Genomic DNA, 225,642 nt, shown 5'->3' on the forward strand with positions numbered 1-225,642 from the left:
CCGCGTCTCGAACGGCATCTCCGCGTCGACGGGCAAGCCCGCGGGCATCGGGCGCGGGGCCGGCTCGGACGGCAAGCCGGGCGGCTTCGGCAACGGCAACGGCACGGGCGGCTGAGGTGCAGCGACGACTGATCGCCCCTCGTCCCGACTACCTGCAGCGCGTTCAGAAGGCCGGTCTTGTCTACACCCACGACGACCCCCGCAGCGACCACCCGGAGCTCTACCGGTACTGGCGCGACGACGCCTACTACGAGTTCCGGCAGGCGGACGTCGAGGAGTTGCAGCGCGCCGCCTCCGCCGTGTTCGGCATGCTCGAACAGGCGGGCGACTGGCTGCTGTCTCCCGCCGGCGCCTGGTACCTCCGGCGGTTCGAGATCCCGCCGCGGGCGATGCGCGCGGTCGTCGACAGCTGGAACGAGCAACCCGCCTGGGGGTCGGTCTACGGACGCTTCGACTTCCGCTTCGGGGGAGTGGACCACCCGGACGCGGCGATGCGGACCCCCCGGCTCTACGAGTTCAACGCCGACACCCCCACCTCGCTGGTGGAGTCCCTCGTGCAGTGGGACTGGTTCGAGGACAACCGCGACCGTTTCGTGCGGGAGACCCCGGATGCCACCCAGTGGACGAACATGTACGAGGACCTGATCGCCGCATGGCGGCGCAACCTCGCCCTCCTCTCGGCGAAGCTCGGCTTCGAGCCCGTCGTCTACTTCGCCTGCAGCAACGCGGACCCGTCGCACGAGGACGAGATGAACACCCTCGTCCTCCGCGACACCTGCGAGCAGGCGGGCTTCGCGACCGAGACGATCTTCGTCGAGAACCTGTGGCTGGGCGGAGACGACCGGTTCTACGCGGGGCAGGGCGGGGCCCACATCGACGTCCTGTTCAAGCTGTACCCGTGGGAGCATCTCGCCCGAGAGGCCAACGCCGACGCGATCTTCCTCGACATCGAGTCGATCGGATACGGCGGCCGCCCGTACGCCGGGGGCACGGTCTGGATCGAGCCGCCCTACAAGATGCTCTGGAGCACCAAGGCGATCCTCCCCGTCCTGTGGCACCTGTTCGGCCGCACCGAGGACGGGCGACGGTACCTCCTGCCCGCGTGGTTCGACGGCGACGAGCCGTTCGGCGTCCGCCGCACCGGCTTCGTCCGCAAGCCGATCCTCGCGCGCGAGGGGGCGGACATCGTCCTCACCCGTCCGAGCGGGACGACGGTCCGCGGCGAGGTGCAGGGATACGGCGCAGAGGGCTTCGTCGTCCAGGAGCTCGCGGAACCGCCCGTCTTCCACCGCCGCGAGGAGGGTGTCGACGTGAGCACGGTCGTCGGCGTCTGGATGATCGACGGCGAGCCCTCGGGGCTGTGCGTCCGGGAGAGCCGCGGACCGATCACGGACAACTTCGCGAACTTCCTCCCGCACGTCGTCGCGGGCTGACCGGCGCACCTCCCCGGCGGTTCATCGGAGGGCGGGATGCCACCGCGGTGGCATCCATGGTCCGTCAGACCCCCGCCGCTCCCACGGGCACCGCGGTGAGGAGCTCGTCGCGGACGAGGGCCGCGCCCGCCGCGAGGGCGCTCATCTTCTCGAGGGCGACCCGCCGGGGGAGCGGGGCCATGCCGCAGTTCGAGCTGGCGATGAGCTTGTCCGGATCGACGAACTCGAGGGCGCGACGCAGCGTGCCCGCCACCTCCTCCGGCGTCTCCACGCGTTCGTCGGCGACGTCGACCGCCCCGATCATGACCTTCTTGCCACGGAGGAGCTTCACGAGGTCGATCGGCACGTGCGACCCGTGGCTCTCGAGCGAGACGCCGTCGATGCGCGAGCGCTGCAGCAGCGGGAAGGACTCCTCGTACTGCCGCCACTCATCGCCGAGGGTCGCCTTCCAGTCGTTGTTCGCCTTGATGCCGTAGCCGTAGCAGATGTGCACGATGGTCTCGGCGCGCAGGCCCTCGGCCGCGCGCTCGAGCGCGGCGACGCCCCAGTCCTTCATCTCGTCGAAGAACACGTTGAAGGCCGGCTCGTCGAACTGGATGACGTCCACCCCGGCCGCCTCGAGCTCGCGCGCCTCCTGGTTGAGGATCGTCGCGAACTCCCAGGCCAGCTTCTCGCGACTGCCGTAGTGGTGGTCGGAGAGGGTGTCGATCATCGTCATGGGTCCGGGGAGCGCCCACTTGATTGGCCGATCGGTCTGCGCGCGGAGGAAGGCGGCATCCTGGACGAAGACCGGCTGACGACGGCTGACCGCTCCGACGACGGTCGGTACGCTCGCGTCGTACCGGTCGCGGATGCGCACCGTCTCGCGGTTCTCGAAGTCGACGCCGTCGAGATGCTCGATGAACGTCGTCACGAAGTGCTGGCGGGTCTGCTCGCCGTCGCTGACGATGTCGATGCCGCGCCGCTCCTGCTCCTGGACGGCGGCGCGCAGTGCGTCGTGCTTGCCCTCGACGAGGACGTCGCCCTCGAGCTCCCACGGCGCCCAGAGGATCTCGGGCCGGGCCAGCCAGGCCGGCTTGGGGAGGCTGCCGACCAGGGCGGTGGGCAGGATCGCCGCGGTCATCGGAGCACCGCCCCGAAGTCCGCCGACCACTCCTCGAGCGCGCGGCGGTGCGGGGTGACGAAGTGCTCCTCGGCGAAGCGGCCCTGGGTCACCGCGAGACGGCTCCGCTCCTCGCGGTCGTACTCGATGCCGGTGCGGACGAAGTCCGCGGCATCCAGGCTCGGACGGTAGACCTCGCCGGCCGGGGCGATGGCGTTGTAGATCTCCGGACGGTAGATCTTCTGGAACGTCTCCATCGTGGCGACGGTGCCGATCAGCTGCAGGTCGGCGAGGTCGTCCAGCGCGTCCCCGCGGTGGTAGAACGCCAGCGGTGCGACGCTGCCGCGCGGCATGAAGTAGCGCGCCCGGAGGCCCATCTTGGCGAAGTAGTCGTCGGTGAGGGACGTCGCATCCTGGGCGTACTCGTGGCCCAGGACCGGGTGCACGACCCCCGTGCGACGGTAGGTGCGGCTCGTGGAGACGCTGATGCAGATGACCAGCGACTCGGGGAACCGCTCCCGGTACGCGGCCGAGTCCACGAAGTGCTGGAAGAGCTTGCCGTGCAGGTCGCCGAAGTCCTCCGGCACGGTGAACGTCGCCGCGTCGGCGTTGGCCGCGGGGAGGACGACGCTGAAGTCGTAGTCGCGGAGGTACGACGAGAAGTTGTTGCCGACGATCCCGTGGTGACGGATGCCGGTGACCGTGTCCACGATGTGCACGTCGAGCACCTCGATGACGGGGATGTGCTCGTCGTCGGCGCTGTCGGCGAAGCGCAGCTCCACCGAGACGATGTCGAGCTCGAGGCGGTAGCGGTCCCGCTCGGCGTCGTCCCGAACGGCCAGGTCGTGGAACCGCCGGTGCATCATCTCCAGAGCGCTCCGCAGGTTGCGCTGTCGTCCGTCGCCGCGCGCGAGGTTGGCGAAGTTCGTCGTGACGCGCGAGTTCTCGGCGGGGGCGTAGTCCTCGTCGAAACGGGTGGTGCGGATGCTGAACGTGATGTCGTTCGCCATGGGATGCCATTCGCTGGAGGTTCCGCGTCGGTCACGCGGCGGTCGGTAACTTCATGGTGCTCCCGTGTCCCGGTCATCGGGTAATCCGTTCGTTCTATGACGTCATATAGTCTCGATCTATGCCCCGGACCGCGAGCGGGATCACGCTCCAGCAGCTGCAGTACTTCATCGAGGTCGCCGCGGAAGGGTCGATCTCGGCCGCCGCCGACCTGCTGTACGTCTCGCAGCCGACGATGTCCGCCGCCATGAAGGACCTCGAGGGCCGGGTGGGACGATCGCTGCTGACCCGCTCGGCCCGCGGCGTCACGCTCACGACGGACGGCGTCGAGTTCCTCGGCTACGCCCGTCAGGTGGTGGAGCAGGCGGAGCTCCTCGAGCAGCGGTACCTCGGACGGCCCCCGTCCCGACGCCTGCTCGGCGTCTCCGCGCAGCACTACTCGTTCGCCGTCGACGCCTTCGTCCGCATGGTCAAGGCAACTCCGGCGGCGGAGTACGAGTTCTCCCTGCGCGAGACGCGCACCTTCGACATCATCGAGGACGTCCGCACGCTCCGCAGCGAGCTCGGCATCCTGTTCCGCAACGACTTCAACCGCAACGTGCTCGACAAGCTTCTGCGCGACTCCGGCCTCGCCTTCCACCCGCTCTTCGTCGCGGACCCGCACATCTTCGTCTCGCGCCGGAACCCCCTCGCCGCGAAGGGGCGCGCGACGCTGGACGACCTCGCCGACCTGCCGCGGCTGACGTTCGACCAGGGCGCGAACAACTCCTTCTACTTCGCGGAGGAGATCCTCTCGACCCTCTCGAGCCGGCAGGAGATCCGCGTCTCCGACCGCGCGACGATCTTCAACCTCATGATCGGCCTCGACGGCTACACGATCTCCACGGGCATCATCAGCGACGACCTCGACCCCGAGATCGTCGCCGTCCCGCTCGACGTCGACGAGCGCATCGAGATCGGCTGGATCGGCCGGACGGCCATCCCTCTCACCGAGCAAGCGCAGCGCTACCTCGCGGAGGTGCGGACGGTCGTCGTCGAGGCCGGCGTGACCCTGACGGAGACGCCCGCCTGACACGGCGTGCCGGGCGGGCGGACGGATGCCACGAGGGCCCCGTTCCGGGGGGAACGGGGCCCTCGGCGGTCTCAGCGCGTGGCCGCGGCGAGCTCGCCGGGTCCGGGGAGGATCTCCCGGAGCAGGTCGTCCAGCGTCACCACGCCGACCAGACGCGCGCCGTCGACGACGATCGCGAGCTGGACGCGACCGCGCCGCATCCGGGCCAGGGCGTCGTACGCCGAGGCGTCCGGCGCGAGGACCAGCGGCTCCCGCGCGATCTCCGCGGCCGGGGTGGCCGGATCGACCGTGAGCGTGTCGCGGACGTGCGCCACCCGCGTGGTCGCACCGGCGCCGACGAGGATGCGCAGATGCGTGGAGGACGCCGCCACCGCCTGGATGTCGGAGACCGTGGCATCCACTGCCACCGCTGTCGGCGGACGGTCGGTGCGGACGATGTCGCCGACGGTCAGCGACCCCAGGGCGATAGCCTGCGCGATCGGCTCCGAGTACTGCACCTCGAGGGTGCCGGACTGCCGCGAGTGGGCCACGAGCTCGCGGATCGTGTCGACGTCCTGACCGCCGGCGGCGGCCTTCTCGACGGGCTCAACGCCCGACGCCTTCACGAGACGGTTCGCGATGTGGTTGATCCACAGCAGGAACGGGCGCAGCGGCCAGGTCATCGCGCGCGCCAGGATGCCGGTGGCCTTGGCCGCGGTCTCGGGGTGCGCGATCGCCCACGACTTCGGCGCCATCTCGCCGATGACGAGGTGGAGGAAGGTCACGACGATCAGCGCCAGCATGAAGGCGATGATGTCCGCGAGCACGAAGGGCAGGCCCCACTGCTCGAAGACCGGAGCGAGGGCGTAGTCGATGGCCGGCTTGGTGATCGCGCCGAGGAGGAACGTGCAGGCCGTGATGCCCAGCTGCGCGAACGCCAGCATGACCGTGAGCTCGTTGATCCCGCGGAGGGCGGCGCGCGCCGACGCGCTGCGGTCCGCCTCCTCCTCGAGCCGGTGACGCCGGGCCGCCAGCAGGGCGAACTCGACGATGACGAAGAAGGCGCTCGCCACGATCAGCAGCGTCGTGACGAGGGCGACGGTCCAGCCGTTCATCGGGCCACCTCCTCATCCGTCTCGCGGACGTCGTCGGGGGCGGCATCCAGGTCCTTCTCGTTCAGGCGCACCGCCAGCTGGGACGGGACGTGACGGTCGACCTCGACGACCTCGATGTCGAGCCAGCGCTGCATGTGGATGCCGTGCACCGTCTCGGACGCCTTCTCGGGCAGGTCGATGCGCACGAGGGCGCCCGGGGGGAGGAGGTCGCCGTGGGTGGCGATCACCAGACCCGCGACGGTCTCGACGTCGGTGTCGTCGAGGTCGTGCCCGATGAGGCGCTCCAGCTCGTCGAGGTGCACGTCGCCGGGGATCGTCCAGGCGTCGTCGCCGAGCGCGGACACCTCCTGCACGTCGACGTCGTGCTCGTCGGAGATCTCGCCGATGACCTCCTCCGTCAGGTCCTCGACGGTCAGGATGCCGTCGAAGTTGCCGTACTCGTCGACGACGCACGCCAGCTCGTTGCGGCTCTGGCGCATGCGGTCGAGCGCGGTCGGGAGCAGCATGAACGTGGGGATGACAACGGCCGGGCGCATCGCGCTCGACACGGGCGCCTCGTCGGCGTGGTCGCCGCGGAGCAGGTCGATCAGCTCGATGACGCCGACGGGGGAGTCCTCCTCGCCGATCACGGGGTAGCGGGTGTGGCCGGACGCCATGAGCGCGCGCACCTCGCCGACCGTGGTGTCGGGGGTGACCGAGTCCACCTGCGAGCGGGGGACCATCGCGTGCTCGACGTCCCGCTGGGGGAAGTCGAGGATGCGGTCGATGATCATCGACAGGTCGTCGGGGAGGTCGCCGCTGGCGCGGGACTCCTCGATGATCGCCTCGAGGTCGCGCGCCGTGGCGCTCTCGTCGACGTCCTCGAGCGGCTCGATGCGCAGCAGACGCAGCAGGGCGTTGGCGGCGACGTCGAAGACGGTGATCAGCCAGCCGAACGCCAGCAGGTACAGGCGGGTGGGCACGGCGAGGGCGCGCGCCAACGGCTCGGGGCTCGCGATGGCGAGGTTCTTCGGGTACAGCTCGCCGAAGATCATCGTGACCACGGTCGCCAGGAGGAGGGCGCCGACGGTGCCGATGACGATCGAGACCGCCGGATCGAGGCCGACCCCGCCCAGCAGCGTGCCGATCGACTGCCCGATCATGGGCTCGGCCACGTATCCGATGAGCAGTCCGGTCACGGTGATGCCCAGCTGCGCGCCGGAGAGCATGAACGAGGTGCGCTTGGTGATCGCCAGGACGCGCGTGGCCTGCGCGTCGCCCTTCTCGGCCCGCGCGGTCAGACGGGACCGGTCGACGGACATGTAGGCGAACTCCTGCGCGACGAAGAATCCGCAGGCGGCGATGATCGCCAGGGTGATGAGGATCCCCAACAACAGAGTCAGGGCCGCAGCCAGCATCAGATCTCACCCCCTCTCGACACGAGGGGGCTCGAAGATCGGCCCTCCTGATCGGTGGGGGCGGCGCGATGATGGCTCACGGGACTCTTTCTCGTGGGTCGGGAAACGCAGATCACCCCGACTTTATCGGCCGCTTGCAGCTGACGCCTGGGAGAAGGCCCCGCATTCGACGGAGGGCCCGCCTCACGGCCTTCTCCTGGACTCGGGCGGTAGACTGGACGCCACGACCCCACGACACAAGGAGTCCTCATGCTTCAGGGATTGACCGGCTGGCACCTGCTGATCGTTCTGGCGGTCATCCTGCTGCTCTTCGGAGCCGCCAAGCTGCCCGCCCTCGCCAAGAGCGTCGGCCAGTCGGCGCGCGTCTTCAAGAGCGAGATGAAGGAGATGAAGCGCGACGACGAGGTCGACGCGCCCCGCTCCGACCAGGCTCGCCCCGCCGATCCCGGCATCGCGCCGACCGCGGCGGCACCGGAGCCGCGCAGGTCGAACGACACCTCCGCCTGACGCGTGGCCACGGCGGGAGCGCCGCGGATCGATGTGCCCGAGGGTCCGCGGCGTGATAAGCGCATGTCGCTCGGAGCCCACCTCGTCGAGCTGCGCAAGCGCTTGATGATCGCGGCGGCGGCACTCGTCGTCGGCATGGTGGTGGCCTTCTTCATCACCGACCCGATCATCCACTGGATCACCGAGCCGATCCGCGTCATCGCGGCGCAGCGCGGCGACGACTTCTCGGCGCTCAACTTCACGGCGGTCACGTCCGCGTTCGACCTGCGGATGCGCATCGCCTTCTCGATCGGCATCTTCCTGTCCGCGCCCATCTGGCTGTGGCAGATCTGGGCGTTCATCATGCCCGGCCTGACGCGCAAGGAGATCCGCTATACCGTCGCGTTCGTGGCATCCGCGGTCCCCCTCTTCTTCCTCGGCTGCTGGGTCGGGATGCTGGTGGTCCCGCACGTCATCGAGCTGATGTGGAGCTTCACGCCCGACGGCGGCGTGAACTTCTACAACGCCACCGACTACTACGACTTCGTGTTCAAGCTGCTCATCGTCGTGGGGGTCTCGTTCGTGCTCCCCGTCTTCCTCGTCGCCCTCAACGTGGCCGGCGTCATGAGCGGCCGCGCGATCCTCCGCGGATGGCGGGTCGCCATCCTCATCGCGACCGTCTTCGCGGCCCTGGCCACCCCGGCGGCCGACGTGGTGAGCATGCTCATGCTCGCCGGCATCCTGGTCGTCCTGTTCTTCGCGGCCGCGGGTCTATCCATGCTGTTCGACCGCCGCAAGGCCAGGCGCGAAACCGCCCTGCTGGGCCCAGGATCGACCGCGTGACCGAACTCAGCCCCGCCGAGCGCTTCGCCCGCGCTGCGGCCCGGTCGTCGCATCCGCTCACCGCGGACTTCGCCGAGGCGCAGCGCTTCGAGCTCGACGACTTCCAGATCGCTGGCTGCCAGGCCCTCGAGGAGGGGCGGAGCGTCCTCGTCGCCGCACCCACCGGTGCCGGCAAGACGATCGTGGGCGAGTTCGCCATCCACCTCGCGATGCTCGAGCCGGGCGACAAGGCGTTCTACACGACGCCCATCAAGGCGCTGTCGAACCAGAAGTTCCACGAGCTGCAGGACGTCTACGGCGAGGACGAGGTCGGCCTCCTCACGGGCGACACGAACATCAACTCCTCCGCGCGCATCGTCGTCATGACGACCGAGGTGCTGCGGAACATGCTCTACGCCGACTCTCCCGCCCTGCGCGGGCTGCGGTTCGTGGTGATGGACGAGGTGCACTACCTCGCCGATCGCTTCCGCGGCGCCGTGTGGGAGGAGGTCATCATCCACCTGCCGCCGTCGGTCCGGCTCGTCTCGCTGTCGGCGACCGTGTCGAACGCGGAGGAGTTCGGCGACTGGCTGGACACCGTCCGCGGCGACACCGAGGTCATCGTCTCGGAGACGCGTCCCGTGCCGCTCGAGCAGCACGTGCTCGTCCGCGGCGACCTGCTTCCCCTCTTCGACGACCGCGCGGGGGTCGCGACGGCGCAGGTCAACCAGGAGCTGCTGCGCATCCGCGGGGGCAACGCCGGCGGCTACGAGAACAACCGCCGCGCCCAGGAGTACCGCTCGCAGCGGCACGCGGGCGGCCCGCGCCACGCGCACCAGCGCCGCGGCGGGCACAAGCCGCTGCGCGCCGCCCAGGGCCCGCGCATCGAGAGGATCGACCGGCCCGAGGTCGTCGAGCTGCTCGCGCGGAACCACCTGCTGCCGGCGATCTTCTTCATCTTCAGCCGTGCGGGCTGCGACGCCGCCGTGCAGCAGCTGCGGCGGGCGAACGTCCGGCTCACCTCGGCCGAGGAGCGCGAGGAGATCCGGCAGATCGTCGACGAGTTGACCTTCACCCTCAAGGACGAGGACCTGGCCGTCCTGCACTTCTGGGAGTGGCGGGACAACCTCGAGCGCGGCGTGGCGGCGCACCACGCCGGCCTCCTGCCCGCGTTCAAGGAGGTCGTCGAGGAGCTCTTCCGTCGCAAGCTCGTCAAGGTCGTCTTCGCCACCGAGACGCTGGCCCTGGGCATCAACATGCCCGCGCGCACCGTCGTGCTCGAGAAGCTCGAGAAGTTCAACGGCGAGGCCCGCGTCGCCATCACGTCGGGGGAGTACACCCAGCTCACCGGCCGGGCCGGACGCCGCGGCATCGACGTCGAGGGCCACGCGGTCGTGCAGTTTACGGAAGGGCTCGATCCCCAGTCGGTCGCCGCGCTCGCCTCCCGCCGCACCTACCCGCTCAACTCCAGCTTCCGCCCCACGTACAACATGGCGGTCAACCTCATCGACCAGTTCGGTCGCGACCGGGCGCACGAGATCCTCGAGTCCTCGTTCGCCCAGTTCCAGGCCGACCGGTCGGTGGTGGGCCTCGCCCGCCAGGTGAAGGAGGCCGAGGAGTCGCTCGGCGGCTACGAGCAGGCGATGACCTGCGACCGGGGCGACTTCCGCGAGTACTCCACGATCCGTCGCGAGCTGAGCGACCTCGAGAAGATCAACCGTCGCGACGCGACCGCCCCCCGCCGTCTGCGCGACGAGCGGCAGCAGCAGATCCAGTCGCTGCGGCGCCGGATGCAGCGGCATCCCTGTCACTCCTGCCCCGACCGGGAGGCGCACGCCCGCTGGGCCGAGCGGTACTGGAAGCTCAAGCGCTCCACCGACAAGCTCCGGCAGCAGATCGACCAGCGGACGGGGACGGTCGCACGCGTCTTCGACCGGGTGGTCGAGGTCTTGGCGGCGCTGGAGTACGTGCGGGTCGAGGACGACGGCGCGACGGTCCTCACCCCCGCCGGGCGGACGATGCGCCGCATCTACGGGGAGCGCGACCTGCTCGTCGCCGAGTCCCTCCGGCAGGGCCTGTGGGACGGCCTCGACGCCCCGTCGCTAGCGGCGCTCGCGTGCTGCCTGGTCTACGAGCCCCGCCGCGACGAGGCCGGGCCGGGGGAGCGGGGACTCCCGCGCGGACCGTTCCGGGGAGCCCTGGATGCCACCCAGACGCTGTGGCAGGAACTGGACGACCTCGAACGCGACCACCGTCTGCCGGGGTCGGAGTCGCCCGCCTCCGGACTCGCTCCCGCCATGCACGCCTGGGCGAAGGGCCTGCCCCTCGACAGCGTGCTCGTGCTCGCCGACATGGCCGCCGGGGACTTCGTGCGCTGGTCGAAGCAGACGATCGATCTGCTCGACCAGATCTCGCTCGTGGCGGAGCCGAAGCTCGCCCGCACCGCGCGCTCTGCGCTCGACTCCGTCCGGCGCGGCATCGTCGCCTACACCTCGGCATGAGTACCCGGACGGTGAGCACCCCCGCCCGCGCCCCTCTCGCCGACGGCTCGCGTCCGCTGCTGCGCCTCGCGTTCGCCGCGCCCCTGTCGGTCGTCGCCGGCCTGCTGCTCGTCACCGCCTACCCCGCACTCGCGTGGTGGCCGATGGCCTTCCCCGCCGTCGTCCTCACGCTGCTCACCCTCATCGGGCGACGGTTCTGGTCCGCCGTGCTCGTCGGCTTCCTCTTCGGCGCGGCCTTCTTCTCGGTGAACCTCCTGTTCACGGCCCGCTACCTGGGTCCGGTGCCCTGGCTGGCGCTGTCGGTGCTCGAAGCGCTGCTCACGGCCGTCCTGGCCGCGCCGCTCGCCCTCGCCTACCGATGGATGCCACGCCTCGCGCCCGGGGCGCTCGGCCGTCTCGTCCTGCTTCCGGCGCTCGTCGCCGGCCTGTGGACCCTCCGCGAGCAGATCGTCGGGTCGTGGCCGTACGGCGGCTTCCCCTGGGGCCGCATCGGCGTCTCGCAGGTCAACGGACCGTTCGCGGAGGCGGCATCCTGGGTCGGCATGTCCGGCGTGACGTTCCTGGTCGTCCTCTTCTGCGCCATGGTCGTCGAGCTCGTGCGCCGCCGGACCTCGGGCTCCCGCCTCGCACGGGCCGTCCCGGCCGCGCCCGCCGCGATCGTGCTCATCGTGCTGCTCGTCGCCCCGCAGTTCCCCACCACGGACGCCGGCTCCCTGCGGGTGGGCGCCGTGCAGGGTAACGGCCCGGCGGGGTACTTCGACCGGCGCGCGCCGAACGCCGTTCTGAACGCGCAGCTGGCGGCATCCGCGCCCCTCATCGGACAGCGGATGGACGTGCTGCTGTGGCCCGAGGGCGGCGTCGACTCCGACCCGACCTCGACCCCCGCGACCGCGGCCGCCCTCGAGGAGATGTCCCGCCGCGTCGACGCGCCGCTGCTCGTCTCGGCCGTGACCGAGCGGGGGGACGAGCTGTTCAACTCATCGCTGCTGTGGACCGGCGAGGGCCAGCAGGGCGACACGTACGACAAGCGGCATCCGGTGCCGTTCGGGGAATACGTGCCGGACCGCGCTTTCTGGGAGCCGTTCGCTCCCGACCTCATCGGACTCATCGGCCGGGAGTACACCCCCGGGACGGGGCGGCCCCTCATCGACCTCGGCGGCATCGGGGTGGGCCTGGCGATCTGCTTCGACGTGATCTACGACGACGTCGTCTGGGACGGCGCGGCGGAGGGCGCCGAGGTCTACATGTTCCAGACGAACAACGCCGACTTCCGCGGCACCGACGAGAACCTCCAGCAGCTCGCGTTCGCGCGGATGCGCGCCATCGAGACGGGCCGGTCCGTCGTGAACCTCTCGACGGTCGGCACGAGCCAGGTCATCGCGCCCGACGGCTCGACCCTCGACGAGCTCCCGATCGACACCGCCGGGCACATGCTCACTGACGTGCCGCTGCGCACCGGCCTCACGCCGGCCGTCGTCATCGGGCCCGCCGTCAAGATCGTCCTCGGGTGGGGGAGCCTGGCGGCGCTGCTGCTGGCCGGCATCCTCGAGGCCGTGCGGGCGCGGGGCGGGGCCACCGGCGGAAAGAAGAAGACGCCGACCCCCGAAGGGGCCGACGTCTGAGAAAGCGGGTCAGCGTCAGGCGCTGATCTTCTCGTCGCCCGCACCGCGGCGTCCGCGGACGTACGCCAGGCGCTCTTCGAGCAGCTCCTCGAGCTCGGGGAGCGTGCGGCGCTCGAGCAGCATGTCCCAGTGCGTGCGCGGAGCCTTGTCGTCGCTGTGGTCCACCGTCGCGGTGCCCTCGCCGATGCGCAGGAGCGCCTCGGAGCCGCACGTGCGGCACTCCCAGGCCTCGGGAACCTCGGCGTCAGCAGCGAAGGTGAGGACGGTGTCACGTCCGCACGCGCTGCACGAGTAGGTGTGCTGTGCGCGGTCATGGAACACGACGCCATCTTCGCTCTGGAGGCTCTGGGCGCCGAGTCGGATGCCGCGGAGACTGCGGTCTGCCATTTTGTGGTCCTCTCGTCGGTCTACAGGTATAACGACTGCACCTGTGCGCTTTATTCGAACGGGACGGCCCACGACCGGATTCACAGTCGATGCTCAGGCCCCACGTCGTTCACCGTCCATTCACCAGCGCGAGCGCCAGATCGGCGCGGTCCGTGACCAGTCCGTCGACGCCCAGATCGAGCAGGCGGGACATGTCCGCGGGGTCGTTGACGGTCCACACGTGGACCTCGACACCGGCATCGTGCGCGGCCGCGACGAGCCCCTTCGTCACCACGCGCAGCGGCCCCTGCCGCTCCGGCAGCTGCAGCGCGTCGACGTCACGGAGCAGGCGGCGGACGAGCGGCGAGGCGCGCAGGGCGAGCGCGGCGAGCAGGCGCGCGACCGTCGCCGAGCCGGCCGAGGTCGCCGGCGCGATCTCCGCCCCGGCCGCGTGCGCCGCTGCGAGGGCCGCTCGGCGGCGTCGGTCCGAGAAGCTGGTGACGAGCACGCGGTCGGCGTGCGGGGCGACCGCCCGACCGACGGGGATCGCCGCCGCCTCCGCCTTCACGTCCAGGTTGAAGCGCACGTCCGGGAAGGCGTCGAGCGCCTGGGGAAGGGTGACGAGCCCGCCGCGGTCGGACATGATCTCCTCGAGCTCCCGGATGCGGACGTCGGCGATCGCGCGGGGGTCCCCGGTCACGCGGGCCAGGTCGTCGTCATGGAAGAGGACGACGACGCCGTCCGCCGTCAGGTGGCAGTCCGATTCGACGTAGGTCACCCCGGCGGCCTGCGCCTCCGCCACCGCGGCGAAGGAGTTCTCCACGATGCCGGAGGCGGCGGCATCCGGGGTCACGAGCCCCCGGTGGGCCAGGACGCGCGGACGGTCCTCGGCGGGGAGGAAGGGATGCCGCGCCGTCACGGCGCGGAGCCGTCCGACGCCGGCGGCGCGGTGGGGGTGCGCCGCGCATCGGGGCCCTCGGGCGCGGCGGTCCCGGCCCCGGTGGTCCCGGCCGCCGAGACGCCGGCGCCGAACGCGCCGGAGATGCCCTTCAGCGCCTCGGTGAGCTCGCTCGGGATGATCCAGAGCTTGCTCGAGGCGCTGTCGCTGATCTTCGGCAGCGTCTGCAGGTACTGGTACGCCAGCAGCTTGTCGTCGGGGCGGCCCTGGTGGATGGCGCTGAAGACGGAGTGGATGGCCTCGGCCTCGCCCTGCGCGCGCAGCACCGCGGCCTGCTTGTCTCCCTCGGCCTCGAGGATCGCCGCTTGACGGCGCCCCTCGGCTTCGAGGATCTGCGACTGCTTCGAGCCCTCGGCGGTGAGGATCGCGGCGCGGCGGTCGCGTTCGGCTCTCATCTGCTTCTCCATCGAGTCCTGGATCGACAGGGGCGGGTCGATCGCCTTCAGCTCGACGCGGCCGACCCGGATGCCCCACTTGCCGGTGGCCTCGTCGAGCACCACGCGGAGCTGTCCGTTGATGTTGTCACGGCTCGTGAGCGCCTGCTCGAGGTTGAGCCCGCCCACGACGTTGCGCAGGGTCGTCGTCGTCAGCTGCTCGACGGCGCCGAGGTAGTTCGCGATCTCGTACGTAGCGGCGCGGGCGTCGGTGACCTGGAAGTACACGACCGTGTCGATCGAGACGACGAGGTTGTCCTCGGTGATCACCGGCTGCGGCGGGAACGACACCACCTGTTCGCGCATGTCGAGCAGGGGCCGCACCCGGTCCACGAGCGGCACGACGAGGTTGAGGCCGGGGGAGAGGGTCTTGTGATACTTGCCGAGCCTCTCCACCACTCCCGCCCGCGCCTGCGGGATGATGCGGATGGCCCGGAACAGCACGACGACGACGAAAACCGCCACCACGGCCGCCAGGACCCATCCGATGGTGACGGGGATCAGATTCTCGATGCTCATGACGTCGCCTCCCGGCTTCGTGCGCGGACGACGGCGGTGGCGCCGTCGATGCGGACGACCTCGATGCGCGTGGCGGGGTCGAGTCGCGTGTCGGTGTCGGTGCGCGCGGTCCACACGTCGCCGTTGGCGAGCTTGACCTGCCCCGTGACGGAGGGCGACACCCGCGACAGCACGAGACCCTCCAATCCCAGGAGCGCCTCGACGTTGGAGGGGCGGGTGTCGGCGCCCCGGTGCAGACGCCGCAGCAAGGGAGGCCGCAGGAACGTCAGCAGCGCGAACGCCGCCAGCGCCGCGACGATGACCTGCGCCCACAGTGGAGCGCCGATCAGACCGACGACGAGGCCGAGGAGCCCGCCGACGGCGAGCATGAGGAAGGTCAGCTCGCCCGTGAGCATCTCGATGACCAGGAAGACCAGGATCACCACGAGCCAGCCGATCCAGGCCCACGTGTCGATGGTGGAGAGAACGTCCATCTCGAACCTCCTGAGCCCGAACGTAGCACTCGGACGGCACGCCGGGGCCGGTTCGCACCGTCCTCCTCGGCGGGGGTCGCCGCGGGACCCGGCATCCCGGTCGATAGGCTGGGAGCTGATATCGAACCGTCAGGAGAATTGCGTGTCCCAGACCCTTCCGTCCGGATCCTTGAGCGGCAAGACCGCCCTCGTCACCGGCTCCTCCCGCGGCATCGGCGCCGACACCGTCCGCTACTTCGCCGAGGCCGGCGCGAACGTCGTCATCAACTTCCGCAACAAGGCGCCGCGCGCCGAGAAGCTGGCCGCGCAGCTGCGCGAGCTCGGCGTCGAGGCCCTCGTCGTCGGGGCCGACCTGACCGACCCGGCGTCCGTGCAGGCGATGTTCGACGAGGTCGAGCGCACCTTCGGCGGTCTCGACGTCCTCGTGCTCAACGCCTCGGGCGGCATGGAGTCCGGCATGGCCGAGGACTACGCGCTGCTGCTGAACCGCGACGCGCAGGTCAACGTCCTCGAGACGGCACTGCCCCTGCTGAGGGACGACGCCCGCGTGGTCTTCGTGACCAGCCACCAGGCGCACTTCATCCGCACCACCCCGACGATGCCGGAGTACGAGCCCGTGGCGCTGTCGAAGCGGGCGGGCGAGGACGCTCTGCGCGAGCGCATCCCCGCCCTGGAGGAGCGCGGCATCGGCTTCACGGTCGTCTCCGGCGACATGATCGAGGGCACCATCACGGCGACCCTCCTCGAGCGCGCCAACCCCGGTGCGATCGCGGCCCGCCGCGAGGACGCCGGCAAGCTCTACAACGTCTCGGAGTTCGCCGCCGAGGTCGCGCGCGCCGCGGTCGACCCGGTCCCCGCCGACAATACGCGTCTCGTCGGCGACACCGCGTCGTTCGGGGGCGAGTGAGAATGCGCCCCGACGACATCGAGACCCTCGTCTCCGTCGGCCGGCCCGACATCGCCCCGGACGGCTCGTTCGCCGTCTACGCCACGTCACGACCGGACCTCACGGCCGACCGCGCCGTGGGCCAGCTCTGGCGCGTGGACCTGCCCGCCGGCCAGCCCCGCCGGCTCACGCGCGGGGTCGCCGACCGCTCGCCGCGGCTGTCCCCGGACGGCGCGACCATCGCGTTCCTCCGCGGCGACGCCAAGGGACGCGCGCAGGTCTTCGTCGTCCGCGCGGACGGCGGCGAGCCCGTCCAGGTCACCGACACGGTCGGTGGCGTGACCGAGGTGGCGTGGTCGCCGGACGGGACGCGCCTGGCCTTCACTGCGCGCGTCATCGAGCCCGGCCGTTACGGGACCGTGGACGGCCTGGATGCCGCGGCCGAGCCGGCCCGTCGCATCACCGGCATCCGCTGGCACGCGAACGGCCTCGGCTACCTGGACCGCCCGTCGCACGTGTTCGTGGTCGACGCGCCCTCCACCGAGACGGAGCCGTTCTACGACCCGGCCCCGGCCCTGGAGAAGCCCGAGAAGCGCGTCGTCCCGACCGAGGCGCATCGCATCACCCACGGTCCGACGAGCTGGTCCGGCGTCGCCTGGAACGCGGACGGGACCGAGATCCTCAGCGTGCCGGATGCGATCGAGTCCGACCGCCGCGATCTCCGCGACCGCGTCGTGGCCCTGACCGTCGAGACCGGCTCCGCCCGCGAGATCGTCGCCACCGCGGCGAACCTGTCGGTCTCGGCCGCGCAGGTCGCCCCCGACGGCACGGTCTTCCTGCTGGCGAACGACGTGGGCCCCACCGGCGTCGACTTCGTCGCCCCGGGCGTCGCACTGTGGGTGCTCGAAGACGACGGCCCGCGCCGCCTGACCGACGCCGAGACCGTCGATCTCGGCGAGGTGGGCAGCCACCTGTCCTTCGACGGCGACGACGTGCTCGTGCAGGACCGCACCCGCGGACGCCTGCGTCTGCTCCGCGTGAGCCGCGGGGGAGAAGTCGTCGAGGTCCTCGGCGGGGACCGCGAGGTCACCGGCCACGCCGTGGCCGCCGGCCGCGTCGTCGCGGCCGTGGCCGCGCCCGCATCGTTCGGCGAGCTGCTCGTGCTCGACGGCGACGCCGCTCCGCGCGCCGTGACCGACCTCGGCGCCGCGGCGCGCGAACGCGGCATCGTTGAACCGGTCGAGCACGAGATCACGGGCCGCGACGGGTATCCGGTGCACGGCTGGGTCGCCACGCCCGAGGGCGAGGGACCGTTCCCGGTGATCCTGCAGATCCACGGCGGTCCGTACGCCTCGTACGGCGTGCACCTGTTCGACGAGACGCAGGTGCTCGTCGAGGCGGGATACGCCGTCGTCTACAGCAACCCGCGCGGCAGCGCCGGGTACGGACGCGCGCACGGGCGGTCGATCCGGCAGGCCATGGGCACGCTGGACTACTTCGACGTCATGGACTTCTTCGACGGAGTCGTCTCGGCCGACCCGCGGCTCGACGCCGAACGCGTCGGCGTCATGGGCGGGTCGTACGGCGGGTACATGACGGCCTGGGTGATCGCCCATGACCACCGCTTCGCCGGCGCCATCGTCGAGCGCGGGTTCCTCGATCCGGCCAGCTTCCCCGGGTCCAGCGACATCGGGTCGTTCTTCGGCACCGAGTACGTGGGCACCGACCCGGACGCCGTGGCCGCGCAGAGCCCGATGGCGGTCGTCGACCAGGTGCGGACGCCGACGCTCGTCCTGCACTCCGAGCTGGACTTCCGCTGCCCGCTCGATCAGGCCACGCGGTACTACAGCGCTCTGAAGCAGAACGGCGTGGACGCCGAGATGCTCATCTTCCCGGGGGAGGACCACGAGCTCACCCGGGCCGGACGTCCTCGCCACCGCGTGGAGCGTTTCGACGCCGTGCTCGACTGGTGGGCGCGGTACCTGCCGCCGGCGCAGCCCTGACGACGCCGCACCGCGTCGTGAGGCGGTGACAGGACGGGGCCGGGAGGCGGTGGCATCCCGGCCCCGTCCTCGTCCGCGGAACGCCGCCCTCGTGCGCTGTGCGACCGCCCGACGCGATCAGACGGCGCGCCCGAAGCGGATCGCGCGGACGATCTGGAAGAGGCCGAGGACGACCAGCGAGAAGCCGATCAGCAGGAACAGCGTCACGACTCCCAGGAGCGGGGCGAACAGCAGGATGACGCCGGCGATGATGCTGACGACGGCGAAGAAGACCGTCCAGGCGCGCGAGGACGTGTCGCTCACCGTCGTCAGGGAGACGACGCCCTCGATGATCCACAGGATGCCGACGAGCACCCCGACGAACGTGCCGAACCACGCGGTGGCGGCGCCGAGGTTGGAGAACGCGATGACGCCGGCGACGAGGAAGAGCACGCCGAGTGCGAGATAGCCGATCCGCGCCCACCCGCGGGCCCGCGAGAAGATCGCGAGCGCGATGTTGACCACGCCCGCGAGGATCACGTAGATCGAGATGATCGCGACGACGACCTCGGCGGCGCGGCCGGGCCAGATGAGGATCAGCAGGCCGACGACGAGCGAGATGACGCCGCTGACGAGCAGACCGGTGCGGACCGCACGGACCGCGGTACTGCCGAACGAAGAGGCTGTGGACATGGCGAGTCACTTCCTGAGAGAGGGCTGAGAAAGCTCCGAGCCTACGACCGCGACGCCTCCGCGGAGGGGGAGTGGTCACGCGGTCCCGGTGACGCTAGCGAGGCCTTCGGCGTCGCCGGGCACGCGGGGCGGACTGGACGCGGGGGAGACGTCAGCCGAGGAGGAGGGTCACGCCGAACAGGACGGGGAGGCATCCCACCGTCGACAGGAAGACGACGTCGCGCGCGAGGATCTCGCCGACGCCGTAGCGCTGCGCGAAGTTGAAGACGTTCTGCGCGGTCGGCAGCGCGGCAAGCACGACGACGACGAGCACCTGGTCGGACGGCAGGCCGAACGCGATCGCGATGAGCCACGCGACCGCGGGCATGACGAGCAGCTTCAACGTCGACGCGATGACGACGTCGACCCGTCGGCCGCGCTGCGTGAGAACCCGCTGTCCGTAGAGCGACATCCCGTACGACATGAGCAGGACCGGGACGCAGGCGTTGGCGATGAGCTGCAACGGCTCGAAGACGATCGGCGGCAGGTCGATGCCGAGCACGGCGACGAGCACGCCGAGGGCGGATCCGATGAGCATCGGATTCTTGGCCGTCTGCCGCAGGATGCGCAACAGGGAACGCGAGCCCGAGGTCGTGGCATCCAGGATCGACAGGGCGATCGGCATGAGCACGAGGAGCTGGAACAGGATGACCGGGGCGGAATACGCCGCGTTGCCGAGCATGTAGAGCGACAGCGGGATGCCGATGTTGTTGCTGTTGACCTGTCCGGACGACAGCGCGCCGATCACCGTCTCGCCGACCGGGCGGCGCAGGATGAGCGCCGACACGAGGGCGTACACGAGCAGGATCGCGGCGGCGGCGAGCATCGAGACGGGCAGCAGCGCCGAGAAGAGGGTCGCGACATCGGCCCGTGCGAGGACGACGAACAGCAGGAACGGCGAGAGGACGAAGAACGTCAGCCGGCTGAGGACGTGGCGGGCGTGCGGGCCCAGCAGGTCGATGCGGGCGATGATGTAGCCGACGACGACGGCGAGGCCGACGACCGCGAAGCCCGTGAAGATCCCGGTCATGCACGCCGCCCCGGAAGGGTGCGGGCGCGGAAGGGGATCATCGTGTCGAGCCTAGCGTTCCCGGGCCGGGGCGCCGTGCCGGGAGGTGCCGGGTGTGTGCCGGAATCGGACGGTCGCGTCGGGATGCGGCCGCGGTGGTGCCGGGCGCCGGCCACGGTGGTGCCGGAATCGGCCACGGTGGTGTCGGAATCGGATCACGGCGCCGGATTCGGACAATGGATGCCATTTCGTCCGAGTCCAGCTCCCGCATCCGATTCCGCGCGGGTAGCGGCCCGTTCTACGCCTCGGTTCCGCCGCGGTAGCGGCTCGTTCCTTTCCTGCCTGTAGCGCAGACGCCCAGGTCGTTGAGACGCCCCGCTCGAGAGGTGATGTGGGAACGCCGATAATGCACATTATGTCAGCTTGCGCGATGGCATCCCTCCCCTCGGAGCGTGTGATCTCGATCCGAAGGTGTGATCTCGCGGCGGGCCACAACCCGACCCACCCGCGTCAGCCCCGCGGCGTCAGCTCGACCCAGTCGCCGCCGAACTTCGCCTGACGGTTGTCGCCCGACGACGTCCCGGTGAGGCGACGGCGCACCCAGGGCGCGACGTGCTCGCGGTAGTAGGCCGTCCCCTTCAGACGCTCGGCCTCGGGGATCTCGCGCAGGTGCCACCACTCCCCCGGCGCCGACAGTCCGACCGATTCGATCACGCGCGCCGCGACGCGGTGGTGACCGCGCGCGTTCATGTGCAGGCGGTCGACCGACCAGAAGTCGCCGCCGGCGAGCTCGCGGTCGAACCAGTTGTAGGCCGTGAGGACATCCGGCCGGGAGGCGAGACGCTCCTCGACCGCGCGCGACAGGCGGTCGCCACGGGCCTCGATGATCTTGCCGAGCGGCAGCCCCGCCGTCGGATTCGCGCCGGAGAGCACGATGAGCCGCACCCCCTCCTCGTCGCACCGGCGGAGGACGTGGTCGAAAAGGTCCACGATCCGCTCGATGCCGGTGCGCGGCCGCAGCATGTCGTTTCCGCCGCCGTTGAACGACAGGTGGGTCGGCTTCAGCGCGAGCGCCGGCTCGAGCTGCTGCTCGACGATCGGCTGAATGAGCTTGCCGCGGATCGCCAGGTTCGCGTACGCGATCGGCTCGCCGGCGGCATCCGCCCATCCCTGCGCGGCCAGGTCGGCCCACCCTCGGACGGTTCCGTCGGGCAGTTCATCGCCGACGCCTTCGGTGAACGAGTCGCCGATCGCGACATAGCGGACGGATGCCATGGCTCGAGCCTACGCGGGCGAGGCGCGGCGGCCGGTCGCCGGCGGCCGTGTCCGGGTTCGGGGCGCGCTCAGTCCCTGGGGCGGGCCAATCGCGGACCCGAACGACGGACGACGCGGGCGGGCCGGACCTAGGACAGCGCCCGACCGCGCTGCTCCCGCAGGCACAGCGCCGCGACGACCGCGACGGCGAAGAACGCCGCGAAGACGACGAACAGCAGCGGCGCTCCCCCGGCGGTCAGCAGCGGCGGCACGGCGAGCGGCGCGGCGATAGAGGCGATCCGGCCGATCCCGGCGGCCCAGCCGGACCCGGTGGCGCGGAGCACCGTTGGATAGGCCTCAGGCGTCGCCGCGTACAGCGCGCCCCAGGCGCCCAGGTTGAAGAACGACAACGCCATCCCCGCCGCGATCACGGCGACCTCGCCCGAGGCGGTGCCGAAGAGCACGGCCGCGACGGCGGACCCGGCGAGGAACGTCGCCAGCGTCGCGCGACGCCCCCACGCCTCGATGAGCCACGCGGCCACCGCGTACCCGGGCAACTGCGCCAGCGTGATGATGAGGGTGAAGCCGAACGAGCGGACGAGGTCGTACCCCTGGGCGACGAGGATCGTCGGGATCCAGATGAACGCGCCGTAGTACGAGAAGTTCACGCAGAACCACAGCACCCACAGGCTCGCGGTGCGCCCGCGGAGAGCCGGAGCCCACAGGGCCCCCACCCGCGACCGCGTCGACGGCGCCTCCTCCCCCGCGACCGCGGGGGCGGGCGACAGCGAGACGCGTCCGGCCGCGGCCTCGAAGTCGCGGACGATGACGGACGCCTCCTCCTCGCGGCCGCGCGAGGCGAGCCAGCGCGGCGACTCGGGCAGCCCCCACCGCACGAACAGCGCATACGCGGCGGGCACCGCGCCGATCGCGAACGCCCAGCGCCAGCCGTCCGGCGACGACGGCACGACGAGGAAGCCGATGAGCGCCGCCGCCGTCCAGCCGACCGCCCAGAACGCTTCGAGGAAGACGATGAGACGCCCGCGGATGCGCGCGGGGGCGAACTCGCTGACGTAGGTCGAGGCGACCGGCAGCTCGGCACCGAGCCCGAGGCCGACGATGAACCGCAGCACCAGCAGGGCGGCCAGGCCCCCGACCAGCGCGCTCGCGCCCGTCGCCACGCCGTACACGAGCAGCGTGAGCGCGAAGACGTGCCGACGGCCGAAGCGGTCCGCGAGGAGCCCGCCGAGGCTCGCCCCGATCGCCATCCCCGCGAAGCCCGCCGACGCGATCCAGGACGCCTGCCCCGGCGCGAGCTGCCACTGCACGCTCAGGGCCGCGATGATGAACGAGATGAGGCCCACGTCCATGGCATCCAGGGCCCATCCGAGACCCGACCCGCCCAGGAGCCGGGCGTGCCGGCGCGTGAACGGCAGGGCGTCGAGGCGTTCGGACACCCGGACGGTGTCGGTGGTCGTGGTCACCGGATGCCGTGGGCGTCGACCGACGCGGGGGTCTCGGCGAGCATCTCCTCGACGAGGGGACGCACCTTCGTGCCGTACAGCTCGATGCTCGACAGGAGCCGCTCGTGCGAGATCGACCCGCTCGCGATCTTCATCTGGAACCGCGAGTTGCCCAGCGCCCGCACGGTCGCGGCGATCTTGCGCGCGACGGTCTCGGGCGACCCGACGTACATCGACCCCTCGGGGCCCACGTCGTGCTGGAAGCGCATGCGGTTGTACTCCGGCCAGCCGCGTTCCCGGCCGATCGTGTTGTTGAGCTCGGCGACGCCCTCGAACGCCTCGTCCCAGGCCTGCTGGTCGGTCTCGGCGACGTGGCCGGGCGAATGCACCGAGATCGGCATCTGCGGCTTGCCCAGCTCCGCGAGCGAACGGCGGTAGAGATCCGCGTAGGGGCGGAAGCGGGCAGCCGAGCCGCCGATGATCGCGAGGACCATGCCGTAGCCGTAGCGCGCGGTGCGCACGACCGACTCCGGGGAGCCGCCGACACCCACCCACGCGGTCAGGCCCGTCTCGGTCTTCGGGTAGACGTCGGCGTCCTGGAGCGCGGGTCGTGTGCGGCCCGACCAGGTGACGGGCTTCTCGGTCAGCAGGTGGGAGAACAGTTCGAGCTTCTCTTCGAACAGCTGCTCGTAGTCGGCGAGGTCGTAGCCGAAGAGGGGGAAGGACTCGATGAACGACCCACGACCGAGGATGACCTCGGCGCGGCCGTTCGAGATGGCATCCAGCGTCGCGAAACGCTCGTACACGCGCACGGGGTCGTCGCTCGAGAGCACCGTCACCGCGGTGCCGAGGTGGATGTCCTTCGTGCGCGCGGCGGCCGCGGCCAGGACGATCTCGGGGCTCGTGACGGCGAAGTCCTTGCGGTGGTGCTCCCCCACGCCGAAGAACGAGAGGCCGACCTCGTCCGCCAGGACCGCCTGATCGACGACGTTGCGGATGGTCTGCGCGTCGGACAGCAGCGACCCGTCGGGGGCTCGTGAGATGTCTCCGAAGGTGTCGAGGCCGAGCTCGAGGGAACGAACGTCCATGGGGTCTCCTTGCATTCGGATGAATGAACTTTACGCGACGGCGGACTATTCCCCCGTATCGCCGAGAGGCGCCGCCCCGGCGACGCCCCTCGGGAAAATCACGCGGATGCCAGCGCGGCGCGCAGCGTGTCGAGGCCGACGCCGCCGATGTCGAGCGCGCGCTTGTGGAACTCCTTCATCGAGAAGCGCTCCCCCGCTCGCTCCTGGTACTCGTCGCGCACCTGCTCCCAGATCCGCTGACCGACCTTGTAGGCGGGCGCCTGCCCCGGCCAGCCGAGATACCGGTTCACCTCGAAGCGGACGAACTGCTCGGACATGTTGACGTTGCGCAGCATGAACGCGAGCGCGTAGTCGTGGTCCCACGTGCCCTCGCCGTCCAGGCGCGGCTTGCCGAGGTGGACGCCGATGTCGAGCACGACACGGGCCGCGCGCATGCGCTGACCGTCGAGCATGCCGAGACGGTCGGCGGGGTCGTCGAGGTAGCCGAGCTGCTCCATGAGACGCTCGGCGTACAGCGCCCAGCCCTCCGCGTGGCCGCTCGTACCGGCCAGCAGACGTCGCCACGAGTTCAGCTCGGCCCGGTTGTAGACCGCCTGCGCGATCTGGAGGTGATGGCCCGGGACGCCCTCGTGGTAGACGGTCGTCAGCTCGCGCCAGGTGTCGAAGCTATCGACGCCCTCCGGCACCGACCACCACATGCGACCGGGACGGGAGAAGTCGTCGGTCGGGCCGCTGTAGTAGATGCCGCCCTCGTTGGTCGGGGCGATCATGCACTCGAGACGGCGGATGGGCTCCGGGATGTCGAAGTGGCTGCGACCGAGCTCCTCGACGGCGCGGTCGCTCGTCCGTTGCATCCATTCCTGCAGCGCCGCCGTGCCGTGCAGCTTGCGGGACTCGTCCTTCTCGAGGAAGGCGACGGCCTCCTCGACGCTGGCGCCCGGCAGGATCTCGTTCGCGATCGACTCCTGCTCGGCCACCATGCGGGCCAGCTCCTGCACGCCCCACTCGTACGTCTCGTCGAGGTCGATCTCGGCGCCGAGGAATCCGCGGGAGAACAGCCCGTACAGGTCGCGGCCGACGCCGTCCGTCTGGCCGGCCGCGGGCTTCAGCTCGTTCGACAGGAAGGCGGCGAGGTCGTTGTAGGCGACGCGGGCGGCGCCGGCGTGGGCGTCGAGGTCGCGGGCCAGCGAGGCCGGGAGCTGTCCCTCGTCGGGGGCGGCCTCGCCCACGAAGGAGGCGAAGAAGCCGGTGTCGGACGTGTACCGCGCGATCTGCGTGACGACCTCGCGCACCTGGCGCTCGGCGGGCACGACGCCGCGCGCGATGCCTTCGCGCAGGGTGGCGATGTAGCCGTCGATCGCGCCGGGAAGGGCCTTGAGGCGGGTGGAGATGGTCGACCAGTCGTCGACCGTCGCGGTCGGCATGAGGTCGAACACGGCGCGGATGTCCTGCGCCGGGGAGGCGATGACGTTCAGGTCGCGCAAGTGCGTCTGCGCCTCGTGCAGCTCGACGTGCAGGTCCAGCTCGCGCCCCAGGTCCATCTTGGTGACCTCGTCGACGGCGTCGACGGCGTCCGCGTTCTGCAGGGCGGCCTTCGTCGCGCGGGCCTGGTCGGCGAGCTCCTCGGATCCGTCGGGGCTGTAGTCGCCGAAGCGGTCGTTGTACTCGAAGCGCCCGATGTAGGTCGCGAGCGTGGGACGACGCTCGGCCAGGGTGTCCACCCACGCGTCCGCGATCGTGTCGATCGGCGTGGGAGTGCGTTGTGCATCAGTCATGCACCGAGCCTAGGGAAGCCGCGCGACCCAGGCCAGCCGGGGACGGAGGCTTGCGGCAGCCGTGCCCGCTCACCCGCGCGCGCTGGCCACGCCGAGGGCCGGGGGCCGCGCCCGCTCACCCGCGCGCGCTCTACCACTCCGAGGGCCGAGCCCGGCAGCCGTGCCCGCTCATCCGCGGCCGCTCGACCACACGAAGGGCCCGGGGCCGGAGGTGTGCGGAGCCGGCCTCAGTGCCCCGCCTCGTCCCAGTCCCCGCCGCGGCCGATCTGCACGTCCAGCGGCACGCTGAGGTCGGCGGCGTCGGCCATCCGGGCGCGGACGATCTGCTCCACGGCATCCCACTCCCCCGATGCGATCTCCACGACGAGCTCGTCGTGGATCTGCAGGAGAACGCGAGAGCGCAGGCCCGCCGCCACGAGCTCGTCGCGGATGCGGTACAGCGCGATCTTCATGATGTCGGCGGCGCTGCCCTGGATGGGGGCGTTCAGCGCCGCACGCTCGGCGTTCTCGCGCAGCACGCGGTTCATGCTGGTGAGGTCGGGGAACGGACGGCGGCGGCCGAAGATCGTCTCGGTGTAGCCGTCCTGGCGAGCCTGCTCCACGGAGCCGCGGAGGTAGTCGCGCACGGCGCCGAAGCGCGCGAAGTACTCGAGCATGAGCTTCTTGGCCTCGGACTGCTCGATGCGCAGCTGCTTGGAGAGGCCGAACGCCGACAGGCCGTAAACGAGGCCGTACGACATCGCCTTGACCTTCGTGCGCATGGCCGGGGTGACGTCTTCGGGCTCGACGCCGAAGACGCGCGCGCCGACGAAGCGGTGCAGGTCCTCGCCGGAGTTGAACGCCTCGATCAGCCCGGGGTCGCCGGAGAGGTGCGCCATGATGCGCATCTCGATCTGCGAGTAGTCCGCCGTCAGCAGCGTCTCGTAGCCGTCGCCGACTTCGAAGGCGGCGCGGATGCGACGGCTCTCGGACGTGCGGATCGGGATGTTCTGCAGGTTCGGGTCGGTGCTGGACAGCCGGCCCGTCTGGCTGCCGGTCTGCACGTACGTCGTGTGGATGCGCCCGTCCGGACCCGTCGCGGTGTCGAGGGCGTCGATGATCTGCTTGAGCTTCGTCGCTTCGCGGTGCTTGAGCAGGAGGTCGAGGAAGGGGTGCGGGGCGGACTCCTGCAGGTCGGCGAGGGCGGCGGCATCCGTCGTGTACCCGCTCTTGGTCTTGCGGGTCTTGGGCAGTTGCAGCTCGTCGAACAGCACCTCCTGCAGCTGCTTCGGCGACCCGAGGTTGACCTCGTGCCCGATCGCCGCGTACGCCTGCTCGGCCAGCCCGTCGGCGCGCGCGGCGAGCTCCGCCGAGAAGGACGACAGCTTCTCGTGCGACACCGCGACGCCCGCGAGCTCCATGTCGGCCAGGGCGGAGAGGGTGGGCAGCTCGATCTCGTCGAGCACGCCGCCGACGCGGTCGGGGAGCTCGTCGCGCTGAGCCTCGGCGACCCGCCGCACGAACCACGACAGCTGGCCCGGCGTGGCCCCGTCGTTCTCGGGAACGAGCTGGGTGGGGTCGGCCTCGGGCAGCTTCTCGCCCAGATACCGGTCGACGAGGTCGGCGAGGGTCTTGTCGGGGAAGCTCGGACGCACCAGCCAGCCCGCGAGGATGACGTCGAACGCGACGCCCGCCACGTGCACGCCCTGGCGCCCCAGCGCCTTGATCTGCGGCTTGGCGTCGGCGAACACCTTCGGGGCCTCCGAGGAGAGCCACGGGGCCAGCGCGTCGCGCGCGTCGTCGGACCATGACGTCTCGGCGGCGCGGTCGGCGACGGCCACGCCGATGCCCGTCGGAGCGCCGCCGGCGACCGTCACGGTCACCCCGACCGGGCCCTCGGCGGAGGCGAGCCACGCGGCCAGACCCGCGGCATCCAGGTGCTCGGCCGTCGGCGCCTGCGCCACCGGCAGCGGCTCCTCCGCGTCGGCGGGGTCCGCTCCGATCGCGTCGAACACCCGCGGCAGGAGCGTGCGGAACTCCAGGCGGGCGAAGATGTCGCGCACGGCCTGCGCGTCCATCGGCTGCAGCGCGAGGTCGGACGGCGTCACCGGCAGCTCGACGTCGGTCAGGAGGCGGTTCAGCGACCGGTTGCGGCGGACGGCGTCGAGATGCTCCCGCAGGTTGTTGCCGACCACGCCGGTGACCTTGTCGGCGTTCTCGAGCAGCGCGTCGAGCGACCCCCACTGGTTCAGCCACTTGACCGCGGTCTTCTCGCCGACCTTGGGCACGCCCGGCAGGTTGTCGCTGGTCTCGCCGACGAGCGCGGCGATGTCCGGGTAGTTGACCGGCGGCAGTCCGTACTTCTCGATCACGGCGGCGGTGTCGTACCGCTTCAGCTGCGACACGCCCTGCACGTTCGGGTAGAGCAGCGTCACGTCCTCGGTGACGAGCTGGATCGTGTCGCGGTCGCCCGAGCACACGAGCACCGAGAAGCCCTCGGCCGCCCCCTGCGTGGCGAGCGTCGCGAGGATGTCGTCGGCCTCGAAGTCCTCCTTGGTGAGCACCGGCACGCCCATGGCGCGCAGACAGTCCTGCAGCAGCGGGATCTGCCCCTTGAACTCGGACGGCGACTCGCTGCGGTTCGCCTTGTACTCGCTGTACTCCCGCGTGCGGAACGACTGCCGCGACGTGTCGAACGCCACCGCGAGGTGGGTGGGCTTCTCGGCCTTGACGAGGTTGACGAACATCGACAGGAAGCCGTAGATGCCGTTGGTGTGCTGGCCGTCCTTCGTCGAGAAGTTGTCGACCGGCAGCGCGTAGAACGCCCGGTAGGCCAGCGAGTGGCCGTCGACGACGAGGAGAGTAGGCTTTTCGGCATCCGTCACTCGTCCAGCGTAACGAGAACCTCGGACACTCCCCTGGCCCCGGCACCTCGAAGGCGATGATGACGACCACGACCCCCGACTCCCCCTCCGGCCTCGACTGGGCGAAGCTGCGCGGAATGGGCGCCCTCGCCGAGAAGATGGGCATCGAATGGGTCGAGTTCTCGGTCGAGCGCAGCGTCGCCACGATGCCCGTCGAGGGCAACACGCAGCCCGTCGGACTGCTGCACGGCGGCGCCTACGTGGTGCTCGGCGAGTCCCTCGGCTCGATGTCGGCCAACCTCTGGGCCGGCCCCGGACGACTGGCCGTCGGCATCGACATCAACGCCACGCACACGCGGTCCGCCACCTCGGGGATCGTCACGGGGGTCTGCACCCCGGTCCACCTCGGCCGGTCGCTCACCGTGCACGAGATCGCCGTGTCCGACGAGCAGGGACGTCGCTGCTCGACGATCCGCATCACGAACATGATCAAGGACGCCCCCAGCGCCTGACATCGCCGGGAAAGGCGAATGGATGCCACCGAGGTGGCATCCATTCCGTGTCTCTGGGGGGGCTCAGCCCTTCTTTGGGGCGAGCTGCTCGATGATGGCCTTGGCCACGTCCTGCATCGTCAGACGACGGTCCATCGACGCCTTCTGGATCCAGCGGAAGGCCTCCGGCTCGGACAGGCCCATCTTCTCGTTGAGCAGGCCCTTGGCGCGGTCGACGAGCTTGCGGGTCTCGAAGCGCTCGACCATGTCGGCGACCTCCGCCTCGAGCGTGATGATCTGCTCGTAGCGGGCGAGGGCGATCTCGATCGCCGGGAGCAGGTCGTTCGGCGTGAACGGCTTGACGACGTACGCCAGGGCGCCCGCCTCGCTCGCGCGCTCGACGAGCTCCTTCTGGCTGAACGCGGTCAGCAGCACGACGGGGGCGATGTGGTTCTTGCTGAGCTTCTCGGCGGCGCTGATGCCGTCGAGCTGAGGCATCTTGACGTCCATGATGACGAGGTCGGGGCGCAGCTCCGTGGCGAGCTGGACCGCGGTCTCCCCGTCGCCGGCCTCGCCGACGACGTCGAAGCCGTTGTCGCGGAGGATCTCGACGATGTCGAGTCGGATCAACGACTCGTCTTCCGCGACGACGACGCGGCGGGGTGCGGTGGGCGCGGACGCCGGTGCGGCTTCTTGATCAGTCACGTGAACCATCCTAAGACTGCGAGAGCGCGAACCCCCGGGATGCCCGGGGTGCGATAGGGCTGACGGTTCGTGCCGTCATCGTACCGGTGGTGGGACTCGAACCCACACGTCTCTCGACAGAGCATTTTGAGTGCCCCGCGTCTGCCATTCCGCCACACCGGCTGAGTGCGCCCCTCGACCCTAACGCAGGGTCGAGGGGCGCCGTGGGCCGCGCACCGGCGGAGGGTGCGCGGCGTCGAAGGTCAGACGCCTTCCTCCTGGTAGCCCGGAGCCGCGCCGTGCACGGCGTCGCCCACGCGGTGGACGCGCAGGTCGTTGGTCGAGCCGGCGATCCCGGGAGGGGACCCGGAGATGACGACGACCTTGTCGCCGACCTTCGCGAGGTCGTTCGACAGGAGGTAGTCGTCCACCTGGAGGAACATCTTGTCGGTGTGCGACACGTGCTCGACGAGCGTCGAGCGCACGCCCCACGTCAGCGCCAGGCGGCGGCGGATGCCGGGCTCGGGCGTGAACGCGATCATCGGGATCGTCGAGCGCAGGCGCGACATGCGGCGCGCCGAATCGCCCGACTCGGTGAAGACGCAGAGGTACTTGGCCTCGACGAAGTCGGCGACCTCGACCGCGGCGAGGGTGATCGCGCCACCCTGGGTGCGCGGCTTGTTGGTCAGCGGGAGGATGCGGTCCAGGCCGTGCTCCTCCGTGGAGGCGACGATGCGGGCCATGGTCTCGACGACGCCCACCGGGTAGGCGCCCACGCTGGTCTCACCAGAGAGCATGACCGCGTCGGCACCGTCGAGCACCGCGTTCGCGACGTCGCTGGTCTCGGCGCGGGTCGGCACCGGGTTCGAGATCATCGTCTCGAGCATCTGGGTCGCGACGATGACCGGCTTGGCCATGCGGCGGGCCAGCTCGACCGCGCGCTTCTGCACGATCGGCACGGCCTCCAGCGGCAGCTCGACGCCGAGGTCGCCGCGGGCGACCATGATGCCGTCGAAGGCGTCGATGATCTCCTCGAGGTTGTCGACCGCCTGCGGCTTCTCGATCTTGGCGATGACGGGGACGTAGCGCCCCTCCTCCGCCATGATCTCGTGCACCCGCTCGATGTCCGAGGCATCCCGGACGAAGGAGAGAGCGATGAGATCGGCGCCGGCCTTCAGGCCCCAGCGCAGGTCGGCCTCGTCCTTCTCGCTGAGCGCGGGGACGTTGACCGCGACACCGGGGAGGTTGATGCCCTTGTTGTTGGACACCGGGCCGCCCACGACGACCTCGGTGGTGACGACGGTGCCGTCGGTCTCCACGACGCGGACGCGGACCTTGCCGTCGTCGATCAGCAGGAAGTCGCCGGGGCGGACGTCCTGCGGCAGGCCCTTGAAGGTGGTGCCGACGATCTCCTTGGTGCCGAGGATGTCCTCGACGGTGATCTTGAAGATGTCGCCGGGGAGGAGGTCGTGCGGGCCGTTCTCGAACTTGCCGAGGCGGATCTTGGGCCCCTGCAGGTCGACGAGGGCGGCGACCGGCCGGCCGGCGTCCTCTGCCGCCTTGCGCACATTGGCGAAGTTGGCGTCGTGCACGGAGTAGTCTCCGTGGCTCAGGTTGAGGCGGGCGACGTCCACACCGGCGTCGATGATGGCGCGAACCATCTCGTACGACGACGTGGCGGGCCCGAGTGTTGCGACGATCTTGGCGCGTCTCATCCGTTTACAAGCTCCGTGAGGATTCGGGTAGTGGCCGATCGGCCCTTGCCAGCTTAGGCGGGCAGCAGGCCGATGGCGACATCGGTCGGGCGGACCGGCGCGGGCAGCACCGTCTCGCCCATCAGGTAGGTGTCGACCTCGGCGGCGGCCGCACGGCCCTCGGCGATGGCCCACACGATGAGGGACTGGCCGCGGCCCGCGTCGCCGGCGACGAACACGCCCGGAGCCGACGTCGCGTACGTCTGGTCGCGCTCGACGTTCCCGCGGTCGGTGAAGCGGGCGCCCAGCTGGTCCTCGAGGTGCGTGCGCTCGGGCCCGGTGAAGCCCATCGCGATCAGCACGAGGTCGGCGGGGATCTCCCGCTCGGTGCCGCTCTTGGGCACGCGACGGCCGTCGACGTACTCCGTCTCGGCTACGCGCAGGGCCCGGACCTCGCCCGCGGCGTTGCCGAGGAACTCGACGGTGGACGCCAGGTACGTGCGCTCCCCGCCCTCCTCGTGCGCCGACGCGACCTCGAACAGGTTCGGCATCATCGGCCACGGCTGGTGGGCCGGACGCTCGGACGGCGGCTGCACGCCGATGGCGAGGTTCGTGACGCTGAGCGCGCCCTGACGGTGCGCCGTGCCGATGCAGTCCGCGCCGGTGTCGCCGCCGCCGATGACGACGACGTGCTTGCCCTCGGCGGAGATCTGCTGCGGGATCTGGTCGCCCGCGACCGCCTTGTTGCCCTCGATGAGGTACTCCATGGCGTAGTGGACGCCGTCGAGGTCGCGACCGGGGATGGCCAGGTCGCGCGGGACGGTGGCGCCCGTGGCGACCACGACCGCGTCGTAGCGCGCGCGCAGGTCGCTCCAGGTGATGTCGCGGCCGATCTCGACGCCCGCGCGGAAGCGGGTGCCCTCGGCCTGCATCTGCCGCAGGCGGAGCTCGAGGTGGCGCTTCTCCATCTTGAAGTCCGGGATGCCGTAGCGCATCAGGCCGCCGATGCGGTCGTCGCGCTCGTACACCGCCACCGTGTGGCCGGCGCGCGTCAGCTGCTGGGCGGCGGCCAGGCCCGCGGGGCCGGAGCCGACGACCGCCACCGTCTTGCCCGTGAGGCGCTGCGGCGGCTCGGGCTCGACCCAGCCGTTGGCGAACGCCTCGTCGATGATCGAGACTTCGACCTGCTTGATCGTCACGGCGGGCTGGTTGATGCCCAGCACGCACGAGCTCTCGCACGGCGCCGGGCACAGGCGGCCCGTGAACTCCGGGAAGTTGTTCGTCGCGTGCAGACGCTCGATCGCCGAGCGCCCCTCCCCGCGCCAGGTGAGGTCGTTCCACTCGGGGATCAGGTTCCCGAGCGGGCAGCCCTTGTGGCAGAACGGGATGCCGCAGTCCATGCAGCGTCCGGCCTGGCGCTTGATGACGGCCGAGTCACCCGGCTCGTACACCTCTTTCCAGTCCATGATGCGCACCGGCACCGGCCGACGCTTCGGGAGCTCGCGCTCCGTGGTCTTGAGAAAGCCCTTCGGGTCAGCCACCCGTCACCTCCAGAATGCGCGTCCAGACGACGTCGCCGTCGGGGTCCAGCCCCTGGTCGACCGCCTCCTGGCGGGTCTGCAGCACCGCGGCGTAGTCGCGCGGCAGGACCCGGACGAAGTTGTCCACCTCGGCCTCGAAGTCGTCGAGCAGACGACGGGCGAGCGTGGAGTCGGTTTCGGCGACGTGCTTCTCGAGCAGGTCGCGCAGGATCTCGGCATCCCCCGATCCGAGGGTGCCGAGGACGAGCTCGCCGGATGCCACGGCCTCGCGGTTCACCAGGTCGGTGTCGAGCTTGTAGACGTATGCCTGTCCGCCGGACATGCCCGCGCCGAGGTTGCGGCCGGTGGTGCCGAGGATGACGGCCAGACCACCGGTCATGTACTCGAGCGCGTGGTCGCCGACGCCCTCGACCACCGCGGTGGCCCCGGAGTTGCGGACGAGGAAGCGCTCGCCCACGACGCCGTTCAGGAACATCTGCCCCTGGGTGGCTCCGTAGCCGATGACGTTCCCGGCGATGACGTTCTCGGACGCCGCGAAGGTCGATCCGCGCGACGGGCGCACGACGATCTTGCCGCCCGAGAGGCCCTTGCCGACGTAGTCGTTGGAGTCGCCCTCGAGGCGCAGCGTGATGCCCGCGGGCATGAACGCACCGAACGACTGCCCCGCGGACCCGGTGAGCCGGATGTCGATGGAGCCGTCGGGCAGGCCGTGCTCGCCCCGCGCCTTCGTGACGTGGTGGCCGAGCATGGTCCCGACCGCGCGAGCGGTGTTGCGGACCGGCAGCTCGATCGTCAGCTGCCCGCCGTGGGCGATGACGTCCTGCGCGCGCTCGATGAGCTGCACGTCGAAGTGCTCGTCCAGCTCGTGGTCCTGGTCGCGGCCGTGGCGACGCGGCTCGTCGTCGGCGAAGCGCGGGCCCTCGAGGATCGGGGCGAGGTTGAGACCCCGCGCCTTCCAGTGCTCGACCGCGCCGTTGACGTCCAGCAGCTCGCTGTGGCCGACGATCTCGTCGATGGAGCGGAAGCCGAGGGCGGCGAGGTACTCGCGCACCTCCTGGGCAATGAACTCCATGAAGTTCACGATGTACTCGGCCTTGCCGGTGAAGCGCGAGCGCAGGACGGGGTTCTGCGTCGCGACACCCACCGGGCACGTGTCGAGGTGGCACACGCGCATCATGATGCAGCCCGACACGACGAGCGGGGCGGTGGCGAAGCCGAACTCCTCGGCGCCCAGCAGCGCCCCGATGATGACGTCGCGGCCGGTCTTCATCTGCCCGTCGACCTGCACGACGACGCGGTCGCGCATGCCGTTGAGCATGAGCGTCTGCTGCGTCTCGGCCAGGCCCAGCTCCCAGGGGGTGCCGGCGTGCTTCAGCGAGTTCATCGGGCTCGCGCCCGTGCCGCCGTCCTGACCGGAGACGAGGATGACGTCGCTGAGCGCCTTGGCGACGCCGGCCGCGACCGCACCGATGCCCGACTGGCTGACGAGCTTGGTGTGGATGCGGGCCTTCGGGTTGGCGCGCTTGAGGTCGAAGATCAGCTGCTTGAGGTCTTCGATGGAGTAGATGTCGTGGTGCGGCGGCGGCGAGATCAGGCCGACGCCGGCCGTGGCGTGACGCGTCCGCGCGACCCACGGGTACACCTTCGTCGGGGGCAGCTGGCCGCCCTCGCCGGGCTTGGCGCCCTGGGCGAGCTTGATCTGGATGTCGTCCGCCTCGGTGAGGTAAAGGCTCGTCACGCCGAAACGACCGGATGCCACCTGCTTGATCGCACTGCGACGCGTCGGGTCGAGCAGGCGGTCGACGTCCTCGCCGCCCTCACCGGTGTTCGATTTGCCGCCGAGCTGGTTCATCGCGACCGCGAGGACCTCGTGCGCCTCCTGCGAGATGGAGCCGTAGCTCATCGCGCCGGTGGAGAAGCGCTTGACGATCGCGGAGACGGGCTCCACCTCGTCGATCGGCACGGGCGGACGCTGGCCGCTGCGCAGCTCGAAGAGGCCGCGGAGCGTCTTGAGCTCGTGCGCCTGGTCGTCGATGAGGGCGGTGTACTCGCGGAAGATGTCGTACCGGCGCTCGCGCGTGGCGTGCTGCAGGCGGAACACGGTGTCCGGGTTGAACAGGTGCGGGGCGCCGTCGCGGCGCCACTGGTACTCGCCGCCGGTCCAGAGACGCTCGTGCGCGCGGGCCGCGCCGTCCTCCGGGTAGGCGTACTCGTGCCGGGCCGCGTTCTCGGCAGCGATGACGTCGAGGCCGACGCCGCCGAGCTTGGTCTCGGTACCCGTGAAGTACGCGTCGACGAACTCCTGCGAGAGTCCGACGGCCTCGAACACCTGCGCGCCCGCGTAGGACGACACCGTCGAGATGCCCATCTTCGACATGATCTTGAGCACGCCCTTGCCGAGCGCGTAGATGAGGTTCTTGACCGCCTTCTCGGGGGTCACGTTGGTGATGTAGCCGGCGCGGACGAGGTACTCGACCGTCTCCATCGCCAGGTACGGGTTGACCGCCGAGGCGCCGTACCCGATCAGGGTCGCGATGTGGTGCACCTCGCGCACGTCGCCCGCCTCGACCACGAGGCCGACCTTCATGCGGGTCTGCTTGCGGATGAGGTGGTGGTGCACCGCGGCGAGCATGAGCAGCGACGGGATGGGCGCGAGGTCCTTGTTCGAGTCGCGGTCGCTGAGCACGATGAACTCGGCGCCGTCCTCGATCGCGTGGTCGACCTCGTTGCACATCTGCGTGAGGCGCTTCTGCAGGCCTTTGTGACCGGCCTCGACACGGTAGAGACCGCGGATCGTGACCGACGACCGCCCGGGCAGGGCGGTGTCGATGTGCTGGATCTTCGCGAGCTCGTCGTTGTCGATCACCGGGAAGTCGAGCGTCACCGTGCGGGTGTGCTCCGGGCCCCAGTCCAGGAGGTTGCGCTCCGGACCCAGGCCGAGCGAGAGCGAGGTCACGACCTCCTCGCGGATGGAGTCCAGCGGCGGGTTCGTCACCTGGGCGAATTGCTGCAGGAAGTAGTCGAACAGCAGGCGCGGGCGCTCGCTGAGCACGGCGACGGGCGCATCGCTGCCCATGGCCCCGAGGGGCTCGGTGCCGTTCTGTCCCATGGGCGTAAGGAGGATGCGCACCTCCTCCTCGGTGTAGCCGAAGGTGCGCTGACGGCGCGTGATCGAGGCGATGGGGTGCACGATGTGCTCGCGCTCCGGCAGCTCGCTGAGCTTGACGCGGCCCTTGTCGAGCCACTCCTGCCACGGCTCGGCGGCGGCAAGCTGCGCCTTGATCTCCTCGTCCTCGACGATGCGGCCTTCGGCGGTGTCGACGAGGAACATGCGGCCCGGCTGCAGGCGCCCGCGGCGCTTGATGCGCTCGGGCGCGAAGTCCAGCACGCCGGTCTCGGAGCCGATGACCACGAGGCCGTCGGTCGTCTCGGTCCAGCGGCCGGGACGCAGACCGTTGCGGTCCAGCGTCGCGCCCACGAGGGTGCCGTCGGTGAAGATGAGCGCGGCCGGACCGTCCCAGGGCTCCATCTGCATGGAGTGGTAGTCGTAGAAGGCACGGAGGTCGGCGGGGATCGTCGCCTGCTTCTCGTACGCCTCGGGGACCATCATCATGATGGCGTGGGGCAGGCTGCGGCCGGTGAGGGTCAGGAGCTCCAGCACCTCGTCGAACGAGGCCGAGTCGCTCGCGCCCTCGGTGCAGATGGGCAGCAGCGGCTGGATGTCGCCGATGAGCTCGGACTCCAGCTGCGACTGCCGCGCCCGCATCCAGTTGCGGTTGCCCTTGACGGTGTTGATCTCGCCGTTGTGCGCGAGCATGCGCAGCGGCTGGGCCAGCGGCCACGACGGGAACGTGTTCGTCGAGTAGCGCGAGTGCACCACGGCCAGCTCGGACGCGAAACGCTCGTCCTGGAGGTCGGGGTAGAACGGCTCGAGCTGCAACGTCGTGACCATGCCCTTGTAGCCGAGCGTGCGGCTGGACAGGGAGACGAAGTAGGCGTCGAGCTCGTTGCGGGCGCGCTTGCGCAGGCGGAAGACGCGGCGGTCCAGCGCGATGCCCGACAGGGCCGGCTGGTCGCCGACGGCCGGGTGCGAGACGAACAGCTGCTCGAAGGCGGGGCGGGCCTCGAAGGCCAGCTTGCCGAGGTTCTCGGGCTCGACCGGCACCTCGCGCCAGCCGAGGACCTCGAGGTTCTCGCTACGGGCGATGCGCTCGATCCCGGCCTTCTGCGCGGCGCGCTCGTCGTGTCCGAGGGGCAGGAAGACCATGCCCGCGGCGTACTCCCCCACCGGCGGCAGGTCGAAGTCGACGACCGCCCGGAGGAACGCGTCCGGCATCTGCGTGAGGATGCCGGCACCGTCGCCGGTGCCCGCGTCCGAGCCGATGGCACCGCGGTGCTCGAGGTTGCGGAGCGCCGTCAGCGCGAGGTCGATGATGTCGTGGCCGGCCTCGCCCCGGAGGGTCGCGACCATCGCCAGACCGCAGGCGTCCTTCTCGAACGACGGGTCGTACATGCCCTGACGGGCGGGGAATGCGCCACCGACGGCGCCGGAACGGAGGCTCGAGGAAGCCATACCAACCGTCCTCACTTGCTGCTGCTGCTGGGGATGGGACGACGTCGGCCCAGTGGAGTCATTTCGTCGAGGAGCTGCTTGTGGCGCTGGTCTCGACGCGGTCGTTCGTCGCGGGCGGCTCGCTCACGTCGACGAAGTCAGAGGGGTCGGTTGAGTCTACAGCCCCGCTGCCCTTGGCTTCGCGCCCGGGCACGTACGGCGAGGGCTCCAGACCCGGGTGGCGTCGCTTCTGGACGACGATGATCGCCAGACCGAGGACGACGCCGATGATCGCGGCCCACACGTTGGTGCGCAGGCCGAGGATGATGTCGCTCGGGTCGATGCGGATGGATTCCCAGACGATGCGGCCCGCGGAGTACCAGACGAGGTACACGCCGAACAGGCGTCCCCACTGCAGGCCGAAGCGCTTGCCGACGTACAGGATGACGGCGGCGCCGAGCAGGTTCCAGATGACCTCGTAGAGGAAAGTCGGCTGGAAAAGTGTGCCCGATGGCAGCCCGACGGGGACGGCCGGGTTGTTCGCGTCGATCTCCAGGCCCCACGGCAGGTCCGTCGGCTGTCCGAACAGCTCCTGGTTGAACCAGTTGCCGAAGCGGCCCATGGCCTGCGCGATGATCAGACCCGGCGCGACCGCGTCGGCGAAGGTCCAGAACCGGATGCCGGTCCACTTGCAGCCGAGGTACGCGCCGATGGCGCCGCCGATGAGCGCGCCGTAGATGGCGATGCCGCCCTCCCAGATCGCCCAGACCGAGCCCGGCTCGAAGGGGTTCCAGGGGTTCGAGCCCGGACCGAAGTAGTACCCGGCGTGCGTGAGGACGTGGTAGATCCGCGCGACGACGATCGCCAGGGGCACCGCCAGCAGGCAGATGTCGATGACGACCCACTTCTCCGCGCCGCGACGCGTCAGGCGCGCGTTGGTGAGGAAGAGCGCCACGATGATGCCCGCGACGATGCACAGGGCGTAGAAGTGGATGCGCAGGGGGCCGAGGTCGACGTACGAGATCGACGGACTCGGGATGCTGGCGAGCACGCCGGAGGCGGCGCTCGGGAGGGCGAACGTCATGGGAACGAGTTTAGGCGCGCCGCGCGGTGCCGGCGGACAGCTCGCCCGCCAGAGCGCGCAGCCCGTCCACACCGCCGTCGCGAAGGGCCTTGACCAGCGCCGTCCCGACGATGGCCCCGTCGGCGTACTCGACGACGCCGGCCACCTGGGCGGCGTTGGAGATCCCGATGCCCACGCACGCGTGCTCGGCGCCGTGGGTGCGCAGGCGCTCCACGAGGCGCCGGGCGGCGGCATCCAACTCCGCCCGCTCCCCCGTGATGCCCATCGTCGACACCGTGTACACGAACCCGCGGGACTCGCGGACGATCATCTCGAGGCGCTCGTCGGTCGATGTCGGGGCGGCGAGGAACACGCGGTCCAGGCCGCGGCTCTCGCTCGCGGCGATCCACTCGTCGGCCGCGTCGGGCGTGATGTCCGGCGTGATCAGCCCGGCGCCGCCGGCGGCGAGCAGCTCGTCGGCGTACCGCTCGACGCCGTACTGCACGACGAGGTTCCAGTAGGTCATGACGAGCACGGGGACGTCGGTGCGCGCGGTGACCTCGCGGATGATCGTGAAGAGGTCGCGCATGCGGAAGCCGTTGGCCAGCGCCGTCTGCGTCGCCTCCTGGATCACGATGCCGTCCATCACCGGGTCGCTGTAGGGCGGGCCCAGCTCGATGACGTCCGCACCGGCCTCCGCCAGGGCGACGACGGCTTCGATGCTCGTGGCGACGTCGGGGTACCCCGCGGGGAGGTAGCCGACGAACGCGCCGCGGCCCTCGGCATGGGCGGCGTCGATGGCCGCCGAGACGCGCGAGCTCACAGCTCGACTCCGGCGCCGCTGGCCGCGTCGGGCGCCGGGACGACGTCCACGGGCGAGCCGGGAGCGGATGCCACGGCTCCCGCGGCCGCCGTCTGCGCGGGGCCGTCGGGGGTCTCGGGCGCGTGCGCCGCGTCGTACAGGTCGAAGTAGCGGGCGGCGGTGTCCATGTCCTTGTCGCCGCGACCGGACAGGTTGACCGCGATGACAGCATCCGGCCCGAGCTCCTTGCCGATGCGCAGGGCACCGGCCAGGGCGTGGGCCGACTCGATCGCGGGGATGATCCCCTCGGTGCGCGAGAGCAGACGGAGCGCCTGCATGGCCTCGTCGTCGGTGGCGGGGATGTACTGGGCCCGGCCGATGTCGGCGAGCCACGCGTGCTCGGGTCCGACGCCCGGGTAGTCGAGGCCGGCGGAGATCGAGTGCGACTCGGTGGTCTGCCCGTCCTCGTCCTGCAGCACGTAGGTGCGCGCGCCGTGCAGCACGCCCGGACGGCCCCGGCCGATGGATGCCGCGTGCTTGGGCGTGTCCACGCCGTCGCCGGCCGCCTCGACGCCGTACAGGGCCACGCCCTCGTCGTCGAGGAACGCGTCGAACATCCCGATCGCGTTCGAGCCGCCGCCGACGCAGGCGAACACCGCGTCGGGGAGACGGCCGAGCCGCTCGAGGAACTGCGCGCGGGTCTCCTCGCCGATGATCTTCTGGAAGTCGCGGACCATCGCCGGGAACGGGTGCGGACCCGCCGCCGTGCCGAAGACGTAGTTCGTCGTCTCGACCGAGGCGACCCAGTCGCGGTAGGCCTCGTTGATGGCGTCCTTCAGCGTGCGCGACCCGGTCGTGACCGGCACGACCTCGGCGCCGAGCAGGCGCATGCGGGCGACGTTGAGCGCCTGGCGCTCGGTGTCGACCTCGCCCATGTAGACGACGCACTCGAGGCCGAACAGCGCGGCCGCCGTCGCGGTGGCCACGCCGTGCTGGCCCGCGCCGGTCTCGGCGATGACGCGCGTCTTGCCGAGGCGCTTGGTGAGCAGCGCCTGGCCCAGCACGTTGTTGATCTTGTGCGAGCCGGTGTGGTTGAGGTCCTCGCGCTTGAGGAACACGCGCGCGCCCCCGGCGTGGGCGGCGAACCGCGGCACCTCGGTCAGCACCGACGGGCGGCCGGCGTAGTCGTGCAGCAGCGCGCGCAGCTCGGCGTGGAACTCCGGGTCGGCCATGGCCGACTCGTACACCTCGGTGAGCTCGTCGATCGCGGCGATCAGCGACTCGGGCATGTAGCGGCCGCCGAAGTCCCCGAAGAAGGGGCCCTTCTGCTCGCGCAGGCTGATGGTCATGCGGACTCCTGGAGGAAGGCGCGCAGTGTCGCGACGGGGTCGCCCGTGACGAGCGCCTCCCCCACGAGCACCACGTCGGCGCCGGCGGCGCGGTAATGGGCGACGTCGGCCGGGGCGAGCACGGCCGACTCGGCGATCTTGACGGCGTCGGCCGGGAAGCGGTCGGCGAGCGTGCCGAACAGGTCGCGGTCGAGCTCGAAGGTCGACAGGTTGCGGGCGTTGACGCCGATGAGCTTCGCGCCCAGCTCGGACGCGCGCTCGAGCTCGTCGGCCGAGTGGGTCTCGACGAGGGCGGTCATGCCGAGGTCGGTCACCAGCCCGTACAGCTCGGTGAGCGTCTTCTGGTCGAGCGCGGCGACGATCAACAGCACCAGATCGGCGCCCGAGGCGCGCGCCTCCAGCACTTGGTACGGCGTGGCGATGAAGTCCTTGCGCAGCACCGGCACGGACACCGCTGCCCGCACGGCCTCGAGGTCGGCGAGGCTGCCCTTGAACTTGCGGCCCTCGGTCAGCACCGAGATCGCGGAGGCCCCGCCCTCCTCGTACAGGCGCGCCTGACGGGCCGGGTCCGGGATGGCGGCGAGGTCGCCGCGCGACGGGCTGGCGCGCTTGACCTCGGCGATGACCTTGACGCGGTCGGCGGGGGCGAGCATCGCGAGGGCGTCTCGCGCCGGCGTCTGCGCGAGGGCGTCGCGCTCCACCTCGGCGAGGGGCCGCGTGCGCGCGCGCTCCTCGGCGTCCTCGACTGCTCCGGCCGTCAGATCGGCCAGCACGGTCAGTGCGCCTTCGGGTTCGCCTTGGCGCCGTTCGCGCCGTACCCGGCCTTGGTCATGATGAGACCGACGAGCGCGCCGACGACGAGGAGACCCACCGACGCCCACACGAGCACCGGCATGTTCAGCCAGAAGAACAGCGTGCCGAGCGTGAATGCGACGAGCATGATGATCACGGCCGTCCAGGCGGCGGGCGAGTGTCCGTGGCCGGGATCGCCGATGGGGTTGCTCATGGATCTCCTTCAGGTCGCGCCGCAGCGCGGGTACAAGCGTCGTCCCAGTCTACCGAAGCGGCGCCGCGGGCCCCGCGCCCGCCGGGCCGGTGTTATCGCGACGTCGAACGATCCGGATCCGGCATGCCCGCGGGTGCAGGGCACCCGGTAAACGCTCGCTCGTGGGGGAAACGCCGCGTCACGGCGTTTCCCCCACGCCGGAGCGTTTACCGGCCACAGATGCCACCGCGCGACGGATGCCGCGGACGCGGTGGTGTCGGAGGCGACGCGCGGCGCGGGTCAGGCGGTCGGATCGTCGCCGCGGGACAGGTCGTCCCACGAGTCGATCGCGTCGTGCGGGCGAGACGTCCCGTCCGCCGCCGTCGCGGTCTCGGTGCGGTACTTCCGCCCGGCGCCGGAGCGCCACCGCCGCGCCGTCACGAGTGTGAAGACCGCGGCGACGGCCAGCAGCACCTGCACGACGAGCGTCAGCGCGGGCCACGGGGTCAGCGAGATGTCCGCGACGAGGTCGGCGACGGCATCCAGTCCCGAGATCCCGGTCGCCTCGGTGACCGTCGCGGCCGTCGCCGACACGGGGGCCGTGAAGAGGATCTGCGCCGTCGAGACGCCGACGATCGCGGCGATCGCGAGACCCAGCACGCCGAACACGTAGCGCAGGACCGGCCCGACGATCGACAGGGCGGCGCCGAGCGCGAGCGCCGCGAGGCTGAGCGGCGTGAGCACCGGCAGCGCGTCCGACCCGGGGACGGACAGGCTCTGCTGCGCCCCGTCGGCGAGGACGACGTCCATCCACGTCTGCGTGGACGAGATCACCCCGAGGGCGCCGGCCAGCAGCATCGCGAGGACCGCGACGGACCGGCCCCGGCGCATCAGCGCTCCCCCACGACCGGCTCGAGGTCGACCGTGTCGAAGCAGGTCCGCGTCCCGGTGTGGCACGCGGCGCCGACCTGGTCCACCTCGATGAGCAGGGTGTCGCCGTCGCAGTCCACGCGAGCGCCCTTGACGAGCTGGATGTGCCCGGACGTGTCGCCCTTGCGCCAGTACTCCTGACGGGAGCGGGACCAGAACGTCACGCGACCGGTGGTCAGCGTGCGGCTGAGGGCCTCGGCATCCATCCACCCGACCATCAGCACCTCGCGCGTGTCGAACTGCTGGACGACGGCGGCGACGAGGCCGTTCGCGTCGTACGTCACCTTCGCGACGGCGTCGGCGTTCATCGGCGGACCTCGATCCCCTCGGCGGCCATGGCGTCCTTGACCTGGGGGACGGTCAGCTGACCGGAGTGGAACACGGATGCCGCGAGCACCGCGTCCGCACCCGCCTGCACGGCCGGGGCGAAGTGCTCCAGCGCGCCCGCGCCGCCCGAGGCGATCACGGGGACCGCGGCCACCTGGCGCATGAGCCGGACCAGCTCCAGGTCGAAGCCCTGCTTGGTGCCGTCGGCGTCGATGGAGTTGACCAGCAGCTCCCCCGCGCCGCGCTCGACGGCCTCGCGCGCCCACTCGAGGGCGTCGAGCGTCGTCTCTGTGCGACCGCCGTGCGTCGTCACGACGAAGCCGGACGGGGTGGATGCCGCCCGCTTGACGTCCAGCGAGAGGACGATCACCTGCGCGCCGAAACGGTCCGCGATCTCGTCCACGAGCTGCGGCCGGGCGATCGCGGCGGAGTTCACGCCGATCTTGTCGGCGCCGACCGCGAGGAGACGGGCGACGTCGTCGGTGGAGCGGACGCCCCCGCCGACGGTCAGCGGGATGAAGACCTGCTCGGCGGTCCGGCGGACCACGTCGTACGTCGTGGCACGCTCGTCCACCGTCGCGGTGACGTCGAGGAAGGTGATCTCGTCCGCGCCCTGGTCGAAGTAGAGCTTCGCCAGCTCGACCGGGTCGCCCATGTCGCGCAGGTCGAGGAAGTTCACGCCCTTCACGACGCGACCGGCCGCGACGTCGAGGCACGGGATGATGCGGCGGGCGAGCGTCATCAGAGCCTCGCGGCGAGGATCTCGGTGACGAGGATGGCGCGGGCGCCGATGGCGTACAGCTCGTCCATGACGCGGTTCACGTCGCGGCGCGGGCTCATGACGCGGACGGCCACCCAATCGGGGTCACGGAGCGGCGAGATCGTCGGCGACTCCAGGCCCGGGGCGACGGCGATCGCCTGCTCGACCAGGTGGGCGGGCAGGTCGTAGTCGACGAGCACGTACTTGCGGGCGGCGAGCACGCCGCGCAGGCGGCGCAGCAGCGTCTCGGTGCCCTCGGCCTCGTTCGGGCCCGAGATGAGGACGGCATCCGACTCCAGGAGCACGGGACCGAAGATCTCCAGCCCCGCCTGGCGCAGCGTGGTGCCGGTGGAGACGACGTCCGCGACGGCGTCGGCGACGCCGAGCTGCACGGCGGACTCGACGGCGCCGTCCAGCGGGACGATGTCCACGGCGATGCCGCGCTCGTCGAGGAACGCGTCCACGAGGCCCGGGTAGGCGGTGGCCACACGCAGGCCCTGCAGGTCGGCGACGTCGGAGAAGCGGCCGGGGCGACCGGCGAAGCGGAACGTGGAGCCGGCGAAGCCGAGCGACTCGACCTCGCGCGCGCCGGGCATCCTGGCATCCAGGAGCAGGTCCCGGCCGGTGATGCCGACGTCGAGGGCGCCCGAGCCGACGTAAGTCGCGATGTCGCGGGGGCGGAGGTAGAAGAACTCGACCTCGTTGACGGGGTCGACGGTGTAGAGGTCCTTGGAGTCGCGACGTCCGGTGTACCCGGCCTCCGAGAGCATCTCGGCGGCGGTCTCGGCGAGCGACCCCTTGTTCGGCACGGCGATACGCAGCATGACGGGGGCTTTCGTGTTGGTCGAGCGGGGGGTGGCGGCGGGCGGCTCAGAGATGTCGGTAGACGTCCTCGAGCGACAGGCCCTTCGCGATCATCAGCGTCTGCAGGTGGTACAGCAGCTGCGAGATCTCCTCGGCCGCGGCCGCATCGGACTCGTACTCCGCGGCCATCCACACCTCGGCGGCCTCTTCGACGATCTTCTTGCCGATCGCGTGCACGCCCGCGTCCAGCTGGGCGACGGTGCCGGATCCGGCGGGTCGGTCGACGGCCTTGGCGCTGAGTTCCGCGAACAGGTCGTCGAAGGTCTTCACCCCTCCAGGCTATCGGGTCGCCGGGGGTGGGGCTGTCGCCGGGCCCGCCGCCACCGGTCCGAGAAACGCTTCCCGCACCGAGGAACGCCCGCACCCGGCGTTTCTCGGCGCAGGGAGCGTTTACCGGCGGGCCGCGCGGCGGGTCAGTGGTGGTGGCGGGCGGCGGCGGCGCGGAGGGACCGGATGGCGCGATCGGGGTCGTCGGCGCCGAACACGGCCGACCCGGCGACGAAGGTGTCTGCCCCCGCCTCCGCGGCCTGGGCGATCGTGGACTCGCCGATGCCGCCGTCGACCTGCAGCCAGACGCGCGCCCCGCGCCGCCGCGCCTCATCCGCGAGCGTGCGGAGCTTCGGCATCGTCTCGGGCATGAACGACTGACCCCCGAAGCCCGGCTCGACCGTCATGACGAGGATCTGGTCGAACTCGTTGAGCACGTCGAACAGGCTCTCGACGGGGGTGGCCGGCTTGACCGCCACGCCCGCGCGCGCGCCGATCGAGCGCAGCTGGCGGGCGAGGGCGACCGGGGATGCCGCCGCCTCGAGGTGGAAGGTGACGGAGGCGGCGCCCAGCTCGGCGTACTCCGGAGCCCACCGGTCGGGGTCGTCAATCATGAGGTGCACGTCGAGCGGAACGGGACTGCTGTCCTGGATGCGCCCCACCATCTGCGGCCCGAACGTGAGGTTGGGGACGAAGTGGTTGTCCATCACGTCGACGTGGACGAAGTCCGCTCCCGCGATGCGCGCGAGCTCGGCCTCCATGTTCACGAAGTCGGCGGCCAGGATGCTGGGGTTGATGCGCGGGGCGTCGGTGGGCACCCGCCCATTATCCGCGCCGAGGCGGGTCGCCCGTGTGCGCCGGGTGTGCCGCTATTCACCCGCGGCGGCGGCGGCCGTCCCCGCGATCTCCGGGATCGACGCGGTCCTACCGTCGAGATCTCGACCGATGGAGGTAACGATGACGACAGGTGACCAGAACTCCCCGGCACCGCAGTGGAACGAGAGCCTCGGGCGGTGGACCGCCAACGGCCATGCCTGGGACGACGCCACGCAGCGGTGGGTCCCCCTCTCCGCGGCTGCCGCGCCCCTCGCACCCGAGGCCACCGACCCGGGGATCGATGCCGGCGCCCGACACACGGATCCGCGCGCGCTCCGCTCGGAGCACGTCGGCCCGCCGGGACCGTCTCGGCCCCGCCGCCTCCGGACCGGTGCCATCGTCGGCCTCTCGCTCGGCGGTGTCGGCGTCCTCGCCGTCGTGGCGCTGGTCATCGGGCTCGCGGTCCTGCCCCGTGGCACGACGACGCCGGGGCTCGCGGACTCTTCGAGCGCCTCGGCGGCCGACGTGGTCCGCACCTATCTGGAGGCGGTGGCCGAGGCGGATGCCGAGACGGCTCTGGCGCAGCTGTCGTCCCTCCCCTCCGACACCGTTCTGCTGACGGACGACGTCCTCGAGAAGTCGCGTCAGTTGGCTCCCGTCGGTGACATCGAGATCGGCGAGCCCGTCCTGTCGGGATACACCGGGCACGTCCCGGTCACCTTCTCGATCGGCGAGAGTCGGCAGCAGACGACCTTCCCCGTCGACGCCTGGGGGGAGGACGAGAAGTGGGGTGTCGGCAGCCCCGCGACCCTCAGCCTCCCCGGGTCGGTGGACAGTCTGCCGTTGGCGATCAACGGACAGGCCGTCACCGGCGACAGCGTGCACGCCTTCCCCGGAACGTACGAGATCACGACGGACTCGCCCCTCTTCGCGCTCGCCGGTCCGACGACCGTGACCCTCCGAGACGCGGACTGGCAGACCCTCTCCGGCGTCGAGGCGGTGCTCAGCCCGGACGGGCTGCAACGCTTCCGGACGGCCGTCACCGACGCGGTGAACGCCTGCCTCGCATCGACCGCTCTGCAGGCGGGGTGCGGGGTCGACATCCGCGCGGTGCTGGACGACGGCACCAAGGTCATCGACGGCACCGTGACGCGGACCCTCGGGGGCGAGGCCGCGACGCGCCTGGCGAACCTCGAGCCGATCTCGACGTACGGAGCACCGTTGCAGATGAGCACGGGCATCATCGGCCGCGTCGACCTCACCGCGGACTGCGAGAAAGACGGGGTGCGCATGTCGGGATGCCGCTTCACCCTGAACCCGAGCCTGGGCTCGGCCATCGTCGACTTCGCCGTCGACCCGCCCGTGGTGCGCTGGGACTGAAACCGCGGTACCGGGGCGGCGCGACGCCGTCGCCCCGGTCTCACCCGCCGCTCCCGAGGGGCGAATCCCCGGGTGATCTCGCCCGCGGTCCGCGCCGCGGGCGGGCGGGTCAGCGCTTGCGCAGCAGGGCGATCGACATCGCGTCCGTGCCGTGCCGGTGCGGCCACAGCTGCGCGCGCAGCGAGCCGTCGGCCTGGTCCGGAAGGTCGATGTCGTCGCGGACGACGCCGCGGACGACTTCCCGCGCGTCGAGCTCCTCGGCCGCCTCGCCGAGCTCCCGCTTCACCTCCGCCAGCACGCCCGCGGTCTCGGCGAGATGCGGCGAGCACGTCACGAATGCGAGGACCCCGCCGGGGGCGAGCGCGGCGAACCCGGCGAGCACCAGCTCGCGCTGCAGCGCCGTGAGGTCCGGCACGTCGGCCGGCGTCTTCCGCCAGCGCGCCTCGGGCCGGCGCCGCAGCGCCCCGATCCCCGTGCACGGCGCGTCGACGAGGATCCGGTCGTACTCCCCCGGGGCCCGCGCCGCGCGGTCGCGCCCGTCCTCCTCGCTCACCTCGACCGGGAGGGGGAGGGATGCCACGGCCCGCCGCACCAGTCCGGCTCGGGCGGGGCTGATCTCGTTGGCATCCAGGTGCGCCCCGTTCGCCAGCGCCTCCGCGGCCAGGAGCGCCGTCTTGCCGCCGGGACCCGCGCACAGGTCGAGCCACCGCTCCCCCGCGCGCACCGGGAGCGCCCGGGTCAGGGCGAGGGCGGCGAGCTGCGAGCCCTCGTCCTGGACGCGGATCCGCCCGTCGGACGCGGTGATGAGGGTTTCGGGATCGCCCCCGGACGTCGTGAACGCGGTCGGCGCGTACGGGGTCGCGCGAGCGTCGGCGGGCGGCTCGGCCAGGCCCGGCAGCGCGATCATGGCGACCCGGGGCGCGACGTTGTCGGCCTCGAGCAGGGCGTCGAGCTCGTCTGCGCGCCCCTCGGCGGCGAGGGCCCGGCGCAGCGCCCGCACGATCCAGACGGGGTGCGAGGTGGTCACGCCGGTGCGCTCGTCGTCGCTGCGCGCGGCGGCGGCGGCGCGTTCGAGCCAGTGGCCCGGCGTCTCGCGCGAGACCCGGCGCAGGACGGCGTTGGCGAAGCCCGCGGCCCCGCGTCCGCCACCGTGGCGGCGCGCCAGTTCGACCGACTCGTTCACGGCCGCGTGGGAGGCGACACGGGTGGACAGCAGCTGGTGGACGCCGAGCCGCAGCGCGTCGAGTACGGGCGGGTCGATGCGGTCGACGCCGCGGTCGGCGGCGACGGCGATGATCGCGTCGTAGGTCCCGCGGCGACGGAGGGTGCCGTAGGTGAGCTCGGTGGCGAGGCCGGCGTCCTTGGCATCCAGTCCCGCCCGCGCGATCGCGTGGGGCAGGAGCAGGTTGGCGTAGGCCTCGTCGTCGGTGACGGCGCGCAGCACCTCGTAGGCGACGGCGCGCGCGCCCTGGACCACGGTCATGATCCGAACACCACGTCGCTCGTGCGGAGCCCCCGCAGCCAGTCGCCCGCGTCCATGGCGCCCTTGCCGGCCGGCTGGACCGTGCGGAGGTGCAGCGGCGACGTCCCGGTTCCGACGAGGACGGACCGACCGGATGCCACCACCCGTCCGGGATCCACCGGGGGCGCCGCCGGGTCCGCGGGCGCCGCCCGCAGCACCTTCACGCGGGCGCCGTCGAGGGTCGTGTGCGCACCGGGCTCCGGGGTCACGCCCGCGATCCGGGCGAGGAGGGACGCGGCATCCGCCGAGAAGTCCAGCCGGCCGTCGGTCAGGGTGAGCTTCGGGGCGACCGTGGGCTCGCCCTCCTGTGGGACGGCGACGGCGGTCCCGTCCGCGATGCCGTCCACGACACGGGCCAGCAGCGGCGCGCCCACCTCGGCGAGGGCGTCCAGCACGTCCGCGGAGGTCGCCCCGGCGGGGACGTCGTACCGCTCCTCGGCGAACACGTCGCCGGCGTCGAGCGCCGCGACGAGCTGGAAGACGCTCGCGCCCGTCACGGTGTCGCCCGCGATGAGCGCCCGCTGCACCGGGGCGGCGCCGCGCCAGCGCGGGAGCAGGGAGAAGTGCAGGTTGATCCACCCGTGGACGGGGGTCGAGAGCAGCGGCTCGCGGACGAGCCCGCCGTACGCGACGATGACGCCGAGGTCCGGCTCGAGCGCGGCCAGGCGCGCGGTGACGTCCGCATCGAGGCGGTCGGCCTTGACCACGTGCAGGCCCAGATCGCTCGCCGCCTGCGCCACCGGCGACGGCGTCAGGACCCGCTTGCGGCCGAGCGGTGCGTCCGTGCGCGTGACGACCGCGGCGATCTCATGCGGCCCGTCGGCCAGGGCGCGCAGCGACGGGACGGCGACGGCGGGGGTGCCGGCGAAGACGAGGCGCATGGTTCTCCTCACGCGGTCGGGTGCGGGACGGGCGGGACCGGGGCGGGTCGAGCGATGGATGCCACCGCTCAGAGGTCGGGCTCGGGGATGTCGAGCCGGACTCTGAGTGTATTGCGCGGCTTCGGGCCGCGATCCTTGGTCGACTTGCGGGCACGCAGGGCGTCGGCGATGACCCCGGCCCGCAGCGCCTCCGCGACCGCACGCCCGTGGGCGTAGTCGAACCGCACGAGGGCGCGGGCCGTCGCCGTGTCCGGCGAGGTCGAGGTGTCGACGGGACCCAGGATCGCGAGGGGGTCCAGCGCGGGCACGCTCTCGCGGAGCGACGCGAGCAGGGTGTCGACGCTCCGGGCGTGTCCGTCGACGCTGGCGACGCGGACGGCGGGGGGCATGCGCAGCGGCGCCCGGTCGGCGAGCTCGGACCGGGCATAGGCCGGCTGGGTCCAGGTCGCCAGCGCGCGGGCGACGGGTCCGGCGACGCCGACGAGGTGCACGGGAGCGCCGGGGGCGGCGAGGGCGGCGGCGTTGGACCACCAGCGGAGGCAGTGCTCCCCGATCCGCAGCGCCTCGTTCTGCAGCATGCGGTCGCCGTCGAGCAGGATGACGGCGCGGTAGCCGCCGCGGGCGAGTGGCTCGGCGCCGCGCGTGGCGATCACGAGGGCGGGGGCGGCATCCACCTCCGTCACCGGGTGGGCACCGTCGGCGACGATGACCCGGGTCCCCGGGAAGGCCCGGCCGAGCTCGTCCGCGGTGCGCTCGCTGCCCGAGGACGCCATGCGCAGCTTGGCCGATCCGCAGTGCCCGCACGTCCACGCGTGGGCGCTCCGCCCGCACCAGGCGCACACGGGGAGCGCCCCGGGCCGGGCGGCGCGCAGCGGTCCCGCGCAGTGCGCGCAGCGCGCCGGGCGACGGCAGTCCGCGCAGACGAGGGACGGCGCGTAACCGGGCCGGGCGACCTGCACGAGCACCGGCCCCTCCGCCAGCGCCACGCGCGCCGCCGCGAACGCCGACGACGGGACGCGCGACTGCCGCTGCTCCCCCTCCCGGGTGGCGCTCAGCACCACGCGCGGGCTCGGGCGGCGAGCCGGGGCGACCTCGCGGACGTAGCCGACGTCGACGAGCCGCTGCACGTCGGTGGTGCGCGTGTGCCCGGCGAAGAGCAGGGCGGACCCCTCCAGCTCCTGACGGACGAGCGCGGCGTCGCGTGCGTGCACGCCCGGGGCGAGCGGCTCGGCGAGGAGCGAATCGCCGTCGTCCCAGATCGCGACGAGTCCCGTCCCGTGGGCGGGCGCGTACACGCCGGAGCGCCGCCCGACGACGATGCACGGAACCGGGGCGAGCGTGCGCAGGTACTGCGCGTAGCGGGCGGGGCCGGACTGGTCCGCGTCGTCGCGGACGATCGCCTCCGCCGGGGCGAGGTCCGCCAGGGCCGCGAGCAGCTGCGCCTGGTCCCGGTAATCCGGGACGACGAGGACGGCGCTGCGGCCCCCGGCGAGCGTGTGCACGGCCGCCGCGGCGAGCAGATCCGCCCAGGCGCCGCGCGGCAGGTCACCGGCCGGGAACGGCGGCGCATCGAGGGCGAGCCGCTCCCCCGCGTCCAGCGCGGTCGTGAGGCCGATGTACGGGGCGAGCAGGGCGTCGGCGCGCGCGAGGGCGTCCGCGTCGACGACGGGCGTCTCGGGCGGGGGCGCGGCCGCCCAGGCCTTCTCGGCGCGCACCATGCGCTTGGGCACCGCAAGTCGCAGGACGTCGCTCACGGATCCCGCCGCCCGGTCCGCCACGCGGCGTGCGAGCGTGTACAGCGCGTCCGGCAGCACCGGCATCGGCGACACGACCGCCTCGACGGAGGACAGGGGCCGCTCGGTGCCGTCGTCGGCCACGACCTCGACGACGAAGGCATCCATCATCCGGCCGGCGGAGCGCAAGGGGACCTTGACCCGGATGCCGGGGACCACCTCGCCCACGAGGGCGTGCGGCACCGCATAGTCGAACAGCCGGTCGAGCTGCGGCACGGGCGAGTCCAGCTGGACCCGCGCGACCCGACGCGCGCTCATCGCGCACCGCCCGGAGGCGCGCCCACCTCAGAGCCCGGCGGCCGTGCGCAGTTCGTCGACGCGGTCCGTGCGCTCCCAGGTGAAGTCCGCCAGCTCGCGGCCGAAGTGGCCGTAGGCGGCGGTCTGCGCGTAGATCGGGCGCAGCAGGTCGAGCTGGTCGATGATCGCCTTCGGGCGCAGGTCGAACACCTCGCGGATGGCGCGGACGATGGTCTCGTCCGCGACGTGCGCGGTGCCGAACGACTCGACGTAAAGCCCGACCGGGTTCGCCTTGCCGATCGCGTAGGCGACCTGCACCTCGAGACGGTCGGCGAGGCCGGCCGCGACGGCGTTCTTGGCGACCCAGCGCATCGCGTAGGCGGCCGAGCGGTCGACCTTGGACGGGTCCTTGCCGCTGAACGCCCCGCCGCCGTGACGGGACGCCCCGCCGTAGGTATCGATGATGATCTTGCGGCCGGTCAGGCCGGCATCGCCCTTCGGGCCGCCGATGACGAACGGGCCCGCGGGGTTGATGTAGTACTGCACGTCCGGCAGGTCGAGGCCCGTGTCGCGGAGGACGGGGTCGATGACCTCGGCCTGCACGCGGGCGCGGAGCTCCTCCTGCGAGATGTCGGGGTGGTGCTGCGTCGAGAGCACCACGGAGTCGACGGTGCGCGGGACGAGCCCGTCGTAGCCGAGGGTCACCTGCGTCTTGCCGTCGGGCCGCAGGAACGGCAGCGTGCCGTCGCGCCGCACGGCCGCGAGGCGCTCCGCGATGCGATGGGCGGTCCACGCCGCCATCGGCATGAGCTGCGGGGTCTCGTTCGTGGCGAAGCCGAACATGATGCCCTGGTCGCCGGCGCCCTGCAGGTCGCGCGGGTCAACCGAGCCGCGCTCCCGCTGCTCGAACGCCTTGTTGACGCCCGCGGCGATGTCGGACGACTGGGCGCCGATCGACACGCTCACTCCGCACGACTCCCCGTCGAAGCCGGTCTCGCTCGACGTGTAGCCGATGCGGTTGACGACGTCGCGGACGATCGCGGGGATCTCGACGTAGGCGCTCGTGGACACCTCGCCGGCCACGTGCACGAGACCCGTCGTGACGAGGGTCTCGACGGCGACGCGGCCGCCCGGGTCCTCGGTGAGGATCGCGTCGAGGATGCTGTCCGAGATCTGGTCGCAGATCTTGTCGGGGTGCCCCTCGGTGACGGACTCGGAGGTGAACAGGCGCAGGTCGGTCAAGACTTCTCCCGGGATGCTGGCGGGCAGGGGGACGGGCACAAGTATGCCCCGGACGGCGGACACCGCCCGGGGCATGCGTCACACCGTGACGGAGGTCACTCCGTGGGGCGCAGGCGCAGCTTGTCCTCGTGGATCTCGTGCAGCGCGATCGTGAGGGGCTTGTCCTCCACGGTCGAGTCCACGAGCGGGCCCACGTTGTCGAAGAGGTTCCCCTCGTGCAGGTCCGAGTAGTAGTCGTTGATCTGACGCGCACGCTTGGATGCGTAGATCACGAGCTGGTACTTCGAGTCGACCTTGTCGAGGAGAGCGTCGATGGGCGGGTCGATGATGCCCTGGTCGCGTCCGGCCATGGGGAACCTCCTGGTTCGGCGGGATTCGGTGGATGCGGCGCGCGAGGCGCCGAAGCATCCCCCTAGTCTACAGCGCCGACGGGCCGGCGACGGCGGCGTCCGTTCGAGTGTCCCGGACGGCCGCCGTCGACACGGCGACGGCGTCAGCGGCGCGAGAGCAGCTGACGCTTGGAGCTGAGCACGCCGGTGTCGAAGCCGGCCAGGTGCAGGCCGCCGTGGAAGCGGGCGTGCTCGATCTTGACGCAGCGGTCCATGACGACGGACAGCCCGGCGTCGCGCGCGATCTCCGCCGCGCCCTCGTGCCACGAGCCCAGCTGCAGCCAGAGGGTCTTCGCACCGGCGTCGACGGCCTCCTGCGCGACGCCCGGCAAGTCGTCGTGCCGGCGGAACACGTCGACGATGTCAGGCGTCACGGGCAGGTCGGCCAGCGACGCGTACGCGGGGCGGCCGAGGATGCTGTCCGCGCGCGGGTTGACGAAGTAGACGTCGTACGGCGAGCTGCTCAGCAGGTACGTGCTGACGAAGTAGCTCGCCCGGGCGGGGTTGTCCGACGCGCCGACGATCGCGACGGAGCGGGCCGCGCGCAGGATCTCGAACCGCTCCTGCGCGCCGGGCGCGGTGAAGGTGCGGGCGGGGTCGGCGGGGACGGCGGCGGCACCCGGGAGGGCGCAGGCGTCCACCGGGGGCAGGGCGCAGGACGCATCGGTCATCGGGTGGCTCCCGTCGCGGCGGTGAGGGCCTGGTCGAGGTCCCAGAGGATGTCCTCGGGGTCCTCCAGTCCCACGGAGATGCGGATGAGGTCGGCGGGGACGCCCGCCGCGGTCAGCTGCTCGGGGGTGAGCTGACGGTGCGTCGTCGAGGCCGGGTGGATGACGAGGGTGCGGGCGTCGCCGATGTTCGCCAGGTGCGAGGCGAGCTGCAGCGCGTCGATCACGGCCTCCCCCGCCGCGCGGGCGGAGGCCGGGTCGTCGGCGCGCACGCCGAAGGCGAACACCGAGCCCGGTCCGAGGGGCAGGTACTTCTCCGCGCGGGCGCGGTGCGGGTGGTCCGGCAGGCCCGCCCACGTGACGAACGAGACGCGGGGGTCGTCCTTGAGCCACTGCGCCACGACGCGGGCGTTCGCGAGGTGCGCGTCGACGCGCTGCGGCAGGGTCTCCACGCCCTGCAGGAGCTGGAACGCCGACTGCGGGCTGAGCGCGGGGCCGATGTCGCGCAGCTGCTCGGTGCGGAGCTTGGTGAGGAAGCCGTACTCGCCGAAGTTGTCCCACCACTTGATGCCGCCGTAGGACGCGACCGGCTCGGTCATCTGCGGGAACTTGCCGTTGCCCCAGTCGAACGTGCCCTTCTCGATGACGACGCCGCCGAGGGTCGTGCCGTGGCCGCCGAGGAACTTCGTCACCGAGTGGATGACGATGTCGGCGCCGTGCTCCAGGGGCCGGGCGAGGTAGGGGGTGGCGAGGGTCGAGTCCACGACGAGCGGGATCCCCGCCGCGTGGGCGACCTCGGCGAGCCCCTCGATGTCGGCGATCTCGCCGGAGGGGTTCCCGATCGTCTCGACGTAAAGCACCTTGGTCTCGGCGCGGATCGCCGCGGCGTAGTCGGCCGGGTCGCTGGAGGGCACGAACGTCGTCTCGACGCCGAACCGGCGGAGGGTCACGTCGAGCTGGGTGACGGTCCCGCCGTAGAGCTGGGCGGATGCCACGACGTGATCGCCCGCTCCGACCAGGGCCGCGAAGGTGATGAACTCCGCGCTCATGCCCGACGCGGTCGCCACCGCGCCGATGCCCCCCTCCAGCGAGGCCAGTCGCTCCTCGAGCGCGGCGACCGTGGGGTTGCCGATGCGCGAGTAGATGTTGCCGTACTTCTGCAGGGCGAAGAGGTTGCCGGCATCCGTCGCGTCGTCGAAGACGAAGGACGTGGTCTGGTAGATCGGCACCGCGCGGGCACCCGTCGCGGCATCGGGGGTGCCGCCGGCGTGCAGGGCGCGCGTGCGGAATCCGAACTGGTGTTCGTCGGTCATCGGATCTCTCTCGGGGGGTGTCAGGCGTCGGCGAGGACGTCCGCGATGCGGGCGACGGCGTCGGGGTTCTGCAGGGAGGTCGTGTCGCCGAGGGGGGCGGGGGTCCGGCCCTCCCGGCGGTCGCGCTCGGTCTCCCAGAGCTGGGCGAGGAGGCGTCGGAGGATCTTACCCGAGCGGGTCTTGGGCAGATCGGGGACCACGACGACGTGCCGCGGCTTGGCCACCGGACCGATCGCGCGGGCGACCTCGGCCCGGAGCGCCGCCTCGTCGGGCCGCCCGTCGCCGGCGGGCACGACGAACGCGACGACGGCCTGGCCGGTCACGGCGTCCCCCACCCCCGCGACCCCCGCCTCGGCGACGGTGTCGTGCGCCACGAGGGCCGACTCGATCTCGATCGTGGAGAGGCGGTGGCCCGACACGTTCACGACGTCGTCGAGGCGACCGAGAATCCAGATGTAGCCGTCCCGGTCGCGCGTCGCCCCGTCTCCGGCGACGTAGTAGCCCCCGTGCGGTCCGTGCCCGGCGAACGCGGACCAGTAGGCGTCGCGGTAGCGGCGCGGGTCGCCCCACACCGTGCGCGCCATCCCCGGCCACGGCCGGCGGACGACGAGCGCCCCCGAGCGCCCGGGCTCGACCTCGGCGCCCGCGTCGTCCACGACGGTCGCGTCGATGCCCGGCAGGGGCACGGTCGCCGAGCCGGGCTTGAGCGTCGTCGACCCCGGAAGCGGGGCGATCATCGCCGCGCCCGTCTCGGACTGCCACCACGTGTCGACCACGGGGACCTCGTCGCGGCCGAAGTTGCGGCGGAACCAGACCCAGGCGGCGGGGTTGATGGCCTCGCCGACGGTGCCGAGCAGGCGGATCGTCGACAGGTCGTGCCCCGCGGGCACGTCGTCGCCGAACCACGACATGAACGTGCGGATCAGCGTCGGCGCCGTGTAGTAGACGGTCACGCCGTAGCGCTCGATGATCTCGAGGTGCCGCTCGCGGTGCGGCGCATCCGGCGTGCCCTCGTAGATCACCTGCGTGAGCCCGTTCGAGAGCGGGCCGTAGATCTCGTACGTGTGCGCGGTGACCCAGGCGAGGTCGGCCGTGCACCAGTGCACGTCGTCGGGCTTGGCGTCGAAGTGCGCCCAGTGCGCCCAGCTCGCGTGCGTGAGGTAGCCGCCGGCCGTGTGCACGAGCCCCTTCGGCTTCCCCGTGGTGCCCGAGGTGTAGATGATGAACAGCGGGTGCTCGGCGTCGAAGGCCTCGGCCTCGTGCGTGTCCGCGGCGACGTCGACCGTCTCGTGCCACCACACGTCGCGTCCCGGCGTCCACGGCACGTCGCTGCCGGTGCGCCGGACGACGAGCACGTGCTCGAGGGCGGGGAGACCGGATGCCGCGACGTCGGCGATCGACTTCACCTCGACGGCCGCCCCCCGACGGTTCTGCCCGTCCGTGGTGACGAGGAGCTTGGCGCCGGTGTCCTCGAGGCGGAAGCGGAGGGCCTCGGCGGAGAAGCCGCCGAACACGAGCGAGTGCACGGCGCCGATGCGAGCGCACGCGAGCGTGACGACGACGGTCTCGACGAGCACGGGCAGGTAGACGACGACCCGGTCCCCCGGGCCGATGCCCAGCGCGGTCAGGGCGTTGGCGGCCTGCGCCACCCGCCGCTGCAGGTCCGCATAGGTGACGGTGAGGCGGTCGCCCGGCTCGCCCTCGAAGTGCAGCGCGACCTTCGTCCCGCGACCGGCGCGCACGTGCCGGTCGACGCAGTTCTCGGCCACGTTCAGTCGTCCGCCGTCGAACCAGCGCGCCGCCGGGACGGAAAGCTCGCCGTCGTCCCCGACGACCGGCGGACGCCAGTCCAGCGTGGTGTGCCAGGGGGTGCGCCAGTCCAACCGGTGCGCCGCCGCCTCCCAGAACGCGAGGGGGTCGGCGGCCGCGCGCCCGTAGGCCTCGGAGCCGACGTTGGCGAGCGCGGCCACGGCATCCGGAGCCGGGAAGGTCCGCAGCTCGTGCAGACGGGCCTCGGTGTCGACGTCGGTCATGTCCACCTCCGCAGAAGACGTCGTTCGACGAGGCTCAGCAGCGCGTTCGAGAGCGCGCCGAGCAGCGCCAGCAGCGCGATCGTGAGCAGGATGCGGTCCACGCGTCCGTTCTGCTGCGACAGGGTGAGCAGGAAGCCCAGCCCCATCGCGGCCCCCAGGAGCTCGGATGCCACCAGGAACAGCCACGCCTGGGCCATCGCGAGCCGCAGCCCCGACATGAGCGACGGGATGACGGCGGGCAGCTGCACGGTGCGGAACAGGGTCCAACCGCGCAGGCTGAACGAGCGGCCCATCTCGACCAGGTGCGCGTCGACGTGCCGCAGAGCGTTGGACACCGTGGTGAAGACGGGGAAGAACGCGCCGATCGCGATGAGCGTGACCTTGGAGTCCTCGCCGATCCCCATCCACAGCAGCAGCAGCGGGACGAGCGCGAGCGAGGGGATGGCGCGGATCGCCGCGAGCGTCGGCGAGAGCAGGACGTCGCCGGCGCGGGTCAGGCCCACGAGGGCCGCGACCGCGAGTCCCACGACGGCCCCGAGCGCGAAGCCGATGACCACGCGCTGCACCGAGATGGCGATGTTCAGCCACAGCTCCCCCGACGCGGCGAGGTCGATCGCCGCGGTGACGACCGAGGCCGGCGGCGGGAGCCGGTACACCGGTACGAGCCCCAGCGCGGTGCTCAGCTGCCAGGCGAGGAGCAGCGACGCGGGCAGGAGGAGGCCGCCCGCGATCTGCACGACCGGGCGGCGCCAGAACGGCCGCGTCGCGAGCCTGTCCGCGCGGTCGAGCGTCGAGACGCCCTCGCTCGAGGTCGCCACGCCGAGACCGTAGCCGTACTCCGTCATCAGGACGAGGTGGCGGCGCGGGCGAACTCGTCGTGGACGATCGACTCCAGCGCGTCCTGCACGGCCTGATCGCCGCCCTGGACGGCGTCGGAGTCCACGAGCACGGGCGCGATGACCTCCAGCACGGCGAGCTGGTCGTCGCCGGGGACGCCGCTCACGTCGAGGTTCGAGCGCTCCGTGATGACCGTCGAGGCCACGGACGGGTCGATGCCGGCGACCTCGGCGAGCAGCGCCGCCGTCTCCTCGGGGTTCTCCAGCGCCCAGGCGCGGGCCTCCTCGTAGGCGTCGACGACGACCTGCGCGACGTCGCCGTGGTTGTCGATGAAGTCCTCGGTCGCGTTGAGGAAGCCGTACGAGTTGAAGTCGACGTTGCGGTAGAGCAGCTTCGCGCCGGACTCGGCCTCGGCGCCCGCCATGATCGGATCCAGACCCGCCCAGGCGTCGACCGAGCCGGCCTCGAGGGCGGCACGGCCGTCGGCGTGCTGCAGGTTCTGCAGCTGCACGTCGCCGATGCCCAGACCCTCGGTCTCGAGCGCCTGCAGGAGGAAGAAGTAGGGGTCGGTGCCGGGGGTCGCGGCCACGGACTTGCCGGCCAGGTCGGCGACCGAGGTGATGTCGCTGTCGGCGGGGACGACGAGGGCCGACCACTCCGGCTGCGAGTAGATGTCGATGACCTTGATGGGCGAGCCGTTCGCGCGGGCGAGCAGCGCCGCGGAGCCGGCGGTCGAGCCGACGTCGATCGACCCGGCGCGGAGGAACTCGTTGGCCTTGTTCGACCCGGCCGACTGCACCCACTCGACGGTGACGCCGTCGCCGAGGGCCTCCTCGATCAGGCCCTGATCGCGGACGATGAGGCTCAGCGGGTTGTAGGTCGCGAAGTCCAGCGACAGCGAGTCGGTCGACCACTCCGCGCCCTCGGCGGAGCCGGCCGCCGCGGGCGCGCTCGAGGCGTTCTCGCCCGCGAGGCACCCGGAGAGCAGGAGCATCATCGCCCCGGCGATCGCGGTCGCGGGGACGATACGGCGGGACAGGGTGCTCATCGGGTCTCCTGAGGATGGGGGTGGGAGGGCGTCACCCCGAGCCCCGCGAGGAGCTCGGAGCGCAGACGGGTGAAGTCGTGGGCCGCGCGGTCGCGGGGGCGGCCGCCGGGCACCGTCGTGACGCTCACGACGGAGGGGACGGCCGGGTCGTCGCCGAGGGCGCGCAGCAGCACGACCCGGTCAGCGAGGTAGAGGGCCTCCTCGACGTCGTGCGTGACGAGCACGACGGTCGTCGGACGGGCGGCGTGCACCTCGAGCAGGAGGTCCTGCATGCGCAGCCGCGTCAGCGCGTCCAGCGCGCCGAACGGCTCGTCCAGCAGCAGTACTTCGGGGTCGCGCGCCAGCGCACGGGCGAGCGACGCCCGCTGGGCCATCCCGCCCGACACCTCGCGCGGCCGGCGCGTCGCGGCGGCTTCCAGGCCCACGAGGGCGAGCAGCTCCGCCACGCGGGCGTCCACGGCGGTGCGGTCGCCGCCGCGACGCAGGCCGAGGGCGACGTTCTGGGCGACGGTGCGCCACGGGAGCAGACGGGGCTCCTGGAACGCCACGGCCGTGCGGTCGTCGGTGTCGCGCACCGCGGTGCCGTCGACGGTGATGCGGCCGGAGGTGGCGGCATCCAGTCCCCCGAGGAGACGCAGGAGGGTCGACTTGCCGCAGCCCGAGGGGCCGATGACCGCGACGATCTCGCCGCCGGTCAGATCGAGGTCGACGCCCCGCAGGACCGCGTGCGGACCCTGCGCCGTCGGGAACGTCCGGCCGACCTGCTGCAGGGCGACGGCGCCCGGCCGCGCCGAGGAGGCGGCGCCGGGACGCGTGCCGTCCGCGGGCACGGCGGAGAGGGCGGAGGCGGGGGGCATTCCCTCAGCATGGCGAGGTCGTGCCGCCCGATCGAACCGGGCGTAATGTGACGAAACCTGGGCGGGATCAGCGGGCCGCGAGGGCGACGACCTCGGCGGCCGCCGACGCCACGTCCTCGTTCACGACGCGGTAGTCGAACTCGTTCTGCGCGGCCAGCTCCACCCGTGCGGTGCGCAGACGGCGGGCGCGCTCCTCCGCGTCCTCGGTGCCGCGCCCCACCAGCCGCTGGACGAGCTCGTCCCAGCTCGGCGGCAGCAGGAACACCAGCGTCGCGCGGGGATCCGCCGCCCGGACCTGACGGGCGCCCTGCAGGTCGATCTCGAGCAGCGCGGTGCCGCCCTCGGCGAGCACCTTCTCGATCGGGCCGCGGGGCGTGCCGTAGCGGTGGTGGTTGTGCACCGTGGCGTACTCGAGGAGCGCGCCGGTCGCGATCAGGCGGTCGAACTCGGCGTCGTCGACGAAGTAGTAGTGCTCCCCCTCGACCTCGCCCGGGCGGGGCGCGCGCGTGGTCGCCGACACCGACAGGTGGATCTCGGGGTGGTGCTCCTTGATGTGCGCGGCGACCGTCCCCTTGCCGACGGCCGTCGGTCCCGCCAGCACGACGAGGCGACTGCGGCCCGCGCGGGGGCGCGGCTCCGGCCACCGGGTGTCGAGGAAGTCGCGCAGGGCGTCGCGCTGTCGCGTGCCCAGGCCACCGAGGCGCTTGACCGGGGAGATCCCCAGGGAGGCCAGGATGCGGTCGCGCTTGCCCTCGCCGATCGCGGGGATCGCGGTGAGGAACTCCGTCACGCGCATCGCGCCGGCCGGGGACGCGGGGTCCGCCAGGGCGCGACGGAGCAGCTCCTGCGGGGAGATCACGCGCGTGGACACGTCGCGCTTGAGCGCGGCGCGCTCGCGGCGCGCGGCGACGGCGCGGCGCGACGCGGCGGCGCGATCGACCTCGGGCGGACGACGTTCTTCAGCCATGCGTGTTCTCTCGGTACAAGGCGGCGCGGGCGGTGATGCGGTCGGCCAGGCGGTCCGGACCGACGGCGAGGATGCTGCGGCTCTCGTTGGCCACGACCGCCCCCGCGACGTAGCCGAACAGCCGGGACAGGTCGGCGGGCTCGGCGCCCTGCGCCCCGAACCCCGGCGCGAGGATGGGCATGCCCGCCAGCGTCATATCGCCGAGGCCGAAGTCGGCACGGTCGACCGTGGCGCCGACGACGACGCCGATCGACCCGAGCGCGCCGGGCAGGCCGATGTTGGCCTCGTTCACGTCGCGCGCCACCCGCGCGGCCACGTGCTCGTCGTCGCCGATGGCCAGGGCGTCGTCGACGCGCGCGCTCTGCAGCGCACGGGCCTCCGGGTTGCTCGTCGCGGCCAGGACGAAGGCGCCCTTTCGGGCGCGCAGCGCCAGCGCGAGCGTGGCGCGGAGGGAGTCGGGGCCGAGGTACGGCGTCAGCGTCACCGCGTCGGCCTCCAGCGGCGACCCGGGCTCCAGCCAGGCGGCGGCGTAGCCCTCCATCGTGGTGCCGATGTCGCCGCGCTTGGCGTCCGCGATCACGAGCAGCCCGGCGGCGCGGGCCGCGGCCATCACGTCCTCCAGGGCGGCGAAGCCCCGCGACCCGTACCGCTCGTAGAACGCGACCTGCGGCTTGACCACGCCCACGCGGCCCGCGGCGGCCTCGACCACCCGCAGACCGAGCTCGCGCGCGCCGTCGGCCGTGGCATCCAGCCCCCACGCCGACAGCAGTGCGGCGTGGGGGTCGATGCCGACGCAGAGCGCGCCGTGCGTGTCGAGGGCGGCGCGGAGGCGCTGGCCGAACGTCTCGCTCACAGACGACCGGCGCGGTCGACGGCGTACTCCTGCAGGCTCCGCACGTCGAACCCGTCCTTGACAGCGCCGAGGGCGCTCACCGCGGCGCCGAGCACCGCCATCGTCGTGAACAGCGCCTTGTCGGCGGCCACGGCCGCCGCGCGGATCTCGTAGCCGTCGGCGCGGGCGGTGCCGCCGCTGGGGGTGTTGACGATCATGTCGATCTCCCCCGCGTTGATGAGGTCGACGATGTTCTGCTGACCGTTCTCCTGCGTCTCCGAGTACTTCTCCACCACACGCACGCGGATGCCGTTCCGCGCGAGGATCTCCGCGGTGCCCTCGGTCGCGACGAGGTCGAAGCCGAGCTCCTGCAGGCGGTGGGCCGGCAGGATGACGGCGCGCTTGTCGGCGTCCGCGACCGAGATGAAGACCGTGCCCGAGGTCGGCATGCCGCCGTACGCGGCGTCCTGGCTCTTGGCGAACGCGGTCGGGAAGTCGCGGTCGATGCCCATGACCTCGCCCGTGGAGCGCATCTCGGGACCGAGGACCGAGTCGACGGTGTGCCCGTCCGCGGTGCGGAACCGCTTGAACGGCAGCACGGCCTCCTTGACGGCCACGGGGGCGTCCAGCGGCACGCGCGAGCCGTCGTTCTCGGGCAGCAGGCCCTCGGCGACGAGCTCCGCCACGGTGCTGCCGGCCATGATGCGGCTGGCGGCCTTGGCGAGGGGGATGCCGAGCGCCTTCGACACGAACGGGACCGTGCGGCTGGCGCGGGGGTTCGCCTCGATGACGTAGAGCACGCCGGCGGAGATCGCGAACTGCACGTTCAGCAGGCCGCGGACGCCGACGCCCTCCGCGATGGCGAGAGTCGCCTCGCGGACGCGGTCGATCTCGGTGCGGCCGAGCGAGACCGGCGGGAGCGTGCAGGACGAGTCACCGGAGTGGATGCCGGCCTCCTCGAGGTGCTCCATGACGCCGCCGATGTAGAGGTCGGTGCCGTCGTAGAGCGCGTCGACGTCGAGCTCCACCGCGTCGTCGAGGAACCGGTCCACGAGCAGCGGGAGGCCCGGGCCGATGATGGCCTGGTCGGCGACGCGGACGAAGTAGTCGCGCAGCGCCTCGGTCGAGTACACGATCTCCATGCCGCGACCGCCGAGCACGAAGCTGGGGCGGACGAGCACGGGGTAGCCGATCTCCTCGGCAACCTCGACCGCGCCCTCGACGTCGATCGCGGTGCCGTTGCGCGGGGCGACGAGACCGGCGTCGTCGAGCAGACGCGAGAACAGCTCGCGCTCCTCGGCGAGGTCGATGGCGGCGGGGCTCGTGCCGAGGATCGTGTAGCCGGCGGCCTCGATGCCCTTGGCCAGGCCCAGCGGCGTCTGCCCGCCGAGCTGGCAGACGACGCCGAGGATCTCGCCGGACTGCGCCTCGGCGTGCAGCACCTCCAGCACGTCCTCGAGCGTCAACGGCTCGAAGTACAGGCGGTCGGAGGTGTCGTAGTCCGTGGACACGGTCTCGGGGTTGCAGTTGACCATGACGGTCTCGTACCCGGCCTCGGCCAGCGCGAAGGAGGCGTGCACGCACGAGTAGTCGAACTCGACGCCCTGCCCGATGCGGTTGGGGCCCGACCCGATGATGACGACCTTCGTCCGCTCGGACGGCGTGACCTCGGTCTCGGCGTCGTAGCTGGAGTAGTGGTACGGCGTGAGCGCGGGGAACTCCCCTGCGCACGTGTCGACGGTCTTGTAGACCGGACGCACGTCCAGCGCGTAGCGGGTCTCGCGCACCTCGGCCTCGTCGAGACCGCGCAGCTGCGCGATCTGGACGTCGCTGAAGCCGTGCTCCTTGGCGAGGCGCAGGGTCGCGGCATCCAGGTCGCCCGCCTGACGGATCGCCTCGGCGACCTCGTTGATCAGGACGATCTGGTCGATGAACCACGGGTCCATCGCCGTCGCGTCGAAGGCCTGCTCGGGGGTCGCGCCGAGGCGGAGCGCCTGCTGCAGGACGACGATGCGGCCGTCGGTCGGGGTCTTCGCGATCTCGAGCAGCTCCTCGACCGAGCGGCTCTCGTCGCCCCAGTGGAAGCTCGAGCCGCGCTTCTCGAGGGAGCGCAGCGCCTTCTGCAGCGCCGTCGTGTAGTTGCGGCCGATCGCCATGGCCTCGCCCACCGACTTCATGGTGGTGGTCAGGGTGGTGTCCGCGGCCGGGAACTTCTCGAAGTTGAAGCGCGGCACCTTGACCACGACGTAGTCGAGCGTGGGCTCGAAGCTCGCCGGGGTGACCTTGGTGATGTCGTTCGGGATCTCGTCGAGGCGGTAGCCGATCGCGAGCTTGGCCGCGATCTTGGCGATCGGGAAGCCCGTCGCCTTTGACGCCAGCGCCGAGGAGCGCGACACACGGGGGTTCATCTCGATGACGATGATGCGGCCGGTCGCGGGGTCGACGGCGAACTGGATGTTGCAGCCGCCGGTGTCCACGCCGACGGCACGGATGATATCGATGCCGATGTTGCGCATCTTCTGGTACTCGCGGTCGGTGAGCGTGAGCGCCGGGGCGACCGTGATGGAGTCGCCCGTGTGGACGCCGACCGGGTCGACGTTCTCGATCGAGCAGACGACGACCGTGTTGTCGGCGGTGTCGCGCATGAGCTCGAGCTCGTACTCCTTCCACCCGAGGATCGACTCCTCGAGCAGCACCTCGTTGGTGGGCGAGTCGTGCAGGCCCGCGCCGCCGATGCGACGGAGGTCCGCCTCGTCGTACGCGAAGCCCGAGCCGAGGCCGCCCATCGTGAACGACGGGCGCACGACCAGCGGGTAGCCCAGCTTCTCGGCACCGGCCAGCAGCTCGTCCATCGAGTGGCAGATGACGGATGCCGCGACGTCGGCGCCCGCCTCGATGACGAGCTCCTTGAAGATCTGACGGTCCTCGCCGCGGTTGATCGCGTCGAAGTCGGCGCCGATGAGCTCGACGTCGTACTTCTCGAGGATGCCGCGCTTGTGCAGCTGGATGGCCGCGTTCAGGGCCGTCTGGCCGCCGAGCGTGGGGAGCACCGCGTCCGGCTTCTCCTTGGCGATGATCGTCTCGATGACCTCGGGGGTGATCGGCTCGATGTACGTCGCGTCGGCGAAGTCGGGGTCGGTCATGATCGTCGCCGGGTTGGAGTTGACGAGGATGACGCGGACGCCCTCCTCGCGCAGCACGCGGCAGGCCTGGGTGCCGGAGTAGTCGAACTCGCACGCCTGACCGATGACGATCGGGCCGGAGCCGATGACGAGGACGGAGTGGATGTCGTCGCGCTTAGGCATTCTTGTTGGTCTCCAGGTTCGCGATCACCATGTCGCGGAAGCGGTCGAACAGGTAGTTGGCGTCGTGCGGGCCGGCGGCGGCCTCGGGGTGGTACTGCACGCTGAACGCCGGGATGTCGAGGGCGCGGAGACCCTCCACCACGTTGTCGTTCAGGCCGATGTGGCTGACCTCGACGCGGCCGAAGCCGTGCGGGCTGTCGACGACCTGGTCCAGCGGGGCGTCGACGGCGAAGCCGTGGTTCTGCGACGTGATCTCGACGCGACCGGTCGTCTTGTCGAGGACGGGCTGGTTGATACCGCGGTGACCGAAGGGCAGCTTGTAGGTGCCGAAGCCGAGCGCGCGGCCCAGCAGCTGGTTGCCGAAGCAGATGCCGAAGAACGGCAGGCCGTCGCCGAGGACCGCGCGCAGCAGCTCGACGTGCTGGTCGGACGCGGCGGGGTCGCCGGGGCCGTTGGAGTAGAACGCGGCGACCGGCTCGATCGCGCGGATCTCCTCGATCGTCGCGGACTGCGGGAAGACGTGGACGTCGAACCCGCGCGCGGCGAGGTTGTCGATCGTCGACTGCTTGACGCCGAGGTCGAGCACGGCGAGGTTGCCGATCCGCTCGGCCGTGGCGGGGGTGACCTCGACCTCGGTGACGGACACCTCGGCGCTCAGGTTGCGCCCCGCCATGCCGGGCGCCTCGCGCACGCGGCGCAGCTGCTCGTCGGCATCCAGGTCCGCCGCCTCGCCGGAGAAGACGCCGCCGCGCATGCTGCCCGAGGAGCGGATGCGACGGGTCACGGCGCGCGTGTCGATGCCGGAGATGCCGACGATGCCGTCCTCGACGAGCGCGTCGTCGAGGGAGCGGGTGGCGCGCCAGTTCGACACGACGCGCGAGGGGTCGCGCACGACGTAGCCGGCGACCCAGATCCGGCGGGACTCGGGGTCTTCCTCGTTCACGCCGGTGTTGCCGATGTGGGGCGCGGTCTGCAGGACGATCTGGCCCGCATAGGAGGGGTCGGTGATCGTCTCCTGGTAGCCGGTCATGCCGGTGGCGAAGACGACCTCGCCGAGGGTCTCGCCGCGCTTGCCGTAGGCGCGGCCGGGGTAGCGGGTGCCGTCTTCGAGCACGAGGACGGCGGGCTCGGTGGTGATCAGGGCGGTCATGAGTCGCTTCCTGTGGAGGTGAGGGGACGGATGGCGTCGGCGAGGGCTCGCGCCGAGGCGTCCTGGGGTCGGAGGTAGGTGTCGACGAGTGTGTCGTCGTCGATGCGCCAGGTCACGCGCGTCAGGCCGTCGCGCTCGACCACGCGGTCGATGGCGACCGTGGCCTGAGCGGCGTCGACGAGGCGGTCGCGGGTGAGCGCGATGCGCGGCTGTCCGGGCAGGTCGAGGGCGACGCCCGCGGAGCTGATCACGACGTCGGCGCGGGAGCGGAAGCCGAGGCCCTTGATCGCCAGGCGTTCGAGGGGCTCGCCGTGCCGGGTGGTCGCGACGTAGAGGCTCGCGAACGTCGCGGACTCGACCGCGTCGGCGGGGAGCTCCCCCACCGGTGCGGAGTACCGCGCGTCGCGCCGGGTTCGTCGCACCCAGGCCCACGCGAGCAGCGCGAGCACGAGCGCGGCGACGCCGACGATGACGAGCAGGGCGCCTTCGCGGGTCACGCGAGCGCCCCCGGCGCGTCGAGCACCGCACCGTCGGCGACGGTCGGGATGCCGCGGCGCACGGTCCAGCGGACCTCTCCGGGCAGCTCCCGGCCGAGGTACGGCGAGTTCTTGCTGCGGCCGCGGAGGTCCTCCAGCGCGAAGGGGCGGGACGGGCGCGGGTCGTACAGCGTGAAGCTTGCCGGCTGCCCCACGGCGACCGGGGTGCCGTGACCGTCGAGACGGCCGATGCGCGCCGGCGCGGCCGACATGACGCGGGCGACGTCGGCCCACGTCAGCAGACCCGTGTCGACCATCGCCTGCTGCACGACGCGGAGGGCGCTCTCGAGGCCCACCATGCCGTTGGCGGCGGCGGCCCACTCGCAGGCCTTCGCTTCGGCGGGGTGCGGGGCGTGGTCGGTGGCGACGATGTCGATCGTGCCGTCGGCCAGACCCTCCCGCACGGCGAGGACGTCCTCCTCGCGGCGCAGCGGCGGGTTGACCTTGAACCGCGCGTCGTAGTCGCGGACGAGCTCGTCGGTCAGGAGCAGGTGGTGCGGCGTCACCTCGGCGGTGACGTTCACGCCGCGCTTCTTGGCCCAGCGGATGATGTCGACCGATCCGGCGGTGCTCAGGTGGCACACGTGCAGGCGGGACCCGACGTGCTCGGCGAGCAGCACGTCGCGGGCGATGATCGACTCCTCGGCGACGGCCGGCCAGCCGGTCAGGCCGAGCTCCGCCGAGACGGCGCCCTCGTTCATCTGCGCGCCCTCGGTGAGGCGGGGGTCCTGGGCGTGCTGGGCGACGACGCCGTCGAACGCCTTCACGTACTCCAGGGCGCGGCGCATGATGAGCGGGTCGAAGACGCAGAAGCCGTCGTCGCTGAAGACGCGCACGCGCGCCCGCGACTCGGCCATCGCGCCGAGCTCGGCGAGGCGCCCGCCCTTCTGCCCGACGGTCACGGCGCCGATGGGTTGCACGTGGACGTAGCCGGCGGCCTCGCCCAGGGCGAGCTCCTGCTCGACGACGCCCGCGGTGTCCGCGACCGGCGACGTGTTCGGCATCGCGAAGACGGTGGTGAAGCCGCCCGCCGCCGCCGCCCGGGATCCGGTGAGGACGGTCTCGGACGCCTCGTATCCCGGCTCGCGCAGGTGCACGTGCAGGTCGACCAGCCCGGGCAGGGCGACGAGACCGTCCGCGTCGATCACGGTGGCACCGGCCTGCGACAGACCCGCACCGGTCTCGGCGACGACGCCGTCGCGGACGAGGAGGTCGGTGGCATCCCGGCCCTCGATGCGCGCCCCGCGGACCAGGATCGTCTGGGGGGTGGCGTGGCTCATCGAGCGTCCTCTCTCTCGGTCTCGGGTCGCTCGCCCGCCAGCAGCAGGTAGAGCACGGCCATCCGCACGGAGACACCGTTCGCGACCTGCTCGAGCACCGTCGAGCGCGGGGAATCGGCGGCTTCGGCGGAGATCTCCAGACCCCGGTTCATCGGACCGGGGTGCAGAACGATGCTACCGTCCGCGAGGGCGTCCAGTCGCCGCGCGTCGAGGCCGTAGCGGCGCGAATACTCCCGTTCAGTCGGGAAATACGCGGCGGACATGCGCTCGAGCTGGATGCGGAGCATCATGAGCGCGTCGGGTCCGGCGGCGATCGCGTGGTCGAGGTCGTAGTCGATCTCGACGGGCCAGCCGCTGACGTCCTGCGGGACGAGGGTCGGCGGGGCCACCAGGGTGACCTGGGCGCCGAGGGTGTGCAGCAGCCACACGTTGGACCGGGCGACGCGCGAATGCAGCACGTCCCCGACGATGGTGACGCGGATGCCGTCGAGGTCGCGGCCGCGGCTGTCGTCGCCGAACGTGCGCTTGCGGATGGTGAACGCGTCGAGCAGGGCCTGCGTGGGGTGCTCGTGGGTGCCGTCGCCGGCGTTGACGACGCCCGCGGTGATCCACCCGCTGGTGGCGAGGGTGCGCGGGGCGCCGGACGCGCCGTGGCGGATGACGACCGCGTCGGCCCCCATGGCCTGGAGGGTCTGCGCGGTGTCCTGCAGCGACTCCCCCTTGCTGACGCTGGAACCCTTCGCCGAGAAGTTGATGACATCGGCGCTCAGGCGCTTCGCGGCGGCCTCGAACGAGATGCGCGTGCGGGTCGAGTCCTCGAAGAAGAGATTGACCACGGTCTTGCCCCGCAGCGTCGGGAGCTTCTTGACCTCGCGGCGCTGGGTGTCGGCCATGTCCTCGGCGACGTCAAGGATCTCGAGGGCGGCCGCGCGGGAGAGGTGCTGGGTGTCGAGGAGGTGGCGCATGGCGGTCACCGCCCCTCGATCGTGACGGACTCGGCGCCGTCCACCTCGGCCAGGCGGACGTTGACGCGCTCGTCGCGCGCGCTCGGCAGGTTCTTGCCGACGAAGTCCGGGCGGATCGGCAGCTCGCGGTGGCCGCGGTCGATGAGGGTGGCCAGGCGGACGGCCGCGGGGCGACCGATGTCCTGCAGCGCGTCGAGCGCGGCGCGGATGCTGCGGCCCGAGAAGAGCACGTCGTCCACGAGGACGACGACCTTGCCGTCGATGCCGCCGGCGGGGATCTCGGTGCGGCGAGGGGCCCGGGTGGGATTGCGGTGCAGGTCGTCGCGGTACATCGTCACGTCGAGCGCGCCGACGGGGACGGGTGCTCCGCCGAACTCCGCCAGCAACAGGGCGATGCGATCGGCGAGGGTGACACCACGGGTCGGGATGCCGAGGAGGACGAGTCCTTCCGGTCCCTTGTTGGACTCCAGGATCTCGTGCGAGATGCGCGTCAAAGCGCGGGCGATGTCGGCATCGTGCATGACGGTGCGCGTACTCATCCGCTGCTCCCTTCTCCGCCTCACGGGACGGGGTTAAAGGTTGCCGTGGTTCTGCTCCAGCTTAGCGGGTGCGGCGTCGCCGCCGCTGCTCACCGCCGCCGCGGCTCGTCGCCGCCGCTGCTCACCGCCGTGAAGGGAGGAGATGCGGCGAACGGAGGATGGATGCCACGGCATCCCTCCTCCCCTCCCGACATCCCCTCCGCCGGGGCTCAGCTCGACTGCGTGAGGCTGGTGATGAGGTTGATCGCCACCGCCACCGCGAACGTTCCGTAGAAGTACGCCAGAAGCGCATGCCCGAACGCGATCTTCCGCGACGGCGTGGACGACTGCGTGATGCTGCTCGAGCTGTACGACATGCCGATGTTGAACGCGGCGTACGCGAAGTCGCTGTACGAGGGGTCCTCCTCCTGGTTGAAGGCGAACCGATGCCGGTCGTCGATGTAGTACATCCGCGCGTACTTGAACGCGAAGATCGTGTTGACGACCGCCCAGGCCGCGACCACGCCCACGACGGCGAGCAACGCCGACAGCGCCCCGACGAGGTCGTGCTGCTGGCTGCGGATGAGCGCGAGCACGACGCCCACCATGCCGATGAACGTGGCGGCGATGATGAGCGCGTCGACGAGACGGCGCGACTCGTCCTCGTGCATCGCCAGTTCCTGGGTCTTCTCGGGATCGGCCGGCCAGGCCCGCAGCCACGCCCACGTCAGGAACACGGTCGCGGCGACGGCCCATCCGATGAGCAGCGCCAGCTCGGGCGCCCCGAAGAACAGCGGGATCAGTCCGATGAGGATCCCCACCACCGCCCCGACGCCGGCCTTGCGTGCGATGTGCGTCATGGTGGTTCCCCTCCGTCGCGAGGGGGCACGGTCGCATCGGCCGGCGTCGGCGACCCACGGGCTTGACAGCCACGTCGCTGCTCACAGCGGCGAAAGGAGGAGAAACGAGGAGGGAGGATGGATGCCACGGCATCCGCCCTCCCCTCCCGACATCTCCTCCGCCGGGCCTCAGCCGGCCGCGACCTCCGCGGGTGCCCGCGTCGAACGGATCGGGTGGCCCGTCGTCGTCAGGCAGCGGCCCGTCGCGAGGTCCCACTTCCAGTCGTGCAGGGAGCAGGTCAGGACGCCGTCCTCGATCTTGCCGGTCTTGGTCAGGTCCGCGCGCAGGTGCGGGCAGCGGCGCTGGACGGTCCAGCCGTCGATCTCGGCGTCCTCGGTCTGGTCCGACTGCTCGGCGTACCAGTTCTCGACGTACTCGATGCGGTCGCGCGACAGGCACTTGAGGAACGTCGTGAGGAACTCGTTGAACTTGCCCGAGCGTCCGACCTCGAACTGCATCGACAGGAAGATCGAGTTGGACCAGTCGATCTCGTGATCGCGGATGTTCGTCGACACGAGGTCCGCCGGGATCGTGTACCAGTAGATGCACTCCTCGCCGGCGTACTCGCGCAGCTTCGCCTTGGGGAAGTCCACGACCATGTCGAGCTCGCCGATGCGGAAGCGCACCATGCCGCCGACGCCGTTGCGGATCGTGCGGGCGCGGCGCAGCAGCGGCTCCCACCACTCCTTCAGCGCGGCGAGCATCTCGGCCGGCGGGATGATCTCGGCCCGGGATGCCACCTCGGCGCGGATCTCGTCCTGGCGGCTGTCCCGCTGCTCGGCGAGGTAGTTCCACTTGTCGCCGAAGACGCGCTCGATCTCGGCGTCGGTGTACAGCGTCTGCGTGACGGTGACGTCGGAGCCCTGCACCTCGACCTCGGTGCCGGGCAGGAACAGGTAGCCCTTCTGGTCCGGCCGCTGCTCCTTCATGTGCGCGAGGAACTCGCGCTGGTCCGTGAAGATCGAGTCGTTCTCGAGGCCGGTGCCGTTGTAGCGGAACAGCTCCTCGCGGAGGAACATCGGCGGGCCCGCCATGGGGAAGACGTGCTCGGCATCCACCTTCTCGATGTAGTACATCGCCCGCTTGTTCTGGGCGTCGCGCTTGAGCTTGGCGAAGTTCTGCTTGGCGTCCTGCGGCAGGTCGTAGACCATGGGCCACCAGATCGCGCCGGAGACCTGAGTGAAGTACGCGTCGGGCTTGCCGAAGTCGAAGAGCTTCTCGAGGTCGAGGGGGTGCGAGTCGTTCTGGTTGAGGATGGATGCCGTGCCATCGTCGACCGAGAGCGACGAGTCGCCGATGGGGCCGTCGGAGGGCGCGCGCAACGGCGTGATCATGAGCTTCAGGTCGCCGAACTGCAGCGGCACGCCCGCCTCGGTGCGCACGAGGTTGGTGTAGCCGAGGGCGACGAGGTCCTGCTCGAGGTCGTCGGTGGGGTACTCGGGCAGCAGCACCTTGACGTCCTTCGGGACGTAGCGCTCGAGCGAGGCGGGATCGAAGTGATCGCGGTGCCGGTGCGAGATGTACAGGAAGTCGGCCTTGCCGAAACGCTCCCAGTCCAGCGCGCGGTTGTCGGGGAACGGGAACCACGAGCCGAAGAAGCTCGGCCCGATGACGGGGTCGCAGAGGATGCTGCCGCCGGCGGTCTCGATGAACATTCCCGCGTGGCCGAGGCCGGTGATCTTCATGTTGCTCCCGAGTCGAGGTCGTAACCTCAGAAGTCTACGCGGCGCTCGCCTGAACGGGCGGTGAGCGCGCCCCCGGGTCGGGCTCGGGATGCCACGCCCCGGCGCAGCAGTCAGGGACCGAGCAGGCCGCGGATGTCGTCGGCGTCGAGCGCCGCGGCGAACGCCTCGCCGTCGTCCATCACCGCCCGCGACAGCGCGGCCTTGCGGCGTTGCAGCGCGAGCACCTTCTCCTCGATCGTCCCCGCGGCGATGAGGCGGTAGACGAACACGCTCCGCGTCTGCCCGATCCGGTGGGCGCGGTCGACCGCCTGCGCCTCCGCGGCGGGGTTCCACCACGGGTCGAGGACGAACACGTACTCCGCCTCCGTGAGGGTCAGACCGAAGCCGCCCGCCTTGAGGCTGATGAGGAACACCGGCGCCGCTCCCCCGCGGAACCCCTCGACGACCTCGCCGCGTCGGGCCGTGCTGCCGTCGAGGTGGGCGAAGGCGAGGCCGGCGGCATCCAATCGTTCCGCCGCCAGGTCGAGAAAGGACGTGAACTGGCTGAACACCAGCGCGCGGTGGCCCTCGGCGGCGACCTCGACGAGGCGGTCGAGGAGCACGTCGAGCTTCGCCGAGCCGAGCGCGGCGTCGCGCTCGTCGACGAGGGCCGGGGCCAGCGCGAGCATGCGCAGCAGGGTGAGCGAGCGGAACACGATGAACCGCTGGCGGTCCAGGTCGTCGAGCAGTCCGAGCACCTTTTGCCGCTCCCGCTGCAGCACCCGCTCGTACAGCTCGCGGTGCGCGGGCGCGAGCACGACGGCGATCTCCTGCTCCTGCTTGGGCGGGAGATCGGATGCCACGACCTCCTTCGTCCGCCGCAGCAGGAACGGCCGCACCCTCCGGCGCAGCCGGGCCAGGCTCGTCTCGCGGTGCGCGGCGGACGCCGCCGCGGACAGCGGCGTCGGCGCATCGTCGGGCACCTGCTCGATGGCGCGGACGTACTCCTCGCGGAACCGACGGGCGGAGGGGAACAGGCCGGGCGCAGTGAGGGCCAGCAGCGCCCACAGGTCGTCGAGGCCGTTCTCGATCGGGGTGCCCGTCACGGCGAAGACCGCGTCGGCGTGCAAGGCGGCGACGGCGCGGTGGGCGCGCGTCGCGGGGTTCTTCACGAACTGCGCCTCGTCGAGCACGACCCCCGCCCAGTGCGGCTGGCGGAACTCGACGTCGTCCGTGCGCACGACCCCGTACGAGGCGACGACGATGTCGGCGTCGGCGGCGAGGGCGGCGATGCTCCGGTCGCGGCGGACGGCGGTGGACTCGACGACCACGACGCGCAGCGACGGAGCGAACCGCGCCGCCTCGTCACGCCAGGTCGGCAGCACCGACGTCGGCGCCACCACGAGCCACGGCCGCCGCTCCCCCTGCGCCTGCACGTGCGCGATCAGCGCGAGCAGCTGCACGGTCTTGCCCAGGCCCATGTCGTCCGCCAGGATGCCGCCCAGTCGGTGCCGGTGCAGCAGGGCGAGCCATGCGAGCCCGTCCCGCTGGTACGGGCGCAGCTCCGCGCGGAACCCCTCCGGCGTCGCGACCGGCGGGACCTCGGCGACGTCGCGCAGTGCGCGGGCGAGCTCCCGCCACTCGAGCGCGGCCTCGCTCTCGTCCGCGAGGTCCTCGAAGTCCGCCCACAGCGACACGTGCGTGCGCGGCAGGCGCGGGCCCGTCTCCCACTCGTCGAGCTCGGCGGCCTCTTCGAGAAGGTCGCGCAGGCGCTGCAGGGACGGATGCGAGAGCGAGAACCACGCGCCGTCGGACAGCTTGATGCGGGTCCGCCCGCGCGAGAGCGCCGTGAAGAGCGTCCCGAAGGGGATCGTCCGCCCGTCGATGACGACGACGATGCCGAGGTCGAACCAGTCGCGGTCGACGGAGGGGACGGCCGTGATGCGGAGGGACGGGTCACCGCGCAGCTCCCGGAACGACGGCTCCGTCCCCGTGACGGACACGCGGACGTCCGCGAGCACGTCGATCGCGGGGAGCACGCGGGTGGCGAACGCGGCGGCGTCGGCGTCGCGGAGGGTCTCGCGGGCGCGCAGCGGCAGGTCGGCCGCGGCGGCCCACACCGCGCCGACGCGGGCGGCGATCTCGTCCTCCGCGTCGATCCAGCGGTCGGGATCGGCGCCGGCGGACGGCCGGGCGGAATCGGCGCCGGCCGACGGTCGGGCAGAATCCGCGTGCGCGGACGGCCCGGCGGAATCCGCGCCCGCGGACGGCCCGCCGGAATCCGCGCCTGCGGTCCCGGCCGGCTCGAACGCCACGGACCGCGGGCCGGGGTAGCGCCAGCTCAGCACGTATGTCAGGGCGTCGTCGTCGAGATACGCCACGTCGACCTGCAGCACCGGCCGGGGCGGCGGCGGCGCCGGCACCCCCGCTCCGACGCTGACCGGCACACGCCGCGCGAGCCGGGGGTAGAGCTCGTCGAGGAACTCCTCCGTCTCGGCCGCCGGGACGTCGAGCGGCCCCGTCATGAGCAGCGCCGGCAACGGATCGGGCAGGGCGACCGGCGCGAGCACGACGTGGATCGGGTCGCGGTCGACCTCGAACACGTAGACTCCGCTCCCGCCGAGGGGCCGGGCGCGGGCGGCATCCACTCCCCCACCGTCGATCTCGAGATCGACGGAGACCCGCAGGCCCCCGCCGCGCCGTGCGTCCACGGCGACGCGCGCGACGCCCTCGGTCGCAAGGCGCACCGTCTGCTGCGGGTGGAGGGCGACGAGGGGGATGCCGCGCTCCCGACCGTCGCGCAGGTGCGCCCAGAGGTGCGGCGAGGCGACGGAATCGAGCACGAGGGCGTCGGACACGGCCGAGAACGGTCCCGTCGACTTCAGCGCCTGGGCGAGCGCGTGCAGCTCGGCGAACCACCGGACGACCTCGGGTGCGAAGCGGTCGCGCGACCGGCGGACCGCGTCCCACGTCGCGTCGCCGCGGATCCAGGTGTCGCGCGCCCCGCGCACAAGCGGACGCACGGCCAGCTGCAGGTCGTCCTGCCGCTGGGCAAGCATGCGCGGCGTGACGGGCTCGACCGCGCGCGCCTCCCAGCGCCGCGGGTCGTACGCCTCGCGCTGGCGCAGCTCGACGCCGAGCGCGAGCGGCTCGTACGTCGGCGGCTCGGCGCCCGGCAGCAGATCGCGCCAGGAGCTCACGCGATCATCCTGCCGGGGGCCTCCGACATGCCGGGGCTCAGGACGAGCGGGCGATCCGGGCCAGCACGCCGTGCACGAACGAGCCGGAGTCGTCGGTCGAGAACTCCTTGGCCAGCTCCACGGCCTCGTCGATGGCGACGGCGGTGGGCACGTCGTCGTTGTAGAGGATCTCCCACGTGCCGATGCGCAGCAGCGCCCGGTCGACGGCGGGCATGCGCTGGAGCGACCAGTCCTTGGCGAACGTCGTGATCTGCTCGTCGATCGCGTCGCGGTTGTCGAGCACGCCGTCCACGATGTCGCGGGCGTAGAGCCACGAGGCCTCGCGCGCCGGCTCGGACGCCGCGCGCTTGGCCTCGGTGGCGAGCATGATCGCCAGCTCCTCGCCGCGCACGTCAGCCTGGAAGAGGATGTCGAGGGCGCGCTTGCGCGCCTTGGTACGGGCGCTCAACGTCAGCTGATGCGGCCGAGGTAGTCACCCGTGCGGGTGTCGACCTTGACCTTGGTGCCGGCGTCGACGAACAGGGGGACCTGGATCTCGTACCCGGTCTCGACGGTCGCGGGCTTGGTGCCGGCCGACGAGCGGTCGCCCTGCAGGCCCGGCTCGGTGTACGTGATCTCGAGGACGACGGACGGCGGCATCTCGACGTAGAGCGGGTTGCCGTTGTTGAGGGCGATCTGCACCTGCTGGTTCTCGAGCAGGAAGTTCGCCGCGTCGCCGACGGTGGCCGCGCCCACGGTGATCTGGTCGTAGTCCGCGACGTCCATGAAGACGAAGCCGTCGCCGTCGTTGTAGAGGTAGGTGAAGTCGCGGCGGTCGACGTTCTCGATGTCGACCTTGGCGCCGGCGTTGAACGTGCGGTCGACGACCTTGCCGGACATGACGTTCTTGAGCTTCGTGCGGACGAACGCGCCGCCCTTGCCGGGCTTGACGTGCTGGAACTCCACGACGTTCCAGAGCTGACCGTCGATGTTCAGGACGACGCCGTTCTTGATGTCTGCGGTGGATGCCATGAGAGTCGATGTTCCGTTTCGTGAGTCGTGGTGGGCGAGAGCCCGACGTCCGAGTCTACGCGATGGCCTCGCCCCTGCCTCCACGTGCGCCATATGCGCACCAGGACGCGCCGGCGCGGGTCAGCCGTCCGCCTGTCCGGTGATGACGTCGACGAGGAGGTCGACCGCCCGCGTGTAGCCGGGCACTCCCTCGCCGATGACGTGCACGACGGCGACGTCCTCGATGTACGAGAAGTGCCGGAAGCTCTCGCGCGCGCGGATGTCGGAGATGTGCACCTCCGCGACAGGCAGGGCGACGGATGCCAGGGCGTCCCGCAACGAGACGGAGGTGTGCGTCAGCCCGCCGGCGTTGATCACGACGCCGGCGCAGTCGAGGCGCCCCTCGTGGATCGCGTCGATCAGCACGCCCTCGTGGTTGCTCTGGATCGCACGGACCTCGAAGCCGTGCCGGGCGGCGGCCTCCGTGGTCACCCGCTCGACGTCGGCGAGGGTGTCCCGCCCGTAGATCTCGGGCTGGCGGGTGCCGAGCAGGTTGAGGTTCGGCCCATGGACGAGCAGGAGGCGGCGGGGGCGGGTCACGTCAGGCACGCTATCAGCGCCGTCCCTGCGCGGTGAGGCGCACCGGGGCCGTGCCCGCGCCGTAGCCGGCGTACGCGTCGACGCGTTCGACGAACTCGAAGAACACCTCGCCGATCGTGCGCGTGTAGAAGTGCAGGTACTCCCCCGTGTCGTCGCGGTCGTACCCGAGGTGCAGGTCGCGCAGCTCCTCGACCGCGGCGGGCGCCAGGTCGAAGCGGGCCGCGATGTCGTCGTAGTAGTTGTCCGGCATCTGCAGGGGCCGGAACCCGCGGTCGCGGGAGGACCGGGCGAGCCGCCGCACGTCGGTGCACGCGAACGCCACGTGCTGCGGCATCGCGGCGTCGGCGAGGACCGGCGGGCCCACGTTCAGCGGGATGCGCACGCCCCCGCCCGGCGAGGTGAGGACGCGGCTCGCGACGAGACCCTGCGGGCCGGGGACGTCGGTGCTGCTGTCGAGGCCGAGCGCGAACCCCGCCGTGTAGAAGAGGATCGCCTCGTCGATCGCGTGCCACGGCTGGGTGAGGCTCACGTGGTCGACACGCGAGATCGGCGCGGGTCGCTGCTTCTCCCCGTGCTCGAACTCCCGGACCCAGGCCGGATCGCCCTCGTCCGCCGCCTGCGCCCAGTACACCTCGGTGCCGTCCGGCGCGACGGCGCCGTCGAGCCGCTCCTCCGACGCGTAGGTGCGGCGGTACGCGCGGGGCACGCGCAGCCCCCGCATGCGGAGGTCCACGGCCTCGGCGTCGTCGACCTCGAACCCGACCGCGGCGAGACGGGGCGGCCAGCCGCGGGCGTGCTGTTCGTTGAGCACGACGCGGGCCGCGCCCGCGACCCACAGGGTGACGGGCTTCGTGCGGTGGCGCCCGCGGGACGTGAAGCCGAGCTGGGCCAGCAGCTCCTCGATCGCCGAGGTGTCCTCGGCTTTGACCTCGACGAAGTCGATGCCGGACGGAGCGGCGGAGTCGGGCAGCATCGCGAAGTCGTGCCGCGAGGCCGTGGCATCCGGAGCCGTCCGCGCCACCGCGTCCTCGAGCCAGCGGAGGGACCGCCGGGCGTGCAGCGCGGTGCGGCCGGGATCGGTCTGCCGGAAGGTGTCGTTGAAGACCTCGAGCGACCACGGGCCGTCGTACCCGGTGCCGGCGATCAGCCCGGTGAACGTCGCGAGGTCGAAGTCGCCCTCCCCCGGGAACAGGCGGTGGTGCCGGCTCCACGACAGCACGTCCATGCTGAGGCGCGGGGCGTCGGCGAGCTGGACGAAGAAGATCCTCCCGCCCGGGATGTCCGCGATGGCGGCCGGGTCGTGTCCGCGCGACAGGATGTGGAACGAGTCCAGGCACACGCCCACCGCGGGGTGGTCGGCCTGCTGCACGACCCGCCAGGCGCGGCGGTAGTCGTCGATGAACCGTCCCCAGGCCAGAGCCTCGAAGGCGATGCGGATGCCGAACCGCTGAGCGAGGTCGCCCAGCCGGCGGAGCTGGTCCGCGGAGACCTCGTCGTCGTCGACCGTCGCGGTGGCGACGTTGCTGCAGCAGAGGACGGTGTCGATGCCGAGACGTCCCATCAGGCGGAACTTGGCCTCGGCCCGGCGCAGCACCGCCGCGAAGGCCTCCTCGTCGACACCCTCGACGTCGCGCATCGGCTGGTACAGGTCGAGCGTGAGGCCGAGGCGGGCGGCCAGCGCCGCGATCTCCTCTGGGCTCTCGGAGGCGGCGAGAAGGTCCGGCTCGAAGACCTCCACGCCGTCGAAGCTGGCGTCCGCGCAGGCGCGGAGCTTGTCGGCCAGGGTGCCGCTGATGCAGACGGTCGCCATCGAGGTCCTCATGGCGGCCGAATGTACCAGTTGGTACAAAAGCCGTCCACTATCCTGGCCCGATGGCCGAGGCACGTCGAGACGCCGAACGCACGCGCTCCGAGCTCCTGTCGGTGGCCACCGAGGTCTTCGCCGAGGACGGCTTCTCCGGCGCCCGGGTCGACGAGATCGCCGCGCGCACCCGCACCACCAAGCGGATGATCTACTACTACTTCGGCGGCAAGGAAGGCCTCTACCGGGCCGTGCTCGAAGAGGCCTACCGCGGCATCCGCGAGGCCGAGCGCACGATCGACGTCGCGCACGCGGACCCCCTGGATGCCATCCGCACCCTGGCCGAGCTGACCTACGACCACCACGTGGGGCACGACGCCTTCATCCGCCTCGTCGCGATCGAGAACATCCACCGCGGGGAGTTCGTCCGGCAGATCGAGGCGCTGCGGGCCCAGTCCCAACCGGCGGTCGGCCGGATCGAGGAGATCCTCGAGCGCGGCCGGGCCGCCGGCGTCTTCCGGGCGGACGTCGACGCGCTCGACGTGCACCTGGTCATCAGCTCCTACTGCGTCTTCCAGGTGGCGAACCGCTACACCTTCGGCCACCTGTTCGACGTCGACCTCGCCGCCCCGGACCGCCGCCCGCACCTGCGCGCCGTGATCGGCGACCTCGTCGTCAGCTGGCTCACCGCACCCCGGCGGTGACCGGACCGGGATGCCGCGGCCCCGAGCCGGCGGTGCCGGGGAAGGTCTCGCGGCGGCGAGCCCGCAGCATCCGGATCCGTCGTTGACACGATCGCGCCGAGGTGGTTTCCTCTGAACGTACCGGTTAGTACATAGCCGGGATCCGGGAGACGAAGGAGTACCGTGATCGACGCGCACCCGTACCTCGTCGGCTTGATCGGCACGGGGGTCCTGCCCTCGCTGACGCCGCCGATGCACATGGCCGAGGCCCGCGCCCTCGGCCTGACCTATGTCTACCGCCCCCTCGACCTGACGAGCATGGGCGTCGACCCCGAGCGGGTCGGCGACGTACTCGCGTGGGCGGAGCGCCTCGGCTACGACGCCGTCAACGTCACGCACCCCTGCAAGCAGCTCGTGCTGGCCCACCTCGACCGCGTCGACCCCGTGGCCGCCGCCCTCGGTGCCGTGAACACGGTGCTGTTCACCCCGAACGGCCGCGTCGGCCACAACACCGACACGACCGGCTTCGCCGCCGCCTTCGCCGACGGCCTGCCCGGCGCCGCGACCGACCACGTCGTGCAGCTGGGCGCGGGCGGGGCCGGCTCCGCCGTCGCCGACGCGCTGCTGCGCCTGGGAACCGGGCGCCTCAGCATCGTCGACCTCGACCTCGCGCGCGCCCGCGCCCTGGCCGACGACCTCAGCGCGCGGCATCCCCTCGCCCTCGTCGACACGGCCGAGCCCGCTCGCCTGGGCGAGGTCCTGGCCGGCGCGGACGGACTCGTCCACTGCACCCCGGTCGGCATGGCCGAGCACCCGGGACTGCCCCTCGACGAGGACCTGCTGCGCCCCGACCTGTGGGTGGCCGACATCGTCTACCGGCCGCTCGACACGGCCCTCCTCACCACCGCGCGCGAGCGCGGCTGCCGCACGCTCAGCGGCGGACGCATGGCGGTCCACCAGGCCGTCGACGCGTTCCACCTCATCACCGGGACGCGACCCGATCCCGACCGCATGACCGCCCATTTCCTCGATCTCGTCGCCGCCGGCGACGTCCTCGCCCGCTAAGGAGCACTCGTCCATGACCACCACCGCAACGACGCGGAAGACCCCCGTGAAGGCCGCCGCCGCGAGCTTCATGGGCAGCGCCGTGGAGTACTACGACTTCTTCCTGTTCGGCTCCGCCGCCGCCCTCATCTTCCCGACGGTGTTCTTCCCGTCGGGGGACGAGGCCGCCCTGGTGATGTCGTTCGCGACCTTCGGTTTCGCCTACGTCGCCCGCCCCTTCGGCGCCGTCATCCTCGGTCACTTCGGCGACCGCATCGGGCGCCAGAAGGTCCTGATGTTCACCCTCCTGCTGATGGGCCTGTCGACCTTCGTGATCGGCTGCCTCCCCGGCTTCGCGCAGATCGGGTGGTTCGCCCCGGCGCTGCTCGTCCTCTGCCGCCTCGCGCAGGGCCTCTCGGCCGCCGGCGAGCAGGCGGGGGCGTCGTCGCTCACGCTCGAGCACGCCCCGGACCGCCGGCGCTCGTTCTTCACCTCGTGGACGCTCACCGGCACGCAGGGCGGGCAGATCCTCGCCGCGCTCGTCTTCATCCCCGTCGTCGCGCTCCCCGACGAGATCAAGTTCTCGTGGGGCTGGCGCGTGCCGTTCTGGCTCAGCGCCGTCGTGGTCGTCGTGGCCTTCTTCATCCGCCGGAGCCTGCACGAGACCCCCGAGTTCGAGCAGGCCAAGGCCTCCGGACAGATCGCCCGGATGCCGCTGGTGCCGCTGCTGCGCGACCACTGGCGGGACGTGCTCCGCGTCATCTGCTGCGCGTTCATCGCGGCCGTGTCGACCGTGTTCGGCAACCTCGCCATCGCCTACGGCAAGCAGGAGGGTCTCGCCGAGAGCCTGACCCTGTGGCTCGTCGTCGTCGCCAACCTCGTCGCACTGTTCACGCAGCCGATGTTCGGCCGCCTGGCCGACCGGATCGGCCGCAAGCCGGTGTTCGTGTACGGCGCGCTGTCGTCGGCGGCGTTCATGCCGTTCTACATGCTGTCGATGGGCGCGGGGAACGACGTCGTCACGTTCGCCCTCGCCGTGCTCACCTTCTCGTTCGGATACGCGGCCGCCAACGCCGTGTGGCCGTCGTTCTACGGCGAGATGTTCAGCACGCGCGTCCGCTTCTCCGGCATGGCGATCGGCACCCAGCTCGGCTTCCTCATGGCCGGGTTCGCGCCCAGCATCGTCGCGGCCCTCGGCGGCGTCGCGGAGGGCGGCTGGGTCGTCATCAGCGTCTTCACCGCGGTGATCGCGATCATCGCGTCGGTCAGTGCGCTGACGGCTCGCGAGACCCGCGACGTGCCGACCGAGCAGCTGGGCCTGGCCGCCGAGCGCGAGCCCGCCCGCGTCTGACCCGCGCCGAAAGGCCCCGTCTCCTCCGGGAGGCGGGGCCTTCTCGCGCGCTCCCCCGCACTGTTCCGCGCTCCCCCGCCGCCTTCTGCCGGGGCCCCGGGGCCGGGCCCCGGAGCGCTGACTTGCCGCAAATGCACACCGGGCAGCGCCCATCGCGTGCATCTGCGCCAAGTCAGCGCGAAAGTGGGGCGCACCCCTCGCGGCAGGGGTCAGCGCACGAAGGGAGGGCGGGAGCTACGCCCCGACCTCCTGGTACGCGGCGAACAGCAGCGACTCGTCGGGCGCCTGCAGCACCGTCGGGCGGGCGAGGTCGTCGAGGACGATGAACCGCAGCATGCTCCCGCGGCTCTTCTTGTCGCGCTGCATGGTGGCCTTCAGCGTCTGGAACGCGCCCGCGCGGTACGTCGTCGGCAGCCCGAGCGACTCCAGCACGGTGCGGTGGCGCTGGGCGACGTCGTCGGACAGCCGTCCGGCCAGACGCGACAGCTCGGCGGCGAACACCATCCCCACCGAGATCGCCGCGCCGTGCCGCCAGCGGTACCGCTCGGCGTGCTCGATCGCGTGGCCGAGGGTGTGGCCGTAGTTCAGCACCTCGCGCAGGCCCGCCTCGCGGAGGTCCTCCCCCACGACGCGCGCCTTCATGTCGATCGCGAGCTCGACGCACCGGCGGAACTCGTCGCTCCGGGGGTCGACGACCCGCTCGGGGTCGGCCTCGATCAGGTCGAGGATCTCGGGATGCCAGATGAACCCGGCCTTCACGACCTCGGCGAAGCCCGCGGTGGCCTCGTTCCGCGACAGCGTGTCGAGCAGGTCGAGGTCGCACACGACCGCGACGGGCGGCCAGAACGCGCCGACGAGGTTCTTTCCCTCAGCGGTGTTGATCCCGGTCTTCCCGCCGACGGCGGCGTCCACCATGCCGAGGACGGTCGTCGGCACCTGTACGAGCGCGACGCCGCGCAGCCACGTCGCGGCGACGAAGCCGGCGAGGTCGGTGACCGCTCCCCCGCCGAACCCGACGACGACGTCGGTGCGGGTGAAGTCCGCCTGACCCATCACCTGCCAGCAGAACGCCGCGACCTCGACGCGCTTGCCCGCCTCGGCGTCAGGGATCTCGGCCAGCAGCACCTGACGGTCGCCCATCAGCTGCGACCGCAGGGCCTCCGCCTGCGCGGCGAGGGTCGGCGGGTGCACCACCAGGACCTTCCGCGCCGCGGCGGGCAGCGTGTCCGCGAGCGAGGCGAGCAGGCCGCGGCCGATCGTGATGTCGTAGCCGGGGTCGCCGGCGACGCTGATGGTGGTGATGTCGGTCATGCCGTCTCTCCGGCCGGCACACGGCGTGCCCAGGCCACGATGTCGTCGACGACGCGCGCGAGCGGTCCCGACGAGGTGTCGAAAGCGATGTCGGCGGCCTGCTCGTAGACCGGTCGCCGCTCCTCGTAGATGCGCTGCCAGCGGACCACGGGATCCTCCCCGCCGAGGAGGGGCCGGTCGTCGCCGTGGATGCGGGATGCCACGACGTGAGGGGCCACCGTCAGCAGGACGACGCGGTGGGCCGTCAGGCGCTCGCGCGTCTGCGGGTCCAGCACCGCCCCGCCCCCGAGCGCGACCACGCCGCCGCGGCCGAGGGCCTCGACGACGGCCTCGCGCTCGAGCGCCCGGAAGTGGGCCTCGCCATGCGCGAGGAACAGGTCGCGGATCGGCCCGTGGTCGCGGACGACGATCTTGTCCGTGTCGCTGAAGGTGGCGCCCAGCGCCCGGGCGACACGGCGCCCCACGCTCGTCTTGCCGGCCCCCATCGGTCCGATGAGGACGACCGCGGCGCCGGGGAGCTCTGCCGGCGCGCCGTCAGACGAGGTCATGCGCGAGGAGCGCGGCGTCCGACGCGTCGGTGCTGCGCAGGGTCTGCGGCAGGCTCGCGAGGTACGCGTCAAGGTTGCGCTTGGTCTCGGCCACGTTGTCGCCGCCGAACTTCTCCAGCACGGCGTCGGCGAGGGTGATCGCCGTCATGGCCTCCGCGACGACGCCCGAGGCGGGCACGGCGCACACGTCGGAGCGCTGGTGATGCGCCGAGGCGGTCTCGCCCGTGGCGACATCGACCGTCCGCAGCGCCTTCGGCACCGTCGCGATCGGCTTCATCCCCGCACGCACGCGGAGCACGGTGCCGGTGGACATGCCGCCCTCGGTGCCGCCGGCGCGGTCGGTGGAGCGGGTGATGCCGTCCTCGGTCTGGAACAGCTCGTCGTGCGCCTGCGAACCGCGGCGGGTGGTCGTGAGGAAGCCGTCGCCGACCTCGACGCCCTTGATCGCCTGGATGCTCATCAGGGCCTGGGCGAGCTTGGCATCCAGTCGCCGGTCCCACTGGACGTGCGAACCGAGCCCCGGCGGAACGCCGTAGGCGAGCACCTCGACGATGCCGCCGAGGGTGTCGCCCGCCTTCTTCGCGTCGTCGACCTCGGCGACCATCGCGGCGGAGGTCTCCGGGTGGAAGCACCGCAGCGGGTCGGCGTCGAGCGCGTCCACGTCGTCGGGCGTCGGGAACGGCGCGTCCTCGGGCACCCGGACCGGGCCGATCGAGAGGGTGTGGCTGACGAGGCGGATGCCGAGCTCGGCGAGGAAGGCGCGGGCGACGGCGCCGAGCGCGACACGCGCGGCGGTCTCGCGGGCCGAGGCGCGCTCGAGGATGGGACGCGCCTCGTCGAAGCCGTACTTCTGCATGCCGACGAGATCGGCGTGGCCGGGGCGGGGGCGCGTCAGCGCCGCGCCGCGTCCACGCGAGCGGTCAGACAGCTCGACGGGCTCCGGGTTCATGACCTCGACCCACTTCGGCCACTCGGTGTTGCCGATGCGCAGGGCGATGGGGCTGCCGATCGTGTAGCCGTGGACGATGCCCGTCGACAGCGACAGCTCGTCCTCCTCGAACTTCATCCGCGAGCCGCGGCCGTAGCCGAGCTTGCGGCGGGCCAGATCGGCGCGGATCTGGGCGGGCGAGATGGGAACGCCCGCGGGCATCCCCTCCATGAGGGCGACCAGTTCGGGGCCGTGGGACTCTCCGGCCGTCAGTACGCGCAGCATTCGTCTAGTCTCCCACGAGCGCGGCGCGCATTGCGGCCAGCACCGCGTCCTCGCGGTCGAGCGGCAGGGCCGGGTCGCCGCCGACGAACACGCGCACCTGCAGCAGCGCCTGGTGCAGCAGCATCCCGCGTCCGTCGTGGGCGTCCCGGCCGGCACGCCGCCAGGCCTGCGCGAGCGGGGTCGGCCATCCGCCGTAGACGACGTCGACGAGCGGGCCCCCGACGGATGCCAGCGCGTCGGCGATCGGACCGAGGTCGGTCCCGCCGGGCAGCGTCGCGATCGTGACGTCGACGGGCTCCGGCGCGGGCGCGTCCAGGACCGGCGCGGTCACAGCGACGCCGAGGTCCTCGCCGAGCGCCCGCAGCGGCCCCGCGGCCTCGGGACGCCGGGCGCGCACCTCGATCTCGCGCGCCCCCGAGCCCGCGGCCGAGACCAGCGCCGACGTGGCGGTCGCCCCCGCACCGAGGATGCGCACGCGCCGCGGGGCGGCGACGCCGTAGTCGACGAGCGCCCGAGCGAGACCGGCGACGTCGGTGTTGAACCCGCGCGGTCCGTCCTCGCTCAACAGCAGCGTGTTCACAGCGCCCGTGCGCCGCGCGTCGTCGTCGAGGGTCACCGCGTGGCGCGCGGCGGCGTTCTTGAGCGGCATCGTCAGCGACAGCCCGCGCCAGGCGGCATCCAATCCCTCCACGGTCGGGACGAAGGACGCCTCGGCGACCTGCCGCCGGCCGTACTGCCAGTCCAGGCCGAGCTCGGCGTACGCCGCGGCGTGCAGGCGGGGCGACCGCGAATGCGCGATCGGGTCGCCCCAGACCTCCAGTCGGTGGCCCGTCAGCATCCGGCGTCGGGGTTGTCGGCGCACCACGCGCGCCACTGGTCCACGGCCTTGAGGTGCTCGGAGTAGGTGCTCGTGAAGACGGTCTCGCCGGTGTTGAGGTTGACCGTGACGAAGTAGAGCCACGGGCCGTCGGCGGGCTTCAGGGCGGCGTCGATCGCCTGGTCGCCGGGGTTGGCGATCGGCCCCTTCGGCAGACCCGGGTACATGTACGTGTTCCACGGGTTGTCGGAGTTGCGCGCCTCCTCCGAGGTGCTCACGCTGCCGCTGGCCATCTCGCCCGCGCCGTACTGCACGGTGGAGTCCATCTCGAGCTTGCCGAAGGTCTCCTGGTTGGAGGGGTCCAGTCGGTTCTCGATGACCCGCGAGACCTTGTAGAAGTCCTCGGAGAAGCGCGCTTCGCGCTCGATGATGGATGCCACGGTGAGGATGCGCTCGCGGTCGTCGACGGGCACGCCGGCGGTGTCGAGGGACTGCACGGTGCGGTCGACCATGCGGGCGATCACATCGGTCGCCGAGACGCCCTCGTCGAAGTCGTAGGTGGCGGGGAACAGCCATCCCTCGAGGGTGTCCGCCGCGACGCCGTAGGCGGCGGGGTCGGCGGTCGCGGCCTGCAGGTCCTCGAGGGGGAGGCCGAGCTGCTCGGAGACGGCCTGGAGTGACTGCTCCACCGTCAGGCCCTCGCGCAGCTGCACGGTGTTGTTCAGGCGGCTGTCGGGGTTCTGCAGCGTCTTCAGCACCGCGGCCGAGGTCATCTGCTGCTGCAGACGGTAGACCCCGGGCTGGAAGGTGAAGACGACGTTGTTCTCGACCATGTACCGGTAGAGCGCGTCGGAGGTCTTCGTCACCCCGGCATCGAACAGCTTCGGCGAGACGGAGGCCCCGGTGTCACCGGAGACGATCGTCACGCGGGCCTCGCCCGTGGCCATGCCCTCCTCGTAGTCGAGGGGCTCGCTCGCGCCGAAGAAGCTCTGGACGCGATCGCCGTACGTGTTCCAGAGGTTCACGCCGACGAGGACGAGGGCGCCGATGAGCACGACGGAGATCGCGAGGGCGATCCAGCCGCCCATCCGGCGGCGGCGGCGCGGCGGGCGCGGCGGCGTCGAGCCGATCTGCTCGGTGCTCGCGGCTCCCGTGAACAGGTCTTCGAGGGAGCCGGAGGGCGCCGGACGGCCGGCGGAGGCGGCTCCCCCACCGGCGGCGGCGGCACCGACCCCGGCGAGGACCGGCTCGCGACGGCGCTCGGCGGCCTGGTCGTCCGCGGTCTCCGCGGCGCGCGGCGCGGGGACGGGCTCGGCGCGGCGGGCGGCGTCGTAGCGGCGCACGGGACCGGCGGCGGCCGATGCGGCGGCGGGACGGGATGCCGCGGGGCGCTCGGACGGGGCGGGGCGGGATGCCGCGGGGCGCGGGGCATTGGCCTCGTCGGATACGGCCGGGCGGGGCGCGGCGGCGTCGGTCACGGCCGGACGGGGCGCGGGGGTCTCCGGCGACGGCGCGGTCGAGGACGGTGCGTCGGGGTCCGCCGACTGCTGCGGCGTCTCGCCCGTGCGGGCGCGGCGGGCCTCGCGCGCGGCGCGGCGCGACTGCGGGGGCTCGTCGGCGTCGCGCGGCGTCGGCGCCGCACCGTTTCCGGGCAGACGCGAGAAGAGGTCTGCGAACGCGTCGTCGGTGGAGGGGTCGTTCTCGGGCATCTCAGGCGGGCTCCCGTCCCGGGGAAAGAGCGGGTCCGGCCGGCTCGCCGGACTGTCGCTCTACGTCGAGCGCCTGCTGCAGCAGCACCACAGCGGCGACTTGATCCACAATGCTACGAGAATCACGCTGAGAACGCCCCGCTTCGCGCAGAAGGCCATGCGCCGAGACCGTGCTCAGACGCTCGTCGACCAGCCGGACCGGCATCGGCAGGACGGCCGCGAGGTCCGCGGCGAAGGTCCGGGCGTCCGCCGTCGAGGGGGTGTCGCCCCCGCTCAGGCTGAGCGGCAGCCCCACCAGCACCTCGAACGCCTCGTACTCCGCGGCCAGCGCCGCGATGCGGCGCACGGGCTCCTTCTTGCGCGGCACCGTCTCGACGGGCACGGCGAGCAGCCCGTCCGGGTCCGACCGGGCGACGCCCACCCGGGCGCGTCCCACGTCGATCCCCAGACGGATGCCGCGACGGAACTCCGTCACGCGATGGTCGCCCGCACGTCGGCCTGGACCCCGTCCAATGCGCGCGGGAGGGCGGCGGCATCCGTCCCTCCGCCCTGCGCGACGTCGGGACGTCCGCCGCCACCGCCCCCGAGGACACCGGCGGCCGCCTTGGCGAGGGCCCCGGCGGCCAGGCCGCGCTCGCGGGCGGCCTCGTTGGTCACGACGACGACCGTGGCCCGGCCGTTCGCGACGCTGCCGAGGGCGACGACAGCTGCCTCCGAGCCGAGACGGTCGCGCACCTGGAGGGCGAGCGAGCGCAGGTCGTCGGCGCTCGCGCCCTCGCCGAGCGACTGCGCGACGACGCGGACGGAGCCGACGGCCACGGCCGTGTCGACCAGCTGCGGCAGACGGTCGGCCAGCGCGCGGGCCTCGAACGCGGCGATCTTCTTCTCGGCGGCCTTGAGGCTCGCGGCCAGCTCCGCGATGCGGGCGGGCAGCTGCTCGCGCGGGGTCTTCAGGCTGGAGCTGAGCTGCGACACGATGGCGCGCTCGGAGGCCAGATCGCGGAAGGCGTCGAGCCCCACCAGCGCCTCGACGCGGCGGTTGCTCGCCCCGACCGAGGACTCGCCGACGAGGTTGACGAGTCCGATCTCGGCGCTGCGCGCCACGTGCGTGCCGCCGCAGAGCTCGCGCGACCAGGGTCCGCCGATGTCGACCATGCGGACGGTGTCGCCGTACTTCTCGCCGAACAGCGCCATGGCGCCGGCGGCCTTCGCCTCGTCGAGCGACATCACACGCGTCGTGACCTCGAGGTTGTCGCGGACCGCGTTGTTGGCGATCTCCTCGATCTCGCTGCGGGTCTCGGGCGACAGCGCCGCGCTCCAGCTGAAGTCGAAGCGCATGTAGCCGGCGCGGTTCAGCGAGCCGGTCTGCGTGGCGGTCTTGCCGAGGGTGTCGCGGATGGCCGCGTGCACGAGGTGCGTGGCCGAGTGCGCCTGCTGCGCGGCGTGACGGTTGAGCGCGTCGACGACCGTGGTGGCCGGGGCGCCCAGCGCCACCTCGCCGGAGGTCACCTCGACGGTGTGGCTGATGAGTCCGGGGACCGGGCGCTGGACGTCGAGCACCTCGAGCTCGTAGCCGGGGCCCACGATGACGCCCTTGTCGGCGACCTGACCGCCGGACTCGGCGTACAGCGCGGTCTCGGCGAGGATGACCTCGGCGATGCGCCCCTCGGCCGCACGGTCGGCCGGGCGGCCGTCGATGAGGATGCCGAGGACGCGCGACTCCGTCTGCACCTCGGTGTAGCCGGTGAAGACCGTCTCGCCCAGGGCGCGGAACTCGCGGTAGGCGCTCTGATCGGCGATGGCGCCCTTGCGGGAGCGGGCGTCGGCCTTGGCCCGCGCGCGCTGCTCCTGCATGAGCGTGTCGAACGCGGCGCGGTCGACGCTGAGGCCCTGCTCCTCGGCGATCTCGAGCGTGAGGTCGATGGGGAACCCGTAGGTGTCGTGCAGCAGGAACGCCTCGGAGCCCGAGAGCTCGGTGGCGCCGTCGCTGCGAGCCTCGGCGACCGACTGGTCGAGGATCGCGGAGCCGGCGGCGAGGGTGCGCAGGAACGTCTGCTCCTCGGCGACGGCGTAAGCGGACAGGCGCGCCCAGTCGGTCTCGACCTCGGGGTAGGACTCCTTCATGGCATCCCGCGAGGCGGCGAACAGCTCGGGGAAGGTCGCGCCCTCCACGCCCAGCAGGCGCATCGAGCGGATGGCGCGGCGCATGATGCGGCGGAGGATGTAGCCGCGTCCCTCGTTCGAGGGGGTCACGCCGTCCGCGAGCAGCATGAGCGAGGAGCGGACGTGGTCGGCGACGATGCGCAGCCGGACGTCGTCCTCGTGCGACTCGGCGCCATAGGCCTTGCCCGCCAGCCTCGCCGCCAGGTCGAGCACGGGGCGCACCTGGTCGGTCTCGTACATGTTGTCGACGCCCTGCTTGATGAACGCGATGCGCTCCAGGCCCATGCCGGTGTCGATGTTCTTGGCCGGCAGCTCGCCGACGATGTCGAAGTCGTACTTCGACCGCACGTTCGTGATCTCGTACTGCATGAACACGAGGTTCCAGATCTCGACGTAGCGGTCGTCGTCGGTGGCGGGGCCGCCGTCGATGCCGTAGGCGGGACCGCGGTCGAAGAAGATCTCCGAGCAGGGCCCGGCGGGGCCCGGCAGGCCCGTCGACCAGTAGTTCGTGTCCTTGCCGAGGCGCTGGATGCGCTCCTCGGGGAGGTCCGTGAGCTCGCGCCACAGGGCGTGCGCCTCGTCGTCCTCCTCGTACACCGTGACCCACAGGTCCTTCGGGTCGAAGGCGAGACCGCCGTCCTCCTCCGGCGAGGTCAGCAGCTCCCAGGCGTAGCGGATCGCGTCGCGCTTGAAGTAGTCGCCGAACGACCAGTTGCCGAGCATCTGGAAGAACGTGCCGTGGCGCGGCGTCTTGCCGACCTCTTCGATGTCGTTGGTGCGGATGCACTTCTGCACGTCGGCGGCCCGCGGGTACGGCGGCGGGACGACGCCGCTGAGGTACGGGATGAAGGGCACCATGCCGGCGACGGTGAACAGCAGGGCCGGGTCGTCGGTGACGAGCGAGGCCGACGGGACGATCGTGTGGTCCTTCTTCTCGAAGAAGTCCAAGAAGCGCTGGGCGATCTCAGCTGTTTTCATGTCGGGTCTTTCCGTGCGCGGGGGTGACCGCCCCGGTGAGGGGGACGGGATGCCAGGGGTCAGTCGGAGGGGGAGACGGTCGTGCGCACCGCGGCGGCGGCGTCGCCCACGGCGTCGGCGGTCGTGTCGACCGTCGCGTCCACGGCGGTGCCCGCGGCGTCCTTGGCGTCGTCGATGAGGCGGGAGAGCCGGGTCTCCTGCTCGTGGTACGCGTCGCTCATGCGGTCGGTGAATTCGCCGATGCGGGAGTCGAGCTGCGCGAAGAGCTCCTGACCGCGCGGGTCCTTGTTGACCAGGTGGGCGGCGACGAAGCCTCCGGCGATGCCCAACACGAACCAGACGAGGCTTCTCACGATCACCACTTCTTCCTCGAGCGAATGCCGCGGTCGCGGCATCCCTTCATCGTAGGCGACGGCCCCGGCCCCGCGCGTCCGCGCGCTCGGGCCTCGGCGGGTGAAATCCGGCGCCCTCCCTCGCCGATAAACGCGTCCTGCCCCGGGAAACGCAGGGTGCGCACGTTTCTCAGGGCAGCCAGCGTTCATCGGGATGGATGCCACGGCAACGACAGCAGGCCGGGCGAGAACCCGACCGGAGACGACAGCAGGCCGGGCGAGAGCCCGACCGACGACGACGAAGGGCGCCGGGAGAACCCGGCGCCCTTCTGTGCTCGCTGGATCAGCGGGCGGCGTAGTACTCGACGACGAGCTGCACGTCACAGGTGACGGGCACCTCGGCACGCTTCGGGCGACGCACGAGGCGCGCCTGGAGCGTCGAGAGGTCGACCTCGAGGTAGCCCGGGACCGGGGGCAGGACCTCGGCGTGACCGCCGGCGGCTGCGACCTGGAAGGGCTCGAGGCCCTCGCTCTTGGGCTTGACGTGGATCTGCTGACCCGGCTTCACGCGGAACGACGGGCGGTCCACGAGCTGGCCGTCGACCAGGATGTGGCGGTGCACGACGAGCTGGCGGGCCTGGGCGGTGGTGCGGGCGAAGCCCGAACGCACGACGAGGGCGTCCAGACGCATCTCGAGCAGCTCGACCAGGTTCTCACCGGTCAGGCCGTCGGTGCGGCGGGCCTCGTTGAACGCGATGCGCAGCTGCTTCTCGCGGATGCCGTACTGCTCGCGCAGACGCTGCTTCTCACGCAGACGGACGGCGTAGTCGCTGTCGGCCTTGCGCTTGGTGCGGCCGTGCTCGCCGGGAGCGTAGGGACGCTTCTCGAGGTAGCGGGCGGCCTTGGGGGTGAGCGCGACGCCGAGGGCGCGCGACAGACGGACCTTGCGGCGGTCCTGGGACTTCGTTGCCACGAAGTGCTCCTTCCGATGACGTGACCGCGCCTTTCGCGGTTCACGGACGTATCGCCCCCTTCCGCCCGTTCCGCAGCGCACGCCGGGGCGCGACGGAAGGTGATCTCAGGAAGAGGGGGATGCCCGAAAACCCTGTTTCGAGCCGGTTCATGCTACCAGAGCGGCCCGCACGGCCGGTGTGCGTCCGTCACTGCCCCTCGAGGATGCGGCGGATCTTCTCCAGGCGCGCGGCGACGTCGCGCTCGGCGCCGTGACTCGTGGGCTGGTAGTACCGCGTGCCGCGCAGCTCGTCGGGCAGGTACTGCTGCGCGACGATGCCGATCTCGCTGTCGTGCGCGTACTTGTAGCCCTTGCCGTGGCCGAGCCGCTTCGCCCCCGGGTAGTGCGCGTCGCGCAGGTGCATCGGGACGCGTCCGAAGCCCCCTCGGCGCACGTCGGCGATCGCCGCGTTGATGGCGTTGTAGGCGGCGTTGGACTTGGCCGTGGTCGCAAGGTAGACGGTGGCCTCGGCGAGCGGGATCCGCCCCTCCGGCATCCCGATGAAGGCGACGGCGTCAGCCGCGGCGACGGCGATCTGCAGGGCCTGCGGGTCGGCCATGCCGATGTCCTCGGCGGCGGAGATGACCAGGCGACGGGCGATGAACCGCGGATCCTCCCCCGCCTCGATCATGCGCGCGAGGTAGTGGATCGCCGCGTCGGCGTCGGAGCCGCGGATGGACTTGATGAAGGCGCTGATGACGTCGTAGTGCTCGTCGCCCTGCCGGTCGTAGCGCAGCAGCGCGCGGTCGACGGCCTGCGCGATGTGGTCGGCCGTGATCGTCGCGGTCCCGACCTCCGCCGCGGGCGGCGCGCCGGCCTCGTCCTCTTCGTCGTCGTCCTCGTCGGCGGCATCCCGGGGCACGTCCCCCTCGGCGCCCGCCTCCGCGTCGTCGACGGCGACGGATGCCGCGGCCTCCAGAGCCGTGAGCGCCCGGCGCGCGTCACCGGAGGCGAGTCGGACGAGGGCCGCACGCGCGTCGTCCGTCAGCTCCACCCGGCCGTTCAGGCCGCGCGGGTCGGACACCGCCCGGTCGACCAGGGCGCCCAGGTCGTCGTCGCCCAGCGGGCGAAGAGTGAGGAGGAGCGAGCGTGAAAGCAGGGGTGAGATGACCGAGAAGGACGGGTTCTCGGTCGTGGCGGCGATGAGGATGACCCAGCCGTTCTCGACGCCTGGCAGCAGCGCATCCTGTTGGGCCTTGGTGAAGCGGTGGATCTCGTCGAGGAAGAGGATCGTCGACTGCCCGTAGAGGTCGCGCTGGGTGAGCGCCTCCTGCATGACCTCGCGGACGTCCTTGACCCCCGCGGTGATCGCCGACAGCTCGACGAAACGCCGCCCCGAGGACCGGGCGATCGCCTGCGCCAGCGTCGTCTTGCCCGTCCCGGGCGGGCCCCACAGGATGACGGACACGGCGGACGCCGACGCCGACGAGTCCGTCGTCGCCAGGGTCACCAGCGGTGACCCGGGCCGCAGCAGGTGCCCCTGACCGGCGACCTCGTCGAGGCTCGTCGGCCGCATCCGCACGGCGAGCGGCGTCTGGCCCTGGAACAGGGCGTGCGAAGGGGTCACCCGACCAGGCTAACCGTGCCCGCCGACACGGGCGGGCGTCCGCTTTGTCCCGCCGCGGGCCCGCTGAATAGGATCGACGGAGCCCGCGAACGGGCGCGAGGAGGTCGACGTGGCGACGGGTGGCAAGGACCGGCAGAGCCGGGAGCAGCGGGAGCGTGCGCGGATCTACCAGGCGCGGCGGGACCTGCACGAGCGGACCATCCGGCGACGCACCCGCGACAACGTCCTCGCCGCGGTGATCGGCGGGCTGGTCGTGCTCGCCGCCGTCGGCGCGCAGACCGCCTACTTCGTCGCGGGTCCCGGAGCGCCCGCGCCGGTCCCGTCCGAGACGGCGACGCCCGCTCCGTCGGAGACGCCCGCTCCGTCGGACACCCCCTCCCCCTCGGACGCGCCGAGCCCCGAGGCCACCCCGACGACCGCCCCCTGATCCTGTCGGCGGCCCGCCGGGCGTACTAGGCTCGGAGGGTCCTTCTCCCCCAGGCGGCGTTGCCGCGATGAGGTGCTACTCCGTGACTTCCGAGCCCACTCCCGAGACCGTCGACCAGCCGCAGCCGTGGGGCCGCGTGGATGACGACGGCACTGTTTCCGTCCGCGAGGGCGATGACTGGCGCGTCGTCGGTCAGTACCCCGACGGCACCGCGGACGAGGCGCTCGCCTACTACGAGCGCAAGTACGCGGACCTCGCCAGCGAGGTCACGCTCCTCGAGGTGCGCTCCCGTCGCGGGGGCGCCTCCGCCTCCGACCTGCGGTCCACCGCCAAGACGGTGCGCGGCAAGCTCGACGGCGCCGCCGCGGTCGGCGACCTCGCGGCGCTGGTCACCCGCGTCGAGGCGCTCACCGCGCAGTTGTCGGAGGCCACCCAGGCCGAGTCCGCCGCCGCCAAGGAGGCGGTCGACGAGGCCGTCCGCGAGCGCACCGCGATCGTCGAGCAGGCTGAGGCCTACGCCGCGCGCGACCCGCAGACCGTGCAGTGGAAGCAGATGACGGCCGACATGACGGCCCTCTTCGACCGCTGGCAGGCGCACCAGCAGAACGGTCCGCGCCTGCCGAAGTCCACGGCCCAGCAGCTGTGGCGCCGCTTCCGCGACGCGCGTGCGGTCGTCGACCGCCACCGTCGCGAGTTCTTCTCGGCGCTGGACGAGACCCACAAGTCGGCGCGCGACGCCAAGACCCGCCTCGTCGAGCGCGCCGAGGCCCTCGCCCCGCGCGGCGAGGACGGCATCGGCGCCTACCGCGACCTCCTCGACCAGTGGAAGGCCTCCGGTCGTGCCGGCCGCAAGGTCGACGACGCGCTGTGGGCCCGTTTCAAGGCCGCCGGCGACGCGCTCTACAGCGCGCGCGGTGAGCGCGAGGCCGCCGACGCCGAGGCGTCGAAGGAGAAGATCGAGCAGAAGAAGGTGCTGCTCGAGCAGGCCGCTCCCATCATCGACGTAAAGGACCTGGCGACCGCCCGTCAGCGCCTCACCGCCATCCAGCGCCAGTGGGACGAGATCGGCCGCATCTTCCCGCGCGACAAGGAGCGCGCGCTGGACGACGAGCTGCGAAAGATCGAGCAGAGCGTGCGCACCCGCGAGGACGCCGACTGGAAGCGCAACGACCCGGAGCAGAAGGCCCGCGCCAACGACATGACCCGTCAGCTGACGGACGCCATCGACAAGCTCGAGGCGGAGCTGGCCGACGCGCAGGCCCGCGGGGACAAGCGCGCGGAGGCGCAGGCGTCCGAGGCGCTGGAGGCCCGTCGCACCTGGCTGCGCGCCTTGGGCGGCTGACACCTCCTCCCCACCTGACGCGGCGCCCGCGGTTGTCCACAATGGATGCCGCGGGCGCCGCGTCGTGTCCGGCGGTGACGCACACTGCTAGGCATGGCATCCCCGTTCCTGTTCTTCCCCGGTGATCCGCTCACCGAGTCCGAGCTGCGCGCCGCGTGCCTCGACGGTCTGCTCGTGCCGCTCGGGGCCGGATTTATGCACGCCGACGCCGCGGAGACGGCATGGATGCGCGCGGCGAGCCTGCGGCCGCTGCTCGGCGACGCTCTCGCCGCGACACGGCTGACCGCGGCGTGGATCCACGGCGCCCTGGACGTCGAGCCCGTCCGCCACGAGGTGCAGCGGGCCGGGCCGCGGCGGTCGACCGATGCCCAGCGGCTCTCCGTCGCCTACCGCGACATGCAGATCGACGACGGCGACCTCGAGACCATCGCCGGCGTGCGGGTGACCACCGTCGCGCGGACACTGGCCGACCTGGCGCGATCGGAGGACCCGGTGCACCTCGAGGCGGCATCCCGATGGCGCGACCGCGACCGCGCCGCCGTCATCCGCGCACGGGAGTGGCTGGCGGGGGCGCGTCGCTTCCCCGGCAAGCGGCGGGCGGCGGCGCTGCTGGGCGAGGCGTCCTCGTGACGCCGGGTCGTCGCTCAGCGAGGCGCGCCGCGGCGCGGGGACGTCCCGCGTCCGCAACCGAGCCCTGATGAGGGACGCGCCGTGCGTCGTCAGGACGACGTGACGCGGTAGACGTCGTAGACCGCGTCGATGCGCCGCACCGCGTTCAGCACGCGGTCGAGGTGCACGGTGTCGCCCATCTCGAACACGAACCGGCTGATCGCCAGGCGGTCGTTGTTCGTCTGCACCGACGCCGTCAGGATGTTCACGTGGTGCTCGCTCAGCACGCGGGTGACGTCGCTGAGCAGTCCGGAGCGGTCCAGCGCCTCAACCTGGATCTGCACGAGGAACACGCTCTTCGTCGTCGGCGCCCACTCCACGTCGATGAGACGCTCGGGATCCTCCCGCAGAGACTTGACGTTGGTGCAGTCGTCGCGGTGCACCGACACGCCGCTGCCGCGGGTGACGAAGCCGACGATCTCGTCACCGGGGACGGGCGTGCAGCACTTCGCGAGCTTGACGAGGATGTCGGGCGCACCGCGGACAAGGACGCCGGAGTCGCCGCCGCGCGGGGCGCGGGAACGGCCGATCTGCGGCAGGTCGATGGGTCCGGTCGAGGTGTCCTCGGCACTGACGAGGGCGGTGACCTTCTCGATCACCGACTGCGTCGACACGTGTCCCTCGCCGACCGCGGCGTACAGAGCCGACACGTCCTCGTAGTGGAACTGCCGGGCGACCTCGGTGAACGAGTCCTGGTTCATCAGGCGCTGCAGCGGCAGATTCTGCCGGCGCATGGCGCGGGCGATGGAGTCCTTGCCCTGCTCGATGGCCTCCTCGCGACGTTCCTTCGTGAACCAGCCGCGGATCTTGTTGCGCGCCCGCGTGCTCTTGACGAAGCCCAGCCAGTCCTGGCTCGGCCCGGCGTCGGGGTTCTTGGAGGTGAACACCTCGACGACGTCGCCGCTCTGCAGCTCCGACTCGAGCGGTACGAGGCGTCCGTTGACCTTGGCCCCCATCGTGCGGTGGCCGATCTCGGTGTGCACGGCGTAGGCGAAGTCGACGGGGGTGGCACCGGTCGGCAGCCCGATCACGCGCCCCTTGGGCGTGAAGACGTAGACCTCCTTCGCGCCGATCTCGAAGCGCAGGGAGTCGAGGAACTCCCCCGGGTCGGCCGTCTCGGCCTGCCAGTCGGAGATGTGGGCGATCCACGCCATGTCGGCGTCCACCGCCTTGGCGTCGGTCTTCCCGCCCGCCATCCGCTCCTTGTACTTCCAATGCGCCGCGACGCCGAACTCGGCCTGCTGGTGCATCTCGTTGGTGCGGATCTGGATCTCGACCGTGCGCCCGCCGGGACCGATCACCGTGGTGTGCAGCGACTGGTACAGGTTGAACTTCGGCGTGGCGATGTAGTCCTTGAACCGGCCCGGCAGCGGCGTCCAGCGCGCGTGGATCGCCCCCAGGACGGCGTAGCAGTCGCGCACCGTGCCGACGAGGATCCGGATGCCGATGAGGTCGTAGATGTCGTCGAACTCGCGGCCCCGCACGACCATCTTCTGGTAGACGGAGTACAGCTGCTTGGGTCGGCCCATCACGCGTCCGCGCACGCGGAGCTCGCGCAGGTCGGCATCCACGTTGTCGATGACCGTCTGCACGTACTGCTCGCGCTGCGGTGTGCGCTGCTTGACGAGGCTCTCGATCTCCGCGTACAGCTTCGGGTGCAGCACGGCGAACGAGAGGTCTTCGAGCTCGGACTTGATCGCCTGGATGCCGAGACGGTGGGCGAGCGGGGCGTAGATTTCTAGCGTCTCGGTGGCCTTCTTCGCCGCCTTGTGCGGCGGGACGAAGCCCCACGTGCGCGCGTTGTGGAGGCGGTCGGCGAGCTTGATGAGCAGGACGCGGATGTCGCGCGACATCGCGACGATCATCTTGCGGACGGTCTCGGCCTGCGCGCTGTCGCCGTACTTGACGCGGTCGAGCTTGGTCACGCCGTCGACGAGCATCGCGACCTCGTCGCCGAAGTCGGCGGCCAGCTCGTCGAGCGGATAGCCCGTGTCCTCGACCGTGTCGTGCAGCAGCGCGGCCGCGATCGCCTTGGGCCCGAGACCGAGCTCGGCGAGGATCTGGGCCACGGCGAGCGGGTGCGTGATGTAGGGCTCGCCGCTCTGACGCTTCTGACCGTCGTGCGCCTTGTCCGCCACGGCGTAGGCGCGCTCGATGATGACGAGATCGCCCTTGGGGTGGTGCGTGCGGACGGTGCGCAGCAGCTTGTCGACGTCGTCGCGGCGGGCGGCGCGCGAGAAGATGCGCGGCACGAGGCGCCGGAGAGAGGACGTCTGCGACCCGGCCGGAACGGTCTCGGTCATTCGGCCTCCCCTGGAAACGCCATGAAGCTCAATCCTACGCCCGCCGCGCCCCTCCCCCGCGCGCCGCCGGTCACCCGTCCCACAGCGCCCCTGCAGGACGAATGGCGAGATGGATGCCACAGCCGTCCCTCCCGCACCCACCCGCCTCACCGGTCCTGCGGACGCACCCACCTCGCACCCCGCAGGACGAACGGCGAGATGGATGCCACAGCCGTCCCTCGACGAGAAACCCACCCCACCGGTCCTACAAACGCCCCCGTCCGCGCAGCGCCGGCAGGGTCCCGGAAACGCCGCGGGCCCCCGACCGAGGAGGTCGAGGGCCCGCGGGCAGGAAGGACGTCAGGCGGTGACGACCGCGCGCTCGCGCGCGTCGAGGACGCGGGCGTCGCGCTGGGCGATCGGCGCCTCCTTCTCGCGCAGCAGGGCGTACAGCGGCACCGCGACGAACAACGTCGAGTACGCCGCGATGATCGTGCCGACGAAGATCGACAGCGAGATGTCGCTCAGCGTCCGCGCACCGAGCGGCACACCGATGAACAGGATCGCGCCGACCGGCAGGACCGCCACGACGGTCGTGTTGATCGAGCGGATGAGCGTCTGGTTCGCCGCGAGGTTGACCGACTCGGCGAACGTGCGCCCCGAGATCTCCCCGTCCTCGCGGGTGTTCTCCCGGACCTTGTCGAAGACGACCGTCGTGTCGTACAACGCGTACGACAGGATCGTCAGGAAGCCGATCACCGCCGCCGGCGAGATCTCGAACCCGAAGAGCGCGTAGACGCCGATCGTGATGACGAGGACGTCGACGAGGCCCACGATGGCGGCGACGGACATCTTCCACGTGCGGAAGTACACGGCGAGGATGATGAACGTCAGGGCGAGGAAGATCGACAGACCCCACAGCGACTGCCGGGTCACGTCGGCGCCCCACGTGGGTCCGATGAACGAGTTGGTGATCTCGCTCGTCGGCACCTCGTACGCCTCGGACAGCGCGGCCGAGACGGCCTGCGTCTGGTCATTGGTGAGCTGATCGGTCTGCACCCGCACGGCCTGGTCGCTGATGACGCTGACGCGGGTCTGCGCGCCGGGCACGACGGACGTGACCGCCTGGGTCGCCGTGTCCTGCTCGAGCGACGCGGGGTTGGAGACCGTGAACTGCGATCCGCCGGTGAACTCGATCGAGAACTGGACGGGCCGGAAGAGCGGCACGAGGGCCGCCCCGATCACGAGGACCGCGGCGATGATGAACCACAGGCGGCGGCGCTGGACGAACGGGAAGGACGTCTTCCCGGAGTACAGGTCGTTACCGAGCTGAGTCATGGAACGCATCAGTTGTCGCCCTCCTTGGGGCCGCTCTCGCCGCGGCTCGCGGCGGCCAGCTCGGCCTGCTTGCGTTCGGCGATGGTCTGCCGGCGGGCGGCCTCGCCGCGCGAGCGGGAGGCGCGGCCGCGCGGCGCGGAGACCGGAGCCCGGAACTGCGCACGACCGCGGTAGACCGCCCCGAGCGCCTCCGGGTTCATGCCCGACAGCGCGTGACCGGAGCCGAAGAACCGGGTCCGCGCCAGCAGCTGCATGACCGGGTGCGTGAACAGGATGAAGATCAGGATGTCGATCGCGGTCGTGAGACCGAGGGTGAACGCGAAGCCCTTCACCGTGGCATCCGCGAGGATGTACAGCACCACCGCGGCCAGGACGTTGATGGACTTCGAGATGTAGATCGTGCGCTTGGCGCGATCCCATCCGTCCTCGACGGCCGAGGTGATGGACTTGCCGTCGCGCAGCTCGTCGCGGATGCGCTCGAAGTACACGATGAACGAGTCCGCCGTGAAGCCGATGGTGACGATCAGACCGGCCACACCCGCCAGCGACAGGCGGAAGCCCATGCGCCAGGCGAGGATGCACAGCGTGATGTAGGTCAGCACCGCCATCACGCCGAGCGAGGCGATGATGACCATGCCGAGCGCGCGGTAGACGATCAGCGAGTAGATCGCGACGAGGCCGAGGCCGATGAGACCGGCGATGAAGCCGACCTGAAGCTGCTGCGAGCCGAGGGTCGCCGACACGGTGTCGGAGCTGACGACCTCGAAGCTGAGCGGCAGCGCCCCGTACTTCAGCTGGTCCGCGAGGGCCTTGGACGACTCCTGGTCGAAGCTGCCGCTGATGCTCGGGCGTCCGTCGAGGATGATGCCGTTCATCGACGGCGCCGAGAGCACGCTGCCGTCGAGCACGAACGCGAACTGGTTGAGCGGCGGCTGCGCGCCGTACAGGCGCTGGCTGATCTCGCCGAAGGTCTGCGTGCCGGCGTCGTCGAAGCTCAGGTTGACGGTCCACTGGCCGGTGGTCTGCTCCTGGCCGTTGGTGGCGTCGGTGATCGACGAGCCGTCGAGCTCGACCGGGCCGAGGATGTACTTGACGTCGCCCTGGGTGCTGCACGTGATGAGCGGCTGGTCCGTGGGCGCCTGCGCCGGATCGTTCTCGGGGTTCGCGCAGTCGTACGCGAGGAACTGCGCCTGCAGCGCCGGGGTGATCCAGGACGGGTCGCTGCCGTTCGTGGGCGACGCGGTCGGCTCGGACGGGAGCGCCGGATCGGGCGACGGGTAGGGCGTCGCGCTGCCGTCCTCACCGACGAACGTGTTGGCCGGGGCTCCGGTGAAGAGCACGGCGCGCAGCTGCAGCTGGGCGGCGTTCTGGATGCGCTCGCGCGTGGCCTCGTCGGCCTCGCCGGGGATCTGGACGACGATGTTCTGGCCGCCCTCGGTCGCCACGTCCGCCTCGCCGACGCCGGAGGCGTCGACACGCTGACGGATGATCGACACCGCCTGCTGCATCTGCTCGGTGTCGGGGGTGGCGCCGTCGGTGGTCTGCGCGGCGAGGATGATCTGCGTCCCGCCCTGCAGGTCGAGGGCGAGGTCGGGGCTCCAGGAGCTCTGCTGGAAGGCGTATACGCCCAGCGCGTTGATGCCGAAGAGCACGCCGGTGATGGCGAGCAGTCCGGTCAGCGCGCGCCAGGCATGGCGAACGGGTGTCGAGGGCGCCACGATGTCGGCTTTCTGTGCGGCGGGGAACGGAGGGCGAGCGGGGCTCAGGCCTCGGGACGGTCCTTGTCGTCGCGCTCGGTGTCGGCGACGTTCTGGCGGGAGGTGCGGTGGTCGTCGCTGAGCGAGCTGATGTCGCCGTCGGCGACGCCGGCCACGTACTCGGCCTCGGACTCCTCGGCGGCGATGAGCTCGTCCTCGGTGACGAAGCCCTCGGTGGGGCTCACGATGCGCAGCACCGCCTGGCTGTGCACCTTGATGACGACGCCCGGGGCGATCTCGACGTGCGCGGGCTTGTCGAGGTCCTCGCCGTCGTAGTCGACGATGGTGCCGTAGAGGCCGCCCTGCAGCAGGACCTCCGCGCCGGGGACCGTCTGACGGGCCTTCTCCTCCTGCTCGAGCTTCTGCTTCTGCATGCGGCGGCGCGAGCTGTAGAACATGAAGACCAGCAGACCGATCAGCAGGATGATCAGGCCGTAGTTGGCGAAGAAGCTCGCGAAGTCCATGGAGGCGGTGCACCTTTCGGGTCAGGCGCGCCGTGCGGCACTGCCTAGCGGGGGGTGGGGAATCCCTCGCCGAGTATAGGTCATGACCCCGACGTGAACCGGAGGAGACCGTCGGGCAGCGGGGCGCCGAGGTGGTCGTACGCCTCCTGCGTGGCGACGCGCCCCCGCGGGGTGCGCCCGAGGAAGCCGATCCGCACCAGGTACGGCTCCACGACCGACTCGATGGTCTCGGGCTCCTCGCCCACCGCCACCGCGAGCGTGCTGAGCCCGACCGGCCCGCCGCGGAAACGGCGCACCACCGCGTCGAGCACCGCCCGGTCGAGGCGGTCGAGCCCGATGGCATCCACGTCGTAGAGGTCCAGCGCGGCACCGACGGTGCGCAGGTCGGCGTCGCCGGCATCCGTCCCGGCCGACGGCCCGTGGACGACGAGGTAGTCGCGCACGCGTCGCAGCAGCCGGTTCGCGATGCGGGGGGTCCCGCGCGAGCGGCGGGCGATCTCGGACCGCGCCGTCCCCGGCAGCCCGACGTCGAGCATGGATGCCGACCGCGACACGACCCGTTCGAGCTCCTCGGGCTCGTAGTACTCCAGGTGCGCCGTGAAGCCGAAGCGGTCCCGCAGTGGATTGGGCAGCAGCCCCGCGCGCGTCGTCGCGCCGACGAGGGTGAAGGGCGCCAGGTCGAGCGGGATGCTCGTCGCCCCCGCCCCCTTGCCGACCATGATGTCGATGCGGAAGTCCTCCATCGCGAGGTACAGCATCTCCTCCGCGGAGCGCGCCATGCGGTGGATCTCGTCGATGAACAGGACCTCGCCCGGCGTGAGGGAGGACAGCAGGGCCGCGAGGTCGCCGGCGTGCTGGATCGCCGGTCCGCTCGAGAGCCGGAGCGGGCGCCCGCTCTCGTGCGCCACGATCATCGCGAGCGTCGTCTTGCCGAGCCCCGGCGGACCGGACAACAGGATGTGGTCGGGCGAGCGCTGCTGGATGCGGGCGGCGTCCAGCAGCAACTGCAGCTGGCCGCGCACCTTCTGCTGGCCGACGAACTCGGCGAGCGACGTCGGGCGCAGGGCGCCCTCGATCGCGAGCTCGGTCTCATCGTCGGGCGCGCCGGCGTCGCGGACGTCAGCCACCCACGCTCTCCTTGCGCGCGGGACCGAGGAGCGCGAGCGTCAGGCGCAGCAGCGACTGGACCGACGCGCGGTCGGCGTCGCTGGCATCCTCGGCGACGGATGCCACGGCCTCGGCCGCGACGCGTTCGCTCCAGCCCAGCCCGACGAGGGCCTGCGTCACCTGCACCGGGACCTGGCCCTGCGCGGCGACCGCGGCGGGCGCCTCGACGGGGACGACCGCGAGCTTGCCGGCCAGCTGCACGACGATGAGCTTCGCGGTCTTGGGGCCGATGCCGGACACGCGACGGAACGGCGCGTCGTCGTCGTCGGCGACGGCCTGGGCGATCTGCGGCACGGTCAGCGACGACAGCACGCCGAGGGCGGACTTCGGGCCCACTCCGGTCACGCCGATGAGCTGCGTGAAGACCGTCAGCTCCTCGCGCGTGGCGAAGCCGTAGAGCGACAGCGCGTCCTCGCGGACGATGAGCGTGGTGTGCAGGTGCACGTCGTCGCCGACATGCGTCTGACGCGACACCTGCGGGGTGACGGCGACCGAGAACCCGACGCCGCCGACCACGACGACGAGGGCGTCGTCCGCGACGTGGGCGGCCGTCCCGTGCAGCGAGGAGATCATCCTGTCATCCTACGCGCTGGTTCGTACATGTGTTCGAGCGACACGCGCCGGCGGGGTGCGCTTCTTCTCGGCATCCCGCCAGGCCTTCTGCGCCGGGGTGAGCGCGTCGTCCCCGGATGCCGCGGCCGCTCCCCCGCGCCACGCGTGGCACAGGGCGATGGCGAGGGCGTCGGCCGCGTCGGCGGGCTGCGGCAGGGCGTCCAGGCGCAGCACGCGCGCGACCATGGTCTGCACCTGCAGCTTGTCGGCGGAGCCGTAGCCGGTGATTGCGGCCTTCACCTCGCTGGGGGTGTGCGTGGCGGCGGTGAGGCCGTGCTCGGCGGCGAGCAGGAGGGCGATCCCGCTGGCCTGAGCCGTCCCCATCACCGAATGGCGGTTGTTCTGCGCGAACACGCGCTCGACGGCGACGACGTGCGGCTCGTGGGCGACGAGCACCTCGCGGATCCCGGCCGCGATCGCCGCCAGACGCTTCTCGATCGGATCGCCCGGCGCCGACCGGGCCACTCCGACGTGGACGAGCGAGGCCGTGCGGTTCGGAGAGACGTCGACGACGCCGATGCCGCAGCGCGTGAGGCCGGGGTCGATGCCGAGGACGCGGAGGGAACGGGACACGGCCCCCACGCTAAGCGCAGGGGCCGTGTCGGAGCAGAGGGCGCGCCCTTACTCGTCGTTCTCGAGCTCGGCCTGCACCTCGGGGGTGAGGTCGAAGTTGGTGAAGACGTTCTGCACGTCGTCGCTGTCCTCGAGCGCGTCGATGAGACGGAAGACCTTACGGGCGGTGTCGGCGTCGACCTCCACCTTCAGCGAGGGGACGAACTCGACGTCGGCGGAGTCGTACTCGATGCCGGCGTCCTGCAGCGCGCTGCGGACGGTGACCAGGTCGCTCGCCTCGGTGATGACGCCGAAGCCCTCGCCGTGCGGCTCGACCTCCTCGGCGCCGGCCTCGAGCACGGCGAGCATGACGTCGTCCTCGGTGGTGCCCTCGGACGGCACGACGATGACGCCCTTGCGGCTGAAGTTGTAGGCGACGCTGCCCGGGTCCGCCAGGGTGCCGCCGTTACGGCTGAGCGCGGTGCGCACCTCGGCCGCGGCGCGGTTCTTGTTGTCGGTCAGACACTCGATGAGGAACGCGACGCCGTTGGGGCCGTAGCCCTCGTACATGATCGAGGTGTACTCGACCGCGTCGCCGCCGATGCCCGCACCGCGCTTGATGGCACGGTCGATGTTGTCCTTGGGGACCGAGGTCTTCTTCGCCTTGAGCACGGCGTCGAAGAGGGTCGGGTTGCCCTGCAGGTCCGCTCCGCCGAGCTTGGCGGCGACCTCGATGTTCTTGATCAGCTTGGCCCACGACTTGGCGCGGCGGGAGTCGATGACCGCCTTCTTGTGCTTGGTCGTCGCCCATTTGGAGTGTCCGGACATGCTCTCCAGTCTAGAGCGCGGGGGCGCCCGCGCCGCTGCGGACCCGGACCCGGTCGAGGAACCGGGCGTGGAAGCGCGTCTCGCCCGTCGACTCCGGGTGGAACGCCGTGCCCAGCAGCGCGCCCTGCTCGATCGCGACGACCCGCCCGTCGGAGAGGGATGCCAGGGGGGTGGCTTCCGGTCCCCACTCCACCACCACGGGGGCGCGGATGAACGCGGCGTGCACCGGCGGAGCGCCGAGGGCCGGGACGTCGAGGTCCGTCTCGAACGACGCCGTCTGGCTGCCGAACGCGTTGCGGGCCACGCGCGCGTCGAGGCCGCCGAAGGTCTGCTGACCCTCGATGCCGCCGTCGATGCGGTCGGCCAGCAGGATCAGCCCCGCGCAGGTGCCGAAGACGGGCAGGCCGTCCGCGATCGCGGCGCGCAGGGGCTCGCGCATGCCGAACGCGCGGGCGAGCTTGTCGATGACGCTCGACTCGCCGCCGGGGAGGATGAGCCCGTCCACGGCGGCGAGCTCGTCGGGGCGACGCACCGGACGGGCGTCGGCCCCGAGGCCCTGCAGGACGCGGACGTGCTCGCGTACGTCGCCCTGCAGGGCGAGCACGCCGACCCGGGGCTTACCAGCCACGCTCGGCGAGGCGGTGCGGGGCGGGGAGGTCGGCGACGTTGATGCCGACCATCGCCTCGCCGAGCCCGCGGGAGGCCTCGGCCACGATCTTCGGGTCGTCGTGGAACGTGGTCGCCTTGACGATGGCGGCGGCGCGCTGCGCCGGGTTGCCGGACTTGAAGATGCCCGAGCCGACGAAGACGCCATCCGCGCCGAGCTGCATCATCATCGCGGCGTCCGCGGGCGTGGCCACTCCCCCGGCGGTGAACAGGACGACGGGCAGGGTCCCGGTCTCGGCGATCTCGGCGACGAGCTCGTACGGCGCCTGCAGCTCCTTGGCGGCGACGTACAGCTCGTCCTTGGTCTTGGCACGGAGAGCGTTGATCTGGCTGCGGATGGTGCGGATGTGCTTCGTCGCCTCCGAGACGTCGCCGGTGCCGGCCTCGCCCTTGGAGCGGATCATCGCCGCGCCCTCGGTGATGCGGCGCAGGGCCTCGCCGAGGTTGGTGGCACCGCAGACGAAGGGGACGGTGAAGTTCCACTTGTCGATGTGGTTGACGTAGTCGGCGGGCGAGAGCACCTCGGACTCGTCGATGTAGTCGACGCCGAGCGCCTGCAGGATTTGCGCCTCGACGAAGTGCCCGATGCGCGCCTTCGCCATGACCGGGATGGAGACGGATGCCACGATGTCGTCGATCAGGTCGGGGTCGCTCATGCGCGCGACGCCGCCCTGGGCGCGGATGTCGGCGGGCACGCGCTCGAGCGCCATCACGGCGACGGCGCCGGCGTCCTCGGCGATGCGGGCCTGCTCGGCGGTGACGACGTCCATGATGACGCCGCCCTTCAGCATCTCGGCGAGGCCGCGCTTGACGCGCGAGGTTCCGGTCGCGGTGTCCGACATGTCGTCTCCGTCCTGACGCTTCGGGGCGTCGATTTATTGGCTTAGGCCAAAAATTACCACGACTCAGGACGTAGGCTGACCGGGAACGGCGACACCGGACGGGAGGGGCATGAGCGTCGACATCGCGGGCCGATCGGCCTCGGAGATCTCCGCCGACCTGCGCGCGCGCATCGAGCGCGGGGAGCTGCGTCCCGGCGACGCCCTGCCGCCGGTGCGGCAGCTGGCCGCCGACCTCGGGGTCAACCGCAACACCGTCGTCGCCGCCTACCGGCAGCTCGCTCAGGCGGGACTCGTCGTCGCCCGCGGGCGCGGCGGCACCCGGGTCGCCGATCCGCGTGCGGTCGCCCAGGAGGGGTACGCCCCCGACACGGTCCTCCGCGACGTCGGCACGGGCAATCCCGATCCGGCGCGCATCCCCGACTACGCCTCCGCGCTCGCCCGTTCGAGCCGGCCCGTCCTGTACGGCGAGCCCGTCGTGGACCCGGACCTGGAGGCCTGGGCCCGCGGCTGGATGACCGACGAGCTGCCGCAGGGGGACGTCCGCATCACCGTGACGAGCGGAGCGAGCGACGCGATCGAGCGCCTGCTCGCGGCCGCGCTGCAGCGCGACGACGCGATCGCGCTGGAGGACCCGTGCTTCCTCTCCGCGATGCACACGGTGCGGACCGGGGGCTACCGCGCGGTGCCGGTGCCGGTGGATGCCGCCGGCATGACCCCCGACGGGCTCCGTGCCGCGCTGGCCGCGGGCGTGCGCGCGGTGATCTGCACGCCCCGGGCGCACAACCCGACGGGGGCGAGCCTCACGGCCGAGCGCGCGGCGGAGCTGCGCACGGTCCTCGCCGACCACCCCTACGTCCTCGTCATCGAGGACGATCACTTCTCGCTCCTCTCGCGCGTGCCGCTGCACTCCGTCATCGGCCCCGGACAGCGCCGGTGGGCGCGCATCCGGTCGGTCTCGAAGTTCCTGGGGCCGGACCTGTGCCTCGCCCTCACCGCCTCCGACGCCGAGACCGCCGACCGCCTCGCGGTGCGGCTGACCCCCGGCACCACGTGGGTCAGCCACATCCTCCAGCGTCTCGCCCTCACGCTCCTCACCGACGAGGGCGTGCGCGACGACATCGCGGACGCGGCCCGCCACTACGCCGCGCGGAACGCCGCCTTCGCACGGCTGCTGGGGGATCGCGGCATCCCGGTCCCCGTCGGGGACGGACTGAATCTGTGGGTGCCGCTGCCGGCTCCGGCGGCCGAGGTCCGCGAGGATCTCATGCGCCGCGGGTGGCTGGTGCGCGGCGGGGAACACTTCCAGCTCTCGCCCGACGACCCGGGCGAGCACCTGCGGCTGACGGTGCACGACCTCGACGACGACGCCGCCCGCCAGCTCGCCGACGACATCGCCGCGGCCGTGCGTGCGCGCGGCGGTCGGGACAGGAGTGGGAGGATCGGAGGATGAAGGTCCTCTCGATCCAGTCCGCCGTCGCGTACGGTCACGTCGGCAACTCCGCCGCCGTCTTCCCCCTCCAGCGCATCGGCGTCGAGGTGCTGCCGGTCTACACGGTCACCTTCTCCAACCACACCGGCTACGGCGCGTGGCGGGGACCGCTCATCTCTCCCGAGGACGTCGCCGCGGTCATCGCCGGCATCGAGGACCGCGGTGTGTTCCCCGAGATCGACGTGGTCCTGTCGGGCTACCAGGGCGGCGAGGGCATCGCCGACGTCATCATCGACACGGTCGCGCGGGTGAAGAAGGCGAACCCGGATGCCGTCTACGCGTGCGACCCGGTCATGGGCAACGCCAAGTCGGGGTGCTTCGTCGCCCCCGCCATCCCGGACCTGCTCCGTGAGCGCGTCGTGCCGGTCGCCGACATCCTCACGCCGAACCAGTTCGAGCTCGGCTTCCTCACCGGGACCGAGCCGGGGAGCATCGACTCGACGCTCGCGTCGGCCGACCTCGTGCGCGCCCGCGGACCCCGCACCGTGCTGGTGACCAGCGTCGAGCGCCCCGACCGCGAGGCCGACACGATCGAGATGATGGTCGTCGCCGACGCGGGCGCGTGGATCGTCCAGACGCCCCTCATCCCGATGAAGGCGAACGGGTCGGGCGACGTCACCGCGGCCCTGTTCACCGCACACCTGCAGCGCACGGGCGATCCCGCCGACGCCCTGGCCCGCACGGCGTCCAGCGTCTTCGACCTGCTGTCGAACACGTACGAGGCGGGCTCCCGCGAGCTGCGCCTCATCGAGTCGCAGGAGGCGTACGCGCACCCGCGCCTGCAGTTCCCGGTACGTCAGGTGCGCTGACCCGCGCCTGCCCCCGGCGCTGACTGGGCGCAAATTCACGCCGGGAGCCCCCGCGGGCGTACATCTGCGCCACGTCACCGCCACGACGACGAGAACCAGCGCTGACTGGGCGCAAATGCACGCCGGGAGCCCCCGCGCGCGTACATCTGCGCCACGTCACCGCCACGACGACGAGAACCAGCGCTGACTGGGCGCAAATGCACGCCGGGAGCCCCCGCGCGCGTACATCTGCGCCACGTCACGGCCCCCGCAACAGCAGCGGGCCAGGCAGAGGGTCAGGCGGCGCCGGCCCCCGCCGCCCACGCGTCGGCGACCGTGCGGCGGACGTCGCCCAGCAGCTGCGGCAGCGCCTTGGTCTTGGCGATGATGGGGAAGAAGTTCGCGTCCGAGGCCCAGCGCGGCACGATGTGCTGGTGCAGGTGCCCGTCGACGCCGGCACCGGCGATCGCGCCCTGGTTCATGCCTAGGTTGAAGCCGTCGCACCGCGAGACCGCGCGGAGCACGCGCATGCCCTGCTGCGTCAGGTCGCCGATCTCCGCCACCTCCTCGGGGGTCGCCTGGTCGTACGTGGCGATGTGCCGGTACGGGCAGACCAGGAGGTGCCCCGAGTTGTACGGGAACAGGTTGAGCAGCACGTAGGCGGTGCGGCCGCGGGCGACGATCAGGCCGTCCTCGTCGGTCTTGCCCGGTGCGGCGCAGAACGGGCAGTTCTGCTCCATCGGCTCGCGCCCGGCCTGGATGTAGGCCATCCGGTGCGGCGTCCACAGGCGCTGGAACTCGTCCGGGACCCCGGCCAGCTCGCCGGCGGCGACGAGCTCGACGGGCGTGCCGTCGGACGCGGTGCCGGACGCCGTGGCATCCGGGATCCCTCCGCCCGGCGCGTCGGGCGCCTGCGTCACGCGAGGTCCTCCGCCGTGTCGACGAGGGTGCGCGCGCTGATCGCGCCGCGGACGCGGGCGACCGCCTCGGCGACGGGGATGCCGTTGAGCTGCGTTCCGTCGCGGAACCGGAAGGACACGGTGCCGTTCGATCGGTCCTGCTCGCCGGCGATCAGCATGAGCGGGACCTTCTGCGTCGTATGCGTGCGGATCTTCTTCTGCATGCGGTCGTCGCTGTGGTCGACCTCGGCACGGACGCCCCCGGCCTTCAGATCCGCGACGATGTCCTGCAGGTAGTCGCCGTACTCGGCGGCCACGGGGACCGCCACGACCTGGACCGGCGCGAGCCACACCGGGAACGCACCCGCGTAGTGCTCGAGCAGGATCGCGAAGAAGCGCTCGACGGAGCCGAACAGGGCGCGGTGGATCATGACGGGACGGTGCTTCTCGCCGTCGGGACCGGTGTACTCGAGCTCGAAGCGCTCGGGCTGGTTGAAGTCGAGCTGGATGGTCGACATCTGCCACGTGCGGCCGATGGCGTCGCGCGCCTGCACCGAGATCTTCGGGCCGTAGAAGGCGGCCCCGCCCGGGTCGGGCACGAGCTCGAGGCCGGACGCCTCGGCGACCTCGCGGAGCGTCTCGGTCGCCTCGGTCCAGAGGGCGTCGTCGCCGATGAACTTCGGGTTGCCCTCCTCCTTCGTCGACAGCTCCAGGTAGAAGTCGTTGAGGCCGTAGTCGCGCAGCGTCTGCAGCACGAAGTCGAGGCTGTGGGTCAGCTCGCCCTTCACCTGGTCGGCGGTGACGTAGATGTGGGTGTCGTCCTGCGTCATGCCGCGCACGCGCGTGAGGCCCGACAGCGTGCCGCTCTTCTCGTAGCGGTAGACCGACCCGAACTCGCTCAGGCGCAGGGGCAGCTCGCGGTAGCTGCGCCCGCGCGAGCGGAAGATGAGGTTGTGGAACGGGCAGTTCATGGGCTTGAGGTAGTACTCCTGGCCCTCGCGCGAGACGTGCCCGTCGGCGTCCACGACCTCGTCGAGCACCATCGGGGGGTACATGCCGTCGGCGTACCACTGCAGGTGGCCGCTCGTCACGAACAGGTCGCCCTTGGTGATGTGCGGGGTGTTGACGACCTCGTAGCCGCTGGCGAGCAGGCGCTCGCGCATGTACCGCTCGATCTCGTAGCGGATGATGCCGCCCTTGGGGTGGAACACCGACAGCCCCGGGCCGATCTCGTCGGGGAACGAGAAGAGGTCGAGCTCCTTGCCGAGCTTGCGGTGATCGCGCTTGGCGGCCTCTTCGAGACGGTGCTGGTAGGCGCGCAGCTCGTCCTTGGTGGGCCAGGCGGTGCCGTAGATGCGCTGGAGCTGGGGGTTCTTCTCGCTGCCGCGCCAGTAGGCGCCGGCGATGCGGGTGAGGTCCCACCCGTTGCCGATGAGGCGCGTGCCGGGCACGTGGGGTCCGCGGCACAGGTCCTTCCACGCCGTCTCGCCGTCGCGGGTGACATTGTCGTAGATCGTCAGCTCGCCGGCGCCGACCTCGACCGACGCGCCTTCGGCCGCCTCCGCGGAGCCGCCCTTCAGCCCGATGAGCTCGAGCTTGAACGGCTCGGCGGCCAGCTCGGCGCGCGCCTCGTCGTCGCTGACGACCCGGCGCACGAACCGCTGGTTCTCGCGGACGATGCGCTCCATCTCCTTCTTGATGACCTTGAGGTCGTCGGGGGTGAAGGGCTCGTCGACCTGGAAGTCGTAGTAGAAGCCGTCGGTGACGGGCGGACCGATGCCGAGGTTCGCCTGCGGCTTGACGCGCTGCACCGCCTGCGCGAGGACGTGCGCGGTGGAGTGGCGCAGGATCGACAGGCCGTCGGCGCTGTCGATCGTCACGGCCTCGACGTCGTCCTCGGCGGTGACCGTCGTGGCGAGGTCCTTCAGCTCGCCGTTCACGCGCAGCGCGACGACCGATCGATCGGGGAAGAGGGCGAAGCCGTCGGCGGGGAAGGTCTGCTCCGACGGCAGGGCGGCATCAGTCAAGGCGGTCTCCAATAAAGCTCACTCCCAGGCTACCCGCAGGGTGTGGCGCCGACGGCACGCGGCGTGCCCCATCATGGGACCCGTGACCCTGGCGATCATCGGCGGCGTGCTCTGGCTTCTCGGCATCGTCGCCCTCCTCACCGGAGCCCTGCCCACCGACGACGCCCTCGCCGTCGCGGAGCGCGTGTGGCCCATCCTGCTGTTCGTCGTCGCCGTCACGGTCGTCGCGGAGCTGGCATCCAAGGCCGGCCTGTTCGACGTCGTCGCCGCGCGCCTGGCGCGGGTCGCGCGCGGGCGGACGGCGCTGCTGTGGGTGCTCGTGGTCGTGCTCGCCACGGTGGCCACGGCGTTCCTCTCCCTGGACACCACGGCGGTGCTGCTGACGCCGGTCGTCGTCGCGATGGCCGTCGCCCGGAAGATGGACCCGCTGCCGTTCGCCTTCGTCACCGTGGTGCTGGCCAACACGGCCTCGCTCGTCCTGCCGGTGTCGAACCTGACGAACCTGCTCGCCTCCGACGCGCTCGGCGGCGGCCACGACCCGATCGCCTTCCTCGCCCTCCTCGGCCCCTCCGCGCTCATCGCGATCCTCGTGTCGGTCGCCGTGCTGACGGCGGTGTTCCTCCGCCGCCTGCCGCGGACCTACCCCGACGCCCCCTCCCCCGCCGTCGCCGATCCCCTGCTCCTCCGCGTGTCAGGGGTGGTGACCGTCGCCCTCCTGCCGCTGCTCGTCATCGGGCTGGAACCCTGGATGCCGGCGGTCGGCGCCGCGATCGTGCTCGTGGCCGTGTTCGCCTGGCGTGCGCCGCGGGCGCTCGGCATCCGTCTCGTCCCCTGGTCGCTATTCGTGTTCGCCGGCGGGCTGTTCCTCGCGGTGGGCGCCCTCGAGGCGCTGGGCATCGGACGGGTGACGTCCGTCCTGGCCGGCGCCGGCGACGACCTCGTGTCGCTCTGGCAGCTGGCCGGCGCCGGCGCGCTCGCGGCCAACGGCATCAACAATCTGCCGGCCTACCTCGCGCTGGAGTCGGCCGCGGGGTCGCCGGCACGACTGGCGGCTCTGCTGATCGGGGTGAACGCCGGTCCGATCGTCACGCCCTGGGCGTCGCTGGCGACGCTGCTGTGGCACGACCGCCTCGTCGCGGCGGGCGTCGAGGTGCGCTGGTCGCGGTTCGTGGTGCTCGGCGCGGTGATCGCCCCGCTGATCCTGCTGCTGGGCGTGCTGCCCCTCGCCCTCGTCTGACCGGGACGGCGCCGGGGGCCGCGGCGCCCGCAGCCGCTCGCCGAACTCCGGAGTCCGTGCGCGTGTGCGCGCTCACCGGCACGAATCGGCGCGACGGCGGCGCGAATTGGCGCGACGGCGGCGCGAATCGGCTCGACGGCGGCGCGAATCTCCGGAGTTGCGCGAGCCGGTTCTTCCGGAGCCCGGCACGGCCGGCCGCGTCACTCGTCGTACGCGCGCCCCCAGGCGCGCCCGGGCTCGACGAGCCAGGCGACGAAGTTCTCGCGGATCGGGTACGGCTCGCCGGTGTAGAGCGTCGAGATGCGGTCGACGACCTCCAGGGCCGCGGCGCCCTCGAGACGCTCCACGGCGGTGCCGCGGACGAACGCCATCGCGAGCGGGTCGTCGGGCTTGGTCACCGAGACGGCCACGCGCGGGTCGCGCTGCAGGTTCCGGTCCTTCAGCGCCCCCGCCTCGGTGAAGAAGGCGAGCCGCTCCCCCTCGACGCCGACCCACACCGGAACGGAGTGGGGCGCCCCGTCCTTCATCAGCGTCGACAGGTGCGCGACGGCGGTGGTCTCGAAGTACGGCTTGGCGGTGGTCCAGTCGCTCATGGGGAGGCGAACGCCGAGACCGCCGCGGTTCTTCCCGCCCCGATCGCCCACTCCCCCGAGGCCCACTCCCCCGAGGCCGACTCTCCCGCCCCGACCGCCCCGCCGCCCGCGGGCCGGACGCGATACGACGCCCCGTCCGCCGCGAAACACGACTGCTATCCGGTGGTCGTCGTGCGGAAACAGTCGAGGTCTCTACTGGGGGCATGACCAACGAAGCCGTCCACACCGACCTCCATCCGGATCGTGTCGCGACCCGGGTCAGTCTCGCTCTGCTCGGCGTCCGCAGCGACGCCCCGGTCCGCCGCTCCGGCGGGGCGGGTCCGAGCGACGACGGTCACTTCGTGATCGACGGCGACGGCGCCGCGATCCCCTTGAATCCGAACAGTCCCTACGTCGTGTCCGCGTCGGGCCGCCTCACCCGGGACGGCGCCGACCTCGGCTTCGACGTCGCGCCGGTCGTCCGGCCCCGCTTCTACGACCTGCAGACGTCCGAGGGCGTCGCGTACGACAAGATCGCCAAGCTGCACGGCAAGAACGTCCTCGCCACGACGGTCGTGCAGACGTGCGTGCGGTACGACGAGAGCGAGCGCTGCCGCTTCTGCGCCATCGAAGCGTCCCTCGACGCGGGCACGACCATCGCGGTCAAGACGCCGGCCATGCTCGCGGAGGTCGCCGAGGCCGCGGTGCGTCTGGACGGGGTCACCCACATGGTCATGACCACCGGCACGTCGAACGGCTGGGACCGCGGCGCGAAGCACCTCGCACGCTGCGTGCGTGCGGTCAAGGCGGCCGTGCCGCAGCTCGAGATCCAGGTGCAGTGCGAGCCGCCGGCGGACCTCCAGGCCATCACGGACCTGTACGAGGCGGGCGCCCGGTCCATCGGCATCCATGTCGAGTCCATGGACGACGAGGTGCGCCGGAGATGGATGCCGGGCAAGTCGCGGGTCGGCCTGGACGAGTACCGCGCCGCCTGGCGCGAGGCGGTGCGGGTGTTCGGCTGGAACCAGGTGTCGACCTATCTCATCGTCGGCATGGGTGAGGAGCCGGATGCCGCCGTCGAAGGCGCCCGCGAGCTCATCGAGATGGGCGTCTACCCCTTCGTCGTCCCGTTCCGCCCGCTGAAGGGCACTCTCGCCACCGACGTGGACCGGGTGCCGGCGCCCCACCGCGCCACGGTGGACCACATCACGACACGGGTCGCGGCGCTGCTGCAGGCGGCGGGCATGCGGGGCGAGGACCAGCGCGCCGGGTGCGCGGCATGCGGGGCGTGCAGCATCCTCAAGACGGCGGGCGCGTGATGTTCGACCTGCCCGTCCTGACGGGGGCGCTCCCGCGGCAGGCGGCGGCGGCGTGGGAGATCCGCGTCGCGGACCCCGGCCAGGTCCGGGCGTACCGGGACCTCCGCCGCGACGTGTTCGTCGCCGAGCAGGGCCTGTTCCCGGACTCGGACCGCGACGACGTCGACGACGATCCGCGGACGATCATCCTCGTCGCGGTCACAGCGGAGGGCGAGGTCCTCGGCGGCGTCCGCCTCGCCCCCGCGACCCCGCGTGACATCGGCTGGTGGACCGGCGGGCGGCTCGTGGTCCGCCGCACGGCACGGCACGCCGGCGGCATCGGCCCGGAGCTGGTCCGCGCCGCCTGCCGGGAGGCGCTGCGACGCGGCGTCCTGCGCTTCGAGGCGACCGTGCAGGTCGCGAACGAGCCGCTGTTCCGCCGCCTCGGATGGGTGCGGTGGGGGGCGGCATCCATCTCCGGGGTCCCGCACGTGCGCATGCGCTGGCCGATCGACCGGATCGCGGAGCTCGTCGCCGCGACGAAGCTGCCGCTCGGCGACGTGCTCGCCGGACTGCGTGACGACCACCCCGCCGGACTCGGCGGCGACGGCTGGATCGGCGACGACGGCGCCCTCGTCGCCGGGACGGACGTGGTCGTGGCGACCGACGCGATCCTGCCCGCGATGATCGAGAAGGACCCCGAGTGGGCCGGCTGGTGCGGGGTGCTCGTCAACGTCAATGACGTCTCCGCGATGGGCGCGCGGACGGTGGGACTGATGGATGCCGTCGCGGCACCCACCCCGTCGGCGGTGCGTCGCATCGTCTCGGGGCTGCGCAGCGCGGCCGTGGCCTGGGGCGTGCCGATCCTCGGCGGGCACACGCAGGTGCGCGCGTCGCCGTCGCTCGCGGTCACCGCCATCGGGCGGACCGTCTCCCCCGTCCCCGGCGGCGGAGGGAGGGCGGGACACCCGCTCGGCCTCACCGTCGACCTGCACGGGCGCTGGCGGCGCGGCTTCGAGGGGCGGCAGTGGGACTCGACCTCCTCCCGCACCGGCGAGGAGCTGCGGCACCTCGCGGGGCTCATCCCCGGCCACCGTCCCGCCGCCGCGAAGGACGTCAGCATGGCCGGCATCGTCGGCACCGCCGCGATGCTCGCCGAGGCGTCCGGCACCGGCGCACGCATCGACGTGGCCGCCGTCCCCGCGCCCGACGGCGTGGCCTTCGGCGACTGGATGACGTGCTTCCCCGGCTTCGGGATGGTGACGGCCGGAGCGCCGCCGCTGGCCTCCCCGCTCGCCGCATCTGCGACGGTCGGCGAGCTGACCACCGCCCCGGGGGTGACCCTGCACTGGCCGGACGGCGTCGAGACCCGGGCGGTCGACGCCGGGGCCACCGGTCTCGGTGCGGCGTAACACGACCTCATTCCGACCGAAACCATTCCGAAACGCCCGGCGCCCACGCTGGGAACAGGGAAACCGATCCACACCCGACTGCTCCACCCCTGCACCACCGACGCGAAGGACATCATCATGACCTCTGACCTCGACGCGCAGATCGCGGAGAACATCGCCGCCTCGCTCAAGGAGATCCCCCACCCGTCGCTGCCGAAGGGCAGCAACATCTACGGCTCCACCAAGCTCTTCCCCGACTTCCAGGCGGAGAACGGCGAGAGCTACTTCACCCTCATCCACGGCATCCCGCACGAGTCCTCGGTGAGCTTCGTCGCGATCCTCCAGGCGACCCGCGCGCTCCGGAAGGGCTTCGAGTCGGCGATCTACCTGTACGGCCCGGGCACCCTCGCGGCCGCCGCGAACCGCGGCTTCCCGACCACGGGCGACGCGGGCTTCCCCGGCGAGCTGAACATGAACAACTCGCTCGAGACGTTCATCAAGGAGGGCGGCACGGTCTACTGCTGCCGCTTCGGACTCGCCCTGCACGGCATCCGCGAGGAGGACATCATCGAGGGCGTCATCCCCGCACACCCGCTCGACGTGCAGGACGCGGTCATCTACTACGCCCGCAAGGGCGCGATCATCAACTCCGTCTACAACCTCTGAGGTCCGCCGTGTCGATCACCGTCGCCTCCGTCTCGGCCAACTTCACCCGGGACCTGGAGCAGAATTACGCGCTCATCGCCGATCTAGTGGCCGAGGCGCGGGCCGCGGGGGTGTCGTTCCTGGCCTTCCCGGAGGCCGCGATCGGCGGATACCTCTCGTCCCTCGGCAATCACGGCGACACCGTCAAGACGACGACCCGGTCGATGCCGCCGGCCATCCGTCTCGACGGCCCCGAGATCGCCCGGGTGCAGGAGATCGCCGGCGACATGATCCTCACGATCGGCTTCTGCGAGCTCGCCGACGACGGGGAGACGCGGTACAACGCCGCCGTGTGCCTCGACGGCGACACCGTCTACGGCTCGTACCGCAAGGTGCACCAGCCGCTGGGCGAGAACATGTCGTACTCGGCCGGCGACGCCTACGCGGCATTCGACACCCCCGTCGGGCGGGTCGGGATGCAGATCTGCTACGACAAGGCGTTCCCCGAGGCCGCGCGCGTGCTCGCCCTCGACGGCGCCGAGATCATCGTCAGCATGTCGGCCTGGCCGGCGGCGCGCACCGCGACCGCGGAGAATCTGCAGGACGATCGCTGGACCTATCGGTTCAACCAGTTCGACATCGCGCGGGCTCTCGACAACCAGGTGTTCTGGATGGCATCCAATCAGTCGGGCACGTTCGGGTCGCTGCGCTACGTCGGCAACGCGAAGGTCGTCGACCCGGGCGGCAACATCCTCGCCACGACACTCCTCGGCACGGGGCTCGCGATCGCCGAGATCGACATCGCGGAGACGTTCCGGGCGATGCGCGGCGGCATGTTCCACCTGCGCGACCGGCGTCCGGACGTCTACGGCCCTGTGACGCGGACCGGCGGCGCCGGGGTCGACGGGTGGCGGGAGCTCGCTCATGCCTGAGATGCAGTTCACCGTCGAGTGGCCCGACGGGGTGCGGACCTCGCACTACTCGCCGAGCCTCGTCGTCCACGACTTCCTCGTCACCGGCGAGCGCTATCCGGTAGAGGACTTCGTGTCGCGCACGCGGGAGGCGCTCGACATCGCCAGCGAGCGGGTGCGGGCGGCCTACGGGTTCGCGTGCACCTCGGCCGCGGCCTCGCAGGCCGAGATCGCCCGCGCCGCGGACGGCCACGGGACGGGCGAGGTCGTCGTCCTCGCCATGGAGCCTCCGCTCCCGGCGGTGCCCGCGTGATCCCCGTCGAGATCGAGGCGGGCCGGCACTATTCGGCCGTCGTCGTCGGCGGCGGGCAGGCCGGGCTGGCGGTGAGCCGGCACCTCGTCGAGCGCGGGGTCGACCACGTGGTGCTGGAGCGGTCCTCCATCGCCCACGAGTGGCGGGACGGGCGGTGGGACAACTTCACCCTCGTGACGCCGAACTGGCAGTGCCGTCTGCCGGGGTATCCGTACGCCGGGCCCGACCCCGACGGCTTCATGCGGCGCGACGAGGTGTACGCCTGGGTCCGCGGCTACGCCGACACCTTCGACGCCCCCGTGGCCGAGCAGGTGGGCGTGGAGCGGGTGGCGCGGCGCGACGACGGCGCCTTCCTCGTGACCACGACCGCCGGGACCGTCTCGGCCGACGCCGTCGTGTCCGCCACCGGCGGCTACCACGAGCCCCTCGTGCCCGCCTGGGCCGCCGATCTGCCGCCGTCGGTCCGACAGCTGCACTCGCACGAGTACCGCAACGGTGGACAGCTGCCGGGCACGGTCCTCGTCGTGGGGACCGGCCAGTCCGGCACGCAGATCGCGGAGGACCTGCACCTGGAGGGGCGCCGGGTGCATCTCGCCGTGGGCCGGGCCCCCCGCGTCGCCCGCTTCTATCGGGGCCGCGACTGCATGACGTGGCTGGCCGACATGGGGGTCTACGACATCCCCGTCGGGGCGCAGGCCGCCGCCAAGCGCGCGGCGACCAATCACTACGTCACCGGGCGCGACGGCGGGCGCGACATCGACCTGCGCGCGTTCGCCGCGCAGGGCATGGCGCTGCACGGACGTGCCATCGGGATCACCGGGGGCCGGCTGCACTTCGACGACGCGCTCGCCGCGAACCTCGACCACGCCGACGACGTGGCCGCCTCCATCAAGCGCGACATCGACGCGTTCATCGCGCGTGAGGGCATCGACGCGCCGGCCGAGCCGCCCTACCGGCCGGTCTGGGCTCCTCCGCCCGGACCCACGTCCGTCGGCCTGAACGAGATCGACGCCGTCGTGTGGGCGATCGGGTTCCGGCCCGACTGGTCGTGGCTGGGAGACCTGGCGGTGCTGGATGCGCAGCGGCATCCCGTGCACGACCGGGGCGTGACCGCCGAGCCCGGGTTCTTCTTCGTCGGGCTGCCGTGGCTGCACACGTGGGGGTCGGGCCGGTTCCACGCGATCGCCCGGGATGCCGCCCACGTGGCGGCGCAGGTCGACGCGACCGCGTCGGCTCTCGCCGTGCGGTGAGGCGGGGTCCCGTTAGCCTGCTGACATGGGATCGGTGACGATGGCCGCCGTCGCGGCCCACTTCGGGCGCGATGTCGAGCGCACGCTGGCCAAGCTCCCCGGGATCGTCGCGGACGCGCGGTCGCGAGGCGTCGACCTGCTCGTGCTGCCGGACGCGACGATCGGCGGCTACCTCCTCGACCTGCACCACCCCGCGGGGGACGGCGACAGCGTCCCGCACTCCGTGGAGATCGACGGACCGGAGGTCGCCGCCATCGTCGCACTCGCCGGCGACATGACGGTGTGCTTCGGCATCGCCGAGCGGGCAGTGGAGGACGGCGGCGAGCGCCGGTACAACACGGCGGTGTGCGTCACCGGCTCGGGGGTCCTCGGCACGCACCGCAAGGTGCACCTGCCCCTGGGCGAGGGCGAGGTGTACGAGCCGGGGTCGGCGTTCGAGGCCTTCGACACCCCCGTCGGGCGCCTGGGCATGCTCATCGACTTCGACAAGACCTTCCCGGAGGCGGCGCGGTCGCTCGCCCTGGACGGGGCGGAGATCATCGCGTGCCTGAGCGCGTGGCCCGCCAGCGTCACCGACCGGTCCGACCGCATCCGCAACGACCGTCAGGCGCACCTGTTCGACCTGTACGACTGCGCGCGGGCCGCGGAGAATCAGGTCTACCTCGTCTCGTCCAACCAGACCGGCGTCCTCGGCGGACTGCGCTTCCTCGGACAGGCCAAGGTCGTCGACCCCGCGGGCGAGATCGTCGCCAAGACGTGGGCGAAGGGCGGTCTGGCCGTCGCCGAGGCCGACGTCGCCGGCGACATCGCCCGTGCCCGCCGCTCGCTGAACCACCTCGCTCAGCGCGTCTCCCCCGCCTACCGCCTGGACGCGCCGGTCTGACGACCCCGCCCCGCCCCGACCGCCGCACACGCAGGGAGGACACCGTTGCATATCGCACTGCTGACCTACTCCACCAAGCCCCGCGGCGGCGTCGTGCACACGCTCGCTCTCGCGGAGGCGCTCGCCGCCCGGGGGAACGACGTCGAGGTGTGGACGCTCGGGCGCGGCGCGGACACCGCCTTCTTCCGCCCGGTGCGGCCGGAGGTGCGGGTGCGGGTCGTCCCGTTCGCGGCGCGGGACGGCGAAGGGGTCGGCGAGCGCATCGAGCGCTCCATCGACGTCATGTCCGCCGCCCTGGACACCGACGCGGACGTGGTCCACGCCCAGGACTGCATCTCCGCCAATGCCGCCCTGCGCCGCGGCATCCCGGTCCTGCGCACCGTCCATCATCTCGACGCCTTCACCACGCCCCAGCTGGTCGCGTGCCACGACCGCGCCGTCCGGGAGCCGGTGGCGCTGCTGAGCGTGTCCGCGGCCGTGTCGGCGGAGGTCGAGGGGCTCTACGGCCTCCGTCCGCACGTGATCCCCAACGGCGTGGACGCCTCGCGCTTCGCGGCGGCGGCGGGACCGGATGCCGCCCCCGCGCGCGACCGCTGGACGTCCGAGCTCGGCGACTACGTCCTCGCGCTCGGCGGCATCGAGCCGCGCAAGGGCTCGATCGACCTGCTGGAGGGGTTCGCCCGGGTCCGGGTGAGCCACCCGGATCTGCGGCTCGTGTTCGGCGGCGGGGAGACGCTGTTCGACTACCGCGACTACCGCGCGGCGTTCGACGCCCGCGCCGCCGAGCTGGGGATCGTCCCGACGGTCCTCGGCACCGTGGACGACGACGCGCTGCCCTCGCTCGTCGCGGCTGCGCGGGTGCTCGGGTTCGTCTCCACGAAGGAGGGCTTCGGTCTCGCCGCCATGGAGGCTCTCGCCGCGGGGACGACGGTGGTGGCCCGCGATCTCCCCGTCATCCGCGAGGTGTTCGGCGATGCCGTCCTGTACGCCTCGACGCCCGAGGAGATCGCGTTCCGCATCGGCAGTGCGCTCACGGAATCCGGAGACGTGGATCGCGACGCGGGCCGGCGCCTGGCCCGGGCGCATACGTGGGATGCCGCCGCGCGCGCCCACGAGGCGTTCTACCGCGGATTGATCGGGCAGACCTCCTCCTCGGGCACCGCCGCGCACGCTCCCGCCCGGACGCGGTGATGGCGGCGCCGACGTTCTCCGCGCTGCTGGCCGATCGGGCCCGACGCGCGCCGGAGGAGCCGGTCGTGGTCGACGATCGCGAGACGCTCACCGCCCGCGGGCTCGACACCGCGGCGACGTCCCTGGCGCACGCCCTGCGCCGGCGCGGTGTGGGACTCGACGACACCGTCGCGGTGTCGATGGCGAACAGCGTCGACGTCGTCATCGCCTGCGTCGGCGTCTGGCGCGCCGGAGCGACCCCGCAGCTGGTCGACCCCCGCCTGCGCCGCGAGGAGCGCGCGGCCCTGGAGGGTCTGGACCGTCCCGCCGCGGCGATCGGGGCCGCACCCGTCGACGGCTCGACCCCCTGGCTGCCGAGCGCGCGCGTGGCGCCCGACGCCGGACCGCTGCCCGATCTGGCCGCATCCTCGTGGAAGGCGGCGACGACGTCCGGTTCCACCGGGAGGCCGAAGATCGTGCGGGCCGCCGCGCCGGCCCGCCTCGACCCGGAGCGCCCCGTGGCCGCGTTCCTCCCCCGGACCGGCACGCAGCTCGTGGCCGGCCCGCTGTGGCACTCCGCGGTCTTCACCTACGCGTTCCGCGGTCTGCTGACCGGACAGCGGCTGGTCGTCATGGACCGCTTCTCACCCGAGAACTGGATCGACCGCGTCGAGACCCACCGCGTCACGTGGGGGCTGCTCGTCCCGACGATGATGGCGCGGCTCCTGCGCCTCCCCGAGGCTCAGCGGGACCCGGCGCGTGTGACGAGCCTGCACGCGGTCCTGCACATGGGGGCGCCCTGTCCCCCGGACCTCAAGCGGGCGTTCCTCGCCTGGCTCGGACCCGAACGGGTCGACGAGGTGTACGCCGGGAGCGAATCGAACGGCCTCACCCTCATCGGCGGGGTCGACTGGCTCGCGCATCCCGGCAGCGTCGGCCGTCCCATCGGGGGCACTCGGCTCCGCATCCGCGACGACCGCGGCGACGACCTCCCCACCGGCCGGCCAGGGCGGATCTGGATGCACCGCGGGGACGACGCGGCCTACGCCTATGTCGGCGCGCGCTCCCGGCGGGATGCGGACGGGTGGGACACCCTCGACGACATCGGGCACGTCGACGCGGACGGCTTCCTCTTCGTCCACGACCGCGCCGACGACATCGTCAACCGCGCCGGCACCAAGGTGGCTCCGGCGACGGTCGAGAGCGCCCTGGCATCCCACCCCGACGTGGTGGAGGCGGTGGCGTTCGGGGTGCGCGACGACGACCTCGGGTCCGCGGTGCACGCCGTCGTCCGGCTGACCGACGACCCGGCGCCCCTCGACGACATCCTCGCCTTCGGGCGGTCCCGCCTCGGACCCGTGCCGCTGGACGCCCTGCACGTGACGGCGTCACCCCTGCGGAACGACGCCGGCAAAGTCCGGCGGTCCTCCCTCGCCGACGAGTTCGCCCCGCACGCCTGACCCGGTGGCATCCCTTCGATGAACGCTCCCTGCCCCGGGAAACGGGCTCACCCCGCGTTTCCGAGTGCGGCGGGCGTTTCTCGGCGATAGCGCCCGCGGGGCTCAGTCGGCGCGGGAGATGCGGATGATCACGCGGTCGCCGGGACGCCGCTGCAGGCGCCGTACGACGGCCTCGACGCCGAGGATCATCCGGAACTGCAGCCCGTACTTCTTCTTCAGGGCCCGCTCCGCGCGCGGGTCGCCGGTGTGCGGCCCCGCGATCCGGGCGACGGCCGTGAGCTCGGTGGCATCCGGTTCCACCTTCCCCATCCGGCTGCAGGGCCGCAGGGTCACGCGCGGGTCGTTGCGCAGGCGCTTCACCTTGCCGGTGGTGCGCTCGCTCGTGACGACGAGCTCGTCGCCGTCGGGGGCGATCCAGACCGGGACCGCGACGAGGTCGCCGTTGCGTCGGTACGTTCCGAGGGAGACGAAGGATGCCGCGGCGATCTCATCCCAGACCGGGTCGGGTGTGCTCATCCGCTCACGCTAGCGCCCTGCGGGCGCGAGGAGCCGGTGCGGTCGCACGCGTCGTGGGCGAGCGTGAGCAGGTCGGTGAGGACGGTCCCCTGGGCGCCGACGTCCTCGGGATGCCATTGCACGCACCACAGCGGCGCGCTGACGTGCTCCAGCGCCTCGACGGTGCCGTCCTCGGCCCGCGCGGTGACGCGCAGCTCCGCGCCGAGACGGTCGACGGCCTGATGGTGAGCGCTGCGGACGGTGAGCTGCGTCGCGCCGAAGACCCGCGCCATCGCGCTGTCGGGCTCGACGGTGATGCCGTGGTCGACCATGCAGTCGGACACGCTGCCCGGGTTCACGTGCGCGTCGCCCTCGAGGTGCGGCACGAGCGTGCCCCCGAGCGCGACGTTGACGATCTGCATCCCCCGGCAGATGCCCACGACGGGACGGCCGGCGGCGATCGCCGCGCGGATGAGGTCGACCTGCGCCCGGTCGGCCTCGGGAAAGGTCTGCCCCACCCGCGGGTCGTCGACGTCGCCGCCGTACAGCGCGGGGTCGACGTCCTCACCGCCCATGACGATGAGCGCGTCCGCGGCGGTCACCCGGTTCGCGCCGTCACCGGCGGGCAGCGACCCGGCGGCGACGCGGTCCACGAGGAACCCGCTGTCCGCGGCGGCTCGCAGCACGCCGGCGGTCAGCTCGTTGAGCTTGTCCTCGTACGCGGGGTCGTCGCGGCCCCCGTCGACCACGTCGAGCACCAGCAGGACCGGGCGTTCCCGGGCGGAGTCGTTCACCCGTTCATCGTGGCACGCCGCGCGTCGCTCTCCCTGCCCAGTGAACGCTCTCCGCCGGTGGAAACGCGGTGGCACGGCGTTTCCCCCAGCTCCGAGCGTTCACACGACGGGATGCCGCTTCGCGCAAGCCCGCCGAACAAACAAAAAACCCCCGGAGGTCCGGGGGTTTCAGGTGGTGCGCGATACTGGGATCGAACCAGTGACCTCTTCCGTGTCAGGGAAGCGCGCTACCGCTGCGCCAATCGCGCCTGTGAAGGCTGTTCTGTTATGAGGCGAGGTGGCGACGGGATTCGAACCCGTGTAAACGGCTTTGCAGGCCGGTGCCTAGCCGCTCGGCCACGCCACCGTGTGTGGTTCGACCCACGTGTCGTGATCCCCGTCGGTTTCCCAGACGGAGACTCCTCCACTCGAGCGGATGACGAGACTCGAACTCGCGACCCTAACCTTGGCAAGGTTATGCGCTACCAACTGCGCTACATCCGCATTTCGTTCCCGGGGCTTGCCCCGAGCACTCGTAAGACATTACCCGATCCTGGCGCATGCGCAAAACGGTGCGCGGCCCGCGCGTGTCTCCCCGGGTGGTTCGAAGCACCGCTCGGCATCCGCTACGATCGATGAGTCCCGTTCGGGACGACGGGCGATTGGCGCAGTTGGTAGCGCGCTTCCTTCACACGGAAGAGGTCATCAGTTCGAGTCTGGTATCGCCCACCACGAAACCCCCCGGTCCACCGGGGGGTTTTCCTCTTTCCGGGCGCCGTCCGGCAACAGGAAATCCGCGGCGGAGACGCCCCGAGGACGGCGAAGCCCCCGGCGTCTCACACGAGACGACCGGGGGCTTCGAATGAACCGGGGCGCACTCCCCCGCCGCGCTCAGGCGGCGGCGGCGAGCTGGACGCGGTGCGCGTCCTCCTGCTGCTGCCACGTGGCGGCGTTCAGCAGCAGACCGGACGACATGGCCGCCTGGTCCGCGAGCTGGCGCAGGTACCCCCCGGAGAGGCGCACCGGCTCGGCGCTCGAGAAGTGGAAACGCAGGGAGATCGACGGCTGGATCCACAGCGTCGTGCGCGAGTGGGCGGCCGCGGCGTCCGTCCACGTGAGGGTGAACGACTCGCTCCGCCGGAGCTTGGTCGCGAGGACGACCTGCAGGTACTGCAGCAGTCGGTCGTCGATCTCGATCGGCTGGGGGTCGGAACCGTAGAAGAGCTTGCCCATGAGGACTCCTGGCTGTGTGGTGCGCGTGCGGAGGAAGAGAAGGGGGACCGGGTCAGAAGACCAGCGGCGCGAGCACGGCGAGGCCTGCCGCCGAGGTGACGACGGCCGCAACGACGACCGCGGTCGACAGCCGCTGCGCCGTGGCCTCAACCGGAGACGGAACGAACGTCGACCGGCGCAGGCGCGAGGGCTGGCCCCAGGTGAACACGTTGGTGGTCATTACGGTTTCCTTCCGTCTCGGTCCGGAGACACTCAACCCCGGTGATGATCAACCTAGCATGTATTTAAGGCCGTTAGGTAAAGCACCGAGAAGTATTCTGCGATGATGATCAGCAGGGGAACCTTAGGTGTCTAGTTATAGTGAGAAGGCACCGATGGACATGGGGAGCACACGATGACCGCAGAGACGAGCGAGACCTCGCCGCTGATGGCGGCGCTCATGCTGTTCTGCCGAGAACGAGCCATCGCCGCCGCACAGGCGCGGAAGGAGCTCGAGGTGAACGAGTTGGATGCGAAGGCGATCCTCTACATCGCGACCCATGCCGGCGCCCGCCCCTCCGAGCTCGCCGGCCACCTCCGCGTGACCTCGGCCGGCGTCACGACCATGGTCGAGCGCCTCGTTCGTCGCGGCATCCTCCGCCGCGAGGCCGACGAGGCCGATCGCCGCGTCAGCCACATCCACCTGGCTGTGCCTCTCGACGAGGAGCCGTGGTCGCAGCTGACCCGCTTCCACGACGCGTTCCGCGCCGTCGTCTCTCAGCTCGATCCCGAGGTCGAGCGGGAGCTGGCGGCGTTCTTGACGCACGCGACGCTCACCGCCCGCGACGAGATCGACCGCTCCGCGACCGGCGCGACGTCAGCCGCCTGACGCACCGACGAACTGAACCGCTCCGCGACCGCCGACACGTCAGCGGCCTGACGCCCGCCGGACCGCACCACGCTCAGACCGAGGGCGCCTCACCGGCGAGCTGCGCCATGTGCTCGACAGACTTGCGCTGCAGGAACGCGCACAGGTCGGCGGCGTTCGCGATCTCACGGCAGAGGTCGTAGACGTCCTCGGGCGAGAGCTCGGTCACCTCGGGCTGCGCCTCGAACGTCACACGCCAGTCCGGGACGCCGACGGCGATGGGTGCCAGGTACACGGACGTGGTGGCATTCGCGAGCGGGAAGATCACCAGGCCGCTGTCGACGCCGTCCACGGGCTCCTGGTCGGCGACGTAGGCCGTTCCCCCGCCCGCACCGCTCGCGGCGAACTCCTCGAGCCACGACTGCAACAGGTCCTTGCTGCGAAACGGCACTTGGCGCACCCTCCGTTGTCCTCGCGGAAGACGCTCCGCTCAGAAAATCGTACGACAGCGCCGCCCCTTTCCCGACCACGTCCAAGAACCGGCGTCAGCCGGGGAGCGTCAGGCTCGGCGCCACCCGTAACGCGCCGACAGCGCCGCGGCGATCCGGTCGAACCGCTGCCGGTCCAGCGCCGCGGCCTCCCGCCGCATGGCCGCGTCCGGGACGACGTAGACCTGCTCCACGTCGACCCACGACGGACGCCCCTGCGGGTCCCACGCGCCGGCTCCGAGCGCCAGGTAGTCGGCATCCCCGGCGTGCGGCTTGCTCGTCAGGCGCACCGCGAACGAGTGGGCGGCGTCCCGTCGGCCGAGAACGAGCACGGGACGGTCCTTGCCCCGCCCGTCGCGCTCCTCGTAGGGCACCCAGGTCCACACGATCTCGCCGCCGTCCGGCGCCCCGTCCCGCTCGGGGGCGTACGTCAGCGTCAGACCCCGCGGGCCCGGCGGGGCGATCTCGAGGGTGCCGCCCGTGGCATCCCGATTCCGGATGCCGCCCGGCCGCGCGCTCGGAGCGGGCTCGCGGGTCGGCGGCGTCGACGGGCGGAACGCCCCCAGGAGCGCGGAAAGCAGGCGTGAGGCGGTTCCCATGTGTTCACCCTAGACAGCCCTGCACGCACGACGGAGGGGCGCCACGGACGAATCCGTGACGCCCCTCGGGCCGAGGCTGAGATCAGCCGCGGGTGTCGCTGAGGACGTAGCCCTCCTCGCCGTGGACGATGGTGTCGATGCCGGCCACCTCGTCCTCGTTGCGGACGCGGAAGCCGATCGTCTTCTCGATCGCGAAGCCGATGACGTAGGCCAGGACGAAGGAGTAGACGAGCACCGCGAGCGCGGCGATGGCCTGCACGAGCAGCTGCGTGAGCGAGCCGCTGTAGATGAGACCGGTGCCGTTGGCGAAGATGCCCAGGTACAGCGTGCCGAGGAGGCCGCCGACCAGGTGGATGCCGACCACGTCGAGCGAGTCGTCGAAGCCGAGCTTGAACTTCAGCTCGATGGCGAGCGCGCAGACCGCACCGGCGACCAGGCCGAGGACGATGGCCCAGAAGGGGGTCAGCGAGGCGCAGGCCGGGGTGATGGCGACGAGACCGGCGACGGCACCCGAGGCGGCGCCGACCGAGGTGGGCTTGCCGTCCTTGATCTTCTCGACGAGCAGCCAGGCGAGCAGCGCCGCGGCGGGAGCGGCGATCGTGTTGACGAAGGCCAGGGCGGCGGTGCCGTCGGCAGCGAGCTCCGAACCGGCGTTGAAGCCGAACCAGCCGAACCACAGCAGACCGGCGCCCAGGAGGACGAACGGCGGGTTGTGGGGGACGTGAGCGCCCTTCTGGAAGCCGACGCGCTTGCCGAGGACGAGCGCGAGGGCGAGCGCCGCGGCACCGGCGTTGATGTGCACCGCGGTACCGCCCGCGAAGTCGATCGCGCCCACCCCGAACACGGTCTGCATGCCGTGGGTGATCCAGCCGCCGTAGGCGAAGGAGCCGTCGTCGGCGAGGCCGAAGTTGAAGACCCAGCTGGCGACGGGGAAGTAGACGACGGTCGCCCACACGGTGGCGAAGATCATCCACGCGCCGAATTTGGCGCGGTCGGCGATGGCGCCGGAGACCAGCGCGACGGTGATGATGGCGAACGTGGCCTGGAAGGCAACGAAGGCCAGCGGCGGGTAGGCCGCGTCCTCAGGCGTCTCGAGCAGGCTGGTCAGCCCGAGAGCGGTGAAGTCGATCGACCAGGGGGCGACGGTGCCCTCGGCGGCCGGGAACGCGATCGCGTAGCCGTACAGCACCCACAGGACGCCGATCAGGCCCATGGCGCCGAAGCTCATCATCATCATGCTGATGACGCTCTTCGCCTTGACCAGACCGCCGTAGAAGAACGCGAGTCCTGGCGTCATGAGCAGCACGAGTGCCGCTGCTATCAGGATGAATGCGGTGTTGCCTTGATCCATCTCGGAGGAAACCTCTCTGCAGGGACGCCGGGAGCGCGTCGGGTCCCCCCAGTGTTGCCGCGCCGGGTTTCCCCGGGCCCCCGCCCGCTGTTTCCGGGATGTTACGAGCGTGCCGCGGAGGTAAACATCGCGTTTCGCACTCCCGAGAGGTGGGAATGAGGTTGCGGGTCAGGAGTGCGTGAGCGCGACGAGTCGAGAGACGGCACGCAGGTACTTCTTGCGATAGCCGCCGCCGAGCATCTCCTCGGCGAACACCGTGTTCAACGGCACGCCCGTGGCGCGGATCGGGATCTGCGCGTCGTACGCCCGGTCCACGAAGGCGACGAGCCGCAGCGCGGCGGACTGGTCGTGCAGGACCTCGACGTCGCGCAGGCCGATGACGTCCAGTCCGTCGATGAGACGGATGAATCGCGAGGGGTGCACCCGGGCCAGGTGGCCGATCACGCCGGAGAACGCGTCGTCGGATGCCACTCCCCCGGTCGCCGCGCCGTCGACGGCGTCGCGGTAGTCCGCGTCCGAGAGGACGCGCGCCTCGCCGTCGATCGCGCGCTGACGGAAGTCGGTGCCGTCGATGCGGATGGTCCGGAAGCTGTCGGACATCGACTGGATCTCGCGCAGGAAGTCCTGCGCGGCGAAGCGCCCCTCGCCGAGAGCGTTGGGCGGCGTGTTCGAGGTGGCGGCGAGCTTGGTCCCGGATGCCACGAGCTCTCCGAGCAGCCGGGTCATGACCATGGTGTCGCCGGGGTCGTCGAGCTCGAACTCGTCGATGCACAGCAGATCCGACCCGCGGAACAGCTCCACCGCCTTGGCGTACCCCAGGATGCCGACGAGCGCCGTGTACTCGATGAACGAGCCGAAGTACTTCCGGCGGGCGGGCATCGCGTTGTAGATCGAGGCGAGCAGGTGGGTCTTGCCGACGCCGAACCCGCCGTCGAGGTACACACCGGGCTTGACCGGCGGCGTCTTCTCCGCGCGACGGAAGAAGCCGACCTTCTTCACCGGGGCCGAGGCGCCGCCGGCGAAGGCCTGCAGCAGCTTCTTGGCCTCCTGCTGCGACGGGTACGCCGGGTCGGCGCGATAGGAGTCGAACGTCGCGCCGTCGAACTGGGGTGGCGGGACGAGCGCGTCGACCATCTCGGCACCCGAGACGGCGGGATCGCGGTCGACGAGGTGAATGAGGCCGGTCGTCGCGGGCGAAGAGGTCATGGCCGTCCTGTGTCGCAGTCTTACGGGAGGGGTGCGTGCACCCACGGGCGGTCCTAGGGTCGTTGGTGCGGTGTCCACCCTACGCCGCGATCACCGCCGCACCGACCGAGGAGCCCTCCGTGACCGTCGAGTTCGACACCACGTCCCCCAAGTTCGCCGCGTACTCCGAGCCCGGCCGGCTCGTGACCGGCGAATGGCTGCAGGAACGACTCGGGACGCCCGGTCTCGTCGTCGTCGAGTCCGACGAGGACGTCCTGCTGTACGAGACCGGCCACATCCCCGGCGCCGTCAAGGTCGACTGGCACACCGAGCTGAACGACCCGGTCGTCCGCGACTACGTCGACGGCGAGGGCTTCGCGCAGCTCCTCAGCCGCAAGGGCATCTCGCGCGACGACACCGTCGTCATCTACGGCGACAAGAACAACTGGTGGGCCGCCTACGCCCTGTGGGTGTTCTCGCTCTTCGGGCACGAGGACGTGCGCCTGCTCGACGGCGGACGCGACAAGTGGATCGCCGAGGGCCGCCCCCTGACGACGGATGCCACGAGCCCCGAGCCGACGGACTACCCCGTCGTCGAGCGCGACGACTCCGTGCTGCGGGCCTATAAAGAGGACGTGCTCGCGCACCTCGGCAACCCGCTGATCGACGTGCGCTCCCCGGAGGAGTACTCGGGCGAGCGGACCTCCGCCCCCGCCTACCCCGAGGAGGGCGCGCTCCGCGCCGGCCACATCCCCACCGCGCAGAGCGTGCCGTGGGCGAAGGCCGTCGCCGAGGACGGCGGCTTCAAGTCGCGCGAGGAGCTCGATGCCATCTACCGCGAGGGCGCAGGTCTGAAGGACGGCGACTCCGTCGTCGCCTACTGCCGGATCGGAGAGCGCTCGAGCCACACCTGGTTCGTGCTCAAGCACCTTCTCGGCTTCGACGACGTGCGCAACTACGACGGGTCCTGGACCGAGTGGGGCAGCGCGGTGCGCGTGCCGATCGTCTCCGGCGCGGAGCCGGGCGAGGTCCCCCGCCGCTGACTGAAGCGGCCCGACGGCGACGCCGCTGAGCGAAGCGGCCCTGAGGGCGATCGCGCCGCCGCATCGCGGGCGTGGGAGGATGGCGGAGATGTCCGAGACCGTCCTCCCCGCCCGCCTCGCCGAGATCCGCGAGGAGTTCCTCGAGCTCGACGAGCCCGACCGCCTGCAGCTGCTGCTCGAGTTCTCGCAGGAGCTGCCCGAGGTGCCGGCGCAGTACGCCGACCACCCCGAGATGTGCGAGCGCGTGGCCGAGTGCCAGTCCCCCGTCTACATCGTCATCGACGTCGACGACGACGACCGCGTCGCGATGCACGCCACGGCCCCGGCCGAGGCCCCCACCACGCGCGGGTTCGCCAGCATCCTGGCCCAGGGCCTGACGGGGCTCACCGCGGACGAGGTCCTCGCCGTCCCCGACGACTTCCCGCAGAGCATCGGCCTGACCCGCGCGGTCAGCCCGCTCCGGATCGCCGGCATGACCGGCATGCTCATGCGCGCCAAGCGCCAGGTGCGCGCCAAGCGCGGCGCCTGACCGGCGGCATCCGGAGTCAGTCGCCCGCCGGGCGGTCCAGTCCCTGCCCGCGCACCCACGAGCGGATCGCCTCGGACCAGCGGTCCTCGTCGTAGTTCCAGAGCTTCGTGTGGCGCGCGACGGTGAACGTCTCCATCCGCACCAGATCGGGACGTGCGGCCGCGAGACGGTGCGATGCGTCCGCGGGCACGAACCCGTCGTCGTCGCTGTGCAGGAGCAGGACGGGATGCCGCAGCTCATCAGCCCGCGCGACGACGTCGAGGCGGTCGAAGGGGATGGCTGCGCCGCTGCGCACGAGCGGCACGCCCCAGTCGGACCCGACCATCTGCCGGGCGAGACCGGAGACGAGGGGCGGCAGCTTCAACAGGCGGGCCTGGTAGTCCAGCACCGTGCGCCAGTCCACGACGGGCGAATCCAGGACGAGACCGACGATGACGTTGCGATGCGGGGACTGCAGGTCGGCCTGGAGGGCGATCGCGCCGCCCATCGACCAGCCCATGAGGACGACCCGCCGGGCGCCGTTGCGGCGGGCGTAGGCGATGGCGGCATCCACGTCCCGCCATTCCGTCGCCCCGAGGGCGTACGTGCCCGTCCGGCTCCGCGGGGCCTCCCCGTCGTTCCGGTACGACACGACGAGGCTGGTGATGCCGAGCTCGTGGAACACCGGGACCGCCCGCAGCGTCTCGGCGCGCGTGGTGCCGCGACCGTGCACCTGCACGACCCAGACGTCGCTCTCCCGCTCCGCGGGGAACACCCACGCGGGGCAGGGGCCGCTCGGCGCGCCGATCAGCGCCGTGCGGAAGGGGAGGTGCAGCTGCTCGGGCTCGTCGAAGTACCACCCGCTGAACGCGGCGTCGGGGGCGAGCGAGGCGTCGGCGGGGACGTGCGTGAGGAGCTTGCGCGTGACGGTGGTGTCGTCCGCTCCGACCACCGACCCCACGCGGAGGTAGTCCAGGGTGCCGGTCGTGAAGAGGCCGTATCGCCCCGGCAGCTCGGTGTCGGCGGTGCGTTCCATCCGGACCGTCTGCGCAGCGGCATCCACGGCCACCATCCGGACGTTCGGGATGCGCGCGGCCGGCGTGACGACACGACGGGCCATGCGGAGGGAGATGGCTCCGAGGGCGGTGAGCGTGGACCCGAGCGCGAGGCTCAGCAGGGTCAGGGACACGCCGATGAGCCCGGCCGAAGGGTGCGAGGCGCCGCCCGTCGCGGCGCGCCTGGGAGCGTTCATCGAGGCCTCACTCTAGTCTGCTGCCGTGAATGACCTGCGCCCACCGGAGGCGTCCACTCCCTTCGCCCGGGCGGTGGAGGAGCTGCGAGAGACGATGTTCCGCGACGACCTCGTCGTCCGCGAGATCCCCTCGCCGTCCGGCCTCGCGCCGTTCTCCCTCGCGCTCGCGGGGGACGTGCGCCCCGAGGAGCACGCCACCGACTCCCCGTTCGGCACCGGGCGCTTCATCCTCCTGCACGACCCGGAGGAGCCGGAGCCGTGGGGCGGGGCATGGCGCATCGTCTGCTTCGCGCAGGCGCCGCTCGAGCCCGAGATCGGGATCGACCCGCTGCTGGCGGACGTGGCCTGGTCGTGGCTCGTCGACGCCCTCGACTCGCGGGGTGCCGAGCGCCACTCGGAGTCGGGCACCGCGACGAAGACGCTGTCCACGGGCTTCGGCACCCTCGCGGCCCAGGGGGACGGGTCGCAAATCGAACTTCGCGCGTCATGGTCGCCGCGCGGTCCCTTCCGTCCTCACCTCGAGGCGTGGGCGGAACTCGTCTGCATGCTCGCCGGCCTCCCCCCGGGGTCCGAGGGCGTCGCGGTATTCGGAGCCCGGAGGCCCACGCGTGGTTGAGTACATCGTCATCGAGGACGCCGAGGGTCTCGCCTCCGCGTGCGACGCCCTGGTGGACGGGACCGGCCCCGTCGCCGTCGACGTCGAGCGCGCGTCCGGCTTCCGCTATTCGCAGCGGGCGTACCTCATCCAGGTGTTCCGCCGCGGCGCCGGCGTGTTCCTCTTCGACCCGTCAACCATCGAGGACTTCTCGCCGCTGCAGGCCGCCATCGGCGACGAGGAGTGGGTGTTCCACGCCGCGAGCCAGGATCTCCCCTCCCTCCGGGAGCGCGGCCTCGAGCCGCCGCGCATCTTCGACACCGAGCTGGGCGCGCGCCTGCTCGGTCACGAGCGCGTCGGTCTCGGCGCGGTCGTCGAGGAGACCCTCGGCATCACCCTCGCCAAGGCGCACTCCGCCGCGGACTGGTCGACGCGCCCGCTGCCCGCGTCGTGGCTCGAGTACGCCGGCCTTGACGTCGAGCACCTCGTCGACGTCCGCGACGCCCTCGCCGCGGAGCTGGCCGAACAGGACAAGACGGAGTTCGCGCGTCAGGAGTTCCAGGCCGTGCTCGAGCGGCAGCCCAAGCCTCCGCGCGAGGACCCCTGGCGCCGTCTGAGCGGCCTGCACGCCGTGCGCGGACGTCGCTCGCTGGCCGTCGCCCGCGCCCTCTGGCAGGCGCGCGAGGACTACGCGCGCGATCAGGACATCGCCCCCGGCCGTCTGGTCCCGGACCGCGCCCTCGTGGCCGCCGTCATCGCCGACCCGCAGAGCAAACAGGCCCTCGCCGGGATCAAGGAGTTCACCGGACGCGCCAGCCGGACCCAGCTCGACCGCTGGTGGAACGCCATCGTCGAAGGACGCCAGTCCGGCGAGCTGCCGCCGGACCGCGTGCCGAGCGACACCCTCCCCCCGCCCCGCGCGTGGGTGGACCGCAACCCCGACGCGGACCGCCGTCTGAAGGCGGCGCGCCCCGCCGTCGAGGAGCGCGCGGGCGAGCTCGGCATGCCGACCGAGAACCTCCTGACGCCTGAGATGCTGCGCCGCGTGGCCTGGAACCCGCCCGCGGACATCACGGCGGAGACGGTCGGGGCGGCTCTCGCCGAGCAGGGCGCCCGCCCCTGGCAGATTGAGCAGACCGCACAGGTGATCGCCGATAGCTTTGTAGCTTCCGTCAACGAGCCCGACGACGCCGCGGAGCCGGCTTCGTAGGTTCGGACAACCGATTCTTCTCCCCCGACCGCTCTTCCTAGGCTGGTGGCATCCCAACCTTTGGAGGCAGAGTGGCCGAGATGTCGGACGTCTTCTTCGTCGATGGAATGCGCACCCCGTTCGGGCGCGCCGGCGAGAAGGGCATGTACTGGAACACCCGGGCCGACGACCTCGTCGTCAAGGCGATCATCGGGCTCATGGAGCGCAACGGCGACGTGCCGAAGGACCGGATCGACGATGTCGCGATCGCGGCGACGTCCCAGACCGGCGACCAGGGCCTGACCCTCGGTCGCACGGCCGCCATCCTCGCGGGGCTGCCGATGACGGTGCCCGGCCTGGCCATCGAGCGCATGTGCGCCGGCGCGATGACGAGCGTCACCACGATGGGCGCCTCGATCGGGGTCGGGATGTACGACCTCGCCCTCGCGGGCGGCGTCGAGCACATGGGCCGCCACCCCATCGGCGGCAACGTCGACCCCAACCCGCGCTTCGTCGCCGAGAAGCTCGTGGACCCGGGTGCGCTCAACATGGGCGTCACCGCCGAGCGCATCCACGACCGGTTCCCGCACCTCACCAAGGAGCGCTCGGACCGGTTCGGCATGGCGAGCCAGCACAAGGTGCAGGCGGCCTACGACGCCGGCAAGCTGCAGCCCGACCTCGTCCCCGTGGCCGTGAAGGACGCCGACGGCGCCTGGGGCCTGGCGACCGAGGACGAGGGCCGCCGCCCCGAGACCACCCTTGAGGGCCTGGCGTCGCTGAAGACCCCGTTCCGTCCCCACGGGCGTGTCACCGCCGGCACGTCGTCGCCGCTGACCGACGGCGCGACGATCAGCCTGCTCGCCGGCGGCGACGCCGTGAAGGAGCTCGGCCTGCGGCCGAAGATGCGGATGGTCTCGTTCGCGTTCGCCGGCGTGCAGCCCGAGATCATGGGCATCGGCCCGATCCCCTCGACCGAGAAGGCGCTGAAGAAGGCCGGTCTCACGATCGACGACATCGGCCTCTTCGAGCTCAACGAGGCCTTCGCCATCCAGGTCATCTCGCTGCTGGACCACTTCGGCATCGCCGACGACGACCCCCGGGTCAACCCGTGGGGCGGTGCCATCGCCGTGGGCCACCCGCTCGCGGCATCCGGGGTCCGCCTCATGATCCAGCTCGCCGCCCAGTTCGCCGAGCGACCCGACGTCCGCTACGGGCTCACCGCCATGTGCGTGGGTCTCGGGCAGGGCGGGTCCGTCATCTGGGAGAACCCGTTCTTCGACGGAAAGAAGAAGCGCAAGTGACCGACTACTCCGCCATCGACTTCTCGCCGCTGGAGGCGCTCTCGGACGACGAGGTCGTCACGCACTCCCCCGTCCGCGACGTGCGGCTCCCCTCGGGCAACGTGCTCGCCCTCGTCACGCTCGACAACGGGCGGGACCACACGCGGCCGAACACCCTCGGGCCCGCGACGCTCGCCGAGCTCGGACGCACGCTCGAGACGCTGAAGAAGCGGGCCACCGCGGGCGAGATCCACGCGGTCGCCCTCACCGGCAAGCAGTACATCCTGGCCGCCGGCGCCGACCTCTCCGACGTGGCCAAGCTGCCGTCGAAGGACATCGCACGCCTCATCGCCCAGCGCGGACACCAGGTGCTCGGCTCCCTCTCCGACCTCGGCGTCCCGTCGTTCGCCTTCGTCAACGGCCTCGCACTCGGCGGCGGCCTCGAGATCGCGCTGAACTCGACCTACCGCACCGTCGACGCCTCGGCCGCGGCGATCGCCCTGCCCGAGGTGTTCCTCGGCATCATCCCCGGCTGGGGCGGCGCCTACCTGCTGCCGAACCTCATTGGCATCGAGAACGCCCTCGAGGTCGTCGTGTCCAACCCGCTCAAGCAGAACCGGATGCTCAAGCCCCAGCAGGCGTTCGACCTCGGGATCATGGATGCCATCTTCCCGGCGGCCTCCTACCTCGAGGACTCGCTGCGGTGGGCCGACGGCGTGCTCACCGGTCGCGTCAAGGTCGAGCGCAAGAACGTGCCCGGCAAGATCGAGCGCCTGACCAAGTGGCCCATCGCCGTGAAGGTCGCGCGGAACATGCTCGAGGCGAAGATCGGCACCGTCCCGCGCTCCCCCTACGTCGCCCTCGACCTCCTCGACAAGGCGAAGAGCGGCTCGAAGGAGGAGGGCTTCGCCCGGGAGGACGAGGCGCTCGCCGACCTGATCACGGGCGACCAGTTCGCGGCATCCATGTACGCCTTCGACCTCGTGCAGAAGCGCGCCAAGCGTCCCGTCGGCGCGCCGGACAAGGCTCTGGCGAAGAAGGTCACGAAGGTCGGCGTCATCGGCGCGGGTCTCATGGCGTCGCAGTTCGCGCTGCTGTTCGTCCGCCGTCTGCGCGTCCCCGTGATCATCACGGACATCGATCAGGCACGGGTCGACAAGGGCGTGGCATCCATCCACGAGGAGATCGGCAAGCTCGAAGGCAAGGGCCGCCTCGATGGCGACACCGCCAACCAGCTCCGTGCGCTCGTGCACGGCACCACCGATCGCACGGAGTTCGCGGACTGCGACTTCGTCATCGAGGCCGTGTTCGAGGAGGTGGGCGTCAAGCAGGAGGTCTTCTCCGCGATCGAGAAGATCGTCGCCGAGGATGCCATCCTCGCCACGAACACGTCGTCGTTGTCGGTCGCCGAGATCGGCACGGCGCTGCAGCGTCCGGAGCGTCTCGTCGGCTTCCACTTCTTCAATCCGGTCGCGGTCATGCCGCTCATCGAGGTCGTGAAGACGGATGCCACCAGCGACGCCGCCCTGTCGACGGCGTTCGTCGTCGCCAAGGGCCTGGGCAAGAACGCCGTGCTGACCGCCGACGCCCCGGGCTTCGTCGTCAACCGCCTGCTGGCGAAGGTGATGGGCGAGGCGGCGCGCGCCGTCTACGAGGGGACGCCCATCGCCACCGTCGAGAAGGCGTTCGCGCCGCTCGGCCTGCCGATGGGACCGTTCCAGCTCATCGACCTCGTCGGATGGAAGGTGGCCGCCCACGTGCAGGACACCATGACGCGCGCCTTCCCCGACCGGTTCTACGCGTCGGAGAACTTCCACGAGCTCGCTGCCCTGCCCGAGGTCGTCGAGAAGGACAAGGGCGGACGCGTCACCGGCTGGACGAAGGCCGCGCAGAAGGTGCTCGTCACCGACTCCTCCCCGGTCGATGCCGACACCATCCTGCGCCGCGTGCAGGACGGCCTCGCCCAGGAGATCCGGATCATGCTCGACGAGGGCGTCGTGCCCGCCGTCGAGGACATCGACCTGTGCCTGATCCTCGGTGCCGGATGGCCGTTCATCGACGGCGGTGCGTCGCCCTACCTCGACCGCGAGGGGGCATCGGAACGCGTCTTCGGCGACACGTTCCACCACCCGCCGATCCGCGGCATCGGGGGCTGAGGCCCCTCCCCATGACAGCGGCGCCGTCCCCGAGGGGGCGGCGCCGCTGTCATGCGTCCCGTTGTCAGGGGCGGGACTTCTCCCACTCGTCGAGCGTCGGGATCGCGCCGGTGGGCGTCTGCCGCGCGACCGGGATGCGGGTGCCGAGCACCTGCGCGACGACGTCGTGCGTGATCTTGCTGGCCGTCAGTCCGGCGTCCTCGAGGATCTGCTCGCGCGTCGCGTGATCGATGAAGGCGTCCGGGATGCCGAGCTCGTCGACGGCCGTGTCCACCCCGGCCTCGCGCAGCACCTGGCGGACGCGCGTGCCGACACCGCCGACGCGGATGCCGTCCTCGATGGTGATGACGAGACGGTGCTCGCGGGCCAGCTCCACGATCGACGGCTGCACGGGGATGGCCCACCGCGGATCGACGACCGTGGCACCGATGCCCTGCGCGCGCAGGCGCTCCGCGACCTCCATCGCCAGGTGCACCATCGGGCCGATGCCGACGAGCAGCACGTCCTCGCTGGAGCCGCGGGACAGGACGTCGACGCCGTCCGGCAGGCGCTCGATCGCCTCGAGGTCGGCCGGCACGTTCCCCTTGGGGTAGCGGATGACGGTGGGGGCGTCCTCGACCGCGGCCGCCTCGCGGAACTCCTCGCGCAGACGGGCGGCGTCGCGCGGGGCGGCGATCCGGATGCCGGGGACCAGCTGCAGCATGGCGAGGTCCCAGATGCCGTGGTGGCTCGGACCGTCGGGCCCTGTGACGCCCGCGCGGTCGAGCACGAAGGTCACACCGGCCTTGTGCAGGCCCACATCCATCAGCACCTGGTCGAACGCACGGTTCATGAAGGTCGCGTAGATCGCGACCACGGGGTGCAGTCCGCCGAAGGCGAGACCCGCCGCCGAGGCGACCGCGTGCTGCTCCGCGATGCCGACGTCGTACACGCGCTCCGGGAAGCGTTCGCTGAAGAGCTGGAGGCCGGTGGGGCGCAGCATCGCCGCGGTCATCGCGATGATGTCCTCGCGCTCGGCGCCGATCTCGACGAGCTCGCGCGCGAACACGTCCGTCCATGCCGTGCCGGTGCCCGACCCGACCGCCTCGCCGGTGATCGGGTCGATCTTGCCGACCGCGTGGAACTGGTCCGCGGTGTCGCTCAGCGCGGGCGCGTAGCCGCTGCCCTTGTCCGTGATGGCGTGGACGATGACCGGCGCGCCGTAGGACTTCGCCAACTCGAGGGTCTCGAGGAGCGCCTCGAGGTCGTGGCCGTCCACCGGCCCGAGGTACTTGATGTCGAGGTTGCTGTAAAGCGCCTCGTTGTTCGTGAAGCGCGACAGGAAGCCGTGCGTGCCCCCGCGCACGCCGCGGTACACCGCGCGGGCCGCGGGGCCGAGGCTGCGGAAGAGCGTCGCCGAGCCGCGGTGCAGGGTGCGGTACGCATCGTTCGTGCGCACGCGGTTCAGGTAGCGGGCCATGCCGCCGATGGTCGGCGCGTAGGAGCGGCCGTTGTCGTTGACGACGATGACGAGGTTGCGGTCGTTGTCGTCGCTGATGTTGTTCAGCGCCTCCCACGTCATCCCGCCGGTGAGCGCGCCGTCGCCGACGACCGCGACGACGTGCCGGTCGCGGCGTCCGGTACGGCTGAAGGCCCGCGAGATGCCGTCGGCCCAGCTCAGCGAGCTCGAGGCGTGCGAGGACTCGACGACGTCGTGCTCGCTCTCGGAGCGCTGCGGATAGCCCGCGAGGCCGCCGCGGGAGCGCAGATGCGAGAAGTCCTGGCGACCGGTGAGCATCTTGTGCACGTAGGACTGATGCCCGGTGTCGAAGATGATCGGATCGGCGGGCGAGTCGAAGACGCGGTGCAGGGCGATCGTCAGCTCGACGACGCCGAGGTTGGGGCCCAGATGGCCGCCCGTCCGGGCGACGTTCTCGACGAGGAACGTCCGCACCTCGGCGGCGAGCTCGCGCAGCTGATCGGTCGTCAGGGCGTCCAGGTCACGCGGTCCGCGAATGCCGGGTAGCAGAGCCATCGGACTCCTCTCGTGCCGTGCGCGGAGGGGTCCGCGCGGTCTCGATTCTAGTCTTCGGGGCCGTGAGGGGCCCAGCAAGCGCTTGCGCTCGGCCGTCGCGCCCGCTCTCGGAACGAGACGTGCCCCGGGAGCACGAGGCTCCCGGGGCACGCAGCGGATGCCGGTCAGACCAGCGAACGCAGCACGTACTGCAGGATGCCGCCGTTGCGGTAGTAGTCGGCCTCACCGGGGGTGTCGATGCGGACCACGGCGTCGAACGTGACGGTCTGCTTGCCCTCGGGCGAGAACTCGCTCGGCTCGGCCGTGACCTTGACGGTCTTCGGCGTGACGCCCTCGTTGAGCTGCTCGATGCCCTCGATCGAGACGGTCTCGGTGCCGTCGAGGCCCAGCGACTTCCAGCTCTCGCCGGCGGGGAACTGCAGCGGGACGACGCCCATGCCGATGAGGTTGGAGCGGTGGATGCGCTCGAAGCTCTCGGTGATGACCGCCTTCACGCCGAGGAGGTTCGTCCCCTTGGCCGCCCAGTCGCGCGACGAGCCGGAGCCGTACTCCTTGCCGCCGAAGATCACCAGCGGGGTGCCCTGCGCCTGGTAGTTCTGGCTCGCGTCGAAGATGTACGACTGCGGGCCGCCCTCACGGGTGAAGTCGCGGGTGTAGCCACCCTCGACGACCGTGCCGTCGTTCACGGCGGCCGTGAGCTCGTTCTTCAGGCGGATGTTGGCGAACGTGCCGCGGATCATGACCTCGTGGTTGCCACGGCGGGAGCCGTAGGAGTTGAAGTCCTTCTGCGCGACGCCGTGCTCCGTGAGGTACTGGGCGGCGGGGGTGCCGGCCTTGATGTTGCCCGCGGGGCTGATGTGGTCGGTCGTCACCGAGTCGCCGAGCGTGGCCATGACGCGGGCGCCGGTGATGTCGCGGACCGCGTCCGGCTGCATGGTCATGCCGTCGAAATAGGGCGCCTTGCGCACGTACGTCGAGTCGGCATCCCATTCGAAGACCGGACCGGTCGGGGTCGGCAGGGTCTTCCAGCGCTCGTCGCCCTCGAAGACGGTGGCGTACTGCTGGATGAACTGCTCGCGCGAGATCGACGCGTCGATGATGGTCTGCACCTGGTCGGGAGCGGGCCAGATGTCCTTGAGGAACACGTCCTCGCCGTTCTGGTCCTTGCCCAGGGCGTCGGTCTCGAAGTCGAAGTTCATCGAGCCGGCGAGAGCATAGGCGACCACCAGCGGCGGGGAGGCCAGGTAGTTCATCTTCACGTCGGGGCTGATGCGTCCCTCGAAGTTGCGGTTGCCCGAGAGGACGGCCGTGACGGCGAGGTCGTTCTCGTTGATGGCCTCGGAGACCTCCTCGATGAGGGGTCCCGAGTTGCCGATGCAGATCGTGCAGCCGTAGCCGACGGTGTAGAAGTCGAGGCCCTCGAGCGCCTTGTCGAGACCGGACTTCTCGTAGTAGTCGGTGACGACCTTCGAGCCGGGGCCGAGCGTCGTCTTGACCCACGGCTTGCGCTTGAGGCCCTTGTCGACGGCGTTCTTGGCGAGCAGGCCCGCCGCGATCATGACCGAGGGGTTGGAGGTGTTCGTGCACGACGTGATCGCCGCGAGCGTGACGGCGCCGTTGTCGAGCAGGTACGACTGACCCTCCGGCGTGGTGACGCGGACCGGCTTCGAGGCGTTGACCGGGTGGCCGGAGGAGATCAGCACCTCGTGCTCGGTCAGCTCCTCGCCCTCCTCCTCGCCCGGGACGGCGCCCGGGTCGGAGGCGGGGAAGGTGCCGTCGACCTCGAGGTCGACGATGGAGTCCGAAGTGGTGACCGCGGCGTAGTTCAGAATGTCCTTCTCGAACTGCGACTTGGCCTCGGACAGCAGGATGCGGTCCTGCGGACGCTTCGGCCCGGCGATCGAGGGGACCACGGTGCTCAGGTCGAGCTCCATGTACTCGCTGAACACGAGCTCGCGGGACGGGTCGTGCCAGAGCTTCTGCTCCTTGGCGTACGCCTCGACCAGGGCGACGGTCTGCTCGTCGCGGCCCGTGAGGCGCAGGTAGTCGAGCGTGACGTCGTCGATGGGGAACATCGCGGCGGTGGAGCCGAACTCGGGGCTCATGTTGCCGATGGTGGCGCGGTTGGCCAGCGGCACGGACGCGACGCCCTCGCCGTAGAACTCGACGAACTTGCCGACGACGCCGTGCTTGCGCAGCATGTCGGTGATCGTCAGGACGACGTCCGTCGCGGTGACGCCCGCGGGGATCTCGCCGCTGAGCTTGAAGCCGACGACGCGCGGGATGAGCATCGACACGGGCTGGCCGAGCATGGCGGCCTCGGCCTCGATGCCGCCGACGCCCCATCCGAGGACGCCGAGGCCGTTGACCATCGTCGTGTGCGAGTCGGTGCCGACGCAGGTGTCGGGGTAGGCGCGCAGGACGCCGTCGACGGTGCGGTCGTAGACGACCTTGGCCAGGTGCTCGATGTTGACCTGGTGGACGATGCCGGTCCCCGGCGGGACGACCTTGAAGTCGTCGAACGCCGTCTGGCCCCAGCGCAGGAACTGGTACCGCTCGCCGTTGCGCTCGTACTCGATCTCGACGTTGCGCTCGAGCGCGTTCTCGCTGCCGAAGAGGTCGGCGATGACCGAGTGGTCGATGACCATCTCGGCCGGCGAGAGCGGGTTGATCTTGTTCGGGTCGCCGCCCAGGGCGGTCACGGCCTCACGCATGGTCGCGAGGTCGACGATGCAGGGCACACCGGTGAAGTCCTGCATCACGACGCGCGCGGGCGTGAACTGGATCTCCGTGTCGGGGTCGGCCGTCGGCACCCACGAGCCGAGCGCCTGGATCTGCTCCTTGGTGACGTTGGCACCGTCCTCGGTGCGGAGCAGGTTCTCCAGCAGCACCTTGAGGCTGAAGGGGAGCTTCTCGTATCCGGCGACCGTGTCGATGCGGAAGATCTCGTAGTCGGTGCTGCCGACCGTCAGGGTGCTCTTCGCACCGAAGCTGTCAACCGTGGACACGTTCGTCTCCTTCGTCGGCGATTGCGCAGGCGTCGGCCCGCCGCATCCCATCTTCCCCGCGCTGAGCGGTCGATGCCAGGAAGGCCGACCTAACCGCGGAGGGACGGGTTTTTATCTTGATATCAAGATAAATATATCAGGACTTCGGCCGAGGGGAGAGAGCCCGGACGGCGAGCCAGGTGACCGCGAGCATCGGCGCGAAGAGGGGAAGGCCCATCACGATCTTCAGCGTGCCGAGCGCGGTGACGTCGCCCGCGAAGTACAGCGGCAGCTGCACGGCGAGCCGCGCGGCGAACAGTCCGGCCCACGCGATCGAGAGCCAGGTGTAGACGCGTCGCTTGCGCCGGTCCGCGCGCCACGCGGTGCCCTCCCCCAGCAGGTAGCCCGCGGCGAGACCGATGAGCGGCCAGCCGATGAGGGCGGAGACGAGGAAGGCGGTGCCGTACGCGCCGTTGGTGAAGAAGCCGAAGACGAAGTTGTCCTGACCGCGGCCGGTCACGAGTGCCAGCACCGCCGCGCCGACGGTGGCGAGCAGACCACCGATCGCCGCGCTCGGCGGCGACTTCGCGACCAGGCGGGCCACCGTGAAGACGACGGCGATCCCGACCGACACCCCCAGGCTCAGCAGGAGGTTCCCCTGACGGGTCTCCGGATCGACGGTGACGGTGAAGAGGACGACGAACGCCAGCGAGGGCAGGACGGACTCCAGGATGCCGCGCCACCCGCCCATCGCCGCCCACACGGCCGCGCCGGTGCTGGTGTGCTTCGACGGGTCCAGGCCCGCGCGTCGCGCCGCGCTACCGAGGGCGGCGCTCATGCTGTCGGCCGCGGAGGGCGGGTCCAGCGGGACGCGGTCGTCGTCGTCGCGGGAGGGGGTCCGGGCGGCCTCGTCGCTCATGCGGTGGCGGGGCTCTGCGGCATCCGGAGCGGGATGAGGTCGCGCGGAGGCATGGGCGAGCCGCCCCGCACCACGACGATGGAGCGGAAGAGGTCCTCGACAGCCGCCGCGGCCTCGACGTCGGACGTCGCTGCGCCGCCGATGACGCCGCGCAGGAACCAGCGCGGACCGTCCACGCCGACGAAGCGCGCGAGACGCTTCGCGGCACCCTCGGCACCGGCCATCACGGGCACCTCGGCGAGCAGTTCGGGGCCGAGGGGGCCCTCGCGTTCCTCGACACGGCCGCCCTGCTGCTTGACCTGCTGGCGGATCTGGTCGCGGGTCTCCTCCCACAGGCCGCTCGTGCGCGGCGCCGCGAAGGGCTGCACCTGGAGGGTGGAGTCGGCGTAGTCGAGTCCGACGGCGACGATGCGCTTGGTCTGCTCCTCCACCTCGAGGCGCAGGTTCAGCCCCTCGCGCGGCAGGATCTTGATGCCGCCGAGGTCGATGTAGGGACGGACCGCGTTGGCCTCGGCCTCGTCGAACGGGCCGACGCTCTCGCGATCGGCGGGCGCGCTCTTGGCGGGCAGGGGTGAGACGTCGCTCATCGGGTGCTCCCTTGCAGGTTCTGGTAGCCGCTCGACCCGAAGCCGCCCTCGCCGCGGACGCTCTCGGGAAGCTCGTCGACGGGGACGAAGCGGACGGGCGGGACGGGCAGGACGATCAGCTGAGCGATACGGTCGCCGACGGCGACGTCGTAGGGCTCGTCGAGATCCGTGTTCAGCAAGGCGACCTTGATCTCGCCGCGGTAGCCGGCGTCGACGGTGCCCGGCGCGTTGACCACGGTGATCCCGTGCTTGGCGGCGAGGCCGCTGCGCGGGACGACGAAGGCGAGGTGCCCGTCGGGCAGCGCGATGCGCACGCCCGTTCCGACGAGCGCTCGACGACCCGGCTCGAGGCGGACGGCCTCCGCGGCGACGAGATCCGCGCCGGCGTCACCCGGGTGGGCGAAGACCGGGACCTCGGATGCGACAATGGGGACATCCACCGTTTCGGTCACCCCACGAGGGTAATGCAGAAGAGGGGGTGCGGCATCCGCACCGGATCCGACTACCGCGAGCGGCTGAGCCCGTCGCTCTGGGCTCTCGTGGCCGCCGCCCTGTGCGGGCCGATGGCCGCGCTCGTCTTCTCGCCGCTCGACACCACGGTGGCCCTCGTCATCGGGCTCGTCGTGGCCGTGGCCATCGTGGCCGCGCTCGTGGCGCTCTCCCCCGTCGTCGAGGTGCGGGACGGGGAGCTCCGCGCCGGACGGGCGCACATCCCCGTCGACCTTCTCGGCGAACCCGTCGGCGTCGTCGCGGACGAGGCTCGAACGGCCCGCGGGAGTGGTCTCGACCGGCGGGCCTGGCATGTGATCCGTGGCGGGATCGACGGGATCGTCACGGTGCCCGTGACCGATCCCGAGGATCCGGCGCCGTCGTGGGTCGTCTCGACCCGGACGCCGGATCGCCTGATCGCGGCGATCCAGCGGGCTCAGGTCAGGCTGCGCACTCCACGCAGATGAAGCCGGGGCCGTCCTCGTGGTCGATCTGCGAGCGGTGCTTCACGAGGAAGCAGTTCATGCAGGTGAACTCGTCCTCCTGAGGGGGGAGCACGACGACGTCGAGCTCGATGTCGGAGAGGTCGGCACCGGGGAGCTCGAAGCCGGAGGGGTTGTCGGCATCCTCGTTGTCGATCGACCCCGACGTCTTGTCGGGCACGCGCTCCTTGAGGGCCTCGATCGACTCGCTGTCGTCCTCGGTCTTGCGCGGTGCGTCGTAATCGGTGGCCATGCGTGCGGGTCTCTACTTCCGGTTTTCTTGGTGCCTCTGCCCGATCGGGCGGCGATAGTTTGCATGACCCCTCGGTCGAAAGCAAATGCGGTCGACGGGCCTTGCATATCGGGCGAGGCGTGAAACTCGCGGCGCGCCCGCGATATTCCCGACTCCGCCGGAACACCGTGACAGCATGGGCGCTGACCGCAGATCGGAGGGGTGTTTCGCATGGAACAGCTCAAAGTCATCGGAACCGAGGATGACGTCCTCGTCGTCGCGACCGAATCGGGCGAGAGATTCGCCCTCGCGCTGGACGAGGTGCTGCGCGCGGAGGCGCGCCGGTCGCGCCGCGACCGCGACACCGACGACGGTGCTCCCCGGCCGAGCCCGCGGGAGATCCAGGCGCACATCCGCGCCGGTCTCTCGGCGCGCGAGGTCGCGACGCTGCTGAACGCACGGATCGAGGACGTCGAGCGCTTCGAGCGTCCCGTCCTGGCCGAGCGCGAGCACGTCGTGGGTCAGGCGCTGGCGGTCCCCGTCCTCCTCGGCGGGGCGCTCGAGCACGACGCCCCGATCACGTTCGGCGCGGCCGTGCGGGCCAAGCTCGCCGAGGCCGGCGCCTCCGCCGAGCGGTGGACCAGCTGGAAGGACGCCAACGGCTGGATGGTCAAGCTGGAGTTCACCGCGAACGGCATCGACCACGACGCCCGCTGGAGCTTCGACCCCCGCCGCAGCAACCTGTCGCCCCAGAACGCGGACGCCATTCAGCTCTCCCGTCAGGGATCCCTGCCCGAAGGGCTGATCCCGCGCCTGCGCGCCCTCGACACGCCCCTGCCCAAGGACGACAGCCGCTTCGACAGCGGCGCCTTCGGGCCGCGCAAGCTCGAGATCGACGACGAGCAGTCGACGGAGCCCGTCGGTCCCGCGCCCGCCGCGGTGCAGGCGGCCGCCATCAAGCGGGCACCGGACGCCCCCGTGACCTCGGCGGAGACCGCCGATCTGCTCGAGGCGCTGCGGCGCCGCCGCGGACAGCGGGAGCCGCTGCCCGGCATGACCGAGCAGGAGGGCGCGCCGCGCACGGGCGCCGCGCCCGTGGCCCTGTTCGACGCCGTCGCGGTCGAGCCCGAGCACCGCGAGGACGATGTCGAGACCACGGCGTCGACGGATCGTCCGGCGCCCGCGGAGACGGGGCGCCGCCCCAAGGGCCGCCCGTCGATGCCCTCCTGGGACGAGATCGTCTTCGGCGCGCGCAGCGACGAGAGCTGACGCGGGTCTCCCCCGGCGCCGTCCGGGCCGCGTCAGCCCGCCGGCGGCTCAGGCGAACGCGCCCAGGCGCAGCAGCGGGACGGTCCGCTCCTCGTCCGTGAGCGAGCCGTGCTGCCCCACCATCCGCTGGGGGCGCTTGTCGCGCTCCCGGTCGTCGTAATAGGCGAAGCGACCGCGGGCCGCCACGAGGACGTCGCCGATCCGGGCGCCCACCTCGTCGTCGACCACGCCGAACACGCCCGCGGCGACGGCCTCGTCGCGGCTCATGACCCAGGCCCGGGCGGCCTCGCGGTCGCGCCAGACGGCGAGGACGTCGTCGGCGCGACCGGGCTCGGCGTACAGGTGCAGCATGCGCGGCTCGCCGCCGATGAGGGCGACGCCGTCGACGCGCAGGTCGTCCTCGCCGAGAAGCACGTGCTTGTGCGCGGGCACGTCGACCATGCCGTGATCCGCGGTGACCAGGACGCCGGTGCCCGGGTCGAGGGCGGCATCCAGGATCCGGGCGGCCCCGTCGACGCGCTCGAGCGCGTCCGTCCAGGGGTCGGACTCCCAGCCGTGCTTGTGACCGGCGCTGTCGAGGTCGGGGGCGTACAGGTAGATGAGGGCTCCGGGATGCCGCCCGGCCAGATCGGCCGCGATGCGGACGCGTTCCTCCAGGTCGCTCGAGGCCAGGAACTCGGCGCCGCGGAGGGTGGCGGCGGTGAAGCCGGTCCCCGTGTACTCGGGACGCGAGACGACGAAGCACGGGCGTCCCGCCGCGGCCTCGCTCTCCATGAGGGGGCGTCGGCGCTGCCAGGTGAGGGGGTCCAGGCCGTCGGTCTCCCAGCCGTGCAGCTGATTGGAGGCGATGTCCGTGCCCGGGATCCGCGCGCGGTAGCCGACGATGCCGTGCCCGCCCGGCTCGGCGCCGGTGAGGAGGCTGCTGAGGGCCGCCGCGGTCGTCGACGGGAACACGGTGCGGGCCACGTCGCGGCGTCCGCCCACGGACCCCAGGAAGCGCGCGTGACCGCGACGTGCGGCGAGGTTGTGGGCGCCGAGCCCGTCGACGACGAAGACGATCGCGCTGCGCGCGGGGGCGAACCAGTCGCCCTCCCCGTTCAGCGACGCGATCGTCTGGGTGAGAACGCCGGTGAGGCTCCGGGAGCGGGGCGGGTCGGCCGGTAGGCTGAGGGACATCGGGGCCAGTCTCCCACACGACTCGCGGCCGCCCTGTCGGCCCTCGCGACCCGACGCCGCTCTATCCGAGGCCTGAACTATGCCCGATTCCCGTTCCTCCTCCCCTGTCGCCGAGCGCATCGAGGACGTCGATGTCTCCGCCGAGATGCAGGGGTCGTTCCTGGAGTACGCCTACTCCGTCATCTACTCGCGCGCGCTCCCCGACGCACGCGACGGGCTCAAGCCGGTTCAGCGCCGCATCCTCTACCAGATGGCCGAGATGGGCCTGCGTCCCGACCGCGGGCACGTGAAGAGCGCCCGCGTCGTCGGCGAGGTGATGGGAAAGCTCCACCCCCACGGCGACGCCCCCATCTACGACGCCCTCGTCCGCCTCGCCCAGCACTTCTCCCTGCGCGTGCCGCTCGTCGACGGGCACGGCAACTTCGGCTCCCTCGACGACGGTCCCGCCGCCCCCCGCTACACGGAGGCGCGTCTGGCCCCGCCCGCGCTGGCGCTGACCGAGAACCTCGACGAGGACGTCGTCGACTTCATCCCGAACTACGACGGCCAGTTCCAGCAGCCCGACGTCCTCCCCGCGGCGTTCCCGAACCTCCTCGTCAACGGCGCCACCGGCATCGCCGTCGGCATGGCGACGAACATGGCCCCGCACAACCTCGTGGAGGTGGTGGCGGCCGCGACCCATCTGCTGCGGCATCCCGAGGCCTCCGTCGAGGAGCTGATGGAGTTCGTCCCGGGCCCCGACCTGCCCTCCGGCGGGATCATCGTGGGCCTCGACGGCATCAAGGACGCGTACACCAACGGCCGCGGCAGCTTCCGCACGCGGGCGAAGGCGTCGATCGAGTCCCTCGGCCCGCGCCGCACCGGCATCGTTATCACCGAGCTGCCCTACCTCGTCGGCCCGGAGCGCGTGATCGAGAAGATCAAGGACGCGGTGCAGGCCAAGAAGCTGACCGGCATCGCCGACGTCACCGACCTGACCGACCGCAACAACGGTCTGCGCCTGGTGATCGGCATCAAGACCGGCTTCGACCCGAAGGCCGTCCTCGAGCACCTGTACCGCCTGACCCCGCTCGAGGACTCGTTCGGCATGAACAACGTCGCCCTCGTCGACGGTCAGCCGCAGACCCTCGGCCTGAAGGAGATGCTGCGGGTCTACCTCGACCACCGCATCCGCGTGGTCACGCGTCGCAGCGAGTTCCGCCTCGCGCGCAAGCGGGAGCGCCTGCACCTCGTCGAGGGACTCCTCATCGCGATCCTCGACATCGACGAGGTCATCCAGGTCATCCGCTCCTCCGACGACGGCGACGAGGCGCGCACGCGGCTGCAGGAGGTGTTCGACCTCTCGCACCCGCAGGCCGAGTACATCCTCGAGCTGCGCCTGCGCCGCCTGACGAAGTTCTCGCGCATCGAGCTCGAGGCCGAGCGCGACCGCCTGCAGGCCGAGATCGACGAGCTCGTCCGCCTGCTCGGCGACGACCTGCTGCTGCGCGACCAGGTCGCCCGGGAGCTGCAGGCCGCCGCGGACGCCTACGGCACCCCGCGGCGCACGATGCTCCTGAACGGCGGACCCGTGCAGCCGCGCTCGGCGAAAGCCGCGGCCGCCGCGGACCTGCAGATCGCGGACGCCCCGTGCCGCGTGTTCCTGTCGGCGACGGGCCGGATGATCCGCGCGGAGCTCTCCGCCGACGCGCCCGGGGGCGGGGTCGTCCCGCCGACCCGGCGCTCGAAGCACGACGCGGTCCGCTCGTCCGTGGACACGACCACCCGCGGCGACATCGGCGCGGTCACCTCCGCCGGACGCCTCGTCCGCTTCTCCCCCGTCGACCTGCCGTCGGTGCCGGGCAACTCCGTGCAGCTGGCCGCGGGGACCCGGGTCGAGCAGTACCTCCCCCTGGCCAAGGGCGAACAGGTCGTCGCCCTGGTCCCGCTGACGGACGGGCCGCCCATCGCCCTCGGCACCGCCCAGGGCGTCGTCAAGCGCGTCGCGGCGAGTGAGCTGGGGACGAAGCCCGACATCGAGATCATCGCGCTGCGCAACGGCGACCGCGTGGTCGGCGCCGCGCCGGCCTCCGACGGGGCCGAGCTCGTGTTCGTCGCCGCCGACGCCCAGCTGCTGCGGTTCGACGCCTCCTCGGTCCGGCCGCAGGGACGCTCGGCGGGCGGCATGGCCGGCATCCGTCTCGCCGACGACGTGGAGGTCATCTCGTTCTCGGTCGTCGGCGCGTCGGCGTTCGACGCCGTCGTCGTGACCATCGCCGGCAGCAGCAGCGCCCTGCCGGGCACCGACGCGGGCAGCGCCAAGGTGTCGGCGTTCAGCGAGTTCCCCGCCAAGGGGCGGGCCACCGGCGGGGTGCGCGCGCAGCGCCTGCTGCGCGGCGAGGACGCGCTCGTGCTGGCCTGGGTCGGAACCGACCCGCGCGCGGTGGGTCCGGACGGCGCGGCGCGCACACTCCCCGACGCCGGCGCGAAGAGGGATGCCTCGGGTCAGCCGCTCGATGCGGTCGTCGCCGCGGTGGGCACGACCGTCCGCTGACCACGCGCCGCCCACTCCCGCGCTGACTGAGCTTCTGCGCTGACTGGGCGCAGATGTACACGACACAGCCGTGTCGACGTGCATCTGCGCCCAGTCAGCGCTCGGCGACAGGCCAACCCGGGGGCTCGGATCAGACGTCGATGCGCTCGCGCGACAGACGGTCGCTGGAGTCCACGATGAACTCCCGGCGCGGGGCGACGTCGCTGCCCATGAGCAGGTCGAACACCTGGGCCGCGGACTCGATGTCCTTCACCTGCACGCGGCGGAGGGTGCGGCCGGCCCGGTCCATCGTGGTGGTCGCGAGCTGGTCGGCATCCATCTCGCCGAGGCCCTTGTAGCGCTGGACCGGCTCCTGCCAGCGCTTGTTCGACCGCTTGAGCCGGGTGAGCAGGGCGTGCAGCTCCTGCTCGCTGTACGTGTAGATGGTCTCGTTGGGCTTCGACCCCGGGTTCATGACGATCACGCGGTGCAGCGGCGGAACGGCGGCGAACACGCGACCCGCCTCGACCAGCGGGCGCATGTAGCGGAAGAACAGCGTCAGCAGCAGCGTCCGGATGTGCGCCCCGTCGACGTCGGCGTCGCTCATCAGGATGATTTTCCCGTAGCGCGCGGCGTCGAGGTCGAACGAGCGCCCCGACCCGGCGCCGATCACCTGGATGATAGACGCGCATTCGGCGTTCGACAGCATGTCGCTGATCGACGCTTTCTGCGTGTTGAGGATCTTTCCGCGAATGGGCAGCAGCGCCTGATATTCGCTGTTGCGAGCGTCTTTGGCGGTACCCAGCGCGGAATTGCCCTCCACGATGAACAGCTCGGAGTCGGCCACGTCGTTGGACCGGCAGTCGACGAGCTTCGACGGCAGCGAGGACGACTCCAGCGCGTTCTTGCGGCGCTGCGTCTCTTTGTGCGTGCGCGCCGAGATGCGCGCCTTCATCTCCGACACGACCTTCTCGAGCAGCAGCGACGTCTGCGCCTTGTCGTCGCGCTTGGGCGACGAGAAGCGCGCCGCGAGTTCGGAGGAGACGACGGATGCCACGATCTGGCGCACCGCGGGGGTGCCGAGCACCTCCTTGGTCTGTCCCTCGAACTGCGGCTCCGGCAGACGGACGGTCAGCACCGCGGTGAGCCCGGCGAGGATGTCGTCCTTCTCGATCTTGTCGTTGCCGACCTTCAGCTTGCGGGCGTTCTGCTCGATCTGGCTGCGCAGCACCTTCATCAGGCCCTGCTCGAAGCCCTGCTGGTGCGTGCCGCCCTTCGGCGTGGCGATGATGTTGACGAAAGATCGCGACGACGTCTCGTAACCCGTGCCCCAGCGCACCGCGACATCGACCTCGCACTCGCGCTTCACCTCGGTGGGGACCATCGCCCCGTTGGGCTGCAGCACCGGGACGGTCTCGGTGAACGAGCCGGTGCCGGTCAGACGCCAGGTGTCGGTGATCGCGGCATCCGGAGCCAGGAAGTCGGCGAACTCCGAGATGCCGCCGTCGAAGCGGTAGCTCGTCTCGACCGGCTCCTCGGCGCGCTCGTCGCGGATGACGATCTCGAGTCCGGGGACGAGGAACGCCGTCTGACGGGCGCGCTGCACGAGCTCGTCGAGCCCGAACGCCGCGTCGCGCGTGAAGATCTGACGGTCGGCCCAGTAGCGGATCCGCGTCCCGGTGACGCCCTTGGCGGCCTTGCCGACGACGCGGAGCTCGCTGCTGCGCTCGTACGGGGTGAACGCCGAGTCGGGGGCGTCGCCGGCGAACGTGCCGGGCTCGCCGCGGTGGAACGACATCGCGTAGGTCTTGCCGGCGCGGTCGACCTCGACGTCGAGCCGCTCCGAGAGGGCGTTGACGACGGACGCGCCGACGCCGTGCAGTCCGCCGGAGGCCGCATACGAGCCGCCGCCGAACTTGCCGCCGGCGTGCAGCTTCGTGAAGACGACCTCCACGCCCGACAGGCCCGTGCGGGGCTCGATGTCGACCGGGATGCCGCGGGCGCGGTCGCGCACCTCGACGCTGCCGTCGGCGTGCAGGAGGATCTCGATGCGCGAGCCGAAGCCGCCGAGGGCCTCGTCCACGGAGTTGTCGATGATCTCCCACAGGCAGTGCATGAGGCCGCGGGAGTCGGTGGACCCGATGTACATGCCCGGGCGCTTGCGGACCGCCTCGAGGCCCTCGAGGACCTGGAGGTGATGGGCGGAATACTCGGAAGTCACGGTTCTCCAGACTAATCGCCGGGTACGACATCGCTGAGCAGACGCGCGGCCGCCCGGGGCCGCCGTACGCGTACAGCGAAATGTGATCAACCGTCGGCATAGACGAAACATCCGCGTGGTTGTATGTGATGACTCGCCCCACCAATCATCCGAGGAGGGCACCCGAAATGACCACCACGACTGCAACCGACGCGTCCGCCGTCCTCGAGCACCGTCTGACCGCCGCGGATCGCTGCGACTCCTGCGGCGCGCAGGCCTACATCGCCGCCGAGGTGAACGGCAGCGAACTGCTGTTCTGCGCTCACCACGGCCGCAAGTACGAGGAGAAGCTCCGCGCCGTCGCAACCTCGTGGCACGACGAGACCGCGCGTCTCTCCGCCGCGGACTGAGAACGATCCAGAAGGACCCCGCTTCGCTCACCCAGCGACGCGGGGTCCTTCTGCGTGCCGACGCGTGCTGCGGCTGACGGGCCCGCACGGACGCCGGTGACCCGGGTCAGCCCTCGTAGACGCGCGGCAGCACGGGCGAGACGCGCAGCGCGATCTCCTCGCCGATGGTGTCCACGAGCTCGGCCAGATCCGTCGCCGTGACCTCGGCGCCGCCGCCGAACACGGCCACCCGCTGCCCGCGCTGCGCGCCGGGCCACGGATCCACGACGAGACGCGTCGGCTCGATCCCGCGCACGCGGCGCGGACCGGCGGGGGTCCGGACGTCGAAGCGTCCGGCGAGGGTCTGCGGCAGCCCGTGCAGGCTGCCCACGTCGAGGTGCACCGCCGTGTCCGCGACGTCGAGGACGGCGGCATCCACGGTCCCGATCGGGCGGATGCCGAGCTCGACGTCGGAGGGACCGCCGGCGGGACGGATGCCGTACGAGAACGCGCCGATGCGGACGAGGTCCTCGCGGAACGGCGCGCGCGCGAACCCGGCGGCACTGGCGGCGAGGTGGGCCACGGCGGGCGTCAGGCCCCGGCCGGCGGCGGCCTCGCGCGCGGCGATGAAGAGGGCGCGGGCGTCGTCGTCGTCCTCGTCGGACGCCTCGGAGATGTGCGACCAGATGCCCGTCAGCTCCGCACGCCCCGCCGCGACGAGGGCGGCGACGGTGTCGAGGGCGGCATCCCAGCGTTCCGGGCGGATGCCGTTGCGGTGCAGCCCCGTGTCGATCTTGAGGTGCACGCGGGCCGGGGGCCCCCCTGCGGGAAGGGCCTCGAGCGCGTCGAGGAGCGCCTGGTCGCCGATGCCGAGGTCGAGTCCGGCGGCGGCACCCGTCGCGAGGTCGTCGGCGCCGCCGAGCAGCCACACGAAGATGCGCACGTCGGGGCCGAGAGTCTCCCGCACCGCCACCCCCGTCTCGACGTCGAAGGCGCCGAACCAGCGCACGCCCTCGTCACGGGCGCGGGTGACGACCGCCGCGAGACCGTGGGCGTACGCGTCGTCCTTGACGACGAGCATGTGCTCCGCCGGCGCGACGGTCTCGCGGATGCGGCGGAGGTTGTCGGCGAAGGCGCCGAGGTCGACGCGGTAGACGGCGCTCACACGACCACCTCGCGGCGCGCCCGGGCCCCCACGGTCGCGACGATCTCACCGGCGCCGAGGCCGGTGGCATCCATCCACTCCTCCAGCGCCGGGTCGCCCTCCGCCGCATCGCCGAAGTAGACGACCTCGGAGCCCCACGGGATCGGGGATCCCACGTCGACGACGCAGACGTCCATCGCGACACGGCCGACGATGCGATGCCGGCGTCCGGCGATGCCGACGCTGACGGCGTTGCCGAGCGAGCGGACCACCCCTTGCGCGTAGCCGCCCGTCACGAGCGCGACGACCGTGTCCGCCGGGGCCCGGTGCGTGTAGCCGTACGAGACGCCCTCGCCGGTCAGCAGCGGCTTGCAGCCGAGCACGCGTCCGCGCAGCGACATGACCGGGCGGGTCCCGCTCCCCGGCAGGCCGAAGAGCACCTCCGGACGGAGCCCGTCCGGAGCGATGCCGAGGGCGGACAGGGTGGATGCCACCCACTCCGCGCCGTGCCCCCACGCGTCGGCCGCGAGCACATCGCCGCCGGCGGCCGATCCCGCGAGGAGGGCGTTGGCGCGGAGGTTCGCCGCGGAGAGCCGCGCGACGGGACGGACCGCCGCGCCGCCGCCGAGGTGCAGAGCGGGCGCGGAGGTCACGCCATCTAGACTATCCGGGTCCCTGCCGCCGACTCCGGAGCCTGTATGCCGAACCAGGGTTTCTCCCTCGCCCCCCGCCTCCGCTACCTCGCCGGACGCGCCCGCCGCATCGACGTCGGATCGGTGGTCGAGCGCGCCAAAGAGGCGTCCGCCCAGCACGGCAAGGCGCTGCCGCTCGTCGTCGCCGACATGCTCTTCCAGGCGGGCGTGAAGAACGTCGGCTTCCAGGACTACATCGACTACGACTTCGCGATCCTCTCCCCCGCGGAGCGCGCCACGTACATGACGCACCCGGTGTCGAACCAGATCTCGCAGAAGTACGACCACCCCGACTACCGCGGGATCTTCCAGGACAAGGTCGCCTTCGACCGTCGCTTCAGCGACTTCCTGCGCCGCGAGTGGATGGTCGTGGAGCCCGGCAACGCCGACGAGCTGCGCGCCTTCACCGAGCGGCTCGGCACCATCGTGACGAAGGAGCCGGTCGGCCAGGCCGGAACGGGTGTGCACCGCTACCACGCCGCCGAGGTGGACGACTGGGACGGCTTCCACCGCGGTCTGCTCGAGCGCGGCGAGATCCTCGTCGAAGAGGTCATCCGCCAGCACCCCGACCTCGCGGCGGTCTGCCCCGGGACGGTCAACACCACGCGCGTGACCGCGTTCTTCGACGGGACGACCACGCACATCCTCGCCATCGCGCAGAAGTTCGGCCGCGGCGCGGTCAGCGATCAGATGACCTTCGGCGGCTTCTATACGATGCTCGACGACGAGGGCCGCGCCTTCGGGCCGGGCTACGACTCCCACGGCCACGTGCACGAGCTGCACCCCGACTCCGGCGTGCGCATCGCCGACTTCCAGCTGCCGATGATGGAAGAGGTCCGCGCCTTCGTCGACCAGGTCGCGCGCGTCGTTCCGCAGGTGCAGTACGTCGGATGGGACATCGTCGTCGGCCCCGACGGCCCCGTCCTCGTCGAGGGGAATTGGGGCGCCGGCGTGTACGAGAACAAGCCGAGCGTCACCGGTATCCGCACGGGGCACAAGCCGCGCTATCAGGCCGCCATCGGGTTCTGATCCCGGATGCCGCGACGGCCCGCTCCCGTGAGGGGGCGGGCCGTCGCCGTTCCGAACCCTGCGTGATCGGCCGGTGGCATCCGGATGCCAGAAAGGCCCGCCCCGAGAACGGGACGGGCCTTCCGAGCGGAGCTGTCAGCTGCGGCGGACGATGCCCAGCGGCGTGGACTCGTGGCCCTGGCCGAGCGGGTTGTCCTTGAGGATCGCGACCAGGCGCTTCTCGCCGGCCTTGTCCATCGTGGAGCCGAGGATGTTGCCGCCGAGGTCGTTGATGTCGACGACCGCGACCTGCGCGTCGACGCCGAGCAGCGACTTCAGGTGGGCGGCGACCTCACGAGGACGCTCCGGACCCAGCACGACCGCCTGGTTGTACGGCGGGATGGTGCCCTTCGTCGGCCCGTCGATGGCGCGGGCCTTGTCGCCGGCGATCCGGTAGAAGTCGCCCTTGCGACCGAGCGCCTTGGTGACGGCGGCGACGGCCGCCGCGACGAGGATGCGGGGCGTCCCGCACTCGCGCAGCGCCATCTCCATCGTCTCGGGCATGCCGAGACCGATGCCGTACGGCGTGCGGGTGACGTACTTCGACAGGAACAGCGCCAGCTTGCGGGGCTTGATCGAGTCGAGCTTGTACGAGCGGCCCTGCGTGATCGCGACGATCTTCTCGGTGACGAACAACAGGTCGCCCGGCTGCACGGCATCCTTCGCGTACTCGAGGATGAACGCGTCGAGGTCGTCGCCCGGCATGACGACCCGCGTGCGGATCGGGATGCGGGCGTACGACGTGCCCTCGACGGTGACGGTGAGCGCCTTGCCGGCGTTGGCCTGCCCGCTCATTCGAGGTAGTCCCGGAGCGACTGCGAGCGGCTGGGGTGACGCAGCTTCGCCATGGTCTTCGACTCGATCTGGCGGATGCGCTCGCGCGTGACGCCGAACGTGTCGCCGATCTGGTCGAGGGTCTTGGGCTGGCCGTCGCCGAGGCCGAAGCGCATGCGGATCACGCCCGCCTCGCGCTCGCTGAGCGAGTCCAGGAGCGACTCGAGCTGGCGCTGCAGCATGGTGAAGCCGACCGCGTCCGCGGGCACGACCGCCTCGGTGTCCTCGATGAGGTCGCCGAACTCGCTGTCGCCGTCCTCACCGAGAGGCGTGTGCAGCGAGATGGGCTCGCGGCCGTACTTCTGCACCTCGATGACCTTCTCGGGGGTCATGTCGAGCTCGCGGCTGAGCTCCTCGGGCGTGGGCTCGCGACCGAGGTCCTGCAGCATCTGGCGCTGCACGCGGGCCAGCTTGTTGATGACCTCGACCATGTGGACCGGGATGCGGATGGTGCGCGCCTGGTCGGCCATGGCGCGGGTGATGGCCTGACGGATCCACCACGTCGCGTAGGTCGAGAACTTGAAGCCCTTGGTGTAGTCGAACTTCTCGACCGCACGGATCAGACCGAGGTTGCCCTCCTGGATGAGGTCCAGGAACTGCATGCCGCGACCCGTGTAGCGCTTGGCCAGCGAGACCACGAGGCGGAGGTTGGCGCCGAGCAGGTGGCTCTTCGCGCGCTGTCCGTCACGGGCGACCCACTGCAGGTCGAGACCGAGCTGGTTGGACTTCTCCGCCGCCGACATGTGCGACAGCTTCTCCTCGGCGAACAGACCCGCCTCGATGCGCATCGCGAGCTCGACCTCTTCGGCCGCGTTCAGCAGGGGGACTTTACCGATCTGCTTCAGGTAGTCCTTGACGGGGTCCGCCGTCGCGCCCGTGATCTGGGCCGAGTAGACGGGGACGTCGTCCTCGTCGCTCGAGGAGATGACGATCGCACCCTGCGGCAGCACCTCGGCGGGCGCTGCGGGCGTCTCGTCGTCGTCGTCCTCGGAGTCGGACTTCTTCTTCGCGTCGGCCTTCGTGTCGTCGGCGTCGTCCGCGTCGGTGTCGTCGCTGTCGTCCGCGGACTCCAGGTCCTCCTCGACGTCCTCCTCGATCTCTTCCTCGTCGAGGTCGTCGTCCTTCTTCGCCTTGGTCTTGGCCTTGGCGGGCGCCGCCTTGGACTTGGCGGGAGCCTTCTTCGCGGGCGTCTTCTTCGACGCCGTCACGGTCTCCTCGGTCGTGTCGAGGTCGGTGTCCTTCGCACTCCGGGAGCGGGTCTTGGTTGTCGTGCTCGCCACGTTTCGCCTTTCACCGGGAACGTGCGCGCACGGCCGCCGGTCGGTTCTCGGACACTAGTAAGACCCTTGTCAAGTCCCATCCGTGGAGCTGGGCTCCCGGACCGGTCGACAACGGGTCAGGTTCTTCATTGTCTCACATCCTCGGGCCGGGACTTGACGCGGACCGGGGATATATGCGTATGCAACGTTCGCGAGACGGCAGGAATTCCCGGAGGCCGCCTCCCGGCGCTCCGCCTGCGCTTCGGTGCCGCGTCAGCCGAGTCGGCCGCGGCGATCGTCGTCGCCGGGACGCGAAGCGAGGAAGCGTTCCAGCTCCGCCGCGAGCTCGTCGGCGCTGGGCAGGTCGCCCGTGTGGATGATGGGCGTCGCGTGCGTGGAACCGGCCATGTAGGAGTCGTACCGCTCCTCGAGGCCCTGCAGCATGCGGGTCAGCTCCTCGCTGTTCTCCACCTGCTCCCCGACCTTCTCCAGGAACTCGCGGTTCTCCTCGCGGAGGACGTCGCCGGCGAAGACCAGCCCCGTGGCGACGGTCAGGCTGTCCAGCGCCGCGAGGGCGGCGGCCGGGTACTCCGTGTCGCCCAGATAGTGAGGCACCAGGAGCGCGAATCCGGCGATCCTGGCCCCCGCCTCGGCGAAGCGGTACTCCAGGAGATGCCCGGCGGTCGCGGGGATCTGCGTGCGCGGACGCCAGATGGAGTGCGCCTCGGCGAGGTCGGCGCGCGTGCCGCTCACCGTCGTGCCGATCGGCCGCGTGTGCGGGACCGGCATGGGGATGGCGTGCACCCACGTCACCGAGGACACCTGCAGTCCCGCGCTCAGCTCGAGCACGGTCTCGGCGAACGCCTCCCAGAGGAAGTCGGGCTCGTACCCGGCCAGGAGGAGGAACGGGTGGCCGAGCGTGTCGTGGGCGAGGGAGAGCTCGAGACGCGGCGGACGGAAGTCGGTGAGGTGGTCCTCGTCGAAGCTGATGAGCGGCCGACGGGCACGGTAGTCGAGCAGGACGTCGTTGTCGAAGACGTAGAGCGCGTTGGGGTCGAGGTCGTCGCGGAAGTACTCGACCAGGCGCGTCACCGCTCCCCCGGCGTCGGTGAAGCCGGTCAGGGCGACGACGAGCGGAAGGCCCGAGGGCACCGGCGGCGCGGCGGGGGCGCGATCGTACAGCGGTGCGGAATACGGCATGTCCCCACTCTACGAGCCGCTTCCGTCAGGCGGACCCGGTGCGTCCCGCTGCTAGCGAACAGGGGCCGAACCTAGGATGGAGGGCATGCCGTTCCCCTCCGTGGCGCACACCAGCGCTCCCCTCATCGAGTCCGACGCGGATGCCCTGCTCCTCCTGATCGACAAGAACGACGAGCGGGGACCGGACCCCGACGGGTGGGACGGGCTCTTCGCCGCCCTCTCCGCCGTCGGATTCACCGGTGCCGCGGGCTCGTTCCAGCGCGTGCACGTGCCGGGCGTGTCGACCCCGGTGGCGGTCGCCGGCGCGGGCGCGTCCCCGGATGCCGCCGCCCTGCGCGACGCGGCGGGGACCGGCCTGCGCCTGCTGACCGGCTTCCCCCACGTCGCCGTCCAGTCCCTCGTCGACGCCCCGTGGCGACCGGTCGCCGAGGGCGCCGCGCTCGGCGGCTATCGCTTCGCCGGCTACAAGGCGGACGGCCCCAAGCAGCGCGCGGAGCGCGTGACCGTGCACACCGGCGAGGCCCCGAGCGAGGCGGACGTCGCGGCGGTCGCCGCGGTGTCGGGTGCTGTCGCCCTGGTCAAGGACCTCGTGACCACCCCGGCCGAGTGGCTGGGGCCGGCCGACTTCGCCGCCGCCGCCACCGAGGCCGTCGCCGGCCTCCCGGTCGAGGTCGAGGTGCTCGACGAGGCGGCCCTGCGCGACGGCGGGTACGGCGGCATCCTCGGCGTCGGTCAGGGTTCCGACCGACCGCCGCGCATGGTGCGCCTGGACTACGCCCCGGCGGGCGCCGAGCGTCACGTCGCCCTCGTCGGCAAGGGCATCACCTTCGACACCGGCGGACTGTCGCTCAAGCCCGCGGCATCCATGGTCGGGATGAAGTACGACATGTGCGGCGCCGCCACCGTCCTGGCCGTGGTGAAGGCGGCCGCGGAGATGCAGCTGCCGGTGCACGTCACCGCGTGGCTCTGCATCGCCGACAACATGCCCTCGGGACGCGCCATCCGTCCCGGCGACGTGCTGCGCACGCTGGACGGCACGACCGTGGAGGTGCTCAACACCGACGCCGAGGGACGTCTGGTCCTCGCCGACGGCCTCGCTGCGGCGAGCCGGCAGCACCCGGACCTCATCGTCGACGTCGCGACCCTCACCGGCGCGATCACCGTCGCGCTCGGCACCCGCCACACGGGCGTCATGGGCGGCGACGAGGCGGTGGCCGAGTACCTCGCCGCCTCCGGCTCCGCCGGGGAGCTCGCGTGGCAGCTGCCGCTGCCCGCCCACATGGTCGACGACCTCGACTCCCCCATCGCCGACCTGCAGAACGCCAAGATCGGCGACCCGGCCGGCGGCTCGCTGTTCGCCGGACTCTTCCTGCGCCACTTCGTCGGGCGCGTGTCCGAGGACGCGGACGCCCCGCGCATCCCGTGGGTGCACCTCGACATCGCCGGCGTGGGGATGAACAAGGCGGCGCCCTTCGGGTACACCGACAAGGGCGTCACGGGCGCGACCGTCCGCACGCTGGTCGAGCTGCTCGCGGCGGGCGCGGCGCGATGACCGAGCACCGCGCCGACGTCGTCGTCCTCGGGGGCGGCAGCGGCGGGTACGCGGCGGCTCTCCGGCTCGCCGAGCTCGGCAAGGACGTCGTCCTCGTCGAGAAGGACAAGCTGGGCGGGACCTGCCTGCACCGCGGGTGCATCCCCACCAAGGCGCTGCTCCACGCCGGCGAGGTCGCCGACGCGGCACGCGGGGCCGCCGACATCGGCGTGCACGCGAGCTTCGACGGCATCGACATCGCCAAGGTCCGCGCTTATCGCGAGGGGATCGTCGCGAAGAAGTTCAAAGGCCTCGAAGGACTGATCTCGACCCGCGGCATCCGTGTCGTCACCGGAGAGGGCACGCTCGAGGCGGGCCCCGCGGTCCGCGTCGGCGAGGACCTCTACCGCGGGACGGACGTCATCCTGGCGACCGGCTCCCACAGCCGCAGTCTCCCGGGTCTCGAGATCGGCGGCCGTGTGCTCACGAGTGAGCAGGCCCTCGACCTCGACGAGGTCCCGGACCGCGTCGTCGTGCTCGGCGGGGGCGTCATCGGGGTCGAGTTCGCGAGCGTATGGCGGTCGTTCGGCGTCGACGTCACCATCGTCGAGGCCCTGCCCCACCTGCTGCCCGCGGAGGACGTGTCGTCGAGCAAGGCGCTCGAACGCGCGTTCCGCAAGCGCGGCATCTCCTTCCAGCTCGGCCGCCGCTTCGCGTCCCTCACGCAGACCGACGCGGATGTCACGGTGCAGCTCGACGACGGCTCGGCCGTGACCGCGGACTACGTGCTCGTCGCCGTCGGGCGCGGACCGTCGACGTCCGGACTGGGCTACGAGGAGGCCGGAGTCGTCCTCGAGCGGGGCTTCGTGCGGACGGACGACCGTCTGCGGACGGCGGCCCCGCACGTCTGGGCCGTCGGCGACATCGTCCCCGGGCTCCAGCTCGCGCACCGCGGCTTCCAGCAGGGCATCTTCGTGGCCGAGGAGATCGCCGGGCTCGCGCCCGTCGTCGTCTCCGACGTCGACGTGCCGCGTGTGGCGTACTCCCACCCCGAGGTCGCCTCGGTCGGGCTCACGGAGGCGCAGGCCGTCGAACGCCACGGAGCCGAGGCCGTCAAGGCGTACGAGTACAACCTCGCGGGCAACGGCCGCAGCGAGATCCTGGGCACGTCGGGCATCGTCAAGATCGTCCGCCGCGTCGACGGCCCCGTCCTCGGGGCCCATCTCGTCGGCGATCGCGTCGGCGAGCTCATCTCGGAGGCCCAGCTCGCCGTCGGCTGGGAGGCGCACCCCGAGGACATCGCACCGTTCGTCCACGCGCACCCCACACAGAGCGAGGCGCTCGGCGAAGCCTTCCTGGCGCTGGCCGGCAAGCCGCTGCACGCACTCTGATCCCCAACCCGTCACTAAGCTAGTTACCGCATCCGGTACGAAGGAGACATACCCATGAGCACTTCCGTCGTCCTCCCCGCTCTCGGCGAGAGCGTGACCGAGGGAACGGTCACCCGCTGGCTCAAGCAGGTCGGTGACACCGTCCAGGAGGACGAGGGTCTGCTGGAGATCTCGACCGACAAGGTCGATACCGAGATCCCCTCGCCCGTCTCGGGCGTGATCGAGGAGATCCTGGTCCAGGAGGACGAGACCGTCGAGGTCGGCGCCGTCCTCGCCAAGATCGGTGACGGCTCGGGCGCCGCGTCCTCGGACGACGCCCCGCAGAGCGCGCCCGCCCAGCAGGAGGCCGCCCCGGCCGAGGAGCCCGCCGCCCCCGCGGAGGCCGCCCCCGCCGAGCAGCCCGCCGCCGAGCAGCCGGCCCCGGCGCCGTCCGGCTCGGACTCGGGCGACTCCACCGAGGTGAAGCTCCCCGAGCTGGGCGAGAGCGTCACCGAGGGCACCGTCACCCGCTGGCTGAAGTCGGTCGGCGACGACGTCGCCGTCGACGAGCCGCTCCTGGAGATCTCGACCGACAAGGTCGACACCGAGATCCCGTCGCCGGTCGCCGGCACGCTGCAGGAGATCCTCGTCCAGGAGGACGAGACCGTCGAGGTCGGTGCAGCGCTCGCCCGCATCGGCAGCGGCGCCCCGGCCGCGTCCGAGGCCCCCGCCCCCGCCCCCGAGCAGCCCAAGGCCGAGGGGCCGACGGCCGAGGAGCCCGCGCCCGCGCCGGAGAAGCCGGCGGAGCAGCCCGCGCCCGCCGCCGAGAAGCCCGCCCCCCAGCCCGCGCCCGCCGCCGAGAAGCCCGCCGCCCAGCCCGCTCCCGCCGCGTCATCCAACGACGAGGTCACCTACGTCACCCCGCTCGTGCGCCGTCTCGCGCAGCAGCAGGGCGTCGACCTCGCCTCCGTCACCGGCACCGGTGTCGGCGGACGCATCCGCAAGGAGGACGTGCTGAAGGCCGCCGAGGCCGCGAAGTCCGCTCCCGCCGCCGAGTCGGCTCCGGCTCCCGCCGCTGCAGCCTCGTCCGCACCGGTCGAGGTCTCGCCGCTGCGCGGGACGACGCAGAAGATGTCGCGTCTGCGCAAGGTCATCGCCGAGCGCGCCGTGGCGTCGATGCAGGCCACCGCTCAGCTGACGACGGTCGTGGAGGTCGACGTCACCAAGCTGTCGGCGCTGCGCGACCGTGTGAAGGGCGACTTCCAGCAGAAGACCGGCGACAAGCTGTCCTTCCTGCCGTTCTTCGCGATCGCCGCCGTCGAGGCGCTCAAGACCTACCCGATCATCAACTCGACGGTGAAGGGCGACGAGATCGTCTACCCCTCGAGCGAGAACATCTCGATCGCGGTCGACACCGAGCGCGGTCTGCTGACGCCGGTGGTCAAGGAGGCCGGCGACAAGAACATCGCGCAGCTCGCTCGCGAGATCGCCGACCTGGCCGCGCGCACTCGTGACAACAAGCTGAAGCCGGACGAGCTCGCGGGCGGCACCTTCACGCTGACCAACACCGGTTCGCGTGGGGCGCTGTTCGACACCCCGATCGTCTTCCTGCCGCAGTCGGCCATCCTCGGTCTCGGCGCGGTCGTGAAGAAGCCCGGCGTGGTCTCGGTCGACGGCAAGGACGCGTTCGCGGTGCGCTCGTACGTGTACCTGGCTCTGTCGTACGACCACCGCATCATCGACGGTGCCGACGCCGCCCGCTTCCTCGGCGCGGTGAAGACTCGCCTCGAGGCGGCGCAGTTCGAGGGCGACCTGGGTATCTGACCCCGCCCCAGACCGGCTCATGATGGCTGGTCCGTGATCGCTCCGGCGGCGCGGACCAGCCATCTGTCGTTCACGCGGACGAGCGTGACGTACTGTCGTCGCCCAGACACCTCGAGGCGCAGCACCACGAGTCCACCGAAGTCGTCGACGAGCGCCATGCTCGCGCCGGCCGGCGGCAGCAGCTCCGGCTCGTCCGGGGACGGTGGGGCCTCGCGCAGCGGGGCGAGGCAGACGGTGTCGGACCCGCAGGCTCCCGCTGCCTCGACGACTCGCCGTATCCCGTTCGGGACGCCGTCCGGGGACACGTCCGGAGCGGCCGACGGGCCGAGGTCCGCCACGGCATCGTCCTCGTCCTCATCCTCCATGGGCCGGTCGGCGACGCTCCCGCCCGTCACGCCCGGCGTCGCGCCCCCGCCATCGCCCGGCCCCGCGACGGCCGTGACGCCGACGGCCACCACGGCCGCGAGGACAGCCGCAGCCGCCCACAGGACGACACGACGCCGCGAGGATGCCGGCGCCCGACGGCGCCATCGCCTGCGTGCGTCCCGGAGGGCCGCGGCGACGGCTGTCCGAAGGTCGGCGTCCACGAGTGCCAGCAGTCCCGTCGACCCGCCCGCGTCCTCCTCGGGCTCGTCGGCGATGACCGGGCGCAGAGGACCGAGAACGAGTGGGCGCGGCTCCCCCAGATGGAACACCCGCTCCTCTGCAGCTGACGCCGCGGCGGTCGACGGTCGCTCCAACACCCGGCGGACCTCGGCGACCACCGCGTCGATGTCCGGCGGCGCCAAACGCCGCAGACCGTCGACGGTCCGCAGGATCGCGGGGGGCTGCGCCGGCGGACACGGAACGGGTCGTCCTTCTCTGGTCAGTCCCCAGACGGCATCCCGACCCGCCGTCCCGGCGCCCCGGAGAAACGGGACGAGCAGGGTGACGACCTCTCCGGTCGACATCGCGATGCCGCTGCGTCGACGGCGCTCGAGGTAGTCGTCGAGGAGTTCGACGCACTCGGATGACTCCCCGGGCGGGGAGCTGAGGGGCGGCACGGTCGTCACGGGACGATGGTGACCGGAACGGCGGGGACGCCGTGGGGCCGAACGTGCGATCCGTGGACGGGGACAATCATCCGACCACTGGGGAGGAGCGGTGACCACGCCGCGCGAAGATAGAATCGACCCCATGGCCGCGCGCACTTCGACCCCCGAGAAGCGACCGGGATTTTTCTCCCAGCTTCGGACCCTGTACACCTTCACGCAGAAGGAGTACCGCTGGCTCCCCTTCCTGCTGGCCGGCATCGTGCTGGTGAGCATCGGCATCGGCGTGCTGGTCGGCTTCCTCATCCCCCCGGCCGCGATCTGGGGGATCCTCCTGTGGGGCTTCACGGGCCTGCTCGCCGGTGTGCTGGCGTCGATGATCACCATGACGCGGCTGTCGACGAAGGCCATGTACAAGAAGATCGACGGCATGCCCGGGGCGACCGGTCACGTGCTGTCGTCCTCCCTCGGGCGTCACTGGCAGGCCTCCGAGACGCCCATCGGCGTGAACCCGCGGACGCAGGAGGCCCTTTACCGGGCCATCGGTCGTGGGGGCGTGGTCCTCATCGGCGAGGGCTCGCAGTCCCGGCTGACCCGTCTGGTCGGTGAGGAGCGCTCACGCGTGCAGCGCGTCGCCGCCGGCGTGCCCGTCACCGTCCTCTACGTCGGGCACGGCGACGACCAGGTGCAGATCAAGGACCTCGCCTCGACCATCAAGGCGCTGCCGAAGAAGGTCGACCGGGCCACGATGGCGGCCGTCATCAAGCGCGTCTCGTCGGTGTCGCAGGGCCTGTCCTCGCTCCCGATCCCGAGGGGCGTCGACCCCACCAAGATGCGGGCGCCGCGCCCCCGCTGAGTCTTCACAGAAGCCCCCGCCGCGGCGGGGGCTTCGTCGTTCGTGCGAGCCGTGGCATCCCGTGGTCCCGAGATCACGTGATCTCGCCGAGGACACGCTGACGACGACCGGAACGTGGCTCTCCGCGAGGCCAGGGCGACACGCACCCGGACCCCGACGGAGCCGTCCGAGACACGGACGGTCGCGCCGGGTCAGGAACGGACGAGGATCGTGCCCGCCGCCTTGTCGTGGAGTCCGCGCTGGTCGGCGTCCCAGATCACCGCCGGGATGACGACGATGAGCAGGAGTGTGCGGACGACGGGGCGCCACAGGCCCGCCCACGCGCCGTCGAGCCGCTGCAGGCGCAGACCGAACAGACGATGCCCGGGGCTCCCCTGGAGAGTCGGGAGGAAGACGATCTGGATGGCGGCGAAGATCACGAGGATCGCCAGGCTGTCCCAGCCGAAGAAGCCGGAGATCAGATACGCCGCGCCGTAGTCGACGAACAGTGCTCCGACACGGCGGCCCGGACGGGCCACGGAGCCGCGTCCCTCGCGGGGCAGGCCGAGTCGTTGACCCGGGTAATCGTTGGCGGGAGCGGCACTCACGTGATCAGCGTAATCGCCGCCGCGTAACATGCCCGAAACATGCGGGACTTCGCCGAGCAACTGGTTCTGGATAGGGTCGTGGAGGCTGGCCACGCCGGTCGATCCCGAATGTTCTACCTCTGGAGTCTTCATGTTCAAAGATTCGTCCGAGGTGCTCAAGTTCATCCAGGACGAGGACGTCAAGTTCCTCGACATCCGTTTCACGGACCTCCCGGGTGTGCAGCAGCACTTCAACATCCCCGCCTCGACTGTCGACGAGGAGTTCTTCACCGTCGGGCAGCTGTTCGACGGCTCGTCGATCCGCGGGTTCGCGAACATCCACGAGTCGGACATGCAGCTCATCCCCGACGTGACGACGGCGTACCTGGATCAGTTCCGCGAGGCCAAGACCCTCGTCATGATCTTCGACATCTACAACCCGCGCAACGGCGAGATCTACTCGAAGGACCCGCGTCAGGTCGCCAAGAAGGCGGAGAAGTACCTCGCCTCGACCGGTATCGCCGACACCGCTTTCTTCGCCCCCGAGGCGGAGTTCTACATCTTCGACGACGTCCGCTTCGAGGTGAAGCAGAACTCGAGCTTCTACTCGGTGGACTCCGAGGAGGGCGCGTGGAACACGGGCCGCGCGGAAGAGGGCGGCAACCTCGCCAACAAGACCCCGTACAAGGGCGGCTACTTCCCCGTCTCGCCGGTCGACAAGACCGCCGACCTCCGCGACGACATCACCCTCAAGCTGATCGAGGCCGGCTTCGTACTTGAGCGCTCGCACCACGAGGTGGGCACGGGCGGCCAGCAGGAGATCAACTACCGCTTCGACACCATGGTGCACGCGGCCGACGACATCCTGAAGTTCAAGTACATCGTCAAGAACACGGCCGAGGAGTGGGGCAAGGTCGCGACCTTCATGCCCAAGCCGCTCTTCGGTGACAACGGCTCGGGTATGCACACCCACCAGTCGCTGTGGAACGACGGCAAGCCGCTGTTCTACGACGAGACCGGCTACGGCGGGCTCTCCGACATCGCGCGCTGGTACATCGGTGGCCTGCTGGCCCACGCGCCCGCCGTCCTCGCCTTCACCAACCCGACGCTGAACAGCTACCACCGCCTGGTGAAGGGCTTCGAGGCGCCGGTCAACCTGGTGTACTCGGCCGGTAACCGCTCGGCGGCCATCCGCATCCCGATCACGGGTTCCAACCCCAAGGCCAAGCGCATCGAGTTCCGCGCCCCCGACGCCTCGGGCAACCCGTACCTCGCGTTCGCTGCGCAGCTCATGGCCGGCCTCGACGGCATCAAGAACCGCATCGAGCCGCACGAGCCCGTCGACAAGGACCTCTACGAGCTCCCCGCCGAAGAGGCCAAGAACATCCCGCAGGTTCCGAACTCGCTGCTGGACTCGCTCGAGGCCCTGCGCGCCGACCACGAGTTCCTCCTCGCCGGTGGCGTCTTCACGCAGGAGCTCATCGACACCTGGATCGAGTACAAGATCGAGAACGAGATCCAGCCGATCGCCCAGCGCCCGCACCCCTTCGAGTACGAGCTGTACTTCGGGGTCTGAGAACGGCTGACCCGACGCCCGTCCCGCCTTCCGCGGGGCGGGCGTCGTGCTGTGCGGGGGTGCTCTTCCGAATGTCCCCGGCCCGCCCTACCCTGTCCGCATGTGCCGGAACATCGTCCCCCTCCACAACTTCACGCCGCCGGCGACCGATGCCGAGTGCCACGACGCCGCCCTGCAGTTCGTCCGCAAGATCGTCGGCACGACGACGCCGTCGCGCGCCAATCAGGACGTCTTCGATCGCGCGGTGAGCGAGATCGAGGCATCCCTCCGTCACTTGCTCGACGACCTCGTCACATCGGCGCCGCCGAAGATCCGGGAGGTCGAGGCGGCCAAACGGCAGGCGCGGTCGGCGGAGCGCTACGAGGCGATCCGGGTGTTCCAGGAGCAGAAGCGGGCGGCGCGCAGCGCGTCGTGACCCGACGACGGAGACGGACATGACCGACGACGAGGTCCTTGCCTGGCTGCGCGAGAGCGACCCCAGCCTGCGGTGGAAGGTGGAACGCGATCTCCTCGACGCGCCCCCGGCGACCTGGGAGGCCACCCGCGCCCTCGTCGCACGTGAGGGATACGGTGCGCGTCTGCTCGCCCTCCAGGACGAGGACGGGCTCTGGGCGGGCGGTGCCTACTTCCCCGCCGACGCGAGCCGCGAGGAACCGGGCCAGCCGTGGACCGCGACGACCTGGTCCCTGAACACGCTGAGGGAATGGGGAGTGGATGCCACTGCCCTCCGGCCCGGGACTGCGGCGCTGCTCGACCGGAACGCACGGTGGGAGTACGAAGACCTCCCGTACTGGGGCGGCGAGGTGGACGTGTGCATCAACGCCTTCACCCTCGCGAACGGCGCCTGGCTCGGGGCCGACGTCGATGGCATCCGGAACTGGTTCGTGGAGCACCGGCTCGCCGACGGGGGCTGGAACTGCGAGTGGGTGGAGGGCTCGACGCGGTCGTCCTTCGCGTCGACGCTGAACGCGGTGATCCACATTTTGGACGACGAGCGACGCACCGGCGGGACTCCCGAGCTGCGGGCCGCCCGGCACGCGGGCGAGGAGTACATCCTCGAGCGACGCGTGCGGCATCGGCTGTCGACGGACGAGGTGCTGCCGTCGGTGGACCGGTTCGGCTACCCGTTCCGCTGGCGGTACACCGCGCTGCGGGTGCTCGATCACTTCCGCGCGGCGTCGGAGGCCGACGGAACGCCACCGGACCCCCGCCTTGCCGAGGCCGTCGAGGTCGTGCGGAACGCGCGCGACGCCGACGGCACCTGGCATCAGCAGGACCCTCCGGTGGGTCGCGAGTGGTTCCCGGTGGACGTCCCGGCCGGCCTGCCCTCCCCATGGCTGACGTTCTTCGCGCTGCGCGTCCTCCGGTGGTGGTCGACCGCGACATGAGGGACTGACGTGGCGGGGTCCTCGGCGATGGATGCCGGGGGCTGAGTCCCGCCGCGGGGTCCTGCGACCGGTGCGCATTCGGATGTGCGATGCGGATTCGGATCGTTCGCGGCGATCCGTCCGATTCCGGCGCCGAGATCCGATTCCGGCGCCCCCTACGAGGAGCCCTCGAGCAGCTCCGTGTGCATGCGGCCCGGGTGAATTCGACGTCGTCCGCGGGCTAAATGCCGCCTCCCGACCTCCCCCGCACGGCATCGTGGTCGCGTTGTTGGGAGGACCACTGTGAGCCACTATCGAGTCGACCCGGACCGCGTCATCGGGGTGCTGGCGGGTGTCGATGACGCCGGGGCGGAGATGGCGCCGGCGATCTCGGGAATGACGGATGCCGCCCTGGACGGGGAGGGTCTGGTCGTCGACGGCCGCCGCACCCTCCTTGCCGGGTGGTGGGCGTTCCTGGAGGAACGTCGATCCGTCCCGGGTCGGCTCGCTCGTGTGGTGGCCGCCGCCGCATCGGCGGTGAGTGCGGCCACCGTCGCGATCGTCACCGGCGACGTCGACATGGGGGTCAGTGCAGCGGAGGCCGAGACGCGGGCTCTGACGGAGTGGCGATTCGCCTTGCCCGAGGGCCTCGGAGCGAGCGCACGATGAGGGTGCCCCGCGTCGATGACCTGCCCCGGGTGGTCGAGGAGGCGGTTCTGAGCGATCTCGGTGCGCGGCTGGAGCTCATTGCCGGGCAGACGTCACGGTCGATGGCGGACGTGGAGGAACGCTGGCGGGGGCTCGGCGAACACGACGTCTTCGACGTCGCGGGGACGGAGGAGGTCGGCTCTCTCCTCGCGTCTCCCGCACGGGATGCCGGCTTCTTCGCCGATGCGCTCCGGACGGCCCGCGACGCGCTCTCGCAGGCGGAGACGGAGGACCTCGCCCCACTCCGGAAACGTCGGGCCGAGCTGGAGGCTTGTATCCCGACGGTCGTCGCGGAGTACGAGACCGCGGCCGACGGGTCGATGAGAGCGGAGGCCGAGTACCGGTCTGCTCAGCGAACGGAGGCCGGTGTGCACGTCCTCGAAACGACGACGTGGGCGCGAGTGGCAGCACATCAGGTGCTGCAGTCCGCCGAGGAAGCGCTCGACGATCTGCGCCGCGACGTCCAGCAGTTCGAAGAGGACGTGGAGGAGGCGGAGGACCGTCTGTCGTCGCGTCTGCGCGGCATCGCCGGCGGCACGACCGTGCACGACGGCGCCGGGAGCGAGGTCCGCGTCTCGCAAGACTTCTGGGGCTTCGTCGAGCGCGCCTATCCCGGCGCCCCGGCAGCCGCGACCACGTCCCGCACGCTCTCGGAGCAGTTGACGCACGTGCTCGGCCGTTCGACGGAGCGCCGCATCGAGTGGCTGTCCAAGACGGACCCAAGGGATGCCACCACGTGGCTCAAGGATCATCCCGACTTCCTTCAGTCCATCGCCTTCGTCGACGCCGGGCGCGCGGCGCGACTGTTCGCGGAGATGGCCGCGGCGTCCTCGGCGGCGGAGGACGGTGAATGGAACACGGGCCCGCTGGGTCAGCTCATGACCGTGGCGCCGCTCGCGGTGGGGAACTTGAACGGGATTCCGACGGCGCAGAGGAACCTGTTCAATCAGAAGGGACTCTCACGGATGCTGGCCCAAGACGACCTCGACGACGGGACACGGTCACAGCTTGGCGAAGTGCAGTCCAGGCTGCGTCAGCCCCTCGACGATGACACAATGCCATCACTTCTGAGTCTCTTCCCCGACGCAGACGGATCTCCACGTGCCAACCTTGCGTATGGCGACATCGACGGAGCCACACAGGTGACGACGATCACGCACGGGCTCTCGACTAACCTGCGATCGCTGCCCGACTGGTTTTCAACCGGCGCTGACCTCTACTCCACTCTTTCGAACGAACTGGATCGCACGGACCATATCTCCGATGTGGCGCTCGTCCTGGTGATGGACTGGGATTCGGGCGACCTCCCCACGGTGTGGGGGATAGACGGTCCGGATGCGGGGGCTGCTCGTCTGTCCGAGACATGGAAGGGGATACGGCAGCTGAACCCCGGTGCGCAGCTGAACGCCGCCGGCTACTCGCTTGGGACGACGATGACCACCCAAGCTGTGGCGGACAATCCAGGTCTCGTCTCGCATGTGTGGCTCTTCGGATCGGCAGGCATCACCCCGCAGACAGGTGAATCGTTGGCAGAGCAGATCGACGCCGGTCGGACCGCGGTCTCAGTTACTCACGCCGACGCCGATGGCATCGCCGAGTGGGGCCGCAAGTCGTGGCTGGGTAGTCGTCACAGCGAAGACCCCCGCGAAGTCGACGGCGTGCACGTTTTCGGCTCAGACGGCGGGTGGGTGCCGGGGTTCGGTTCTCCTGAGGGCGAGTACGGCGAAGCGACCGACGGCCACAACGCGCGAGAAAGCGCTGGCGACGAGGTCGTGGGATGGGGCGCGGGACCTGACGGAACCTTATATCCCGAGTTCCACCGGATGGAGAAAACGGGCTACCTCGACCCCTGGGCGGAGTCATTCAAACACCTGGTCAACGAAATGCGGGAAGCCTACGACGAAGTGGGGGGGCTTCGGTGATGCGGAACGGACGGTGCATCCGTCTGCTTCTCACCGTCACTTGCCTGCTCACAACGACCGTCTTGACCGGATGTGGAGGTCCGAATGTGTCCCCTGTGAAGCCCCCAGCCGACGATGCGACATTCGCCGAAGCCAAGGCCGTCAACGCCGAGTTCAAACGCACCGTCGCCGAGGTGCAGGAGCAGATCTACGACGGTGATTGGCGTGTCTGGGAGTACGGCGATGTCCCCCTGACATGCGGGCAGAACGGCTACGACTTCTTCCTCCGGCGAAAGCTCCCCCTCGACTTCTCGTTCCACGAACGGGGACCGCAGCGAATGACGGAGCTGCACACCTGGCTGCAGGAGGACGGATGGTATGTAGAGCCCATCAAGACGTACAGCCCCGGTATCGACAACATCGTCATCGTGGGCTCGAAGAAGGAAGGCCGCGTCGCCCGACTCGATATCGACTTCGTGCCCGGAGTCGCCGCGGAGGGCACGATCGACGTCCTGGAGATACGAGCCACCTCGACATGCGCGCCGGGCAACGCGTATCCGTTGCTCGACCGGCTCCGCGGACCTTACACAGGCAGGCCCGAAGACCCCGGCCTCCCCTCACTGGAAAGCCCGCACGACACCCCCCTCTTCGAGCCGTTCGACCAGAAGCACACCCAGTGACCGCCGACTCGCTCAAGCGAGTGGGCCTCCCCCCGCTGGAACGCCCCCGCGACACGCCCCTCTTCGAGCCGTTCGACCAGAAGCCCCCGCACCCGAAACCCGCAGATTCGGACGAGTGACACGGAATCGGAGCAGATCGCGTAGGCGGTCCGAATCCGGCACCGTCCTCCGATTCCGGCGCCGCCGCCCAACACGGGAAGCACGAAAGCGGTGAGAAGTTCGCGGCATCCCTCCAGGTCAAGGTCCACCGGCGGATCCGCGGGCCACGGGAGGATGGATGCCATGCCCACCTCCCCCTACGCATCGCGTCCGTGGCTGAGCTCCTACGCCGAGGGTGTCCCGCACGAGATCGACGAACCGTCGCAGACCCTCCCCGAGATGCTGGCCGCGAGCGTCCGCGTCCACGGCAAGCGCCCCGCCCTCGAGTTCTTCGGGGCCACGCTCACCTACCGGGAGCTCGGCGATCAGGTCGACCGCGCCGCCGAAGGCCTCCGGCGGCTGGGCGTCCGCGCGGGTGACCGCGTCGCGCTCGTCCTGCCGAACTCGCCGCAGCACGTGATCGCGTTCTACGCCGCGCTGCGGCTCGGCGCCATCGTCATCGAACACAACCCGATCTACACGCCGCGGGAGCTGCGGCATCAGTTCGAGGACCACGGCGCGCGCTTCGCCGTCGTCTGGGACAAGATCGCCGACACGGTGGCCGGATTCCCGCCCGACCTCGCGCTGGAGCACATCATCAGCGTCGACATCACGGCCGCGTTCCCGCTCGGAAAGCGCCTCGCGCTCAAGCTCCCGATCCCCAAGGCGCGGGCGGCGCGCGCGCAGCTGACCGCGACGCCCCGGTCCAAGCGCGTCCGACGCTGGGAGACGCTGCTCACCCACGGGCATCTCCCGCGCAAGGTCGAGGGACCGTCGCTCGGCGACATCGCCCTGCTGCAGTACACCAGCGGGACGACCGGGTCGCCGAAGGGTGCCATCCTCACCCACCGCAACCTGCGTGCCAACGCGATGCAGGGTCGCGCGTGGGTGCCCGGGCTGCGGGACGGCGAGGAGACCTTCTACGGCGTCCTCCCCCTGTTCCACGCCTACGGCCTCACCCTCAACCTCACCTTCGCGATGAGCATCGGCGCCAAGCTCGTGCTCTTCCCGAAATGGGACCTCGAGCTGGTGGCATCCGCCGTCAAGAAGAGCCCGCCGACGTTCCTGCCGGCCGTCCCGCCCATCTACGACCAGCTCGCACGCGCCGCCTCGCGCGGATCGATCGACCTGTCGACCATCCGGTTCGCCATCTCGGGAGCGATGAGCCTGCCCGTGCCGACCGTCATTCGCTGGGAGGACGCGACCGGCGGTCTGCTCGTCGAGGGCTACGGCATGACCGAGTCGTCCCCCGTCGCGCTCGGCAACCCGATCGGCCCGTCGCGCCGGCCCGGCACGGTGGGCGTGCCGTTCCCCAGCACGGAGATCCGCGTCGTCGACCCGGAGGACCCCGAGCGCGACCTCGAGGCCGGCGAGACGGGCGAGCTGCTGCTGCGCGGGCCGCAGGTGTTCCAGGGGTACTGGAACCGTCCCGCCGACTCCGCTGCGACGCTCATCGACGGGGGCTGGCTCCGCACCGGTGACATCGCCTCCGTCTCCCCCGACGGCTTCGTGTCGATCGTCGACCGCCTGAAGGAGATCATCATCACCGGCGGCTTCAACGTGTCGCCGAGCGAGGTGGAGGACGTGCTCTCGTCCCACCCCGACGTCGCCGGCGCGGCCGTCGTCGCACTCACCCGCCCGCGCGGCGGCGAGGAGGTCGCGGCCGCCATCGTCGTCCGGGAGGGGACGGACGTGGATGCCGAGGCGATCAAGGAATTCTGCCGATCGCGCCTCGCCCCGTACAAGGTCCCGCGCCGCGTGTTCGTCGTCGACGACCTGCCCCGGTCCCTCATCGGCAAGGTCCTCCGCCGCGAGGTGCGCGAACGACTGATGAAGCTCTGACCCGCAGGGGCGCTCTCGCGAGGCGGCCGCGGCTCACGTCCCGCCGTGACGCCCGGAAGAGACTCGCCGGGGCCACTCACGCGCATCGACCGTGACGCCCGGAACAGCCCCGAGCCCGGGGCGCCCGCGCAACGATCGCGCGCGCGCCCCCGCTCGACTCACCCGTAGAAGAGCTTCTCGAACACCCGGCGGGAGCGCCGCGTCGCGCCGAGGTAGTCCTCTTCGACGCGCGTCGCCGATCGCGGCGGGTATTCCAGGATGCGGCCGATGCCGTCGAGCTTGGCCCGGTCCGCCGGCAGGACGTCGCTGGTCTGTCCCGACAGCAGCGTGTTCGCCGACCGCAGGCGGCTGGCGAGGTGCCAGGCCGCGGCCAGCCGCTCCCCCGCCTCGGACGGAATGATGCCGGCGTCGACCGCCGCGGACAGAGCCCCCAGCGTCGAGGTCGTCCGCATGCCGGGAACCGCACGGGCGTGCTGCAGCTGCAGGATCTGCACGAGCCACTCGACGTCGCTGATCGACCCCGGGCCGAGCTTCAGGTGACGCGCCGGGTCAGCGCCCTGCGGCAGCCGCTCGTTCTCGACGCGCGCCTTGATCCGTTTGATCTCGCGCAGTCCGTTGGCATCCGCCTTCACTGGATACCGCACCTCGTCGGCGAGGGCCAGGAACGCGTCGATGAGCTTGACGCTCCCGGCCACCCCCCGGGCTCGCAGGAGCGCCTGCGCCTCCCACGACAGCGACCAGCGCCGGTAGTACTCGGCGTACGCCTCAAGGGAGCGGGCGAGCGGGCCGCTGCGCCCCTCCGGCCGCAGCTCCGCGTCGAGCTCGAGCGGGAGCCGGTGATCCTCCGAGTGCTCGCGCAGCCCCGCGACGATCTTCAACGCGAGCCGGCTGGCCCGCTGCGGATCCACGCCGTTCGCCCGGTAGACGTACATCACATCGGCATCCGATCCGAATCCGATCTCGCGCCCGCCGAAGCGGCCCATCGCGATGACCGAGAAGTCGAGGTCGTCGTCCTCGGGGGGAACGACCGCGCGGCGCACCGCGCGAAGCGTGGCCTGGATCGTGACCTCGGTGATGGTCGTCAAGGCATCCGCCAGCTCTTCGAGGGAGACCACCTCGAGCACCGCCGCCATCGCGACCCGGAGCATCTCGCGTCGGCGCAGCGCCCGCACCGAGCGCATCGCGTCGTCGATGTCGGCCCACCGTGTCTGGATCGCCCGCGCCTCCTCCTGCAGGGCGACCCCCGTGCGAGGACGCAGCAGCGCGTCGTCGTCGAGCCAGGCCACGGACTCGGGGATCCACTCCATCAGCTCGCCGATGTACCGCGAGCCGGAGAGCACGCGCGTCAGGCTCTCGGCGGCGCCGGCGGAGTCGCGCAGCATCCGGAGGAACCAGGGCGTACTACCGAGACGCTCGCTGATCCGGCGGAACACGAGCAGCCCGTAGTCGGGGTCGACCCCGTCGGCGAACCACCGGATCATGATCGGCATCAGGTGGCGCTGGATGGTGGCCTTGCGGCTGAGTCCGGTCGTCAGCGCGGCGATGTGCCGCAACGCCCCCGCCGGGTCGCGGAAGCCGATGGCCGCGAGTCGGTCGCGTGCCTGCGCGGTCGACAGCGTCCGCTCCCCCTCGGGCAAGGCGGCCACCGCCGACAGCAGCGGACGGTAGAACAGACGCACGTGGATGTCGCGCACCTCGCGCTTGATGGCCTCCCACGCCGCCTGGACCCCGGCCGCGGTGTCCGAGAGGCGCGAGGCGCGCGCGAGAATCCGCAGGTCGTCGTCCTTCTCCGGCAAGAGGGCGGTGCGGCGCAGCCCGCGCAGCTGCAGCCGGTGCTCGAGCAGGCGGAGCAGACGGTAGTCCCGGCCGAACGCCTCCGCCTCGGTCCTCCCGATGTACCCCTCGGCGACGAGCGCGTCGAGGGCATCGAGGGTGCCGCGTTGGCGGATCCGCTCGTCGGTCAGTCCGTGAACGAGCTGCAGCAGCTGCACGGTGAACTCGACATCCCGGATGCCGCCCGGCCCGAGCTTCAGCTGGCGGTTGACCTCCGCGGCGGGGATGTTGTCCGTCACGCGCTCGCGCATCCGCTGGACGCCCTCGACGAAGTTCTCGCGTCCCGCGCTGTGCCACACGAGCGGCTGGACCGCCGCGACGTACTCCTCGCCGAGGGCCGCGTCGCCCGCGATGGCCCGCGCCTTCAGCAGCGCCTGGAATTCCCAGCTCTTGGCCCAGCGGTCGTAGTACTGCAGGTGCGAGCCGAGGCTGCGCACGAGCGCGCCCTGCTTGCCCTCCGGGCGGAGGTTCGGGTCGACCTCCCACAGCGGCGGCTCGATCTCCGGCCCGGAGATCCCGCGCATGGTCTGCACCGCGAGGCGGGTGGCGATGTCGAGGGCGCGCGCCTCCGACACCGTGTCCTCGTCCGCGGTCCCCCCGACGAAGATGACGTCGACGTCGCTGACGTAGTTGAGCTCGCGGGCCCCCGCCTTCCCCATCGCGATGATGGCGAACCGTGTCGCCGCGACCTGCGCGCGCGGGAACGCCGCCGGGCCTGTCCCCGAGATGCGCGTCCGGGCGACGCTGAGGGATGCCTCGAGCGCGGCGCCGGCGAGATCGGCCAGCGCCGACGCGACGATCGGCACCACGTCGGCCGGCTCCGGCTGACCGAGGTCGAACGCCGCGATCCGGGCCAGCAGACGGCGATAGCGGATGCGCAGGGCCACCCAGGCGGCATCCGTCCCGTCCTCGGCGAAGCCGTCGACGTCGCCGACCGCGGCGAGCAGCTCGGCGCGCATGGTCTGCTCGTCGGGCACGGTCAGCCCGGCACCGCTCAGGAGCGCCAGCTCGTCGGGATGCCGGAGGTAGAACTCCGCGAAGCCGTCGGACGCGCCCGTGAGGTCCCAGAGCGCACGCCACGCACCGGCGTCCGCCGCGGCGGCGCGCACGGCGTCGGGATCACGCCGGGCGACCTGCACGATCGCCGACAGGGCGTGATCGGGACTCGGCACGCGCTGCGCGAGCGCGGTCGCCTCGTCGCGGCCGGTGCCGACGAGCCCCTCGAGCTCGTCGAGCATCGCGTCTGCCTCGGCCAGGCGGGAGAACCCCGTGCGGGCCAGAGCCGTGAGCGACATGGATCGATCGCCCGAGATCATCGGTCCTCCCCGGAGAGGGCGCCGGTCAGAGCGCCTCGAGGTTGCTCGCGAGCTCGAACGGCGTCACCTGCGCACGGTACTGGTGCCATTCGCGACGCTTGTTGAGCAGCACGTACTTGAACACCTGCTCGCCGAGGGTTTCGGCGACGAGCTCGGACTCCTCCAGGTACTCGAGCGCGTGGTCGAGGCTCGACGGCAGCGGCGCGTACCCGAGCGCCCGACGCTCGACGTCCGAGAGCGACCACACGTTGTCCTCAGCCTCGGCGGGGAGCTCGTACTCCTCCTCGATGCCCTTCAGGCCGGCGGCCAGCATGAGCGCGTAGGAAAGGTAGGGGTTGGCCGCGGAGTCCAGCGCCCGGTACTCAACGCGGGTCGACTGGCCCTTGTTGGGCTTGTAGAGCGGGACGCGGACGAGCGCGGAGCGGTTGTTGTGACCCCAGCAGATGAAGCTGGGCGCCTCGTCGCCGCCCCAGAGGCGCTTGTACGAGTTGACGAACTGGTTCGTGACGGCGGAGATCTCGTTGGCGTGCCGCAGCAGGCCGGCGATGAAGTGACGGCCGACCTTGGAGAGCTGGTACTGCCCGCCCTCCTCGTAGAAGGCGTTCATGTCGCCCTCGAAGAGCGACAGGTGCGTGTGCATGCCGCTGCCGGGCTGACCGCTGATCGGCTTGGGCATGAAGGTGGCGTACACGCCCTGCTCGATCGCGACCTCCTTCACGACGGTGCGGAAGGTCATGATGTTGTCGGCCGTGGTGAGCGCATCGGCGTACCGCAGGTCGATCTCGTTCTGCCCCGGACCGCCCTCGTGGTGGCTGAATTCCACCGAGATGCCCAGGTCCTCCAGCATGCGCACGGAGCGGCGGCGGAAGTCGTGGGCGGTCCCGCCGGGGACGTTGTCGAAGTACCCGGCCGAGTCCACCGGCTGCGGGCGTCCGTCGGCGCCGAGCTGCGACGACTTCAGGAGGTAGAACTCGATCTCGGGGTGCGTGTAGAAGGTGAAGCCGGCGTCGGCCGCCTTGGCCAGCGTGCGCTTCAGCACGTGGCGCGGGTCGGCGACCGCGGGCTGGCCGTCGGGAGTGGTGATGTCGCAGAACATGCGCGCGGTCGGGTCGATCTCGCCGCGCCAGGGCAGGATCTGGAACGTCGTAGGGTCCGGGTGCGCGAGGAGGTCGGACTCGTACGACCGCGTCAGCCCCTCGATGGCGGACCCGTCGAAGCCGAGACCCTCGGAGAAGGCCCCCTCGACCTCGGCCGGCGCGATGGCCACCGACTTGAGCGTGCCCACCACGTCGGTGAACCACAGGCGTACGAACTTGACGCCGCGTTCCTCGATCGTCCGCAAGACGAAATCGCGCTGCTTGTCCATCAGATCCCCTCGTCGTCTCGTCGCTCAGCGACCGGCGCCGTCGGCGCCCCAGTCGGCCTCGCGCGCGTCGTCTTCATCCCATTTGGCCGACCGTGCGCGCAGAATCTCGGGTGCACGCGCGGCTTCCTCGGCGCTGTCGAACGGGCCGGCGCGATCAGCCATGGGAGATTCGAGGCCTTCCTCGACCTGACCGGTCTGGAGGTTGTACCAGTACTTCCGCGTGCCGTCGCTCACGATGTCTCCTCCAGGATCTCGCGCCCCGGCGCAGATGCGTCGGGCCCTCCCCCGATCCTACTGATCGCGACCCCGCGGCTGGATAGGCTGGAGGGCATGGCAACGAATGCGTCCCGCGCGATCGGGGTGGACATCGGCGGCACCGGCATCAAGGCCGGCATCGTGGATCTGGAGGCCGGCGAGCTGGTGAGCGACCGCATCAAGGTCGCCACGCCCGCCGGCGCAGAGCCCGCGGACGTGCTGACGGCGGTGCATCAGGTGATCGAGCGCCTCGAGGCCCCCGCGGACATGCCGCTGGGCGTCGCCTTCCCGGCCATCGTCAAGGGCGGCCGCACGCTGTCCGCGGCGAACGTCTCGGCGACCTGGGTCGGTTTCGAGGCCGAGCAGTTCTTCGAGGACGGTCTGTCGCGTGGCATCCATTTCGCCAACGACGCGGACGTCGCGGGCATCGCAGAGGTGCGGTACGGCGCGGCCAAGGACGTCGAGGGCCTCGTGATCCTCACGACGCTCGGCACGGGGATCGGCTCGGCCATGATCTACGACGGCGTTCTCGTCCCGAACAGCGAGTTGGGACATCTGCAGCGCGCGGGTCACAAGAAGGATGCTGAGCACTTCGCCGCGTACTCCGCGATGGAACGCGAGGAACTGTCGTGGGAGAAGTGGGCGAAGCGCCTGCAGTGGTACTACGACTACGTCGAGTTTCTGTTCAGCCCCGACCTCATCGTCGTCGGCGGCGGTGTATCGAAGCACTCCGAGAACTTCCTCCCGCTGCTGAAGCTCCGCGCGCCGATCGTGCCCGCGAAGCACCGCAACAACGCCGGCATCATCGGGGCGGCCTCGCTCGCGGTGCCGGTTCCGGAGGCCCTCCCCGCCGTCAAGTGACGTTCCCGTCGCACTGACGAGAGGCGCGCGCCGTCGGGCGGCGTGTCGGAGGGGTGTGGCAGTCTCGATCCCGTGACCGCCCAGGACCCCTCGGAGACGCCGCGCCTCGACGCGTCCATCGTCAGGCTCCGTGTCGTCGTGGTCGCCAGCACGGTCGTCGCGGCGGTGGCCGGCTATCTCGGGTGGGCGGACGACACCGACCCCGCTCCCGCCGTCGCGGCCGCCGTCGCCGCCTCCGTCGCGGCGGTCGGGGCCTTCGTCGTCTGGTACCTCGAGGAGCGGCGCAAGCGCGCTCTGCAGTCCGCGCGGACGACGGTGGCGGAGCTGCTCCGCGCCGAGAAGATCCGCATCCTCACGATGACCAACGGCGCCTTCCTCCCGACGCTGTCGGCGCTCCAGGACCTCGCCGCGATGCGCCCCGGCGAGCGGGCCGTCGAGATCAGCGGCTTCCGTCAGGCCGTGGTGGAGCGCGCGTGCGACCTCGTCAAGAACGAGAGCCCGCGAGCGGCGTACTTCCGCGTGCAGGACCTGTCGGCGCGGCGCCGGGTGATGAGTCCGCGCCCGTACATCTCGCAGCGGGCCCGCGTGGACGAGTTCACCTCGCAGTTCGTCGAGGGCGCCGACGAGGAGCCGGGCGTGTGGGAGCTCATCGACCACGCCGAGCACGCCATCCTCCGCGAGGACGTCCGGCCGCCCGGCAAGGTCTACCGCTCGTACATCTCCGCGCCCGTCCGCTGCGGGGGGATCGCCTTCGGCATGCTCACCTTGAATGTCCTGGATGCCGGCGGCCTCTCCACCGAGGACCGGGACTTCCTGCTCGTGCTCGCGCGTGTGCTGGCCGTCGCGGAGGCGCTGACGCTCCTCGAGAAAGAGCGCGAGGCGTCCGTCCGGATGTCGCTCATCCGTTCTAGAATCGGGTCAGAAGGGGGTAACGCATGAGCACTGCCGTGTCGGTCTCGGGCCGGTCCAGCTTCGTGAACGCAGAGATGGCCAAGGCGCACGCCGAGGCGATCCGATCGGTGGATGCCGAGCGCTCGCAGCCCCCGCACATCCGCGCCGCTCGTGCGCGTGCCCTTCTTCGCTGGCTGGACAAGACCGACTGACGTCGCGCCGCCCTCGTCGCTCACGGAGAGACGAGCTCGAACCGCTCCAGAACGACGGGAAAGGTCGCCGGGTCAGTTCTCGTGTCGGCCGCTGAGGCGGTCCCACTCGAGTGACCGGTACTGCAGGTAGGTGCAGAGGTTGGACGCGACGATGAGTTCCGCCCCCAGCGCCCCCATCTCATAGGGCGGAGCGGTGAGCTCCGTCTCGTGCACCTCGACCGTCATCTGCCACAGGGGGTCGTCGAACGCCCGCGGCTGCATGTAGATCGCACCGTTGGCCCGCTGGAGCCGCACGATCACGAGGCCGGTGTCGCTTCTCCGGTCACCGTCCTGCTCGGCTACGACGATGTCGGCACCGGCGGTGTTCCCCGCCTCGATGAAGTCGTCGACCCACTGCTGCAGCACGTAGACGTCCCGTCGCGGCGGGAAGGGGATCTCTCCGGTCACTGAATCATCCTTTCAGCTGTCGCGCGCGGACGGCGCATGACGGCTAACTATTGCGTCACGTCCGCGACGACGTCATGGGCGTTTCCTGAAGCTCTCGCGGGTGCCGCTCGACGGCGGGTGGGCGACGACCTCGTCACGCGGTCGAGGCCTTACCGACATGCACCGTCAGCCCGTTCGGGCCGTTCGCCTCGTCGAACATCTGCTCGACGAGATGTTGGTCGATCGACGGGCTCCGACCGCCCCAGAACTGGAGCACAAGCGGCGTCGACGCGCTGAGCCACAGGCTCAGCGTGCCGGCGCTCGGGTGCGGCGCGTGCAGCATGAAGGACTCGCCGCGCCGCAACTTGTTCATCACCACGATGCGAAGGTGCGCGAGGGTGCGGTCGTCGACATCGAGGACGGCACGGCCCTGATAGAAAAGACGGCCCACGTTCAACTCCTGACACGAACGGCCGGCGGGACCCTGCCGAGCCCGCTTACGCCGTAAGGGACATCTTACGCAACGCCGTCACGGGTACGCGCGCGTGGCTCAGACCAAAAGCCAGGCCGGCGTCGGTCAGTCCTCGCCCGCCGGCGTGATCAGCACCCCGCCGAACCGCGCCTCGGAATAGCGCCACTCCCGTCCATCGACCCACACCCGCGCCGATGCGCAGGGCAGCGGTTCGTGCTCGCCGTTCGGCCAGAGCAATACGAACCCACCGCTCGGGGACGCATTCGACCCCGTCACGCGTGCGCCGTTCGCATCGACGGCACGAGCCTCGCAGTCGCGGCACAGGTACTCGGGGTAGCGGTCGGATTGGGTGACCTGGGCGCCGCAGTTCGGACAGGGCTGGGTTCCACGCGCACCGGGGAGAAACGGGCTCATTCGACAAGCGTAGGTTGCGCCGCCTCCGCGCTGTTCGCGCATGGTCGGCCGATACTCATCCATGCGCTGCCCTCTCTGGTCCCCGCTGCGCGGTGCGACGTCGACCGGGTTGGCGCAGATCTACGCCCTGAGGGGGAGGCTCGGATGGGAGCGCACCTTTAGCGTCGAAGCATGGCTGCGAACGAGAACACGCCCGCATCGGCGACGGTCTGGTACTTCACCGGCGCGACATTCGTGATCGCGCTCCCCATGCTGATGTTCCCCGACCTGCCATGGTGGGCGCGCGCCGCCTCGATCGCGTTCGGTGGTGCGCTCATCGTCGTTGGGATCAGGCAGCTGCAGCGGGAAGCGAGGGGCAAGGGCGATCGACGCGACTAGCGCGAGTCGCCTGTGAGCGGTCCGGCAGCGCGAAGGCGTTCATCCTCGGACGGATGCGCAGCCGGTCAGTCCGTGCGCTCGTTCGATGGGCGTCAGCATGCTGTCTCACCGCGTGTCGTCTCCCCCGCGCCTCAGCCATGCCTCGACGTGCATGAGCTCGGCCGGGAACGGCTCCAGCGCGACCGCCAATGCCGGGGTGATGTGGTGCACGAGCATGTGGGCGCGGAAGCGGCCGTCGGCATCCCAGCCCGCTCCCAACTCGAAGATCTCCGCTGCAGCGGCAGCGGAGGCGGCATCCTGAGCTTCGCAGATCTGGTCGCTGCTCCATGAGCTGGGCACAACGTGAAGATGCGTCCCCAGCAGAGGCTCCAAGGTCGTCCTTACCGCCTCGACGTCCACGGCGGATGCGAGCCCAAACCATCCCTTCTCGTCCCGCGCGGCGAGGAAGGCCACCAGGGCGCCGTTGCGGATGGTGTCGCACGCATCCTGCACGTCGCTGCGGAGGATCTCCGCTCGGTCGGGGACGCCGTCGACGTCGGGGAAGCTCCCCTGAGTGATCTGAGGAAAGAGCGCGACCCCTCGGCCCCCGTCGGTGACGTCCGCGTCGACGATGGCCTCGCCCGTCCAGACACCGCGGACCGTGACCATCCTGTCGACTGAGGCGCTCCTTGGGCCGTCCACGGGTATCCCGAAGGAATCCGTCTGGTCGAACAGCTCGCCGTAGACGCCTTCGCCCCGCAGGAGAAGTCGCCGCGAGAACTCGTCCTCGCGAAGAATCCCCGTCGCGACCACACGGTCACCGGCCAGCACCGGTTCCAGATCGACATGTCCCATCAACGCCCCCTCGCGATGTGGCCCGGTAGCGGCAATGGCCGAGCCCCGAACAGCACCAGCGTGACACAACCGCCTCGCGATGCGGGGTACAAGCGAATGGGCCGGCCTATACGTCGGGCTTGGAACGTCCCAGAAACGTGGGTGGTGGGGATCGATGGAGAACGGTTTTTCAGCTGGATCGCGGCGCAGATATGGAAATGGTGACCGGCGTTAGGGTGTTGATCATGCGGCGTCGACTATCTTTCGTAGTACCCAGTGCGTTACTCATGGTCGTCTCCGCTGTCGCCGGTTGCGCGTCCGGCGCGAATATCGCCCCGGGATCCGGAGACGACGCGGCTGCGTCCGCCCAGTCCAGCGAATCTCCCACGGTTGTCGCGGGAGATGAAGCGGCGCTCGCGCAGGCCCAGGCTTGGCTCGACGCGGCTAACGTTCCACCGGGAGCGGTCCGCACCGACACCTCCCCCGGCAAGTTCAGCTCGTACACCGGGTGGCCGTGCGGCCCCTACGAGCAGTTGGAAGGGTTTTGGGTCGTCTCCGGTACGACTGTGGTCGACGCGGCCAATTGGCTCATCGAGAACCCCACCGCCGACCTGGTGACGACGAGCTTCGCTCCCGCGACCGAGGAACAGGGACCGGTCGATTCGGCGATCGTCGGATACATCCCCGCCCCCGGTGCGCAGGAAGGGATTGTCTACACGCTCGTGAAAATGGAGGGAGACGTTGCGATCCGGGCCGAAGTCGCTGCACAGACCAACACCGCCACATGCCCTCCACTGCCTGACGGCTCAGCGTATGGAGCACCCGGAATGGGGTAACGCTTCGATCCGATCTCCCCGGCACACTCAGCCGCGCTGACCTCGCAAGCAGCAGCCATACGGATACACACCGCACGACGGCGCTGTCCGGGATGTCCTAACTACTCTCATCGTTCGATCACGAAAGGCGAATGGGCCGGCCTGTACGCCGGGTTCTGTCCGGGGGCGGAAGCCCCGTGGACGGTCATCTCTCTCGGCGACACGTTGCCGTGCCGCTCCAGCGGCCTACCCGGGGACTCGGCGAGCCGCGTCGACATCCCCTGTCTGGCCTTGCTCCGGACGAGGTTTACCGTGCGGGTCGTGTCACCACGACCCCGGTGGTCTCTTACACCACCCTTTCACCCTTACCCGCGCGAGGCGGGCGGTCTGCTCTCTGTGGCACTGTCTCGCGGATTGCTCCGGGTGGGTGTTACCCACCGTCCTGCCCTGTGGAGCCCGGACGTTCCTCGGCACGGGCGAACCCGTGACGCGACCGTCCAGCCGACCCATTCGCACGTGCGAGTCTACCGTCGCGGGCGGTCACGCCTTCTCGGCGGTCGGTCCGATCCGCAGGTCGAGAGGGAAGTCGAGCGGGAACGACCCGAACAGCAGACGACCCGCGGATGCCGCGGACTCCCGCACCGCCTCCGCCACCGCGTCCGCGTACTCGACGGGCGTGTGCACGACGATCTCGTCGTGCAGGAAGAACGCCAGATGCGGCGACCGGTGGAACACGGGACCCGACGCGGGCGCGGAGCGCGCGGCATCCACGTCCGGGAACGCCGACAGGCGCGTGCGCAGGTCGGCCAGCCAGGCGAGCGCCCACTCGGCCGCGGTGCCCTGGACCACGAAGTTGCGGGTGAAGCGCCCCCGGTCGCGGGCGGAGCGGCGCGCGCGGGTCTCGTCGATCCCGGATGCCGCGGCGTCGCTCGCCCGCGACTGCAGGTCCCGCCAGGTCGACCCGGCGGTCGGCGAGGTGCGTCCGAGCCAGGTGTGGACGACCCCGCCGTCCTCTCCGACGCGGGCCGCCTCGTCGACGAGCGCCATCGCACGAGGGAAGGTGCGCCGCAGGCGCGGGAGGAGCCGTCCGCTCTCCCCCGTCGTGGCTCCGTACATCGCCCCGAGCATCGCGAGCTTCGCCTCGGCGCGGCTCGCGACGGCGCCCCGCTCGACGATGCCGGCGTAGAGGTCGCGTCCGGATGCCGCCTCGGCCAGCGCCGTGTCGCGCGACATCGCCGCGAGCACGCGGGGTTCGAGCTGCGCCACGTCGGCGGTCACGAGCGTCCAGCCCGGGTCGGCCCGGACCGCCGTGCGCAGCGCTCGGGGGATCTGCAGGGCCCCGCCGCCCGACGACGCCCACCGGCCGGTGACCACGCCCGCGGGGACGTAGACGGGACGGAAGCGGTCGTCGCGGACCCACTCGTCGAGCCACGCCCACCCGTTCGCGGTGTAGAGACGCATCTGCTTCTTGTAGGCGATGAGCGGGGCGACGACCGGGTGGTCGTGCTCGGACAGCTCCCACCGGCTCGTCGACTGGACCAGGACGCCGGCCCGGCGCAGGGAGCGCAGCAGGCGCGGCTGGGAGTCGAGGGATGCCGACGGGTCGTCGAGGGCGGCACGGACGACGGCCGCCGTCTGCTCGATGCGGGCGGGCAGGCCGCCGCCCCGGCGGGCACCGAGCTCGCGCTCGAGCATGTCCTCGTGCGCGCGCCGGCTCCAGGGCACGCCCGCGGCGTGCAGCTCCTCCGCGATGAGCGCCCCCGCCGACTCGGCGGCGCAGAGCAGGCGGAGCGCGCCGGGCGACGTCGACGACGCGATAGCGGCGATCTGGCGGCGGTACTCGGCGAGAGCGGCCGGGAGGGTCTCGGGGATCCCGGATGCCGCCTCCCCCAGGTCGAAGAGGGTGTCGCCTGAGCGGGGCGCCGTCGTCCCGGCATCCCATTCGCCTCTCGCCCGGAGGCCGTGATCGTCGGTCACGGCCTGCGCGTCGCGAAGGATGCCGTGGACGAGGCGGAGGTCCCACACGCGCGCGACGCGGATCCCGGCCTCGAGCAGACGCGGGTAGACGAGTGCGGAGTCGGCCCACACCCATCGCACGTCGCCATCGTGCTGCCGGGCGGCGATCGCCGCGGGGAGCGCGTCGGCGGTCAGCTCCTGAGCGGGTCCGGTGGGCTCGGTGTCCCCGTCGACGGCGACGATCGCGAACCGGCCGTCAGCGACCCGTCCGACGACGACCGTGTCAGTGGGCACGGCCGCCGCGACGGATCATCGGGATTCTTCGGTGCGGACGAGGATCGCGCCGCACTCGGGGCAGAAGACGACCTCGTCCGTTTGGGCGCGCCGAACGGTGCTGAGGTCGCTGGGCGGGAGGACCATGCGGCACGCCTCGCACGCGCCGGCGCGCAGGAGTCCGGCGCCGTTGCCGCGCGCGGCGAGGCGCTCGTACAGCGCGACGAGGTCGGCGGGGATGGCCGCGGCCACGGCGTCCCGGTCGCGGCGGGCGGCCTCGAGGCGGGTGGTGGCCTCGGCGACGGTGGTTTTGGCCTCCGCGCTGAGCTGGGTGCCCTGCGCGTTCGTCTCGGCGATGAGCGCCTCCTGCTCGGCTACCGCGGCGTCGGCGGCCTCGAGCCGCTCCATCAGGGCGATCTCAGCGTCCTCGAGGTCGCTCTTGCGGCGGGCGAGGGAGGTGAGCTCGTTCTCGAACCCCTGTGCCTGCTTCGCGTTGGACGAGGCGGCCAGGCGCTCGGTGTCGCGGGCGATGCGGGCGTCCACGACCGACACGTCGGACTCGAGGCGCTTCAGCTCGGCGGCGATGTCGTCGCGGACGTTCGCGCGCGCCCCCAGCTCCTGCGACAGCGTCGACCGCTGCGCGATGAGCTCGCGCACGCGCTCGGCCTGCGGGGGGTTGCCGGCGACGCGCTCGTCCCGACGGATACGGGCGTCGAGGTCGGCAAGATCGAGCAGTCGGCGCTGGTCGGCGGGATCGGCGTTCACGCTCCCACGCTACCCCGGGGGTGGGACAGACAGGCGTCCGGCTAGCCTGGACCCACGGAACCCCCGGATGAATGGATGCCATCACCGTGACCTGGAGCATCGACCCTGTGCAGGCGCGCGCCGTCTGCCGTGCAACGGACGAACACGCGTCCGCGATCGACGCCGTCGTGATCACCACCGCGGATGCCTTCGAGTCGGCGCAGAGCGCCGTGGGCGCGGGTGAGACCGCCACGGCGCTGGCAGAGGTCGCCGCCGACCCGTTCCTCATCCGCCTCGCGGGCATCCGGCGGCACATCAGCACCGTGACGGAGACGACGGAAGGGGTCGTCGCCCTCTACGAGCAGGCGGACTACGACATGGCCGCCCAGACGCAGGCGACGATGAACGGGTCCAAGCCGTGAGCGTCGCTCCCGCGACGATCCCGCGGTCCGCCGACGTCTCGGCCGCCGCGGACACGCTGTCCGCCGCCCTCGACGGGCTCGACGACGCCGTCTCCGACGTCACGAGCTCGTGGGGCGGGCTGAACGCCGTGTACGAGGCGCCGGAAGCGCAGACGGCCTATGGCGCCCTGGCATCCGTGTCGCCCGCCGCCGATGAGCTGGCGACCGCGCTGTCGTCGGCGGTGAGCGCGCTGCGGACGTATGCGGAGGCCCTCGCCTCGCTGGAGACCCGCCGCGCGGCCATCGTCTCCGACCTCGCGGTGGTCGAGCGCGAAATCGACCTCCCGCTCGAAGAGCGCGACCCGGAGGCCCCGACCGTCGCCGAGGTCGCCCGCGCACGCCGGACCTTCGACGCCGACGCCACCGCCGCCGACGAGGACTGCGCCCGAGCCCTGCGGGCGCTGCGCACGTCGACGACGTGGGTGATGAACGACGGTCTCGAGATCGTGACCGGCAACGCCGGGTCGGCGGTCCAGGGTCTCGCGAGCGAGCTGCTGCAGCGCTACCGCGGCACGCTGATGGTGCCCGGCCCGGGGGCGATGCTGCCGGACGAGATCCGGCTCACCGCGGGTGATCTGGAGCCCACCTGGCCCCGCTCCCGCATCGACGGGCAGATCTGGGTGCAGCGCCCGTCGGGCACGTGGATGCTGGAGAGCAACCTCCTGCCCGACGCTCCCCCGGCGCTCGGCGGCCTGCCGGGGTGGAACGGGCAGCCGAAGTTCGCCCCCGCCGAGATCGGGACGCCGCCCGCCTGGGCCGGGCACGCCGGTAAGGCGCTGTCGGTGGTGGGTGCGGGCCTGACCTACTGGAGCGTCTACGGCGAGAGCTACAACGACACCCTCACCCGCCACCCGGACTGGAGCGAGGAACAGCGTCAGTAGGAGGCGTGGGTGGACACGGCGGTCGTCGGCACGAGCTCTGTCGCCGGCGGCGCCGGCGGCGCGTGGGGCGGTGCGCTGCTCGGCGCGAGCATCGGGTCGGTGTTCCCGGGACCCGGGACGATCATCGGCGGCATCGTGGGTGGGGTGATCGGCGGCGTCGCCGGTGGATGGGGAGGACAGCAGGTGTCGCAGAGAGCGGTGGACAGCATCCGCGGCGAGAACGAGACCATCATGGCGCCGGGTCCGCTGGGTGCGGCGCACGGACCCGCCGGAGACCAGCTGTGACCGCCGGCCTGATCGTCGGCATCGCCTTCCTCGCGCTCGGCGTGGTGGCCTACAGCGGCGTGTGGAAAGGCTGGATCCGCGTCCGCCGCGGGTACGGAAGCACCATCGGCTTCGCGTGGCTGTGGCTCGGCCTGTCGTTCACGACGGCGTCGGTCGCCACCTCCCTCGCTGTGGCTTCCCGCCCGCTCCTGCTCGTCCTCCTGGCGGTCGCGGCGGTGCTGCTGGTCGTGGCCATCGTCGGCTTCTTCTGGCTCCCGCCCTTCCTCCTGCCCGCGTGGTACCGCGTGCTTCGCGGCGACGACGTGCGTCCGAAGGGTCGCCCATGAAGTTCTCGACCGGTCCCGCCACTCGCGAGTCCGCCGTCGTCGTCGCGGAGACGCCCCATGCGCACGTCACCTACCCGGACTGGCTCGAGACGTCCGCGTTCGACGGGGCCGACCTCGTTTTGACACCGGTCGAACGCCCGGACGGATTCGTCCCCAACCTCGTGCTGACCTCGGTGGCGAGCACCGCTCCCCTGACGGATGCCGCGGCGGCGGCGGTCCGAGCCGCCGGTGCCCAGCATGACGGCGCGTACGTGATCGCGGTCGACCTGTGGCATCCCTCGCCCGACGGGTCCCCCGCCCGCGGTCGACGGATCATCTTCGCCTACCCGGGCGACGACGGACAGGACGTCGTCGTCGCCAAGTGGGTGTGGGCCACCGGGAGTCACCACGTGCACCTGTCGGCCAGCTGCGTCCCCTCCCAGTGGACCGGGTACTCCCCGGTCTTCGACGGGATCGCCGCCCACCTGGCGCTCACCACCGACCCGGCGGAGACCGCGGAGGCGGCGGCCCGCGCCGGTGACGCTCCGCTGGATGCCGTCGTGACCGCCCGTGTCGGAAATCCGATCGAGTCCCTCGACGACATCCCGGCGCCGGCGTTCGCCTCCGCGGCGCCGCGTCTGTCGCCCGACGCGCTGCAGGCGGTGCTCACCGGAACGGCGAGATCGCGCATCGGTGCGGCCCACGGCGTCCTCGCCCGCCGCGACCGCGGGACCGCGGCGGCGCACGAGCTTCGCGATGCCGGGTGGATCGACGACGACGGTCGGCTGACACGGGACGGTTCGGCTGCTGGAGCGGCCCTCGCCGCGAAGCGGCACATCGCGACCGTCCAGGCGCGCCGGGGGGATCGCGCCGCGCTGCTGATCGCGTATGCGGGTCCGCGCGGCGTGCTCGTCCTGCACGACCCGGCGCTGTCCGAAGACGTCGGCGGACCTGCTGACACGGCCTCGCGACACGCGGTGGTCCTCGACCCCGATCACATGCCGGTCTTCGTGGCCGCCTGGCTCGGTGTCACCCCCAGCTGGCCCGTGAGCGAGCCGGACGAGCAGATCGCCGCCGACGAGCTCGCCGCGCACATCGGGGCCACCGATGGCGCCGTCGAACCCTGGACCGAGGTCCTGATCCGCGGCGACGACGGCGACCTGTACGACGTGGTCTCGCCGTCACGCGGCTGGCTCCGGATCGGAGCGCCGGTCGATGGCATCCATCCGCTCCGCGCCGAACCGACGGCCGTCGTCTTCGACCGGCTCGCCCTGCTGAGCACGCGGGCCCTCGCCTGAGGACGGAGTGCGTCCCGGGTTAGACTCGGGGACTCCAGGGCCTTTAGCTCAGCTGGTAGAGCGCCACGTTTACACCGTGGATGTCGTCGGTTCGATCCCGGCAGGGCCCACCGCTCGCTTCCGCTGGTCCAGTGAACGCTCGCGCGCGGGGGGAAACGCCGTGGCACGGCGTTTCCCCCGGCGCAGAGCGTTTACCGACAAAGCACCCGGCTCGGTGAGGTCATGTTCTCCGCGTGACGACGAGGCACCCGACGCAGACTGCGACGAGGACCGCGCACACCGCGATGGCCGTCCCGGCCGGTGGCACCAGCTCCCCCTTGAAGCGCACCCATGCCAGCGTGGGCGAGAACACGGCCGCGGCGAGGGCAGTTCCGAACATCAGTCGCGGATACGCCCGTCTTTCCTGCATCGACGTCACCGTCATCCGTCGCAAGGCGACGATGACGCAGACGAGCGTGCTGATGGCAGCGGCCGCGAGGATCCAGGTCCACGACGCCTCTGGCGTCATGGAAAAGCGGCGCGTCCCCCCGAACCCTCCCCCCACCAAGGCGACGATCGGGACGGCGGAGACCCATTCGAAGAGTTCCCACCCGACCGGGGCACGCCGGGGTAACGCCCCGGTCCGGGCGCGCCAGGCCCGCCGCGTCTTCGGCGCGTCCTCCCGAGGGAGGTCGGGCGCGTCGCTCGTGGTCACGCGATCAGTATCGAGCACGCGGCGGCCCGCCGTCGCACGCCGGTAAACGCTCGCGCGAGCGGGACGGCGGACGGGCGAGAGCGGTCGATTCCGGAGAATGGATGCCTCGACGTCGAGGCATCCATCCGCCCCGACACCCGCGGGTGGAGGACCGCACGACCGGAGCGCCGCCGACTCGCTAGGCTGGACGCTGGTGAATTGTGCGGAGCAGACAAGGGTTGCCGCACGCGTATGGCGATTCTCTGGCATGACCTGCCAGACGACGAAAGGTCTTCCGTGACTGTTCACGATCAGGATCCGTATTCGCAGGGGCCGCAGGACAGCGACCCGGAAGAGACCGAGGAGTGGAAGGAATCCCTCCGTCAGCTCGTCCAGGCGAAGGGTCCGGCTCGCGCCCGCGAGATCATGCTGAGCCTGCTCAAGGGCTCGAAGGAGCTGCACCTCGGCGTGCCGATGGTGCCGACCACCGACTACATCAACACCATCGCGCGCGACAGCGAGCCCGAGTTCCCCGGTGACGAGGAGCTGGAGCGCCGCTACCGCAAGTGGATCCGCTGGAACGCCGCGGTCACCGTGCACCGTGCGCAGCGCCCCGGCATCGGCGTCGGCGGCCACATCTCGACGTACGCCTCGTCGGCGGCGCTGTACGAGGTGGGCTTCAACCACTTCTTCCGCGGCCTCGACGACCCGTCCGGCGGCGACCAGATCTTCGTGCAGGGCCACGCCTCCCCCGGCACCTACGCCCGCGCGTTCCTCGAGGGCCGCCTCACCGAGGCGCAGCTCGACGGCTTCCGCCAGGAGAAGTCCGCGGCGCCGAACGGCATCCCCTCCTACCCCCACCCCCGTCTCATGCCGGACTTCTGGCAGTTCCCGACGGTGTCGATGGGTCTGGGCCCGATCAACGCGATCTACCAGGCCATGTCGAACAAGTACCTCAGCAACCGCGGCATCAAGGACGTGTCGGACTCGCACGTCTGGGCGTACCTCGGCGACGGCGAGATGGACGAGGTCGAGAGCCGCGGACAGCTCCAGGTCGCGGCGAACGAGGGCCTGGACAACCTGACCTTCATCGTCAACTGCAACCTGCAGCGCCTCGACGGCCCCGTCCGCGGCAACGGCAAGATCATCCAGGAGCTCGAGAGCTTCTTCCGCGGTGCCGGCTGGAACGTCATCAAGGTCGTCTGGGGCCGCGAGTGGGACGACCTGCTCGCCCGCGACACCGACGGTGCGCTGCTGAACCTCATGAACAGCACGCCCGACGGCGACTACCAGACGTACAAGGCCGAGAACGGCGCGTACGTCCGCGAGAACTTCTTCGGCCGCGACCCCCGCGCGCTCGAGCTCGTCAAGGACTACTCGGACGAGCAGATCTGGGGCCTCAAGCGCGGTGGCCACGACTACCGCAAGGTCTACGCGGCGTTCAAGGCGGCCAAGGAGCACAAGGGCCAGCCGACCGTCATCCTCGCCAAGACCATCAAGGGCTACGGCCTGGGTCCGCACTTTGAGGGCCGCAACGCGACCCACCAGATGAAGAAGATGACCCTCGACGACCTGAAGGCGTTCCGCGACGCGATGGACATCCCGGTGTCCGACGCGCAGCTCGAGGAGAACCCGTACCAGCCGCCGTACTACACCCCCGGTGAGAAGGACGAGACGATCCAGTACATGCTGGAGCGTCGCCGCTCGCTCGGCGGGTTCCTGCCGGAGCGCCGCTCGACGCACGTCGGACTGGAACTGCCCGGCGACGCCGCGTACCAGCTGCCCAAGAAGGGCTCGGGCACGCAGGAGGTCGCCACGACGATGGCGTTCGTCCGCCTGCTGAAGGACCTGCTGCGCGTCAAGGGCTTCGGTCACCGCATCGTGCCGATCATCCCCGACGAGGCGCGCACGTTCGGCATGGACGCGTACTTCCCGACGGCGAAGATCTACAACCCCAAGGGCCAGCACTACACCTCCGTGGACCGCGAGCTGCTGCTCGCGTACAAGGAGAGCCCCGAGGGTCAGATCATCCACGTCGGCATCAACGAGGCCGGCGCTCTCGCCGCCTTCACCGCGGCGGGCACCTCGTACGCCACGCACGGCGAGCCGCTGATCCCCGTCTACGTCTTCTACTCGATGTTCGGCTTCCAGCGCACGGGCGACGCCCAGTGGGCGGCGGGCGACCAGATGGCGCGCGGCTTCATCATCGGCGCCACCGCCGGCCGCACCACCCTGACCGGTGAGGGCCTGCAGCACGCCGACGGCCACTCGCAGCTGCTCGCCTCGACCAACCCGGCGACCGTGTCGTACGACCCGGCCTACGGCTACGAGATCGCGCACATCGTGCGCTCCGGCCTGGAGCGCATGTACGGCGGGGAGCACCCGGACCCGAACGTCATGTACTACATGACGGTCTACAACGAGCCGCTCGTGCAGCCGGCCGAGCCCGAGGGGGTCGACGTCGACGGCATCGTCCGCGGCATCCACCACGTCTCCTCCGGCGAGGGCGAGGGTCCCCGCACCCAGCTGCTCGCCTCGGGCGTCGGTGTGCCGTGGGCGTTCGAGGCCCAGCGCCTCCTCAAGGAGGACTGGGGCGTCGTCGCCGACGTGTGGTCGGTGACCTCGTGGACCGAGCTGCGCCGCGACGGCCTCGCCGCCGACGAGCACAACTTCCTCCACCCCGACCAGGAGCCGCGCGTCGCCTACCTGACCGACAAGCTCAAGGAGGCCCAGGGTCCCGTCGTCGCGGTCAGCGACTGGATGCACGCGGTCCAGGACCAGATCCGTCCGTGGGTCCCGCAGAACTACTGGACGCTCGGCGCCGACGGCTTCGGCTTCTCGGACACCCGTGCGGCCGCGCGCCGGTTCTTCAAGATCGACGGTCCGTCGCTCGTGGTCCGCGCCCTGCAGGCGCTGGCCGAGGAGGGCAAGGTCGACCGCGCCGTCGTCGGCCAGGCGATCGAGAAGTACCGCCTGCACGACGTCAACGCCGGGACGAGCGGCAACGCGGGCGGCGAGGCCTGATCGCGTGACCGACACCGCGGCCGCGCAGGACAAGGCCGAGACGCTGGCGTGGCTGCGCCGTATCTCGGGTGACCTCGCGACCGCGACCATCCAGCGTCTCGAAGAGACGCTGCCCTGGTACGCCGAGATGCCCCCTGCGCGCCGGTCCGCTGTCGGACTGGTCGCGCAGGCGGGCATCACGTCGTTCCTGAAGTGGTTCGAGGAGCCCGCCTCGACCCCGGCCATCGCCGCGGACATCTTCGCCGCCGCCCCGCGCGAGCTGCTGCGCAGCGTCAGCCTCACGCAGACGCTCCAGCTGGTCCGCGTCACCGTCGAGGTGATGGAGGAGCGCGTCGCCGGCCGCAGCGAGAAGGTGCGCGAGGCGATGCTCTCGTATTCGCGCGAGGTCGCCTTCGCCGCCGCCGACGTCTACGCCCGCGCCGCGGAGGCGCGCGGACTGTGGGACGCGCGCTTGGAGGCGCTCGTCGTCGACTCGATCCTCACGGGCGAGGCCGACGAGGAGCTGCCCAGCCGTATCGCGGCCCTCGGGTGGCACGGCCACGGCGAGGTCGCGGTGCTCGTGGGCACCACCCCGCGTCTCCTCGACGTCGACCAGGTGCGGCGCACGGCCCGCAAGCTCGGCGTCGACGTCCTCATCGGGGTGCAGGGCTCCCGTCTGGTGCTCGTCATCGGCCGCGCCGACCTCCCCGCCCGTGGGGCCGACGAGATCACCGAGCTGCCCTTCACCGACATCGCCAAGCGGCTCGAACCGGGCTTCGGCAGCGGACATCTCGTCCTCGGGCCGGCCGTGGCGGCGCTTGTCGACGCCGGGCAGAGCGCCCGCGCCGCCCTTGCCGGATTCGCGGTGGCGCGCGCGTGGCGCAACGCCCCCCGCCCGGTCGAGGCCGACGACCTCCTCCCCGAGCGCGCCCTTGCGGGCGACCCGGTCGCCAAGCTCACCCTCGTCGAACGCGTGTACCGCCCGCTGCAGGCCCACAGCGCCGACCTCGTCTCCACCCTGTGGAGCTACCTCGACAACGGCCGGTCCCTCGAGGCGACCGCCCGCGAGCTCTTCGTGCACCCCAACACCGTCCGCTACCGCCTCAAGCGCGTGTCCGAGGTGATCGGGTGGGATGCCACCGGCCCGCGCGAGGCGTTGATCCTCCAGACCGCGCTGATCCTCGGCTCCATCGGCACGGATGCCACCCGCCGACGCGGCGCGGGCGCACGCCGGCACAGCCTCTCCTGACCCGCCGTCCCGGCGCGAGGACCACGTCGATGCACGGCGCGCACAAAGACACGCCGCTTTCTTGTGCCGATATCTCCAGAAGCGTCGGCCGGATCCTTGACAGGATGGACGGGTGATCATCGCCGTCTTCCCCGGACAGGGTTCGCAGACCCCCGGGTTCCTCTCCCCCTGGCTCGAGATCGACGGCGCCCGCGAGCGCCTCGAGGCCTACTCCGACCAGGCGGGCGTCGACCTGGTCGCCGCCGGGACCGAGTGGGACGCCGACCGTATCCGCGACACCAGCGTCGCGCAGCCGCTCATCGTCGCGGCGTCCCTGCTGTCGTGGGCGGCCCTCACCGCCGCCGGCCCGCGCCCGTCCGGTGTGGCCGGGCACTCCGTCGGCGAGATCGCCGCGCTGGCGGCATCCGGGGTCCTCTCCGACGACGACGCCCTGCGCCTCGTGGCCCTGCGCGGCCGGGCCATGGCCGAGGCTGCCCAGGCCGTCGAGACGGGCATGAGCGCCGTCGTCGGCGGCGACGAGGGCGCCGTGCTCGAGCGCCTCGACGGGCTCGGCCTCACCCCCGCCAACTTCAACGGCGGCGGCCAGATCGTCGCCGCCGGCGAGCTGCCGGCACTGGCCGAGCTCGCCGCGGACGCACCGCGCGGGACGCGCGTCATCCCCCTGCAGGTCGCCGGCGCCTTCCACACACGCTTCATGGAGCCCGCCGTCGCGGCCCTCCGCGACGCCGCCGCGACCGTCGAGACGGCGGCCCCCGACACGACGCTGTGGACGAACTCCGACGGCTCGACCGTCGACGACGGCCGCCGCGCCCTCGACCTCGTCGTCGCGCAGGTCGCCTCCCCCGTCCGCTGGGACCGCTGCATGGCGTCGTTCGCCGCGCAGGGCGTCACCGGCATCATCGAGCTCGCGCCCGCCGGCGCGCTGACGGGGCTCGCCAAGCGCGCGCTGCGCGGCACGCCGACCGTGGCGGTCAAGACCCCCGACGACCTCGACGCGGCCGTCTCACTCCTGAAAGAAGACCAGGCATGAGCACCCCCACCCTCCGTCAGCTGCAGGGCCCCGCGCACACGCGCATCTACGCGTACGGCGCCGCCCGCGGCGAGAACGCCGTCCCGAACGAGGATCTCGTCGGCCCGATCGACTCCAGCGACGAGTGGATCCGCCAGCGCACCGGCATCGTCACGCGTGTCCGCGCGGACAAGACGACGGATGCCATCGACCTCGCCGCCGCCGCCGCGCAGGAGGCCGTGGAGAAGTCCGGCGTCGCCCCGTCCGACATCGACGCGGTCATCGTCGCGACCATCAGCAACCCGAAGCAGACGCCCTCGGCCTCGGCCATCGTCGCCGACCGCATCGGCGCCAACCCGGCGGCCGCCTACGACGTCAACGCCGCGTGCGCCGGCTTCGCCTACGGCGTCGCCCAGGCCGACGCCCTGGTGCGCGGAGGTCTGGCGAAGCACGTCGTCGTCGTCGGCGCCGAGAAGCTCAGCGACATCGTCGATCCGACCGACCGCAGCATCTCGTTCCTGCTGGGCGACGGCGCGGGCGCTGTCGTCGTCGGCCCGAGCGACACCCCCGGCATCGGCCCCACCGTCTGGGGGTCCGACGGCTCGAAGGCGGATGCGGTGGGCATGAACCACACCCTCACCGACTTCCGCGACGGCTCCGCACCGTGGCCCACGCTGCGCCAGGAAGGCCCCACGGTCTTCCGCTGGGCCGTGTGGGAGATGGTCAAGGTCGCGCGCCAGGCGCTCGAGGCCGCCGGCGTGGAGGCCTCCGACCTGGCCGCCTTCGTCCCGCACCAGGCCAACATGCGGATCATCGACGAGTTCGCCAAGCAGCTGGGCCTGCCCGAGAGCGTCGTCATCGGTCGCGACATCGAGACGACGGGCAACACCTCGGCGGCATCCATCCCTCTCGCCACCCACCGGCTGCTCGCCGAGCACCCCGAGCTGAGCGGCGGCCTGGCCTTGCAGATCGGCTTCGGCGCCGGTCTCGTCTTCGGCGCGCAGGTCGTCGTCCTCCCGTGACACGCGGGCCCCGAACCCTAAACTGATCCAGGCCCGCGACCAGGGCCGAATCCCCAAGAACAGGAGCATCCCATGGCTTTCACCAACGACGAGGTCCTCGCCGGCCTGGCCGAGCTGATCACCGACGAGACCGGCATCTCGGCCGACGAGGTCGCCCTCGAGAAGTCGTTCACCGACGATCTCGACATCGACTCGATCTCGATGATGACGATCGTCGTCAACGCCGAGGAGAAGTTCGGCGTCACCATCCCCGACGACGAGGTCAAGAACCTCAAGACCGTCGGCGACGCCGTCACCTACATCTCGTCGAACCAGTCGTGACTCTCCCGGTGGGGGCTGCGGCCCCCACCGGTCAGACCGAGGATCTTTCCCCATGAGCACATCCCGCATCGTCGTCACCGGTATCGGTGCGACCTCGCCCATCGGCGGCACCGCGCCCGAGAGCTGGTCCGCCCTGCTGGACGGCGCCTCCGGCGCCCGCACCCTCGAGCACGAGTGGGTCGAGAAGTATCAGCTCCCCGTCACCTTCGCCGCCGAGGCCCTCGTGCGGCCCGAGACGGTCCTCGAGCGCCCCGTCGCGAAGCGCCTCGACCCCTCCTCGCAGCTGGCCATGGTCGCCGCGAAGGAAGCGTGGGAGGACGCCGGCGCGCCCGAGATCGACCCCGAGCGCCTCGGCGTCGACTTCGCCACCGGCATCGGCGGCGTGTGGACGCTGCTGGACGCGTGGGACGTCCTGCGGGAGAAGGGCCCCCGCCGCGTCATGCCGATGACGGTGCCCATGCTGATGCCGAACGCCGCGGCCGGCAACCTCTCGCTGCACTTCAACGCACGGGCCTTCGCCCGTACGGTCGCCTCGGCCTGCGCGTCGAGCACCGAGTCGATCGTCAACGCCGTCCAGCACATCCGCGACGGTCTCGCCGACGTCGTCATCGCCGGCGGCACCGAGTCCGCGATCCACCCCATCACGATCGCGTCGTTCGCCTCGATGCAGGCGCTGTCCAAGCGGAACGACACCCCCGAGACGGCGTCCCGTCCGGCGAGCGTCGACCGCGACGGCTTCGTCATGGGCGAGGGCGCGGGCGTGCTGATCCTCGAGACCGAGGAGCACGCGAAGGCCCGCGGCGCGAAGATCTACGCCTCCATCGTGGGCGGCGGGGTCACCGCCGACTCGTACCACATCACGGCCAACGACCCCGAGGGCCGCGGCGCCGCACGCGCCGTCCGCATGGCGCTCGAGATGGCCGACGCCTCGGTGGACGACGTCACGCACATCAACGCGCACGCCACCTCGACCCCGGTCGGCGACCCGAACGAGTACCAGGCGCTGCGCGCCGTCTTCGGCGACCGCGTCGACGAGATCCCGGTGTCGGCGACCAAGGCGTCCACGGGTCACCTCCTCGGCGGCACGGGCGCGCTCGAGGCGATCTTCACCGTCCTCGCCCTGAAGAACCGCGTCGCCCCGCCGACAATCAACCTCACCGAGCAGGACCCCGCGGTGCCGTTCGCGCTGTCCGGCTCGCCGGTCGAGCTCGGCTCGGGCGACCAGCTGGCGATCAGCAACTCCTTCGGCTTCGGCGGTCACAACGCCGTCGTCGCGATCGCGTCGGTCTGACCACGTCGAACGCCCCCGTCATCCCCCGACGAGCTCGGGGATGGCGGGGGCGTTCGTGGTATCGGACGAGGGATACACGGTCCCGGTGCCGGGGAGCGGTCACCGGCCTCCGGTAGTGGTGCCTCCCCCGTCCGACGATCAGGGGCCGGCTCAGCCGACCTTGTGCAGCCAGACGATCTGCTGGTCGTCGCCGGCGTGGCGGAACGGCTCGAGCTCCTCGTCCCAGGCCGAGCCGAGGGCGATGTCGAGCTCGCGCTGCAGCTCGAACGCGTCGCCGGCGGCGACCTCCAGCGCGTAGCGCACGCGGTCCTCGCCGATGACGACGTTGCCCGCGGCATCCGTCTGGGCGTAATGGATGCCGAGACCCGGGGTGTGCATCCAGCGTCCGCCGTCGCTGCGGGGCGTGGGATCCTCGCTCACCTCGAAGCGGAGGTGCTCCCATCCGCGGATGGCGCTCGCCAGCGCCGCTCCGGACCCCACCGGGCCCTCCCAGTAGAACTCCGCGCGACGGCTGCCCATCAGCACGGGCTGGTCGGCCCAGTCGAAGTTGACGGGACGGCCGAGGGCGCGTCCCACCGCCCACTCGAGGTGGGGGCACAACGCGCGTGGCGCTGAGTGGATCAGGATCACTCCGCGCGAAGACGTGGTCGCCATGGTCTCTCCTTCGTCAGGTACGTCTTCCCCTACGACCTGTCTGGAGCGATGGCGGTTGTTCGGTTGTCTCGGTCATTATCACCCGCACATAACGAAATCACAACACTGTGATTCCGCCCTTCGACCGCGGCCGTTCCCGCCCGGGCCGGGGCGCGGACGGACATTAATCCGCAGGAAACAGTCCGGTTACCCTGCGCGGATATTGTCGCGGCAAGGCACATCCGTTGGCTGGGGGGCGGTTCAGGATGAGCAGGTCGTCGTATCTCGTCGCTCGACCGCCCGCGCGCGTCGCCGGACGGACGTGGGCGCTGCTGGCCGGCGCCGCGGTCGTCGTCATCGGTGCGACGGGAGCGGCCATCCGTGCGCTCGACCAGCCCGGACCGGAGGTCGTCGTGCTGATCCCGGCTCTGGCCGTGGTCGCCGTCGCGGTCTTCCTCGTGCCGGTCCACTGGCTGCCGTCGGTGGTGGTGGCCGTGCTCGCGCTCTTCCCGACGCGGTTCATCCCCTCCGACGGCCCGTTCAACGCCCTGCCGCCGCTCGCGATCCTGCTCGGGGTGTGGGTGGTACGCCGGCTGTTGTGGCCGCAGGACCGCGGCCGTCTGCCGCAGGAGCGCTCCGCCGCCCTCGTCGCGCGATACGCCGTCTACGCCACGGCGATCGCGCTGACCACGTGGCTGCTGCTGTCGGTGGCGCTGACCGGCCTGCAGGAGAGCTCGCTCGGCTGGACCCTCTCGTTCGTCGCGAGCGTCTTCGTGCCGCTGCTGGTCCTCGACGCCCGCCGCGAGGTCGCCCTGTTGCGCAAGACGCTCCTCGTGGTCGGCGCCCTCGCGGGGGCGTATGTCGTCGGCGAGATGGTGCTCGGCTTCTCGCCCCTCTACGGGACGGCATCCGGAGACCTGCTGTTCTCCGTCTACCGGGCGCGCGGCGCGTTCTCGCACCCGCTCTTCGCCGCGGCGTTCCTCACGATCCCGGCCGCGCTCGGACTCGGCACGTGGCTGACGGAGGGCCGACGCTGGCCGCTCGTCGCCGCGGCGATCTCGGCCGCCGGCGTCATGGCCACCGTCTCGCGCGGCCCGCTCGCCGCGCTGGGCATCGCCGTCGCCTTCGCCGTGCTCCTCAGCCCGCTCTTCATCGGCTGGGCCCACCTGCGCCGCTGGGTGCAGCTGCTCGCGGTGGCGGCGATCGGGGCCGTCGCCGTGCTCAACTTCGGTCCGCTGGCCGAACGCGCCGACTCGATCGAGTCGCGGATCTCCGCCGAGGTCCGCGACCGCGCCGTGGACGTCTCGATCCGCGCCGCCGACTTCTCCGGGTGGATCGGCACGGGTCCGGGCACCTCCGGTCAGACCAGCCGCCTCTTCGACACGATCATCATCGAGAACAGCCTCCTGCAGCTGCTGATCAGCATCGGCATCCCGGGTCTCCTGCTCTTCGTGCTGTTCGTCGCCGCCCTCGCGTGGCGCACGACGCTGACCGGGGCACTCGGTCCGCTGCTCGCCCTCATCGCCTACGTCGTGGCGATCGCCGGGTTCAATACCCTCGACGCCGTCCGCAGCATGCACGTCGTCGTCGGCGTGCTGGCGCTGCTGTGCGTGCACGGCGGCACGCGGACGCGCGACCCGCTCTCCCCCGCCGCCGTCGCCCGACCCGCTGCCGTCGCGGCGCCGCGCGCGACCCTCCGGAACGCCGGCGCGCGATGACCGCCGCGACGCAGAGCCTCGGGCGGACGGCGTCGCGCGGCGCGGCCACGACCATGGGCGCCCAGGGGCTGCGGATCCTCGTCCAGGTCGTCGGCATCGTCCTGCTGGCGCGTCTGCTCGCCCCGGGCGACTACGGCGTCATGGCCATGGTGCTCGCGATCGTCGGCGTCGGCGAGATCGTGCGCGACTTCGGGCTCTCCAGCGCGGCCATCCAGGCACGCACCCTCTCGCACGGGCAGCGGTCCAACCTCTTCTGGATCAACCTCGGCATCGGCGCCGTGCTGACCTGCCTCTGCGCGGCGCTGGCGGTGCCGGTGTCGGCGCTCTACGGCGACCCGCGGCTCGTCGCCGTCACGCTCGCCCTGGCACCCACGTTCCTGCTCAACGGGTTCTCGACCCAGTTCCGCGCGCACCTGAACCGCGACTTCCGGTTCGTCGCCCTCTCCGCCGTCGAGATCGGCGCGCAGGCCACCGCGCTCGGCGTCGCCCTCTCGCTCGCGGTGTGGGGATGGGGCTACTGGGCGCTGGTCGTGCAGCAGGTGCTGCAGGTGCTGCTCCAGGCGGTCGCGCTGCCGATCCTCGCGGGCTGGTGGCCGGGACTGGCGCGGCGCGGCGAGCCCATGCGGGGCCTGCTCACCTTCGGCGGCCACCTCGTGGCATCCCAGGTCCTCGTCTACGCCAGCCGCAACATCGACAGCGTCATGATCGGACGCCTCTACGGAGCGGTGCCGCTGGGGTTCTACAACCGCGCGTTCCAGCTGATGGTGCTGCCGCTCAACCAGATCAACGCGCCCGCGTCGCGCGTCGCGCTGCCCACCCTGTCGCGACTGCAGGACGACCCGGCGCGGTACGCCCGGTTCCTCGCGGTCGGGCAGGTGGTGCTGCTGAACGTGGTGGCCGGGGTGCTCGCCTTCAGCGCCGCGCAGGCGCCCGCGCTCATCGCCGTCGCCCTCGGCCCGCAGTGGGAGCCGAGCGTCCACCTGTTCCAGATCCTCGCCGTCGCCGGGTTCTTCCAGGCCGCGGCGTACGCGACCTACTGGGCGTCGCTGTCGCTCGGGCTCATGCGGCGCTTCTTCTGGTACACCGTGGCGACCCGCCCGCTCATCATCGGCCTCATCGTCGTCGGTGCCTCGTGGGGCGTGGAGGGCGTCGCCGTGGCCTACACGGTCGGCAACGCCCTCGCCTGGCCCATCGGACTGCTCTGGATGACGCGCGGGACCATCGCCCCCACCGGGCCGCTGTTCGTCGCCGCCCTGCGTACCCTGCTCGTGCACGGCGCCGCCGCCGGGCTCTCCGCCGCCGCCACGTGGGCGCTGCCCGGACTGAGCGAGCCGCTGCACCTGCTCCTCGGCGCGGTGGTGCTCGTCGCCGCGCTCGCCCTCGCCGCCGCGATCGTGCCGGCGTTCCGGCGCGACGTCCTCGGCATCCTCGCGCTGCGCCGTCACCTCGGACGCGCGCGCGCCGCCACCCCTGTCGAGACGGAGTCCGCATGAGAGTCCGCAACATCCCCCGACGCGCCCGTCGCGTCTGGTCCGGCCTGCTGCAGCGCAGCGGTCTGCCGACCCGCCGCTTCGCCCGCACCCTGCGCACCGCCGCGGGCCGGCCGGGCGACCGCGCGCACCTGCTCGTCGCCGCGCCCGGCGCGGGCAACATCGGCGACCAGGCCATGCTCGAGGCGTTCGTCGCGGCCGCCGACCGGCCCGTCACGATCGTGACCCGCCGCGACGACGACTTCGTCCTGCCGCCCGATCTCGCGCCGCGCGCGCGGACGGTGGCCCTGCCGCATCTGCTGTACGGCGACGGCGTGGAGCACCGCGGAGACGTGCGGGCGCTCGGCGGGCTGCTGGGCGAAGCCGCGACCGTGTCGATCATCGGCGCGGACATCATGGACGGCGTCTACAGCCTGCGCCCGTCCGTACGGCGGTCCACGATCGCCGCGGTCGCCGCCGAGCTCGGCTTCGACACCACGGTCATCGGCTTCAGCTGGAGCCCCGCCGCCCCCGCCCCGGCCCGCGAGGCGCTCCGCCGCGCCGGGGCGGCCGGGGCGCGCCTTCTCCTGCGCGACCCCGCCTCCGCCGCGCGCGTGCGCGACCTCGGCGTGGCGGGCGTGCACGAGACGGCGGACATCGTCTTCACCGACGAGCGCGTCGCCGTGGACCTCCCGCCGGAGCTCGCCGCGCTCCCCCGGCCCTACGCCCTGGTCAACGCGAGCGGGCTCATCGCCCGGACGGTCGACCACGGCGTCGAGTACGCCGGGCTCGTCGCGGACCTGCGAGCCCGTGGCATCCATGTCGTCCTTCTTCCCCACGTCCTGCGCGACAGCGCCGACGACCGTGCCGCCTGCCGGACCGTTCGGGACGCCGTGGGCGCGGACGGCGTGACGCTCGTGGCGGGCATGCTGTCGCCGTCGGTGATCCGGCGCCTGGCCGCCGAGGCCGAGATCGTCGTCACCGGCCGGATGCACCTGGCGGTCATGTCGCTCGCGCAGGGGGTGCCCGCCGTCACGCTCGCGTCCCAGGGGAAGGTCGAGGGCCTCATGCGGCTGTTCGACTGGCCGCAGCTCTGCGTCGCGCCCCGGCCCGGGATGTCCGCCGACATCCGCGCCGTCGTGGCCGACGTCCTGTCCGACGCCGGCAGCCGGGAACGGGTGCGGCTGGGAACCGAACGCGCGCGCGAACGCGCCCGCGTCAACATCGACCGCATCGGCGCCGGGGGCGGAGCCGTGCGGGCCGACAGCTCTGGGGGGAGCATCGATGGACGTGCAACGACGTAGCGGGTGGGTCCGCGACGACGTCGGCCGGCGGGAATGGGTCGACCTCGTGAAAGGCGTGGCGATCATCATGATCGTCGCGTACCACTCCTCGCTCTTCCTGAACTCGGTGGGAGTGGATGCCGCCGGCATCGGCCGCGCGCGCATCGTGCTCGACCTGTTCCCGATGCCGGCGTTCTTCCTCATCTCGGGGCTGTTCCACACCCGCGTGCGCGAATGGAGCTTCGCGGACCTGTGGCGGCGTCGCCTCCGCCAGTACCTGTACCTGTACGTGCTCTGGTCGGTGCTGCGCTTCCTCTTCTACCTCGTCGTGCCGAACGTCCGCGCGGACGGAGCGGGACAGGCCGCCGACGACCCGGTCGCGCTGCTGCTCATCCTCGTGTGGCCCATCAGCTCGTACTGGTTCATCTACGCGCTGTTCGTCTTCACGATCGTGTTCTGGGCCTTCCGACGGATGCCGCCCTGGGTGCTCCTCGCGCTGACCGCCGTCGCCTCCGCCCTCACCTCCGCCGGGCTGCTCGACACGGACAACGTCGGCCTCAACCGCATGATCGAGTACCTCGTGTTCTTCGTCGCGGGCGCGTACTTCCACCGCCGGATCTACACGGCGGTCGAGCGCACCGGGCCGCTCGGCACGGTCGTGGCCGTCGTCGGGTTCGCCGCGTTCGCCGCCGTCGCGACGTTCGTGCCGCGCCTGGGCGGCATCCCGGGGGTCGCCCTCGTCGGGCAGGTGCTCGTGCTGGCCGCGGGTTTCACCCTCGCGACCTGGCTGGTGCGACTGCGGCCGCTGGCGTGGCTGACCTACGTGGGCGTCCGGTCGTTGAACATCTACCTCGTCCACATCTTCGTCATCGCGCTGCTCGCGCTCCCGCTGGCCCTCGTGCCCGAGGCGCTGGACTCCCTGCCGGGTCGCGGCCTGCTGGTCATCGGCGCGATGACCGCGGTGGTCACGGCCCTGTCGATCCTGCTGACGCGGTACCTGACGCGCGTGTCGTGGCTGTTCGTCTACCCCTTCCGCAACGGTGTGAAGCTGCGTGCCCGACGCCCCGCGGCGGAGCGGTCATGACCGGCCCGCTCGTGACGCTGCGTGCTCGACGCCCCGCGGCGGAGCGGTCATGACCGGCCCGGCGGCTCCCGTGCGGCTGAGATGGCCGGACGTCGCCCGGGGCGGCGCCATGATGCTCGTCGTGCTCGCACACACCCTCCAGCTGCTCGACGCCTACGGCTGGTCCCTCGGGTGGCTCGACACGGCCAACACGTTCCTCACGGCGATCCGGATGCCGCTGTTCTTCACCATCGCCGGGATGCTGGCCACGTCGGCCCTCCGCCGGCCGTGGGGGCGGCTGTGGCGCACGCGGCTGCTGCTGCTGGTCTACGTGTACGTGCTCTGGATGGCCGTCCGGACCGTGTGGTTCTCGTTCGTGCCGTGGCCGTTGAGCGACCTGCCGCCGTGGGCGTCGTTCCTGCTGCTGCCGGTGTGGCCGACCACCGGGCTCTGGTTCCTGTACGCGCTCGTGCTGTACACGGTCGCCGCGAAGGCGCTGTCCCGTGCGCCCCGGTGGGTGTCGCTCGGGGCGGCCGCGGCGCTGTCGGTACTGGCCGCGTACGACCTCGTCCCCACGGGCGACAACCCGATCTGGCGCTCCATCGCGCTCTACCTTCTGTTCTTCCTGCTCGGCGTGCACGGCTCGGACCTGTGGAAGGCGCTGGCCGCGCGGACCCGCGCCTGGTGGGCGGTGCCGGCACTGCTGCTCGTCCCGGCTGCGTTCGGCGTCTTCACGCTCGTCCCGTCGGCCGGCGCCGGTGCGGCCCGCGTGCTGCTGTCGACGGTCTGCGTCGCCGCCTGCATCGTGCTCGCGAGCGTCCTCGCCCGCGTCCCGGGGCTTTCCGCCCCGTTCGCCGCCGTGGGACGCCGCACCCTCCCCATCTACGTCATGCACACGCTGCTGCTGGCCGCCGTGGTGGCCGTCGTGCCCGTCGGCGTCGTGCCGACTCCGGCTGCGGCGATCGGGCTCTGCGCGGGGGTCATCGTGGTGAGCCTGGGCCTGGCGAACCTCCTCGAGCGCGTGCCCGGCGTCTTCGCACCCCCGGCCGCCTGGACCCGGGACACGACCCGGGTCTGACGCGGGCGCGCGCGGCGTGCGGCGGGCTCGAGGGCGTGTCTGCAGGGCGGGCGGCATCCGGGTCGCCCCAGCGGCCACATCCGACGCCGCGGGCCCCACCGGTCCTGCAAAATCGCGCGGCGGCCCGGGCAGCGATCCGCGGCGCACCGGGGCCAGCCCCCTCACCCGCTGACTTGGCGCAGATGTACGCGCCGGAGGCCCGGCGGCGTACATTCGCGGCAAGTCAGCGCAAGAGGAGGGGGCGGGGGCGCGCAATTGCAGGAGTGGCGGCGTCGGGGACGCCCCAGCGGCCACATCAGACGCCGCAGGCCCCACCGGTCCTGCAAAATCGCGCGGCGGCCCGCGCGACGAGAGATGCGACGCGGCGTGGCCAACCCCCGCTGACTTGGCGCAAATGTACGCGCCGGAGGCCCGGCGGCGTACATCTGCGGCAAGTCAGCGCAAAAGGAACAGGAGGAGGGGCTCAGGCCAGGACGGGCGCGGGGGTCTCGGGGGGCTCGGCGAGACGGCGGCTGCCGAGCGGGGTCAACCAGATGTCCTCGGCGCGGGGATAGACCGCCCCGGCCGAGAAGGCGGCGGTGAACCCCTCGGCGCCCCGGCGGGCACGGCGCTCCCGCTCGGCCGCGTCGCCCATCGCCTGTGCGAGGGCGTCGGCGAGGGCGTCGACGTCCCCCGGCGGCACGAGGAATCCGCGCTCGTCGTCGAGGACCGCGGGGATGCCGCCGACCTCGGTCGAGATCACGCACACGCTCCGCGCGAGCGCCTCGAGGACGAACATCGGCATCGCCTCGTCGCGCGAGGGCAGCACCGCGATCGCGGCCTCGCCGAGCAGGTCCAGGAGTCGGTCGTGCGGGACAGAGCCCAGGAACGTCGCGCCCGGGAGGGCGGCATCCACGAGCTCCTCGTCCCGGATGGGACCGGCGACGATGAGCTCCCACTCGGGGAAGCGCTCGTGCACGCGGCGCCAGGCCCGGTCCAGGACGTCGATGCCCTTGCGGTGCGAGACGACGCCGCCGAAGACGACGGCGGGTGCCCCGCGCGTGGGCGCCCCGGCCGGCACGGCGTTCGGCAGCACGGTCACCGCGGACGATCCCACGTGCCGGGCCGCGATCGCGCGCGACTCCTCGGAGAGGGCGATGACATGGGATGCCGCCTGCAGCACGCGCGCCACCCGCCGGGGGCTCCGCTTCTCGTACGCGGCGAACTCGCTCCCGTGCAGGTGGACGACCACCGGCATCCCGAGTCGTGCGGCAAGCAGGGCCAAGTGCCCCTCGCGGACGAACGACCCGCGCTCGGACAGGTGCGCCACGACGACGGCCGGTCGGTCGCTCCGCCCGAGGCGGTGCAGCGTGCGACGCGCCGCCAGGAAACGGAACAGGGCGGTGGGGTGGTCGCCGGGGTCGCCGCGCGTGACGAGCACGGTGTTGTCCACGCGGTCGAACGGCCAGCTGAGGTACGCGTTGACGACCTGCGTCATCCCGCCCGGGATGTCGCCGGCGCGGCCGAGGTGGTGCACGACGGGGCGAGCGCTGGCGGGGGCGGCGACGGGGACGATCTCGTCGCGGCGCAGGAGGCGACCGAGCTCGCTGCGCACCGCCGCCAGCCGTGCGCGGGCGCCCTCGAGCGTCCCGAGGGCCTCGCCGCGACGCCCCGCGAGCTCCACGAGCCGGTCGCGCAGCTGTTCGGCGTCGAGGTCGCGCGTGTTCAGGGCGATCCCGCTGAGGCCGATGGTGTCGAAGTGTCGGGAGATCTTGTCGGCGTCGTCCAGCTGGAGGCCGATCGGCATCGCGCCCTCGGTGAACGCCGCGATGATGACGTGGAGACGGTCGCTCGCGGCGACCCGCGTGCGCCGGTAGACGGCGCGCAGTCGCGCCTCGTGCGCGTCGTGGGCGCCGAGCACGGGCCAGCCGACCACCTCGGCGTCGAGGTCGCGGCCGAGCCGTTGCGACCGCTCCTCGTCCACGCTGACCTGCGTCACCACGACCAGCCGGAGACCGAGCGCGTCCGCGGCCCCGCGCACGCCGCGCATCCAGGCGGCATCCGGGTAGGGACGCGGGGCCACCTCGGTGTCGTCGCGCAACGAGACGACGAAGAGGTCGCGGGTGTCCCCGCCCGCCCGGGCCGCGGCGAGCGCGTCGGCGTCGAGGCCGTCGCTGAAGCCGAGGTCGGGCATCGACGGGCCGAAGCCCAGGTAGTCGGCGGTGCGGTCGTCGCGCCAGCGCGTATAGCTGGAGAGGGCGTTGGACGGCCACATGAGCGCCCGCGGGAGGGGCGCGAAGTTGCGCGCCCCGGCGCCGATGCGGGCGACGCGTCCGCCGCGGGCGCGGACGAGCGCGACGGCGGGGAGCATCGCCAGATGCTCCTTCATGCCGATGAGCGTGAGCTGGAGCTCCCCCGGCTTGTAGAGCGTGTCGGCGTTCCCCCGCGCGGCCTCGGCGAGCAGCGCCCGGTACCAGGAGACGAAGGAGCGGTAGACGACGTCATCGGGGTGCAGCCGCAGGCCGTCGTCGTAGCCCGCGGGCGAGTGACCGACGTACACGTGGAGCCGGCCGTTCTCCCGCGCCCAGTCGAGCAGCGGCCTGCGCAGGAGCACGTCGCCGATGTTCTCGTACTGCCCGCGGCCGACGGCGAAGATCTGACGGCGGGGCTCCGTGGCATCCGTCCCCTCCGCCGGGGCCTGCGCGGCGCTCACGCGGCCCGCCGGACGGGTGCGGCGAGGTCGTCGACGATCGTCCGGGTCGCGGCGACGTCGAGGACGGCGGCGGTGACGTCGGGGCCGTCGACGGCGATGCCGATGCCCAGCTCGTTGACGAGCGCGGCGATCTCGGCCTGGTGGTCGTCGACGTGCTCCCCCCGGGCGGCGGCGCGGGTCGCGATGACCGGGAAGACGCCGAGCGAGAGCATCTCGAGGAGCGTGCCGACGCCGGCGTGGCTGATGACGACGTCGGCGTTCAGGGCCTCCTCGACGAACTGCTCCGGCGGCATCTCGTCGTACACGCGTCCCGGCAGGTCGTCGCGGCTGGTCTCGCCGAGCTGCCAGACGGTGGTGTCGTCGACGAGACCGCTCGCGAGCAGAGCGTCCACGAGCGAGTCGAAGCGGTATCCGCGGATGGTCCCGAGGGTCACGAAGAGGCGCCGGCCCGTTCGGCGCCGCGGCGTCGGGCGGTACGTGCTGAGGACGCTCTGGCACTCGTGCCAGCGACCGCCGGCCCAGGCCGGGGTCTGCGTCCGCAGGTGGACGGCCGGGACGTTCTGCAGCAGCCGCCCGGTGGTGGACGGGCCCTCGACCCGGCACACGCTCTCGACGTACGTCGACGCGATGCCGAGGCTCGCCGCGAGCGGCAGGGCGGCGGTGGCCACGGCGGCGCCCGTGCTGATCGCGGCGTCGAAGGGCTCGGACCGCAGGAAGCGGTGGATGGGCCCGACCGCGGCGAGCGTGCCGCGGAGGTCGCGCGGCCCGATGTACGGCAGCATCGCGACGCGTCGTCCTTCCAGCAGCTGCCGGCTCTGCGGTGTGTCGAAGGTGATCCAGAGCGAGTCGGGATGCCGCCCGAAGGACGCCTCCAACCGCAACAGCTCGGCGAGGTGTCCCCCCGTCGAGCACACCAGAGCGGCCTTGCCGCCCGATCCAGGTATGCGCCATGCCATGGCCGACCCGCTTTCCTCATGCAGGGTCGATGAAGACCCCACCCCCAACTCACGCGATCGGATCGTTTCCCCACAACCGACCGTGTGCTTGCCTGAGACGCGCTGGTGGACTCCGCGTTCGCGAGGAATGTATCGCGGGCCGGAGGGGCCTCGGACGGCTTTTTACGCAGCGAGTCGAACTTGTCATACGCCGTTCATCTGGGGCGTGCGCCGAACGGCCAGGATGGCGGGCAGGGGACGGGAGCCGGCTGTCGGCGCCCGGAAGACGGGCCGGGGGCCCATGGGGGATGGTCATGATGACGGGTGCATCGACGACGGGCGAGCGGGCGGGCGTCTCGCGCCGCGGACTCCTTGCGGGCATGTTCGCGGGGGCCGGAACGGTCGCGCTCGGCTCGGGGGCGGTGCTCTCGGCGGCGGCGGCGACGGCCGCACCGACGCCCACGCTGCCCGGCGAGTACACGCGCAAAGAGGACGTGACCGCGACCGGGGTGGTGTTCGACAACATCTGCGTCACCATCTCGAAAGACCCGGCGCGCATCTACGTCCCGCGGACGATCAAGCCCCAGAGCGGGGTGCCGGTCCCGGTCGTGTGGTACTACCACGGCTCCGGCGGCGACCACAACGCGCTCGAGGGCGGGTACCGCTCCCCCGCGCTGTCGACGATCGACAAGGGCGGCATCGCGATCTGCCAGAAGGCCGGCGGCACGCTCTACACGAACCCGACCGCGCTCGCCCTCCAGCAGGCCGGCTGGGACTACATCGCCCGGCTGTTCACCGTGTCGGCGAACACCCTGCGCTCCACCTCGGGCGGTGGCATCCTGGCCACCGAGGTCTACGGCATGCGCCTCATCCCGAACATCGTCGGTATGTACGGCGTGAACGCCAGCTACGACCTGCGGGCCATGTACGACCAGGGCGGCCGCGGTCAGGCCTCGGTCATCCTCGCCTACGGCGACGACCTCGACGCCATCGAGGCGCGCAACCCGGCGCGTCTGCCCGCGTCGACGTGGACGGGCGCGAAGCTGCGGGTCGTGGTGTCCTCGCCGAGCGGCACCGACACCATCGTCCCGCCGGAGCAGCACGGCCTGCTGCTGCGCGAGCGGGCCCTGCCGGTCGCCGCGGAGGCGTCGGTGCGCACGCACACGAACGGGCACAACACGCCGGGCTTCGCCGCCTCGGACTTCGTCGCGGCGATGGGCCGCTGGGGCAGCTTCCCCTTCGTGGCCACGCCCACGCCGACGCCCACGGCGACGGCGACCGCGACCGCCACCCCGACGCCGACCGCGAGCCCCACGCCGACGAAGACCGCGACGCCCACGGCGAGCCCGTCCCCGACGCCCACGAAGACCGCCACGCCGACGCCGACTCCCACGCCGACCCCGACGCGCGACACGGTCGCCCCGGCGGTGTCAATCATCGCGCCGGCGGACTCGACGACCGTCTCAGCCGTCGTGACGCTCCGCGTGTCCGCCACCGACGCCGTCGGGGTGACCGCCGTCGGCGTGTACGTCGGCACGAACAAGATCGCGGATGCCACCAAGGTGAGCGCCTCGGAATGGCGCGCCCCCTACGACACCCGCAACATCCGCAACGGCACCTACGCGATCACGGCGAAGGCGACGGATGCCGCGGGGAACGTCGGCACGTCGTCGGCGGTACGCCTCATCATCAAGAACTGACCGGGGGGGCTTTCCGCCGTCGCGGCGGGAACCGTCCGCCGTCGCGGGGGCCCTCGCCGTCGCCGCGCGGCGGAACCCATCGGCCGTCGCGCCCGCGGCCGGACCCCGCCCGGCGTAGAGCGGGGCTCACCGCGGCGGCAGATGCGCCTCGATGACAGCCGCCTGCGACAGCGCCGTGTCGATGCCGATCGACGACGGCAGCCCAGGGGCGCTCGACACGTACGCGAGCAGCGTCCCCACGGTGCGGGTGCTGGTGGCGCCGAAGTACATGACGTCGAGCCCGTCCTCGTCGGCGATGTCGTAGAACCGCGTGAACAGCGCGTTCCAGGCGGCGGCGTCCGCGGCGGACTGCACGCCGCCCTCGCCGCCGGAGGGCCACCCGACCTCCCCCACCGCGCAGTGCACCTGCCAGGTCGTGCACCAGTCGCCGAACGTGCCGAGCTGGGTCAGCACGCGCTCGGGATCCTCCACGTCCCCGTACACCGCGCCGTCCGAGTCCGCGTAGAAGTGCTCGGAGTACACGACCCGCCCCAGCGGGTCGACGATCCACGGCCCGTCCGGGGCGATGGCGGCGAGACGGCCGCGCTCCTCGCTGAGGATCCCCTCCACCCAGACCGGCTGCACGGCGCCCGTCTCGCGGATCGCGTCGACGGCCACCTGCGCGTAGTGACGGTAGGTGTTCACGCCGACGGACCACCGCGGCTCGTTGAAGACGTCGAAGGCCGCGACGCCCGGCTCGTCGCGCAGGGCGCCCGCCAACGCTCCCCAGATCGTGCGGACGTGCCCTTCGTCGATGCCCGCGCCGCACGCGAGGCTCCCCTCGACGTACGGCCCCGCTCCCCACGGGTACGTGCACCCGTTGTGCAGGTCGACGACGGTGCGCACCCCGGCATCCCATGCCGTCCGCACCTCCCGGACCACCGCGGCCAGGGCGTCCTGGTCGACCGGCTGCGCGAGCCCGTCGGCGGCGGTCCCCCCGTCGGGGATGACCTGCAGCCGCTGCCAGGGCACCGCGAGCCGGACGGAGGTGATCCCTCGGCCGGCGAGGAAAGCGTAGCTGGACGCGGGCTCCCCGAGCGTCGTCGCGTCGGCGCCCGCCCCGGCCAGGACGAAGCTGTAGATGTTGACGCCGCGCAGGTACGGCTCCCCGGCGAGGTAGTCCGCGAGCGCGTCGGGCGGCGGCGAGACGATCTCGGGGCGGGGGGTGGGCGGCGTGCCCTCGGGCAGGCACCCGCTGAGGACGAGGGCCGCCGCGAGAGCCGTCGTCACGGCGGCCATCACGCGCGCGGTTCGCCGCCCCCGGGCCCTCACGCGCGCGGTTCCCGGACCCTCACGCGCGCGGTTCGCCGACCGCGCTGCCCGACCGCACCACGGCCCGGGTCACCGCCTTCTCGAGCAGCGTCGCACTGGCATCCGCGCCGAACCTGTCCAGCCAGTCGTCGATGCCGCCGACCTCGAGGCCCGCGGCCTCCTGAACCGCGTCCGCGACCGCCGCCGGGTCCGCGCTGGCGGCGAGCTCGCCGGTCACCCCGGGGATGATGGCGTCGGCGACGCCGAGGGCGGTGGAGATCGCCACGGAGGGCACCCCGCGCGCGGCGGCCTCGATGAGGACGTTGCCGAGACCCTCGCGGTGCGACGGCAGGAGCACGACCGACGTCGGACCGAAGTGCGCGATCCAGTCCTCCACCCACCCGTGACTGGTGAATGCGACGCCGCGGCGCTCGGCCTCCGCGGTCATCTGCGCGAGCAGCGGTCCGCCACCGAACGAGACCACCTCCGTCGGGATGCCGCGGCGGACGAGCTCCTCGGCGACCGACAGCGCCAGCTCGGGGTTCTTCTGCGGGACCAGGCGGCACGCGAGGACCAGTTGCACGCCGGCCGCGGTCCCGGGCACGCGCGGGACCGGCGTGCGCTCGCGCACCTTGGCCATCGCCGGGTTCGGGACCACGAGGCTGCGGCTCGCCGGAATGCCGAACGCCGCGTTCATCTCGGCGGCGACGGGGTGCGAGGCGCTGGTCACCACGTCCGCACGGCGGTACCACCGGCGCGCGAGCGCGATCTTGGCCCGGTGCGCGGGCGGCGCCCCCGGCAGCCCCAGGCTGATGAGGTTGTGCTCCGTCACGACGAGCCCCGGCCGATGCCGGGCGCGCTCGCGCGCCGCGATCGCGAGGAGGTTCGGGTACGTCTGCAGCCCCACGAGGGCGTCGAAACCCTCGCTGTCGATCAGCCGTGCCAGCGCCGACACCTTCTTCAGGTGGGACCGGATGCCGCCGAGCCGGTGGACGGTGACACGGGGCGGCAGCACGTCGCCGGTCGGCCGGTCCGAGACGACGACCACCGCCACCTGGTGCCCCTGGTCCGCGAACCACGTCGCCCAGGCCACGCCGACCGCTTCCGCCCCGCCGCCGTGCACCGAGCTGACGACGAACGCCAGCCGGCGACGGGGGGCGCCGGTCCCGGCGCGGACCGTCTCAGGGGCCGCAGTAGACATTCGTCCCCCCGCTCGCCGCACCGTCCACGACGTTGTCGCACGACACGCTCACCCCGCGGCTGCGGTCGTGCACCCACACGCCGTACCCCGAGGCATCCGCCGTCCCGGTGTTCGCGCGGAACTCGTTGTTCCAGCCCCAGTCCTCCCACGCCATCGACGAGTAGGCGTGCTGGACGGCGGAGGTGCCGGTGTTGCCGGCCACGGACCAGTCGTTGCCGGTGACGAGCACCCAGCCGAGCGACCGCGAACCGGGCTGGAAGCCCTCGAAGACGTTGTCGGCGATCAGGCCGTCGCTCGTCCCCTCCTTGGCCTCGATGCCCTCGGCACCGGTGTTCTTGATCGTGTTGGCGACGACGACGTTCCGGTCGGAGGCGTCCGGTCGTCCCTGCGTGACCTCGCTCCAGCGTCGCTGGGAGGTGCCGATGTAAACGCCCTCGCCGTAGGCGACGTCCGCGGAGCCGGTCCGCGAGATGAGGTTGTGCGCGACGATGCTGTCGGTGGTGAAGGCGTAGAGGTGGATGCCCTCGTAGCCGAGGTCCTTCACCACGAGGTCGGTCACGGCGAGGCTGCTGCTGCCCTTGACCATCACGCCCTGCAGGGAGCGCGCGACCGTGAATCCGGTGACGACGACGTTCTTCGCCCCCTCGATGCGCAGGGCGGACCCGCTATTCACGTCGCCGGTGGTGAGCACCGCCCAGGGGCTGCCGCACAGCCAGATCGGACGCTCGGCCGTGCCGGACGCGTTCAGCAGGAAGGTGCCGGTGTAGCTGCCGTCGGCGAGCCGGATGACGGTGCCGGGCCCGGCGGTGCGCAGGGCGGAAGTCAGCTGGGACGCGGTGGAGACCGTCGTCGTCGCCGCGGGGCAGTCGGTAGCCCGCGGGGCGTCGGCCGCGGCCGCCGGCGGGGCGGCGTCGGTGACGACGAAGGAGTCGAGGTGGGTCATGCGCCCGCCCGAGGCGCTGTTCTTCGATCCGGAGCCGACGATGGTGATCGTGTGCTCGCCGGGCTCGACGGGGGCGCTGTAGCCGACGACGCCGGTGGTGGAGCTGCGGGCGTAGTTGTCGACGCGGGCCACCTCCTCGCCGTCGATCAGCACGCGGATGATGCCCGCGTTGGCGGACTTCCACGTGTACCAGGTGATCCAGGAGCCGGAGAAGGTGAGGCTGGCGGACGCCGACGACGCGGTCGCGTAGCGGATGCCGCCGCCGCTGCTGCCGGAGCTGCTGAGCGAGCTCCAGGACCCGCTGTACCGGATGGCGGAGGAGTTCTCCTCGTACGTGCCGGGACCGGGAGCGGTGGATGCCGCCCGCACGGCGCCCGCGGACGCGCTCGGGGCGGCCGCGGCGACGGGGCCGGCGGCCACGGCCGGCAGCGGTCCGGCGAGGAGGGCGAGGACGGCCCCGGCGACGACGGCCCCGCGCAGGCGCAGGCGGGACGGGCGACGGGAGGGGACGGTGGAACTGGGGGTGAGGCGCATGGCGTGTCCTGTCGGTTGCTGTGGGGCAGGAGGTCGGCGTCTACCGATCGGCGATCGCCAGGAGCACGCGATGCGCACGCGTGGACGTCTTCGCCGTGAGAGCGAGCAACGCCCGGCGCGGATCATGCCGTCGGACGAACAATGCCAGGTCGCCGGCGCGGAGGATCCGACGGTTGCGAGAAAGCAGCAGTTTCTGCTCTGATGTCCGGTAGTCCGCACGCAGAGCGTCCTTGATCCCCGAAAGGGCCACGTACCGGGCACGGAAGTACCGATAGTCGTCGGACCCCCGCAGGCCGAGCCGGGAGGCCGCCCGGGCCATCGCCTCGTCGATGACGGCGAGGGACTCCGCCCGACGGCTCACGGACGTGATGAGGGATCCCGGCCGCAGCCGGTACTCGTACACGGAGACGTCGGTGAAGGCGACGCTCCGCGCGTGACTCAGCGCGTCCGCGACCATCACGAGGTCGGACTGAACGCGCGCGGGGGCGAAGCTCGCCTGCGCCATCACCGTCCGGCGGAACAGCTTGTTCCACAGGTGACCGGTGACCTCGCCGCGCAGCAGCATCCGGAAGGCGTCGCGCCCCGACACGGGCGGGGACACCGGCGGCCGGAGCGCGCGCCGCCGCCCCTCCGCCGTCACGAGCGTGGCCGCCGCGACGACGACGTCCACGTCGCGGGCGCTGGCCATCGCGACCAGCACGCGCAGAGCGTCGTCGGCCCACTCGTCGTCGGCGTCGACGAACCACAGCCACTCGCCCCGGGCGGCCTCCACCCCGGCCTGGCGGGCGCGCGCGACCCCGACGTTCTCCGGCAGGAGGACCGCCCGCACCCGGTGGTGCGCGGCCGCCAGCTCGGTCGCCACGCGGCCGGTGTCGTCGCCGGACCCGTCGTCGACGATGAGGATCTCGACGTCGGTGGAATGCTGCTCCTCGAGGCGGGCGATCGCGCGCGGCAGGTCGTCGGCCGCACGGAAGGCGGGCAGGATGACGCTCACGCGCGGCTCGCCGGTCATCGGCGCACCTCCGCGGAGATGCGGTCCGTGAGCTCGGCGAGCCGTCCGCGGGCGGCGATGACGGCCTCGACGATCTGCGCCCGCCGGGCGAGCGCGTCGGCGAGGACGGCGCGAACCGCCTCCGGGTCGCCGAGGTCGCGCGGGACGCTCGTGCCCTCGATGCCCGCGCCGGCCAGCGTCCGCGTGGTCTTGTCCATCGCGCCCGTGCTGAGGGCCACCGGGACGGCCCCCTCGGTCGCGGCGATCACCACGGCGTGCAGGCGGTCGCTGAGGACGAGCGCGCTGCGGCGGTACGTCTCGCGCAGGCGCGCCTCCTGCCGGGCGTGGTCGTCGTCGAGCCAAGTCACGGCCTCGCAGTCCAGCCGCGCGGCGAGGTCGCGGGCGAGGTCGCCGTCGCGTTCGATCTGCGCCACGACGACGGGCTGCAGTCCGAGGTCGTCGGCGAGCGCGCGCACCCGCGCGACCCACGCGTCGTCGGGCCGCTCGCGGGCGGCGTGACTGAGGCCCTGGCGCACCGAGAGGGCGAGGAGCGGACGCGGGGCCTCGGCGTCGCGCAGCACCTCCGCGTCGGCGCCAAGGGCGAACGCCCAGTCGGGGGTGACGGCCCCCAGACCCATGAGGCGACGGCTGGGCGCGTCGCGCCAGGTCACGACCCGGCACAGTCGCAGGACGGCGGAGATGGGATGCCGCCACGCCTGCGGCTCCCGCACTCCCACGCCGGTGAGCACCGCCGTGCCGCCGCGCAGCCGGTGCACGAGCAGCAGCGGGGCCAGCCGGAGGTAGCGCAGGGCGAAGGGGCGGCGCACCTCGGTCTCGCCGGTGTCGAAGGCGTAGACGCCCCGTCCGGCCAGCAGGTGGCGCGAGACGGTCCGTCGCCAGGTCCGCGGGTCGCGCACGGGTCGGTCGCCAGACTGCAGGCCGAGGCCGCTGAGGTAGTCGTCGGTCTTGTCGCCGACGTAGACGGTCAGGGGGCCGAGCGTGCGCAGGTGGTCGAGGTAGCCGCGCCGGAGCACGGTGTCGCCCACGTTGTCGTACTGCCCGACGGCGGAGGCCAGGACCGTCATGTCACGCTCTTTCCGGCGGCTCTCGCGCGCCCGGTCGATCGCGCCGAGCAGCATCTCGCCGCTGCGGTCGCTGGAGAAACGGCGGGCCCACGCGGCGGTGCGCTCCGGGACGACCCGGTCGACCGTGCGGATGGCCGCGGCGAGATCCTCGGCGTCACCGGTGAAGGCGAGCTGCCCGGTGATGCTCGGCACGAGGGCGTCCGCCACGCCGTAGGCGGACGAGACGGCGACGCTCGGGATGCCGCCCATCGCCGACTCGACGAGCACGTTGCCGAATCCCTCACGGTAGGACGGCAGCACCGTGACCGCGTTGGGCGGAGCGGATGCCACCCAGTCGGCGGTCCAGCCCGGCACGCTCAGCGGCACGTCGAGGCGTTCGGCGGCCGCGACGAGGTCGTCGGCGAGCGGACCGCGGCCGAAGCACACGAGCCGCGCGTCGACCCCGTCACGGCGGAGCAGGGCGGCCGCCTCGGCGGCCATCGGCGCCCGCTTCTGAGCGACCAGGCGCATGGGCAGCAGCAGGTGGACGGGCTCGTCGAAACGCACGGCGGTCGTGCGCGGGCTCGCTCCGGTGCGCAGCTCGGCGCGGCGGGCGGCGGGGTTCGGGACGACGACCAGGCGCTCGGCCCGCACCCCGTAGGCGCCGACGAGCTCGGCGGCGACGGCGTGCGAGATCGCGACGACGGTGTCCGCGCGGCGGTACGCCCGCCGGGCGACGACGCGTTTCACAGTGTCGGCGATCGAGCGGGGTTCGCCCTCGCGGGTGGTGATGTTGCGCTCGCTCACGAGGACCACCGGTCCCCCGCGCAGGCCCGCCGTCGCGGCGAGGGCGACGAGGTTCGGGTAGCTCTGCAGGGCCACGACGGCGTCGATGCGCTCGCGGCGCAGCTCGGCGCGGACGGCGCGGACGCGGCGCGCGGTCCCCCCGGCGCGCAGCTGCCGGATGCGCACCCCCGGTCCCGTGGGCGCGTCGGCGACCGGTCCGGTGGTGATGACGCGGACGTCGTGCCCCTGGCCGGCGAGCCAGTCGGCCCAGACGGCCGCGACGAACTCCGCGCCGCCGCCGGTGAGGGAGGTGGTCAGCAGGGCGATGCGCATGTCATCGGCCTCGTCCGGTCAGGCCCGCGCCGCACGCAGGTCGCGGTAGAGCGAGGTGGAGGGGTCCGCGTCGACGCCACCGACCGGGGCGTCCACGACGACGACCCCGACGGGGTCGATCCCCACGGCCCGCAGCCCGGCGGTCGCGGCGCTCAGCTGCGGGCGGGTGGCCCGCCCCGCCGTGACGGCCAGCAGCGTGGAGCCGGCCGCGGAGGCGGCGAAGATCGTGTCGCTGAGGGGCAGGGCGGGGGCGGCATCCAGGATCACCATGTCGTGGCTCTCGGAGAGGGCCTTGACGAGGGCGGTGAAGGCGGAGCCCGACATCAGCTCGGCGGGGCTCTGCGTCGTCTCCCCGACGGGCAGCACGTCCACGCCGTGCACGGTGCGGAGCGCGGCGGCCGCCTCCGTCTCGCCGCGCAGCACGCCCGCCAGGCCGGGGCCGTCGAGCGCGAGCATCTCGGTCACGGAGCCGGAGCGGAGGTTGGCGTCCACGAGCGCGACGCGCACGCCGAACTCGGTCATGGCGAGCGCGAGGTTGACCGTCAGCGCCGACGACCGGTCGCGCGGGGTCGCCGGGACGACGGCGACGATGTCCAGGCGCGTGTCGGGCATGTGCCCGAGGACGGCGGCGACCGTGCGGTAGGCCTCCGCACCCGCGCTGAGCGGGGCGTCGGCGACCTCGGTGGCCGACCCCGACGCGCGCGCCGGAATGCTGCCGATGACACGGGGCACCTCGTCGCCGTCGACACCCACCGAGGCGGCGCCGTGAACGCGGCGGTCGCGGACGGCGGCCACGGCGATCCAGATCAGTCCGACCGCGAGGCCGCACGCCATGCCGAGGGCGATGTTGACGAGCGGGTCCGGCGACACCGGCTCCTCCGGGGCCAGCGGCTCCTGCAGCGTGTCGATGCGGATCGGCGCCGTCCCGCCGCCGGAGGGCGTCTCGATGTCGAGCACCGTCTGGCTGAACGCGTCGACGAACGCCTGCGCCTTCTCCTGCGCCGCGGCCGCCGTGGGCCCATCGGCGGACAGAGCAAGGATCGGGGTGTTCAGGGGCGCCTCGATGGAGAGGTCCCGTGAGACGACCTCGACGGTGTCGGCGAGACCGAGGCTCGCGATGACCTCCTCGATCACGCGCGGCGACATCGCGATCTCCGTGTACGCGTACGCCTTCTGCACGGCGTAGTTGTTCGCCTGGACCAGGTCGGAGGATGCCGCCCCGGCCGGGGCGTCGTACGTGACCACGAGCTGCGCCGTCGACTGGTACACGGGGGTCATGACGAACCCGGCGCCGAATCCCGCGGCGGCACCGATCACCACCAGCGCCACCACCGTCCACCACCACTTCCGGATTGCGCGAAGGAGGGTCGTGGCGCTCATAACGTGGTCCGTTCGTTCGAGAAGCTCGACGTGACCAAGTGGGAATCGGCACCGGAGTACCGAGAACGCTCCCCCCAGACACGTTCTTGGTACTTCGGAACGTACTGACGGCATGTTGCGCGCGTGTTGCCGTCGAGCGGCGATTTGGGACGGGGTGTGTCCCGCGGATGACCCGGCGGTGAACGTTCCCCGCATCCCTCCCGGACCTTCTGCCGTTCGATCTCGTGCCGTCGTGCGGAGTCGTGGCCCGACACGCCGCAGGACGACGGCCGCGGCTCGGCGTGTCGCCCCGGAACTCCGCAGGACGGTTGAGAAGGATGGATGCCGCCGTGAGCTCGTGGCATCCCTCCCGGACCTTCTGCCGTTCGATCTCGTGCCGTCGTGCGGAGTCGTGGCCCGACACGCCGCAGGACGACGGCCGCGGCCCGGCGTGTCGCCCCGGAACTCCGCAGGACGGCAGCAACGGGACGGCGTGCAGCCGAAGATCAGGCCCGTGCGGCACGATCGACACGTGGCGGATCGGCGAGGCACCGGGGCTCGAGGCCCCCGTCCCGGCCCGCGGCGCCCGGCGGCACCCCGCCCGACCGCCGCCCGCCCGGCGGCATCCCGATCGACCCCCCGCCGCCCGGCCGCCCGCCGCCGCCCCCCGCGACGCACCGTGCTGCTCCGCCGGCGGATCGTCGCCGCCGGCATCCTGGTGGTCGCCCTCGTGGCGCTCGTCGCCGTCGCGGTCGTCCCGCTGGCCTCCCGGCTCGGCGCCGCGACCGACGACCGCCCGCCGCTGAATGCCGCCGCGTTCGATCCCGGTCTGCTCATCGAGGACGCCTCCTTCTACGACGGTGCAGCGATGACCGCGACCGAGATCCAGGACTTCCTCGACGAGCACATCGGACGGTGCGCCACCGACTCCTGCCTGAACGTGCTGCGGGCGGACCTGCCCGCCCGCGCGGAACTGGTGTCGGATGCCACCGGCCGGACCATCTGCGGGCCGTGGGAGGGCGGTGAGCTGTCCGCGGCGGAGATCATCGAGCGGGTCCAGCGGGCGTGCGGCATCTCGGCGAAGGTGCTGCTCGTCATGCTGCAGAAGGAGCAGAGCCTGGTCGCCGGGGCCACCGCGCGCGACCCCGCCCCCGAGGAGCTGGCCGCGGCGATGGGCGCGCGGTGCCCCGACGACGCCCCCTGCGACCCGGGCCGTGCCGGCTTCGCCGACCAGGTCGCGCAGGGCGCCACCGACCTCGCCGCCTACCGTGCGTCGGAGTTCATGCGGCAGCCCGGCGTGCACGTCATCGCCTACTCGCCCGACCCGGCGTGCGGAGGCTCCGAGGTGCGGATCGCCAACGACGCGACCGCCGCCCTGTACAACTACACCCCCTACCAGCCGAACGCCGCCGCGCTCGCGGCCGGATGGGACGAGGGCGACGCGTGCTCGTCCTACGGCAACCGCAACTTCGCCTGGTACTGGGCGGCCTGGTTCGCCTGAGCCCCGCGGCCCCCGAGCCGCCTCCGAAGCGCCGGCGCGGCCCGGCTCAGTACGCTCCCTCGCGCCGCACGACCGCGCGGACCGTCTTGAACAGGATCGCGAGGTCGCCCGTGAGCGTCCAGTTCTCGACGTAGAAGAGGTCCAGGCGCACCGTCTCGTCCCAGTCGAGGTCGCTGCGGCCGCTCACCTGCCACAGTCCCGTGATGCCCGGCTTCACGAGGAACCGCCGGTGCACGCTCCGCCCGTACAGCTCGACCTCGCGGCCGAGCGGGGGCCGCGGACCGACGAGCGACATCGAACCGCTCAGCACGTTGAACAGCTGCGGCAGCTCGTCCAGGCTGAAGCGCCGGAGCACCGACCCGACCGCGGTGACGCGGGGGTCGTCCTTCATCTTGAACATGACCCCGTTGCCGGTGTCGGCGGCGCGCAGCTCGGCGAGGCGCTCCTCGGCGTCGACGTACATCGAGCGGAACTTCAGCATCGCGAACGTCCGACCCTTCAGCCCCACCCGTTCCTGACGGAACAGCGCCCGGCCCGGGCTGGACCCGCGCACGAGGAACGCGATCACGATGAGCAGCGGCGACAGCAGCAGGATGAGGGACGCGGATGCCACGATGTCGAACGCCCGCTTCACGTGCAGGCGCCCGCCGTCGTAACGGGGCGTCTCCACGTGCAGCAGCGGCAGGCCCGCGACCGGCCGGGAGTGGATGCGGGGACCGCCGACGTCCGTCAGGCTCGGCGCCACGACCAGGTGCTGGCGCCCCGGCTCGAGCTGCCAGCTCAGCTCCCGGACCGTCGCCGGGCTGAGCTCGTTCGCACTGGAGATGAGCACGGTGTCCGCCCCCAGCAGCTCCAACGCCTCGACCACCGAGACCGCCGTCGCCCGCGGCGTGGCCGAGCTGTCGACCGGCGACACGAAGCCGTCCGGATCGTAGGAGCCGACGACGTGCAGGCCCGCGCCGGGGACCTTCTGCAGGTCGCGGACGAGCGGCTCCACGGCATCCAGGTCCCCCACCACGAGCACCTTGTGAGACATGCGGCCGCGCCGCCGCTGGGCCACCAGCCACCGGCGGGCGAGCCACCGGCCGGCCACGAGGCCGACCCCGGTCGACACGCCGCCGATGGCGAGGATCGCGTGCAGACCCGCGAGGGAGGTCACGTAGGCGACGAGGGCGACGCCGGCGAAGGTGAACATCACCGACAGCAGGACGGCGCGGTACTCGCGGCTGCCGACGCCGAAGACCCGGGGGACGCGGCTGCCGGTCGACGAGAGCGTGACGAGCATCGCCGCCGCCAGGACGGCCAACGGGATGCCGACCGGCACCCACACCCGCTCGTCGAGCAGCGGAAGCATGTGCGGCTGCGAGCCGAACACGGCCGCCGCCAGGAGGGAGACCACGACGATGATGACGTCGATCACCACCAGGCCGCGGGCGTAGCGGCGCGCCCACCTCTCCCGCGCGAACGTCGGCGCTGCGCCTCCGCGCCGCGGCACGTCCTCGACAACGTCCTCTTGCCGTCGTGTGATCGTCACTGGGCACCCCCCGTCATTGGCTCGCCGCCGGGCTCCCCTCCCGGCACGCGAACCACTTCCCCGAGGTCAGCATGAACCCGTCCGGTGGAGAAAGGGTTACCCCCGTGTTACGGGGATGTGGAGTTTGCCCGCGCCCGGGGAGCGACCGTCCGTGGCCCACGTCGGGCGACCTTCACGCCCGGGAAACGCCCGCTTCACGTTCGGCGGTTACTGTCGCGCTCATGAGCAACCTGGGGGGCCGCGCTCGCGGGGACGGGCGCACGGAAGGCCGGCGCGGATGAGCCCGGCCGAGTCGATCACGGTGCTGCACTCGCTGGCACCGCCGGACGGCACCACCCGGTACGTGGACCAGATGACCGACGGGGCGCCCGACGACGTCCACGTCGCGTACTTCAGCTGGCGACGGGCGCTCACCGGGCGCTACGACGTCCTGCACCTCCACTGGCCGGAGTTCCTGCTGCGCGGCCGGACACGGCGGCAGCGCCTGCGCCGCCGTCTCGCGATGCGGGGGACCCTCCTGCGCGCCCGCCTCACGCGGACGCCGATCGTCCGCACCGCGCACAACATTGCCCCGCACGAAGACGGCTCGCACGCGGAGATGCAACTGCTGCGCGCCGTGGACCGTGCCACGACGAGCTGGATCCGCCTGAACGACGCGACCCCGCTCGCGGACGGAGCGCACGGCACCACGATCCTGCACGGCCACTACCGCGACCGCTTCGCCGCGCACCCGCGCCGCGAGCGCGTCGACGGACGCGTGCTCTACTTCGGCATCATCCGCCCGCGGAAGAACGTCGAGCAGCTCATCGACGTCTTCACCCGCCGGGACCGCCCCGGCTCGCACCTGCGCATCGTCGGGTCGCCGACGCCGGAGCTGGCCGAGCGCATCACCGCCCGGGTCGACGGCCGCGACGACGTCTCGGCGCGGCTGGCGTTCGTGGACGACGACGAGCTCGTCGCCGAGGTCAGCGCCGCCACGCTGGTCGTGCTGCCCTACGCCGAGATGCACAACTCCGGCGCGGCGCTCGTGGCGCTCTCGCTCGACCGTCCCGTGCTCGTCCCGCGCAGCGATGCCAACACCGCGCTCGCCGCGGAGGTCGGCCCCGGCTGGGTGCGCCAGTTCGACGGGGCGCTCGACGAGGACGATCTCACGACCGCGCTCGCCGCCGCGGCGGAGATCGACCCGGCCGCCCGCCCCCGGCTCGAGGGCCGCGACTGGGACGAGGTCGGCCGTCGCCACCGCGACGTCTATCGTGAGGCCATGGCCCGCGCCCGAGGAGGACGACGATGACCCCTATCCGCCGGAGGAGCCTGGCCGCCGCGGCCCTGGCGGTCCTCGCGCTGACCGTCACCGCCTGCACGCCGGGAGGGGACGCCGAGCCGACGGCCGCTCCCATCGTCGTCGAGAAGGACCTCACCTACCCCGGGGGCGACGGCAGCGCCCTCGGCGTCGACGCCTGCCGCCCCGACGACGACACGGCGCACCCCGCGGTCGTCCTCGTCCACGGCGGGGCCTTCTCCGAGGGCGACCGCACCACCATGGCCGGCGTGTGCAGCGAGCTCGCGAAGAACGGGTACGCGGCCTTCGCGGTCGACTACCGCCAGCTCCCCGCCACCTATCCGGCCCAGATCGACGACGTCCAGGCGTCCGTCCTCTGGCTCCGCGAGCCGGAGCAGGTCGAGCGCTTCCGCCTCAGCTCGACCGTCTCGCTCCTCGGCAGCTCCGCGGGCGCCATCATCTCCCTCAGCACCGCGGCTGCGCTCGCCGGCAACGACGCGCCCGTCGCCTCGGTGGTCGCCCTGTCGCCGGCGGCCTCGCTCACCGCGGACGCCGCGGAGCTCGGAGACCCGCGACCGGACCTGGAGAAGGTCGTCCTCGGGTACCTGGGGTGCGACGTCATCACGGACTGCCCGATCGCCGAGCAGGCGTCGCCCGTGGCCTCCGCTGCGCTGCTGCCGCCGACGCTCATCGTGCACGGCACCGACGAGCTCATCCCGCTGGCGCAGGCGGAGCTCCTCGACGACGCGCTGTCGACCGACGGCATCGAGCACGAGCTCGTCGTCGTCGACGGCACGCGGCACGGCCTGCAGCTGCTCGACAGCGCCGTGAAGGCCGACGTGATCGAGTTCCTCGGCGCGCACGCGTCCTGAGCGGCATCCCTCCCCCATCCCTTCCCCCTCGACCGTCCTGCGGAGTGCCCGGGCGACACGCCGGGCCGCGGCATCCCTCCCCGGCGTGTCGAACCTTGACTCCGCACGACGGCTAGGGGCCGCACGGCGGACGGACCGGGATGGATGCCACGAGCTCACAGCGGCATCCATCCCCCTCGACCGTCCTGCGGAGTTCCCGGGCGACACGCCGCGCCGCGGCATCCCTCCCCGGCGTGTCGAACCTCAACTCCGCACGACGGCTACGGGCCGCACGGCGGACGGACCGGAATGGATGCCACGAGCTCACAGCGGCATCCATCCCCCTCGACCGTCCTGCGGAGTTCCCGGGCGACACGCCGCGCCGC

200 protein-coding genes, 6 tRNA genes and 1 other RNA gene (1 of these 207 only partly in view) are annotated in these 225,642 nt (G+C 71.7%); 79 read left to right on the forward strand and 128 right to left on the reverse strand.

Annotation, left to right across the window (positions count from 1 at the left end; all coding sequences use genetic code 11):
• Both ACO03V_RS07745 and ACO03V_RS07750 read left to right on the forward strand, forming a co-directional pair.
• On the forward strand, positions 1–115 hold the 3' end of the coding sequence (locus tag ACO03V_RS07745) for a hypothetical protein (RefSeq protein WP_367726757.1). The gene continues 347 nt to the left of window position 1, outside the view; 115 of the gene's 462 nt are visible here — the last part of the coding sequence; its start codon lies beyond the left edge, outside the window; it ends in the stop codon at positions 113–115.
• 1 nt (position 116) lies between these two features.
• On the forward strand, positions 117–1,433 hold the full coding sequence (locus tag ACO03V_RS07750; protein ID WP_423137198.1) for a glutathionylspermidine synthase family protein: 1,317 nt from the start codon (positions 117–119) through the stop codon (positions 1,431–1,433).
• Between the two features lie 64 nt (positions 1,434–1,497).
• On the opposite strand, the gene ACO03V_RS07755 is transcribed toward ACO03V_RS07750, so the two are convergent.
• Together ACO03V_RS07755 and ACO03V_RS07760 are read right to left on the reverse strand one after the other, a co-directional pair.
• The gene (locus tag ACO03V_RS07755) at positions 1,498–2,556 is read right to left on the reverse strand and encodes a methionine synthase (protein ID WP_423137199.1); all 1,059 of its coding nucleotides are present in this window, start codon (positions 2,554–2,556) and stop codon (positions 1,498–1,500) included.
• Positions 2,553–3,545: a putative oxygenase MesX gene (locus tag ACO03V_RS07760; RefSeq protein ID WP_423137200.1), complete on the reverse strand. Its 993-nt coding sequence runs from the start codon at positions 3,543–3,545 to the stop codon at positions 2,553–2,555. Before ACO03V_RS07760 ends, ACO03V_RS07755 begins: the two co-directional genes overlap by 4 nt.
• A 119-nt stretch (positions 3,546–3,664) precedes the next feature.
• On the opposite strand from ACO03V_RS07760, the gene ACO03V_RS07765 reads away from it, so the two are divergent.
• The gene (locus ACO03V_RS07765) at positions 3,665–4,615 is read left to right on the forward strand and encodes a LysR family transcriptional regulator (protein ID WP_367726761.1); all 951 of its coding nucleotides are present in this window, start codon (positions 3,665–3,667) and stop codon (positions 4,613–4,615) included.
• A gap of 71 nt (positions 4,616–4,686) precedes the next feature.
• Here the strand turns inward: ACO03V_RS07765 and ACO03V_RS07770 are convergent, their stop codons facing one another.
• Both ACO03V_RS07770 and ACO03V_RS07775 read right to left on the reverse strand, forming a co-directional pair.
• On the reverse strand, positions 4,687–5,709 hold the full coding sequence (locus tag ACO03V_RS07770; RefSeq protein WP_423137201.1) for a CNNM domain-containing protein: 1,023 nt from the start codon (positions 5,707–5,709) through the stop codon (positions 4,687–4,689).
• Complete coding sequence (locus ACO03V_RS07775; protein ID WP_367726763.1) at positions 5,706–7,106, reverse strand: hemolysin family protein; 1,401 nt, start codon at positions 7,104–7,106, stop codon at positions 5,706–5,708. The genes ACO03V_RS07770 and ACO03V_RS07775 overlap by 4 nt, the downstream gene beginning before the upstream one ends.
• Before the next feature lie 249 nt (positions 7,107–7,355).
• On the opposite strand from ACO03V_RS07775, the gene tatA reads away from it, so the two are divergent.
• The 4 genes from tatA (at position 7,356) to lnt (ending at position 12,537) form a co-directional block, all read left to right on the forward strand.
• Positions 7,356–7,613: a Sec-independent protein translocase subunit TatA gene (gene tatA / locus ACO03V_RS07780; protein ID WP_367726764.1), complete on the forward strand. Its 258-nt coding sequence runs from the start codon at positions 7,356–7,358 to the stop codon at positions 7,611–7,613.
• 63 nt (positions 7,614–7,676) lie between these two features.
• Positions 7,677–8,435, forward strand: coding sequence for a twin-arginine translocase subunit TatC (gene tatC / locus ACO03V_RS07785; protein WP_367726765.1), 759 nt, complete (start codon positions 7,677–7,679; stop codon positions 8,433–8,435).
• A complete protein-coding gene (locus tag ACO03V_RS07790; RefSeq protein ID WP_423137202.1) occupies positions 8,432–10,915 on the forward strand; it encodes a DEAD/DEAH box helicase in 2,484 nt (827 codons plus the stop codon). The genes tatC and ACO03V_RS07790 overlap by 4 nt, the downstream gene beginning before the upstream one ends.
• Positions 10,912–12,537, forward strand: a complete 1,626-nt coding sequence (gene lnt, locus ACO03V_RS07795) for an apolipoprotein N-acyltransferase (protein WP_423137203.1) — start codon at positions 10,912–10,914, stop codon at positions 12,535–12,537. The genes ACO03V_RS07790 and lnt overlap by 4 nt, the downstream gene beginning before the upstream one ends.
• Positions 12,538–12,552: 15 nt before the next feature.
• On the opposite strand, the gene ACO03V_RS07800 is transcribed toward lnt, so the two are convergent.
• The 4 genes from ACO03V_RS07800 to ACO03V_RS07815 all read right to left on the reverse strand — a co-directional run bounded on the left by ACO03V_RS07800 (position 12,553) and on the right by ACO03V_RS07815 (position 15,287).
• Positions 12,553–12,924, reverse strand: a complete 372-nt coding sequence (locus ACO03V_RS07800) for an RNA polymerase-binding protein RbpA (RefSeq protein ID WP_367726768.1) — start codon at positions 12,922–12,924, stop codon at positions 12,553–12,555.
• 109 nt (positions 12,925–13,033) lie between these two features.
• Entirely contained in the window at positions 13,034–13,822 is a 789-nt protein-coding gene (locus tag ACO03V_RS07805; RefSeq protein ID WP_423137204.1) for a glycerophosphodiester phosphodiesterase family protein, read from the reverse strand.
• The gene (locus ACO03V_RS07810; RefSeq protein ID WP_367726770.1) at positions 13,819–14,814 is read right to left on the reverse strand and encodes an SPFH domain-containing protein; all 996 of its coding nucleotides are present in this window, start codon (positions 14,812–14,814) and stop codon (positions 13,819–13,821) included. The genes ACO03V_RS07805 and ACO03V_RS07810 overlap by 4 nt, the downstream gene beginning before the upstream one ends.
• Positions 14,811–15,287, reverse strand: a complete 477-nt coding sequence (locus ACO03V_RS07815; RefSeq protein ID WP_367726771.1) for an NfeD family protein — start codon at positions 15,285–15,287, stop codon at positions 14,811–14,813. Before ACO03V_RS07815 ends, ACO03V_RS07810 begins: the two co-directional genes overlap by 4 nt.
• Positions 15,288–15,429: 142 nt before the next feature.
• On the opposite strand from ACO03V_RS07815, the gene ACO03V_RS07820 reads away from it, so the two are divergent.
• Both ACO03V_RS07820 and ACO03V_RS07825 read left to right on the forward strand, forming a co-directional pair.
• The gene (locus tag ACO03V_RS07820) at positions 15,430–16,194 is read left to right on the forward strand and encodes an SDR family oxidoreductase (protein ID WP_423137205.1); all 765 of its coding nucleotides are present in this window, start codon (positions 15,430–15,432) and stop codon (positions 16,192–16,194) included.
• A gap of 2 nt (positions 16,195–16,196) precedes the next feature.
• Positions 16,197–18,176, forward strand: a complete 1,980-nt coding sequence (locus ACO03V_RS07825; RefSeq protein ID WP_423137206.1) for a prolyl oligopeptidase family serine peptidase — start codon at positions 16,197–16,199, stop codon at positions 18,174–18,176.
• Positions 18,177–18,293: 117 nt separating this feature from the next.
• On the opposite strand, the gene ACO03V_RS07830 is transcribed toward ACO03V_RS07825, so the two are convergent.
• From ACO03V_RS07830 to polA, 7 genes are all read right to left on the reverse strand, one after another.
• On the reverse strand, positions 18,294–18,848 hold the full coding sequence (locus ACO03V_RS07830) for an HdeD family acid-resistance protein (RefSeq protein WP_367726774.1): 555 nt from the start codon (positions 18,846–18,848) through the stop codon (positions 18,294–18,296).
• Positions 18,849–18,999: 151 nt separating this feature from the next.
• Positions 19,000–19,917, reverse strand: a complete 918-nt coding sequence (locus tag ACO03V_RS07835; RefSeq protein ID WP_367726775.1) for an AEC family transporter — start codon at positions 19,915–19,917, stop codon at positions 19,000–19,002.
• Positions 19,918–20,406: 489 nt separating this feature from the next.
• Positions 20,407–21,171, reverse strand: a complete 765-nt coding sequence (locus ACO03V_RS07840; protein ID WP_423137207.1) for an SGNH/GDSL hydrolase family protein — start codon at positions 21,169–21,171, stop codon at positions 20,407–20,409.
• A gap of 128 nt (positions 21,172–21,299) precedes the next feature.
• The gene (locus ACO03V_RS07845; protein ID WP_367726778.1) at positions 21,300–22,634 is read right to left on the reverse strand and encodes an MFS transporter; all 1,335 of its coding nucleotides are present in this window, start codon (positions 22,632–22,634) and stop codon (positions 21,300–21,302) included.
• Positions 22,631–23,701, reverse strand: a complete 1,071-nt coding sequence (locus ACO03V_RS07850) for an LLM class flavin-dependent oxidoreductase (protein ID WP_367726779.1) — start codon at positions 23,699–23,701, stop codon at positions 22,631–22,633. Before ACO03V_RS07850 ends, ACO03V_RS07845 begins: the two co-directional genes overlap by 4 nt.
• Before the next feature lie 98 nt (positions 23,702–23,799).
• Positions 23,800–25,476, reverse strand: coding sequence for a DUF885 domain-containing protein (locus ACO03V_RS07855; RefSeq protein WP_423137208.1), 1,677 nt, complete (start codon positions 25,474–25,476; stop codon positions 23,800–23,802).
• 227 nt (positions 25,477–25,703) lie between these two features.
• A complete protein-coding gene (polA, locus tag ACO03V_RS07860) occupies positions 25,704–28,340 on the reverse strand; it encodes a DNA polymerase I (protein ID WP_423137209.1) in 2,637 nt (878 codons plus the stop codon).
• A gap of 59 nt (positions 28,341–28,399) precedes the next feature.
• On the opposite strand from polA, the gene ACO03V_RS07865 reads away from it, so the two are divergent.
• Entirely contained in the window at positions 28,400–28,831 is a 432-nt protein-coding gene (locus ACO03V_RS07865) for a hotdog fold thioesterase (protein ID WP_367726782.1), read from the forward strand.
• 63 nt (positions 28,832–28,894) lie between these two features.
• On the opposite strand, the gene ACO03V_RS07870 is transcribed toward ACO03V_RS07865, so the two are convergent.
• The 16 genes from ACO03V_RS07870 to rpe all read right to left on the reverse strand — a co-directional run bounded on the left by ACO03V_RS07870 (position 28,895) and on the right by rpe (position 45,446).
• Complete coding sequence (locus tag ACO03V_RS07870) at positions 28,895–29,515, reverse strand: ANTAR domain-containing response regulator (protein ID WP_367726783.1); 621 nt, start codon at positions 29,513–29,515, stop codon at positions 28,895–28,897.
• 81 nt (positions 29,516–29,596) lie between these two features.
• A tRNA-Leu gene (locus tag ACO03V_RS07875) sits at positions 29,597–29,677 on the reverse strand.
• 80 nt (positions 29,678–29,757) lie between these two features.
• The gene (pyk, locus tag ACO03V_RS07880) at positions 29,758–31,209 is read right to left on the reverse strand and encodes a pyruvate kinase (protein ID WP_367726784.1); all 1,452 of its coding nucleotides are present in this window, start codon (positions 31,207–31,209) and stop codon (positions 29,758–29,760) included.
• A 53-nt stretch (positions 31,210–31,262) separates the two neighbouring features.
• A complete protein-coding gene (locus ACO03V_RS07885; RefSeq protein ID WP_367726785.1) occupies positions 31,263–32,729 on the reverse strand; it encodes a glutamate synthase subunit beta in 1,467 nt (488 codons plus the stop codon).
• Complete coding sequence (gene gltB, locus ACO03V_RS07890; protein ID WP_423137210.1) at positions 32,722–37,302, reverse strand: glutamate synthase large subunit; 4,581 nt, start codon at positions 37,300–37,302, stop codon at positions 32,722–32,724. Before gltB ends, ACO03V_RS07885 begins: the two co-directional genes overlap by 8 nt.
• A 58-nt stretch (positions 37,303–37,360) precedes the next feature.
• Complete coding sequence (gene lgt, locus ACO03V_RS07895; RefSeq protein WP_367726787.1) at positions 37,361–38,365, reverse strand: prolipoprotein diacylglyceryl transferase; 1,005 nt, start codon at positions 38,363–38,365, stop codon at positions 37,361–37,363.
• Positions 38,366–38,375: 10 nt separating this feature from the next.
• Positions 38,376–39,167 carry a tryptophan synthase subunit alpha gene (gene trpA / locus ACO03V_RS07900; RefSeq protein ID WP_367726788.1) on the reverse strand — a complete coding sequence of 264 codons (792 nt, stop codon included), beginning with the start codon at positions 39,165–39,167 and terminating at the stop codon, positions 38,376–38,378.
• On the reverse strand, positions 39,164–40,489 hold the full coding sequence (gene trpB, locus ACO03V_RS07905; protein WP_367727593.1) for a tryptophan synthase subunit beta: 1,326 nt from the start codon (positions 40,487–40,489) through the stop codon (positions 39,164–39,166). Before trpB ends, trpA begins: the two co-directional genes overlap by 4 nt.
• A gap of 2 nt (positions 40,490–40,491) precedes the next feature.
• Positions 40,492–41,268, reverse strand: a complete 777-nt coding sequence (gene trpC, locus ACO03V_RS07910) for an indole-3-glycerol phosphate synthase TrpC (RefSeq protein WP_423137211.1) — start codon at positions 41,266–41,268, stop codon at positions 40,492–40,494.
• Between the two features lie 2 nt (positions 41,269–41,270).
• Positions 41,271–41,501 carry a DUF6704 family protein gene (locus ACO03V_RS07915; protein ID WP_367726790.1) on the reverse strand — a complete coding sequence of 77 codons (231 nt, stop codon included), beginning with the start codon at positions 41,499–41,501 and terminating at the stop codon, positions 41,271–41,273.
• A 279-nt stretch (positions 41,502–41,780) separates the two neighbouring features.
• Positions 41,781–42,371: a Trp biosynthesis-associated membrane protein gene (locus ACO03V_RS07920; protein ID WP_423137212.1), complete on the reverse strand. Its 591-nt coding sequence runs from the start codon at positions 42,369–42,371 to the stop codon at positions 41,781–41,783.
• On the reverse strand, positions 42,371–42,718 hold the full coding sequence (gene hisI, locus ACO03V_RS07925; RefSeq protein WP_367726792.1) for a phosphoribosyl-AMP cyclohydrolase: 348 nt from the start codon (positions 42,716–42,718) through the stop codon (positions 42,371–42,373). Before hisI ends, ACO03V_RS07920 begins: the two co-directional genes overlap by 1 nt.
• Positions 42,715–43,479 carry an imidazole glycerol phosphate synthase subunit HisF gene (gene hisF / locus ACO03V_RS07930; RefSeq protein WP_423137213.1) on the reverse strand — a complete coding sequence of 255 codons (765 nt, stop codon included), beginning with the start codon at positions 43,477–43,479 and terminating at the stop codon, positions 42,715–42,717. The genes hisI and hisF overlap by 4 nt, the downstream gene beginning before the upstream one ends.
• The gene (hisG, locus tag ACO03V_RS07935) at positions 43,479–44,321 is read right to left on the reverse strand and encodes an ATP phosphoribosyltransferase (RefSeq protein ID WP_423137214.1); all 843 of its coding nucleotides are present in this window, start codon (positions 44,319–44,321) and stop codon (positions 43,479–43,481) included. The genes hisF and hisG overlap by 1 nt, the downstream gene beginning before the upstream one ends.
• Before the next feature lie 46 nt (positions 44,322–44,367).
• Positions 44,368–44,631, reverse strand: coding sequence for a phosphoribosyl-ATP diphosphatase (locus ACO03V_RS07940; RefSeq protein WP_367726795.1), 264 nt, complete (start codon positions 44,629–44,631; stop codon positions 44,368–44,370).
• Between the two features lie 143 nt (positions 44,632–44,774).
• Positions 44,775–45,446 (reverse strand): ribulose-phosphate 3-epimerase, encoded by a 672-nt coding sequence (gene rpe / locus ACO03V_RS07945; RefSeq protein WP_423137215.1) that lies wholly within the window; start codon positions 45,444–45,446, stop codon positions 44,775–44,777.
• A gap of 139 nt (positions 45,447–45,585) precedes the next feature.
• Here rpe and ACO03V_RS07950 point away from each other — a divergent pair, with 139 nt between their 5' ends.
• Positions 45,586–46,824, forward strand: a complete 1,239-nt coding sequence (locus ACO03V_RS07950; RefSeq protein ID WP_423137216.1) for a hypothetical protein — start codon at positions 45,586–45,588, stop codon at positions 46,822–46,824.
• A 109-nt stretch (positions 46,825–46,933) separates the two neighbouring features.
• Here the strand turns inward: ACO03V_RS07950 and ACO03V_RS07955 are convergent, their stop codons facing one another.
• From ACO03V_RS07955 to ACO03V_RS08080, 26 genes are all read right to left on the reverse strand, one after another.
• Positions 46,934–48,307, reverse strand: a complete 1,374-nt coding sequence (locus tag ACO03V_RS07955) for an RsmB/NOP family class I SAM-dependent RNA methyltransferase (RefSeq protein WP_423137217.1) — start codon at positions 48,305–48,307, stop codon at positions 46,934–46,936.
• The gene (fmt, locus tag ACO03V_RS07960) at positions 48,304–49,227 is read right to left on the reverse strand and encodes a methionyl-tRNA formyltransferase (protein WP_423137218.1); all 924 of its coding nucleotides are present in this window, start codon (positions 49,225–49,227) and stop codon (positions 48,304–48,306) included. The genes ACO03V_RS07955 and fmt overlap by 4 nt, the downstream gene beginning before the upstream one ends.
• A gap of 68 nt (positions 49,228–49,295) precedes the next feature.
• A complete protein-coding gene (locus tag ACO03V_RS07965) occupies positions 49,296–51,278 on the reverse strand; it encodes a primosomal protein N' (RefSeq protein ID WP_423137219.1) in 1,983 nt (660 codons plus the stop codon).
• Positions 51,279–51,305: 27 nt separating this feature from the next.
• A complete protein-coding gene (metK, locus tag ACO03V_RS07970) occupies positions 51,306–52,499 on the reverse strand; it encodes a methionine adenosyltransferase (protein ID WP_367726801.1) in 1,194 nt (397 codons plus the stop codon).
• A gap of 95 nt (positions 52,500–52,594) precedes the next feature.
• On the reverse strand, positions 52,595–52,849 hold the full coding sequence (gene rpoZ / locus ACO03V_RS07975) for a DNA-directed RNA polymerase subunit omega (RefSeq protein WP_387053881.1): 255 nt from the start codon (positions 52,847–52,849) through the stop codon (positions 52,595–52,597).
• A 143-nt stretch (positions 52,850–52,992) separates the two neighbouring features.
• Positions 52,993–53,559 (reverse strand): CoA-binding protein, encoded by a 567-nt coding sequence (locus ACO03V_RS07980; protein ID WP_423137220.1) that lies wholly within the window; start codon positions 53,557–53,559, stop codon positions 52,993–52,995.
• Complete coding sequence (locus tag ACO03V_RS07985; RefSeq protein ID WP_423137221.1) at positions 53,556–54,869, reverse strand: O-acetylhomoserine aminocarboxypropyltransferase/cysteine synthase family protein; 1,314 nt, start codon at positions 54,867–54,869, stop codon at positions 53,556–53,558. Before ACO03V_RS07985 ends, ACO03V_RS07980 begins: the two co-directional genes overlap by 4 nt.
• 20 nt (positions 54,870–54,889) lie before the next feature.
• Positions 54,890–56,902: an acetate--CoA ligase gene (gene acs, locus ACO03V_RS07990; protein WP_423137222.1), complete on the reverse strand. Its 2,013-nt coding sequence runs from the start codon at positions 56,900–56,902 to the stop codon at positions 54,890–54,892.
• Positions 56,899–57,747, reverse strand: a complete 849-nt coding sequence (locus ACO03V_RS07995; RefSeq protein WP_423137223.1) for an ABC transporter permease — start codon at positions 57,745–57,747, stop codon at positions 56,899–56,901. The genes acs and ACO03V_RS07995 overlap by 4 nt, the downstream gene beginning before the upstream one ends.
• Entirely contained in the window at positions 57,747–58,787 is a 1,041-nt protein-coding gene (locus ACO03V_RS08000) for an aliphatic sulfonate ABC transporter substrate-binding protein (RefSeq protein ID WP_423137224.1), read from the reverse strand. Before ACO03V_RS08000 ends, ACO03V_RS07995 begins: the two co-directional genes overlap by 1 nt.
• Entirely contained in the window at positions 58,784–59,644 is an 861-nt protein-coding gene (locus ACO03V_RS08005) for an ABC transporter ATP-binding protein (RefSeq protein WP_423137225.1), read from the reverse strand. Before ACO03V_RS08005 ends, ACO03V_RS08000 begins: the two co-directional genes overlap by 4 nt.
• A 67-nt stretch (positions 59,645–59,711) precedes the next feature.
• Positions 59,712–60,611, reverse strand: coding sequence for a guanylate kinase (gene gmk / locus ACO03V_RS08010; protein WP_367726809.1), 900 nt, complete (start codon positions 60,609–60,611; stop codon positions 59,712–59,714).
• On the reverse strand, positions 60,604–61,464 hold the full coding sequence (gene pyrF / locus ACO03V_RS08015; protein ID WP_423137226.1) for an orotidine-5'-phosphate decarboxylase: 861 nt from the start codon (positions 61,462–61,464) through the stop codon (positions 60,604–60,606). The genes gmk and pyrF overlap by 8 nt, the downstream gene beginning before the upstream one ends.
• The gene (carB, locus tag ACO03V_RS08020; protein ID WP_423137227.1) at positions 61,461–64,748 is read right to left on the reverse strand and encodes a carbamoyl-phosphate synthase large subunit; all 3,288 of its coding nucleotides are present in this window, start codon (positions 64,746–64,748) and stop codon (positions 61,461–61,463) included. Before carB ends, pyrF begins: the two co-directional genes overlap by 4 nt.
• Positions 64,741–65,898 carry a glutamine-hydrolyzing carbamoyl-phosphate synthase small subunit gene (gene carA, locus ACO03V_RS08025; RefSeq protein WP_423137228.1) on the reverse strand — a complete coding sequence of 386 codons (1,158 nt, stop codon included), beginning with the start codon at positions 65,896–65,898 and terminating at the stop codon, positions 64,741–64,743. Before carA ends, carB begins: the two co-directional genes overlap by 8 nt.
• Entirely contained in the window at positions 65,895–66,395 is a 501-nt protein-coding gene (locus ACO03V_RS08030) for a hypothetical protein (RefSeq protein WP_367726813.1), read from the reverse strand. The genes carA and ACO03V_RS08030 overlap by 4 nt, the downstream gene beginning before the upstream one ends.
• On the reverse strand, positions 66,392–67,714 hold the full coding sequence (locus ACO03V_RS08035) for a dihydroorotase (RefSeq protein ID WP_423137229.1): 1,323 nt from the start codon (positions 67,712–67,714) through the stop codon (positions 66,392–66,394). Before ACO03V_RS08035 ends, ACO03V_RS08030 begins: the two co-directional genes overlap by 4 nt.
• Entirely contained in the window at positions 67,711–68,679 is a 969-nt protein-coding gene (locus tag ACO03V_RS08040; protein ID WP_367727600.1) for an aspartate carbamoyltransferase catalytic subunit, read from the reverse strand. Before ACO03V_RS08040 ends, ACO03V_RS08035 begins: the two co-directional genes overlap by 4 nt.
• A gap of 5 nt (positions 68,680–68,684) precedes the next feature.
• Positions 68,685–69,218 (reverse strand): bifunctional pyr operon transcriptional regulator/uracil phosphoribosyltransferase PyrR, encoded by a 534-nt coding sequence (pyrR, locus tag ACO03V_RS08045; RefSeq protein ID WP_387053856.1) that lies wholly within the window; start codon positions 69,216–69,218, stop codon positions 68,685–68,687.
• A gap of 209 nt (positions 69,219–69,427) precedes the next feature.
• The gene (locus ACO03V_RS08050; protein ID WP_423137230.1) at positions 69,428–70,057 is read right to left on the reverse strand and encodes a DUF1345 domain-containing protein; all 630 of its coding nucleotides are present in this window, start codon (positions 70,055–70,057) and stop codon (positions 69,428–69,430) included.
• A gap of 168 nt (positions 70,058–70,225) precedes the next feature.
• The gene (locus tag ACO03V_RS08055) at positions 70,226–71,782 is read right to left on the reverse strand and encodes a Rieske 2Fe-2S domain-containing protein (protein WP_387053851.1); all 1,557 of its coding nucleotides are present in this window, start codon (positions 71,780–71,782) and stop codon (positions 70,226–70,228) included.
• A gap of 110 nt (positions 71,783–71,892) precedes the next feature.
• Complete coding sequence (locus ACO03V_RS08060; RefSeq protein WP_423137231.1) at positions 71,893–74,961, reverse strand: DEAD/DEAH box helicase; 3,069 nt, start codon at positions 74,959–74,961, stop codon at positions 71,893–71,895.
• A 37-nt stretch (positions 74,962–74,998) separates the two neighbouring features.
• A complete protein-coding gene (gene nusB / locus ACO03V_RS08065; protein ID WP_423137232.1) occupies positions 74,999–75,409 on the reverse strand; it encodes a transcription antitermination factor NusB in 411 nt (136 codons plus the stop codon).
• Positions 75,410–75,411: 2 nt separating this feature from the next.
• Positions 75,412–75,972: an elongation factor P gene (gene efp, locus ACO03V_RS08070; protein WP_367726821.1), complete on the reverse strand. Its 561-nt coding sequence runs from the start codon at positions 75,970–75,972 to the stop codon at positions 75,412–75,414.
• 120 nt (positions 75,973–76,092) lie between these two features.
• Positions 76,093–76,551: a type II 3-dehydroquinate dehydratase gene (locus tag ACO03V_RS08075; protein ID WP_367726822.1), complete on the reverse strand. Its 459-nt coding sequence runs from the start codon at positions 76,549–76,551 to the stop codon at positions 76,093–76,095.
• A gap of 13 nt (positions 76,552–76,564) precedes the next feature.
• The gene (locus ACO03V_RS08080; protein ID WP_423137233.1) at positions 76,565–78,373 is read right to left on the reverse strand and encodes a bifunctional sugar phosphate isomerase/epimerase/4-hydroxyphenylpyruvate dioxygenase family protein; all 1,809 of its coding nucleotides are present in this window, start codon (positions 78,371–78,373) and stop codon (positions 76,565–76,567) included.
• Positions 78,374–78,423: 50 nt separating this feature from the next.
• Here ACO03V_RS08080 and ACO03V_RS08085 point away from each other — a divergent pair, with 50 nt between their 5' ends.
• The 3 genes from ACO03V_RS08085 to ACO03V_RS08095 all read left to right on the forward strand — a co-directional run bounded on the left by ACO03V_RS08085 (position 78,424) and on the right by ACO03V_RS08095 (position 81,430).
• Positions 78,424–79,056: a TetR/AcrR family transcriptional regulator gene (locus ACO03V_RS08085; RefSeq protein WP_423137234.1), complete on the forward strand. Its 633-nt coding sequence runs from the start codon at positions 78,424–78,426 to the stop codon at positions 79,054–79,056.
• 162 nt (positions 79,057–79,218) lie between these two features.
• Positions 79,219–80,100, forward strand: coding sequence for a shikimate dehydrogenase (locus ACO03V_RS08090; protein ID WP_423137235.1), 882 nt, complete (start codon positions 79,219–79,221; stop codon positions 80,098–80,100).
• 13 nt (positions 80,101–80,113) lie between these two features.
• Positions 80,114–81,430 carry an MFS transporter gene (locus ACO03V_RS08095; RefSeq protein ID WP_367726826.1) on the forward strand — a complete coding sequence of 439 codons (1,317 nt, stop codon included), beginning with the start codon at positions 80,114–80,116 and terminating at the stop codon, positions 81,428–81,430.
• A gap of 234 nt (positions 81,431–81,664) precedes the next feature.
• Here ACO03V_RS08095 and aroB read toward each other — a convergent pair whose 3' ends face one another.
• The 10 genes from aroB to ACO03V_RS08145 all read right to left on the reverse strand — a co-directional run bounded on the left by aroB (position 81,665) and on the right by ACO03V_RS08145 (position 93,080).
• Positions 81,665–82,741: a 3-dehydroquinate synthase gene (gene aroB / locus ACO03V_RS08100; protein WP_423137236.1), complete on the reverse strand. Its 1,077-nt coding sequence runs from the start codon at positions 82,739–82,741 to the stop codon at positions 81,665–81,667.
• Complete coding sequence (locus ACO03V_RS08105) at positions 82,738–83,289, reverse strand: shikimate kinase (protein WP_423137237.1); 552 nt, start codon at positions 83,287–83,289, stop codon at positions 82,738–82,740. The genes aroB and ACO03V_RS08105 overlap by 4 nt, the downstream gene beginning before the upstream one ends.
• On the reverse strand, positions 83,276–84,502 hold the full coding sequence (gene aroC / locus ACO03V_RS08110) for a chorismate synthase (RefSeq protein ID WP_367726829.1): 1,227 nt from the start codon (positions 84,500–84,502) through the stop codon (positions 83,276–83,278). The genes ACO03V_RS08105 and aroC overlap by 14 nt, the downstream gene beginning before the upstream one ends.
• Positions 84,503–84,506: 4 nt before the next feature.
• Entirely contained in the window at positions 84,507–85,340 is an 834-nt protein-coding gene (locus ACO03V_RS08115) for a shikimate dehydrogenase family protein (protein ID WP_423137238.1), read from the reverse strand.
• Positions 85,334–87,028: an endolytic transglycosylase MltG gene (gene mltG, locus ACO03V_RS08120; protein WP_423137239.1), complete on the reverse strand. Its 1,695-nt coding sequence runs from the start codon at positions 87,026–87,028 to the stop codon at positions 85,334–85,336. The genes ACO03V_RS08115 and mltG overlap by 7 nt, the downstream gene beginning before the upstream one ends.
• 1 nt (position 87,029) lies before the next feature.
• Positions 87,030–87,503 (reverse strand): Holliday junction resolvase RuvX, encoded by a 474-nt coding sequence (ruvX, locus tag ACO03V_RS08125; RefSeq protein WP_367726832.1) that lies wholly within the window; start codon positions 87,501–87,503, stop codon positions 87,030–87,032.
• Entirely contained in the window at positions 87,500–90,169 is a 2,670-nt protein-coding gene (gene alaS / locus ACO03V_RS08130; RefSeq protein ID WP_423137240.1) for an alanine--tRNA ligase, read from the reverse strand. The genes ruvX and alaS overlap by 4 nt, the downstream gene beginning before the upstream one ends.
• 59 nt (positions 90,170–90,228) lie before the next feature.
• Entirely contained in the window at positions 90,229–90,528 is a 300-nt protein-coding gene (locus ACO03V_RS08135; protein ID WP_367726834.1) for an ATPase, read from the reverse strand.
• Positions 90,529–90,844: 316 nt separating this feature from the next.
• Positions 90,845–91,474, reverse strand: a complete 630-nt coding sequence (gene rpsD / locus ACO03V_RS08140) for a 30S ribosomal protein S4 (protein ID WP_367726835.1) — start codon at positions 91,472–91,474, stop codon at positions 90,845–90,847.
• A gap of 187 nt (positions 91,475–91,661) precedes the next feature.
• Entirely contained in the window at positions 91,662–93,080 is a 1,419-nt protein-coding gene (locus ACO03V_RS08145; RefSeq protein ID WP_423137241.1) for a replication-associated recombination protein A, read from the reverse strand.
• Positions 93,081–93,189: 109 nt separating this feature from the next.
• Between ACO03V_RS08145 and ACO03V_RS08150 the strand changes: the two genes are divergently transcribed.
• From ACO03V_RS08150 to ACO03V_RS08160, 3 genes are all read left to right on the forward strand, one after another.
• Positions 93,190–93,507: a dioxygenase gene (locus tag ACO03V_RS08150; protein ID WP_423137242.1), complete on the forward strand. Its 318-nt coding sequence runs from the start codon at positions 93,190–93,192 to the stop codon at positions 93,505–93,507.
• 67 nt (positions 93,508–93,574) lie between these two features.
• Positions 93,575–94,849 carry a DUF349 domain-containing protein gene (locus ACO03V_RS08155; protein ID WP_423137243.1) on the forward strand — a complete coding sequence of 425 codons (1,275 nt, stop codon included), beginning with the start codon at positions 93,575–93,577 and terminating at the stop codon, positions 94,847–94,849.
• Positions 94,850–94,942: 93 nt separating this feature from the next.
• Positions 94,943–95,479 carry a hypothetical protein gene (locus ACO03V_RS08160; protein WP_423137244.1) on the forward strand — a complete coding sequence of 179 codons (537 nt, stop codon included), beginning with the start codon at positions 94,943–94,945 and terminating at the stop codon, positions 95,477–95,479.
• 89 nt (positions 95,480–95,568) lie between these two features.
• Here the strand turns inward: ACO03V_RS08160 and ACO03V_RS08165 are convergent, their stop codons facing one another.
• From ACO03V_RS08165 to pdxS, 10 genes are all read right to left on the reverse strand, one after another.
• Positions 95,569–97,821: a RelA/SpoT family protein gene (locus ACO03V_RS08165; RefSeq protein WP_367726840.1), complete on the reverse strand. Its 2,253-nt coding sequence runs from the start codon at positions 97,819–97,821 to the stop codon at positions 95,569–95,571.
• Between the two features lie 339 nt (positions 97,822–98,160).
• Positions 98,161–99,147 (reverse strand): protein translocase subunit SecF, encoded by a 987-nt coding sequence (gene secF / locus ACO03V_RS08170; RefSeq protein WP_367726841.1) that lies wholly within the window; start codon positions 99,145–99,147, stop codon positions 98,161–98,163.
• A complete protein-coding gene (gene secD, locus ACO03V_RS08175; RefSeq protein WP_367726842.1) occupies positions 99,147–100,856 on the reverse strand; it encodes a protein translocase subunit SecD in 1,710 nt (569 codons plus the stop codon). Before secD ends, secF begins: the two co-directional genes overlap by 1 nt.
• A gap of 44 nt (positions 100,857–100,900) precedes the next feature.
• On the reverse strand, positions 100,901–101,359 hold the full coding sequence (locus ACO03V_RS08180; protein ID WP_423137245.1) for a preprotein translocase subunit YajC: 459 nt from the start codon (positions 101,357–101,359) through the stop codon (positions 100,901–100,903).
• Positions 101,360–101,439: 80 nt separating this feature from the next.
• On the reverse strand, positions 101,440–102,486 hold the full coding sequence (gene ruvB / locus ACO03V_RS08185) for a Holliday junction branch migration DNA helicase RuvB (RefSeq protein ID WP_423137246.1): 1,047 nt from the start codon (positions 102,484–102,486) through the stop codon (positions 101,440–101,442).
• Positions 102,479–103,099 carry a Holliday junction branch migration protein RuvA gene (gene ruvA, locus ACO03V_RS08190; RefSeq protein WP_367726845.1) on the reverse strand — a complete coding sequence of 207 codons (621 nt, stop codon included), beginning with the start codon at positions 103,097–103,099 and terminating at the stop codon, positions 102,479–102,481. The genes ruvB and ruvA overlap by 8 nt, the downstream gene beginning before the upstream one ends.
• Positions 103,100–103,108: 9 nt before the next feature.
• Positions 103,109–103,711 (reverse strand): crossover junction endodeoxyribonuclease RuvC, encoded by a 603-nt coding sequence (gene ruvC / locus ACO03V_RS08195; protein WP_387054833.1) that lies wholly within the window; start codon positions 103,709–103,711, stop codon positions 103,109–103,111.
• Between the two features lie 48 nt (positions 103,712–103,759).
• Positions 103,760–104,518 carry a YebC/PmpR family DNA-binding transcriptional regulator gene (locus ACO03V_RS08200; RefSeq protein WP_367726847.1) on the reverse strand — a complete coding sequence of 253 codons (759 nt, stop codon included), beginning with the start codon at positions 104,516–104,518 and terminating at the stop codon, positions 103,760–103,762.
• Positions 104,519–104,528: 10 nt separating this feature from the next.
• The gene (gene pdxT, locus ACO03V_RS08205) at positions 104,529–105,146 is read right to left on the reverse strand and encodes a pyridoxal 5'-phosphate synthase glutaminase subunit PdxT (RefSeq protein WP_423137247.1); all 618 of its coding nucleotides are present in this window, start codon (positions 105,144–105,146) and stop codon (positions 104,529–104,531) included.
• Positions 105,136–106,026, reverse strand: coding sequence for a pyridoxal 5'-phosphate synthase lyase subunit PdxS (gene pdxS, locus ACO03V_RS08210; protein WP_423137248.1), 891 nt, complete (start codon positions 106,024–106,026; stop codon positions 105,136–105,138). The genes pdxT and pdxS overlap by 11 nt, the downstream gene beginning before the upstream one ends.
• A gap of 109 nt (positions 106,027–106,135) precedes the next feature.
• On the opposite strand from pdxS, the gene ACO03V_RS08215 reads away from it, so the two are divergent.
• Both ACO03V_RS08215 and pdxY read left to right on the forward strand, forming a co-directional pair.
• A complete protein-coding gene (locus ACO03V_RS08215; RefSeq protein WP_423137249.1) occupies positions 106,136–107,476 on the forward strand; it encodes an aminotransferase class I/II-fold pyridoxal phosphate-dependent enzyme in 1,341 nt (446 codons plus the stop codon).
• Entirely contained in the window at positions 107,473–108,324 is an 852-nt protein-coding gene (gene pdxY, locus ACO03V_RS08220; RefSeq protein ID WP_367726851.1) for a pyridoxal kinase PdxY, read from the forward strand. The genes ACO03V_RS08215 and pdxY overlap by 4 nt, the downstream gene beginning before the upstream one ends.
• 275 nt (positions 108,325–108,599) lie before the next feature.
• Here pdxY and ACO03V_RS08225 read toward each other — a convergent pair whose 3' ends face one another.
• Positions 108,600–109,121: an HIT family protein gene (locus ACO03V_RS08225; protein WP_367727601.1), complete on the reverse strand. Its 522-nt coding sequence runs from the start codon at positions 109,119–109,121 to the stop codon at positions 108,600–108,602.
• Between the two features lie 98 nt (positions 109,122–109,219).
• On the reverse strand, positions 109,220–111,229 hold the full coding sequence (thrS, locus tag ACO03V_RS08230) for a threonine--tRNA ligase (RefSeq protein ID WP_423137250.1): 2,010 nt from the start codon (positions 111,227–111,229) through the stop codon (positions 109,220–109,222).
• 73 nt (positions 111,230–111,302) lie between these two features.
• Here thrS and ACO03V_RS08235 point away from each other — a divergent pair, with 73 nt between their 5' ends.
• On the forward strand, positions 111,303–112,466 hold the full coding sequence (locus ACO03V_RS08235; RefSeq protein WP_423137251.1) for an SLC13 family permease: 1,164 nt from the start codon (positions 111,303–111,305) through the stop codon (positions 112,464–112,466).
• 200 nt (positions 112,467–112,666) lie between these two features.
• Here the strand turns inward: ACO03V_RS08235 and ACO03V_RS08240 are convergent, their stop codons facing one another.
• Positions 112,667–113,059: a TIGR03618 family F420-dependent PPOX class oxidoreductase gene (locus tag ACO03V_RS08240; protein WP_367726855.1), complete on the reverse strand. Its 393-nt coding sequence runs from the start codon at positions 113,057–113,059 to the stop codon at positions 112,667–112,669.
• Between the two features lie 203 nt (positions 113,060–113,262).
• Between ACO03V_RS08240 and ACO03V_RS08245 the strand changes: the two genes are divergently transcribed.
• From ACO03V_RS08245 to ACO03V_RS08285, 9 genes are all read left to right on the forward strand, one after another.
• Positions 113,263–114,357 carry an MSMEG_0568 family radical SAM protein gene (locus tag ACO03V_RS08245; RefSeq protein ID WP_423137252.1) on the forward strand — a complete coding sequence of 365 codons (1,095 nt, stop codon included), beginning with the start codon at positions 113,263–113,265 and terminating at the stop codon, positions 114,355–114,357.
• On the forward strand, positions 114,318–115,748 hold the full coding sequence (locus tag ACO03V_RS08250; protein WP_423137499.1) for an MSMEG_0567/sll0787 family protein: 1,431 nt from the start codon (positions 114,318–114,320) through the stop codon (positions 115,746–115,748). The genes ACO03V_RS08245 and ACO03V_RS08250 overlap by 40 nt, the downstream gene beginning before the upstream one ends.
• 117 nt (positions 115,749–115,865) lie before the next feature.
• Positions 115,866–116,393: an MSMEG_0572/Sll0783 family nitrogen starvation response protein gene (locus ACO03V_RS08255; protein ID WP_367726857.1), complete on the forward strand. Its 528-nt coding sequence runs from the start codon at positions 115,866–115,868 to the stop codon at positions 116,391–116,393.
• A gap of 8 nt (positions 116,394–116,401) precedes the next feature.
• Positions 116,402–117,304: a carbon-nitrogen hydrolase family protein gene (locus ACO03V_RS08260; protein WP_423137253.1), complete on the forward strand. Its 903-nt coding sequence runs from the start codon at positions 116,402–116,404 to the stop codon at positions 117,302–117,304.
• Positions 117,297–117,596 (forward strand): MSMEG_0570 family nitrogen starvation response protein, encoded by a 300-nt coding sequence (locus ACO03V_RS08265; RefSeq protein ID WP_423137254.1) that lies wholly within the window; start codon positions 117,297–117,299, stop codon positions 117,594–117,596. Before ACO03V_RS08260 ends, ACO03V_RS08265 begins: the two co-directional genes overlap by 8 nt.
• Positions 117,593–118,846, forward strand: coding sequence for an MSMEG_0569 family flavin-dependent oxidoreductase (locus tag ACO03V_RS08270; RefSeq protein WP_423137255.1), 1,254 nt, complete (start codon positions 117,593–117,595; stop codon positions 118,844–118,846). The genes ACO03V_RS08265 and ACO03V_RS08270 overlap by 4 nt, the downstream gene beginning before the upstream one ends.
• A gap of 25 nt (positions 118,847–118,871) precedes the next feature.
• Positions 118,872–119,729 carry a carbon-nitrogen hydrolase family protein gene (locus tag ACO03V_RS08275; protein WP_423137256.1) on the forward strand — a complete coding sequence of 286 codons (858 nt, stop codon included), beginning with the start codon at positions 118,872–118,874 and terminating at the stop codon, positions 119,727–119,729.
• A gap of 45 nt (positions 119,730–119,774) precedes the next feature.
• The gene (locus ACO03V_RS08280) at positions 119,775–120,920 is read left to right on the forward strand and encodes an MSMEG_0565 family glycosyltransferase (RefSeq protein ID WP_423137257.1); all 1,146 of its coding nucleotides are present in this window, start codon (positions 119,775–119,777) and stop codon (positions 120,918–120,920) included.
• The gene (locus tag ACO03V_RS08285; protein ID WP_423137258.1) at positions 120,920–122,359 is read left to right on the forward strand and encodes an AMP-binding protein; all 1,440 of its coding nucleotides are present in this window, start codon (positions 120,920–120,922) and stop codon (positions 122,357–122,359) included. The genes ACO03V_RS08280 and ACO03V_RS08285 overlap by 1 nt, the downstream gene beginning before the upstream one ends.
• Before the next feature lie 102 nt (positions 122,360–122,461).
• On the opposite strand, the gene ACO03V_RS08290 is transcribed toward ACO03V_RS08285, so the two are convergent.
• The 5 genes from ACO03V_RS08290 to ACO03V_RS08310 form a co-directional block, all read right to left on the reverse strand.
• On the reverse strand, positions 122,462–122,875 hold the full coding sequence (locus tag ACO03V_RS08290; RefSeq protein ID WP_423137259.1) for a PPOX class F420-dependent oxidoreductase: 414 nt from the start codon (positions 122,873–122,875) through the stop codon (positions 122,462–122,464).
• On the reverse strand, positions 122,872–123,648 hold the full coding sequence (locus ACO03V_RS08295) for a gamma-glutamyl-gamma-aminobutyrate hydrolase family protein (RefSeq protein ID WP_423137260.1): 777 nt from the start codon (positions 123,646–123,648) through the stop codon (positions 122,872–122,874). The genes ACO03V_RS08290 and ACO03V_RS08295 overlap by 4 nt, the downstream gene beginning before the upstream one ends.
• A gap of 173 nt (positions 123,649–123,821) precedes the next feature.
• A tRNA-Val gene (locus ACO03V_RS08300) sits at positions 123,822–123,896 on the reverse strand.
• 27 nt (positions 123,897–123,923) lie between these two features.
• Positions 123,924–123,994, reverse strand: a tRNA-Cys gene (locus ACO03V_RS08305).
• A 64-nt stretch (positions 123,995–124,058) separates the two neighbouring features.
• Positions 124,059–124,131 (reverse strand) — tRNA-Gly (locus ACO03V_RS08310).
• A gap of 152 nt (positions 124,132–124,283) precedes the next feature.
• On the opposite strand from ACO03V_RS08310, the gene ACO03V_RS08315 reads away from it, so the two are divergent.
• Positions 124,284–124,359 (forward strand) — tRNA-Val (locus ACO03V_RS08315).
• Between the two features lie 159 nt (positions 124,360–124,518).
• Here the strand turns inward: ACO03V_RS08315 and ACO03V_RS08320 are convergent.
• Positions 124,519–124,860: a hypothetical protein gene (locus ACO03V_RS08320; protein ID WP_367726873.1), complete on the reverse strand. Its 342-nt coding sequence runs from the start codon at positions 124,858–124,860 to the stop codon at positions 124,519–124,521.
• 52 nt (positions 124,861–124,912) lie between these two features.
• Positions 124,913–125,080 carry a hypothetical protein gene (locus ACO03V_RS08325; protein WP_423137261.1) on the reverse strand — a complete coding sequence of 56 codons (168 nt, stop codon included), beginning with the start codon at positions 125,078–125,080 and terminating at the stop codon, positions 124,913–124,915.
• 174 nt (positions 125,081–125,254) lie between these two features.
• Between ACO03V_RS08325 and ACO03V_RS08330 the strand changes: the two genes are divergently transcribed.
• Positions 125,255–125,728, forward strand: a complete 474-nt coding sequence (locus ACO03V_RS08330) for a MarR family winged helix-turn-helix transcriptional regulator (protein ID WP_423137262.1) — start codon at positions 125,255–125,257, stop codon at positions 125,726–125,728.
• 73 nt (positions 125,729–125,801) lie between these two features.
• On the opposite strand, the gene ACO03V_RS08335 is transcribed toward ACO03V_RS08330, so the two are convergent.
• From ACO03V_RS08335 to zapE, 4 genes are all read right to left on the reverse strand, one after another.
• The gene (locus tag ACO03V_RS08335) at positions 125,802–126,158 is read right to left on the reverse strand and encodes a hypothetical protein (RefSeq protein WP_423137263.1); all 357 of its coding nucleotides are present in this window, start codon (positions 126,156–126,158) and stop codon (positions 125,802–125,804) included.
• Between the two features lie 108 nt (positions 126,159–126,266).
• Positions 126,267–126,794, reverse strand: coding sequence for a type II toxin-antitoxin system PemK/MazF family toxin (locus ACO03V_RS08340; protein WP_367726881.1), 528 nt, complete (start codon positions 126,792–126,794; stop codon positions 126,267–126,269).
• An 82-nt stretch (positions 126,795–126,876) separates the two neighbouring features.
• On the reverse strand, positions 126,877–128,145 hold the full coding sequence (locus ACO03V_RS08345; RefSeq protein ID WP_367726882.1) for an ammonium transporter: 1,269 nt from the start codon (positions 128,143–128,145) through the stop codon (positions 126,877–126,879).
• A 168-nt stretch (positions 128,146–128,313) separates the two neighbouring features.
• Entirely contained in the window at positions 128,314–129,351 is a 1,038-nt protein-coding gene (gene zapE, locus ACO03V_RS08350; RefSeq protein ID WP_423137264.1) for a cell division protein ZapE, read from the reverse strand.
• 119 nt (positions 129,352–129,470) lie between these two features.
• Between zapE and ACO03V_RS08355 the strand changes: the two genes are divergently transcribed.
• Positions 129,471–130,373, forward strand: a complete 903-nt coding sequence (locus tag ACO03V_RS08355; RefSeq protein ID WP_423137265.1) for a sulfurtransferase — start codon at positions 129,471–129,473, stop codon at positions 130,371–130,373.
• Between the two features lie 88 nt (positions 130,374–130,461).
• Complete coding sequence (locus ACO03V_RS08360) at positions 130,462–130,902, forward strand: SufE family protein (protein WP_367726889.1); 441 nt, start codon at positions 130,462–130,464, stop codon at positions 130,900–130,902.
• Between the two features lie 16 nt (positions 130,903–130,918).
• Here the strand turns inward: ACO03V_RS08360 and ACO03V_RS08365 are convergent, their stop codons facing one another.
• Positions 130,919–132,133: an alpha/beta hydrolase family protein gene (locus tag ACO03V_RS08365; RefSeq protein WP_423137266.1), complete on the reverse strand. Its 1,215-nt coding sequence runs from the start codon at positions 132,131–132,133 to the stop codon at positions 130,919–130,921.
• 25 nt (positions 132,134–132,158) lie between these two features.
• Here ACO03V_RS08365 and ACO03V_RS08370 point away from each other — a divergent pair, with 25 nt between their 5' ends.
• From ACO03V_RS08370 to ACO03V_RS08385, 4 genes are all read left to right on the forward strand, one after another.
• Positions 132,159–132,749: a DUF3000 domain-containing protein gene (locus ACO03V_RS08370; RefSeq protein WP_367726891.1), complete on the forward strand. Its 591-nt coding sequence runs from the start codon at positions 132,159–132,161 to the stop codon at positions 132,747–132,749.
• Positions 132,742–133,938, forward strand: coding sequence for a ribonuclease D (locus ACO03V_RS08375; RefSeq protein ID WP_423137267.1), 1,197 nt, complete (start codon positions 132,742–132,744; stop codon positions 133,936–133,938). Before ACO03V_RS08370 ends, ACO03V_RS08375 begins: the two co-directional genes overlap by 8 nt.
• A gap of 71 nt (positions 133,939–134,009) precedes the next feature.
• Positions 134,010–135,218, forward strand: coding sequence for a thiolase family protein (locus ACO03V_RS08380; protein ID WP_367726893.1), 1,209 nt, complete (start codon positions 134,010–134,012; stop codon positions 135,216–135,218).
• Entirely contained in the window at positions 135,215–137,353 is a 2,139-nt protein-coding gene (locus tag ACO03V_RS08385; protein ID WP_367726894.1) for a 3-hydroxyacyl-CoA dehydrogenase NAD-binding domain-containing protein, read from the forward strand. The genes ACO03V_RS08380 and ACO03V_RS08385 overlap by 4 nt, the downstream gene beginning before the upstream one ends.
• Positions 137,354–137,417: 64 nt before the next feature.
• Here ACO03V_RS08385 and dxs read toward each other — a convergent pair whose 3' ends face one another.
• From dxs to dut, 5 genes are all read right to left on the reverse strand, one after another.
• On the reverse strand, positions 137,418–139,367 hold the full coding sequence (gene dxs / locus ACO03V_RS08390) for a 1-deoxy-D-xylulose-5-phosphate synthase (RefSeq protein ID WP_423137268.1): 1,950 nt from the start codon (positions 139,365–139,367) through the stop codon (positions 137,418–137,420).
• 164 nt (positions 139,368–139,531) lie between these two features.
• On the reverse strand, positions 139,532–142,375 hold the full coding sequence (locus ACO03V_RS08395) for an aconitate hydratase (protein WP_423137269.1): 2,844 nt from the start codon (positions 142,373–142,375) through the stop codon (positions 139,532–139,534).
• 136 nt (positions 142,376–142,511) lie between these two features.
• A complete protein-coding gene (locus ACO03V_RS08400; protein WP_367726897.1) occupies positions 142,512–143,273 on the reverse strand; it encodes a DUF3159 domain-containing protein in 762 nt (253 codons plus the stop codon).
• Complete coding sequence (locus ACO03V_RS08405) at positions 143,270–143,860, reverse strand: DUF3710 domain-containing protein (RefSeq protein WP_367726899.1); 591 nt, start codon at positions 143,858–143,860, stop codon at positions 143,270–143,272. Before ACO03V_RS08405 ends, ACO03V_RS08400 begins: the two co-directional genes overlap by 4 nt.
• Positions 143,857–144,312, reverse strand: a complete 456-nt coding sequence (dut, locus tag ACO03V_RS08410; protein WP_367726900.1) for a dUTP diphosphatase — start codon at positions 144,310–144,312, stop codon at positions 143,857–143,859. Before dut ends, ACO03V_RS08405 begins: the two co-directional genes overlap by 4 nt.
• Positions 144,313–144,324: 12 nt before the next feature.
• On the opposite strand from dut, the gene ACO03V_RS08415 reads away from it, so the two are divergent.
• Positions 144,325–144,816 carry a DUF3093 domain-containing protein gene (locus tag ACO03V_RS08415; protein WP_423137270.1) on the forward strand — a complete coding sequence of 164 codons (492 nt, stop codon included), beginning with the start codon at positions 144,325–144,327 and terminating at the stop codon, positions 144,814–144,816.
• On the opposite strand, the gene ACO03V_RS08420 is transcribed toward ACO03V_RS08415, so the two are convergent.
• Positions 144,791–145,084 (reverse strand): DUF4193 domain-containing protein, encoded by a 294-nt coding sequence (locus tag ACO03V_RS08420; RefSeq protein WP_367726902.1) that lies wholly within the window; start codon positions 145,082–145,084, stop codon positions 144,791–144,793. The genes ACO03V_RS08415 and ACO03V_RS08420 overlap by 26 nt on opposite strands.
• A 210-nt stretch (positions 145,085–145,294) precedes the next feature.
• Here ACO03V_RS08420 and sepH point away from each other — a divergent pair, with 210 nt between their 5' ends.
• Positions 145,295–146,332: a septation protein SepH gene (gene sepH / locus ACO03V_RS08425; protein WP_367726904.1), complete on the forward strand. Its 1,038-nt coding sequence runs from the start codon at positions 145,295–145,297 to the stop codon at positions 146,330–146,332.
• Positions 146,333–146,380: 48 nt separating this feature from the next.
• Here the strand turns inward: sepH and ACO03V_RS08430 are convergent, their stop codons facing one another.
• The gene (locus tag ACO03V_RS08430; protein ID WP_423137271.1) at positions 146,381–147,508 is read right to left on the reverse strand and encodes an alkaline phosphatase family protein; all 1,128 of its coding nucleotides are present in this window, start codon (positions 147,506–147,508) and stop codon (positions 146,381–146,383) included.
• 79 nt (positions 147,509–147,587) lie between these two features.
• Between ACO03V_RS08430 and ACO03V_RS08435 the strand changes: the two genes are divergently transcribed.
• The gene (locus ACO03V_RS08435; RefSeq protein WP_423137272.1) at positions 147,588–150,041 is read left to right on the forward strand and encodes a DNA gyrase/topoisomerase IV subunit A; all 2,454 of its coding nucleotides are present in this window, start codon (positions 147,588–147,590) and stop codon (positions 150,039–150,041) included.
• Positions 150,042–150,171: 130 nt separating this feature from the next.
• Here the strand turns inward: ACO03V_RS08435 and ACO03V_RS08440 are convergent, their stop codons facing one another.
• Positions 150,172–152,241 carry a DNA gyrase/topoisomerase IV subunit B gene (locus tag ACO03V_RS08440; protein ID WP_423137273.1) on the reverse strand — a complete coding sequence of 690 codons (2,070 nt, stop codon included), beginning with the start codon at positions 152,239–152,241 and terminating at the stop codon, positions 150,172–150,174.
• Positions 152,242–152,408: 167 nt separating this feature from the next.
• Between ACO03V_RS08440 and ACO03V_RS08445 the strand changes: the two genes are divergently transcribed.
• Positions 152,409–152,630, forward strand: a complete 222-nt coding sequence (locus ACO03V_RS08445) for a DUF7455 domain-containing protein (protein WP_367726908.1) — start codon at positions 152,409–152,411, stop codon at positions 152,628–152,630.
• 106 nt (positions 152,631–152,736) lie between these two features.
• On the opposite strand, the gene ACO03V_RS08450 is transcribed toward ACO03V_RS08445, so the two are convergent.
• Positions 152,737–153,774: an alanine racemase gene (locus ACO03V_RS08450; RefSeq protein WP_423137274.1), complete on the reverse strand. Its 1,038-nt coding sequence runs from the start codon at positions 153,772–153,774 to the stop codon at positions 152,737–152,739.
• Entirely contained in the window at positions 153,771–154,406 is a 636-nt protein-coding gene (locus tag ACO03V_RS08455; RefSeq protein WP_423137275.1) for an alanine racemase C-terminal domain-containing protein, read from the reverse strand. The genes ACO03V_RS08450 and ACO03V_RS08455 overlap by 4 nt, the downstream gene beginning before the upstream one ends.
• A gap of 45 nt (positions 154,407–154,451) precedes the next feature.
• Between ACO03V_RS08455 and ACO03V_RS08460 the strand changes: the two genes are divergently transcribed.
• On the forward strand, positions 154,452–155,474 hold the full coding sequence (locus ACO03V_RS08460) for a sugar-transfer associated ATP-grasp domain-containing protein (protein ID WP_423137276.1): 1,023 nt from the start codon (positions 154,452–154,454) through the stop codon (positions 155,472–155,474).
• A 135-nt stretch (positions 155,475–155,609) separates the two neighbouring features.
• Here the strand turns inward: ACO03V_RS08460 and ACO03V_RS08465 are convergent, their stop codons facing one another.
• The 3 genes from ACO03V_RS08465 to ACO03V_RS08475 form a co-directional block, all read right to left on the reverse strand.
• Complete coding sequence (locus ACO03V_RS08465) at positions 155,610–156,308, reverse strand: coenzyme F420-0:L-glutamate ligase (RefSeq protein WP_367726912.1); 699 nt, start codon at positions 156,306–156,308, stop codon at positions 155,610–155,612.
• On the reverse strand, positions 156,305–157,627 hold the full coding sequence (locus ACO03V_RS08470) for an RNA polymerase sigma factor (RefSeq protein ID WP_367726913.1): 1,323 nt from the start codon (positions 157,625–157,627) through the stop codon (positions 156,305–156,307). Before ACO03V_RS08470 ends, ACO03V_RS08465 begins: the two co-directional genes overlap by 4 nt.
• A 252-nt stretch (positions 157,628–157,879) precedes the next feature.
• On the reverse strand, positions 157,880–158,806 hold the full coding sequence (locus ACO03V_RS08475) for a proteasome assembly chaperone family protein (protein WP_423137277.1): 927 nt from the start codon (positions 158,804–158,806) through the stop codon (positions 157,880–157,882).
• Between the two features lie 85 nt (positions 158,807–158,891).
• Between ACO03V_RS08475 and ACO03V_RS08480 the strand changes: the two genes are divergently transcribed.
• From ACO03V_RS08480 to sucB, 3 genes are read left to right on the forward strand one after another with little or no spacing between them, the layout of a single operon-like run.
• Positions 158,892–160,358, forward strand: a complete 1,467-nt coding sequence (locus ACO03V_RS08480; protein ID WP_423137278.1) for a leucyl aminopeptidase — start codon at positions 158,892–158,894, stop codon at positions 160,356–160,358.
• On the forward strand, positions 160,355–161,728 hold the full coding sequence (gene lpdA, locus ACO03V_RS08485) for a dihydrolipoyl dehydrogenase (RefSeq protein WP_423137279.1): 1,374 nt from the start codon (positions 160,355–160,357) through the stop codon (positions 161,726–161,728). Before ACO03V_RS08480 ends, lpdA begins: the two co-directional genes overlap by 4 nt.
• 54 nt (positions 161,729–161,782) lie before the next feature.
• Positions 161,783–163,531 carry a 2-oxoglutarate dehydrogenase, E2 component, dihydrolipoamide succinyltransferase gene (gene sucB, locus ACO03V_RS08490; RefSeq protein ID WP_423137280.1) on the forward strand — a complete coding sequence of 583 codons (1,749 nt, stop codon included), beginning with the start codon at positions 161,783–161,785 and terminating at the stop codon, positions 163,529–163,531.
• Positions 163,532–163,548: 17 nt separating this feature from the next.
• Here sucB and ACO03V_RS08495 read toward each other — a convergent pair whose 3' ends face one another.
• A complete protein-coding gene (locus ACO03V_RS08495) occupies positions 163,549–164,583 on the reverse strand; it encodes a hypothetical protein (RefSeq protein ID WP_423137281.1) in 1,035 nt (344 codons plus the stop codon).
• Positions 164,584–164,707: 124 nt separating this feature from the next.
• Here ACO03V_RS08495 and ACO03V_RS08500 point away from each other — a divergent pair, with 124 nt between their 5' ends.
• Positions 164,708–165,418, forward strand: a complete 711-nt coding sequence (locus ACO03V_RS08500; protein WP_423137282.1) for a DUF4191 domain-containing protein — start codon at positions 164,708–164,710, stop codon at positions 165,416–165,418.
• Between the two features lie 191 nt (positions 165,419–165,609).
• On the opposite strand, the gene ACO03V_RS08505 is transcribed toward ACO03V_RS08500, so the two are convergent.
• Entirely contained in the window at positions 165,610–166,005 is a 396-nt protein-coding gene (locus tag ACO03V_RS08505) for an RDD family protein (RefSeq protein ID WP_367726920.1), read from the reverse strand.
• Positions 166,006–166,135: 130 nt separating this feature from the next.
• Between ACO03V_RS08505 and glnA (ACO03V_RS08510) the strand changes: the two genes are divergently transcribed.
• The 7 genes from glnA (ACO03V_RS08510) to ACO03V_RS08540 all read left to right on the forward strand — a co-directional run bounded on the left by glnA (ACO03V_RS08510) (position 166,136) and on the right by ACO03V_RS08540 (position 174,196).
• Positions 166,136–167,560: a type I glutamate--ammonia ligase gene (gene glnA, locus ACO03V_RS08510; RefSeq protein WP_367726921.1), complete on the forward strand. Its 1,425-nt coding sequence runs from the start codon at positions 166,136–166,138 to the stop codon at positions 167,558–167,560.
• A gap of 100 nt (positions 167,561–167,660) precedes the next feature.
• Positions 167,661–167,975, forward strand: coding sequence for a DUF2277 domain-containing protein (locus ACO03V_RS08515; RefSeq protein ID WP_367726922.1), 315 nt, complete (start codon positions 167,661–167,663; stop codon positions 167,973–167,975).
• Positions 167,976–167,994: 19 nt separating this feature from the next.
• Positions 167,995–168,948 carry a squalene cyclase gene (locus tag ACO03V_RS08520; RefSeq protein ID WP_423137283.1) on the forward strand — a complete coding sequence of 318 codons (954 nt, stop codon included), beginning with the start codon at positions 167,995–167,997 and terminating at the stop codon, positions 168,946–168,948.
• Positions 168,949–169,230: 282 nt separating this feature from the next.
• Complete coding sequence (locus tag ACO03V_RS08525) at positions 169,231–169,596, forward strand: hypothetical protein (RefSeq protein ID WP_367726925.1); 366 nt, start codon at positions 169,231–169,233, stop codon at positions 169,594–169,596.
• A gap of 2 nt (positions 169,597–169,598) precedes the next feature.
• Positions 169,599–171,557: an alpha/beta hydrolase gene (locus tag ACO03V_RS08530; RefSeq protein WP_423137284.1), complete on the forward strand. Its 1,959-nt coding sequence runs from the start codon at positions 169,599–169,601 to the stop codon at positions 171,555–171,557.
• 95 nt (positions 171,558–171,652) lie between these two features.
• Positions 171,653–172,216, forward strand: coding sequence for a hypothetical protein (locus ACO03V_RS08535; protein WP_387054743.1), 564 nt, complete (start codon positions 171,653–171,655; stop codon positions 172,214–172,216).
• A gap of 282 nt (positions 172,217–172,498) precedes the next feature.
• Positions 172,499–174,196: a long-chain-fatty-acid--CoA ligase gene (locus ACO03V_RS08540; RefSeq protein ID WP_423137285.1), complete on the forward strand. Its 1,698-nt coding sequence runs from the start codon at positions 172,499–172,501 to the stop codon at positions 174,194–174,196.
• A 158-nt stretch (positions 174,197–174,354) separates the two neighbouring features.
• Here the strand turns inward: ACO03V_RS08540 and ACO03V_RS08545 are convergent, their stop codons facing one another.
• Genes ACO03V_RS08545 through ACO03V_RS08555 form a run of 3 tightly spaced genes read right to left on the reverse strand, consistent with a single transcriptional unit; the run spans position 174,355 to position 178,945 of the window.
• Entirely contained in the window at positions 174,355–177,345 is a 2,991-nt protein-coding gene (locus ACO03V_RS08545) for a bifunctional [glutamine synthetase] adenylyltransferase/[glutamine synthetase]-adenylyl-L-tyrosine phosphorylase (RefSeq protein ID WP_423137286.1), read from the reverse strand.
• 25 nt (positions 177,346–177,370) lie between these two features.
• A complete protein-coding gene (gene glnA, locus ACO03V_RS08550; protein ID WP_367726929.1) occupies positions 177,371–178,711 on the reverse strand; it encodes a type I glutamate--ammonia ligase in 1,341 nt (446 codons plus the stop codon).
• A 24-nt stretch (positions 178,712–178,735) separates the two neighbouring features.
• Positions 178,736–178,945, reverse strand: a complete 210-nt coding sequence (locus ACO03V_RS08555; RefSeq protein WP_367726930.1) for an SPOR domain-containing protein — start codon at positions 178,943–178,945, stop codon at positions 178,736–178,738.
• 96 nt (positions 178,946–179,041) lie between these two features.
• On the opposite strand from ACO03V_RS08555, the gene ppgK reads away from it, so the two are divergent.
• The 3 genes from ppgK to ACO03V_RS08570 all read left to right on the forward strand — a co-directional run bounded on the left by ppgK (position 179,042) and on the right by ACO03V_RS08570 (position 180,930).
• Positions 179,042–179,827 carry a polyphosphate--glucose phosphotransferase gene (gene ppgK, locus ACO03V_RS08560; RefSeq protein ID WP_423137287.1) on the forward strand — a complete coding sequence of 262 codons (786 nt, stop codon included), beginning with the start codon at positions 179,042–179,044 and terminating at the stop codon, positions 179,825–179,827.
• 72 nt (positions 179,828–179,899) lie between these two features.
• Positions 179,900–180,766, forward strand: a complete 867-nt coding sequence (locus tag ACO03V_RS08565; protein WP_423137288.1) for a hypothetical protein — start codon at positions 179,900–179,902, stop codon at positions 180,764–180,766.
• Positions 180,763–180,930 carry a hypothetical protein gene (locus tag ACO03V_RS08570; RefSeq protein ID WP_367726933.1) on the forward strand — a complete coding sequence of 56 codons (168 nt, stop codon included), beginning with the start codon at positions 180,763–180,765 and terminating at the stop codon, positions 180,928–180,930. The genes ACO03V_RS08565 and ACO03V_RS08570 overlap by 4 nt, the downstream gene beginning before the upstream one ends.
• A gap of 72 nt (positions 180,931–181,002) precedes the next feature.
• Here ACO03V_RS08570 and ACO03V_RS08575 read toward each other — a convergent pair whose 3' ends face one another.
• From ACO03V_RS08575 to ACO03V_RS08585, 3 genes are all read right to left on the reverse strand, one after another.
• Positions 181,003–181,377, reverse strand: a complete 375-nt coding sequence (locus ACO03V_RS08575) for a hypothetical protein (protein WP_423137289.1) — start codon at positions 181,375–181,377, stop codon at positions 181,003–181,005.
• A gap of 133 nt (positions 181,378–181,510) precedes the next feature.
• A complete protein-coding gene (locus ACO03V_RS08580) occupies positions 181,511–181,807 on the reverse strand; it encodes an ATP-dependent DNA ligase (protein WP_367726935.1) in 297 nt (98 codons plus the stop codon).
• Between the two features lie 126 nt (positions 181,808–181,933).
• Positions 181,934–182,242: a hypothetical protein gene (locus ACO03V_RS08585; RefSeq protein WP_423137290.1), complete on the reverse strand. Its 309-nt coding sequence runs from the start codon at positions 182,240–182,242 to the stop codon at positions 181,934–181,936.
• Between the two features lie 171 nt (positions 182,243–182,413).
• On the opposite strand from ACO03V_RS08585, the gene ACO03V_RS08590 reads away from it, so the two are divergent.
• On the forward strand, positions 182,414–182,620 hold the full coding sequence (locus ACO03V_RS08590) for a hypothetical protein (protein WP_423137291.1): 207 nt from the start codon (positions 182,414–182,416) through the stop codon (positions 182,618–182,620).
• 105 nt (positions 182,621–182,725) lie between these two features.
• Here ACO03V_RS08590 and ACO03V_RS08595 read toward each other — a convergent pair whose 3' ends face one another.
• Positions 182,726–183,412, reverse strand: a complete 687-nt coding sequence (locus ACO03V_RS08595) for a hypothetical protein (RefSeq protein ID WP_423137292.1) — start codon at positions 183,410–183,412, stop codon at positions 182,726–182,728.
• Positions 183,413–183,720: 308 nt separating this feature from the next.
• Here ACO03V_RS08595 and ACO03V_RS08600 point away from each other — a divergent pair, with 308 nt between their 5' ends.
• Positions 183,721–184,269, forward strand: a complete 549-nt coding sequence (locus tag ACO03V_RS08600) for a hypothetical protein (RefSeq protein WP_423137293.1) — start codon at positions 183,721–183,723, stop codon at positions 184,267–184,269.
• 128 nt (positions 184,270–184,397) lie between these two features.
• Here the strand turns inward: ACO03V_RS08600 and rnpB are convergent.
• From rnpB to ACO03V_RS08615, 3 genes are all read right to left on the reverse strand, one after another.
• An RNA gene (gene rnpB, locus ACO03V_RS08605) (RNase P RNA component class A) lies at positions 184,398–184,757 on the reverse strand.
• Between the two features lie 31 nt (positions 184,758–184,788).
• Positions 184,789–186,498: a bifunctional 3'-5' exonuclease/DNA polymerase gene (locus tag ACO03V_RS08610; protein ID WP_423137294.1), complete on the reverse strand. Its 1,710-nt coding sequence runs from the start codon at positions 186,496–186,498 to the stop codon at positions 184,789–184,791.
• Between the two features lie 15 nt (positions 186,499–186,513).
• Positions 186,514–187,242: a zinc ribbon domain-containing protein gene (locus ACO03V_RS08615; RefSeq protein WP_423137295.1), complete on the reverse strand. Its 729-nt coding sequence runs from the start codon at positions 187,240–187,242 to the stop codon at positions 186,514–186,516.
• Between the two features lie 71 nt (positions 187,243–187,313).
• Here ACO03V_RS08615 and ACO03V_RS08620 point away from each other — a divergent pair, with 71 nt between their 5' ends.
• The 6 genes from ACO03V_RS08620 to ACO03V_RS08645 all read left to right on the forward strand — a co-directional run bounded on the left by ACO03V_RS08620 (position 187,314) and on the right by ACO03V_RS08645 (position 190,561).
• On the forward strand, positions 187,314–187,643 hold the full coding sequence (locus tag ACO03V_RS08620; RefSeq protein WP_423137296.1) for a DUF6507 family protein: 330 nt from the start codon (positions 187,314–187,316) through the stop codon (positions 187,641–187,643).
• Positions 187,640–188,563 (forward strand): WXG100 family type VII secretion target, encoded by a 924-nt coding sequence (locus ACO03V_RS08625; protein ID WP_423137297.1) that lies wholly within the window; start codon positions 187,640–187,642, stop codon positions 188,561–188,563. The genes ACO03V_RS08620 and ACO03V_RS08625 overlap by 4 nt, the downstream gene beginning before the upstream one ends.
• A gap of 9 nt (positions 188,564–188,572) precedes the next feature.
• Entirely contained in the window at positions 188,573–188,848 is a 276-nt protein-coding gene (locus tag ACO03V_RS08630) for a hypothetical protein (RefSeq protein WP_423137298.1), read from the forward strand.
• On the forward strand, positions 188,845–189,174 hold the full coding sequence (locus tag ACO03V_RS08635) for a hypothetical protein (protein ID WP_423137299.1): 330 nt from the start codon (positions 188,845–188,847) through the stop codon (positions 189,172–189,174). The genes ACO03V_RS08630 and ACO03V_RS08635 overlap by 4 nt, the downstream gene beginning before the upstream one ends.
• The gene (locus tag ACO03V_RS08640) at positions 189,171–190,451 is read left to right on the forward strand and encodes a hypothetical protein (RefSeq protein WP_423137300.1); all 1,281 of its coding nucleotides are present in this window, start codon (positions 189,171–189,173) and stop codon (positions 190,449–190,451) included. Before ACO03V_RS08635 ends, ACO03V_RS08640 begins: the two co-directional genes overlap by 4 nt.
• Positions 190,452–190,488: 37 nt before the next feature.
• Positions 190,489–190,561 (forward strand) — tRNA-Val (locus tag ACO03V_RS08645).
• Between the two features lie 110 nt (positions 190,562–190,671).
• Here ACO03V_RS08645 and ACO03V_RS08650 read toward each other — a convergent pair.
• On the reverse strand, positions 190,672–191,145 hold the full coding sequence (locus tag ACO03V_RS08650) for a hypothetical protein (protein WP_367726944.1): 474 nt from the start codon (positions 191,143–191,145) through the stop codon (positions 190,672–190,674).
• A 276-nt stretch (positions 191,146–191,421) separates the two neighbouring features.
• Between ACO03V_RS08650 and aceE the strand changes: the two genes are divergently transcribed.
• The 6 genes from aceE to ACO03V_RS08680 all read left to right on the forward strand — a co-directional run bounded on the left by aceE (position 191,422) and on the right by ACO03V_RS08680 (position 199,019).
• Complete coding sequence (gene aceE, locus ACO03V_RS08655) at positions 191,422–194,148, forward strand: pyruvate dehydrogenase (acetyl-transferring), homodimeric type (RefSeq protein ID WP_423137301.1); 2,727 nt, start codon at positions 191,422–191,424, stop codon at positions 194,146–194,148.
• 4 nt (positions 194,149–194,152) lie between these two features.
• A complete protein-coding gene (locus tag ACO03V_RS08660; protein ID WP_423137302.1) occupies positions 194,153–195,376 on the forward strand; it encodes a PucR family transcriptional regulator in 1,224 nt (407 codons plus the stop codon).
• Between the two features lie 112 nt (positions 195,377–195,488).
• Entirely contained in the window at positions 195,489–196,406 is a 918-nt protein-coding gene (locus ACO03V_RS08665; RefSeq protein ID WP_423137303.1) for an ACP S-malonyltransferase, read from the forward strand.
• Positions 196,403–197,407, forward strand: coding sequence for a beta-ketoacyl-ACP synthase III (locus tag ACO03V_RS08670; RefSeq protein ID WP_367726948.1), 1,005 nt, complete (start codon positions 196,403–196,405; stop codon positions 197,405–197,407). Before ACO03V_RS08665 ends, ACO03V_RS08670 begins: the two co-directional genes overlap by 4 nt.
• Before the next feature lie 72 nt (positions 197,408–197,479).
• Complete coding sequence (locus tag ACO03V_RS08675) at positions 197,480–197,728, forward strand: acyl carrier protein (RefSeq protein WP_128216336.1); 249 nt, start codon at positions 197,480–197,482, stop codon at positions 197,726–197,728.
• 52 nt (positions 197,729–197,780) lie between these two features.
• The gene (locus ACO03V_RS08680) at positions 197,781–199,019 is read left to right on the forward strand and encodes a beta-ketoacyl-[acyl-carrier-protein] synthase family protein (RefSeq protein ID WP_367726949.1); all 1,239 of its coding nucleotides are present in this window, start codon (positions 197,781–197,783) and stop codon (positions 199,017–199,019) included.
• 150 nt (positions 199,020–199,169) lie between these two features.
• On the opposite strand, the gene ACO03V_RS08685 is transcribed toward ACO03V_RS08680, so the two are convergent.
• Positions 199,170–199,673: a DUF3145 domain-containing protein gene (locus ACO03V_RS08685; protein ID WP_367726950.1), complete on the reverse strand. Its 504-nt coding sequence runs from the start codon at positions 199,671–199,673 to the stop codon at positions 199,170–199,172.
• Positions 199,674–199,918: 245 nt separating this feature from the next.
• Here ACO03V_RS08685 and ACO03V_RS08690 point away from each other — a divergent pair, with 245 nt between their 5' ends.
• The 5 genes from ACO03V_RS08690 to ACO03V_RS08710 are packed head-to-tail and all read left to right on the forward strand — an operon-like array spanning position 199,919 to position 206,263.
• Positions 199,919–201,370, forward strand: coding sequence for an O-antigen ligase family protein (locus ACO03V_RS08690; protein WP_367726951.1), 1,452 nt, complete (start codon positions 199,919–199,921; stop codon positions 201,368–201,370).
• On the forward strand, positions 201,367–202,863 hold the full coding sequence (locus ACO03V_RS08695) for a lipopolysaccharide biosynthesis protein (protein WP_423137304.1): 1,497 nt from the start codon (positions 201,367–201,369) through the stop codon (positions 202,861–202,863). The genes ACO03V_RS08690 and ACO03V_RS08695 overlap by 4 nt, the downstream gene beginning before the upstream one ends.
• A complete protein-coding gene (locus ACO03V_RS08700; RefSeq protein ID WP_423137305.1) occupies positions 202,860–204,143 on the forward strand; it encodes a polysaccharide pyruvyl transferase family protein in 1,284 nt (427 codons plus the stop codon). Before ACO03V_RS08695 ends, ACO03V_RS08700 begins: the two co-directional genes overlap by 4 nt.
• Positions 204,130–205,206, forward strand: a complete 1,077-nt coding sequence (locus tag ACO03V_RS08705) for an acyltransferase family protein (protein WP_423137306.1) — start codon at positions 204,130–204,132, stop codon at positions 205,204–205,206. Before ACO03V_RS08700 ends, ACO03V_RS08705 begins: the two co-directional genes overlap by 14 nt.
• Before the next feature lie 49 nt (positions 205,207–205,255).
• On the forward strand, positions 205,256–206,263 hold the full coding sequence (locus tag ACO03V_RS08710) for an acyltransferase family protein (RefSeq protein ID WP_423137307.1): 1,008 nt from the start codon (positions 205,256–205,258) through the stop codon (positions 206,261–206,263).
• Positions 206,264–206,726: 463 nt separating this feature from the next.
• Here the strand turns inward: ACO03V_RS08710 and ACO03V_RS08715 are convergent, their stop codons facing one another.
• Entirely contained in the window at positions 206,727–208,955 is a 2,229-nt protein-coding gene (locus ACO03V_RS08715; RefSeq protein WP_423137309.1) for a glycosyltransferase, read from the reverse strand.
• Positions 208,952–209,911 (reverse strand): glycosyltransferase, encoded by a 960-nt coding sequence (locus tag ACO03V_RS08720; protein ID WP_423137310.1) that lies wholly within the window; start codon positions 209,909–209,911, stop codon positions 208,952–208,954. Before ACO03V_RS08720 ends, ACO03V_RS08715 begins: the two co-directional genes overlap by 4 nt.
• A gap of 296 nt (positions 209,912–210,207) precedes the next feature.
• On the opposite strand from ACO03V_RS08720, the gene ACO03V_RS08725 reads away from it, so the two are divergent.
• Positions 210,208–211,590, forward strand: coding sequence for an Ig-like domain-containing protein (locus tag ACO03V_RS08725; RefSeq protein ID WP_423137311.1), 1,383 nt, complete (start codon positions 210,208–210,210; stop codon positions 211,588–211,590).
• Positions 211,591–211,716: 126 nt separating this feature from the next.
• Here ACO03V_RS08725 and ACO03V_RS08730 read toward each other — a convergent pair whose 3' ends face one another.
• From ACO03V_RS08730 to ACO03V_RS08755, 6 genes are all read right to left on the reverse strand, one after another.
• Positions 211,717–212,859, reverse strand: coding sequence for a glycoside hydrolase family 5 protein (locus ACO03V_RS08730; RefSeq protein WP_423137312.1), 1,143 nt, complete (start codon positions 212,857–212,859; stop codon positions 211,717–211,719).
• 61 nt (positions 212,860–212,920) lie between these two features.
• On the reverse strand, positions 212,921–214,081 hold the full coding sequence (locus tag ACO03V_RS08735) for a glycosyltransferase family 4 protein (RefSeq protein ID WP_423137313.1): 1,161 nt from the start codon (positions 214,079–214,081) through the stop codon (positions 212,921–212,923).
• Positions 214,062–215,558 carry a NosD domain-containing protein gene (locus ACO03V_RS08740; RefSeq protein WP_423137314.1) on the reverse strand — a complete coding sequence of 499 codons (1,497 nt, stop codon included), beginning with the start codon at positions 215,556–215,558 and terminating at the stop codon, positions 214,062–214,064. The genes ACO03V_RS08735 and ACO03V_RS08740 overlap by 20 nt, the downstream gene beginning before the upstream one ends.
• A gap of 40 nt (positions 215,559–215,598) precedes the next feature.
• The gene (locus tag ACO03V_RS08745; RefSeq protein ID WP_423137315.1) at positions 215,599–216,570 is read right to left on the reverse strand and encodes a glycosyltransferase family 2 protein; all 972 of its coding nucleotides are present in this window, start codon (positions 216,568–216,570) and stop codon (positions 215,599–215,601) included.
• A complete protein-coding gene (locus tag ACO03V_RS08750) occupies positions 216,567–218,732 on the reverse strand; it encodes a glycosyltransferase (protein ID WP_423137316.1) in 2,166 nt (721 codons plus the stop codon). The genes ACO03V_RS08745 and ACO03V_RS08750 overlap by 4 nt, the downstream gene beginning before the upstream one ends.
• Before the next feature lie 18 nt (positions 218,733–218,750).
• Positions 218,751–220,112, reverse strand: a complete 1,362-nt coding sequence (locus ACO03V_RS08755; protein ID WP_423137317.1) for a Wzz/FepE/Etk N-terminal domain-containing protein — start codon at positions 220,110–220,112, stop codon at positions 218,751–218,753.
• Positions 220,113–220,770: 658 nt separating this feature from the next.
• Between ACO03V_RS08755 and ACO03V_RS08760 the strand changes: the two genes are divergently transcribed.
• On the forward strand, positions 220,771–221,592 hold the full coding sequence (locus ACO03V_RS08760; protein WP_423137318.1) for a hypothetical protein: 822 nt from the start codon (positions 220,771–220,773) through the stop codon (positions 221,590–221,592).
• A gap of 46 nt (positions 221,593–221,638) precedes the next feature.
• On the opposite strand, the gene ACO03V_RS08765 is transcribed toward ACO03V_RS08760, so the two are convergent.
• Positions 221,639–223,126: a sugar transferase gene (locus tag ACO03V_RS08765; RefSeq protein ID WP_423137319.1), complete on the reverse strand. Its 1,488-nt coding sequence runs from the start codon at positions 223,124–223,126 to the stop codon at positions 221,639–221,641.
• 277 nt (positions 223,127–223,403) lie between these two features.
• Here ACO03V_RS08765 and ACO03V_RS08770 point away from each other — a divergent pair, with 277 nt between their 5' ends.
• Both ACO03V_RS08770 and ACO03V_RS08775 read left to right on the forward strand, forming a co-directional pair.
• Entirely contained in the window at positions 223,404–224,417 is a 1,014-nt protein-coding gene (locus tag ACO03V_RS08770) for a glycosyl transferase (RefSeq protein WP_423137320.1), read from the forward strand.
• Entirely contained in the window at positions 224,414–225,277 is an 864-nt protein-coding gene (locus tag ACO03V_RS08775) for an alpha/beta hydrolase (RefSeq protein WP_423137321.1), read from the forward strand. The genes ACO03V_RS08770 and ACO03V_RS08775 overlap by 4 nt, the downstream gene beginning before the upstream one ends.
• The last annotated feature ends 365 nt before the right edge of the window (positions 225,278–225,642 follow it).

It is taken from the genome of Microbacterium sp. HMH0099 (assembly GCF_049384025.1).
Lineage (GTDB): Bacteria > Actinomycetota > Actinomycetes > Actinomycetales > Microbacteriaceae > Microbacterium.

Excerpts from the sequence above, each read along its gene's own strand:
- ACO03V_RS08005 (WP_423137225.1), bottom strand. The coding sequence starts at position 59,644 with ATGCCCCCCGCCTCCGCCCTCTCCGCCGTGCCCGCGGACGGCACGCGT.
- ACO03V_RS08235 (WP_423137251.1), top strand. The coding sequence starts at position 111,303 with ATGGGACCCGTGACCCTGGCGATCATCGGCGGCGTGCTCTGGCTTCTC.
- ACO03V_RS08695 (WP_423137304.1), top strand. The coding sequence starts at position 201,367 with ATGACCGCCGCGACGCAGAGCCTCGGGCGGACGGCGTCGCGCGGCGCG.
- carA (WP_423137228.1), bottom strand. The coding sequence starts at position 65,898 with ATGACCGCCCTGATCACCACCGAGCCCGCCGTCCTCGTGCTCGAAGAC.
- pyk (WP_367726784.1), bottom strand. The coding sequence starts at position 31,209 with ATGAGACGCGCCAAGATCGTCGCAACACTCGGGCCCGCCACGTCGTCG.
- lpdA (WP_423137279.1), top strand. The coding sequence starts at position 160,355 with ATGACCGAGCACCGCGCCGACGTCGTCGTCCTCGGGGGCGGCAGCGGC.
- ACO03V_RS08680 (WP_367726949.1), top strand. The coding sequence starts at position 197,781 with ATGAGCACATCCCGCATCGTCGTCACCGGTATCGGTGCGACCTCGCCC.
- ACO03V_RS08360 (WP_367726889.1), top strand. The coding sequence starts at position 130,462 with ATGTCCGAGACCGTCCTCCCCGCCCGCCTCGCCGAGATCCGCGAGGAG.
- ACO03V_RS08585 (WP_423137290.1), bottom strand. The coding sequence starts at position 182,242 with ATGAGCCCGTTTCTCCCCGGTGCGCGTGGAACCCAGCCCTGTCCGAAC.
- ACO03V_RS07775 (WP_367726763.1), bottom strand. The coding sequence starts at position 7,106 with ATGCTGGCTGCGGCCCTGACTCTGTTGTTGGGGATCCTCATCACCCTG.
- alaS (WP_423137240.1), bottom strand. The coding sequence starts at position 90,169 with ATGAAAACAGCTGAGATCGCCCAGCGCTTCTTGGACTTCTTCGAGAAG.
- ACO03V_RS08345 (WP_367726882.1), bottom strand. The coding sequence starts at position 128,145 with ATGGATCAAGGCAACACCGCATTCATCCTGATAGCAGCGGCACTCGTG.
- ACO03V_RS07765 (WP_367726761.1), top strand. The coding sequence starts at position 3,665 with ATGCCCCGGACCGCGAGCGGGATCACGCTCCAGCAGCTGCAGTACTTC.
- ACO03V_RS08740 (WP_423137314.1), bottom strand. The coding sequence starts at position 215,558 with ATGCGCCTCACCCCCAGTTCCACCGTCCCCTCCCGTCGCCCGTCCCGC.
- ACO03V_RS08165 (WP_367726840.1), bottom strand. The coding sequence starts at position 97,821 with ATGACCGAGACCGTTCCGGCCGGGTCGCAGACGTCCTCTCTCCGGCGC.
- ACO03V_RS08755 (WP_423137317.1), bottom strand. The coding sequence starts at position 220,112 with ATGAGCGCCACGACCCTCCTTCGCGCAATCCGGAAGTGGTGGTGGACG.
- ACO03V_RS08240 (WP_367726855.1), bottom strand. The coding sequence starts at position 113,059 with ATGAGCGACTGGACCACCGCCAAGCCGTACTTCGAGACCACCGCCGTC.
- ACO03V_RS08515 (WP_367726922.1), top strand. The coding sequence starts at position 167,661 with ATGTGCCGGAACATCGTCCCCCTCCACAACTTCACGCCGCCGGCGACC.
- ACO03V_RS07850 (WP_367726779.1), bottom strand. The coding sequence starts at position 23,701 with ATGGACGTTCGTTCCCTCGAGCTCGGCCTCGACACCTTCGGAGACATC.
- ACO03V_RS08405 (WP_367726899.1), bottom strand. The coding sequence starts at position 143,860 with ATGAGCGACGTCTCACCCCTGCCCGCCAAGAGCGCGCCCGCCGATCGC.
- ACO03V_RS08085 (WP_423137234.1), top strand. The coding sequence starts at position 78,424 with ATGGCCGAGGCACGTCGAGACGCCGAACGCACGCGCTCCGAGCTCCTG.
- ACO03V_RS07915 (WP_367726790.1), bottom strand. The coding sequence starts at position 41,501 with ATGAGCAACCCCATCGGCGATCCCGGCCACGGACACTCGCCCGCCGCC.
- lnt (WP_423137203.1), top strand. The coding sequence starts at position 10,912 with ATGAGTACCCGGACGGTGAGCACCCCCGCCCGCGCCCCTCTCGCCGAC.
- ACO03V_RS08545 (WP_423137286.1), bottom strand. The coding sequence starts at position 177,345 with ATGATCTCGGGCGATCGATCCATGTCGCTCACGGCTCTGGCCCGCACG.
- ACO03V_RS08035 (WP_423137229.1), bottom strand. The coding sequence starts at position 67,714 with ATGAGCCACGCCACCCCCCAGACGATCCTGGTCCGCGGGGCGCGCATC.
- ACO03V_RS08480 (WP_423137278.1), top strand. The coding sequence starts at position 158,892 with ATGCCGTTCCCCTCCGTGGCGCACACCAGCGCTCCCCTCATCGAGTCC.
- ACO03V_RS08365 (WP_423137266.1), bottom strand. The coding sequence starts at position 132,133 with ATGAACGCTCCCAGGCGCGCCGCGACGGGCGGCGCCTCGCACCCTTCG.
- ACO03V_RS08320 (WP_367726873.1), bottom strand. The coding sequence starts at position 124,860 with ATGGGCAAGCTCTTCTACGGTTCCGACCCCCAGCCGATCGAGATCGAC.
- ruvA (WP_367726845.1), bottom strand. The coding sequence starts at position 103,099 with ATGATCTCCTCGCTGCACGGGACGGCCGCCCACGTCGCGGACGACGCC.
- aroB (WP_423137236.1), bottom strand. The coding sequence starts at position 82,741 with ATGACCGACATCACCACCATCAGCGTCGCCGGCGACCCCGGCTACGAC.
- ACO03V_RS08725 (WP_423137311.1), top strand. The coding sequence starts at position 210,208 with ATGACGGGTGCATCGACGACGGGCGAGCGGGCGGGCGTCTCGCGCCGC.
- ACO03V_RS08685 (WP_367726950.1), bottom strand. The coding sequence starts at position 199,673 with ATGGCGACCACGTCTTCGCGCGGAGTGATCCTGATCCACTCAGCGCCA.
- ACO03V_RS08200 (WP_367726847.1), bottom strand. The coding sequence starts at position 104,518 with ATGTCCGGACACTCCAAATGGGCGACGACCAAGCACAAGAAGGCGGTC.
- ACO03V_RS08330 (WP_423137262.1), top strand. The coding sequence starts at position 125,255 with ATGACCGCAGAGACGAGCGAGACCTCGCCGCTGATGGCGGCGCTCATG.
- ACO03V_RS08750 (WP_423137316.1), bottom strand. The coding sequence starts at position 218,732 with ATGCGCATCGCCCTGCTGACCACCTCCCTCACCGGCGGCGGCGCGGAG.
- ACO03V_RS07985 (WP_423137221.1), bottom strand. The coding sequence starts at position 54,869 with ATGACCGACGAACACCAGTTCGGATTCCGCACGCGCGCCCTGCACGCC.
- ACO03V_RS08340 (WP_367726881.1), bottom strand. The coding sequence starts at position 126,794 with ATGGGAACCGCCTCACGCCTGCTTTCCGCGCTCCTGGGGGCGTTCCGC.
- sucB (WP_423137280.1), top strand. The coding sequence starts at position 161,783 with ATGAGCACTTCCGTCGTCCTCCCCGCTCTCGGCGAGAGCGTGACCGAG.
- hisG (WP_423137214.1), bottom strand. The coding sequence starts at position 44,321 with ATGCTGCGTATCGCCGTGCCGAACAAGGGGTCGCTCGCCGAGACCGCC.
- ACO03V_RS08430 (WP_423137271.1), bottom strand. The coding sequence starts at position 147,508 with ATGTCCCTCAGCCTACCGGCCGACCCGCCCCGCTCCCGGAGCCTCACC.
- ACO03V_RS08475 (WP_423137277.1), bottom strand. The coding sequence starts at position 158,806 with ATGCCGTATTCCGCACCGCTGTACGATCGCGCCCCCGCCGCGCCGCCG.
- lgt (WP_367726787.1), bottom strand. The coding sequence starts at position 38,365 with ATGACGTTCGCCCTCCCGAGCGCCGCCTCCGGCGTGCTCGCCAGCATC.
- ACO03V_RS08000 (WP_423137224.1), bottom strand. The coding sequence starts at position 58,787 with ATGAGCACCCTGTCCCGCCGTATCGTCCCCGCGACCGCGATCGCCGGG.
- ACO03V_RS08180 (WP_423137245.1), bottom strand. The coding sequence starts at position 101,359 with ATGGACTTCGCGAGCTTCTTCGCCAACTACGGCCTGATCATCCTGCTG.
- ACO03V_RS07950 (WP_423137216.1), top strand. The coding sequence starts at position 45,586 with ATGACGACAGGTGACCAGAACTCCCCGGCACCGCAGTGGAACGAGAGC.
- ACO03V_RS08710 (WP_423137307.1), top strand. The coding sequence starts at position 205,256 with ATGACCGGCCCGGCGGCTCCCGTGCGGCTGAGATGGCCGGACGTCGCC.
- ACO03V_RS07830 (WP_367726774.1), bottom strand. The coding sequence starts at position 18,848 with ATGTCCACAGCCTCTTCGTTCGGCAGTACCGCGGTCCGTGCGGTCCGC.
- ACO03V_RS08775 (WP_423137321.1), top strand. The coding sequence starts at position 224,414 with ATGACCCCTATCCGCCGGAGGAGCCTGGCCGCCGCGGCCCTGGCGGTC.
- ACO03V_RS08155 (WP_423137243.1), top strand. The coding sequence starts at position 93,575 with ATGAGGTGCTACTCCGTGACTTCCGAGCCCACTCCCGAGACCGTCGAC.
- ACO03V_RS07920 (WP_423137212.1), bottom strand. The coding sequence starts at position 42,371 with ATGCGCCGGGGCCGGTCCGTCGCGGTCCTCGCGATGCTGCTGGCCGGC.
- ACO03V_RS08285 (WP_423137258.1), top strand. The coding sequence starts at position 120,920 with ATGGCGGCGCCGACGTTCTCCGCGCTGCTGGCCGATCGGGCCCGACGC.
- ACO03V_RS07825 (WP_423137206.1), top strand. The coding sequence starts at position 16,197 with ATGCGCCCCGACGACATCGAGACCCTCGTCTCCGTCGGCCGGCCCGAC.
- ACO03V_RS07855 (WP_423137208.1), bottom strand. The coding sequence starts at position 25,476 with ATGACTGATGCACAACGCACTCCCACGCCGATCGACACGATCGCGGAC.
- sepH (WP_367726904.1), top strand. The coding sequence starts at position 145,295 with ATGGAACAGCTCAAAGTCATCGGAACCGAGGATGACGTCCTCGTCGTC.
- ACO03V_RS08600 (WP_423137293.1), top strand. The coding sequence starts at position 183,721 with ATGGTCGTCTCCGCTGTCGCCGGTTGCGCGTCCGGCGCGAATATCGCC.
- secF (WP_367726841.1), bottom strand. The coding sequence starts at position 99,147 with ATGCGTTCCATGACTCAGCTCGGTAACGACCTGTACTCCGGGAAGACG.
- ACO03V_RS08080 (WP_423137233.1), bottom strand. The coding sequence starts at position 78,373 with ATGAGGACCTCGATGGCGACCGTCTGCATCAGCGGCACCCTGGCCGAC.
- ACO03V_RS08465 (WP_367726912.1), bottom strand. The coding sequence starts at position 156,308 with ATGAGCGGGCAGGCCAACGCCGGCAAGGCGCTCACCGTCACCGTCGAG.
- carB (WP_423137227.1), bottom strand. The coding sequence starts at position 64,748 with ATGCCTAAGCGCGACGACATCCACTCCGTCCTCGTCATCGGCTCCGGC.
- ACO03V_RS08675 (WP_128216336.1), top strand. The coding sequence starts at position 197,480 with ATGGCTTTCACCAACGACGAGGTCCTCGCCGGCCTGGCCGAGCTGATC.
- ACO03V_RS08460 (WP_423137276.1), top strand. The coding sequence starts at position 154,452 with ATGCCGAACCAGGGTTTCTCCCTCGCCCCCCGCCTCCGCTACCTCGCC.
- pdxY (WP_367726851.1), top strand. The coding sequence starts at position 107,473 with ATGAAGGTCCTCTCGATCCAGTCCGCCGTCGCGTACGGTCACGTCGGC.
- gltB (WP_423137210.1), bottom strand. The coding sequence starts at position 37,302 with ATGGCTTCCTCGAGCCTCCGTTCCGGCGCCGTCGGTGGCGCATTCCCC.
- ACO03V_RS08770 (WP_423137320.1), top strand. The coding sequence starts at position 223,404 with ATGAGCCCGGCCGAGTCGATCACGGTGCTGCACTCGCTGGCACCGCCG.
- ACO03V_RS07840 (WP_423137207.1), bottom strand. The coding sequence starts at position 21,171 with ATGGCATCCGTCCGCTATGTCGCGATCGGCGACTCGTTCACCGAAGGC.
- ACO03V_RS07770 (WP_423137201.1), bottom strand. The coding sequence starts at position 5,709 with ATGAACGGCTGGACCGTCGCCCTCGTCACGACGCTGCTGATCGTGGCG.
- ACO03V_RS07800 (WP_367726768.1), bottom strand. The coding sequence starts at position 12,924 with ATGGCAGACCGCAGTCTCCGCGGCATCCGACTCGGCGCCCAGAGCCTC.
- ACO03V_RS08290 (WP_423137259.1), bottom strand. The coding sequence starts at position 122,875 with ATGAGCACACCCGACCCGGTCTGGGATGAGATCGCCGCGGCATCCTTC.
- pyrR (WP_387053856.1), bottom strand. The coding sequence starts at position 69,218 with ATGAGTACGCGCACCGTCATGCACGATGCCGACATCGCCCGCGCTTTG.
- acs (WP_423137222.1), bottom strand. The coding sequence starts at position 56,902 with ATGACCGACGTCGACACCGAGGCCCGTCTGCACGAGCTGCGGACCTTC.
- ACO03V_RS08265 (WP_423137254.1), top strand. The coding sequence starts at position 117,297 with ATGCCTGAGATGCAGTTCACCGTCGAGTGGCCCGACGGGGTGCGGACC.
- ACO03V_RS08540 (WP_423137285.1), top strand. The coding sequence starts at position 172,499 with ATGCCCACCTCCCCCTACGCATCGCGTCCGTGGCTGAGCTCCTACGCC.
- zapE (WP_423137264.1), bottom strand. The coding sequence starts at position 129,351 with ATGACCTCTTCGCCCGCGACGACCGGCCTCATTCACCTCGTCGACCGC.
- ACO03V_RS08415 (WP_423137270.1), top strand. The coding sequence starts at position 144,325 with ATGCAGAAGAGGGGGTGCGGCATCCGCACCGGATCCGACTACCGCGAG.
- ACO03V_RS08255 (WP_367726857.1), top strand. The coding sequence starts at position 115,866 with ATGACCTCTGACCTCGACGCGCAGATCGCGGAGAACATCGCCGCCTCG.
- hisI (WP_367726792.1), bottom strand. The coding sequence starts at position 42,718 with ATGAACGCCGACGCCGTCGCGAAGGTGACGTACGACGCGAACGGCCTC.
- ACO03V_RS08275 (WP_423137256.1), top strand. The coding sequence starts at position 118,872 with ATGGGATCGGTGACGATGGCCGCCGTCGCGGCCCACTTCGGGCGCGAT.
- ACO03V_RS08245 (WP_423137252.1), top strand. The coding sequence starts at position 113,263 with ATGACCAACGAAGCCGTCCACACCGACCTCCATCCGGATCGTGTCGCG.
- ACO03V_RS08055 (WP_387053851.1), bottom strand. The coding sequence starts at position 71,782 with ATGAAGATCACCGGCCTCGGCCACGCGGGAATGTTCATCGAGACCGCC.
- ACO03V_RS08040 (WP_367727600.1), bottom strand. The coding sequence starts at position 68,679 with ATGCGCCACCTCCTCGACACCCAGCACCTCTCCCGCGCGGCCGCCCTC.
- ACO03V_RS08590 (WP_423137291.1), top strand. The coding sequence starts at position 182,414 with ATGGCTGCGAACGAGAACACGCCCGCATCGGCGACGGTCTGGTACTTC.
- ACO03V_RS07760 (WP_423137200.1), bottom strand. The coding sequence starts at position 3,545 with ATGGCGAACGACATCACGTTCAGCATCCGCACCACCCGTTTCGACGAG.
- mltG (WP_423137239.1), bottom strand. The coding sequence starts at position 87,028 with ATGCCCGAGAACGACCCCTCCACCGACGACGCGTTCGCAGACCTCTTC.
- ACO03V_RS08520 (WP_423137283.1), top strand. The coding sequence starts at position 167,995 with ATGACCGACGACGAGGTCCTTGCCTGGCTGCGCGAGAGCGACCCCAGC.
- hisF (WP_423137213.1), bottom strand. The coding sequence starts at position 43,479 with ATGACGCTCGCCCGCCGCATCATCCCGTGCCTCGACGTCGCGGCCGGT.
- ACO03V_RS08720 (WP_423137310.1), bottom strand. The coding sequence starts at position 209,911 with ATGGCATGGCGCATACCTGGATCGGGCGGCAAGGCCGCTCTGGTGTGC.
- tatA (WP_367726764.1), top strand. The coding sequence starts at position 7,356 with ATGCTTCAGGGATTGACCGGCTGGCACCTGCTGATCGTTCTGGCGGTC.
- ACO03V_RS08215 (WP_423137249.1), top strand. The coding sequence starts at position 106,136 with ATGAGCGTCGACATCGCGGGCCGATCGGCCTCGGAGATCTCCGCCGAC.
- ACO03V_RS07815 (WP_367726771.1), bottom strand. The coding sequence starts at position 15,287 with ATGGACGTTCTCTCCACCATCGACACGTGGGCCTGGATCGGCTGGCTC.
- ACO03V_RS08115 (WP_423137238.1), bottom strand. The coding sequence starts at position 85,340 with ATGCTGACGGGCCACCGACTGGAGGTCTGGGGCGACCCGATCGCGCAT.
- aroC (WP_367726829.1), bottom strand. The coding sequence starts at position 84,502 with ATGCTGCGCGTACTGACGGCCGGAGAGTCCCACGGCCCCGAACTGGTC.
- ACO03V_RS08420 (WP_367726902.1), bottom strand. The coding sequence starts at position 145,084 with ATGGCCACCGATTACGACGCACCGCGCAAGACCGAGGACGACAGCGAG.
- ppgK (WP_423137287.1), top strand. The coding sequence starts at position 179,042 with ATGGCAACGAATGCGTCCCGCGCGATCGGGGTGGACATCGGCGGCACC.
- ACO03V_RS08445 (WP_367726908.1), top strand. The coding sequence starts at position 152,409 with ATGACCACCACGACTGCAACCGACGCGTCCGCCGTCCTCGAGCACCGT.
- ACO03V_RS08670 (WP_367726948.1), top strand. The coding sequence starts at position 196,403 with ATGAGCACCCCCACCCTCCGTCAGCTGCAGGGCCCCGCGCACACGCGC.
- gmk (WP_367726809.1), bottom strand. The coding sequence starts at position 60,611 with ATGGCTGAAGAACGTCGTCCGCCCGAGGTCGATCGCGCCGCCGCGTCG.
- pdxS (WP_423137248.1), bottom strand. The coding sequence starts at position 106,026 with ATGTCGGACACCGCGACCGGAACCTCGCGCGTCAAGCGCGGCCTCGCC.
- ACO03V_RS07965 (WP_423137219.1), bottom strand. The coding sequence starts at position 51,278 with ATGAGCGCGCGTCGGGTCGCGCGGGTCCAGCTGGACTCGCCCGTGCCG.
- ACO03V_RS07980 (WP_423137220.1), bottom strand. The coding sequence starts at position 53,559 with ATGACCGATGCGTCCTGCGCCCTGCCCCCGGTGGACGCCTGCGCCCTC.
- ACO03V_RS08400 (WP_367726897.1), bottom strand. The coding sequence starts at position 143,273 with ATGAGCGACGAGGCCGCCCGGACCCCCTCCCGCGACGACGACGACCGC.
- tatC (WP_367726765.1), top strand. The coding sequence starts at position 7,677 with ATGTCGCTCGGAGCCCACCTCGTCGAGCTGCGCAAGCGCTTGATGATC.
- ACO03V_RS08700 (WP_423137305.1), top strand. The coding sequence starts at position 202,860 with ATGAGAGTCCGCAACATCCCCCGACGCGCCCGTCGCGTCTGGTCCGGC.
- ACO03V_RS08745 (WP_423137315.1), bottom strand. The coding sequence starts at position 216,570 with ATGACCGGCGAGCCGCGCGTGAGCGTCATCCTGCCCGCCTTCCGTGCG.
- ACO03V_RS07865 (WP_367726782.1), top strand. The coding sequence starts at position 28,400 with ATGACGACCACGACCCCCGACTCCCCCTCCGGCCTCGACTGGGCGAAG.
- ACO03V_RS08105 (WP_423137237.1), bottom strand. The coding sequence starts at position 83,289 with ATGACCTCGTCTGACGGCGCGCCGGCAGAGCTCCCCGGCGCCGCGGTC.
- ACO03V_RS08325 (WP_423137261.1), bottom strand. The coding sequence starts at position 125,080 with ATGACCACCAACGTGTTCACCTGGGGCCAGCCCTCGCGCCTGCGCCGG.
- ACO03V_RS07955 (WP_423137217.1), bottom strand. The coding sequence starts at position 48,307 with ATGACCGTGGTCCAGGGCGCGCGCGCCGTCGCCTACGAGGTGCTGCGC.
- dxs (WP_423137268.1), bottom strand. The coding sequence starts at position 139,367 with ATGGCTCTGCTACCCGGCATTCGCGGACCGCGTGACCTGGACGCCCTG.
- ACO03V_RS08500 (WP_423137282.1), top strand. The coding sequence starts at position 164,708 with ATGGCCGCGCGCACTTCGACCCCCGAGAAGCGACCGGGATTTTTCTCC.
- ACO03V_RS08050 (WP_423137230.1), bottom strand. The coding sequence starts at position 70,057 with ATGACGCACATCGCACGCAAGGCCGGCGTCGGGGCGGTGGTGGGGATC.
- ACO03V_RS08640 (WP_423137300.1), top strand. The coding sequence starts at position 189,171 with ATGAAGTTCTCGACCGGTCCCGCCACTCGCGAGTCCGCCGTCGTCGTC.
- efp (WP_367726821.1), bottom strand. The coding sequence starts at position 75,972 with ATGGCATCCACCGCAGACATCAAGAACGGCGTCGTCCTGAACATCGAC.
- ACO03V_RS08095 (WP_367726826.1), top strand. The coding sequence starts at position 80,114 with ATGACCACCACCGCAACGACGCGGAAGACCCCCGTGAAGGCCGCCGCC.
- ACO03V_RS07755 (WP_423137199.1), bottom strand. The coding sequence starts at position 2,556 with ATGACCGCGGCGATCCTGCCCACCGCCCTGGTCGGCAGCCTCCCCAAG.
- ACO03V_RS07810 (WP_367726770.1), bottom strand. The coding sequence starts at position 14,814 with ATGAGCATCGAGAATCTGATCCCCGTCACCATCGGATGGGTCCTGGCG.
- ACO03V_RS08435 (WP_423137272.1), top strand. The coding sequence starts at position 147,588 with ATGCCCGATTCCCGTTCCTCCTCCCCTGTCGCCGAGCGCATCGAGGAC.
- ACO03V_RS08620 (WP_423137296.1), top strand. The coding sequence starts at position 187,314 with ATGGATGCCATCACCGTGACCTGGAGCATCGACCCTGTGCAGGCGCGC.
- rpoZ (WP_387053881.1), bottom strand. The coding sequence starts at position 52,849 with ATGGCCGGACGCGACCAGGGCATCATCGACCCGCCCATCGACGCTCTC.
- ACO03V_RS08160 (WP_423137244.1), top strand. The coding sequence starts at position 94,943 with ATGGCATCCCCGTTCCTGTTCTTCCCCGGTGATCCGCTCACCGAGTCC.
- ACO03V_RS07835 (WP_367726775.1), bottom strand. The coding sequence starts at position 19,917 with ATGACCGGGATCTTCACGGGCTTCGCGGTCGTCGGCCTCGCCGTCGTC.
- ACO03V_RS08250 (WP_423137499.1), top strand. The coding sequence starts at position 114,318 with ATGCGGGGCGTGCAGCATCCTCAAGACGGCGGGCGCGTGATGTTCGAC.
- ACO03V_RS07995 (WP_423137223.1), bottom strand. The coding sequence starts at position 57,747 with ATGACGGAGTACGGCTACGGTCTCGGCGTGGCGACCTCGAGCGAGGGC.
- glnA (WP_367726929.1), bottom strand. The coding sequence starts at position 178,711 with ATGGACAAGCAGCGCGATTTCGTCTTGCGGACGATCGAGGAACGCGGC.
- ACO03V_RS08690 (WP_367726951.1), top strand. The coding sequence starts at position 199,919 with ATGAGCAGGTCGTCGTATCTCGTCGCTCGACCGCCCGCGCGCGTCGCC.
- ACO03V_RS08570 (WP_367726933.1), top strand. The coding sequence starts at position 180,763 with ATGAGCACTGCCGTGTCGGTCTCGGGCCGGTCCAGCTTCGTGAACGCA.
- fmt (WP_423137218.1), bottom strand. The coding sequence starts at position 49,227 with ATGCGCCTCGTCTTCGCCGGCACCCCCGCCGTCGCCGTCCCGTCGCTG.
- ACO03V_RS08735 (WP_423137313.1), bottom strand. The coding sequence starts at position 214,081 with ATGTCTACTGCGGCCCCTGAGACGGTCCGCGCCGGGACCGGCGCCCCC.
- glnA (WP_367726921.1), top strand. The coding sequence starts at position 166,136 with ATGTTCAAAGATTCGTCCGAGGTGCTCAAGTTCATCCAGGACGAGGAC.